153 protein-coding genes, 1 pseudogene and 7 riboswitches (1 of these 161 cut by a window edge) are annotated in these 176,908 nt (G+C 43.2%); of the genes and pseudogenes, 21 read left to right on the top strand and 133 right to left on the bottom strand.

Going from position 1 to position 176,908, the window contains the following annotated elements; genetic code table 11:
- Window positions 1–553 precede the first annotated feature (553 nt).
- Window positions 554–1,648: a GerAB/ArcD/ProY family transporter gene (locus EIZ58_RS11480; protein ID WP_134700924.1), complete on the top strand. Its 1,095-nt coding sequence runs from the start codon at window positions 554–556 to the stop codon at window positions 1,646–1,648.
- 65 nt (window positions 1,649–1,713) lie between these two features.
- On the opposite strand, the gene EIZ58_RS11475 is transcribed toward EIZ58_RS11480, so the two are convergent.
- From EIZ58_RS11475 to EIZ58_RS11395, 17 genes are all read right to left on the bottom strand, one after another.
- Window positions 1,714–3,801 (bottom strand): (Fe-S)-binding protein, encoded by a 2,088-nt coding sequence (locus EIZ58_RS11475; protein WP_134700923.1) that lies wholly within the window; start codon window positions 3,799–3,801, stop codon window positions 1,714–1,716.
- A 54-nt stretch (window positions 3,802–3,855) separates the two neighbouring features.
- Window positions 3,856–4,833, bottom strand: coding sequence for an electron transfer flavoprotein subunit alpha/FixB family protein (locus EIZ58_RS11470; RefSeq protein WP_134700922.1), 978 nt, complete (start codon window positions 4,831–4,833; stop codon window positions 3,856–3,858).
- Between the two features lie 13 nt (window positions 4,834–4,846).
- The gene (locus EIZ58_RS11465) at window positions 4,847–5,614 is read right to left on the bottom strand and encodes an electron transfer flavoprotein subunit beta/FixA family protein (RefSeq protein WP_134700921.1); all 768 of its coding nucleotides are present in this window, start codon (window positions 5,612–5,614) and stop codon (window positions 4,847–4,849) included.
- A gap of 23 nt (window positions 5,615–5,637) precedes the next feature.
- Entirely contained in the window at window positions 5,638–6,084 is a 447-nt protein-coding gene (locus EIZ58_RS11460; RefSeq protein ID WP_134700920.1) for an acyl-CoA thioesterase, read from the bottom strand.
- Window positions 6,085–6,086: 2 nt separating this feature from the next.
- A complete protein-coding gene (locus tag EIZ58_RS11455) occupies window positions 6,087–7,268 on the bottom strand; it encodes an acetyl-CoA C-acetyltransferase (protein WP_134700919.1) in 1,182 nt (393 codons plus the stop codon).
- Window positions 7,269–7,280: 12 nt separating this feature from the next.
- On the bottom strand, window positions 7,281–8,060 hold the full coding sequence (locus EIZ58_RS11450; protein ID WP_134700983.1) for an enoyl-CoA hydratase/isomerase family protein: 780 nt from the start codon (window positions 8,058–8,060) through the stop codon (window positions 7,281–7,283).
- 16 nt (window positions 8,061–8,076) lie between these two features.
- A complete protein-coding gene (locus EIZ58_RS11445; RefSeq protein ID WP_134700918.1) occupies window positions 8,077–8,934 on the bottom strand; it encodes a 3-hydroxyacyl-CoA dehydrogenase family protein in 858 nt (285 codons plus the stop codon).
- A gap of 23 nt (window positions 8,935–8,957) precedes the next feature.
- Window positions 8,958–10,094 carry an acyl-CoA dehydrogenase family protein gene (locus tag EIZ58_RS11440; RefSeq protein ID WP_134700917.1) on the bottom strand — a complete coding sequence of 379 codons (1,137 nt, stop codon included), beginning with the start codon at window positions 10,092–10,094 and terminating at the stop codon, window positions 8,958–8,960.
- Window positions 10,095–10,268: 174 nt separating this feature from the next.
- A complete protein-coding gene (locus EIZ58_RS11435) occupies window positions 10,269–12,464 on the bottom strand; it encodes a helix-turn-helix domain-containing protein (protein ID WP_240689017.1) in 2,196 nt (731 codons plus the stop codon).
- A 16-nt stretch (window positions 12,465–12,480) separates the two neighbouring features.
- Window positions 12,481–14,061 (bottom strand): MDR family MFS transporter, encoded by a 1,581-nt coding sequence (locus tag EIZ58_RS11430; protein WP_134700915.1) that lies wholly within the window; start codon window positions 14,059–14,061, stop codon window positions 12,481–12,483.
- A gap of 17 nt (window positions 14,062–14,078) precedes the next feature.
- On the bottom strand, window positions 14,079–14,264 hold the full coding sequence (locus EIZ58_RS11425) for an aspartyl-phosphate phosphatase Spo0E family protein (protein WP_134700914.1): 186 nt from the start codon (window positions 14,262–14,264) through the stop codon (window positions 14,079–14,081).
- A 186-nt stretch (window positions 14,265–14,450) separates the two neighbouring features.
- The gene (locus EIZ58_RS11420) at window positions 14,451–15,953 is read right to left on the bottom strand and encodes a tripartite tricarboxylate transporter permease (RefSeq protein WP_167577622.1); all 1,503 of its coding nucleotides are present in this window, start codon (window positions 15,951–15,953) and stop codon (window positions 14,451–14,453) included.
- Between the two features lie 14 nt (window positions 15,954–15,967).
- Window positions 15,968–16,420 carry a tripartite tricarboxylate transporter TctB family protein gene (locus tag EIZ58_RS11415; RefSeq protein ID WP_134700912.1) on the bottom strand — a complete coding sequence of 151 codons (453 nt, stop codon included), beginning with the start codon at window positions 16,418–16,420 and terminating at the stop codon, window positions 15,968–15,970.
- Window positions 16,421–16,447: 27 nt separating this feature from the next.
- On the bottom strand, window positions 16,448–17,356 hold the full coding sequence (locus EIZ58_RS11410; RefSeq protein ID WP_167577621.1) for a tripartite tricarboxylate transporter substrate binding protein: 909 nt from the start codon (window positions 17,354–17,356) through the stop codon (window positions 16,448–16,450).
- A 209-nt stretch (window positions 17,357–17,565) separates the two neighbouring features.
- Window positions 17,566–17,817 carry a hypothetical protein gene (locus tag EIZ58_RS34805; protein ID WP_167577620.1) on the bottom strand — a complete coding sequence of 84 codons (252 nt, stop codon included), beginning with the start codon at window positions 17,815–17,817 and terminating at the stop codon, window positions 17,566–17,568.
- A gap of 52 nt (window positions 17,818–17,869) precedes the next feature.
- Window positions 17,870–19,132 (bottom strand): Rieske 2Fe-2S domain-containing protein, encoded by a 1,263-nt coding sequence (locus tag EIZ58_RS33250; RefSeq protein ID WP_483296326.1) that lies wholly within the window; start codon window positions 19,130–19,132, stop codon window positions 17,870–17,872.
- A gap of 80 nt (window positions 19,133–19,212) precedes the next feature.
- Window positions 19,213–19,998, bottom strand: a complete 786-nt coding sequence (locus EIZ58_RS11395; RefSeq protein ID WP_134700909.1) for an enoyl-CoA hydratase-related protein — start codon at window positions 19,996–19,998, stop codon at window positions 19,213–19,215.
- Window positions 19,999–20,263: 265 nt separating this feature from the next.
- Between EIZ58_RS11395 and EIZ58_RS11390 the strand changes: the two genes are divergently transcribed.
- Window positions 20,264–22,150: a sigma 54-interacting transcriptional regulator gene (locus EIZ58_RS11390; RefSeq protein ID WP_167577618.1), complete on the top strand. Its 1,887-nt coding sequence runs from the start codon at window positions 20,264–20,266 to the stop codon at window positions 22,148–22,150.
- 97 nt (window positions 22,151–22,247) lie between these two features.
- Here EIZ58_RS11390 and EIZ58_RS11385 read toward each other — a convergent pair whose 3' ends face one another.
- From EIZ58_RS11385 to EIZ58_RS11300, 18 genes and pseudogenes are all read right to left on the bottom strand, one after another.
- Window positions 22,248–22,688, bottom strand: a complete 441-nt coding sequence (locus EIZ58_RS11385) for a GreA/GreB family elongation factor (protein ID WP_134700907.1) — start codon at window positions 22,686–22,688, stop codon at window positions 22,248–22,250.
- A gap of 189 nt (window positions 22,689–22,877) precedes the next feature.
- Window positions 22,878–24,293 carry an alanine/glycine:cation symporter family protein gene (locus tag EIZ58_RS11380; RefSeq protein WP_205672143.1) on the bottom strand — a complete coding sequence of 472 codons (1,416 nt, stop codon included), beginning with the start codon at window positions 24,291–24,293 and terminating at the stop codon, window positions 22,878–22,880.
- Between the two features lie 69 nt (window positions 24,294–24,362).
- Window positions 24,363–25,253 (bottom strand): formyltetrahydrofolate deformylase, encoded by an 891-nt coding sequence (gene purU / locus EIZ58_RS11375; protein ID WP_205672163.1) that lies wholly within the window; start codon window positions 25,251–25,253, stop codon window positions 24,363–24,365.
- Window positions 25,254–25,332: 79 nt separating this feature from the next.
- Window positions 25,333–26,211 (bottom strand): lipoyl synthase, encoded by an 879-nt coding sequence (gene lipA, locus EIZ58_RS11370; RefSeq protein WP_134700905.1) that lies wholly within the window; start codon window positions 26,209–26,211, stop codon window positions 25,333–25,335.
- Window positions 26,192–27,703, bottom strand: a complete 1,512-nt coding sequence (gene gcvPB / locus EIZ58_RS11365; protein WP_134700904.1) for an aminomethyl-transferring glycine dehydrogenase subunit GcvPB — start codon at window positions 27,701–27,703, stop codon at window positions 26,192–26,194. The genes lipA and gcvPB overlap by 20 nt, the downstream gene beginning before the upstream one ends.
- Entirely contained in the window at window positions 27,696–29,048 is a 1,353-nt protein-coding gene (gene gcvPA, locus EIZ58_RS11360) for an aminomethyl-transferring glycine dehydrogenase subunit GcvPA (protein WP_134700903.1), read from the bottom strand. The genes gcvPB and gcvPA overlap by 8 nt, the downstream gene beginning before the upstream one ends.
- A gap of 3 nt (window positions 29,049–29,051) precedes the next feature.
- Window positions 29,052–29,441 carry a glycine cleavage system protein GcvH gene (gene gcvH / locus EIZ58_RS11355; RefSeq protein ID WP_134700902.1) on the bottom strand — a complete coding sequence of 130 codons (390 nt, stop codon included), beginning with the start codon at window positions 29,439–29,441 and terminating at the stop codon, window positions 29,052–29,054.
- A gap of 33 nt (window positions 29,442–29,474) precedes the next feature.
- Window positions 29,475–30,581: a glycine cleavage system aminomethyltransferase GcvT gene (gene gcvT / locus EIZ58_RS11350; RefSeq protein WP_134700901.1), complete on the bottom strand. Its 1,107-nt coding sequence runs from the start codon at window positions 30,579–30,581 to the stop codon at window positions 29,475–29,477.
- Window positions 30,569–31,480, bottom strand: a complete 912-nt coding sequence (sdaAA, locus tag EIZ58_RS11345; RefSeq protein WP_134700900.1) for an L-serine ammonia-lyase, iron-sulfur-dependent, subunit alpha — start codon at window positions 31,478–31,480, stop codon at window positions 30,569–30,571. The genes gcvT and sdaAA overlap by 13 nt, the downstream gene beginning before the upstream one ends.
- Before the next feature lie 19 nt (window positions 31,481–31,499).
- Window positions 31,500–31,997 carry an L-serine ammonia-lyase, iron-sulfur-dependent subunit beta gene (sdaAB, locus tag EIZ58_RS11340; protein ID WP_134700899.1) on the bottom strand — a complete coding sequence of 166 codons (498 nt, stop codon included), beginning with the start codon at window positions 31,995–31,997 and terminating at the stop codon, window positions 31,500–31,502.
- 22 nt (window positions 31,998–32,019) lie between these two features.
- Complete coding sequence (gene glyA, locus EIZ58_RS11335; protein ID WP_134700898.1) at window positions 32,020–33,267, bottom strand: serine hydroxymethyltransferase; 1,248 nt, start codon at window positions 33,265–33,267, stop codon at window positions 32,020–32,022.
- Window positions 33,268–33,370: 103 nt separating this feature from the next.
- A riboswitch (glycine riboswitch) is annotated at window positions 33,371–33,451 on the bottom strand.
- A gap of 2 nt (window positions 33,452–33,453) precedes the next feature.
- Window positions 33,454–33,558: riboswitch (glycine riboswitch) on the bottom strand.
- Window positions 33,559–33,653: 95 nt separating this feature from the next.
- A riboswitch (glycine riboswitch) is annotated at window positions 33,654–33,733 on the bottom strand.
- Window positions 33,734–33,735: 2 nt separating this feature from the next.
- Window positions 33,736–33,840: riboswitch (glycine riboswitch) on the bottom strand.
- Window positions 33,841–33,914: 74 nt separating this feature from the next.
- Window positions 33,915–34,160: a hypothetical protein gene (locus tag EIZ58_RS11330; protein ID WP_134700897.1), complete on the bottom strand. Its 246-nt coding sequence runs from the start codon at window positions 34,158–34,160 to the stop codon at window positions 33,915–33,917.
- A gap of 81 nt (window positions 34,161–34,241) precedes the next feature.
- Window positions 34,242–35,126: a pyridoxal 5'-phosphate synthase lyase subunit PdxS gene (gene pdxS / locus EIZ58_RS11325; protein ID WP_134700896.1), complete on the bottom strand. Its 885-nt coding sequence runs from the start codon at window positions 35,124–35,126 to the stop codon at window positions 34,242–34,244.
- A 21-nt stretch (window positions 35,127–35,147) separates the two neighbouring features.
- A pseudogene (lpdA, locus tag EIZ58_RS11320) lies at window positions 35,148–36,563 on the bottom strand (dihydrolipoyl dehydrogenase).
- A gap of 30 nt (window positions 36,564–36,593) precedes the next feature.
- Window positions 36,594–36,914 carry an iron-sulfur cluster biosynthesis family protein gene (locus EIZ58_RS11315; protein WP_134700895.1) on the bottom strand — a complete coding sequence of 107 codons (321 nt, stop codon included), beginning with the start codon at window positions 36,912–36,914 and terminating at the stop codon, window positions 36,594–36,596.
- 129 nt (window positions 36,915–37,043) lie between these two features.
- Window positions 37,044–37,125: riboswitch (glycine riboswitch) on the bottom strand.
- Between the two features lie 2 nt (window positions 37,126–37,127).
- A riboswitch (glycine riboswitch) is annotated at window positions 37,128–37,237 on the bottom strand.
- Window positions 37,238–38,296: 1,059 nt separating this feature from the next.
- Window positions 38,297–39,664, bottom strand: a complete 1,368-nt coding sequence (locus tag EIZ58_RS11310; protein WP_134700894.1) for an amidohydrolase — start codon at window positions 39,662–39,664, stop codon at window positions 38,297–38,299.
- A 24-nt stretch (window positions 39,665–39,688) separates the two neighbouring features.
- Window positions 39,689–40,405: a small-conductance mechanosensitive channel gene (locus EIZ58_RS11305; protein WP_240689015.1), complete on the bottom strand. Its 717-nt coding sequence runs from the start codon at window positions 40,403–40,405 to the stop codon at window positions 39,689–39,691.
- Between the two features lie 22 nt (window positions 40,406–40,427).
- Complete coding sequence (locus EIZ58_RS11300) at window positions 40,428–41,135, bottom strand: DUF5058 family protein (RefSeq protein ID WP_134700893.1); 708 nt, start codon at window positions 41,133–41,135, stop codon at window positions 40,428–40,430.
- A gap of 122 nt (window positions 41,136–41,257) precedes the next feature.
- Between EIZ58_RS11300 and EIZ58_RS11295 the strand changes: the two genes are divergently transcribed.
- Window positions 41,258–43,378 (top strand): helix-turn-helix domain-containing protein, encoded by a 2,121-nt coding sequence (locus EIZ58_RS11295; RefSeq protein WP_134700892.1) that lies wholly within the window; start codon window positions 41,258–41,260, stop codon window positions 43,376–43,378.
- Between the two features lie 17 nt (window positions 43,379–43,395).
- Here EIZ58_RS11295 and EIZ58_RS11290 read toward each other — a convergent pair whose 3' ends face one another.
- From EIZ58_RS11290 to EIZ58_RS11280, 3 genes are read right to left on the bottom strand one after another with little or no spacing between them, the layout of a single operon-like run.
- Window positions 43,396–44,589 (bottom strand): M20 metallopeptidase family protein, encoded by a 1,194-nt coding sequence (locus EIZ58_RS11290; RefSeq protein ID WP_134700891.1) that lies wholly within the window; start codon window positions 44,587–44,589, stop codon window positions 43,396–43,398.
- A gap of 40 nt (window positions 44,590–44,629) precedes the next feature.
- Window positions 44,630–46,111, bottom strand: coding sequence for a sodium:solute symporter family protein (locus EIZ58_RS11285; RefSeq protein WP_134700890.1), 1,482 nt, complete (start codon window positions 46,109–46,111; stop codon window positions 44,630–44,632).
- Window positions 46,112–46,309: a DUF3311 domain-containing protein gene (locus EIZ58_RS11280; protein WP_134700980.1), complete on the bottom strand. Its 198-nt coding sequence runs from the start codon at window positions 46,307–46,309 to the stop codon at window positions 46,112–46,114. It lies immediately after the preceding gene.
- 193 nt (window positions 46,310–46,502) lie between these two features.
- Here EIZ58_RS11280 and EIZ58_RS11275 point away from each other — a divergent pair, with 193 nt between their 5' ends.
- Window positions 46,503–48,632 carry a helix-turn-helix domain-containing protein gene (locus EIZ58_RS11275; protein ID WP_134700889.1) on the top strand — a complete coding sequence of 710 codons (2,130 nt, stop codon included), beginning with the start codon at window positions 46,503–46,505 and terminating at the stop codon, window positions 48,630–48,632.
- A 39-nt stretch (window positions 48,633–48,671) separates the two neighbouring features.
- On the opposite strand, the gene EIZ58_RS11270 is transcribed toward EIZ58_RS11275, so the two are convergent.
- The 11 genes from EIZ58_RS11270 to uidA all read right to left on the bottom strand — a co-directional run bounded on the left by EIZ58_RS11270 (window position 48,672) and on the right by uidA (window position 62,065).
- Window positions 48,672–49,934: an amidohydrolase gene (locus EIZ58_RS11270; protein WP_134700888.1), complete on the bottom strand. Its 1,263-nt coding sequence runs from the start codon at window positions 49,932–49,934 to the stop codon at window positions 48,672–48,674.
- Window positions 49,935–49,963: 29 nt separating this feature from the next.
- Window positions 49,964–51,496: an AbgT family transporter gene (locus EIZ58_RS11265; protein WP_134700887.1), complete on the bottom strand. Its 1,533-nt coding sequence runs from the start codon at window positions 51,494–51,496 to the stop codon at window positions 49,964–49,966.
- A gap of 2 nt (window positions 51,497–51,498) precedes the next feature.
- Complete coding sequence (locus EIZ58_RS11260; RefSeq protein WP_134700886.1) at window positions 51,499–52,707, bottom strand: M20 family metallopeptidase; 1,209 nt, start codon at window positions 52,705–52,707, stop codon at window positions 51,499–51,501.
- A gap of 146 nt (window positions 52,708–52,853) precedes the next feature.
- A complete protein-coding gene (locus EIZ58_RS11255; protein ID WP_134700885.1) occupies window positions 52,854–54,152 on the bottom strand; it encodes a helix-turn-helix domain-containing protein in 1,299 nt (432 codons plus the stop codon).
- Between the two features lie 68 nt (window positions 54,153–54,220).
- The gene (locus EIZ58_RS11250) at window positions 54,221–55,294 is read right to left on the bottom strand and encodes an FAD-dependent monooxygenase (RefSeq protein ID WP_134700883.1); all 1,074 of its coding nucleotides are present in this window, start codon (window positions 55,292–55,294) and stop codon (window positions 54,221–54,223) included.
- Between the two features lie 77 nt (window positions 55,295–55,371).
- Entirely contained in the window at window positions 55,372–56,007 is a 636-nt protein-coding gene (locus EIZ58_RS11245) for an alpha/beta hydrolase (protein WP_134700881.1), read from the bottom strand.
- A 60-nt stretch (window positions 56,008–56,067) separates the two neighbouring features.
- Complete coding sequence (locus tag EIZ58_RS11240) at window positions 56,068–56,496, bottom strand: DoxX family protein (protein ID WP_134700879.1); 429 nt, start codon at window positions 56,494–56,496, stop codon at window positions 56,068–56,070.
- Between the two features lie 272 nt (window positions 56,497–56,768).
- Window positions 56,769–57,617, bottom strand: a complete 849-nt coding sequence (locus tag EIZ58_RS11235; RefSeq protein WP_134700877.1) for an SDR family oxidoreductase — start codon at window positions 57,615–57,617, stop codon at window positions 56,769–56,771.
- Window positions 57,618–57,629: 12 nt separating this feature from the next.
- Window positions 57,630–58,694 (bottom strand): mannonate dehydratase, encoded by a 1,065-nt coding sequence (uxuA, locus tag EIZ58_RS11230; RefSeq protein ID WP_134700875.1) that lies wholly within the window; start codon window positions 58,692–58,694, stop codon window positions 57,630–57,632.
- Window positions 58,695–58,724: 30 nt separating this feature from the next.
- Entirely contained in the window at window positions 58,725–60,209 is a 1,485-nt protein-coding gene (locus EIZ58_RS11225) for an MFS transporter (RefSeq protein ID WP_134700873.1), read from the bottom strand.
- A gap of 56 nt (window positions 60,210–60,265) precedes the next feature.
- On the bottom strand, window positions 60,266–62,065 hold the full coding sequence (gene uidA / locus EIZ58_RS11220; RefSeq protein ID WP_134700871.1) for a beta-glucuronidase: 1,800 nt from the start codon (window positions 62,063–62,065) through the stop codon (window positions 60,266–60,268).
- 133 nt (window positions 62,066–62,198) lie between these two features.
- Here uidA and EIZ58_RS11215 point away from each other — a divergent pair, with 133 nt between their 5' ends.
- From EIZ58_RS11215 to EIZ58_RS11185, 7 genes are all read left to right on the top strand, one after another.
- Window positions 62,199–63,419 (top strand): AraC family transcriptional regulator, encoded by a 1,221-nt coding sequence (locus tag EIZ58_RS11215; RefSeq protein ID WP_134700869.1) that lies wholly within the window; start codon window positions 62,199–62,201, stop codon window positions 63,417–63,419.
- Window positions 63,420–63,501: 82 nt separating this feature from the next.
- Window positions 63,502–65,019 (top strand): spore germination protein, encoded by a 1,518-nt coding sequence (locus EIZ58_RS11210; RefSeq protein ID WP_240689014.1) that lies wholly within the window; start codon window positions 63,502–63,504, stop codon window positions 65,017–65,019.
- Between the two features lie 2 nt (window positions 65,020–65,021).
- The gene (locus EIZ58_RS11205; RefSeq protein WP_134700867.1) at window positions 65,022–66,197 is read left to right on the top strand and encodes a Ger(x)C family spore germination protein; all 1,176 of its coding nucleotides are present in this window, start codon (window positions 65,022–65,024) and stop codon (window positions 66,195–66,197) included.
- A complete protein-coding gene (locus EIZ58_RS11200; protein WP_134700865.1) occupies window positions 66,194–66,418 on the top strand; it encodes a hypothetical protein in 225 nt (74 codons plus the stop codon). Before EIZ58_RS11205 ends, EIZ58_RS11200 begins: the two co-directional genes overlap by 4 nt.
- 36 nt (window positions 66,419–66,454) lie before the next feature.
- The gene (locus EIZ58_RS11195) at window positions 66,455–67,552 is read left to right on the top strand and encodes a GerAB/ArcD/ProY family transporter (protein WP_240689013.1); all 1,098 of its coding nucleotides are present in this window, start codon (window positions 66,455–66,457) and stop codon (window positions 67,550–67,552) included.
- A gap of 19 nt (window positions 67,553–67,571) precedes the next feature.
- Complete coding sequence (locus tag EIZ58_RS11190; protein ID WP_167577617.1) at window positions 67,572–68,672, top strand: GerAB/ArcD/ProY family transporter; 1,101 nt, start codon at window positions 67,572–67,574, stop codon at window positions 68,670–68,672.
- Window positions 68,672–69,769, top strand: coding sequence for a GerAB/ArcD/ProY family transporter (locus EIZ58_RS11185; RefSeq protein ID WP_134700860.1), 1,098 nt, complete (start codon window positions 68,672–68,674; stop codon window positions 69,767–69,769). The genes EIZ58_RS11190 and EIZ58_RS11185 overlap by 1 nt, the downstream gene beginning before the upstream one ends.
- Before the next feature lie 115 nt (window positions 69,770–69,884).
- On the opposite strand, the gene EIZ58_RS11180 is transcribed toward EIZ58_RS11185, so the two are convergent.
- From EIZ58_RS11180 to EIZ58_RS11150, 7 genes are all read right to left on the bottom strand, one after another.
- On the bottom strand, window positions 69,885–71,174 hold the full coding sequence (locus EIZ58_RS11180; protein ID WP_240689012.1) for a TRAP transporter large permease: 1,290 nt from the start codon (window positions 71,172–71,174) through the stop codon (window positions 69,885–69,887).
- On the bottom strand, window positions 71,171–71,710 hold the full coding sequence (locus EIZ58_RS11175) for a TRAP transporter small permease (RefSeq protein ID WP_134700858.1): 540 nt from the start codon (window positions 71,708–71,710) through the stop codon (window positions 71,171–71,173). Before EIZ58_RS11175 ends, EIZ58_RS11180 begins: the two co-directional genes overlap by 4 nt.
- Window positions 71,711–71,800: 90 nt before the next feature.
- Window positions 71,801–72,835 (bottom strand): TRAP transporter substrate-binding protein, encoded by a 1,035-nt coding sequence (dctP, locus tag EIZ58_RS11170; RefSeq protein ID WP_134700856.1) that lies wholly within the window; start codon window positions 72,833–72,835, stop codon window positions 71,801–71,803.
- Between the two features lie 88 nt (window positions 72,836–72,923).
- Window positions 72,924–73,727: an HpcH/HpaI aldolase family protein gene (locus EIZ58_RS11165; protein ID WP_167577616.1), complete on the bottom strand. Its 804-nt coding sequence runs from the start codon at window positions 73,725–73,727 to the stop codon at window positions 72,924–72,926.
- A complete protein-coding gene (locus tag EIZ58_RS11160) occupies window positions 73,720–74,049 on the bottom strand; it encodes a cupin domain-containing protein (protein ID WP_205672142.1) in 330 nt (109 codons plus the stop codon). Before EIZ58_RS11160 ends, EIZ58_RS11165 begins: the two co-directional genes overlap by 8 nt.
- A gap of 166 nt (window positions 74,050–74,215) precedes the next feature.
- On the bottom strand, window positions 74,216–74,887 hold the full coding sequence (locus tag EIZ58_RS11155) for a GntR family transcriptional regulator (RefSeq protein WP_167577615.1): 672 nt from the start codon (window positions 74,885–74,887) through the stop codon (window positions 74,216–74,218).
- Window positions 74,888–75,129: 242 nt separating this feature from the next.
- The gene (locus EIZ58_RS11150; RefSeq protein ID WP_134700848.1) at window positions 75,130–75,807 is read right to left on the bottom strand and encodes a GntR family transcriptional regulator; all 678 of its coding nucleotides are present in this window, start codon (window positions 75,805–75,807) and stop codon (window positions 75,130–75,132) included.
- 305 nt (window positions 75,808–76,112) lie between these two features.
- Here EIZ58_RS11150 and EIZ58_RS11145 point away from each other — a divergent pair, with 305 nt between their 5' ends.
- Window positions 76,113–77,015, top strand: a complete 903-nt coding sequence (locus EIZ58_RS11145) for a DUF6282 family protein (protein WP_240689011.1) — start codon at window positions 76,113–76,115, stop codon at window positions 77,013–77,015.
- Window positions 77,016–77,214: 199 nt separating this feature from the next.
- On the opposite strand, the gene EIZ58_RS11140 is transcribed toward EIZ58_RS11145, so the two are convergent.
- The gene (locus tag EIZ58_RS11140) at window positions 77,215–79,698 is read right to left on the bottom strand and encodes a penicillin acylase family protein (protein ID WP_134700846.1); all 2,484 of its coding nucleotides are present in this window, start codon (window positions 79,696–79,698) and stop codon (window positions 77,215–77,217) included.
- 135 nt (window positions 79,699–79,833) lie between these two features.
- Here EIZ58_RS11140 and EIZ58_RS11135 point away from each other — a divergent pair, with 135 nt between their 5' ends.
- Window positions 79,834–81,852, top strand: a complete 2,019-nt coding sequence (locus tag EIZ58_RS11135; protein WP_134700844.1) for a helix-turn-helix domain-containing protein — start codon at window positions 79,834–79,836, stop codon at window positions 81,850–81,852.
- A gap of 164 nt (window positions 81,853–82,016) precedes the next feature.
- Here EIZ58_RS11135 and brnQ read toward each other — a convergent pair whose 3' ends face one another.
- From brnQ to EIZ58_RS11080, 11 genes are all read right to left on the bottom strand, one after another.
- On the bottom strand, window positions 82,017–83,315 hold the full coding sequence (gene brnQ / locus EIZ58_RS11130) for a branched-chain amino acid transport system II carrier protein (protein WP_134700842.1): 1,299 nt from the start codon (window positions 83,313–83,315) through the stop codon (window positions 82,017–82,019).
- 26 nt (window positions 83,316–83,341) lie between these two features.
- Window positions 83,342–84,454 (bottom strand): M20 metallopeptidase family protein, encoded by a 1,113-nt coding sequence (locus EIZ58_RS11125; protein WP_134700840.1) that lies wholly within the window; start codon window positions 84,452–84,454, stop codon window positions 83,342–83,344.
- Window positions 84,455–85,157: 703 nt separating this feature from the next.
- On the bottom strand, window positions 85,158–86,603 hold the full coding sequence (locus EIZ58_RS11120) for a YfcC family protein (protein WP_134700837.1): 1,446 nt from the start codon (window positions 86,601–86,603) through the stop codon (window positions 85,158–85,160).
- Window positions 86,604–86,621: 18 nt separating this feature from the next.
- Window positions 86,622–87,761, bottom strand: coding sequence for a M20 family metallopeptidase (locus EIZ58_RS11115; protein WP_134700976.1), 1,140 nt, complete (start codon window positions 87,759–87,761; stop codon window positions 86,622–86,624).
- Window positions 87,762–87,865: 104 nt separating this feature from the next.
- Window positions 87,866–88,048, bottom strand: a complete 183-nt coding sequence (locus tag EIZ58_RS11110) for a hypothetical protein (protein WP_134700835.1) — start codon at window positions 88,046–88,048, stop codon at window positions 87,866–87,868.
- A gap of 181 nt (window positions 88,049–88,229) precedes the next feature.
- Window positions 88,230–89,795, bottom strand: coding sequence for a sigma-54 interaction domain-containing protein (locus EIZ58_RS11105; protein WP_167577614.1), 1,566 nt, complete (start codon window positions 89,793–89,795; stop codon window positions 88,230–88,232).
- 124 nt (window positions 89,796–89,919) lie between these two features.
- Window positions 89,920–91,122 (bottom strand): FAD-dependent monooxygenase, encoded by a 1,203-nt coding sequence (locus EIZ58_RS11100; protein WP_134700831.1) that lies wholly within the window; start codon window positions 91,120–91,122, stop codon window positions 89,920–89,922.
- A gap of 40 nt (window positions 91,123–91,162) precedes the next feature.
- Window positions 91,163–92,275 (bottom strand): cupin domain-containing protein, encoded by a 1,113-nt coding sequence (locus EIZ58_RS11095; protein WP_134700829.1) that lies wholly within the window; start codon window positions 92,273–92,275, stop codon window positions 91,163–91,165.
- A gap of 14 nt (window positions 92,276–92,289) precedes the next feature.
- A complete protein-coding gene (locus EIZ58_RS11090) occupies window positions 92,290–92,790 on the bottom strand; it encodes a DinB family protein (protein WP_134700827.1) in 501 nt (166 codons plus the stop codon).
- 1 nt (window position 92,791) lies between these two features.
- Complete coding sequence (locus EIZ58_RS11085) at window positions 92,792–93,739, bottom strand: fumarylacetoacetate hydrolase family protein (protein WP_134700825.1); 948 nt, start codon at window positions 93,737–93,739, stop codon at window positions 92,792–92,794.
- Window positions 93,740–93,774: 35 nt separating this feature from the next.
- Window positions 93,775–93,981, bottom strand: coding sequence for a YciI family protein (locus EIZ58_RS11080; protein WP_240689010.1), 207 nt, complete (start codon window positions 93,979–93,981; stop codon window positions 93,775–93,777).
- Window positions 93,982–94,188: 207 nt separating this feature from the next.
- Here EIZ58_RS11080 and EIZ58_RS11075 point away from each other — a divergent pair, with 207 nt between their 5' ends.
- The 4 genes from EIZ58_RS11075 (at window position 94,189) to EIZ58_RS11060 (ending at window position 97,983) form a co-directional block, all read left to right on the top strand.
- Window positions 94,189–94,950, top strand: coding sequence for an IclR family transcriptional regulator (locus tag EIZ58_RS11075; protein WP_134700823.1), 762 nt, complete (start codon window positions 94,189–94,191; stop codon window positions 94,948–94,950).
- A 220-nt stretch (window positions 94,951–95,170) separates the two neighbouring features.
- Window positions 95,171–96,196, top strand: coding sequence for a TRAP transporter substrate-binding protein (locus EIZ58_RS11070; RefSeq protein WP_134700821.1), 1,026 nt, complete (start codon window positions 95,171–95,173; stop codon window positions 96,194–96,196).
- Between the two features lie 11 nt (window positions 96,197–96,207).
- A complete protein-coding gene (locus tag EIZ58_RS11065) occupies window positions 96,208–96,699 on the top strand; it encodes a TRAP transporter small permease (RefSeq protein WP_134700819.1) in 492 nt (163 codons plus the stop codon).
- 3 nt (window positions 96,700–96,702) lie between these two features.
- A complete protein-coding gene (locus EIZ58_RS11060) occupies window positions 96,703–97,983 on the top strand; it encodes a TRAP transporter large permease (RefSeq protein ID WP_134700817.1) in 1,281 nt (426 codons plus the stop codon).
- A 480-nt stretch (window positions 97,984–98,463) separates the two neighbouring features.
- On the opposite strand, the gene EIZ58_RS11055 is transcribed toward EIZ58_RS11060, so the two are convergent.
- The 18 genes from EIZ58_RS11055 to EIZ58_RS10970 all read right to left on the bottom strand — a co-directional run bounded on the left by EIZ58_RS11055 (window position 98,464) and on the right by EIZ58_RS10970 (window position 117,527).
- On the bottom strand, window positions 98,464–99,006 hold the full coding sequence (locus EIZ58_RS11055; RefSeq protein WP_240689009.1) for a hypothetical protein: 543 nt from the start codon (window positions 99,004–99,006) through the stop codon (window positions 98,464–98,466).
- Window positions 99,007–99,162: 156 nt separating this feature from the next.
- Window positions 99,163–99,888: an MBL fold metallo-hydrolase gene (locus tag EIZ58_RS11050; RefSeq protein ID WP_134700813.1), complete on the bottom strand. Its 726-nt coding sequence runs from the start codon at window positions 99,886–99,888 to the stop codon at window positions 99,163–99,165.
- Between the two features lie 352 nt (window positions 99,889–100,240).
- Window positions 100,241–101,299 carry an Ldh family oxidoreductase gene (locus EIZ58_RS11045; protein ID WP_167577613.1) on the bottom strand — a complete coding sequence of 353 codons (1,059 nt, stop codon included), beginning with the start codon at window positions 101,297–101,299 and terminating at the stop codon, window positions 100,241–100,243.
- A 15-nt stretch (window positions 101,300–101,314) separates the two neighbouring features.
- Window positions 101,315–102,487, bottom strand: a complete 1,173-nt coding sequence (locus tag EIZ58_RS11040; RefSeq protein WP_134700809.1) for an MFS transporter — start codon at window positions 102,485–102,487, stop codon at window positions 101,315–101,317.
- A 69-nt stretch (window positions 102,488–102,556) separates the two neighbouring features.
- Complete coding sequence (locus EIZ58_RS11035) at window positions 102,557–104,092, bottom strand: tripartite tricarboxylate transporter permease (RefSeq protein ID WP_134700807.1); 1,536 nt, start codon at window positions 104,090–104,092, stop codon at window positions 102,557–102,559.
- Window positions 104,093–104,110: 18 nt separating this feature from the next.
- On the bottom strand, window positions 104,111–104,557 hold the full coding sequence (locus EIZ58_RS11030; protein ID WP_134700805.1) for a tripartite tricarboxylate transporter TctB family protein: 447 nt from the start codon (window positions 104,555–104,557) through the stop codon (window positions 104,111–104,113).
- A 50-nt stretch (window positions 104,558–104,607) separates the two neighbouring features.
- Entirely contained in the window at window positions 104,608–105,621 is a 1,014-nt protein-coding gene (locus EIZ58_RS11025; protein WP_134700803.1) for a tripartite tricarboxylate transporter substrate binding protein, read from the bottom strand.
- A 26-nt stretch (window positions 105,622–105,647) separates the two neighbouring features.
- The gene (locus tag EIZ58_RS11020) at window positions 105,648–106,526 is read right to left on the bottom strand and encodes an NAD(P)-dependent oxidoreductase (protein ID WP_134700802.1); all 879 of its coding nucleotides are present in this window, start codon (window positions 106,524–106,526) and stop codon (window positions 105,648–105,650) included.
- Between the two features lie 23 nt (window positions 106,527–106,549).
- The gene (locus EIZ58_RS11015) at window positions 106,550–107,239 is read right to left on the bottom strand and encodes an RraA family protein (RefSeq protein WP_240689008.1); all 690 of its coding nucleotides are present in this window, start codon (window positions 107,237–107,239) and stop codon (window positions 106,550–106,552) included.
- Window positions 107,240–107,451: 212 nt separating this feature from the next.
- Window positions 107,452–108,042, bottom strand: a complete 591-nt coding sequence (locus EIZ58_RS11010; RefSeq protein ID WP_134700798.1) for an HDIG domain-containing metalloprotein — start codon at window positions 108,040–108,042, stop codon at window positions 107,452–107,454.
- A 35-nt stretch (window positions 108,043–108,077) separates the two neighbouring features.
- Window positions 108,078–109,088 carry a tripartite tricarboxylate transporter substrate binding protein gene (locus tag EIZ58_RS11005; protein WP_134700796.1) on the bottom strand — a complete coding sequence of 337 codons (1,011 nt, stop codon included), beginning with the start codon at window positions 109,086–109,088 and terminating at the stop codon, window positions 108,078–108,080.
- Between the two features lie 32 nt (window positions 109,089–109,120).
- Window positions 109,121–110,671 (bottom strand): tripartite tricarboxylate transporter permease, encoded by a 1,551-nt coding sequence (locus EIZ58_RS11000; RefSeq protein ID WP_134700794.1) that lies wholly within the window; start codon window positions 110,669–110,671, stop codon window positions 109,121–109,123.
- Window positions 110,672–110,686: 15 nt separating this feature from the next.
- Complete coding sequence (locus EIZ58_RS10995; RefSeq protein ID WP_134700792.1) at window positions 110,687–111,160, bottom strand: tripartite tricarboxylate transporter TctB family protein; 474 nt, start codon at window positions 111,158–111,160, stop codon at window positions 110,687–110,689.
- A 70-nt stretch (window positions 111,161–111,230) separates the two neighbouring features.
- A complete protein-coding gene (locus EIZ58_RS10990; protein ID WP_167577611.1) occupies window positions 111,231–112,232 on the bottom strand; it encodes a tripartite tricarboxylate transporter substrate binding protein in 1,002 nt (333 codons plus the stop codon).
- A 24-nt stretch (window positions 112,233–112,256) separates the two neighbouring features.
- The gene (locus EIZ58_RS10985; RefSeq protein WP_134700788.1) at window positions 112,257–113,336 is read right to left on the bottom strand and encodes an amidohydrolase family protein; all 1,080 of its coding nucleotides are present in this window, start codon (window positions 113,334–113,336) and stop codon (window positions 112,257–112,259) included.
- Window positions 113,337–113,647: 311 nt separating this feature from the next.
- Window positions 113,648–114,499, bottom strand: coding sequence for a MurR/RpiR family transcriptional regulator (locus EIZ58_RS10980; protein ID WP_134700786.1), 852 nt, complete (start codon window positions 114,497–114,499; stop codon window positions 113,648–113,650).
- Window positions 114,500–114,761: 262 nt separating this feature from the next.
- Window positions 114,762–116,207: a sodium:solute symporter family protein gene (locus EIZ58_RS10975; protein ID WP_134700784.1), complete on the bottom strand. Its 1,446-nt coding sequence runs from the start codon at window positions 116,205–116,207 to the stop codon at window positions 114,762–114,764.
- Between the two features lie 30 nt (window positions 116,208–116,237).
- Window positions 116,238–117,527 (bottom strand): ArgE/DapE family deacylase, encoded by a 1,290-nt coding sequence (locus EIZ58_RS10970; RefSeq protein ID WP_134700782.1) that lies wholly within the window; start codon window positions 117,525–117,527, stop codon window positions 116,238–116,240.
- Window positions 117,528–117,816: 289 nt separating this feature from the next.
- Here EIZ58_RS10970 and EIZ58_RS10965 point away from each other — a divergent pair, with 289 nt between their 5' ends.
- Window positions 117,817–119,229, top strand: a complete 1,413-nt coding sequence (locus EIZ58_RS10965; RefSeq protein ID WP_134700780.1) for a sigma-54 interaction domain-containing protein — start codon at window positions 117,817–117,819, stop codon at window positions 119,227–119,229.
- 222 nt (window positions 119,230–119,451) lie between these two features.
- On the opposite strand, the gene EIZ58_RS10960 is transcribed toward EIZ58_RS10965, so the two are convergent.
- The 15 genes from EIZ58_RS10960 to EIZ58_RS10890 all read right to left on the bottom strand — a co-directional run bounded on the left by EIZ58_RS10960 (window position 119,452) and on the right by EIZ58_RS10890 (window position 135,424).
- Window positions 119,452–120,888, bottom strand: a complete 1,437-nt coding sequence (locus EIZ58_RS10960; protein WP_370297652.1) for a YfcC family protein — start codon at window positions 120,886–120,888, stop codon at window positions 119,452–119,454.
- A gap of 25 nt (window positions 120,889–120,913) precedes the next feature.
- The gene (locus EIZ58_RS10955; protein WP_134700778.1) at window positions 120,914–122,527 is read right to left on the bottom strand and encodes an amidohydrolase; all 1,614 of its coding nucleotides are present in this window, start codon (window positions 122,525–122,527) and stop codon (window positions 120,914–120,916) included.
- Between the two features lie 30 nt (window positions 122,528–122,557).
- On the bottom strand, window positions 122,558–122,842 hold the full coding sequence (locus tag EIZ58_RS35120; protein WP_370297669.1) for a copper amine oxidase N-terminal domain-containing protein: 285 nt from the start codon (window positions 122,840–122,842) through the stop codon (window positions 122,558–122,560).
- A 250-nt stretch (window positions 122,843–123,092) separates the two neighbouring features.
- Window positions 123,093–123,956: a MerR family transcriptional regulator gene (locus EIZ58_RS10945; protein WP_134700776.1), complete on the bottom strand. Its 864-nt coding sequence runs from the start codon at window positions 123,954–123,956 to the stop codon at window positions 123,093–123,095.
- Window positions 123,957–123,996: 40 nt separating this feature from the next.
- A complete protein-coding gene (locus EIZ58_RS10940; RefSeq protein WP_240689041.1) occupies window positions 123,997–124,803 on the bottom strand; it encodes a carbon-nitrogen hydrolase family protein in 807 nt (268 codons plus the stop codon).
- Between the two features lie 83 nt (window positions 124,804–124,886).
- Entirely contained in the window at window positions 124,887–126,494 is a 1,608-nt protein-coding gene (locus tag EIZ58_RS10935) for an amidohydrolase (protein WP_134700772.1), read from the bottom strand.
- 13 nt (window positions 126,495–126,507) lie between these two features.
- The gene (locus EIZ58_RS10930; protein ID WP_134700770.1) at window positions 126,508–127,854 is read right to left on the bottom strand and encodes an APC family permease; all 1,347 of its coding nucleotides are present in this window, start codon (window positions 127,852–127,854) and stop codon (window positions 126,508–126,510) included.
- A 533-nt stretch (window positions 127,855–128,387) separates the two neighbouring features.
- Window positions 128,388–129,164, bottom strand: a complete 777-nt coding sequence (locus EIZ58_RS10925; RefSeq protein ID WP_205672140.1) for an IclR family transcriptional regulator — start codon at window positions 129,162–129,164, stop codon at window positions 128,388–128,390.
- 17 nt (window positions 129,165–129,181) lie between these two features.
- Window positions 129,182–130,024: a riboflavin kinase gene (locus tag EIZ58_RS10920; RefSeq protein ID WP_134700766.1), complete on the bottom strand. Its 843-nt coding sequence runs from the start codon at window positions 130,022–130,024 to the stop codon at window positions 129,182–129,184.
- Between the two features lie 11 nt (window positions 130,025–130,035).
- The gene (locus EIZ58_RS10915) at window positions 130,036–131,184 is read right to left on the bottom strand and encodes a cysteine desulfurase family protein (protein WP_134700764.1); all 1,149 of its coding nucleotides are present in this window, start codon (window positions 131,182–131,184) and stop codon (window positions 130,036–130,038) included.
- A gap of 81 nt (window positions 131,185–131,265) precedes the next feature.
- The gene (locus tag EIZ58_RS10910) at window positions 131,266–131,928 is read right to left on the bottom strand and encodes a GntR family transcriptional regulator (RefSeq protein ID WP_134700762.1); all 663 of its coding nucleotides are present in this window, start codon (window positions 131,926–131,928) and stop codon (window positions 131,266–131,268) included.
- Window positions 131,929–132,115: 187 nt separating this feature from the next.
- Window positions 132,116–132,466 (bottom strand): cupin domain-containing protein, encoded by a 351-nt coding sequence (locus EIZ58_RS10905; protein WP_134700760.1) that lies wholly within the window; start codon window positions 132,464–132,466, stop codon window positions 132,116–132,118.
- Between the two features lie 3 nt (window positions 132,467–132,469).
- Window positions 132,470–133,144 carry a DUF2848 family protein gene (locus EIZ58_RS10900; RefSeq protein ID WP_134700974.1) on the bottom strand — a complete coding sequence of 225 codons (675 nt, stop codon included), beginning with the start codon at window positions 133,142–133,144 and terminating at the stop codon, window positions 132,470–132,472.
- A 23-nt stretch (window positions 133,145–133,167) separates the two neighbouring features.
- Entirely contained in the window at window positions 133,168–133,938 is a 771-nt protein-coding gene (locus tag EIZ58_RS10895) for a carbon-nitrogen family hydrolase (protein WP_134700758.1), read from the bottom strand.
- 16 nt (window positions 133,939–133,954) lie between these two features.
- Window positions 133,955–135,424: a 4-hydroxyphenylacetate 3-hydroxylase family protein gene (locus tag EIZ58_RS10890; RefSeq protein ID WP_134700756.1), complete on the bottom strand. Its 1,470-nt coding sequence runs from the start codon at window positions 135,422–135,424 to the stop codon at window positions 133,955–133,957.
- A 489-nt stretch (window positions 135,425–135,913) separates the two neighbouring features.
- On the opposite strand from EIZ58_RS10890, the gene EIZ58_RS10885 reads away from it, so the two are divergent.
- Complete coding sequence (locus tag EIZ58_RS10885) at window positions 135,914–137,155, top strand: MerR family transcriptional regulator (protein WP_134700754.1); 1,242 nt, start codon at window positions 135,914–135,916, stop codon at window positions 137,153–137,155.
- 70 nt (window positions 137,156–137,225) lie between these two features.
- On the opposite strand, the gene EIZ58_RS10880 is transcribed toward EIZ58_RS10885, so the two are convergent.
- The 23 genes from EIZ58_RS10880 to nikA all read right to left on the bottom strand — a co-directional run bounded on the left by EIZ58_RS10880 (window position 137,226) and on the right by nikA (window position 163,031).
- Entirely contained in the window at window positions 137,226–138,503 is a 1,278-nt protein-coding gene (locus EIZ58_RS10880; RefSeq protein ID WP_134700752.1) for a TRAP transporter large permease, read from the bottom strand.
- Window positions 138,504–138,506: 3 nt separating this feature from the next.
- Window positions 138,507–139,070 carry a TRAP transporter small permease gene (locus EIZ58_RS10875; RefSeq protein WP_167577610.1) on the bottom strand — a complete coding sequence of 188 codons (564 nt, stop codon included), beginning with the start codon at window positions 139,068–139,070 and terminating at the stop codon, window positions 138,507–138,509.
- Window positions 139,071–139,087: 17 nt separating this feature from the next.
- On the bottom strand, window positions 139,088–140,110 hold the full coding sequence (dctP, locus tag EIZ58_RS10870; protein ID WP_134700748.1) for a TRAP transporter substrate-binding protein: 1,023 nt from the start codon (window positions 140,108–140,110) through the stop codon (window positions 139,088–139,090).
- A gap of 19 nt (window positions 140,111–140,129) precedes the next feature.
- The gene (locus EIZ58_RS10865; RefSeq protein ID WP_134700746.1) at window positions 140,130–141,608 is read right to left on the bottom strand and encodes a 4-hydroxyphenylacetate 3-hydroxylase family protein; all 1,479 of its coding nucleotides are present in this window, start codon (window positions 141,606–141,608) and stop codon (window positions 140,130–140,132) included.
- 134 nt (window positions 141,609–141,742) lie between these two features.
- The gene (locus EIZ58_RS10860; RefSeq protein WP_134700744.1) at window positions 141,743–142,195 is read right to left on the bottom strand and encodes a PNPOx family protein; all 453 of its coding nucleotides are present in this window, start codon (window positions 142,193–142,195) and stop codon (window positions 141,743–141,745) included.
- Window positions 142,196–142,401: 206 nt separating this feature from the next.
- Window positions 142,402–143,235 carry a YitT family protein gene (locus EIZ58_RS10855; RefSeq protein WP_134700742.1) on the bottom strand — a complete coding sequence of 278 codons (834 nt, stop codon included), beginning with the start codon at window positions 143,233–143,235 and terminating at the stop codon, window positions 142,402–142,404.
- 217 nt (window positions 143,236–143,452) lie between these two features.
- Window positions 143,453–144,370, bottom strand: a complete 918-nt coding sequence (locus tag EIZ58_RS10850) for a pseudouridine-5'-phosphate glycosidase (protein ID WP_134700740.1) — start codon at window positions 144,368–144,370, stop codon at window positions 143,453–143,455.
- Window positions 144,367–145,476 (bottom strand): carbohydrate kinase, encoded by a 1,110-nt coding sequence (locus EIZ58_RS10845; RefSeq protein WP_134700738.1) that lies wholly within the window; start codon window positions 145,474–145,476, stop codon window positions 144,367–144,369. Before EIZ58_RS10845 ends, EIZ58_RS10850 begins: the two co-directional genes overlap by 4 nt.
- A gap of 317 nt (window positions 145,477–145,793) precedes the next feature.
- Window positions 145,794–146,651, bottom strand: coding sequence for an MBL fold metallo-hydrolase (locus tag EIZ58_RS10840; protein WP_134700736.1), 858 nt, complete (start codon window positions 146,649–146,651; stop codon window positions 145,794–145,796).
- 265 nt (window positions 146,652–146,916) lie between these two features.
- Window positions 146,917–148,230, bottom strand: a complete 1,314-nt coding sequence (locus EIZ58_RS10835; protein ID WP_134700734.1) for an efflux RND transporter periplasmic adaptor subunit — start codon at window positions 148,228–148,230, stop codon at window positions 146,917–146,919.
- Between the two features lie 15 nt (window positions 148,231–148,245).
- Window positions 148,246–151,365, bottom strand: a complete 3,120-nt coding sequence (locus tag EIZ58_RS10830; RefSeq protein WP_134700732.1) for an efflux RND transporter permease subunit — start codon at window positions 151,363–151,365, stop codon at window positions 148,246–148,248.
- On the bottom strand, window positions 151,362–151,835 hold the full coding sequence (locus EIZ58_RS10825) for a MarR family winged helix-turn-helix transcriptional regulator (protein ID WP_134700730.1): 474 nt from the start codon (window positions 151,833–151,835) through the stop codon (window positions 151,362–151,364). Before EIZ58_RS10825 ends, EIZ58_RS10830 begins: the two co-directional genes overlap by 4 nt.
- Before the next feature lie 432 nt (window positions 151,836–152,267).
- Window positions 152,268–152,714 (bottom strand): hypothetical protein, encoded by a 447-nt coding sequence (locus EIZ58_RS10820; protein WP_134700728.1) that lies wholly within the window; start codon window positions 152,712–152,714, stop codon window positions 152,268–152,270.
- Window positions 152,715–152,817: 103 nt separating this feature from the next.
- Window positions 152,818–153,588: a hypothetical protein gene (locus EIZ58_RS10815; protein ID WP_134700726.1), complete on the bottom strand. Its 771-nt coding sequence runs from the start codon at window positions 153,586–153,588 to the stop codon at window positions 152,818–152,820.
- Window positions 153,589–153,604: 16 nt separating this feature from the next.
- Window positions 153,605–156,022 carry a heavy metal translocating P-type ATPase gene (locus EIZ58_RS10810; RefSeq protein WP_134700724.1) on the bottom strand — a complete coding sequence of 806 codons (2,418 nt, stop codon included), beginning with the start codon at window positions 156,020–156,022 and terminating at the stop codon, window positions 153,605–153,607.
- An 85-nt stretch (window positions 156,023–156,107) separates the two neighbouring features.
- Window positions 156,108–156,443 carry a metal-sensitive transcriptional regulator gene (locus tag EIZ58_RS10805; RefSeq protein ID WP_134700722.1) on the bottom strand — a complete coding sequence of 112 codons (336 nt, stop codon included), beginning with the start codon at window positions 156,441–156,443 and terminating at the stop codon, window positions 156,108–156,110.
- A gap of 144 nt (window positions 156,444–156,587) precedes the next feature.
- A complete protein-coding gene (copZ, locus tag EIZ58_RS10800; protein ID WP_134700720.1) occupies window positions 156,588–156,791 on the bottom strand; it encodes a copper chaperone CopZ in 204 nt (67 codons plus the stop codon).
- Window positions 156,792–157,023: 232 nt separating this feature from the next.
- Complete coding sequence (locus EIZ58_RS10795; RefSeq protein WP_134700719.1) at window positions 157,024–157,692, bottom strand: IS1 family transposase; 669 nt, start codon at window positions 157,690–157,692, stop codon at window positions 157,024–157,026.
- Window positions 157,693–157,928: 236 nt separating this feature from the next.
- Window positions 157,929–158,774 carry a nickel import ATP-binding protein NikE gene (gene nikE / locus EIZ58_RS10790; protein ID WP_134700717.1) on the bottom strand — a complete coding sequence of 282 codons (846 nt, stop codon included), beginning with the start codon at window positions 158,772–158,774 and terminating at the stop codon, window positions 157,929–157,931.
- A gap of 18 nt (window positions 158,775–158,792) precedes the next feature.
- Complete coding sequence (gene nikD, locus EIZ58_RS10785) at window positions 158,793–159,599, bottom strand: nickel import ATP-binding protein NikD (protein ID WP_240689007.1); 807 nt, start codon at window positions 159,597–159,599, stop codon at window positions 158,793–158,795.
- 7 nt (window positions 159,600–159,606) lie between these two features.
- Window positions 159,607–160,461 carry a nickel ABC transporter permease subunit NikC gene (gene nikC / locus EIZ58_RS10780; RefSeq protein WP_134700714.1) on the bottom strand — a complete coding sequence of 285 codons (855 nt, stop codon included), beginning with the start codon at window positions 160,459–160,461 and terminating at the stop codon, window positions 159,607–159,609.
- Entirely contained in the window at window positions 160,437–161,381 is a 945-nt protein-coding gene (gene nikB / locus EIZ58_RS10775) for a nickel ABC transporter permease subunit NikB (protein WP_134700713.1), read from the bottom strand. Before nikB ends, nikC begins: the two co-directional genes overlap by 25 nt.
- Window positions 161,382–161,399: 18 nt before the next feature.
- On the bottom strand, window positions 161,400–163,031 hold the full coding sequence (nikA, locus tag EIZ58_RS10770; RefSeq protein ID WP_134700711.1) for a nickel ABC transporter substrate-binding protein: 1,632 nt from the start codon (window positions 163,029–163,031) through the stop codon (window positions 161,400–161,402).
- Between the two features lie 498 nt (window positions 163,032–163,529).
- Here nikA and EIZ58_RS10765 point away from each other — a divergent pair, with 498 nt between their 5' ends.
- A complete protein-coding gene (locus tag EIZ58_RS10765; RefSeq protein ID WP_134700709.1) occupies window positions 163,530–163,949 on the top strand; it encodes an SRPBCC family protein in 420 nt (139 codons plus the stop codon).
- A 46-nt stretch (window positions 163,950–163,995) separates the two neighbouring features.
- Here the strand turns inward: EIZ58_RS10765 and EIZ58_RS10760 are convergent, their stop codons facing one another.
- From EIZ58_RS10760 to EIZ58_RS10715, 9 genes are all read right to left on the bottom strand, one after another.
- Window positions 163,996–165,006, bottom strand: coding sequence for a DUF3231 family protein (locus EIZ58_RS10760; RefSeq protein WP_240689006.1), 1,011 nt, complete (start codon window positions 165,004–165,006; stop codon window positions 163,996–163,998).
- Window positions 165,007–165,138: 132 nt separating this feature from the next.
- The gene (locus tag EIZ58_RS10755; protein WP_134700707.1) at window positions 165,139–166,479 is read right to left on the bottom strand and encodes a TrkH family potassium uptake protein; all 1,341 of its coding nucleotides are present in this window, start codon (window positions 166,477–166,479) and stop codon (window positions 165,139–165,141) included.
- Between the two features lie 127 nt (window positions 166,480–166,606).
- Window positions 166,607–166,772: riboswitch (cyclic di-AMP (ydaO/yuaA leader) on the bottom strand.
- A gap of 126 nt (window positions 166,773–166,898) precedes the next feature.
- Entirely contained in the window at window positions 166,899–168,440 is a 1,542-nt protein-coding gene (locus EIZ58_RS10750; RefSeq protein ID WP_134700705.1) for a malate:quinone oxidoreductase, read from the bottom strand.
- 249 nt (window positions 168,441–168,689) lie between these two features.
- Window positions 168,690–169,370: an MgtC/SapB family protein gene (locus EIZ58_RS10745; RefSeq protein ID WP_134700971.1), complete on the bottom strand. Its 681-nt coding sequence runs from the start codon at window positions 169,368–169,370 to the stop codon at window positions 168,690–168,692.
- A gap of 449 nt (window positions 169,371–169,819) precedes the next feature.
- Entirely contained in the window at window positions 169,820–170,692 is an 873-nt protein-coding gene (locus EIZ58_RS10740; protein WP_167577609.1) for a sugar phosphate isomerase/epimerase family protein, read from the bottom strand.
- Window positions 170,693–170,937: 245 nt separating this feature from the next.
- Window positions 170,938–172,041: a Gfo/Idh/MocA family protein gene (locus EIZ58_RS10730; RefSeq protein WP_134700695.1), complete on the bottom strand. Its 1,104-nt coding sequence runs from the start codon at window positions 172,039–172,041 to the stop codon at window positions 170,938–170,940.
- Between the two features lie 108 nt (window positions 172,042–172,149).
- Window positions 172,150–173,451 (bottom strand): ABC transporter substrate-binding protein, encoded by a 1,302-nt coding sequence (locus EIZ58_RS10725; protein WP_134700693.1) that lies wholly within the window; start codon window positions 173,449–173,451, stop codon window positions 172,150–172,152.
- A gap of 123 nt (window positions 173,452–173,574) precedes the next feature.
- Window positions 173,575–174,480: a carbohydrate ABC transporter permease gene (locus tag EIZ58_RS10720; RefSeq protein WP_134700691.1), complete on the bottom strand. Its 906-nt coding sequence runs from the start codon at window positions 174,478–174,480 to the stop codon at window positions 173,575–173,577.
- Entirely contained in the window at window positions 174,480–175,361 is an 882-nt protein-coding gene (locus EIZ58_RS10715) for a carbohydrate ABC transporter permease (protein ID WP_134700689.1), read from the bottom strand. The genes EIZ58_RS10720 and EIZ58_RS10715 overlap by 1 nt, the downstream gene beginning before the upstream one ends.
- Window positions 175,362–175,556: 195 nt before the next feature.
- Between EIZ58_RS10715 and EIZ58_RS10710 the strand changes: the two genes are divergently transcribed.
- A protein-coding gene (locus tag EIZ58_RS10710) for a response regulator (protein ID WP_134700687.1) crosses the window boundary here: on the top strand, window positions 175,557–176,908 show its 5' portion. The gene runs 238 nt beyond the window's last position; only the first 1,352 of its 1,590 coding nucleotides appear in the window; its start codon is at window positions 175,557–175,559; its stop codon lies beyond the right edge, outside the window.

Raw genomic sequence — 176,908 nt, 5'->3', positions numbered from 1 at the left:
CCAGCTGTTTAGTACAGTAAGTGAATTTAATTTAATGAAAGGAATTACAGAAACCATACGTCATGATTTTTTGAACACTCCGAGAATCAGCACAAACAAGCTGCAGCCCTTCTGGGCTGCCTTTTCCGAATCTGATAGGTCCTAAGCATGGTACCTTCCGCAACTACAGCAACGATGATGATGCCCGTAAGCATCCATTCGAATACTTAACCATCACCCTCTCCTGTCCGAATTAGGCACGGTTCCTTGACTTAACCACAGAACCATCTATCATATCATTTCCTCAACAACAAAAGAGCCTCAAGGAGACAGCCCTCACCTTGAGGTTTATTTTATTTCTGTCATTTTTACTACCGCGTAATTCAGCCCTTCACGTCACAGTACTCGCATGATAAGAAACTAGAATATGAATATCAACTTAAGGGAAAACTCACTGTCAAAAAGCGGAAATGGTACTCCTTTCCTGTTTAACCTTGAGCAGATTCTCGAGTTTCTCCGCTCCATTTATGAAGAGTGTATACAATAGCATTCTAGACGAAGGAGGAGTCCCAAAATGGAGAAAGGCCGAATATCCCCTATTCAGATGGCATTATTGCTCTATACCAACTCTACAGCAACAGCCATTCTTTTGACCCCTGGCATTTCGTTTCAATATGCGGAATGGGATTTATGGCTTTCACCCATTTGGGCTTCCCTCATCGGATTTTTGGCCGTATTACTGGCTTGGAAGTTGCATCAGCTGTACCCTAAAAAGACCCTGAACGAATATGCAGAGCTCATACTAGGGAAAATACCAGGTAAATTGCTCGGTTTGGTTTATTGCTTTTACTATCTTTTTATCACGGGGATTGCGCTTCGGCAGTATTCCGAATTGGTTGTCGGAGCCTTCCTTAATCAGACACCCATTCTGATCATAATGGGAACCATGCTCTTTGCTTGTGCAATAGCCATTCGCGGGGGAATTGAAGTAATAGGTAGACTATCCGATATGTTCGTCCCCATTCTAATACTCCTATGGGTAACGTTGGTGGTACTCCTTATTCCCGAATTGAATGTAAAAAATATATTCCCGGTAATGGAGAATGGAATAATACCTTCGCTTAAGGGAGCTCTGGTGACTCAGTCATATTATGCTTTATTCTTTTTTCTTCCTTTTTTGCTGCCCTATGTGAACAATCAAAAAAAAGGCCTTCAATGGGGCCTCTATTCAGTACTAGCTGTAATGGGAACACTTGTCATTACCAATTTGGCCAGCCTTCTCCTGTTCGGAAGCATTACAGGAAACTTCTTATACCCCGTTATGAGCGCTTCCCGCTATATTGGCTATGCGGAATTTTTTGAAAACCTAGAGGCCGTGGTCATGGCGATTTGGATCGGCGGTTCTTTCATTAAGTTAGGACTTATGCTTTACGTAGTTACGCTGTGTACGGCTCAATGGTTGGAACTTTCGAATTACCAGGTACTTTCGCTGCCAATGGCCTTTTTGGTTACGGTCATGGCTGTTTGGGTGTTTCCGAACGTTTCGGAAATGAGTCGATTTTTTGCCAAAGTCTTTTTTATGATGCCAACCTTTTTTGTTCTTATCCCAGCTGCGTTGTTGCTTACCGCATATATCCGCAACCAGATGAGTCTAGAGAAGACCAAATAAAAAAGAGGATTCGGCTAGGTTAATTAAGCGAATCCTCTATACTAAGGGAATGGAGTGGCAGCATTCTAGCGAGCTGCGCCTCTCAAAACCAAAGACCGCTCCACAATCTCTGCAATATCCAAGGTTTTCACTTCTCCTTCCACTTCCATGGCCTTCGTCCCATCATTCATCATCATCAAGCAGTAGGGGCAATTGCTTCCAATAGTTGTCGGATTCAAGCGAAGCGCTTGTTCGGTTCGCTCGATATTTACCCGCTTGCCTTGCGTTTCCTCCATCCACATCATGCCGCCGCCCGCTCCGCAGCACATCGCGTCCTCCCGATTTCGCTCCATTTCGAGAACCTTCACTCCAGGAATCGATTTCATAATGTCACGCGGAATATCAAAGATATTATTGTAACGTCCCAGATAGCATGAATCATGGTAGGCAATGCTCTCCTCCACCTCCATCGTCGGCTCGATTTTTCCTTCCTGAATAAGCTGCCAGATCACTTCTGTATGGTGATAGACTTCCGCTTCCAAGCCGAATTCAGGGTACTCATGCTTAAACGTATTATACGTATGGGGACATATGGTCACGATCTTTTTTACACCATAAGCTTCAAAATTAGCTATGTTTTCTTGCGCCAGCTGTTGGAACAAAAACTCATTTCCCATCCGACGAGCGGTATCTCCCGAATTACGTTCCTCATTGCCGAGGATGGCAAACTTTACACCGGCGAGATTTAAAATTTTGGCGAAGGATTGTGCTACCTTCTGACTGCGGTTATCGAAGGATCCCATCGATCCGACAAAGAAGAGATATTCGAAGTCTTCCACTTCCGACACCAGCGGCACATGGATATCCTCTCGTCCTTCTCTCCATTTGACCCGTTCCTTGCGGTTCATCCCCCAAGGGTTGCTTTGTCGTTCAATATTTTGGAAGTAGCGTGCAGCTTCGTGCGGCATGTTGCCTTCCGTCATGACTAAATAACGCCTCATATCAATGATTTTGTCCACATGCTCATTGGCCACCGGACATTGATCTTCACAATTTCGGCATGTCGTACAAGCCCATAACTCCTCTTCGGTGATGACATCACCAATCAACTGAGGCGTTTCAACCGTCGCTGCTATTTCCTGAGCTGCCGATCCCATTGCTACGGAAGGAGACGATGTAGAAGAGCCAAAAACAACTCCGGGCATCCATGGATTACGGGAGGTAACGGCCGCTCCTTTCTCAGTCAAATGATCCCTCATCTTCAGGATGAGATCCATTGGAGACAAAGTCTTTCCCGTTCCGGAAGCAGGACACATATTCGTACATCGCCCACACTCCGCACATGCGTACAAATCAATCAATTGCATCTGAGAAAAATTCTCGATTTTTCCTACGCCGTATTCCTCTACTTCTTCATCTTCAAAGTCAATTTTGTTTAATTTCCCTACGGGTCCAACTTTTTTGAAAAAGATATTAAATAAAGCGAACAGCTCATGCGCCTGCTTCGACTGGGGGACGAATACCAGGAAGGCAAATACGCTCAACATGTGCACCCACCAGAATACATAGAACAGCACAGTGGCTGCTGTCGTTCCGATGCCGGAAAACACCAGCGCAATTCCTCCTGAGAACGGAGCATAAACGAATTCGGGATGGTGGCCGAGCATCACCGTTTCGAAACCCAGCGAAAGCAGAATGGAGAGTGTTAGCGTAGTCAGAGCGATATAAACAAAGGCAGCTTTGCCATCCCGCTTCCACTGCAGCCGCTTTAACTTTTCGCCATAGCGCCTGTAAAAACCATAAACCACCGCGCATAGCATAAGGAAGGTCGTCCACTCTTGTAGCTGACTGAAATATTGATGTGCTTCTCCGAGCGGGAATTCATACCCTTTAATAAATCCTTTGATAATGAGTTCGATAAGTCCGATCTGAATGATAAAAAAGCCATAAAACAACACCAAGTGCATATAACCGCTTTTCTTGTCTTTAAACAATTTCCGCTGTCCCAACCCATTCACTAACACGGCATGGATCCGTTCTTTCAAGTTCGGTTCAAAAGCCGCTTTCTTGCCTAGCTTCACAAACAAATATCGGCTGTATACCAATTGAATAAACAAATAGACAGCATAACCGGTGAGGGCCAGGAAGGCTACTAAGTTTAACCAAGCTAACATTTTGATGACCTCCTTTTTACTTGTAAAAGGAAAAAAAAGGGGGCAAGTCTAGATTTAAACCGCAGCCCCATTTAAAACCTTTTTAAATTCTTCCGTCAATAAAGGCACGACCTCAAACAAGTCTCCCACGATTCCGTAGTCTGCTACTTGGAAAATGGGGGCTTCTGGATCTTTATTGATGGCCACGATCACCTTGGAATTCGACATGCCTGCCAAGTGCTGAATGGCACCGGAAATCCCACAAGCAATGTAGAGGTCAGGCGTAACCACCTTTCCTGTTTGGCCTATTTGCATTGAGTAATCGCAATATTCCGCATCACAAGCTCCACGGGAGGCCCCTACTGCTCCATCTAACACTTCGGCTAACGCCTCTAAGGTTTTAAACCCTTCCGCACTTTTCACCCCGCGTCCGCCGGAAACGACCACTTTCGCCTCACTTAAATCCACTCCCCCAGCGGTCTTTCGCACGACCTCTTTAATCACTGTCCGCAGTTCCTTCATGGCAGGCTGGAAAGGAATGACTTCAGTCGAAACAGGAGATTGAACCGTTTTGAAGTTATTGGGACGAAGCGTAGCGAAGATTTTTCCCTCGCGGAAGGTTTTCTTTTGGAACGCCTTCCCGGCATAGATTGGGCGGGTGAAAACAAGGCTTCCATCTACTAACTCTACTCCGGTACAATCCGTAACGAGCCCTGCGCCCAAACGGGCAGCCACTCGAGGAGCCAAGTCTTTTCCCATCGCGGTATGTCCGAGAAGAATCACATCGGGGTCCACTTGCCCAATCAGTTGAACGAAAGCTTGAGTATAAGCATCACTTGTATAGGCCGCTAAGCTTTCCTCACAGCTGGAATACAATTTGTGGGCACCATATTGCGAGAGCTCTTCTACATAGGCATTAGGATCTGCGCCAAACAGCAGGGCCCATATTTCTCCCCCGTCTGCTACTTGCTGTGCTACCGATAAGGCTTCTAATGAAATTTGACGAAGCTTTCCCTCTTTCACTTCGGTTAATACGAGAACTTTTTTACCCATCTTCGATCCCTCCTTAGATGACCTTTGCGTCGGAGCGCAGTAATTGGACTAATTCGCTGACCTGTTGTTTCACTTCACCTTGCAGTACGCGTCCTGCCTGTTTTTTGGGCGGCAGGTACTGCTCAATCACCGCTGTACGCATCTTTCCCTCATCTTGTGCGAGACCAAGGTCCTCGACCGCTAGCCTTTCCATGGGCTTCTTCTTTGCTTTCATGATGCCAGGAAGTGAGGGGTAACGCGGTTCATTCAACCCTTGTTGAGCCGTTGCCAGGAAGGGCAAAGCTACTTCTACTACTTCCACATCTCCTTCCACATCCCGTTCGATCGTAGCCATCCGATCTCGGATTGATAGCCTTGTAATAGTAGAAACGTGAGGAATGCCTAACTCCTCTGCTACGCGAATCGCCACTTGGCCGGACCCCGAATCCACGGCCATATTGCCGCCTAGTATAAGATCGAACGCTCGTCCTTTGATCGCTGCGGCAATCCATTTCGCAACCACGTATTCATCTGCTTCCTTTCCATCTTGTTCGATAAGAACAGCCTTGTCTGCCCCCATCGCCAGCGCGGTTCGCAGGGCACTCTCTGAACGTGCAGGTCCCACCGTCAAGACGGTCACTTCCCCGCCTATCTCCTCTTTCCATTTCACTGCTTCTTCGATGGCATACTCGTCATAAGGATTAATGATGAACTCCACTCCATCCTCACTGATCTGTCCATTTTGTACCACAATTTTTTCTTCGGTATCAAAGGTTTGTTTTAATAAAACGAGGATATTCATCCGTCACTTCCCTCCCTGCATATTTATGCACTTAGCCATGGATTTTTCTGTGTCTCCACAGGTCTATCTGACATCAGCAGTTCTCTGACTCCATCCGGAATCGGCACGGCTTGGATTCCATGCTCAAATCGCTTCACCCAGCCTCGTATCTCATAACCATGGCCTGTCCTAGTCTCACCACGATAAACTTCGTGTTCAAATCGAATCGTCTTGGTCTTTATTTCTGCCACAACCGTCTTAATCGTGATGATATCGTCATATTTCAATGGCTTTTCAAACGAACACCGTACATCGATCAGTGGAAGAATGATCTGTTCATGCTCATCAAGCTGCGCCATGGGCAGCCCCATCGTCCGAAACAGCTGATGACTCGCGATATCAAACCATTTGAAATAGTTGGGATAGTATACAATACCGGCCATGTCCGTGTCCCCAAAATTAACTACAAGCTGAAATTCGTTTTGCCTCATGTTTAGAGCAGCTCCCAAACCGCTGCAATCCCTTGTCCGCCTCCGATGCAAAGAGACGATGCCCCATACTTCTTGCCTCTTCGACGCAGCTCATAAATCAGAGAAAGGGAAATTCTTGCGCCACTTGCACCTAGCGGATGGCCCAAGGCAACGGCGCCTCCATTGACATTGCCTATCTCCGGATCAAAATCTAATAATTTCTGACATCCCAGGTACTGGGCCGCAAAGGCTTCATTAATTTCGATTAGATCCAGGTCGTGGACCGACATATCCGCTTTTGACAAGGCCTGCTGGATAGCAGATACCGGTCCGATGCCCATCAATGTAGGCTCCACCCCGGTTATTCCCCAGGAAACCAGACGCGCCAATGGCTTCAGGTTCCTTCTTTGCGCATAGTCCGCTGAAGCCAGGACAACGGCTGCTGCGCCATCGTTGATCCCACTTGCATTTCCAGCTGTCACGATCCCGTCTTTCCTAAACCGCGCCGGCAGCTTCGATAACGATTCCACTGTAGTTTGACGCGGATGTTCATCCCGATCAATCGTGATCTCGCCTTTTTTCTTTTTGATGGTCACTGGGGCAATTTCTTCCGCAAAATACCCCTTTTCGATGGCCGCTAAAGCTTTTTCATGGCTTTTTGCCGCATAGGCATCGGCCATTTCTTTCGTAATTCCATACTTTTCTCCAATATTTTCGGCGGTTATCGCCATCGTGCAATCGCCATAAGGATCATATAACGCTTCCCACAAATAGTCAGCCATCGGAGCCTGGCCCAGCGGGATGCCCCATCTTGCCCCGCGAATCACATGCGGGATTTGACTCATATTTTCCGTTCCGCCCGCTAGAGCCAATTGAGAATCCCCCACGAGAATCGATTGCGCTGCCGAGACGATGGCTTGCAATCCGGAACCGCATAACCGGTTTACCGTAAGGCCCGGTACATGTTTGGGAATTCCTGCCTTTAAACCAATATGTCTTCCCACAAATACAGCATCCGGGCTGGATTGGATAACATTTCCCATCACGACCTGATCGACCTCTTCCGGATCCACCTGAGCACGCTTCATGGCTTCTCTCGCACTGACAACACCGAGTTCGATAGCTGAAACATCACGAAACGATCCGCCGAATTCGGCAAAAGCGGTACGCGCCCCATCGATCAAAACGACTTCACTTTTTCCCATCTTTACTCCCCCTTAGGCTCCAACAAAATTTGGCTTTCGTTTTTCCACGAAGGACAACATTCCTTCTTTACGGTCTTCGCTTGCGAACGCATTCCCAAAGCAAACCGCTTCCACATCAAGGGCTGAATCCAAATCTACCTTCGCTCCCGTGTTCACCGCGATCTTCATCATCCTCATGGCCATGACCGGTTTATCCGCTAGTTTTGCTGCCCACTGTTTCGCAAATTCCAACAACTCGGTTAATGGCACCACTCTATTCACTAAACCAATTTGCTCCGCTCGAGCCGCATCAATCATTTCTCCGAAAAAAAGCAGCTCTTTAGCCAAGGTTTGCCCGACTAATCGCTGGAAGCGCTGGGTACCCCCTGCACCGGGAATAATGCCAAGATTAATTTCCGGAAAACCAAATTTAGAATTTTCAGAACAAATTCGCAAGTCACAGGCTAAGGCTAATTCAGCTCCGCCGCCTAATGCCAATCCATTCACAGCCGCAATGATCGGTTTAGAGAGACGTTCCATTTTAGCAAAGGTGGCTCGGCACATTTCATTTTTTTCTAAGATCTGCAAGGGAGTCAAATCCATCATATCCTTAATATCCGCCCCAGCGGCAAAGGCTCGGTCTCCTTTCCCTGTGAGAATAATGGCTCTAACCTGGCGATCCTGTTCAAGTCCATCCATGAGCTGCGATAGTTCTTCAAACAGCTGCCAATTTAAGGGATTATACGGAGGTCGGTTCAGCGAAACAATCGCGATCTTATCTTCAATCATACATTCCAATAGTTCCAATGGCATAAGTTGATCTTCCTTTCTATTTGTTGTAGTCATAGAATCCAGCTCCTGTCTTTCTTCCCAATCTGCCTGCTCTAACCAGCTGACGAATCAATAGGGGCGCTGCAAATCGATCATCCTTATACTCATCGTAGAAGTAATCCATTACGAACAGTCCTACTTCAACCCCGCCAAAGTCTTGTAATTCAAAAGGTCCCATGGGATAGTTCAGTCCAAGCTTAACGGCCTTATCCACATCCTCCACGGAAGCCACGCCCTCTTCCACCAAACGGATGGCCTCAATGAATTGGGGAATCATAATTCGGTTGACAATAAATCCTGGGGTATCTTTTTTCACTTCGATAGGCTCTTTGCCCATTTGTCTGGCCAACTCCATAAGCTTTTGCACCGTGTCATCACTCGTCTTATAACCGCGGACGACCTCCACTAGCTTCATCACTTGGGGCGGATTAAAGAAGTGCATCCCGGCTATCCGATCTTGTCTCTTGGTCGCTTCTGCAATCACCGTAATCGACATCGAGGAGGTGTTAGTCGCGAGGATGGCCTCTTCCGGCATGATCTCATCGAGTTGGGCAAAGACTTGCTTTTTCGCTTCCAGGTTTTCAATGATCGCCTCGATGACAATGCTTGCCTTTTTCATTTCTGCTAAATGGGTCGTACACGTCACTCTCTCCAGCACATCGGCTTTCTGTTCTTCCGTCATCTTGCCTTTGGCAATGCTTTTGTCCATCAGCCCTTCCATGCGCTGGACTGCTTTTTGTAAGAACATTTCCTCTACATCGCATAGAATGACTTGCAATCCGGATAAAGCTGCCAGATGAGCGATGGCTCCTCCCATCGTTCCTGATCCTACGACCCCTACCGTTTGAATACTCATGTTTATTTCCTCCATTCGTTGATTTAAGATAATATTTCCTTGGCGATAACGACTCGCTGGATTTGATTGGTTCCTTCGTAAATTTGCATGATCTTGGCATCACGGAAATACTTTTCAACCGGATATTCCCGAATATAGCCATAGCCTCCAAAAATCTGTACAGCATCCGTAGCCACCTTCATGGCTGTATCTGCGGCAAAGCACTTGGCAAAAGCCGCATGGGTTGGAGAGGGACGCCCTTCTTGCAGAAGATAGACGGCCTTATGGACTAGCAAGCGAGCCGCTTCGATATTCATGGCCATATCTGCTAACATAAACTGAACCGCTTGAAAATTGGAAATTGGCTTGCCGAATTGCTTCCGCTCTTTTGCATAGGCAACGGCCGCTTCATAAGCACCTTGGGCAATTCCAACGGACTGAGCGCCAACCATAGGACGGGCATGGGCCAGTGCCTTCATAAAGATTTTAAACCCATCCCCTTCCTTTCCGATCCGATTAGCAACTGGAACTCTTACTTCTTGGAAGCTAATAGAGGACGTGTCGGAAGCGCGCAGCCCCATTTTCTTTTCTTTCTCGCCTACAATGACCCCTTGAGACTCTCGTTCTACCACCAATGCGGTAAAACTTTTGGAATCCCCTAAACCTTTTTGCTTTGCCAAGACGACGTAAAAATTGGCGTAGCTGGCATTCGTGATAAAGCATTTATCCCCGTTGAGGATATACTCATCGCCTACCCTCTCAACCGTGGTGGACATTCCGGAAACATCGCTTCCTGCGCCCGGCTCAGTTAGAGCAAAAGAAGCATGTTCGCCTTCTACCGTCAATCGGGTTAAGAACCTTTTTTTTAATGCTTCGTCCCCTCCGACTTGAATCGGATAGGAAGCTAAGGAGTTGGCTTCTGCTGAAGTGGCAATGCCGGCGCAGCCTCTGGCCATCTCTTCAACGATTAAAGCATGGGAGACCTTGTCAATCCCTGGTCCGCCGTACGCTTCCGGTATCGCTAGATTATACAGACCGCATTCGCGAAGCTTTTGCATGATTTCGATCGGGAATTGTTCCGCTTCGTCATACTTCCTTGCTACTGGGATAATTTCTTCGTTAATGAATTCCTTCGCTAGCGCCTTTACGGCTTGTTGTTCTTCTGATAGAGTAAAATTCATTCTTCCATTCACCTCCAGATCAATGATTTATATCTTGATTATATAGAAGCTAACAAGCTCCTTATAGGTACATAATGCACGAAAAGAAACGACTAGATTGGACCACAATTGACCAATAAAGAACAAAAACGGGTTCAAAACTCAAAAGAGTGACCCTTGGGTCACCCTCATACTTTACTTGGTATAATATAAATCATAGAGCTTATAGGCAATCATCAGATTCAAACGGTTCTCTGCATTCTCCAGGTCAAGCTCCAAGACCTCTCTTATCCTCTCAATTCGGTATCTTAAGGTACTCCGATGAATATAAAGGGCATCCATGGTATCTTTTAGATTTCCGTTTTTATCAAGATACATTCGCAACGTATTAAAGAGATCAGCCCCTTTTCCCTCCGTATAATTCAATAAAGGCGTCAAGTATTTATTAATAAATAGGGTGGCCACGGAAGGGTCCTTCAGATTGTTCAATAAGGTGTAAGCCCCGGATTCTTCGAATAGGGCGAACCCCTTCTCGCGGAAACGAAGAGAAACCACATTATGAGCCTGCACGGCTTGTTTATAGCAATAATAGTAATCTGTTATTCTCTCGGCTTTCCCTCCCACTCCTAATGATACCCTACTCTTCGGATTCTCCATCGCGGCTAGCTTATTTAGGCGAAGATAAAGCTTTTCCCAGAACGAATGGACATCGTCCTGTTCTTTGACTGAAGGTACAATCAGGATAAATTCGTCTCCTTTTTTAGAAAGCATGATATCTTTTTCAGCCAAAGACAACTGATCCTTCATCTGTTCCCAAACCCATGATTTTTGGGCTTCACGATCAAGCAAATCAGAATGATTTTCCTGCTCAGCCAATTGAATCGTCAACACTCCAATCCGATGGGGCTGAAACAAGTTCCAATTAAATAGATTCGCATATTCTATGATTTTGTCCTGATCCTCTATTTTTTCCTCGAACAGCTTCCCAATAAACCCATCCTTGACTTGTTCCCTCGTATCCATTACCAATTTTTGCTTGATAAATTGGATCGCGTACACATTCAAAGCATGCTCAATCGTCAAGCGTAGAACATCATCAACATCTTCCTTACGGATTACTATTGTAAGATAGCCTAATAAGTCACCACTGCCGATGACAGGCCAGATCCCAATATCCGGGTTATTCTGATCTAAGCATTCCAGCCAAAGTTCGCCCTTTTTGATTTGCTCCTTTTGTTCTTGAATCCCACTTATAATTTCTTGAAAAGCACCTACACCCTTCCCCTCGCCAAGGGAAGAAATAGGTCGCAAAAAGCGGTCAAACAGGATCACGGGCCGGGAAAAAAGCGTACTGATGGTTTGCGTAATGACATCGAGATTTTCCCCTTCAACGGTTTGTTTAACGAGTCTCTGCTGATGGCCCATGAAGGTCTGCAATCGCTGTTTCAAGTCAATTTCCGCTTGGTACAAGCGGGCATTCTCCAGGAGCGCGGAGGCATGAGTAGATAGGAAGTCCAAAAGCTCAAGATCTTCCTCAGTAAAGCTTCCCTCCTGTTTTTCTGCAACATGCAAGACACCAATCGTTCTTAAATTAACAACCAATGGAACCGAGAGCTGATCCTGTCCCGCAGCTTCAAGATAAGGAAAGTAGTCCTTCAGTTCTTTATTTTTTTTAACTTTTATTCTTTCGGGCCGTTTCATCCATCCCACAGATGGCGGTTGAAAATAAAACTCATTGGCCACTTCATCATACAGGTAGATGCAGGAGAATTGGGCGCGTGTTCCTCCACTCGCTTGTTCGACTATTTTCTCTACCAGCTGTTCAATCGGTGTGCCCGGAAAGATGTTCTCGTTGAACCACTTAATTCCCTTCATTTTCTTTTGGCCCACTTCTTTGTCTTGAGCTAGTCGAATAGCAACGGCAACGTCTTTGCCAAACTCTAGAAAAATCCGTTCCGTTTCCGTAATCATTGGAACGAACTGCTGAAATCCTATCACACAGAATCCTAGACTTTCCTCATCATCCTTGACAGGAACCGCAAACCATGTCGTTAATTTCTCCCGCTTCATGAGTTTATGGAACTCGCAAGGATTGTCTGCCTCGATCCGCTCAGTGTCCCACCCTGTCTCTCCAAGATTAGAAGAGCATCGATCCAGTCGCATCGGAAAAGCCGTCTCAAACTGTTTGGTTCCACCCTTCCACGCTTTAGGTATCAATACCTGATTATCCTTTAGAATGATAGCAACAAAGTCGCAAGTAAACTCCATCCAAAAGGAGTCTAGCAAATAATTTAAGGTTTCTTCCAGCGTATCAAATTTGACAAGATGCCTAGCCGTACGTCGAAGATGTGTCTCAATTCTTTCAATTAAAGCCTCTCGTTTGCTGCTCAAGGAATAACCTCCTTCATTACAAACTTTGCTCATTTCCCACCGCTGCTGATTGCTGTTCCTCATTTGAGGTTCGAAGCGGAAGCTCTTTTAAGAACGTAGTAGCCAGAAATGCTAAAGCCACCACGATCGTTGCAAACAAAAACACCTCGGTAAGGGCATAATCGAGAGCATCCCTAGATAGGCTAATAAACTGTTCAAAACTCGTCAGCATTTCTGGAGAGAGCTGGCTTTTTATATCCTCCATCGCTTCTGCGTTCATAAGGTGCTGCGGATTCAACTCAACTTCCAAGGGATTTTCTTCCATGGGGGAAATCAAAGGGGGTGAGAGCTTCTCTGCCATCCGAGAGGTGAGTATAAATCCCATGACTGAAACCCCAATTGTCCCTCCCATTTGCCTAAACATCTGGACGCATGCGGTAGCAACCCCTAAATCCTTGTGCTCCACAGCATTTTGAACCGTCAAAGTGAAAACCGGCATGGTAAAGCCTATCCCTATACCACAAACAATTAAACTGTAGGTCAACAGAGAGAGTTCCGTGTCAGACGCCAACTGAGAAATCATAAATAAACCTAAAGTCATCAGCGAAAAGCCAACCAGCGCCAGGGCCTTATACCTCCCTGTACGGGTAATATATTGCCCTGCAGCAGCACTGCATAATACCATAGAGACGGTCATTATCATTTCCATGATCCCTGAAGTCGTGGCCGATTTGCCCAGCACCCCTTGGACATAAAACGGAATATACATAATTAGGCCAAACAAGCCCATACCAAACAACAGCAAAACCATGCACGATATGGTGACGACACGGTGCTTAAATAAATAAAGGGGGATTACAGGACTTTCTGCTCTCTTTTCAATTACGATTAATAGGGAGAGGGACACGAAAGAAACAAAAAATAACCCGATGATTTCAACCGAGATCCACGAGTACTCCGTGCCCGCCCAGCTAAATCCTAATAGAATGGAAAGAATCGCTATCGATAAAACAAAGGCCCCTAAATAATCGATTTTTTCTTTCGGTTTACGTTTAACTTGAGGATAAAGCTTGAATATCATGAAGAAAGCAACCGCACCAATCGGGAGAAACATCCAGAATACCCACGACCAATCCATCCGATCAACTACGTACCCTCCCAATGTCGGCCCAAATAAACTAGAGACCCCTAGCATTCCCGCCATCACTCCCTGCCATCGCGCTCTTTCACGAGGGGCAAATAGATCTCCCATTGTTGTGAAAGCCGAGGACATAATCATCCCCCCTCCAAAGCCTTGGATTCCTCTGAACATAATGAGCTGGCCAATGGTACCTGAGAACCCGCACAGCAAGGAACCAATCATAAAAATGCAAATTCCCGCTAAGAGGAAGATCTTTCTTCCGTAAATGTCGGATAGTTTCCCCACCAAACTAGCGGTGATACTCGAGGTAAGCATGAAGATGGTAAAAGCCCAATTAAAATACTCCATTCCACCGATCGCTGCTACAATTTTCGGCAGAGAAGTTCCAATGATGGTGATATTAATCGATGAAAAAAACATAGCGGACATGACCGCTAACATGATCACCATTTTCTTTCTCATGTCCAGGTTCTCCATATCTATTGACCTCTCTATCAGCTGATCTTTCTTTGATTTAGTTCAAGGATTAGCTTTTGATACCGAACTATCAATCGATCGAGCTCTTGGCTTTTCGATACAACATCCGGATGTGTAAATCCCTTATATAAAGCTAAATGTTGCATATTCTCCTTTAGGCTTGCTATGTTTTTAGTCAAACTTACCAATTCGTGCAACAGCATCGTGACCCTCCTTTACCTGATGTTATATATAACCTAAGCAAATTTCATGCCAAATATGGAATTCCAACCATCTAGCAAGCCTATTCTTATCCACTATCGACTTAATGTCTCATATGAAACCTAAAACGTTTCATATGTTTCAAAAGGACAAAACAAAAAACTCCTCTATCACAGAGGAGTTTCATACTACACGCCCTTTTCCATATTTTGAAAATTTTTCTGTTTATTCTGCTTAATTGCATTCATAATGGCCATTGCAACTAAAGCAGCGATAATCAGGAGAATTAATAGAGAATATGGTCTTGTAAAAAATATGGAATAACTCCCGCTCGAAAGGATCAGCGAGCGTCGCAAACTGGTTTCGATCAGCGGGCAAAGAATGAAAGCAAGAACAAAGGAAGGAATCGAAAAATCCAGCTTCTTTAGAAGATACGCCACGATCCCAATCCCTAAGGCGATCCAAATATCAAAATAAGAGCCCTTGGATGCGTACACACCAATAATGGATAAAACCAGTATTACAGGAACAAGGACAGAACCAGGTACCGATAACACACGGCCAAATACTGGAGTTAGCATTCTTCCTACTAGATACATCGCAACGGTCGTCAGGAAAAATCCAACGAAAATGCCATAAACCAAAACAGGTTCTTTGGCTAGAACTTGTGGCCCTGGTTGAATCCCATGAATGATGAAGGCCCCCATAATCACGGCGATCGCGGCAGAACCGGGAATTCCTAAAGTTAGAAGGGGGAGCAAGGAACCGCCCACGGAAGCGTTATTAGAAGCTTCCGCCGCTGCAATGCCCTCAGGATTTCCTTTACCGAACGTCTCTGGGCTTTTTGAAAATCTTTTTGCTGTTGCGTAGGAAAACCAAGATGCTGCCCCCGGACCAAGTCCTGGGAATATCCCAATCACCGTTCCAATCACCGATCCGATCAACGTTGGTTTAGAAACCTCTTTTAATTCCTGTACGGATAAGCTTACCTTAATTTTTTGGGAATCGGCCCTATGGCTTTGGTTTAAATTTCCGTTGACCATTGAGAGAATCTCGGTAATGGCAAATAAACCGGTCACCATAGCGATGATACTAAGGCCATCCATCAGACTCAGCGATCCTGCTGTAAACCGTAAGGCGCCGGTAAATTGGTCCATGCCAATGGTTCCTGCCATAAGACCCAAAATCACGGAAATCGCGCTCTTCCATTTGTCATGCGAACTTAAAGAAGCTACCCCCAGCAGTCCCAAAATCCCAATGAGAAAAAATTCTGGTTCAGATAGCTTCAGTGCAAACGAGGCCATCGGAGCGGATAAAAACACCAGAACAAGAGCGCCGAACACTCCTCCGATAGTCGATGCGGCAAGCGAGTAGCCCAGTGCCTTTCCGGGAGACTTTTGCTTCGCCAGGGGATATCCATCCATAACTGTAGCTGCAGCGGCTGGAGTACCGGGAATCCCCAAGGTGATGGAAGAAATAGATCCCCCGTACTCAGCCGCTTGGTAAGTAGCCAACAACAAAAGAATGGAATTCAAAGCAGACATATTATAGGTGATGGGGAGCAGCAAAACAATCGCTACCATGGCTCCTAAACCCGGTAAGGCTCCAGCAAGCATGCCCACAAAAGTTCCCAATAGAATGGCGAATCCAGCCGAAGCCAGCGTTGAAAAATCAAAACTCAAGACCTCCATCATAGACCCCCTATTCAGAATCTTACAGCCATCATGACATCAAAAACCAGGTAAATAAATAGGGTGAGCCCCAAGGCAAGTCCCGTATTCACGGCCATTATTTTTCTCTTCAAGCCTAACGACAAGCGATAGAGCGTAAGTAAAAGCCAAAGGAAGATAAATAATGGAATGTAGAAAAATCCAAACGTACTCCATCCCAGGACAAATAGAACAGTTAATACTATCGTACCGAGGATGAGTCTGAAATTCGGAATGGTGATCCGCTTATCTTCCTTCCTCAACACCGTTTTTACCAAACTAATTACACATAAGAGAAAAAGCGCGACGGACAATAGGATAGGAAAGTAGCTTGGGCCAATCGCATCTTGGTTTCCTGATGAAGACAGACTTCTAGCATTCATCAAATAGCCTATGCCTACTACAATGAGCAGACCGAGTGCTAGATAGGTTGCTTTTTTTTCACTCACCAAAAACTACCTCCCCCAAAATATCATTTATTTAATTTTTCCAATCCTTCTAAGTGTCTCACCATCGATGTAGAAATTTTCAGTTAAGTCTCTTTGGAATTCCTCGTCACTTCCATAATAAGGCTTCATCCCTACTTTGTTTAATTGCTCAACGACTTCCGGATCTTCAAGCGCGGCTTTAAATGCATCATGGAGAATAGCGGCTTTATCCATTGGTAGTCCTTTAGGCGCAATAATCCCCGTAATCCTGTTCTCCTCGATACTCCATCCCTTTTCCTTCAATAAAGGAATATCGTCAGTCTTTCTTCCGGATGAACTAAACAGCGGTCGAATCTCGCCAGCCTCAAGTTGAGCCTTAACCCCGGATGGAACCCCAATGGTTCCTTGGACATGGCCTCCTAATAAGGCTGACATCGCAGGAGCAAAGCCGTCATAGGGAACGACCTTCATCTTAATCTCTGCATCATGGTTTAGTCGTTCTAATAGATTGATAGCCCCAGGGACAGCAGACACAGAAAATTGGTCTGGATTTTGTTTTACATAATCCAACCACTCTTCATACGTTGTCCAGGGTGAATCCGCTTTCACATATAAGAAACCATCCACTTGAAGGACTCTCATAATCGCCTGGAAACTATCGTGAGAAAACGGGGCATTCCCATAATGGGGTTCCACGGTAATAGTAGATGAAGGAACAAAGCCAAGGGTATATCCATCCGGCTTCGCCTTAAGCATCTCTGCAACTCCGAGAATGCTGGAGCCACCTGGCTTATTGATGACAACAACCGACTGTACTTGAGGAAGGTATTTCGGAACCACCTTAGCCAGTACGCGTGCCACGGAATCATAGGCGCCACCCGCCGCAAACGGGGCAATGATTTCAATGGGCCTGTTTGGATAGCCGCTCTCCGAATCGGTGTTTTTTCCACTTGCCATATTGGGGTTGTTTTGTGCACATCCACTAATAAGTAAAGAGATAACCAATAGGTACAGACATCCTATTCGCCTCAAAAGGAAGCCCCCTTTCAGATGGTCGAACAGATCACTCCTACACCCCCTGCAATGGGGGCGTAGAAAACGAATTCGACATAGGTATTCAAATTATACAATCTTTCGACCTGAGTGTCATATAAGAATTATTATCCTTATTTCGGAGCTAAGCGCCAATCCATGTCCGCCGACATCACCGCGTTGGTCGAGCGAATCCCCAGATAATCAATTTCCTCGTCCAATCCGCTCGGGACCTTTCCTTCCTGGATGTCTCGAACTGCCTTCAGCAGATGCCAGCGGATCTTTGCGATCAACGCATCGCTGGACCCCAGGTATTCCTGCGTTCGATCCGAGATCGGCCCCATGCTCTCCGCAATGACGTAGTCTTCCACCAGCACCCCGTACATCCCCGTGAAGTGGGTGCCAAGCTTTTTCCGATCCTGCTCCCAGCGCCCTTCCTTATTCCCGGCATAGAAGTTGTCCGGAGANCCAGCGCCCTTCCTTATTCCCGGCATAGAAGTTGTCCGGAGATAAGTTATGGTCAATCCCAAATTGGCGCTCGGTTATCGCGATGTCCTCATACGTCAGTGGACGGTTATAGTTGTAGAACACAAACCACTGTACGCACTTGTGGTCATCGACCGGAATGACAAACGAAGCAATATGGTTTTCTTCTGGCGATTTTGGAATGAACGAGTACCACGGTTGCACATATTCGGAAATCCTTACGTACTTCGAGCCATCCGGCATGTCGCGCAACGCTCCCGCTCGGTAGCCATAAGGTTGGGGATCGATCACATAGCGTGGAGCTAAGTCGTGCTTGGTCTTGGAGACGGTCGCTCCGACCTTTTCCACCCACGACTTATGCAGCGTCGACACGTGCGCGGAATCCACCGTTCCTTCCAGTACTTGCAGCCAGTTGCAATCAATTTCTGCAATCCGAATCAAGAGATGCGAGTCCGGCAAGCCCGTAAATTCGAACGCAGGAAATTGCGTCGGTTCGCCCTGGCCCAGCCACACCCACACCACGCCGCCCGCTTCCCGCAGCGGGTAGCTCTTCAGCGGCACCTTCTTGCAAAACGATTCCACCCGATCCGGCGGCTCCGTCGGGGCGTCGATCACCTGCCCGGATACGTGAAACTTCCACCCATGGTACAAGCAGGTCAAGGCGTTATCTTCATTCCGCGCGAGCGTCAGCGACACCCGGCGGTGCGGGCACGCTTCATCAAAGAATCCCGCTTGTCCATCCTGGCCCCGAAACGCCACATAGTTATGGCCAAACAAGCGGATGCGTATCGGATCACCATCCGGCTCCAGCCGGGCCGCACGGACANCCGTAAATTCGAACGCAGGAAATTGCGTCGGTTCGCCCTGACCCAGCCACACCCACACCACGCCGCCCGCTTCCCGCAGCGGGTAGCTCTTCAGCGGCACCTTCTTGCAAAACGATTCCACCCGCTCTGGCGGCTCCGTCGGGGCATCAACCACCTGCCCGGAAACGTGGAACTTCCAGCCGTGGTACAAGCAGGTTAACGCGTTATCTTCATTCCGCGCGAGCGTCAGCGACACCCGGCGGTGCGGGCACGCTTCATCAAAGAATCCCGCTTGTCCATCCCGGCCCCGAAACGCCACATAGTTATGGCCAAACAAGCGGACGCGTATCGGATCGCCATCCGGCTCCAGCCGGGCCGCACGGACCGCGGGCACCCAAAATTGGCGCATAAACTGGGCCATCGGGGCGTTTCCTGTGACTTGCGTTAAGAGTTCGTTATTTTCTTGGCTTAACATGGTAACCCTCTCCTTTACACTTCACTAAACTGTGGCTGCCTTTTCTCCAGAAAGGCTTTGACTCCTTCTTTATAGTCCGTGGATGCATAGGATCCCGAAACTAATTCACTTATCTCCGCTGTTTCCTTTGTTGCACCATTCATAACTTCCTTAATAATTATTTTGGCTCCTTTAATGGTCTTTTGAGCTCGTGTGGTCAGAAGCTGCGCATAGGCGTAGGTCTTCTCAACAATCTCTTCACTAGAGTAAATTCGGTCAATCAAGCCATATTGATAAGCTTCTTGCGCTCCAAGCTCACGTCCAGAGTACAGCATATCCTTCGCTCTAGCAGGACCGACTAAATCAACGAGATTCTTTGTCCCGGAAAAAGTATAAATAATGCCTAACTTGGCCGGTGTGATCCCAAAGATCCCGGTTTCCGAACTAAATTTCAGGTCGCAAGCCAGGGCCAGAATACAACCTCCTCCGATGCAATATTTTTGAACCATCGCGATCGTTGGCTTCGAGAATCGGGAGAGCGCGGCTTCCGCCTCGATAACGGCCTCGTTATACTTTCGCTCGCCCTCGTCCGTCGCACGCAAGGTCGTGAACTCAGCAATATCTGCACCCGCAACAAAAGCACTGTCATCAACTCCTCGAAGGACCAAAACTTTCATCTTGTCATCACGTTCTACATCGTCTAGCAATCCTGGAAGCGCATGCCACATATCATAGTTGAACGCGTTCCTTTTATCAGGGCGATTAATGTAGAGCGTTGCTATCGCTCCTTCTTTCTCAACATACAGGTACTCTCTACTCATGGTTAAATCTCTCCCAGGTTGTGTTTAAATTTGCCGGACATCTGGTTGCATCCGCCTCCTTTCGGCTCTTCGGTTCCGTTTGGTCTCACCTATATCTCTAGCAATTTTAATGCCAAAGTTTCCCCCTATCAGATCAAGTCTTTTCGCCCCATGATCGAAAGATTTCGTTTCGAATGAAACAATCCAAGTTTCAATTGTTTCATTCTTTTCTGAATTCATGTATAATTGGTTACAAAATCCTACACTTATCTCCATGGAGGCTTATATGAATCCCAAAATTGTTATCGTTGGTTATGCTCCATTCTCCAGCCTAGCCAAGCAGGCTTTGATTAATCTTCCTCCTTGGGTTGAATACGAAGTCACCGAACTGCCCCTTCAGTTTCTTACCTCACCGGATTCCTTCCGGGATTTACAATCATTTTTTGAACCTGGCACGATTGTCATAAGCGGAGACCGGAGTGCATCCTACATCAGAAAAATGATTACAAACTTTGTTGTACAGGTAAAGGTGACCGGGTTTGACTTGTTAGAGCTTATCGACCAAATCGATGCTGAGGAAATCATTGTCATGAATTTCCGAGAAAATATTGAAGATATCTCCAGGTTCTCCGACCTGATAAAAGTAAAGATTCGACAAATCGCTTTTCAAGATTTTCAAGAAGCGGCTGCCCTCCTAGAGAAACTGCAAGGGGAAGGGGTCAAGCATGTGGTAGGGGGAAGTTGGGTCTGTGAATCCGCTCCCCGATACGGCATGCAAGGTGTCTTTTATTACACGCCGCGTTCCATGACCAGTGCTTTTCAGTTTGCTTATAATATCTTGAAAACCTATCGGACGGAGATGGAGAAGTTCGCTCAGTTCAAGACGATCGTAGACTTAAACCGTAGCGGGATTATTTCCACGGATGCCCACGCTAAGATCAAAATTATGAGCAAGATGACGGAGCAGCTCCTCGGAATCAAAAGCAAACAAGCAATAGGGAAAAATTTGCTTGAGATTTTGCCAGATCTCCAGGAAAAAAATTCCAATCTCCTAGGGAAGGAACCACAATACAACCTGCTTTTTGAGCATAATCAAAAGAAGCTAGCGATAGATGTTGTCCCGGTCAATTTGCATGGCGAAAATATGGGACACATCCTAGCCCTTGATGACGTTGCTAACTTGCAGGAGATGGAACGAAAGATCCGCAAAAAAATTAATCAGAAGCCAATGATTGCCAATTATGGATTTAGCGATATTATCGGGACTAGCGCAGCCCTGCAAGAAACGATCCTGCAAGCCAAGAAGTTTAGTCGAGCGAGCTCATCCATTCTCATTCATGGTGAATCCGGGACGGGAAAGGAGCTCTTTGCCCAAAGCATCCACCGGGCCAGTGCGCGTAACCAACAGCCCTTCGTAGCCGTGAATTGCGCAGCGCTTCCGGAGAACCTCATAGACAGTGAGCTATTCGGGTACGAGGAAGGTTCCTTTACAGGAGCCCGAAAAGGCGGGAAAATCGGTCTCTTTGAATTAGCCCATCAAGGAACCATTTTCTTAGACGAAATTAGCGAGCTCCCTTTGCATTTGCAATCCAGACTTCTTCGCGTCCTTCAGGAAAAAGAGATCGTTCGGATAGGCGGCGATCAAGTCATCCCTATTGATGTGCGGATTATCGCTGCATCTAACAAGGATCTGCTGAAATGCATCAAGGAGGGTGAATTCCGTGAAGATTTATATTTCCGAATCAGTGTCCTCCAGCTCTCTATCCCCCCCTTGCGCCGGCGCGTAGAGGATATACCCAAGCTGTTTGAGCATTTTATCAAGAGCAATGAAAGGCTCGCGGCCAAAGTGGCAGACATGGATTTCGACATGCTTCTTTCCTATCACTGGCCGGGAAATGTTCGAGAATTAGAAAATGTAGCGGAGCGTTTTCAGGTGCTGATTGAGGGGGAAAAGCTCACACGGGAAGTAATTCACAAAACCATGTATATGGCCCTATTCCCAACGCATTCTCTCTCCTCCCAACCGGAGGATCAAGAAGAAGAAACGGTTACAGAAGCAGAGCTGATTCAGCAAGCCTTGGCCCGCTGCGATGGAAACCGAGAAAAGGCTGCGGATCTATTAGGAATTAGCCGGACCACTCTTTGGAGGAAGATGAAAGGGACATCCCTTTAGTGATTTAGTGAACTACAACTTAAACAGAAAAAAGACTTGAGTCTTCAGATAGAGACTCAAGTCTTTTCTTTCTATACGGAAATCTACCAAATAATAGCTAACAGTATTGCTTAAATTCAATATCTTTGATGATTACATTAGCTTCGCCATTCGGTGTAGTAAGGCGGATTAATTCATTGATTCCCTTTAAAATGATTTGTCTTCCGATCGGTGAAAACAAGGAAATACATTTACTATCTGGATTTGATTGCTCTGGAAAACAAATCGTATATTGATCTAGTTGATTTTCCTCAACGTAATATAAAGTAACTTCACTCCCAATAAAAACAGTCTCTAATTTTTGAGAAAAGCTATAATCAAATTCTCTTAAAAACTTTTCCACTTCTAAGATATATCGACCAAAAAAGTTGTAATCTTTATCTTTAATTGGTGTTGCCGCCAAATACATATCCACTAGGTCAAGTCGATTTTCATCAATAAATATGAGTTGTTTTATCAAACTTCTTCTCAAGGGATGATTATAACTAAGGTTCATCATAGATACACCCCCTTACACGTTCTTCACTCTTAATAAATATTAATTCTAGTTTCATTTAGCATACCTCCCTAATATAAAAAGAGATCCCATTGCTTTGAGATCTCTACTTAAATATAACATGATAGTTTAACAGAATATTTAGTTAAAAAAACAAGCTGTTGTTCGTGAGTTTTAACAAATTGTCTCGAGTTAACTCGCTTGCTTCTTTTCCGTTACTCCTGCATTATAATGATTCTCAAAAAAATCATTAGTTTCATTTACAACCACTTTACTTAATAAGATGAGAGCGATTAAGTTGGGAATCATCATCAAGGCGTTCGCCATATCTGCAAAGGCCCAAACGGTTGAAAGATTCGCAACAGCTCCAATTCCGGTTGCGATAACATAGACAGTACGGTAGGCTAAAATACCTTTAGTTCCTACTATGTATTCAAAACATTTTTCACCATACACATACCAACCAATAATCGTAGAGAAGCCAAAAAAGATAATGGAAAAGGCTACAATATATTCCCCTGTTTTACCGAGTGCGGATGCAAAGGCTGCTTGTGTCAATGCCCCACCGGCAAGACTTCCGTCATGCGCCACACCGGATAACAACCCGCCGGTTGTATCCCAATATCCTGAAATCACTAATACTAAGCCTGTCATGGTACACACGATAATCGTGACGATAAAGGTACCCGTCATCGCAACAAGAGCTTGTTTGACAGGGTGATCGGTTTTTGCGTTTCCTGCGATTAACGCTGCCGTACCCAGACCCGCCTCATTCGAAAAAATTCCGCGAGACACGCCGTTCCGAATGGCTTCAGAAACCACGATTCCAACAAAACCACCGGTTGCAGCAATCGGATTAAATGCATAATAAAAAATTAATTGAAAGGCAGGAATAATTTGCTCATAATTTATACCTAATATCATGAGTGAACCACCTACATATAAAACAGCCATAATCGGCACGAAAAATCCTGCTACGGAACTAATTCGCTGAATTCCACCAAAAGTAATTAACCCCGCTAAAACGACTAAGACCATACCTGTTACAATATTGCTCACATTAAACGATGTTTCCATGACATTCGCGATGGTGTTAGACTGAACACTATTGCCGATCCCTAATGCGGCAAAAGAACCGAATACAGCAAAAGCCACGGCCAGCCATTTGAACTTCTTGCCGAGTCCTTTTTCCACATAATACATGGGACCGCTCGAAAACTCACCGTTTTCATTTTTAACTCTGTATTTCATGGCAAGCAAGGCTTCGGCGTATTTTGTCGCCATGCCCAGCAGACCCACGATCCACATCCAGAAAATCGCTCCGGGTCCGCCAATCGTTACAGCACTGGCAACACCAGCAATATTTCCAATTCCAATCGTTCCGGCTAAGGCAGTCATTAATGCCTTAAAGTTACTGACATCCCCTTCATCATTTGAAGTAGACTGCCCTTCTTTGGTAAACCCTAACTTAAAAGCATAGAGCAGTCTTCGGAATTGAAGACCCCTTAACCTCATCGTTAAGAATAACCCCGTACCGAATAGGAAGATTAAACTTGGTGTTCCCCAAAGGATACTATTCATCTTGTTCAAAAGCCCCAATATTTCCATCTAAATCGTCCCCTCCGATTAGGTTTAATCCAAGTATCTTGACCACCTGAAATTCTCCGGAAATAGGCTCTAGGATGTGAACACAATGGTTTTATTGCCGTGAACCAGCACCTTATCTTCCACATGCCAGGAAACGGCTTGGGCAAGCACTGTTCTTTCCACGTGGCGCCCTGCAACCTTTAAGTCCTCGGCTGTATAACGGTGATTCACCCGGAGGACATCTTGCTGTATAATAGGCCCTTCATCGAGGTCATTCGTGACATAATGGGCTGTTGCCCCAATTAATTTCACGCCTCGATGGAAAGCCTTCGCATACGGATTGGCCCCCACGAAGGCCGGTAAAAACGAATGGTGGATGTTAATGATTTGATTTTGGTATTTTGAAATAAAATGAGGGGACAAAATTTGCATATACCTTGCCAGGACGATAAAATCAACTTTATCAGATAAAATCTCTAAGGTTTTCTGTTCCGCTTCCTCTTTTGTATCATTAGTCAAGGGAATATGATAATAAGGGATCCCATAGGCTTCTACGGTTTCCTTTAAATCCAGGTGGTTGCTAATCACGAGAGGGATGTCCACCAAGATTTCTTTTGATTTCCACCGCCAAAGCAGTTCCAGCAGACAATGATCCGTTTTTGAAACAAAGATAGCCATTCGTTTTATTTTTTTCTCACTGTTTAAGGTCCAGTCCATCGCATAGTCCCGAGCTAACATGGGTAAATCCTGTTCAATCTGCTGAAAGGAACGATCGAAATCCTCCAAATCAAACTCAATCCGCATAAAAAACAAGCCGCTTCGTGGATCCGTTGTGTGTTGATCGAATTGGACAATATTAGCTTGATGATCTAATAGAAAGCTAGACACCACCGAGATAATCCCTGGTTTTTCAGGGCAGGAAATAAGTAATACGGCTCGATTCACATTGATTTTTTTCTCCAAAGGCTCTCCCCCATTCATTGATTTAGGTGTATGCGCTTCCAGGTGACCATAAGAGGATACCATCTGGAGTTTCAATCCAGATGGCTGTTACATTGATTTACCTTCCTACGGCAGCCTTTTGCACTTGCTCATGGGCATGGTAAGAGCTTCGAACCAAAGGACCCGATTCTACATGCGCAAACCCCATTTTCATCCCAATCTCGCGAAACTCAGCAAATTCTTCCGGCGAATAATATTTTCTTACGGGAAGATGTCTTTTTGTGGGCTGTAAATACTGCCCTATAGTCAAGATATCGCAATCGACATGGCGCAAATCATACATGGTCTCTAGGATTTCTGGTTTCGTTTCCCCTAAGCCAACCATAATGCTAGACTTGGTCTTCTGGTTTATGCCCAATTCCTTTGCATTTCGTAGTAAGGCTAGAGAGCGAGAATACTTTGCTTTCGCCCGAACTTGATCAGACAATCGCTCCACGGTTTCGATATTGTGGTTGAGGATATCCGGTTTGGCCCGAAGAACCACTTCCAGCGCAGTGGAATCTCCTCCGAAGTCAGGAATCAATACCTCGATTCCCGTCAACGGATTCATTCTTCGGATGGCCTTGATCGTTTCAGCAAAGATGGAAGCTCCTCCGTCTGCCAGATCGTCTCTGGCAACCGAAGTTACGACGACGTGCTGGAGTCCCATTTGTTTGGTTGCTGTGGCCACCTTAAGCGGCTCCTCCCCATCTAATTCCGTCGGCAGTCCTGTCGTGACGGCACAGAAACGGCAGGCCCGGGTGCAGATGCTTCCCAAAATCATAAAGGTGGCCGTTCGGTTGCTCCAGCATTCATAAATGTTGGGACACTTAGCTTCTTCGCAGACGGTATGAAGCTCTTTCCCGCGCATGATGGCCTTGATTTCCTTAAACTCTTCATTGGTATGAAGCTTAATCTTTAGCCATTCCGGCTTGGCCTCACGCTTGGACAAGCTCATGTGCCGTACTCCTTTCCGCTACCTGTTCTCCTGTCGGTTTCTTGTACCTGAGGATCGGCTTACGTGCTGCCGCGACTTCATCTAGTCGGGAAATGACCGTATGGTGAGGCGCCTCCAGGATGATTTCCGGATTCTCCTCCGCTTCTTTGGCGATCTGGATCATCGCCTCAATAAACTCATCGAGCGTTTCTTTCGATTCGGTTTCCGTCGGCTCGATCATCATACATTCTTCAACGATGAGCGGGAAGTAAATGGTTGGCGGGTGATAGCCGAAATCAAGCAATCGCTTGCCGATATCCAGCGTTCTTACCCCCAGCTTCTTTTGCTTTCTTCCCGATAAAACAAACTCATGCTTGCAAATGCGGTCATATGGCAAATCGTAATAAGGAGCCAATTTTCGCATCATGTAATTGGCATTCAATACGGCTTCCTCGGACACGCGAAGTAATCCGTCCGGACCATTCGAGCGAATATAGACAAAGGCACGCAAGTTGATCCCAAAATTGCCGTAGAAAGCCTTTACTCGGCCAATCGAATTCGGCATGTCATAGTTCAGTCGATAGGTGTCTCCCTCTTTAACGACTTCTGGACGAGGCATGAAAGGAATCAGTTCTTTCTTGCAACCGATCGGACCGGAGCCGGGGCCGCCACCGCCATGAGGACCTGTAAAGGTCTTATGCAGATTCAAGTGAACCACATCGAATCCCATATCTCCCGGACGGGCAATTCCTAAAATGGCGTTCGTATTCGCTCCATCGTAATAAAGCATGCCGCCGGCCTGGTGGACGATATCGGCAATTTCGAGTATGTTTTCTTCAAATAGCCCTAGCGTACTCGGGTTGGTCAGCATCAACGCTGCTGTATCTGGACCTACCACTTTTCGCAATTCTTCCAAATTGACATTTCCATTTTCATCCGAGGAAATGGTGATGGTTTCTAATCCCGCAACCGATGCACTCGCGGGGTTGGTTCCATGCGCCGTATCTGGAATTATCACTTTGTCTCGCTTTTCCCCACGGCTTTCATGGTAGGCGCGGATCATCATCAACGCTGTCCATTCGCCTTGCGCTCCTGCCGCAGGCTGGAGGCTTACGGCATCCATGCCCGTGATTTCCGCGAGCTCCGTCTGCAGATCGTAAAGAACCTGGAGCGCTCCCTGAATTGTTTCCTCTACCTGATACGGGTGAATTTTGGCAAATCCCGCATAACGGGCCACATCTTCATTGATTTTCGGATTATATTTCATCGTGCAGGATCCAAGGGGATAAAACCCGGAATCGATGCCATGATTACGATTAGACAATTCCGTATAGTGCCGCATCAGATCAAGCTCGGATACTTCCGGCAATTCCGCCGGGGTTTGGCGGATCAGGTGTGCCGGAATCTCGGATGTCAGATCCATAGAAGGAACATCACTGTCGGGCAGGCTATAGGCTGCTCGACCTGATTTGCTCATTTCAAAAATAAGAGATTTTTCCTTGTTGTTAAGCACGTCCGATCTCCTCCAATCCTTGTACTAAGGAATCAATTTCTTCCTTGGTGCGCGCTTCCGTTACCGCCAATAGCATATGGCCTGCAAGCTCCGGATAATCCCGTCCGAGGTCATACCCTCCCACGATCTTACGTTCTAACAGAGCTTGATTGATTTCCGTTACACTGCCGGGAACCTTGACGACAAACTCATTAAAGACAGGAGTATCGAACGCGATCTTATAGCCGGCTAAGCCTGCAATTTGGGCCTTTGCATAATACGTTTTTTCGATATTCATCCTAGACATTTCTTGAATCCCTTGCTTGCCAATGGCGGACATCGCCACGGAAGCGGCCAAGGCATTCAATGCCTGGTTGGAGCAAATATTGGATGTCGCCTTTTCACGGCGGATATGCTGTTCACGCGCCTGCAAGGTCAAGACGAAGCCGCGCTTTCCTTCTTGGTCTACCGTTTGTCCGACGATCCGTCCCGGAATTTTGCGCATCCATTTTTCTCTGACGGCAAAATATCCGCAAGAAGGGCCTCCGAGCTGCATCGGGATCCCGAATGGCTGGGCATCCCCCACCACAATGTCCGCTTGGAATGCCCCAGGGGGCTGCAATGTGCCTAATGCCAGCGGATTGGAACTCACGATAAACATTCCTTTGTATTGATGGGCGATTTTTTCCACGGCAGCTAAATCTTCAATGGACCCGAAAAAGTTAGGGTACTGGACGATCACTCCAGCGGTATGTTCATCCACCGCTTGTTCTAAAGCTTTGAGATCCGTTACTCCATTCTTGACATCGATCTCTACGACGTCGTAGCTTTGTCCTTTGGCATTGACTTTTAGAATGGCTCTTGCTTCCGGATGAACCGCTTTGGAGATCACGATCTTTTTCCCTTTGGCTCCGCCGACGGCTAAGTTGGCTGCTTCCGCAAGGGCGGTAGGACCGTCATACATCGAAGAGTTAGCCACATCCATACCGGTTAACTCGCAAATCATCGTCTGAAATTCAAAGATCGCTTGCAGCTCTCCTTGGCTAATCTCCGGCTGATAAGGCGTGTAAGCCGTATAAAATTCGGATCGGGAAATGACGTGATTGACCGTACTTGGAATATAATGGTCATAAATCCCAGCTCCAAGAAAATACGCATACTCGGAGCTATTTACATTTTTATTGGCCAATCGGGTAAAGTGCTTCACCGTTTCCGGTTCAGATAGAGCCTTCGGAATATTTAGTGAGCCCTTAAATCGAACTTCTTCTGGAATATCCGAAAACAACTCACGGACGTCTTCAATCCCAAGAAAGGACAACATCTCTTTCTTGTCTTCTAGGGTCATGGGAAGGTAGCGATGCTTCACGTCTTATTCCTCCTCGGTAAATGAAGTATATTGCTCTGCTGTCATAAGCTCTTTTAATTCATCCGGTTGACTCAGCTCAACGACGACCATCCAGCCTCCGCTGTACGGCTCTCCGTTAATGGTTTCCGGTGCGTCCTCTAACGCGCTGTTCACTTCAACGACTCTGCCGCTTACCGGGGAAAAGATTTCCGATACCGCTTTTACCGATTCGATCGTTCCCATGCTTTGACCTGCGGTGACCTCTTCATTGGCTTGTGGAATTTCAACGAAGACAATATCCCCTAACTGATTCTGGGCGAAGTCCGTAATGCCGATTTTTACTCGGTTTTCGCCTAACACCTCTACCCATTCATGCTCCTTGCTGTATTGTAAGCTAGCTATTACTTGACTCATGATTACTCCTCCAACATGTGTAGTTTAATAGATTTATCTCTTATAGAAAGGGGATTTGATCGTAACCGCATCCACCCGTTTCCCTCGAATTTCAACCTCGAGTGGCGTACCCAGCTTCGAAAAGTCGGTACGGATCAGGGCTAAGCCCAGATTCTTCTTTAAAGTAGGGGATTGGGTTCCTGATGTGATATAGCCAATAGGCTCATCCTCCAGAGCTGCTCCGCTAGCATAAACCGGATAACCCGTACGCGGAATCCCGCGCCCTACCATTTCAATGCCAACTAATTTGCGAGGAATCCCTTTTTCTTTTTGCTGGATAAGGGCTTCTTTTCCAATAAAATCTTCCTCGGTTTCTACTTTCACCGCAAAGCCGATCCCCGCTTCGAGCGGGCTAATATCCTTCCCCAGCTCTTGGCCGTAAAGAGGAAGCTTGGCTTCAAACCGCAACGTGTCTCGCGCTCCTAAGCCGCAGGGCAGGACAGCATCTTTGCCTGCATCCAAGATCTTTTCCCACAGATTGCAAGCATCCGCGGCATCGACATAAAGCTCGAATCCATCTTCACCCGTATAGCCGGTACGCGATACAAGAGTTGAAATCCCGGCAATATCCAGCTTTTCTTGGAAATGAAAGAATTTAATCTCCGATAAGTCAAAGGAAGTCAAAGTCTGCAGAATTTCTTCCGCTTTCGGACCTTGCAAGGCCAATTGAGCGATCTTAGAGGATACGTTTTCGATGGTGAGATCCCCGGTGGATTGCTCGATGATCCAGGAAACATCCTTTCCAATATTGGATGCATTAATGACTAACAGATACTCATCTTCCTTGAGCTTATAAACGAGTAAATCATCAACGGTTCCGCCGTCTGGGTAACACATTGCCGCATACAAAGCCTGATTTTCCCGAAGCGAGTTGACATCATTCGTAACCAGCCGCTGAACGGCTTTTTTTGCATCCGGCCCCTTCATGATCACTTCACCCATATGGGAAACATCAAATAGACCCGCACGATTTCGAACTGCATGATGTTCTTCCATAATGCTGCTAAACTGAACGGGGAGCTCCCAGCCGCCGAAATCTACCGTTTTCCCGCCATATTTTTCATAGAGCGGATATAGTGGCGTTCGTTTTAACCCTTCCATCCTGTCCACCCCTCCTCATTTGTCTTTTGTTCTACTATCCGTTTCTTAATCTTTTCTCCCGTCGGCGTGATGGCCAGTCCACCCAATGCGGTTTCCCTCAGGGTACGAGGCATGTTCTTTCCAATATCGTACATGGCGGCGATGACCTCATCGCAAGGAATCCGGCTTTCCACCCCAGCCAAGCCGATATCGGCAGCCGAAAAAGCAATTGACGTGCCTATAACATTGCGTTTGATGCAGGGGACTTCTACTAATCCAGCAACCGGATCACAAACCAATCCCAGCATCGACTTTAAAGCGATCGCCGCGGCATGAACAGCCTGATGAGGAGTCCCGCCTTTGAGTTCTACAATCGCCGCAGCCGCCATAGCGGTGGCCGAACCCACCTCGGCTTGACATCCGCCTGCTGCACCGGCGATAAACGCACGGTTCGCGATCACATATCCGATGGCGCTTGCGGTAAACAACCCCATCACCAATTGTTCATAGGTGAAGCTGCCATTCTCATAAAGGGAAAATAAGCAGCCAGGTAATATCCCGGCCGACCCGGCTGTCGGAGTCGCAACGATGACCCCCATGCGAGCATTGCTTTCCGATGTGGCGAACGCGAACCGCATGGCATCGGCGATATAAGGACCACTAAGAACATCGCCTTTGTTTTGATATTGCCCCATCAAGTAAGCATCCCCACCAGAAATGCCGCTTGGTGCCGTCGACCGATCGGATACTCCTAGATCCACGGCCTCTTTCATTTTGATTAAACGTTCTTTCATCATGTGAACGATCAGTTCTCGATCTCGCTTTGACTTGGAGATTTCGATCTCCAGCATGATTTCCGCTATACTTTTCTTCTCTCGTTCGCAATGGTTGAGCAATTCATTCATTGATTGGATATCCATGTCGCATCTTCCTCGCAAACTAAGAATAAATAAGATTTCGTTTATATTCCTTCAACTGATCCAAGTCATAGGCAGCATTCAGCGGAATATCGACGCTAAAGCCATTAATATGGAAGATTTTCGATATCCCTCCGCCTAAGGAAACTCCGCCGATCGTTTCGGTTTCCCCATTTTTCTTTGTCTGAATGAGAACTGTATTCGGGTGATCGTAGTAGGGACACTGATTTTCCAACACATAACGGATCTCGATCCCCTGCTCCTCCGCCATTTCCACCGCATCCCGAATCCGAACATCGTCTGTATCCATTCCAATCAATCCACCAATGATGGCTTTATCTGTTCCATGTCCTTTATGCGTCTCCGCGAAGGAATCGTAGAAAACGATGGTTACCTGATCAGGGGAGCCTTCGAGGAAGTCATAGACAAACTTTCCAATCGATACAACGCCTGCTGTATGTGAACTAGAAGGTCCAACCATAATAGGTCCGATAATATCAAAGCAGCTGTTGTACAACATAGATCCCATGCCTCCCTTTTTACTAGACTCTCACACGTTCATATAGGGGATAAGCTTCGCACAATTGCTGGATTCTTCCTCTGTGCCTCGTGACTACCCCTGCATCGCCTTTGGTTTTCAACACGTCTGCTATGGCTTGGGCAATCGTAACCATGTCTTGTTCTTTCATGCCTCGGGAGGTAATGGCTGCCGTTCCGATTCGAATCCCGCTCGTAACAAAGGGGCTTGCCGGATCATAAGGGATCGTATTCTTATTGACGGTAATACCCGCTTCTTCCAATAAACGCTCCGCTTCTTTTCCCGTTAGTCCCCATGGACGCACATCGATCATCAGCAAGTGATTGTCGGTTCCTCCGGAAACCAAGACAGCCCCTTCGGCCTTCAGCGTTTCCGCTAGCACAGAAGCATTCCTGACTACTTGTGCTGCATAATCCTTGAAACTCGGTTGCAATGCTTCTTTAAACGAAACCGCCTTGGCTGCGATGACATGCATAAGCGGTCCACCTTGCAGCCCTGGGAAAATCGATTTGTTAATCCCTTTGATGATTTCTTCATCATTCGTCAGCACAATGCCGCCGCGTGGCCCACGCAAGGTTTTATGGGTGGTACTGGTCACTACATCTGCATACGGAACCGGAGATGGATGCAGACCTACTGCCACTAGACCGGCAATGTGAGCCATATCCACCATCAAACGGGCACCCACCTTGTCGGCAATCTCTTTAAATCTGGCAAAATCAATCACACGCGGATAGGCGCTAGCCCCTGCGATGATTAATTTAGGCTGTTCGCGAAGAGCAATCGTTTCCAGTTCATCGTAATCGATGAGATGAGTATCCTCTCTGACCCCGTAAGCCACAACATCAAACCACTTCCCAGAAATGCTGACCGGACTTCCATGAGTTAAATGGCCACCATGGGATAAGTTCATCCCCATAATCTTATCTCCGGGATGAAGTAAGGAATAATAGACGGCCGTATTTGCCTGTGCACCGGAATGAGGCTGGACATTGGCATACTTCGCATCAAATAACTCCGTTAGCCGTTCAATGGCCAGCCTTTCTACCACATCAACGAACTCGCAGCCACCGTAATATCGCTTGCCTGGATACCCTTCCGCATACTTGTTTGTAAGAACCGATCCCATGGCATCCATGACTTCTTGACTTACAAAATTTTCCGAGGCAATCAATTCCAATGTCGTATTCTGTCTGTTTCTTTCCTTTTCAATCGCTTCATAAATTTCATAGTCATGATTCTCTAAACTCATCCAGACAGCCTCCTTCACGCTCTAAATAAGAACACCAGTTCTATTCTTTCCCCCAAAAAAGACAGAGGAAAGGTAAAAATGAAATCAATCTACTTTTACCCTTCCTCTGTCCTTTTTACCTGAGAGATTAGCTCTTTTTATACAAGAACCTTCCCCTTTGGTGGCTTATCGCTCTCTCCAGAGGTGCGTCCAATTGCAGTACTTTTACCTGAGAGTTTAGTTCCTAAGGTTTTTTAGGACTTGCTCCTTCGGTGCTGACCTTACCGGTTCAGTCTCTCCCACAATCATCATCCGCCATAATAAGAAGTTGAAATCTAACTTACTACCTATCTTTCTCAACGCAAAAAGGACAGAGGAAAGATAGATGTAACTTACATTCTACCCTTCCTCTGTCCTTTTACCTGAGAGTTTAGTTCCTGAACACAAGAACCTTCCCCTTTGGTGGCCCAATCGCTCTCTCCAGAGGTGCGTCCTATTGCGGTCCTTTTACCTGAGAGTTTAGTTCCTAAGGTTTTTTAGGACTTGCTCCTTCGGTGCCAAACGCAAGCGTTCAGTCTCTCCCGCAATAATCAATCGCATTTATTAAATTCAATACTTATTTATTATATTAAATCATAGAAAATATATTGTCAAGTTTATTTTAAATCTTAATACTGTTCCTTCCTTTCCAAAAACGTTTCCACAGAGACCTCTTCAAGCAATTCCTTTGTACCATCCACCAAGTATTGATAAGACTGGATGCTGCCCGAATAACGATCGATCGCCCATTGAATGCCGCATTCACTGCAGTACCATTTCAAGCTATTGTAGCCGAACACGCGATGCTGTTTATTATTGGAGCAAAATCTTACCGATCGAATATTTTCTTGATCAAGTTTTTTTATTTCTGTCATGGCCATTTCTTCTCCAACTCAATATTTAGATTGTGTGGATGTGAAAGAGAGTTCTCCCCTTCACATCCTTCATTGCAGCGTTTACCAACCGCGAACAGCCATCCGCTCGTTTTCGAGAAGACGGGAAATTTCGATTCCTTTCATAGCCGTTCCTAGGTTTTTGGATAATTGTCCAATCAAGTCATAATCCTGATAATGAGTGGTCGCCTCGACAATCGCCTTGGCAAAACGCTCCGGGTTTTCGGATTTAAAGATCCCGGACCCCACAAAAACACCGTCCGATCCCAGTTCCATCATTAAGGCAGCATCAGCAGGAGTAGCCACTCCACCCGCAGCAAAGTTCACCACGGGCAACTTTCCATTTGTATGAATCCATTCGAGCAATTCATAAGGTGCCCCTAGATGTTTGGCTTCTGCCATTAATTCATCATAAGACATCGCTTGTACTTTTCGAATCTGGCTTTGTATCATCCGTTGGTGCCGGACCGCTTCTACAATATTACCCGTACCGGGCTCCCCTTTGGTCCGAATCATGGATGCTCCTTCTCCAATTCTTCGCAAAGCTTCTCCTAAGTCCCGGGCCCCGCAAACAAAAGGAACCGTAAACTCTTTTTTATTAATATGAAACACTTCATCCGCTGGAGTTAAGACTTCACTTTCATCTATATAATCTACCCCTAAAGCTTCAAGGACCTTAGCTTCAACGATATGCCCTATCCTGGCTTTGGCCATGACTGGGATCGAGACAGCCTTCATCACTTCCTCTATAATGCTGGGATCAGCCATACGAGCTACTCCACCCATCGCCCGGATATCCGATGGAACCCGTTCTAAGGCCATAACAGCCACCGCCCCGGCTTGCTCCGCAATTTTTGCTTGTTCAGCGTTCACGACATCCATAATGACGCCGCCTTTTTGCATTTCGGCCATTCCTCGTTTTACATCCAAAGTTCCCGTTTTCACCATAATGACCTCCAAAAGTCGAATCTATTTCGAGTTACTGATCTGATGAATCGCCTCGCCAAGCGCGCCTTCGGCCGCTTCCATCACAATCTCCCCTAAGCTAGGATGAGCATGAATCGTATGTGCAATCTCTTTTAAAGGAATTCCTGCCTCAATAGCTAGGGCCACTTCGGCAATCAGATTGGAAGCTTCAGGTCCAACAATTTGAGCCCCAAGCACCAAACCCGACTCTTTATCACCAATGATTTTTACAAATCCATCACCCGCATGCTGAGATAAGGCACGACCATTCGCAGCATAGGGAAATTTCCCTATCATAACCGTGTATCCTTGATCTTTCGCTTGAGTCTCATTCAATCCTACACTCGCTATTTCAGGATCAGAGAACACAACAGCGGGAATCGCTTTATAGTTAACGGCACTTTCCTCTCCCGCAATGACCTCGGCGGCTACTTTTCCTTCATACGACGCTTTGTGTGCTAACGCCGGTCCTTCTACAATATCGCCGATGGCATAAATATGGGGAATGCTCGTTCTGCACTGCTGGTCGACTGCAATTAACCCGCGCTCCGTTGTTTTCAATTGAAGGGCTTCAAGCCCTAATTGATCAATATTGGGTCGACGACCCACGGTGACTAATAAGTAATCGGCGGTTACTTTTCTCTCTTCTCCTTTTGCGGTGAAGGTAACCGTCACTTCCGTATCCGTCTGTTCGGCACTTTGTGCGATGGCCTGGGTGAACACCTGGACTCCCAGCTTTTTCAAGCTTCGCCCTAGAAAACGGGGCATTTCTTTTTCAAATCCCGGCAAGATCGAGTCCGCTCCCTCCAGAATCGTCACTTCGGTCCCAAACTTAGCGTAGGTTTGCCCTAATTCCATCCCAATATAACCTCCACCAATCACAACCAGACGTTTAGGAATTTCTTGAAGATCTAGTGCTTCAGTGGAAGACAGGATCCTTCCCCCGTAAGGAAAAGCTTTTAATTCAACCGGCCGAGAACCCGTGGCTATGATGCAATGATTGAACCGATAAAACGTCTCCCCCTCGCCATGGGTCACTCTCACTTCATTTTCATGGATAAAAGATGCCTCTCCAGCTATTTTTGCTATGCGATTTCCTTTCAATAAAGAACTAACGCCATTCGTTAACTTATTAACTACACTTTTTTTCCATTCCTGAACCCTACCGAAATCGATGTGAACCCCTTCCGCTTTAATCCCGAGTTCGTCCGACTCCCTTACGATTTCATAACGGTGTGCTGCTGAAATCAGGGCCTTCGAAGGAATACATCCCCGATTTAAACAAACACCGCCAACCGTATCTTTATCCACGATGGTTACACTTTTTCAGAGTTGAGACGCCCGAATGGCCGCCACATAACCACCGGGACCCGAACCTATGACAAGTACATCTACTTCTTTTACTAGTTTTTCAGTCATCCTATTCGTAACCCCCTAATGAATTGACCCCTAGGTCGTTAATTGGTAGATTCCACTTGATTCACAAGCAAAAACATCTTCGTCGCTTTTGATCGAAAAACCAGTAGAAGCCTCAAAATCTAGCAACAGATCTTCACCTAAATATCTTTTGGTGAAATGATCAATAAAAAAAGGGACATTCCCCTCCGTAAGGGAGGAATCATTTCTCCTCTGTTCATCAAGGATCAGCTTTACCGTGAAATTCCACGTACAGCACCCCGATAAATCTGCATCTAAACGTACGGCCATCCCCTCCGGAATAGTAAGTTTTTGCAGCTCGAATTGTGCGGCTTCCGTTATCCTCAACTTCATATTTCCCTCCTTTTTCCCTACTTTCCCCCAACATAAGAAAGCTACTGGCGTAGCATTTATGCGTATTATACTTTTTGATAAGTACAAAAAAAGACAGAGGAAAAGTAGAATAAAAAATATTCTACCTTTCCTCTGTCCTTTTACCTGAGAGTTTCACTTCTGACATTGGCAGAAGTATCCCCTTTGGTGGCTTAATCGCTCTCTCCAGAGGTGCGTCCAATCGTGGTACTCTTTACCTGAGAGATTCAATCCCAAGGTCTTTTTTGGGGCTTGCTCCTTCGGTGCCGAACAAATCATCATTCAGTCTCTCCCACAATCATCATTCGCGAAATATGTAATTTGTAATTATGAAAATAATCTTACTCTCATTGTACATTTTCGTCAACAATTATTTGAAAAGTCCATCATAAAGATGCTCCGCCTACTAAGAACAACGGGCTTGCGGTACCTCAAACGAGCGGGCCTGGTTCAGGGCACGAACCGCGAGCTTGCGGTACGGTTTATTTGAAAATCCCCGGCATTAAAGTTGAAAAAGTAAATCCAACCACTCCATCTTAATTGTAACCATTACGGGTTCGAGAGCAATTCATTGAGTTTTGTGACCAAACCTCCGAGATAAGCTGGAAAGGTTCCAGGTACGTGAGCAAACGGTACCTACTCGTGAGCATCCGTCACTTTTCCGTGAGCAAATCAGGAATTTCGTGAGCATCCGACCACGGGCAAGGGTAATCGGGGCCGAAAACAGGGATAGATGAAAAATAAAAGCCAAATTACTTAAAAAATCAGCCTGAAATGAAGGGCTCTAAACCGAAGTTTAGATTGCACTTCTAAAAAGTAGACCCAAATCACTTCATTTCTCGAAAAAACATAGGACCAAATCGCAGACAAAGGGGATTTTCATTGTACCCTCCTGGCCTGGGCGTTTTGGGAGCAAGTTCCTAAGTTTCGTGATCAAATGGACCGAATAATTTGGAATTGTACCAGGTACGTGAGCAAACGGTACCTACTCGTGAGCATCCGCCACTTTTTCGTGAGCATACTGAAATTTCCGTGAGCATTTGGACCTGAGCTATAGCCATACGATCCCAGACCAGCCCATGATGAAAAACAAAAGCCTAATTACCTAAAAAATCAGCTTAAAATAGGAGGCCCTAACCAAAAGGTTAGCCTATCCTTTGAAAAACCAGACTAAAATCACATCAAACCTCGAAAAAACGTAAGCAAGGTAGCCCAACTACTTGGAATCATTCCTGGTATGGGAACAAATTCTCTTCATCTCGTTAACATGCGACCTACTTAGGAGGAACCTGGTCCCTGAGCGGTCGCCTAGTTGCACTATAGCTAAACACCCTCCACCAAACTTGGGGGAGGGTCGTCTTCAACTACACTTTTATCTCTTGATTGAATTCCCCGATCCCCGGAACGTAAGGCTTTCCCATGGTACTTCGCTGAAATTCTTGTTTGGCTTTATCTAATACTTGATCTTTATTCGAGAGAAGATCAAGAGCCGTCAAAGCCATGGTTTTGGCTGCCAAATGCATGCCTTTGAACCCGATGGAGGAACCAAAGGAGGAAGTCGCCTGCCAAGTGTGGAATTCTACCCCCTTCGGTGCACACGTGGTCATGATTTGCCCTAGTGGGGTAATCCAGCTGACATCCCCCACATCGGATGAACCTCCCATGGATTTACCATACAATGACTTATCGTTACGAGGAGTAATTGGTAGCAATTCTTCTATTTCGTCCGCCTGTATGGTACTTACTAGTTTGCGTGCAAATTCCTGCTCCTCTTCACTAAATGGAGTCGGACCGGCGATTTCCATATTTTCAACCATCAGATCATTTAACGCTTCATTGGGCAAAGTTTGATAGATGTTTGCTAATAGTTCGGAGGTTACGCTTGTTTCCGTCATGAGGGCCGCGCCTTCCGCTATTTTTTGTACCCTCCGCAGCATCTCATCTACCTGCTTTTTGGTCGCTGCTCGGAGGAAATACCACACGCTAGCGTCCTCCGGTACGACATTGGGAGCAAGTCCTCCGTTGGTAATCACATAGTGGATCCGGGAACCATCCAGTACATGCTCTCGTAGATAGTTCGCTCCCACATTCATCAACTCCACAGCATCCAACGCACTTCTTCCGGCATGGGGGGATTGTCCAGCATGTGCAGGTATACCTTTAAAGTGAAATTTAATTGATACTAGAGCTTGCATACTCATATTCACGGGAATATTGGACGTACCCGGGTGCCAGGTTAAAGCGCAGTCCAAGTCATCAAAGACACCTGCTTGGGCCATATAGCTCTTACCTGACAGCACTTCCTCGGCTGGGCAACCGTAGTAGCGAATCGTACCTGCTCGATTTTCCGCATCCATCACCTTTTTTAAGGCAATGATTGCTTCGACCCCTGCAGTACCAAGCAAGTTATGCCCGCACCCGTGGCCAGGACCTTGAGAGATAATAGGATTTTGAACCACATCAACGGTTTGAGAAAGCCCAGGCAGGGCATCATATTCACCTAATATACCGATAATCGGCTTACCTGAGCCATACTCAGCGACAAAGGCAGTAGAGATTCCTGCAACCGGGGTTTGGATGCGAAAACCCTCATCCTTTAGCTTGGCCATCTGTAATTGGCAGGCAAATTCTTCTTCATACGCTAATTGCGGATTCTCCCAAATCTTTTGAGCCATGTCCGTAAATTCCGTCTGTTGATTTTCCATGAATTGTAATAGTTTTGGTTTACTCATACTCTCCTCCATATCACGTAAAGCTTATTTTTGTGCCTTTTGAGCCTTCATTTTCTCCAACAGCATACAGACGACAACGGTTCCAAGGATGCATAGGAAGGTTTGGAACGTACGGGGTACGGGACCCAGATTAACAAAGAGACCAAAGGCAATTCCAACGATTCCCCAAATGGGCTTTTGGATGGCAAATTGGGCGATGACAGCCCCAAATATAGCAGGAAGAACAAATTTGAAGGCACTAGTTATGGATTCTGGTAAAACAGACAGCAGGTAGGAACCTCCTAGTATAACGAATAACAAGATGACCGCATTGGTAATAGAAGCAGCAGCGATGGCAAGTGTGGCGGTAATTTCCCCTTTTTTCGTTCCAGGTTCTGCACCCACTACGCTTTGGGCAACGGAAGCGCAAGGAAGGCACATGCTTCCGATATTCCCTGTTAAAAAGGCAAGATAGGTCCCAGAGACCCCTAGGACGGGATAATAACTGATCGGTTCAATGATCCAAACAAAAGCAACAATGGATGCATAAGCAGCAAAGCCTGAAAGAATAATGACCCAACCGGGATGGTAGCCAAGTCCAAAGGAAAGGTATAGAGGAACCATTAACGTTAGAAGGATAACGGACCAGATCGTCAAACGGCCCCAATAGTGGGATTTTTTGTGAAAGGTTTCAAAATCGATTGCGGTCCCCACAACATTTTCACTAATCGTTAAGTTTTTTCCTGCAGTCTCCATTGACATGATATCTTCCCTACCCTTCCATCTAAGATATAAAGTAACCTACGGATAACCCTACAACAACAACCAATCCAAGCGACCATTCCTTTAGCCAGCTTAAATGTAGCTTATTGGCAACCGACATAATAATAGGCATGACGATAAAAGCAACCACTAATACGATAGACTGTTCCATACCTTTCACCATTTCGCTGCCACCTAAATAACTAAAGGCCCCTATCATTGCTGCTAAAGAGATGGATTTTAAAACGGTTACATTATTGCTCTTGGCAGCCGCTTTTTCTTGTATTTTCCCTAGAGACTTCGTAAAAAGTGCGGTGAATAACAACCAACCCATTCCGCCAAGACACATCACCCAAACCGCCGCAGTAAAAGCCTGTGCCGTAAAGTCGGGAGATCCGAGATCTACTCCAGCTGCCTTAGCACCAAGACTCGCACCTACGGTTTCAATCGCAGCAGATCCAATAATCGCGATGCGCATTAAAGTCATCGGGTCACCGATTAGGGTCATGAGGGAAATCGCAACAAATACGATGGCCAGAGTAGGCCCAAATGAACTAATTGCCCCTGCTCGAATCGCGGATCGAACCTCCGCTGAGGTCATTCCCACGGATGAACTCGCTTTTGAACATAGCCTGATAAACATGATGGCCTGAAAAATAACCACACTCACGACAAGTAAGGCAAAAATCCAAAGCGGAAAGCTGTTCGCCAATTGCAAGACTTGGTCCAAATGTAATTCCCCCTTTTTCCTATTTATTAAATATTATAAAATATTTTATAATTAACTCAATGTGCGATCAAACAATGTTTAAGCGCTTGCAATGTTGAAAACCACAACGCAGGAGGTAGATCATGGATAGGGATCTGGGTGTGATTCAGTATATTGACAGGAAGTTAACCAACATACCTTTTCAAATTTGGCTTTGTAAACCGCAACATACAGAGCCTGTATTAATTTATAAGAAGGGGATGGAATTTCAACCGCTTCCCTTCCCTTCTGTACGAGCAGAGGATAAATTTTGCTTCCAGGAGTTCGAGGGTAAAAGCATCCTTTCTCTTTTTTATCCCGATCATTATCAAGTCGTTCTCTCTATGTTTGATCAGAAGATCGTTCTTCAACAGGAAGACTTTGAACAGCTTCATCTTCTTTTTTCCGTCTTGGTTGCCCAGGAGGAGGTGCAGAGAAAATCAAAAGAATTGGTAAGCATGGTGGAGAGTATTCGTTCCATCACTTCTTCTCTAGACTTGGACGAATTGCTGACAAAAATCATCACCAATGCCCTTGCCGTCATTCCTACGGCACATGCCGGGTTTCTTCAACTGTATGATGCTGAAAAGGGCTATTTGATCCCTAAAACAGAAGTTGGATTTAACCAAGATATCTATTCTCTTAAAATAGGAGTTGGAGAGTCTATTACAGGAAAGGTTTTCCAGGATGGTTGCCCCAGACTTTATAATTCCAGAACGGAAATTTATCAAAACATGAGTAATATTTCGCAAGATAATTTCCTAAAACTTCACAGTAACGAAAATTCAAAGAAAGTGAATGTTTTAGCCTCGGTCCCCGTCTCCCTCGGTGAAAAACGAATTGGCGTCCTGACGATTCATCAATATGAAGGAAAGTTAACACAACATGATGTAGACTTGCTGCAAGCTTTTGCCGACCAAGCCGCCATCGCGATACAGAATGCTCAGCTTCATAGCGAAGTGAATAAAAGGCTAGGAGAGGTTACCCATCTCACGAATCAATTAAAGGAGAAAAATCACTTTCTATTAAAACGGAACGAAATACATGACACCCTAACTGAATTATCTTTATATAATCAAGGTGGGGACATGATCCTTACCGAAATGGCACGGATGATGGATCGCACGGTGTTCTTCTTTGACGCGCTGGAAACGGAATACTTCCCTAAGCATCAAAAGCATCGTCCACCCTTAAGCTTAGATGAAATCTCAAGACTCTCCTTCCATAGGAGAAAGCCGGTATTTATCGATCTCGTGGATAAAGGCCATCAATCATTGTATACGTACCCTATCTTTTCAGGGACCATCTTTTTGGGTTGTATCATCACTCCATTAGATAAGCCCCTTTCTCAACTCGACCGAATTACCATCGAACAAGGGAGTTCCATTCTTGCTTTAGAGTTAGTCAAGAAACGAACACAAGCGGAGGTCTATTACAAGCGAACCCATGAAATGTTCAATGAATTAATCCAAACAACGGATCATGAACACCTAGTAAACAAAGGAAAAGAACTTGGGCTCAACCCTTCTTCCCTATTTATGTTAGCTGTATTTGAAATGACCTCCTATCAGGATTTGCAAACCCTTGGAGCGGATAACTACAGATTAGCAAACCAAATCAAAAAAGCTCAAAAAGACAGCCTTATTATTGGATGTCACAATAAAGTAATCGTAGTTTTTTCATTGTTAGACCAGCACCATATAAAAGAGACGCTAAAAAACATCTACTCCATCATGAAAGAGTGGACAAGCCGAGACAATCCACCCTTGCGTGTGGGAATAAGCAATCCCTACGAGGGAATTAAAAAGATGACCAATAGCTATGAAGAAGCAAACAAAGTCCTTCTTTATTTAGAAAGTCGCAATCGGTTAGGCATGATGAAATATGACGAGATGGGCATTAACCGATTATTCTTGAATCAACAACCCACTGAAATTCAGCACTTTACCCAGGAAATTCTCGCACCTTTGAGAACGGAAAAAGCCATCAGCAATGACCTGGAACGAACCCTGTTCACCTACATTCATTCGAACAGGTCGAACGTTCAAACCGCCGAAAAGCTTCATATTCACACCAACACGCTCTACCAGCGAATCAAAAAAATAGAAGAGTTGCTCAACCTCCATTTTGACGATCCGGAGGATTGGCTTAAAGTTCTATTGGCTTTTCATTTAAGGGAGACCTTTGGATATTCTTCTCCTGTTCGAGCAAAAACCCATGCCTAATTAGCATGGGTTTGTTTTTATGCAGGCTTAATAGCACCATCCGACAGTTCATATAAAACAACAGAAACAAATAGCTTGCCGATCTGAAGAATCGCCCTCTCATCCACATCAAACTTGGGATGATGATGGGGGTAAGTCGCTTCAATATCAGGATTCTGGCCCCCTACAAAGAAAAAGCATCCCGGCACTTTCTTCAGATAGTAAGCGAAATCCTCCATCCCCATCATAGGAGGCACATGTTTAATTTTATCTACCCCAAATATCATTGCTGCAAGCACTTCTACTTTTTTCGTTTCTTCTACATGATTCCATACCGCAGGATACCCTCTGCGATATTCAAATTTCACGTCAGCTCCTGCACCTTCGCAAGTCGTTTTGACGATTTGACCCATTGCCTCTTCCACCAAATCTCGTACATCTTCGTCAAACGTACGAACCGTTCCGTTGAGTTTTGCCGTATGAGGGATGACATTATACGCTTGTCCGCTTTGAAAGGAACCAATCGAGATGACTGTAGGCTTCAGCGGGTCTACTCGACGGCTAACAATTTGCTGCAAATTGAGCACAAGCTGACTTCCTGCAACCAGCGGATCCACAGACAAATGCGGCAGGGCTCCATGGGCGCCTTTCCCATGAATCTCAATCTCAAAGGTATCTCCGGCAGCCATCATATACCCATCTTTTATCCCTACCGTCCCCACCGGAATATCGGACATGACATGGGCACCATAGATCACATCTACTCTATCCAAGCAACCGTCTTCAATCATTGGCTTGGCGCCGCCAGGAATCACCTCTTCAGCAAACTGATGGATAAACACCACATTTCCTTGTAATTCACTCTTCACTTCACTTAAAACTTTAGCAACCCCCAACAGAGCTGCCGTATGCAGGTCATGGCCGCAAGCGTGCATCACTCCTGGGATTCGAGACTTGTATTCCACGACTTTCTCATCCTGGATGGGCAAAGCATCAAAATCAGCTCGCAGGGCTACCGTTTTCCCCGGTTTTCCTCCTTTTAACAATCCGACTACCCCTCTGCCGCCCACTTCCGTTCGCACTTCTAATCCCAAACCTTTTAAATAGTCAGAAATTTTTTGAGGAGTATTTTCCTCTTGAAAAGAAAGTTCAGGATACATATGAAGATCGCGACGAACCTTCACTAACTCTGGAAATAAACCTTCCAGTCTGGAAAATAACTGTTCAACCATGTCTACACTCCTTTTTTCTTTTATCTGTATCTATTTTTTATTAAGCTGATTGAGATTCTACTTTATCAGCAGAATGAGAATCGACCTCTTTAGTAAACAAGCTAGCGATTACCATGACGGTTACGTTTACAACTAAGGCAACAATTCCAACGTTCAAATCCTGCAGTGCCTGTGGAGCAGAAGGAAATAAAGTGGTGATCGTCGTCTTGGTGATTGTAATGTATATAACAGTGCCTACACCGACGATCATTCCTGCCGCCGCTCCCTGCTTGGTGACAAAATTATTCTTCATGAGACTGCAGAAAAAAGAAGGAAGCAATTGCGTTACCAAGCTAAGCCCCATCAGGAGCAAGGTGACAATGGTATCCCCTCCACTTAGAGTAAAATAGACAGAAATTAACGTGATGACTGGAATAAGTGCCTTAGCCAATCTTGCAATTTTCTCTTCTGAAGCCGAAGGAACGAACACATGGTAAACGTTCTTCGATAACGCGGTCGCTGTTGTCATTAAGAGCATCGAACCAGGAACGATAGCGGCCAATAGTCCAACTGCTCCAATTAAGCCAACAAACCACGGATCGAAGGTTTGAATGGAAAGCCGCAATAGAGAAAGATCAGCATCCGCTCCTTTGAGCCCCGGAACTTGGAGTATAGCCGCAAAACCGACAAAGAAGATGAACAGTAGCATCAGGGTATATAATGGACTGATGACTGCATTTTTTCGAATCGATTTCGCATCCTTGGCCGAATACACCGCACTGAAAACATGAGGCCACATAATACTGCCGAGCGAAGCCAATAGGACGGTGGATATGAACCAGGAAATGCTGAGTCCCTCTTCAGGAATCTTCAAGAAGTCCGGTTGCGCCGATACGATCTCTTTAAACATCGGCTCCACACCATCATAGTAATGAAAAGGAATATAAATCCCGATGAAGATAACCACACCAAAAATTAAAATATCTTTAATCACGGCTGTCCAAGCCGAACCATGAATTCCGGAAATCATGACATAAACGGTTACAGAAATGGCACCGATCCAAATGGCCAATGAAGGAGAAATCATTCCATAGGAAGCTTCTGAAACAATAATTCCTAATCCTTTTAATTGAATGACAATGTAAGGTATGAGTGAGAGGACACCAATGATAACCACCAGAACCCCCAGATACGGACTATTATACTTTCTTGCGAAGAAATCCGATTGGGACATCAGCTTGTGATCTTTTGCATATTTCCAAATCATAGGTCCAATCCAGTAAATCGATAAGTAGCACAGGCTTAAATACGCCAAAACATAAAGAGCCGGGCCTCCTTTTCCATAAGCCCATCCGCTGGCTCCCAAGAAAGTAAAGGTGGTATAGATTTCTCCTGCCATGAGAAAGAAGATGAATACTGCCCCAAAACCGCGGCCACCAACTGACCATTGTTCCAGGCTCATGTTTTTCCCTTTTGTGGCCCGTATCCCTAAGTAAATCGCCAGAATCAAAAAACCAAAAATGATAAAGATAGCCGAATTCATTTACACATCCCCTTCCCGATTGGCCGGATCAAGACGATAAATAATGGCCAAAATAACGGACGTAAGAACAACCCACAAAACAATCCAAAACATGTTAAACGGTAAACCTAAAACAAAAGGTTCCAACTTATTGACTTGCGGTAATAAACCCAGCATCCCCACAAATGGAAGCAAGGTAAGGATATGAATCAACTTCATCATTTACCCTCCTTAATAAATCTCTTATGGCATCAACTCTGGAAATAACAGCGCTTTCGAAAGATACATTCCCACCGCCATCCTTTTCAACACTTATCTAATATTATAAAATGTTATACATGATATCAATGTGGGTTTATATATAATATCATCTAATTATATGTATATTCTTATATAGGAAAGGCGCTAAACCATGGATGATTTTACGTTAATTCAGTCATTCTTTAATAAAAAATGTAAAAACGTTCCTTATCAGGTATGGATTCAACAATCCCAAGATAACCATTATCAATTGACCTATAGGCAAGGGGAATGCGAATTAACCCCTCCGCCCCTCCTTTCCTTTCCAAATGGAAATTCGAAATACACCATCACTCAGCATAAAAATAACGTATACTTTGCTTTTTCGTATCCGGATGAATATCGCGTTGTGGTTGGTATGCTTCACGAAACCTGTCTTCTAAAGGAAGATGAACTAGAACATTTATTTCTTCTTTTCTATCTTTCTTATTCTCAACAGATCATTCTAACGAAAGAGTCCGAATTGGATATATGGATAGAAAGTATACGCAAGACTACGTCTTCCCTTGATTTGGATGAATTGCTGACCAACATCGTAAGCAACGCCCTCACGTTCATCCCTGTCATGGATGCCGGGTATCTTCAACTCTATGATCCTGAAACGGAACTTTTAGTTCCCAAAGCTGCTGTCGGTTTTAATGAAAATATTCATTCTTTTAGGGTGAAAATAGGAGAGGCCATTACCGGCCATGTATTTCAGGAAGGGAAACCTATTATGTTTGGTCGAAAAGAGGAAATCTACCAAGCGATGAGTACTATGTCGAAAGGCAACTATTATCATCTTCACGCTGCAGTAGATAAGACGTCGTATCTAAAAGCTTTAATTAGTGTACCCGTTTCGATGGGCGAAAAGCGGATCGGGGTGATGACCGTTCATCAATTCAATAAAGAGGGAAAACTAACCAACCGTGATTTACATTTACTGCAAGGATTTGCCGCTCAAGCAGCCATCGCCATTCATAATGCACAACTTTATTCGGAATTAAAAATGCGATTTGAAGAGGTTTCCGAATTAAGTGAGCAATTAATGGCTAAGAATCAATTTTTGTTAAAGAGAAATGACATTCATAAAACTTTAACCCAGCTCTCCTTGCAAAATAAAGGGACTGAAACGATCATTTTAGAGCTCAATCGAATGATGGATCGTACTGTTTCCTTTATGGATTTTCTCAATATGGAATATTATTCAAAAAAACAGATCCTTCAACATCCGCCTTTCAGTATGGAGGAAATCGCAAAAATTTTCTCCCAAAGGAAAAAACCGGTTTATGTCGATCTGTCCGATCAAACAAGCCATTATCTTTATCCCATCTACTCCGGTACCGTCTTTTTGGGGTGTTTCATTGTCCCTATGACTCGACCGCTTTCTCAGCTGGATCAAATCACCATCGAACAAGGGGGAGGGATACTCGCTCTAGAGCTAGTTAAAAAACAAACACTCACCGAAGTGTACTATAAGAAAACACATGAATTTTTTAATGAATTACTGCAAAACAAAGACCCACAGCTATTACTGGCTAAAGGGAAGGAACTTGGCATTAACCTGTCTGCCTTTCTGTCAGTTGCTATCTTTGAAATTACAGCTTATCAAGATCTACAAACATTGGAAGCCAACATTCATCGGTTATCCTCCATCTTAAAAAAAGGGTTGCTGACGGTAGACATGCTCGTTTTTGGTTTTAATAATAAAGTCACCTTGCTAATTTCGCTAAAGAATCCATCTCTTATCACGGAGATCACCCGTCTTTTCCGATCCATCTTAGCCGAATGGGAAAGCAGCGAAGGACCGCCCTTATCAGTAGGAATTAGCACTCCACATGAGGGGCTAGAACATATTTCTAAAAGTTACGATGAAGCAAGCAAAACCCTGGTCTATTTGGCCAACCGGAACCGGACAGGCCTTATGCGATACGAAGAGATTGGCCTCAATCGATTGTTCTTGAACCAGCCGACTCAAGAAATTCAACATTTTTTGCATGAAATTCTCTCGCCATTGTGGACTGAAAAAGCGAAAAGCAATCATTTAGAGCAAACCCTCATTACCTATATTGCATCCAACAGGTCAGCCACCCAAACTGCCGAGAAATTGCATATTCATATCAATACCTTCTACCAACGTCTTAAAAAAATTGAAGAATTATTAAATCTTAACTTTAATGAGCCTGATGACTTCTTAACGATCCTACTAGCCTGCCATTTGCAGGAAAGCTTCCATCATACACCAACAAGTGTGGATACGTAAAACGCACAAACCCATGCCTAATCAGCATGGGTTTGTATGCTATTCACTCAACATCCGTACAACAATTCGATATAAAAGGTCCACAGCCAGAGGCAGAACCTCCTCTTGGATATCAAACTTCGGATGATGATGCGGTGCAGGAAGATCCGAGCCGATTATCATATACGTTCCTTTCCCGCCTCTTTCCTGTACACGCCGAATCATGAAGCTTGCATCTTCACTTCCTAGTGCACCGGATTCCTGCAGCCCATTCACCGAAGAAAATCCTTCGATATGCTCAGCTTCTTCCATAGCGACGGCCACTAATTCCGGGTCACAATGAATAGGAATCGCCGCACCGATAATATCGATTTTATAGCGGAGCTCGTGCATGGCTGCGCTCTGGGCAATAATATGTTTAACGCGTCTTTCCAACTCCTGATTGGCTTCCTCTGAAACGGAACGTGTTTCAAGGATCATCTTCGCATACTCAGGAATGATATTGGCAGCGGTTCCCCCTTCCAGCACTCCCACATTTACGCGTGTGGCACCTGTACTGAACCGTGGAATCGCATGAATATTCAACAAAGCCGTAGCTGCTCCCATTAAGGCGTTCTTTCCTTTTTCAGGGGACGCTCCCGCATGGGATGGCACTCCGTAAAAATGAGCGGCCATTTTGGTGCTGGCCAGAAAACCCGAGGAACCACCGTACATTTCACCTGTAGGAACATTCGTACCGAGATGATGACAAAAAATATAATCGACATCATCCAAGATCCCTTTTTGCACAATCGCGTAAGCCCCTCGCACCCCCTCTTCTGCAGGCTGAAAAATGAGCTTTACGGTTCCGGAAAAATCCCGTTTTGAAAGCTTGTGGGCCAATCCTAAACCGATGGCCGTATGGGCATCATGGGCACAAGCATGCATATTACCGGCATAATGAGAACCAAATCCATCCGATTGGGGAAAATGGTCAGGATCTTGACTCTCCTGAATTGGCAAAGCATCCATGTCAAACCGGAAAGCAACGGTAGATCCATTGCCTTTCCCTCTTAGTACGCCGATAACCGCCGTGTGGCCTCCCTTCATTTTTTCGAGAATGTCAGGATTAGCCCCATCCCGCAACGCTCGTTCATAAGCTACTTGAAGATCTTCTTCTGCCGGCACCCCACGACGGGAGTCAGCATCCATTGCCTCTTTCCCATAGATGACATCGAATCCAAGGGAGGTTAACATTTCAACCACTCGGGAAGCCGTCCGAAATTCCGTAAAACCAACCTCAGGATATTGATGAAACTCTCTTCTTAAAGAAATAACATCCATTCAAAGCAACCCCTTATAAGATTAATCCTCTACTTGGCATAAACCCCTGGCCCAAAAGGCAATCCAAGGAAATACCAGACGGCCATCTGCACGATCCAAATCAGCAAGAACAAGATCGCATAAGGCATCATGGTGGAAAAGACCGTCCCCATTCCAGAATCCTTCTTATACTGCTGATAATACGCTAAAACCAGTGGTAAATAGGGATTCATCGGCGTGATCATATTGGTCGACGAATCGGCCACACGGAAAGCGACTTGGACAAAGGCAGGATGATAATCCAATAGCATGAACATAGGAATGAACACCGGCGCTAACATCGCCCACATGGCGGAACCGCTTGCAATGAATAGATTCATGATGGCCACAAACAGTATGAACACAACAATCACGGAAAATCCAGTCATATTGATACTCTTTAAAAACTCTGACCCATTGACGGCCATGACAATTCCAACATTGGTCCAATCAAAGAAAGCGATGAATTGAGAAGCGGCGAAGACTAATACAATAAAACCGGCCATCATTTTCATCGATTCGGTCATTAACTTAGGAATATCCGATGAAGTTTGGATAACCCCCACGATTTTACCGTATACCGTTGATGTTACAATGAAGAATAATAGAATAATCGGAATGATACCTTTTAAAAATGGAGAAGTCAGGATTCCCCCGGTTTTCGGATCACGAAGAAATGCACCTTCCGGAACCACTAATAAAGCAATAATGGCGATAAAAATAAGAGCTGTTATTCCAGTTGCCTTTAATGCGCGCCTTTCTTTTGCCGTGAATGCCTCCATCTTGATGTGATCTCCTTGGTAGGTGCCCAATCGTGGTTCTACCAACTTATCGGTAACCCATGCGCCAAGGATGGCTAGAATAAAAACGGATGCAGACATGAAAAACCAGTTATCAATCGGCGTAACAACAAAGTCCGGGTTGACCGTTTTTACCGCTTCCGTACTAATTCCGGACAACAGGGCATCCGTCCCGGCAATAAATAGGTTTGCCGTAAAACCTGCTCCCCATCCCGCTACACCAGCTGCAAACCCGGCAAGAGGATGGCGCCCCATGGCAAGGAAGATCATGGCACCCATAGGTGGAATGATGGCGATGGCTGCATCTGAAGCCAAGTTTCCCAATATCCCTATTAACACAACCGCAAAACTAAGCATTGCCTTCGGCACCTTCGAAATCAAAGCACGCAGAACCCCTTGAATCAAACCGACCTTTTCGGCTATACCAATTCCGAGCGTCATCCCCAATACCAAGCCAAGTGCAGGAAAACTCGTAAAGTTCTTCAGCATATTCGTAAGAATCCAATGTACGCCTTCTTGGCTTAACAAGCTTTTGACGGTGGCCGTTTCACCCGTTCCCGGATGAACAACAGATACTTTCATCGCGCCTAAGACCGCGGAGATGACGATAAAAATGCCACATAAATATACAAATAGCATAAATGGATGGGGAAACTTGTTTCCCGTCTTTTCAATCCATTTCAGAATCCCCTTTTGTTCAAATTCAGGAATGGGCGGCTGCGCGTCTACTGGTTTTCTGACCATCTTCAATCCCCCTTATTTTTATTTGATGTTAGAATCTTTTGTACCGCATGAACAAACAGGGCCACGCCATCCCGAAGAGAGTCTTCATCCACTGTAAAACGCGGGTGATGATGTGGATAGATGATTCCCTTCTCTTCATTTCTTGCTCCCACAAGTAAGAAGCAGCTAGGGACCTTGTCCGCAAAAGCGGAAAAATCTTCTCCACCCATTAATGGCGACATAGGCAATAGTCGATCTTGTCCCCATCTTTCTACTATTGTATCTTCCATAAGCTTGGTAACATTTTCGTCATTTACTACGGAACCGTAACCATGGCAATAGTCAAATTCATAGGTCGCTCCATGCGCCTCGGTGATCCCTTTAATGATCTGCTCCATCGTTTTTACCGTATGTTCCCGTACTTCCTTCCCAAAACTGCGAACCGATCCGCTTAATTTCACCGTATCCGGAATGACATTATAAGCACCGTTCCCCGCTTGGAAATTGGTCACAGAAACGACCAACTTATCAAGTGGCGATGTATTTCTAGCTACAATTTGCTGCAAATTCGTAACCACTTGGGCGCCAATGGCCAGCGGATCAATCGTCAATTCTGGCTGGGAGGCATGTCCACCCTTCCCTTGGATCGTAATGTTGAATCGGTCTGAATTCGCTGTAACCGGTCCGTAAATAAGGCCAATTTTCCCTACTGGAATCGTTGACATCAGATGGATACCGATCATGAGATCAACCCCATCCAACACTCCGGCTCTCACCATTTCTTGGGCTCCGCCTGGATGTATTTCTTCCGCGTGTTGGAAGATAAAGCGGACCTCGCCCTTGATTTGATCTTTCATTGAAACAAGAATCTTGGCGGTCCCCAACAGCATGGCTGTATGAGCGTCATGTCCACAGGCATGCATCACTCCAGGGATCTGGGAAGCGAATTCAAAGTCGTTCTCCTCCTGAATCGCAAGCGCATCCATATCCGCTCGCAAACCGAGAACCTTACCCGGTTGTTTCCCGATGAGACGCGCCACCACACTTGTCTTCGTAGGCCGCGAAATTTCTAGGTTTCCAAACGATTGGAGGGTCTCATAAACATATTGAGCTGTCTTTTCTTCTTGGAACGATAATTCAGGGTTTCTATGAAAATATCTTCTCCATCTGATCACATCGTCCTCCACCGAATTTACCCATTCATTGATTAAGTGTTTTTCTATAATAGACATATAAACAAATCCTTTCGTCACATATTCATTTCGAAATTTAACGAACACTAAGCGATAATTTCGTTATTTGTTTTTATTATATACGCTTACAATCGTTTAATCAATACAAAGAAAAAACACCCAATATTGGGTGTCATTGAGTGGCATTATTTTGTTAATCGATATATTTTACTCGGCCTTCCTCGTGTAGAATGGGACTCCTCCCCATCAATTTCCGCAAGACCGAATTCACATAAACTAGCCACGATTCGCTGAGCATTCCGTTTCGTCATCGATAAATGGGAAGCCAGATCCGCCGTGGTGAAGCCCTCCCAGCCCATACGATGGATAAGAGCCTCTATCTTGCTGTATGTTTTAATATTGATGTTTGCCTGATGCAGTTTCTCCAGAAGTCCTTTATCATGGGATCGGTAAGCATAGGCTAATTCTTCGTCTTGGCCGACCGATTCAATGATCGTGCCATCTTCCTGAACGATGCTAATTCCATGATTCGCTTTTTCTTTTGAAAATTGAACGGCTTTATAGGCATTCATCTCCGCTGAGGAGGCCGTCTCTCCAAACCCGATGCCGACTGCTACAGGAACTCCAGCATCCAGGATTAATTGTTGAACAGACGATTGCAGCATGTCAATTTCCCGTTCAATGGCACCACGCGAACTAAAAATCTGATAGCGCCCGTCGCCAATTTCCATGAATGAACCATCTAATTTTTCACATAGATGGAGAAGCGTCTGCTTGATTCTCAATTCTAACTGTTGCAGCTGGACCCTTGTCTGAACCTTTTCCGCAATTTGCTCATATTGAGTAAATTCAATGATTTCCACACCAATTTGGGTATCCTTAAAGTAAGAACTTTTTACTTTCTCGATAATAATTTTCAGAGCTTGTCTGATTTCCATTTTGGTAATGAAAATTCGAAAAACGGGGACTCCTTCATTCTTTAAGGCATGGTAAACGGAACTCAAGGTGGTTAAGGCCCCTTTGGTTTTTCCGTCCTTCCATAATTGAAGATGAAATTGAACCAGCTCCTGAGGGTTATACTCCTCGTCAAATAATTCTACATAAAGATCGCGAATGGGAATCTCCAGTTCATTCAGTGATTCAGAAATATCCTCCGTTTCAATCATATCGATCGATATTCCCTGCAACGCTTGCTCGTGATGATGGAACAGCTGCAAAAGACATCGATAGAGACTTGATCCCGTATTAGGAGAATAGACGTAATCTGCATTTGGGCCCAGTACCTTTTTGGCCATATTATAAGGAATGGGGCCTGAAAAGAACCAGCCATTCACTTCATGATGATGTTCTTCCACAATCAATTTCGCTTCCCTGGATTCCTCATAGGGAAATGGGATAAATTTGATCTCATGCTCATATTCATTGGCAACCTCTAGTATCCGGTCTACGGATTCGGATGGACCGACCACTCCAATTCTATGCATAATCCTTCTATGCTCCTTCTGATTCCTTTAGGACATGATTTAAGATTATACCAGAGTGGGGTTTGGATCTAAACATAATTCACTTCTTTTTCTAACTGTTCAGCTTGCAGTTTTTCAATTTCATCTCTTCGTCTATGTTCAAATTCCTTCAGCTTAAAGGTGCTGAAATCATTTTGCTTGCAAGCTTCAATTAGAATTTCTCCTAGAATATCAGCATCTTTCAGTGCGGCACTTACTCCTATTGCCCCTGTTGGACTCATCGTGTGGGCGGCATCCCCCAGGATAGACAATCCGTCTTTGACCCACGTCGAACAACGGCAGCTTTGAACACGAAGGTTTACAAAGTCCCTCCACGATTGAATGTTACTTCTAACGGTATTGGTCAACTCTGGAAATACCTCCAAGAGTTCTGTGATAAATGGCTCAAAGGGTTGTTTGATAAGGTCAAAGTAAGCCCCCTCTTCGATATTCCAGCCAATTTGAAGAAAGCCACCTGTTTGAGTAAATAAAGCCAGTTGTTTATGATTAACTAGAGCTAACCTTATTGTTGGGTCCCAATGGGTAGGAGCGGGGATTTTTGCCCATAAAACGTCATAGCCATGCTTGATGATTTCTGTAGGAATGTCTGCTATTTTACGAACGGTAGAATAACGACCATCAGCACCTATAACACAATGGCTATGAATGGTTATGATTTCATCACCACTTTTAGCTGTTAAACCTATATAACTTCCTTCTTTATTTTGACATAAATCCAAGACTGTTGTATTCATTAAAATCCTGTAGTTTTCATATTTCTTGGATTCTTCTATGAGGACTTGAAGTAAATTTCCATGTGGAAAATGAATGCTTACATTGCCTTCTTCTTCGTCAAGATCCATCACTTTGATTCGTTGATTCTGATAAAAATACTCGACCCGCTTCATGGCTAAAATTCCACGTTCTTTTATCTTTTCGAACACCCTATATTTTTTTAAAACTTGAACCGCATCAGAATTTAAATGCTCCCCGCGAAATTCCTTCTCAACGCTTCCGTATCGTTCGATAAGAACCGTTGAAATCCCATGACTTGCTAAAACAAATCCGAGTAATGCTCCTGCTGGTCCGGCACCGACAATACAAACATCCGTGTGTAAATCCATCTTCTCACCTCCTGTATAAAAAAAAACTCCTATCGGAGTAAATTCAAAGTAGCCATAACGCTTTTAGAGGAAGTTTTTTATGCCTGATAAATCCAATGGATAAAGTCTTTTTGATTTTCAAAAGAAACCTCATGTCCGACAGGATAGGAAGTAAAGCGTACATTTTGGCTTCGAGCTTTAAAGAATTCCTCATTTTCTCTTCCAATTTGCAAAGGGAAAATCGGGTCAAATTCTCCGTGTGAAATATAGATGGATACATCATCCACTGGCTTCAATGGATATTCTTCTTTGACGAATTTGGGAACATATCCACTCAATGCTACAATTCCTTTTATTTTGTTACCTAATGTAAGGGCAAGCGTCATGGATAAAATAGCTCCCTGACTAAAGCCCAAAAGATATTGTTGCGCTTGGTCAATGGGGTACGTGTTACCCGCGTATTCAATGAAGGATTCCAACAGCTGTATGCTTGTATCAAATACCTCTCTGTGAGGATTTCCATATCCTTGAATGGTAAAATAAGCGAACCCATTTCCTTGTGGAATCGGACCACGGATGCCTATAAGAATAAAATCATTTCTTAGTTCCTGAACCAGACCCAAACTATTTTCTTCATTGCTTCCGATACCATGCATGACGTATATAACAGGATATTTTTTTCCTTCTTCCCTATTGGCAGGAAGAAAAATCTTATATTGTAAAGGACTTTTCATCTTATGACCTCCAATCAAAAAAATGGACAGTATCTCATTTCCACTGTCCATTTTTGAAATTTAGGAAACGTTCCTTACCCCTTCTTCTTTATTAATTCCAAAAATTCTATTCTCTAAAGCATATAACTGGCTCCCACTCATAGTAAGCACAACGGCCATAGCCAATAAAGCTAAATCCAATTCATAGCCTGCCATCTGTCCATCTCCCATAAAGCCCACAGATAATTTTACTGTAAAGATAGCTCCAAGCAAGACGAACGCAATGAGCGCTGATACTATTCTAGTTCCAAACCCTAAGACTAAAGCAATTCCTCCAAGGAGTTCAATGAAAGAAACAACGTAACCTAAGAAACCCATAATCCCAATACTATCAAACCAACCAGCTACATTACCAAGACCCATTTGAAATTTAGCGACACCATGGATCAAGAACGTAACCCCTAAAACCACACGAAGAATCAACAAACTCCATTCATATTTTTGTACCATTACTCATCCTCCTCTACTTATGATTTATATTCAGTTTACTTTTAGTAAGCCTTAGGCCCGAAAAAACTGCTACCTTTGCGGAGTAGCATGATTAAAATTCAAAGACCATAAACTTACTTGTATTTCGTAAGTTAGTATATATTAATTTACTTAATTACGTCAAGTACTCAACAGTAAAAAAGTAATAAGGATATACAGAGTTGGGCGGAGAAATGGGGAGACTAATGGCATGTAATGTCATCTTTACATGCCATTAGGTCTTTTTATAAAAGTTAAACTCCCGAATAAGACATGAATCCCCCATCTACAGGAATCGTAATGCCTGTGACGAAGCCTGACATGTTCTCATCTGCCAGCCAGATCATCGTCCCTAAGAGATCTGCAGGTGATCCGAATCTGCGCATGGGAGTGTGCGAGAGGATTTTCTCCGATCTCTCCGTTTGGGAGCCGTCTTCATGTGTTAAGAGACTTCGATTTTGTTCCGTCAAGAAAAAGCCGGGAGCAATGGCATTGACTCGGATACCCGTCTCAGCCAAATGAACGGCTAACCATTGCGTAAAGTTATTGACTGCTGCTTTAGCTGCACTATAAGCAGGAACCTTTGTCAGCGGCGAATATGCGCTCATGGATGTTAAATTGATGATAATGGCTCCTGTCTTATTGATCATTTTCTTTGAAAATATCTGGGTAGGAATGAGCGTTCCAAGAATATTCAAATCAAAAACATGGTTGAAGCCTTCCTTGGTTAAGTCGAAAAACGTGGTGAGACGGGTTTCGCCCAGATCCTCTTTCTTAAGATTCTCCTTGGTTGTCACGCCCTTCGGATGATTTCCACCTGCACCATTAATGAGGATGTCACACTCGCCAAACTGTTGGCTTACCATCTCTTCCGCATTTTTTACACTCTCTGCGTCTAATACATCACAAGCGATAGCGATAGCCTCACCACCCGCACGTCTAATGTCCTCCGCTACCCTTTCCCCTTTTTCTAATGTTCGATTCAAGATGGCTACTTTAACTCCCTGCCTGCCCAATTCCATAGCCATCGCACCGCATAGAACCCCTCCGCCTCCAGTGACGACAGCTACTTTTCCTTTGAGATTTTCATTGATGGCCAGCATAATTCCCTCTCCTTATAATTTAGCTCGACTTAAAGAATCCCAGATTCCCCACAAGTACATAATGCCAAGGGCTCTATCATATAGACCGTAACCCGGACGACATTCTTCGTCGAAGATATGTCTTCCATGGTCAGGTCGTACATACCCGGTAAAACCATGATCGTGATAGGCTTTGACGACTTCGTAAATATCAACCGAACCGTCTTGCGTCCGGTGAGAGGTCTCAATGAAGTCGCCGTTCTCATAAATTCTGACGTTCCGAATGTGCGCAAAATGGATTCGGTCAGCAAATTCCCTCACCATCTCCGGAACATTATTATGCGGATTTGCTCCTAGAGAACCGCTGCACAGGGTTAATCCATTGTATGGACTATCCACTAAGTTTAAGAATCTTCGAATATTCTCTTTATTGGTCATGATTCTTGGAAGTCCAAAAATGGACCACGGCGGATCGTCGGGATGGATCGCCATCTTGATACTATTGATCTCTGCAACCGGGATAATTTGATCCAGGAAATATTTCAGGTTGTTCCACAAATCCTCTTCCCCTACATTTTTATAAGCTTCAAAGAGCAAGGAAAGATCCTTCAGCCGCTCAGGTTCCCAACCTGGCATGATGAACCGAGAATATTCCGATATTTTATTCACCAACTCCAGTGGATCCATTTGTACTACCTTTGCTTTCTCAAAAAATAAAGCGGTAGAACCATCCTCCATTTCTTCATACAAATCGGTTCTTGTCCAATCAAAGATCGGCATGAAGTTATAGCAAATGACCTTTACCCCGACTTTGGCCAGCTTTTCTATCGTTCGTTTATAATTTTCTATATAGTGGTCTCTTGTGGGAAGACCCAGCTTAATATCTTCATGCACATTGACGCTTTCCACCACCTCGATGTTGAGCCCGTATTCATCCGCTTGTTTTTTGACTTTAAGAATTTCCTCCATCGGCCATTCTTCGCCTGCCGGAATATCATGGAGAGCCCAAACCACGCCCTCCACGCCAGGAATTTGCTTAATATGGCTTAACGGAATCCGGTCATTTTCTTGTCCAAACCATCGGAATCCCATTCTCATCTTCTCATCCCTCCTAAATTTGAAAATTTTTTATATCCCTTTTTCTGTACCTGTAGCCGTTAATACGGAAGAATTTAAATCGCTTTCATTTTCCTTATTTTTCTTTTCCGCGATAGCGGCTTGTATCTCAGCCATCTTTTTATTATCCAGTGCATAAAACTTCATGGAGATAAGGGAAGCGATCCAACCAAACATCGGAATGCCAAAAAACAGCACAAAGGTCATGACTAGTAATGGGCTCGTCAGTGGATCCCCAACTTGTGGGAAAACTTCTCTAAAACCAATCCATGCGAGCAACACGCCTACAAGGGTTGCGGATAAAGAAGAGATCAGCTTATCAACAAAGGAGAAGACTGTTCCCAGCATCCCAGGAATGAAACGGCCTGTTTGGTAAGTTTCATAATCTGCGCAATCGGCAATCATCGGTATCACCATATTCGTAGTCAATTGAGTGAATCCCATATTCAGGCTATATAAAACCAGAAAAACAACCGTTACCACCCCGAGGTTCGAAAGAGAGATCGTAGTAGGATCAATCATTAAGATAAACACGGCCAGAGCGGAGGCTGTAATCAAAGATAACCATGTACCTCCCACAAAGGATCTTTTCAACCCAATCTGTCTAGCCATACCAAGCCCAATATAAGAAATGACCAGAGTAGGAATAATCGTGATAAGCGAGACTGTTCCGCTAAGCGCATAATCTCCAATCAAAATTCCGAAAAACATGATGGGTACAGCCGGTTGTTGCTTCACGCTTGCTGCTAATTTATCCGTAGAAGCTGCGATGACTAGCATTTGCATCGGCCTGTTTCCCTTAAGAATAGGCCAGTAATCCCGGAATTGGGTTCTTACCGTCCGTTCTCCCAAACCAAAAAACTCTTTGCGGTCCTTCTCCCCTATTCCTATCACAGCTAAAACCGTGAATAGAGCTGAAGCGACAATGATGTACGTATTAAACTCTGTGAACAATCCCATATTAAACCCGCCATACTTAGGAACCAAGTAGGAGGCAATCAGGATTTGTCCACCGACAAATAATAGGGTATTGTAAGTTGCGTCGAAGATTGAAAAGAGTGGACGTTGTTTTGGATCGTTTGTCAACACCGTTTGTGCTGCCTTTGTAACCGCTGTCTGAAAGGTGTAACCAATAATGTAAATGGAATAGATGGCAATAAAAAAGATCAGTTGTAGTGCTTCTGGCAAGAGGTGCGTAACATTGTAAATGGTTAATAAAGATGCGGCTAAAATCGCATTTCCTAAAATCATGAAAGGCCTGAACTTACCAAACTTCGATTCCGTTTTATCCAGGAGAAACCCAATGATAGGATCCGTAAAGCCATCAAACACTCGCATGGCTGTGATGACGGTACTTATAATCACCACCGACAATCCCGCAACACCGGTTGCATAATAAGAAACAAACATCATGGCAAAAAAATATAAGTTAGTTGCGGTATTGTTTAAAGCAAAAAGTCCAATTTTCCAAACTTTTGAGGTGTGATAGTGTGACATGTGAACTCCCCCTTTTCCAAAAAGATGGCAGTGCTCTTAAGTAAGAGCACCTCCTTCTATGCTTTATATCCAAAGTCCGGAATAGCTGTCCAGCGCTTGCGCAATTCATGGGCTGCATACTTCGGTTTGCGTTCGCGAGTGAAAATCCCTTTCTTATTTCCTTGTACGCGAATAATCCCTTGGCTCGTACTGAAATCTGCAAAGTTCCATACCTGTTCGCCAACGAAATTTTCAAATTCATCAAACACTTCGTGATTAGCTCTCAAATACTCGACTTGGTATTCTTCCGTAAACATGACGGGATCCACATCGTGTAGCCCCGCAACGGTATCTGCACCATACTCGGTCATGATGATAGGCTTGCCTGGGCAGCGCTTCCGCCATCCATCAAATTCCTCGCGAAGCTTTAGCTTAGCCATTTCAAATTCTCCACCCTCAATATACCATCCATAATAGCGGTTTAAGGCAAGCACATCGACGAGTTCCGCGATTTGGCATGTATCTGGCGTAGACCACAGATGGGTGACAATCGTTACCGGCCTTTTTTGCGGATCACATTCTTTAGTCAACTCCACAAGCGGCTTAAAGTATTGATCTGCTCCCTTTTCTTCGGAAGCCGGTTCATTGGCGATCGACCACATGACCACACAGGGGTGATTTTTGTCTCGGGCGACGAGTTCCTTAATGATCTGGGCATGATGCTCATACGTTTGAATGTTTTCCCATGTGTTTCTAAACTCACCTTTTCCAAATAAGGTCGCCATGAAGTTCAAGTGCACGCCCACAGCAGGGGTTTCATCGATCACGACAAAGCCCTCTCGATCCGCAAGACGCATCAACTCCTCCGAATACGGATAGTGAGCAGTCCGGAAGGAATTGGCCCCTGTCCACTTCATCAGTTGGAAATCCATGACGTTGACGGCTTCATCAAATCCTCTGCCATGGACAGGCGCATCTTCATGCTTCCCGAAACCTTTAAAGTAAAAAGGTTTATTATTTATCAGGAATTGGCCCTCTTTCACTTCTACCGTCCGCACGCCAAACGGCTGCTCATAGACGTCTACCATTTGTCCGTCCTCTAGAAGTTCTACGCGAAGGGTGTATAAATAAGCATTTAACGGCTCCCACAACCTGACATTCGGGATCTTTACCGTCCCTTCTGAACCGGTGGTTTCGGCAACCATCGCTCCAGACTCATCCACTACCGTTATCTTAACCTGTGCTTCCCCCACAGCAGCTACCTGATAGCTTACAATACCGGAAGCGCCTTCAATTTGGGTGACAATCGTGACATCCTGGACATAGATCCACGGAGTTGTATAGATCTTTACCGGCCGATGAAGACCTGCATAGTTAAAAAAGTCAAAATTCGGGCTGTTCCGGATAACCTTACCCACTCCAGGTACCTCGCGTTCCGTATAAATGCCAACCGGAAGGGTCGTTTCATCCACAATGTTATTGACGGCAACGGTCAAACGGTTTTTGCCTGCTTGCAAATAGGCGTTAATTTCCGCCTCAAAGGGAGTAAAGCCGCCCTTATGCTCCATAACCAGTTCACCGTTTACATAAACCTTGGCTGTATGGGTAGCGGAACCAAACCGCAATACGATACGTTCGGAATTCAACAATGTCGGGACGGAAAATTCCCTTTCATACCAGACCCATCCGACATGATTGCGGATATCTGCTGTTACCCCTATATCATTATAGGAAGAGGGAACAGCCATCCTCATCGTGCCGTTCAATTTTTCCTCATACCATTTTTCCTGAATTCCTGTTCCCGTATCTAGCTTAAAGTTCCAAATGCCGTTTAAATCGATGAGTGCCCGTGTATCTGTCATGATAGGATATAACATCTCTTTGGCTCCTTTCGATAGTAAGTGAAGTTTGTAAGTGTCTATAAAACAGATTATACTTACATCGCCTAGAGACAAAAAGGATAAAGATTGCTTTTATAGGATACATTTAACGTGGAGGGAAATAACCAACATGACCCATTCTTCTCTTTCATTTTCGACAACCTTGTTGACACTTCTTCACTTATCGGACATCAACTCGTTTTTGCTTAATTCCGCAGGAGGGGTCACGCAAGCCTATCAACGGTATTCGTTGCCACCTTTTCTTTTGGAACCTCAGGCAAAAGCCTTCAAGGATTTAATTGCAGAGGCACAGAATCGTCCAGGCGTATGCTTCTTGTATACGAATGAGTTCGGCTTAACCTATGCGGCTGGCGGCTTTGATGGCCGGGATCCCGATGCCAGCTTGTTCGTCCTCGGTCCCTTCCTAAGCCAAATGCCAGATTTAAACAAGCTTTTTCACCAGTTTCATCTTGATCAGGCAACCCAAATCCTACTAGATGCCTTTTTCAGGTCTTTACCGCTTATCAGCCAGAAAAAATGGCAAGGAATCCTAAATATTCTTGAGCAAGCCCGGGGGATTCGCCAAGCCCCGGTGCATGGGATAGACACAGCGGAACCCCACAAGTTTCCTTCTGAACAGCACTCTTTCGAACAGCTTCATGAGCATGATCATGAGCTGATTAATCTGCGATACCAATTCAGCCGAGATATGATGCACGCTGTAACGAAAGGAAATAAAGAAGAATTGCGATCGATTACGGAGCAAAGCCGCGGCTTATTTGATTTTACCGAGCGTTTTCCCAACCAGCCGGTACGTGCGATGAAAAACATGCTCATCGTTTTAAATACCATGCTGCGAATCGCGGCGGAAAATGGCGGAGTTCCGCCCTTTTATCTGCATGTTCTTTCTGAGAAATTTGCCATCCAAATTGAGCGAGTGGATAGCATTAATGCCTTGACGAAATTGATTGACACGATGGGCGACGAATATTGTGACCTAGTGAAAAAGAGGACAGTTTTGGGCTATTCTTCCTTAGTGCAAAAAGTAATTGCCTATTTGTCCGTGGAATACAATAAACCTTTGATGATTCAGAAACTGGCTGCGGACTGTGCTGTACATCCAGCACACCTATCAAGACAATTCAAAAAGGAAACCGGTCTGACCATAACTCATTATCTTCAACAACTGCGAATAGAAGAAGCGAAGTGGATGCTGCGCAAAGACAGAATGTCCATCGATTGGATAGCTGGAGCGGTGGGGTTTGAGGATGCAGGCTACTTCACTCGCGTATTTAGAAAATGGGAAGGAGCGACCCCTACCGAATACCGTAATCACTGGCAAGACTACTAAATCCCAACTTTTTTAAAACAAGACTATTTATGGAGGATACTGGTAACCATAAAACCACGAGTATGGTTGGGGAGGATTTAGCTTGTCTTACCGAAAAAAGAAAAAAGAAGAGGCGGAATCCTTATCCTCTTCTCTTGAACAAAATCTCGTATTACTCCGCTCCATGTATGAAGGCTGTATCGATGTCGTTTTCCGTCCTTTTCTGATCGGGGGAAGAAGAAAGGCCGCACTGATTTATGTGGAGGGTCTTAGTAATATTGAAGAAATCGACGCTAGCCTTCTTTCGCCTCTCATGGAAGAGGAAGCAGCTGATCTTGGTCCTTTTAAGGACCTACTTAATAAAAAAATTTCAGTGGCGAAGGCCACAGAGGTTCAAACGATTTCCGATTGCAGGAAATATATCTCTACCGGCAGCCCCTTACTCTTACTGGAAAGAGAGAATATCGGATATGCTTTCGGAATAACGAAATGGGAAAAACGATCCATTGAGGAACCCGCAGCCGAATCGGTTATTCGTGGGCCGCGCGAGGGGTTTACGGAATCCATTGGCGTGAATCTATCCCTGATTCGACGCCGAATCAAAAGTCCTGATCTCAAAATGAAATCGATGAGTATTGGTCGGTATACGCAAACCGATGTTGTAATTGCCTATATGGATGGAATCGCGGACCCCACTCTTCTAGAAGAAGTTTCTAAACGGCTCGGCAGGATCGACATCGACGGCGTGCTGGAGAGCTCCTATATAGAGGAATTAATTGAAGACCAGCCCTTTTCCCCCTTCCCGCAGGTGTTGGATACAGAACGACCCGATGTAGCCGTAGCCAACTTATTGGAAGGACGGGTAGTCATTCTCGTAGATGGTACTCCTTTTGTCTTGATTGCTCCCACTACCCTCTATTCCTTAATGCAGGCTAGTGAGGATTATTATCAGCGATTCATTATAGGAAGCATGATCCGCTGGTTGCGTTATATCTTCATCCTGATCGCGCTACACCTTCCATCCATCTATGTAGCCGTGTTGACCTTTCACCAGGAAATGATCCCTACGACACTCTTGTTAAGCATGGCTGCATCCCGAGAGCAAGTTCCGTTTCCTGCGCTCGTTGAGGCGCTGATTATGGAAGTTACGTTTGAAGCATTGCGTGAAGCAGGGATTCGTCTTCCTAAACAAGTAGGCGCTGCCGTCAGCATTGTTGGAGCCCTCGTCATCGGTCAAGCCGCCGTACAAGCCGGAATCGTATCGGCTCCGATGGTCATTGTAGTGGCTCTTACAGGTATCGCTTCCTTTACGATCCCTAGATATTCCGCTGGAGTGGCCATGCGGATGCTTCGTTTTCCCGTCATTCTTTTGGCTGGAAGCCTTGGATTGCTGGGTGTTATGCTGGGAATTATCCTGATCCTGACCCACTTATGCAAGCTCCGTTCATTCGGTGTTCCCTATTTGAGTCCCATGGCTCCCATGCAATTTCAGGATATGAAGGACGTACTTTTCCGTGCCCCCTTATGGAAGCAAAATACAAGACCTCGACTAACGGGTGACTATAATCGGCGGCGCCAGTCCCCCAATCAGAAACCTAATCCGATGCGGGGAGACGAGTAGAAATGAAGCAGGTATACGCTCTTTGTTTTATACTCTTATCCTGCCTACTAGTTAGCGGATGCTGGGATCGTACCGAAGTGAATGACTTAGCACTTGCGACTGGCCTTGGGCTTGATATGAAGGATGATGATACGATTGAAATAACAATAGAAATGCACATTCCCAAACTAATGGGAGCTGAAAGTGGCGGTGGAGGCGATGCTCCCGTTACCATGGTCAGGAGCGGCGATGGAAGAACCATTGCCGAAGCGATTGCCCGCTTAAACGAAAGGATACCACGAAGGGTATTTTGGGGACACTTGAAGGCCATCATCTTTGGAGAACAATTTGCCAAAACAGGAATCCGTGAGACGGTTGATTTCCTGGTTAGACATCCGCAGCCACGCTTGCGGGCGAAGGTGTTTGTTGCTAAAGGAACAGCCAAAGAAATACTTGAGTTGCAGCCACCATTAGAACGGAGTCAGACTGAAGTTCTTCGAGAACTAGCTAACTCTGAAGTATTGCTGAATATCACATTGAAAGAACTTTTACAGATGTTAAGCGGAGATGCCCAGACAGCCGCTCTACCCATGATTACGAAACTCCCTGTGGAAAAAGGACTCAAGCCCCTTCAGACTATTGGCTATGTTAACCAGACGGCAATTTTTAAAAAGGATAAGATGGTGGCTACAATCGGTGAAAAGCTGACACGGGGCGTCCTCTGGTTCCGAAATGAAATACAGGTTTCTACCGTGACCGTCCAACCGAAAGAGGCTCAAGGGTATATTTCCCTGCTCCTGATTGACGCTGACAGTCAACTCATCCCGCGCATTGAAAATGGAAAATGGAAAATGACCATCAAAGCCGTACTCGAAGACGACGCCGTCTTAAATGGTACTACCTTTTCACTAATGGACCCCACATTTGTGAAGTCGTTGGAAGAAACAGTGGAAGAAGAACTTCAAAAACGCTTGAAGCAAACCTTAGATAAAGTTCAGAAGGACTTTAAAACCGATATTCTTGGATTTGCAGAAGCGTTCCACCGCAAGTATCCTAAAGAATGGCAAAAAGTCCGGAAAAACTGGGAGGATACCTTTGCCTCGGTGGAAGTCGACTTTGACATCAAAGCGTATGTGCGCAGGCCTGGCCTAGCCTCAACTCCACAAGGCATTCCAAAAGATGAGGTGAAAACTCCATGAATTGGGGGGCTATCCTAGGCATGACATTCATTGTCGCCTTCATTTTACTATACGAATGGCAAACCCTTCGCCAGCTGAAGCAAAAGGATAAGTTCGCTTTTCTGAGCTTATTATCGATGGGCTGGCTGCTGGGAATCGTTCTGGTATTTTATCCGGACCTCCCCAGCCCAGCCAAGCTCATGGAAGCCTTGTTTGGTCCCCTTGGTAAAATACTTGAGTAATAAGCAGGTAGCCCAAACGAAAGGAGGACCCTGATGATGGAAAGAGGGAGGATATCCTCATTGCAAATGGCGCTTTTAATGTATACCAATATCATTGCCACAGCCATTCTCATGGTTCCAAGCATTACTTTTCGATATGCTGAGCGAGATTTATGGCTTCCGCCAATCTTTGCTTCCGTAATCGGATTTTTAGCGGTATTTCTTGCTTGTAAACTACACGATATGTATCCCAATCAAACTTTCATTCAATACGGGGAACAAATCATAGGACGAGTTCTAGGAAAAGGGCTTGGTTTTGTCTTTAGCTTCTACTTCATCTTTATATGTGGAATCGTACTCAGGCAGTATGGAGAATTCCTTGTAGGAAGCTTTCTTAGCCAGACTCCCCTATTAGTGATTATGGGCAGTATGGCTCTTGTCTGCGCTCTCGCTGTACGCGGAGGATTGGAAGCCATATCTAGACTATCGGACATGTTTGTCCCCATCCTCTTCCTCCTTTGGCTAACGCTGGTGATATTACTTATCCCTGAATTCGAGCTGAGGAATTTGCTTCCCGTGATGGAGAAAGGAATCACTCCTTCGCTTTTGGCAGCCGTAGTCCCGCAGGCATGGTATACAATGTTCTTTTTCATGTCTTTTTTGCTACCCTTTCTGAGCGATCAAAAACAGGGACTCAAATGGGGATTCTACTCCGTTCTGGCCGTCATGGCTACACTGGTGATCACTAATTTAGCCACATTGTTACTGTTTGGCAACATTACAGGCAACTTTCTCTATCCGGTAATGAGCGCATCACGCTATATTGGCTATGCTGACTTTTTCGAGAACCTGGAATCGGTGGTGATGGCGATCTGGATCGGCGGGTCGTTCATTAAATTGGGGATTATGTATTACATCACAGTCCTCTGCACTGCCCAATGTTTGGAGCTCTCTGACTATAAGCTTCTTTCATTACCGATAGGCCTTCTAACTACCATGATGGGGGTATGGGCCTTTCCAAACGTTTCAGAAATGAGCCATTATTTCTCAACGGTTAGTGCTTTTGTACAGCCTACCTATTTTATTGTCATTCCAGCATGCTTACTCTTCATTGCCCTCTTGCGAGAAAGGTTCTCGCCCAAAGGAACTAGATGATTGAAAGGAGGATCCTATGATGGAAAAAGGGAGGATCACTCCTATTCAAATGGCCCTTTTGCTTTATACGAATTCGATAGCAACAGCCATTCTTTCAGCTCCCGGGATCATGTATAAATTTGCGGAGCGGGATTTATGGCTTTCTGTAATCTGGGGTTCGCTTGCCGGCTTCTTAACCATCTATCTTGCCTGGAAGCTGCATCTTATTCATCCTAATAAAACGTTGACTCAATACATGAATCTAATCGTAGGAAAGACCTTGGGAAAGATTCTCGGTTTCGTTTATAGCAGCTATTACTTAATAATCACCGGGATAGCTCTTCGTCAATATTCCGAGATGGTAGTAGGAGCCTTCTTGAACCGGACACCCATTTATATCTTAATGGGGAGCATCATGTTAGCTTGTTCTCTTGCCGTACGGGGTGGACTTGAAGTGATAGCCCGTCTGTCGGATATGCTTGTACCCATTCTTATACTCATGTGGGTTATCGTTGTGGTTCTGCTCATCCCTGAAATGAATATACAAAATATATTACCTGTAATGGAAAATGGAATCATGCCTTCACTCAAAGGGGCTCTGATCGCCCAGCAATTTTTTGCTTTATTCTTTTTCCTCCCTTTTATTCTGCCGTTTCTGAGTGATCAAAAGAGAAGCCTTCAATGGGGATTTTACTCCGTACTGGCGGTGATGGTAACCTTAACCGTTACCTCTTTGGCGACTCTTTTTCTGTTCGGAAACATAACCGGAAGCTTCCTATACCCTGTGATGAGTGCTGTCAGATACATTCAATATGCGGATTTTTTCGAAAATCTGGAATCCGTAGTCATGGCCATCTGGATTGGAGGTTCATTTATTAAACTTGGACTAATGCTATACGTCGTAGCTATGAGTACAGCCCAGTGGCTGGATTTTCCGGACTATAAAACCCTTTCTTTGCCTATGGCATTCTTAATCACCATGATGGCTATTTGGGTATTTCCCAACGTTTCTGAAATGAGTCAATTTCTGACCAGAACGTTTTTCATGATGATCACCTTTTTTATTCTTATTCCAGCTACCTTACTTCTTATTGCTCAGTTGAGGCAACTGGTTTGGGATCAAGGGAAAGGGGGAGGCTGATGCTTGAGAAAGGTAGAATTTCCTCTTGGCAAATGGCCTTGTTACTGTATACCAATGTCATTGCAACATCTGTACTTACCGCCCCTGGCGTTGCGTTCCATTATGCAGAGCGGGATCTATGGCTGTCACCAATTTGGGCTTCTCTCATTGGTTTTTTAGCCTTATATCTGGCCTGGAAATTGCATTCCATCTATATACATAAAACCTTTATTCAATACACGGAACAGATTATAGGAAAAATTCCAGGAATGATTCTTAGCTTCCTCTACATTTTTTACTTTACAGTAGGTACAGGCATAGCTCTTCGTCAATATGCCGAGTTCATTGTAGGTGCATTTCTCAACCAAACTCCGATCTTGATCGTCATGGGAACCATGATGCTGGCTACTTCCATTGCCTTACGGGGTGGACTGGAAGTAGCAGCGAGATTAGCGGAAATATTTACTCCTATTCTTTTTTTGCTCTGGGTCATCTTGATGATTTTACTCATTCCAGAATTAAAGATCACATCCATCTTCCCCGTAATGGAGAAGGGGTTAAGTCCTTCCTTAAAAGGTGCCATCGTATTGCAATCGTTTTACGCGTTATTTTTCTATGTTTCCTTTTTATTACCCTATATTAGGGATCAGAAAAAAAGTCTCTCATGGGGGTATTATTCGGTAATCACTGCCGTTGGAACCTTGGTCATTACCAATCTGACCACACTGCTCCTTTTTGGCAACATTACCGGCGACTTTCTCTACCCCATTATGAGCGCTGCCCGCTACATTAGCTATGCCGACTTTTTCGAGAATCTGGAATCTCTTGTTATGCTTATTTGGGTTGGAGGATCCTTTATCAAGTTAGGGCTTATGCAGTTTGTTGTTGTTAATTCGATCTCCCAATGGCTGAATCTTACCGACTATAAGCCGCTGTCGCTACCTGCTGGACTAATCATTACGATCATAGCATACTGGGTGTTTCCAAACGTTGCTGAAATGACTAGTTACTTTCAGAATACCTTTTTAGGGATTCCTATCTTATTCGTTTTTGTGCCAGCAGGATTACTGCTGATTTCATTCTTGCGGAAATGGCTGGGGCTGAAACTGGCGAAATAAAACTTAAAAATGGAAAGCAATGTGCTGGCCTATATATTTACTTTTCCGTAATAGGACAGGAGCAATTTTTTCCTGTCCTCCTTTGTTCTCCACCACTTTCTTTTACCTCATATCTCTATCCTAACAATCCTGCTACTCTCGGTAGATATAAGGATATTTCCGGAACGTACGTGACAATAAGCAGAGTAACAATGATACAAATAAAAAATGGAAGGCATGCTCTTACGAGTGGTTGTAATGGTACTTTCGTTACATTCGATGTAATAAACAAAACGACACCAACAGGAGGTGTAATAAGTCCTAACGCCAAGTTAATGGTTATGATGAGTCCAAAATGAACAGGATCCACTCCTAAGGTAGTAACTACCGGAAGTAATACGGGTACTAGGATAAGGATCGCTGCTGTAATATCCATAAACATCCCAACGATAAGCAATAAAATATTAATCAAAAGTAAAACTACAGTTGGATTATTGCTGATAGATAGAATAGCTTCGGCAATTTTTTGCGGCATCTGTTCAATTGTAAGCGACCAGCCAAGGATATTGGATGTTGCAATGATAAAAGTGATCGACGCTGTAATAATCCCTGTGTGTGACAGAATTCTCGGTAAATCTGAAAGTTTCAATGTCCGATATACAAATAAACCAATAAACAGTGCTACGAAACAGGCGATCGCACCTGACTCAGTCGGTGTGAACATACCGGAATAAATACCGCCTAAAATGATGAATGGGATGAGCAAGGCGGGGATGGCCTGATAAAAAGAAACCATAAATTCCTTCAGGGTAGGGAATGGATGTTTTTTCAAGACAGCTCCCTTTTTACGCGCATAAAGGAAAACAACAACGATGTGAGCAACAGCTATTAATAAAGCTGGAATAATCCCGGCCAAAAACAAAGCACCAATGGATGTACTGGCCGCAACCCCGTAAATAATAAAGATTAAACTAGGTGGATGAACCGGTCCAATAATGGAGGATGTCGCAGTAAGTGCTGCTGCAAACCTCCGATCATAACCGTCCTTTTCCATCTCTGGCACCATCATGGAGCCCCTTATCGCTGCTTCCGCGTTAGCAGAACCTACAATGGCCCCAAGAAAAACACCCACGAACACATTCACGTAGCCTATCCCGCCGCGAACATAGCCAATTAAGCTGCGAGAGAAATCGATAAGCTTTGTTGTTATCCCTGATGAATTCATCAATTCACCGGCAAGTATAAAGAACGGAATGGCAAGAAGAGTAAAACTATCGACATTAGAAAACATCCGTTGTGTCATGGTTTGCAATAAATGAAAATCACCGGTGCTTAATAAATGAATAAACCCGGTTATCCCTATAACAAAAGCAATAGGAGCGCCCAAAGCTAACAAAATGATGAAACCGAGCGAAGCATACATCATTTGGCTTCTCCCCCTTGAATCTTCATTTGATCGTATAAATTATCATTCCGAGCTTGATCAGACGAAACAACCGGATCCTTTTGCTCAAAGAAATGCGCGATGGCATGAACGAGTGTCATTACCATGCCAATTGGAATGGCCAGATACGGAACATACATGGGTAAATTTAGACCTGCGCTATGTTGAAGCATAACCGTTCTGGAGAATGATTGCTTGAATCCATAATAAATAAGAATAAGAATAAACCCGATCATGACCAACTGGACGAGAGCAGAAAGGATGGTCCTAGATTTAGGAGGTATTTTATCCATTAATAGATCAAACCCAACGAGTTCCTTCCGTTTATACACCGCACTGACACCAATAAAAGTAAGCCAGACTAATGTATACCTTGCTACCTCCTCCGACCAGGAAAAAGAATGACCGAAAAGATTGCGTCCCACAACCTCTAGCATCGTTACACCTGCCATCAAGCCCACTAATAGAGTAAGTATCCATATTGAAAGGGTATAAATCATCTTACTTAACTGTTGCAACGTAAACCCTCCTAGTCATTTGATATAAATCAACTATCGCTAGAAAATTAGAAGGGGCAAAGATTCAGTGCCCCACCATTTACGATGCACTTATTTTAATTTCTGAACTTCCTCAATAAACTTTTTAATTAGAGGATCTTTAGAAGAATAAGCATCATAGACTGGTTTTGTTAAATCCAAAAACTCTTTATTGTCTTTTAATTCTGTTACCGTTATCCCTTTTTCTTTAATTGTTTTTAACGCTTCTGTATCCAAGACCTTCACTTCGGAGATATTGAAATCTGTCGCTTCTACAGCAGCCTCTTGAATCGCTTTCTTATCTTCATCGGAGAGACCATTAAAAATATCACTATTAAAGATAAGTGCACCGGGGAAAGGAAACTGTCCGGAAAGCGTGATATGCTTTAATACCTCATAATGTTTCTCTGCAACAATGGAAGTCAGGTTTATCTCTTCTCCATCAATGACCTTTGTCTGAAGAGCTGAATAAATTTCACCATAAGCCATAGGAGTTGGAGAAGACCCTAGTTTCGCAAATGTGTCTTTGATCAAGTCAGAAGGAACAACTCTTAACTTTAACCCTTCCAAATCAGATGGTGATTTAACTTCTTTCTTCGTATTGGCAATATGTCTCATTCCACCTTCAAACAAGGTTAACCCTTTTAATCCCAGTGATTGGTCAAGGCTGTCCAATAATTCTTTCGTAACTGGAGCTTTTAGTACCTTCTCTTCAATGTCATAGCTGTTAATAAGAAATGGCATCTGCACCGCATCAAGCACGGGAGTAAATCCGCTAAATATAGCACTTGATACGACTGCTGAATCGATCGAACCATTCATGGTTTGCTCGAGAATCTCTCTATCGTCCCCTAGTTGTCGAGAAGGGTAAATTTGAATGTCAATACGTCCATTTGTTTTTTCTTTCACCAGCTCTACAAATTTAACCGTAGCTGTATGAAAAGGATGCGTTAGTGAGGCGGCATGAGCTATTTTAATCGTTTTGACTTCTTGATTCGAAGAAGAATCCGGACTTGTAGTAGCGGTGGATGTATCATTCCCCTGCCCACAACCAGCTAATAAAGCAACCATACCCACACTTAATAGAAACGATAGACATTTTTTCATATAATATCCCCCAATTTTTTACATTTTTCATTGGATCAACCGCTTACATTTCTATCAAAAGATCCATTCGGATTTCCAAGTAAATCCTTTATACTTTTAGAAAATCGTGACGGATACGTTCTTGCAAATGTTTGATTCCTGTGGCTGCTTGTTTAAAAACAGCAATATCAGATCCCCAGACAATGTACGGAATGTTCTGCTCCATTGCATATCGATACTCTCTCTCATTATTAACCATAATACCGGGCTGTTTTCCATGTGTTCGACAAGACTCCAAAATGGTTTGTACAGGTCCGCTCATTTCCCCAGAAACATAATCAGATGAAAGGTTTAATGCAATGGACAAATCAACAGGTCCTATAAATACGATATCCAATCCTTCTACGCTACAGATAGCATCTACTTGATTAAATGCGCTAACCGTTTCAATATGAACGGCAATCGTATTTCTTTCATTTGCTTCTTGCATATAACTCTTTCCGGTCTTAAATCCAAACTTTGCAGCACGGTGGGCATAGGTGACCCCTCTTGTACCATGAGGAGGATACTTTGCCGCTTGAACAATGGATTCTACATCTGCCCGATTATTTATTTGGGGAACTTGAATCCCTATGGCTCCTAAATCCAGGGCATGGAGAATGGTACTTTCTTCACTGTCTGGAATACGAACTATAGAAGCCATGTCATATAAGTCAGCTGTACGGACCATATGTTCAACCTTGTCATACGATAAGGTTGTATGCTCCATATCAATCACGATGAAATCAAATCCGGAAAGTCCAAGTATTTCGATTAATTCAAGCGAGTATATTTTTACAAAAGTACCTAATTGTGAATCCCCAGTGAACACACGAGTTTTAAATGTTGTCTCCCCCTCTTTATAATTACTCATCATATTCCGCTCTTTTCGGTGTGAAAATGTCGAGATTTAGAACTGTTTCCTCACCAATCACCTCAGCATAATGCACAACATGAGGTGGAACTACAAGAAGCCCTCCTTCTTCTAAAATTACACTCTCCTCCCCAACATGAAATTTCACTTTGCCGCTTAAAATATATACAATTTGTTCAAAATGGTGGCTATGCGGCCTAGGCTCATGTCCTGGAAGCAAAGTATTCATAGCAATTGTTGCACCTTCTCCGCTAAACCCCTTGCGACTTACACCTTCCCGAACGATTACCTCTTGAATTTGTTCCCAATTAGCGACTTTCACCATATTTCCTCCTTTAGCCAACATGTAAATATTATCAAATGGAAATCATATATAATTTTTTATATAATTATATATGATTTAATTGGAATTATATATATAAGGTCAATTGTTGTCAATTAAATTTTAACAATTTAGATCTTTCCTAAAAAATATAGCTTCGTATCCCTTATTCCCCTCTCATGGATTGAGATAACATTAAAGCATGGAGTACATTTCTAAATCCATTTTCTTTTTGAAATCGAATTAACCTAGCTACTTTCTCCTCGTCCTTTTCTATCAAACCGTCCACTATTTCGCGGTGTTCAATATTGGATACACACAAGCGTTCCGAGTCATAAGTAAATATCATTTTTGAATTTTCACTCTTCATATACAAATTTTCGATTATTTCGATTAAAACCGGTGCATGGCAAGCACGAATAAGCAGCATATGAAACTCTCTGTTGTACCTCGTGTACTCAGGAATATTGTTACTTTGATAGCACTCGTCCATTATCCGTACCAAATGGTCAAGTTTAACAATTTCCTCAGACTTTGCTTCCCTAACTGCGAGACGAGCTGCAAGAGTTTCAAGCTCTGTACGAATAAGGAAGATTTCTTTCAAATTTTTTAAATTGATTGCCGCCACTCTGGCTCCTCTATGTGACTTCGTTTCGAGCAATCCCTCTGATGATAGCTTTTGAATCGCTTCTCGAACAGGAATATCACTAACCCCTAAAAGCCTGGAAATTTCACGAATAACAATTCGGTCCCTAGGTTTGTAGGAAGCGGTTAATATTTTCTCTTTTAAGAATTCATAGACCCTGTCAGATTTCGTGTACCCTTCTAAATGATCCATACCCCTATTCCCTCCCATATTAATAAATGTTCGAAAAAGAAAAGATGTCATTATAATATATATACAAAAATAAAAGATATATAATTTTTAAAGGATTATATATCTTTTATTTGATAGATGTCAATCTATGGCTTTTTATATTCCCCATAAATAACAATAGGCTACCCTTTCACATAGAAAGAGTAGCCGATATTAGACAAAAGAAATTTTATTGTTATAGATGGAAATGTTAATCAATAAACTTACCCTCCAAGAAAAGATCTTGATATCCTTAAGGCGTTCAAAACCACTTTGAACCCATTTTCCTTTTGAATCCGGATAAGTTCTGAGGCCCTGTTTTCGTCTTTGATACGAAGAGCTGCAACGATCTCTTTATGTTCCTCATTAGAGACACGTAAACGTTCTGGGTCGTATGTAAATATCATTTTTGAGTTTTCGCTTCTCATATATAAATTTTCAATCATTTCACTCAGAACCGGAGCATGGCTTGCTTGATATAGCAGACGGTGAAATTCCCGGTTGCACCTTGTAAATTCACAAATATCCTTTTCTTGAATACTCTCATCCATTTTTTGCACCAAGCTATCCAACTGGGCAATCTCTTCTATTGTCGCTGATTTGGCTGCTAGACGAGCTGCAAGGGTTTCAAGTTCTACACGAATAAGAAAAATTTCTTCCAAATTATTAATGTTTAATGCCGCGACTCGGGAACCACTATGGGATTTTGTCTCGATCAATCCATCCGATGTTAATTTCTTTATTGCTTCTCGAACGGGAATGTCACTTACACCCAGTTGTCTGGAAATTTCACGAATGACAATACGATCCCCGGGTTTGTATTCAGACCTTAATATTTTTTCCTTTAAGTATTCATACACTATGTCAGACTTGGTATTTCCTCCAGGATGGTCCATAACCATATCAAGCTCCCTTATCTAATATAAAACCCGTAGCCTTTTTCCTAACAAAAATAATCAAAATATATATCATAGCAAGTATTGTTATATATTATTTTGTACAAGTGTTCAAGTCAAGTATAATAAGGTATTTCAGGATCCTAGTTCATAAATTATCTTCCTACATAATAGCTATAGACAATATATTAATAAATAGTACTTGAAATAGTAGTTCTATTCAAATAATATATATTTAGATAAATATTATATATGATTTGTAATTGTATTATATCTAATTTTCGTTTACTTAATGACTACTGAACAAGGGAGTGGATGAATTTATGTATCGTGAATTACTTGAAGGGGCTTATGATCTTCATGTGCATACCGGACCGGATGTTAATGAAAGAAAACTTGATGACTTTGAAATGGCAGAACGAGTAAAAAACTTAGGCATGAAGGGATTCGGGATAAAATCTCATTATTTTTGTACAGCTGAACGGGCTAGATTAGTTAAAAAGTTATATCCAGATGTTGAACCAATCGGTGCCATTGCCTTGAACTACCCCGTTGGCGGAATTAATCCGATTGCAGTTAATATGGCCGCCCGCGATGGAGCGAAAATAGTTTGGATGCCAACCTTTGATGCTAAGAATGAGCTTGACTTTTTACTAATACAGAATGTATACAGCGAGTTGCCTCCTTGGGCAAAGGTTCAATTGGAATTAGCTCAACAAGGTAAAACTCAAGAGGGGATCAGCGTGCTCGAGAACGGGGATATAACCAAAAACACACTAGAAGTTTTAGATTTGATTGCTCAAAATAATATGATCCTTGCCACTGGTCATTTAGGAAAACAAGAAATTTATGCGGTAGTCCGTGCTTCTCGTGATATGAATTTAAAAAAAGTGGTTATTACCCATCCTACCTTCTCTTCTGTGAACTTATCAAAGGAAGAACAGAAAGAACTGACTGAACTAGGAGCCATCATGGAACAATGTTTTGGGGTCATTAATCCACATTATGGAATTGATTGGGACGGGCTATATGAAACCATTCGGTATGTGGGTCCTGATCATTGTATTTTATCCAGTGATCTAGGACAAACGAATAACCCTTATCCAGATGAAGGAATGATTACCTTTGTAACTAATTTGTTTAATAATGGATTTACAAAGGAAGAAATCAGAAGAATGACAGTTGAAAATACAACAGCATTAGTAAAAGAATAATCTTTGGATTTGAATCCTTAGCTTAATGTGTCTACATTAAGCGCTTTATTTTTATAATGAGCTCTACATTATGGAAAGTATTTTCTAAGCCGGTTCCTACGGAAGAAATTGAACAATAAAAAACACAGGATTCCAACGTGTGGAAAACTGTGTTTTTCATAACACGAATCTTTCCTCCCTAGATGGGAAGCCATCCTATCTATTCCTTCTTCTTCCCAAAATCAATCACTTCCGTAGAAACCCCATTCATTATCACATCTTCTTCCGCGAACAAGATCGGCTTATACTCGAAATTCTCATACATCTCAATTTGATCTTCATAATGGTCTCTTACCGTTCCATCCTTTTCTACAAATCCAATCTGGCCCGGAGGGGTTAAGTTAAATCCGACTTGTCCTTGCTTGGTTAGCTCAACAAAATGATTTTCGCTTCCGCGATTCATCTGAATGATCGGTTTACCTGAGCCCAATCCGTGCGGAACTCCAATTAAGGATTGCCCCCCAAAGGTCACGGTTTGAATCGGCTTTATCCACTTCATCATGTCTGCTCCGTATTGTTTCGTCAGCTGATCCAGGGCCTGCTTCAAGCTGCTAAGAATCTGCTCATCGCGATCTTCTGTCATCCAGTCATATTGGGTTGGAGAAGAGGCTTTGTCTCCTTCCAGGATACGGAGTAATAAGCCCGTTCCGTAACGGTGATCAATGATTCCTTTTAGCGTGTTGTAGTCCTCTCCAAGATCGTCTTTGATCACATTTTCTACTAAGGCAGGCCACCAAGCTTCAAAAAGAGTGACGGCAGGAGAGTCATAAAATTTATCCTTATCCTTGTCTTCTGCTAAATTGTTCCATTCCTTAAGTAGCTCTAATACGTCGGGGTATCGTACATCTTTGTTCACATGCTTCTCAAGAGCCTCAACGAGGAAAGGCTTGAAGTTCGTCGTTCTTAAGTTGATAAAGCTCGCATGATAATTGATATTATTAATATCCTGAAGATCTAGTTTATCGAGAGACTCCACACCCCGTTTAAATTGCTGAACGCGGTTATCCGCTGCCCAAGAAAAAGTATTTTCATTGTTGTCCCAGCCTGCGGACGGCTTGTTGTTCCAATTGGCAATATAACCAGACTTTGGGTTGATGATATGCGGATTGTCCTTTGTATCCGTCCAGCCCTTCCACTCATATTCGCCGGTTCCCGGGGTTGGAAGTCTCCAATCGACTCGGTCGTCTCGCACCGGCTGCTGTCCCACATGGTGGTAGGCCGTGTTTCCATCTTTGTCCGCATAGAACCAGTTCAAGGACATTCTAAAGTGGCGTGCAGCCTCCATCCACTCGTTCAGATCCTTGGCGTGGTTCGTTTTGAGATAGGCTTCCCAGCCCTGTGCTTCCTGACCGCGGAAGACCCATCTTTTCGTGTAGGCTAAATGGTTCTGTTCATCAAGAAAAACGACTGGACCGTGAACGGTATAATAGAAGTCCTTCTGTGTCTCCTCCACCTTGCCCGTCTCGGTATTCTTCACCTTAATGGTCTGTGTTTTCTTCTCCATCTCTACCCATTTCCCTTGGAACTTGTACTGATAAGTGTTGGTAGGATTCAGTTCTTCCTGATAGATATCCACCATATCGGCAAAACCAGCGGTCGCGGTTTGGGCAAAGCGGTCGTTACTGCCAAACATAATAAACGGATATCCGATAAAACTAGATCCTTGCATGTTAAAATCAGGAGAATGCAATCCCACTTCATACATAAATCCAGGCGCGGTTAAGCCCACCTGAGGACCACTCATTAGGAGCGAATTTCCGCTTTTGGACTTTTTAGGACTGACTATCAGCGCATTGCTGCCTACCTTCAGCGGAAGAGACAACTCTTCAGAGGCTTTGATAAAGTCTTCTCTATCTTTGCTTAGAGCCGCGGAAGCGGTAAGTACCCGTGGATCCGCCTGACTTATTTTCTGGTCCTTCTTCTTTTCACCGTAAGTAAACTCATCCCATTCGATCGTGGTCACTGCCAATGGGTCCCTGTAGAAGATATCTTCAAACATTTTTTTAGCCTTTTCCTTGCCGTGCTGCTTTTCTAAGCTGGCCAAAATCGCCGCGTTCTTCACCTCTTGCTCCTGGTCCATAAACACCGTCATCGACGACATCCACAGTCGAATAATATCCACATCCGACCATTTCTTTGGCTTCAATTGATAGTCATGAAATTCCTTAGATAATAGCTTATCGGGGTCCTTCAAGGCTTCCTCGACATACAAGGAAATCCCTTCCGCGAACTGTTGGGCCACTTTTTGGGAGAACGGATTCATCTTCTTGATCATCTTTTTGATTTCTCCATCAGAGTACCCATCACGACGTATGGTCTCATCTCGCTTCAAGTACTTCTCCCCAAAAATCTCGGCTGACGTTCCTTCGTTTCCACGCTTGAACATCTCTAATTGAAATAAGCGGTCCTTGGCCATCATATAGCCGTAAGCTTTATATAGATCGTCCAGATTCTGGGCGTAGATATGCGGCACGCCAAAGGAATCTCGAATGACCTTGACGGTTCCTTGACCCACTTTCACCTTATTCGATTGAGAAGCGCTTACATGCTTTTCAGCGGCAAAGCTAGGCACCACGCCTGTCGTTAAGCTCAATGCTAATGCTAGACTCAAAGATGCTCGACTCATTTTTCCCCACGTTCTCATTCATAGCCCTCCATTATGTAAAAGATTTATTGAATTAAACCTAATTATAATTTTCAGAATTTATATTGCAATGTAGGGATCCACACTTTATAATGAAAAAAGTGTAAAAATACAACCTCTAAGGTGATAACAAGGATGAACCTCGCTTTTATTTCAAACTATCTATCTAAAAAGTTCATAGATATCCCCTACCAAATTTGGCTGCACCGAATTAAAGAAAAGGAACCGACGCTACTCCTATTTTCACATGAACGCCCTTTGGTACAGGGTGGATGGAACTCCACAGTTTTCCACTACCTGGAGGAGGACAAGGTGACGTTTGACCTGATGCTAGAACAGGTTGAATTCACGAGGGATGAGTATGATGAGCTTTCTTTTTTGTTTCAAGCTATCGTTACCGAGCACCGGTTGAACTCGAGGGAAACCGATCTGAAGCGAATGATGGAAATCACAACATCGATCACCTCAACGCTAGATAGGGAACAAATCCTAAGAAACATCATCGACCACGCGCTGTTAGTTCTAGCGAATGTCGATGCAGGATACTTGCTACTATTTGAGGAGGAGCACCAGCGTCTGATTCCACAAGCGGTCGTTGGCTTTAGCCCAAGATTCTTCGAATTTCAGGCTGCACCAGGTGAGGGAATTACCGGCCGCGTATTCCTTGAAGGAACCTCTCTCTTGTATAATTCTCAAGAAGAAATTTATGAGGGCATGGCTACCACACACCCTGAGAACTACCGGATTACGCTAGAATCTGCCGATACAATTCATCCGAAAGCGATGATCTGCGTCCCTGTTTCCATTGGTGAGAAACGAATCGGCGTATTGGCGGTTCACCAATTTTACAAGCAAGGCCTTCTTACTCCTTGGGATGTTCAGCTCATGGAGGGGTTCGCCGCCCACACGGCTATCGCCATCCAGAACGCTAATCTCTATCATAAAGCAGAGACCCATTTCGAAAATGCTTCAAAATTTAGTGAACAGCTTCGCTTGAAGAATGAGCTCCTTGAAAAGAGAAATCAAATTCACAAGGAACTCACCAAGCTTTCCCTCCATAATAAAGGGATCGGCGGAATTATCCGGGAATTAAGACAGATGCTGCAAAGACCCCTCTACTTCTATGACTTTATTAATATGGAAGCTACCCGGGAGTCTCCCATGCCTTGCGAGAACGTTCGCCGTCTGGCCCAACGTCATAAGAACAATTCCTTTGATTATGGTGAGGACCATCAATGGCTCCGCTTCTTTCCGATCAGTTCCGGGCATGAAATATTAGGGTGTATCGTTACGCCTGTTCAGGGGCAGCTCCCCCTTTTAGACGAGGTGATCATTGAACAAGGGGCCTCCATCCTCGCCTTGGAATTTATGAAGACCCTCTCTTTGCTGGAGAAGTATAACCGAAAGACCCACGAACTTTTTAACGAGCTGCTGCAAAACGAAAACAGCGAATTTCTCGCCAACCGATCGATCGACCTGAAACTCTCGCCGCATTCTTCCATTTTCCTGGTGATCATCGAAAATCTGAACGCCTATGATCCGTATCGCCTGGATCTTGATATTCACCGCTTAATTTATCGAATAAAAAGCAACCTGACGCATCAACCGAAACTCATTTACGGCTTTAATAACAGGGCGATTGCCTTGTTTTCACTTGAACCCAGTGAGAGCTTCCACTATACCTTGAAAGACTTGCAAGCCCTTCACCAGGAATACGAAAAAAGATTCGATTGCTCGCTTAGAACCGCTATCTCTGCTGTCCACCCGGGGCTCGTTCACGCCAGAAAATGCTACGAAGAAGCCCAAAAGGTTCTCAGTTTTCTTTCCGCCCGTAAACAACATCAAGTGCTTTGCTACGAGGAAATGGGCATGAACCGGTTGTTTATGGGCCAACAGTCAGAGATTGAATCCTTTATTGAAGAAACCTTATCGCCACTTTGGAGGAGCGGTCATGATGAGCTGGAAAAAACCTTGCAAGTCTTTCTTTCCCATAACCAATCCGCTGCACCTGCAGCTGAAGAGCTTCATATCCATGTGAATACACTGTACAAACGGTTGAAGAAGATTGAAGAGCTGCTGCAGGTTCAGTTTCAAGATGGAACCTCCCTATTAAGAGTGCAGTTAGCTTACCATTTAAAACAGACGTTTTTGTAAAAGAATAAAAAACAAGCCATTCTATCAAAAATCAATAGAACAGCTTGTTTTTTTCTTAAATACCACTTTGTATTTCTCCATCTATAATCGTCATCTCAATTTGAGTTTCCTCATTCAACTGGCCGCCATATAGGTCTCTTCCACACGGAACTCATCAATCCGTTCTATGACACCTCCCGCAACTCTTCAGCTTTAGATTTGTCCATGAAAGCCCCAAGGATAAATCCGAGTATGGCCGGAATGAGCCAGGAAAATCCATTTTCGCTTAACGGCAACAATGCAATGAGCTGGTTCAATCCCTCCACTTCCCCCACGATTCCAACCGTTTCCACCAAACTAACAACGAGGGTTAAAATGGCTGCGCCTTTAAATGCTCCTTCATTCGGTAGGTATTTCAAAAATAAACCAAGAACGACAATGACGATAGCAATCGGGTAGCTTGCCAAGAAAATAGGCATGGCGTAACTGATGATATGGCCAACCCCCAGCGAACCAACCGTGATCCCTGTTGCACAGATCACCATAACCCAAGTACGGTAGCTCAGCTTCTGTTTGGTTAAATCAGACAGAAACTCAGCTATAACAGCAGTTACCCCTATAGAAGAGGTTAAACAGGCCAAAGCGATAGCTACCGCTAGTAATGTAGTTCCAACATTTCCGAGTAATTGCTGAACAAGACCGATCAGGAGTGCAGTATTATCGATATCTTTAGGGAACTGACCCACTGCGGTAGCCCCAATATAGAGTAGCCCACCGTAAACAACCAATAAACCCAAACCAGCAATGATGGTCGCATTGATCGTCATTTTCCTTACACTTGAAGTCCCTTTATACCCTAAGCCCCTAATGGCTGCAATAAAAATGGGGGCTAGTAGGATTCCGGTGATGACATCCCCAGTCTGGTAAGCATTTATAAACGAATGTGAAAACGGATTCGGAAGTTCAGTTGCCTTCGGCGCTCCAATTGGATTCAATATTCCCTTGCCTACGATAAACAGGAGAATGATAACAAGAAGCGGCGTCAGTACCTTTCCAATTTTATCCACAACATTCGTCTTATCCATGGCAAAGTAGAAATTCATAGCAAAATAAACAAGAATGGTCACTACCGCCGGAATTTGCGGAAATAAAGGTTGAACACCCAACTCATGCGTCGTAGCAGCCATTCGCGGAATCGTGACGAACATGCCAATCCCAACCATAACTGCTAGGTTAAACACCTTATAAAACCAAGGGCTAATCGGCTTGGTTAAGACCTCAAATCTACCCTCAGCATTTAAAATCGCGATAACTCCCATCAAAGGCAGTACAATTCCAGTAATAGAAAAACCAAGGAGGGCTGTAAGCCAGTTCGTACCGGATGCAAGTCCGATCGCAGGGGGGAAAATTAAGTTTCCTGCACCAAAGAACATGGCAAATAAAGCAAACCCTAATAAAAGAGTGTCTCGAAAATTTGGGGTCATTTTTCTATCGCACCTTTCATTTATTTTTACTCACTTAGACCTTTGAACATTTCTACTGCTGTTTCGATCAGATCATCTTTGAAGTCATACTCGTAACTGTGTAGGTGCGGATAGGTTTCGCCGTTTCCAATATAAAAATAAGAACCCTTTGTAAGTTTTGTGTAGTAACCGTAATCCTCGGAACCACGGAATGCTTCCCCCAGCTCAACCAGGGAAAATCCTTTTTCTTTACATACGTACCGAACTTTGTCCGTACTTTCCTTGTGGTTTGAAGTTTCCGGAAATTCATCCTGATATCCAAAGCTTACCTTCAATCCAACCTTTAACGCTTCAGATTTCGCAACCTCTTCCAAATTCCGCTGAAGTTTGTCCAACTCTTCCTCGTAAAGTGCACGGATGGTCATTCTCAATGTACCCTTGCTGGCATTGATACCAAATGACTTCTCACCAATATCCACTTGAACAACCGTACAGAGAACAAGTCCTTTATTGATAGCAGGATCAATGAACCCGGGAATGGCATCGATTACCTTGGCAACGACGAATGAGGGATTGATTCCTTTCTCCGGTTCACTGGCGTGAGAAGGAACACCTTCCATATAGATCGTCATTCCCTTGGAAGCACAGTGTGCTGTACCATCGATGACAAGAACGGAATGTTGCTTGTATCCACTCATATTATGCCAACCGAAAATTTCATCAATGTTGTTTTCCTTGATGAAAACAGCACATTCAGCAGCCCCATCACCTGTTTCTTCTGCATGTTGGAACAGGAAAAAGACATTATTGTCACAACCGAACTGATCAATTTCTAGAGCAAAACCGCAAAGGGTTGCTGAATGTCCATCGTGTCCGCATTTATGAGAAACCCCAGGGAATTGGGAACCATAAGGGAGTTCTATGATTTCGTCCATCGGAAGTGCATCAAAATCCGCGCGGAATGCGATATTTCTTCTACCTACTTTTGACCGATAGACGGCATAGAACCAACGGCCCCTGTCAACAATTTCAAGCTTTGTATGAGCTTTAAGGAAATCCATTAAATGCTGTTTAGTCCAAATTTCCTGGTTTGATAATTCCGGATGAGCATGAAGCTCATGGCGAAGTTGAATCGCTAATTCTAGGTTTTTCTTTTCCATCTTTTCTCTCCTTCTACGTTGTAATACATCCCTAATCCGATAGATTGCTAGGAATATTTAAACCGTTAGTAATAGAATTGCATGATTGATCGATATTAATTTAGATTGCAAATTTCGTGCCAATATTGCATCTCGAAAAATTCTTTATCTATCAATATTCTAAAATCCATAAAAGAGTCATAGGGTAAAAATCTTCACCCCTTTTCAGTAAAAATATTTTTACTTTTGGATTGTCCGTGAAAAGCATGGGCAACATTAAAATTCCTTTTCATCAACCCTATGCAGCAAATAAACAAGTAGATTCCACCTATGACAGGACTGATAGGATAGTAAAAAACCAGAGAGCAATTACACCCTCTGGTTTCCATACCGATTTTCAAGTCCGTTTTCGAGGTGTCCCAAGCTAAATATACCCCCTACAGGGTATTTTTAAAGACAAAATCAGCAAAAGTCCACTGATAATAAACATGTAAGATGGAAGCAAGAATAAAAAGATGGAAATTCTCCACCTATTAATTAAAATAGAGTAGGATTTCATTTTGTAGGTGGAAAAAATCCAACTATTAGCTCTGAACGCCAAATTCACAAGCCATATTGAGGCTTTAGTTGACGATTCTCCACTTATTTTGCTTTTTATCCTTTAATTTTTTCGAATAGATGGACTTTTACCACTAATATTTACAACCCAACTCGAGAAAAGCATTTATAGATTTGCACCCCATCCGATCGATTGGGCTACGATCAACGCCACGGCAGCTAAAGCGAACCACATCAGCAATAACGGAATGATGAAGCGCAGCCATTTGCTATAAGGAACCTGCGCGATGGCTAATATCGCCATAAAGAAACTGGTTGGGTAAAGAATATTCGTAAACCCATCACCAAATTGAAAAGCAAGGACAGCGGTTTGGCGCGTAACCCCGAGTATATCGGACAACCCGCTCATGACAGGCATCGTAATCATAGCTTGGCCGCTGCCTGAACCTACGAGGAAATTAAATAAGCCTTGGAAGATTAACATCATGATGGCAGACAACTCACTCGGCGCTGCACCAACAACTACGGTGATCCCGTGAACAATGGTATCTAAAATATTTCCTTTTTCAAGAACAACGGAAATCGCTCTAGATAAACCAATGATAATAACACCAACCAATACTTTCCTAAAGCCCTCATTAAACACTTCCGCAATGTTACTTGGAGACATCTTGAAAATGAAGCCAAGAGCAATCCCCATAAACGCATACCAACCGCCAATTTGTGTAAAATACCACTTCCAGTTTAGTAAGCCGTAGATCATGATCCCCATACCTGCAAGTAAGAAAAGAATGGCAAATAGCTGTCTGCCGGAGACCTTTTCTGTGGAACTGTTGTCTTCTGTGATGAAATCACGATCTAGTCCATCTCCGTGCAAATAACTTTGAGCAGGATTTCGTTCGACTCCCCTAGCATACCGCCATACGTAAAGGATCCCGATAAGCAGGGCAATAGACATAATAATAGCACGATACTCAATTCCCGAATACAATGGCAAATTCATTAAAGTTTGGGCAAGTCCTACGGTGGCCGGTGCCGTCATGGCTACCGAAAACCCGGCAGCCGTACTAACAAGAACCATCGCCGTGGCTGTAAAGCGGTCGTACCCGAATCTTAACATGAGCGGAATTAATACAGGTGCATAAATCAGACCAAGCTCCATCGCACCCGTAAAGCTCGTAAATACCCCCATCGGAATCATCAAAGCGGGGATCACCCATATCTTCTTCGTTTGGAAGATATTCACGACTTGGCGAATCCCAAGATTCATCAGCCCCGTTCGTTCCACCATGGCGAAAAGAGCACCAATCATAAGCCCTCCAAAGATGATTTCACCCGCTTGAACCATCCCTGCCGGAATTGAAAACATGACATCGAACGGGGTTAAATGAGGGACATCCACATATTGAAAGGTTCCAGGCACCACAATGGGTCTCCCCATAGGCCCAACTTGTCTCTCAAATTGTCCTTGAGGTACCAACAAAGTGGCTAGATAGCCCACCAAGAGCATGGTAACCAAAATAACATAAACGTGTGGAAGCTTCATCCAGCTTTTCTTTGACGGAGTTACGACCACATTTCTTACTTCTTCTTTACGTAATGGTTGTCCCATCGCTTTCCCCTCTTTCCTCTACGTTAGGATTTTAAACACAGCATGGACAAAGATCCGGACGCCCATCTCTAAGGCATCTTCATCAATCGTAAATCGAGGATGGTGATGGGGATAGACGATCCCTTTTTCCTCATTGCCTGCTCCAATGAAGAAGTAGCAGCCAGGCGTATCCTGCATAAAGGCCGAGAAATCCTCTGCGCCCATTTTCGGCTTTTCATAGGAGATCGTTTCTTCCCCATAGACTTCGCGTACGGTTTCTTCCACTAGCTTCGTCACCTCATCGTGGTTGATGACAGGTAAATATCCGGTTAAATATTTGAAGTCATACGTTGCCCCATGGGCTTCCGTAATTCCTTTAATTACCCTCTCCATGAGAGCTGGTATGGTTTCGCGGAACTTGACATCAAAGCTTCGCACGGTTCCGTTCATTTCCACCGAGTCCGCAATAACGTTGGCCGCCTCTCCCGCAACAAACTTTCCAATGGAAAGGACCAGAGGGTCCAGGGGATTCGTGTTGCGCGACACGATATGCTGAAGGTTCGTAACCACTTGGGCTCCCACCGCGATGCTGTCAATGGTTTGATGAGGGGCGGACCCATGGCCCCCTCTGCCCTTGATTGTAAGGAAGAATCCATCCGGGGCGGCCATCATCGGTCCATACGTAATCCCGACTTTCCCTACTTCAAGGTCTGACATCAGATGGGCCGCGATGACCATGTCCACCCCTTCCATCACTCCTGCTTCCACCATTTCCTTTGCGCCGCCAGGAAAATACTCTTCAGCATGCTGAAACAGGAATCGCACTTCACCTTGAAGCTGATCCTTCATGCTGGAAAGAATCTTAGCTGCTCCCAGCAACATGGCCGTATGACCGTCATGACCGCATGCATGCATCACGCCGGGGGTCTTTGAAACGAACTCAAATTCATTTTCTTCTTGTATCGGAAGCGCATCCATATCCGCGCGAATGGCTAATGTTTTCCCAGGCTTCGTGCCGATGAGGCGAGCCATCACACTATATTTTGTTGGGCGTGTCACTTCTAGATTTCCAAAAGAAAGAAGCTGATCACACACAAATTGTGAGGTCTTTTCTTCTTGGAAAGACAATTCCGGATTCTCATGAAGATAACGCCTCCAATGGATTACCTCACTCTTCATGCTGATCACTTTAGGTTCTAATCGTTCTTTTAACACGTTTTATTCCTCCTCAAGCATTCTTTTTATACATCTGCAATCATATCTGTCCCCGGTCTGGTAAGCTCTTATAAAGGAAGATGCCCTGCTTGTTCTTCCTTAATCAGATGAGCTACTCGGATCGTGTACTGCCCTGGCTTTTCAGCCCCAGAGACGTTGTTAGCGTTACCATCTGTTGGCCTGCCACAGCCACTGACAGCAAGTGCCGAAACCAAAAGTGCGGTGCCTAGGAATTTTTTAATGTTTTTCATTTGAAGCCCCCTTGTACATTTTTTATGGATTTTAAAGCTTCGAACTCTTACTCCCATTCAAGCAAATCCTATGCCAACTTTTCTCTTGATCTCAGACCAAACAAACCTTGATTTACTCAGGAGGTTAGCGGAAAAAGAAAAAAGAGGGGGGAAAATTTCCCCTCTCTTCGTAAAAAAATTTTTACCTTAAATTATACTTCTCCATCTTATACTTTAACGCTTGCTTGGATACTCCCAATCTTCTACCCGCCTCGGCCATCACCCCATTGGACTGAGTCAGCTCATGAAGGATCATTTGTTTCTCATACTCTTCCACTGCATCTTTTAGAGAGCGTCCGTCCAACCCTCGAGTCGCTCCTTCACCTTGCGTGGGTTCACGGTATTTACGAATGCGCTGCGGAATATCCTCTAGCGTAATCTCCGAAGTTACGGCGTTATTATAAGCGGTTTCTATGGCATTCTTCAGCTCTCGAATATTGCCAGGCCAATCGTACCTTTTGAAACATTCCAGCACCTCGGTGTTAACGGCCGCAATGTGCATATTCATATTGCTGTTGTAAAATTGAATAAAGTGCTCGACAAGCAGCTCAATATCTTCCTTTCGGTCTTTTAAAGGAGGCAGATCAATTTGAACAATCCCTAATCGGTAGAATAAGTCTTCGCGTAATCGTTTTTCAGTAACTAAGATCTCCGGATCTTCATTCGTCGCTGAGATCACTCGAATATTTACGCTGATATTTTTTTTGCCTCCAATCCTGCGCACATTCTTTTCCTCGATCGCTTTAAGCAATTTCACCTGAAGACTGATATCCAAGGAATTAATCTCGTCCAAAAACAGGGTGCCACCGTCCGCTTGCTCAAACAGGCCGGGTGCATCCTCCGCGCCTGTGAAGCTTCCCTTGGTCGTCCCAAACAACGTGCTCTCCAGCAAAGTCGGCGGGACAGCTCCGCAATTCAACGAGATAAAAGGCTTCTCAAACCGATCGCTTAGATTGTGAATGGCTTGGGCAATCACTTCTTTGCCCGTACCTGTCCTTCCGTAAATGAGCACCGTGGAATGGGTTCTACCAATTCTTTGCAACCTGTTCTTAATGTTTATCATCGTCGCGTTATTCGAAATCATATCGTCTATAGTATAAATGGTATTATTTTTTCGGTAAACCTTATGACCTGCCATTTTATCGAGGGATTGAATATCTTCTTTTGTAAACAGATGTTTCGAAAACTCGATCGCCCCGATAATCTTATCCTCTTCTATAATTGGAAAAGTAGAATTGATTGTGATAAATGGATTTCCATTTTTCGTCAGCAATTCCTGCCTGATATTCACAATGGGCTTCCCTGACTTTAATACGCTCATGATGGTACTGGTTTCTTCCGTAAGATCTTGATAAAAAGAAGTGATATGCTTCCCCATAAAGTCCTCCGGTCTGAAACCAAGAACTCTTAGAACTTGTAAATCCGCCAGATCATAAAAAATGATCTTTCCTTTTTCGTCCGTGATTAGAATGTTGTCGTAGTCCGATAGCTTCTTGAAATTGGCGAGCTCTGTTTGCTTTTCCACCCCGTCATCCTCCGCTGCATTTTCACTGTAACCATATTTTTGCATAATTATAAAATAAAAAACAAGTCGGGCGGCTTGCTTTTTGTTATACGACATTCCAACGTTAATCACCGCTAGTAACAAACTGGTCTTAAACACGAGGGTGGATCCAGCCGCAACGACTTGTGTCGGTTCATTTGCCAATACCAGCCTCATTCGGACAGCACAAGGCCCAACATCGAAAATCCAGTCCGAGAATCCAGCTCCTTATTCGGCTTTAACATACAAAAAGGAGCAGCGATAGCTCACTACTCCTTTACTGTCCATATTAACGAACCTTTGCCGCTCCATAACGGCGGGAATAAAGCCAATCTACATGGCTCGTATCTTGTGGTGTCCGGTTTTCCATCAGGTTATTGCGCAAGAGGATCGCAATCGGATCTACAGCATGAATGATCTCACCCCAAAGACGAGCGTTCCGTTGGACGCTGGCAGAGCGCGGAATGCGTTCTGTCTGGTAGACGGAGAAAGCTTTCTCATAATTGTTTCCGTATTCATGGAGACAATCGCTAAGGTAAGCCGCATCCTCTAAAGCTTGACAGCCTCCTTGCGCCATATACTGTAGCATCGGGTGAGCTGCATCCCCAAGCAAGGTTACGCGGCCCTTTGACCAGTTTTCAATCGGGTTGCGGTCATACATCGGCCAACGGCGTTGACGGGAGATGAACGTAACGGCATGTTGAACAGGTTTGCAACATTTGCCAAAGTGCTGATCGAGTTCTTCGGGCGTACCCCAATCATCGGAGTCTTCCTTATAGCGATCGCTTTTGAACACAACAACCTGGTTGTATAACTCTCCTCGGCGAACAGGATACTGAACCAAGTGCAGATTGGGGCCAATCCACATGATCACATCGTCCATATTCGTACCAGCTTGAGCAGCCATTTCATTCATCGGGATGGTTCCGCGGTAAGCCACATAGTGGGAAGCAACAGGCTGATCCTCAATGAACAGCTTGCGAGTCTTGGAATGAATCCCATCCGCACCAATCACGGCTTCTGTTACATACGTGGTCCCATCTGCTAATACGACTTGGGCTTTGTCTCCTAAATCTTCGACCCTTTCTACGGCTTGATTAGTCAGCACCGTAATCTTATCGTTGTCTAGACAAGCTTTAAGCAAGGCCTGCTGCAGATCGGCACGATGCAATACGATGTAAGGATGACCATATTTCTGCTTGAAGGACTCCCCCAGATCAAGTGCACTCAACTCCTTGCCCGTTATCGCATCCATAAGAACTAAGCGCTCGGGGTACACTGCTGTTTTATTAATTTCGTCCATCACGCCGAAACGGGACAATATCGCCGTCGCATTCGGCGCGAGCTGGATGCCGGCACCTACCTCATTGATCTCAGGAGCCTGCTCCAATACATAGACAGAACGCCCCGTTTCCGCAACACCTAATGCTGTAGCCAGTCCGCCAATCCCTCCACCCACAACAACAAACGGCAAATCCTTTACATTTGACATATATGATCCCCCTCAATTTGTTATATCAATCACTTAGCTCTTAAGGCAATAAAGGCTTAAATTCATCTGTAACGGCCTGGAATCCTTGACTTTGCTCTAAGCTTTCTTCCCGCTGCACATTAAACTTCTCCATGATCGGCAGGTCGCTTACTGAGAATAAGTAGCTATCCTCTGCTGCCACATGCTCATGCCATGCCCAATTCGGGATGACGAAATAGTCTCCTTTTGACCAATCGAAACGTACCCCATTAATCACCGAGTAGCCTGATCCCTTGTATACCTGATAAATGGTGGAACTAGTGTGTCGGTGAGCTTTGGAATGGAATCCAGCAGGAAGCTTCTGCAGCCAGGCAGCAATGTTCGGATTCGCCGTTTTTCCATTGGATGGGTTAATGTACTCCACGGCATACCCATCGTAAGGATCCGGCTCAAATTGGGATAAGCCATCGATCGCAGCGATCGTTTGGGACCACTTGTAAGCTCCTAACGGCGCCACTTTCGGATGACGATCCGAAATCGGACGAACCATTCCCCCAGCATAACGTTGGGAAGAGTAGTTATCCGGCACACTCGGCTGTTCAATCCGGTCAGGATAAGGCTCAAAGAACGTTCCGCCAATCGCGTACATCGTCGGGATGTCTAAAGCGTCCATCCAGATCATCGGCTCATTTCCTGGATGGGCATGGCCATGCCATAATCCGCCAGGCGTAATCAGGTAATCGCCTTCCTCCATGAAGATCCGTTCTCCTTGAACGATGGTATAGGCTCCCGATCCGTTGGTAATAAACCGAAGGGCACTCTGCGTGTGACGATGCGATGGGGCCGTTTCTCCCGGCAAGATCAACTGAACGGCAGCATAAAGGGTTTGGGTGGTCGATGCCCATCCCCATGGCTGGCGATGTTTTAAACCTGGATTTTGCAAGTAAATCGCTCTTCGTTCTCCACCCCGGTCAGGGGTGAAGATCTCTCGTGCTTCCATTAACTTGGCATGAAGGGTTTCCCACTTCCATAGATAGGGAACCGCTTGAGGCGTCGGCTGCTTATGCATCAGATCCGGAATCGCATTCCAAAGCGGTCCGAGATGGTATTTTTCAATTTCCTTATTAAAATCCTGAACGATATCGCTCTCAAAAAAGTTCAGTTTCTCTGCCATCGTATTCGCTCCTTTTATCGTTTTTCTTTTAAAGCCGAGTACTGTTCCCTGATTCGTTTGATTTGGCCCAAGTGGGTATCCAGATGTTCGACTAATAAGTGATCCACGACAAAGGACATAGGCTTCGTTCCCCAACGCGGATTTTTGCTGGGGGACTCGATGGCAAGATCTTCTTCAGTCATAGAGCCAAGAATGCGCTCCACTTCTTTTTTAGTATCAAGGATTCCTTCCCTTATATCGGACAAAGATCGTTGATCGGCTTTCGCAACCGCAGCCAGTCTTCCTTCATGTAGATGGTTGCGTCCCCACTCTGATCCAGGTGCCTGGACAACCGCTTGGATCTCACGCAGCCAATACGGAGTGATCTCCTCTACATGACACAAAACTTCCATAACGGACCAAGCGTCGTCAGCCGGTTTCCAGCGAAGCTCTTCTTCTGGGATGGATTCTGCCAATGTAACGATTTCATCTGTCAATCGATAGATGTCTCCCATTGCCTTTTGGACTTGGCTCATCTTATTTCCCCTCCGACACTTTACTTACGCGGTTTTCCAATACTCCCACCTGATCAATTTCAATACGGACCACGTCTCCATCTTTTAAGAACACTTGCGGATCGCGGGCAACCCCCACTCCGCCCGGAGTTCCGGTAAGGATCACATCACCTGGCTCTAGCGTCATTAACCCGGATAGAAACTCTACAAGGTAAGGAACGGTAAACACGAGATTTTCCGTGTTGGTTCGTTGACGTTCTTCCCCATTTACCGTTAAGAGGACTCCTAATCCGGAAGGATTCTGCAGTTCATCGCGTGTAATAAGCCAAGGTCCCATCGGAGCGCTTCCTTCCACGGTCTTACCTTGAAGCCACTGAATCGTTCTGCGCTGGATGTCTCGGTAGGTCACGTCGTTCACGATGGTGTAACCGGCTACATAATCCAGAGCCTCTTCTTGGGAAACATTTCTTGCCTGCTTTCCTATAACAAAGGCAAATTCTGCTTCATAGTCTAATTGTTCAGAAATCGGATAAAACGGGATGTCGTCTTGAGGTCCGATAACCGTATTGCTGAATTTGGCAAAGACCACGGGATGAGTAGGAAGTTCACGACCCATCTCTAGGATGTGCTCACGATAATTGTGACCCACACAAATCATTTTCCCAGGGTTCAATACAGGCGCTTCGATCCTCACCTCGGATACCCGATGAGTGACTTTGCGGCTGGTCGCCTGCGGGTGATTCTGAATAAATTCAACCGCTTGCTTAGCCAGGTCAAGGCTCTCATCTCCCCCTTGAAGAAATTCCACCATATTAGCCGGGACAAACGCTTCCGCAATTTTCTCGGAACGAAGTTTCCCCTCTGCTTGCAGCATGGCTTGGTACGCGTAGTTCAGATCAACAAGTGTCTCATCCTTCAAGATCGTACCGATTCGTGTATTACCCTCATAAGTATAGCTAACTAATTTCATTTCTTTATTCCCCTTTTCTATTCATCAATTTTTATTTAGGACATCCATTCTTTTACTTTATAAACACACTCATTTTCCACATACATCGGATCTTGCTGGACAATGTCCAATGCCCCTTCTAAATGATCAGCAGAAATCAGATAAGCACCACCCGATTGATCCGCAAATCCGCCTGCTAGGGCTCTGGATGAAGTTGCGATGTTTAGGGATTGAATTTCCTGCAAAGGTATCCTTACGTTCAATGAAGACGAGGTACTTTCTCAAATTGATCACCTCTTTTTATCAAAATAGTGAACATTGTTCTCTATTTGTAATTCTAAGGTGCACCCCTCGCTATTGTCAATAGGTTTTTGAAATTTGACTAAAAACCCAATGTGCCCCTATTATTTGTATAATGAACCTATATCGCGGATCGGTGGGCTAACCATCCCGCCAAACAAGGAGGATCTATGGAAATCACAAAAAATGGTACAACCATTCAGTCGTTGCAGATCGGCTTGAGCATTGTAGATATCGTGGCCAAGCAGACAAGACCTTTGAGAATGTCAGACATTCAAGAGCTAACGCAAATTACAAAGAGCAACCTTTATAAATATCTCAATACCCTCACGCAACTGGGCCTTCTATACCGAGATAAGGAGGCTGGAACCTATATCCTAGGCAGCAAGCTCATTGAATATGGCATGGCGGCTGTCGGTCAGGAAAATGTGATTGAGCGGATTACGCCTTACCTGCAGCAGATCAGCACCAAAAGCAACCAAACGGTCCTCTTTACTTCTTGGACACCCAATGGGCCAATGGTGGTAAGAATTTTTAACACGGGTCAAGGATTTAACATCGGTGCCCAGATTGGTACACTCCTCCCTATCCTTTCTGCTACCGGAAAAATCTTTGCTGCCTTCATGGAGGAAGGCACCATTCGAGTGTGGAAAGAACAGGAAACCCAAGCATGGGATGAAAATAAAAAAGAAAAATTCAAGGAGGAATGTAAATGGATTCTCGAAAAGGGCATTTCCTTTGCCAGAGAACCGCTCGTATCCGCAGTATCCTCCGTGGCTTTCCCCATTCGAAATTATAGCGGTTCACTCCTCGGCGCTGCCGTCGTCGTTGGCTTCACGGATTCGATACCCCAGGATGAAAACCAAGAACTGAGCCGTTACCTGGTGGACATAAGCCAAGAAATTTCCGCAAGTTTTGGGTATAAAGCTTAAAAAGTGACTCCAAACCAAGTGTCAGCTACTTGTTTGGAGTCACTTTTTTTTGAATCTAAACAGATTTAGCAATATAGGAAAGTTAATTAAGATACCAACAATTTTATTGACAAGCCCCTAACTCATCGTGTTATATTTTTAGTGTATAATGTTCACTATTTAGATAAATACCAACTGAAAGGGATTTCACCTAAAAAACAATATGGGAGGGGATTTACTTATGAAAATCTTGAAATCAAATCGAACTGGACTGATCTCTGCCTGCTTAAGCCTTATGCTGGTGCTTACCGCATGCGGCAGTGGAACTGAACCGAGCAATACAGCTGGTTCCAGCGGGGACGAGTATAAATTTAAATTAACGCATATTACCCAGCCTTCTCACGTGTGGCATAAAACGGCAGAAAAGTTTGCAGAAGAGTTAAATACTCGCTCTGATGGGCGAATGACCGTTGAAATCTATGCAGCGGGCCAGTTGGGACCCGAAAAAGACATGGTTCAGCAACTTGAAACAGGAGCATTGGATTTTGGCATTATTACCAATGGATATATGAGTACTCGCTTGGAATCCTTGAATGCTTGGTTTATGCCTTTCGTGTTTGACAATTTAGAAGAAGCAACAAAAGCAAGAACAACGGAACCGGCCAAAGAAATGTTAAAAGAGCTCGACAAGCAAGGACTAGTCGGGATGGACTTCATGTTCGCCGGAAACCGTCATATCTTAATGAAACAATCGAACGTCCTTACACCGGAAGATGCGAAAGGAAAAAAAGTCCGTATCTTGGGCAGCCCTGCCATTCAGGATTTCTGGACAGCCTTGGGAGCAGGACCGACTCCAATGCCTTTACCTGAAGTCTATACCTCCTTGCAAACAGGGGTTATTGATGGAATCGACATTGATCTAGATGCATTGGCCACCGAAAAGTATTATGAGAATGCCAAGTACCTAACGTTAAGCAACCATATGACCTTCCCGGCGGTCGTCGTGATGAGTAAAGCTAGCCAATCCAAGCTCTCGGCGGAAGACCAGACCCTTGTTAATGAGGCAATGAAGGCTGCAGTTGATTGGGGAGTACAGGAAGCGGTTGCACGAGAAAGTAAGAACTTAGAAGAGTTGAAGAAAATGGGCATTGAAATCAAAGAAGTAAGCGACCGTTCCGCATTTAGTCAAGTGAAAGAAGATATTCAAAAGAAATACGCAGAAAAAGATCCTCTCATCAAGAGCTTCTTAGAAACTACTAAAAAATAGGAGGATAAACGGTGTTCCTAGTTCACAGACTCAGTGACTTCATTTATAAAATCGAAAAGGCTCTAGCTGTGTTTTTCTGTGGAATTTTGCTGATCGCCTTGTCTGCCGGGGTAGCATTTCGCTACTTCCTCAACTCACCGCTGAGTTGGTCGGATGAGATTGCCATTTTCTCGCTCGTTTGGCTAACTTTTATCGGCGGAAGTATGGGAATTAAACTGCAGCGTTCTGCTGCGGTTACGATTCTCATGGACAAGGTACAAGGCCCGATGAGAAAAACATTGTTATTCATTAGTACGATTGCTGTATTCCTGTTTGGCTGCTATATTTTCGCTTTGTCCATGAAATGGATTATGTCACCTAACATTCTTTTCCAAAAGTCGAATTCATTGCAGCTGCCCATGATTATTCCTTACTTGAGTGTTCCGGTTGGCTTTTTCTTCATTTTGATTCATTCCCTGGACCTCGTGCTCAAAACATTCCAGACAACGGAAAAGGAGGCATAGAATATGCTAACCGCTTTAGCCATTTTTATCCTCTTATTATTGCTTCAGGTACCAATCTCCTTTGTTCTGGGTATTACTACCATTATCTACATCGTCATGAGCAACAATCTGGGGCTCCTAGATACGACTCCGCAACGATTGTACTCCTCTTTGGAGAGCTATGGGTTGTTGGCGATCCCTCTCTTTATGCTTGCCGGAGAGCTCATGAACTCAGGCGGTATTACTAAGCGACTCATTGATTTTTCGAAAACGATTGTAGGTCATTTTAGGGGTGGACTTGCCTATGTAAACGTCATTTCTAACATGTTTCTTGCATCGATCATTGGATCAGCAACGGCCCAGATTGCCATGATGAGCCGGACCATGGTACCTGCTATGGAAAAAGAAGGATACTCTAGAGAATTCAGCGCTTCTACTACAGCGACTGCAGGATTGCTAGGGCCGATCATTCCCCCAAGCATGTTGTTCATTATCTACGGTGTTTCATCCGGTGCCTCCATAGGAACCATGTTTTTAGCTGGCATCATGCCCGGGATCCTTCTTGCACTTTGCATTCTGGGTCTTATCGCTTTTACCGGAGCCAAGCAAAAATGGAAAGGTTCCAAGAGAGCTACCTGGGGTGAAATGGGGCATTCCTTTCTCAAAGTCATCCCAGCACTATTGGTACCTTTAATTATTATCGTGGGTATCCTTAGCGGTGTCTTCACTCCTACCGAGTCGGCTGCCATCGCGTGTGTTCTAGCCCTTTTTGTCGGTTTCTTTTTTTACAAGGAGTTAAAGATTAAAGATATCCCTTCCATAATGGTCAATACCGTGACGACAACAGCAACCGTAACTCTCTTGATCGCGATGGCCAATCTTTTCGGTTGGATGCTTTCATTTGAAAGGATTCCGCAGTACATTGCGGAGTGGATGGTTTCCTTAACCGATAACCCTTTAGTCTTTTTATTGCTCGTCAATCTTTTCCTGTTGTTAGTCGGAATGGTGATGGATGGAATTCCCGCTCTGATTATCCTGGTACCCATCTTTACCCCATTAATCGCCCAGTTTGGCATTGACCCTGTTCACTTTGGCGTAATTCTTTGCTTGAACCTTACTATAGGATTGTTGACCCCTCCCGTTGGGGCTGGACTATATATCGCCTCCTCGTTAGCAGGCGTAAAATTAGAACATTTGACCAAATCCATCGGACCGTTCCTGGCCGTATCCATGCTGACTCTCTTAATCGTCACCTATTGGCCTCAGTTGGTTCTTTGGATTCCTTCCTTGCTGTACGGGTCCTAAGCAGAAATAGCATGTGAATTCGAGTGTCATTTATTAAGCTCTATCAGGCGGGATAGCACTGTGGGCATCGAGTTGGGTAATAAATATTAGTGGTAAAAGTCCATTTATCCGAAAAAATTAGAAAAAATTAAGCAAAATAAATGGAGAATTGACAACTAAATGCTTCAATATGGCTTGTAAATTTGGCTTACAGAGCTAGTAGATGGATTTTTTCCACCTACAAAATGAAATCCTGCTCTATGTTAATCAATAAATGGAGAATTTCCGTCTATTGTTTCTTGCTTCCATCTTAGATGTTTACTACCAGTGGACTTTTGCTAATTTTGTCTTTAAAAATACCCTATATGGGGTATAGTCAAGTGGATCAATAATGCAGATAAAATTAAAACAGGACTTTTTCCAACATAACAGTTGGAGAAGTCCTGTTTTAGAAAAGAGTCATTAATCAAGGGAAGCTGCCTCAACAGCCTCTTGCACAAATCAATAACTTTCATTCTCCATCTTCCTTTGGTTAGGCAATCCCACCAAGATCAGACAGGTAAAAAACGCAACAGTAGTAACTATGAGTGCAAATAGCAGACCAATAAAGGCCATAAATGTATCATCACCGGGAAAGGAAGGCTCCAGTGTAATCATCTTATATACACAATACAAAGCGAATACGATAAAGAAGCTACTCCCCAAGAGGCCCATTTTCAGACGATTCTCTTTACTCCCCTGCCAACCACAGTTCATCGATGTCCACAAAAAGATGCTGGATATAACTGCACCTATCATAATGATTATATGAAGGAAAGGAATACTTAGCCTGGTAGTTAAATAAAGCACCAACAGGCTCCCAGCGAAAAGAACAGCATTAATAAGAAATAAAAATCCTCCTCCAAACCAATGATTTTGGTACCATTTTGTTTTTTGAAGGATTTGTACAAACTTATTATTTTTTCCTACCCTGAAAAGTATAGACCTTCTAAGAATAATCATTACAAACACTCCAATTATACCCATTAATATGAGCAATGACATTTTCAACCCTCCCATATTAAAAGAAAAGACTTCATAAGACCTCACTTACTATTGTCAATTTTATCCTAACACTTAATTTATCGTTTTACAATAAAAAAATATCCTAATAGATTAAATAATTATTGTTCATACTTCCGCAACAAAGGTGCCCATATGTTAAAGATGTTGTGAAACAACAACATGTTCTAGTTGCTCTCTTATATTTGAATGACATAGGCCACCGTGGTAACAAATAATCGATTGAATATCGAAGTCTTGTAGCCTATGAACGGATTGAAGTGCTTCATTCATATCCAACGTGGTTTGCTGAATAGGGCCGCGTAATTTGCCTTCAACACATACCAGAGCATCACCCGCCACAAGCGCTTTGCTTTGTTTTAAATAAAGGCTGATATGACCCGGTGTGTGACCCGGAGTAAATATCACTTGAATCCCACCACAATATGGCAGAACTTGACCATCCTCTAACGTTTGGTGCACTTTGGATATTGGAGGCTTTTCGTATAAGGGTTTTAGTTGTTCTGGTACAGATGTCCATTCTTCTTTATTCATTCGGCTTGGATCTGTTTTAATCAGATGGAGCTCACCTTCGATGTAGGGCTTATCATGCTTGTGTTCATATACTTCAATTTCATGTGTGGCATGGTCCAGTATCTCAGGAAGACTGCCAATGTGATCTACATCTTGATGCGTTAGGATAACTGCTTTTAACTTATCAAAAGCAACTTCTGCTTCAGCCATCGCTGTACGAATTCGATCCAGTTGTCCGGGCATTCCAGTATCAATCAAGACCGCCATCTCATCATCCCAGACCAACGTGGGATTTAGCACGAATTGTTGAATTTTTAATTCCAGCATCGCTACTCCATTTGAAATCTTCATAAAACCTCTCCCCCTGTAAAAATTTGTTACTACCAGAAGCAACATTATCATATTATTACAGGGCTTACCATGTGTAAATAGAAAAATATTATATTATAGAATAAATGATTTATTTTGTCAACAGTATTTTTATAAATTAAAACAGGCAAAGATCCTTAATGGTTCTTCGCCTGTTTCAGTTATGCTCAATTAAGTTAGTACTGAGGTTGAAGGAGCTACAGCTCTGGCCGAAGCAACTATCCCATTAGCTGGACTGATTAAGAATTACGACTTTTATGCTGTTCACTCTTAAGTGGAAGTCCCGATGCGGGTAGAGTTCATCATGGTTCCAACCACACACCCCTATGAGTCCCTATAGGGAATAACGAACTCCATATCGTCTTCCGACAGCTTCCAGCTCGTTTAGAATATTGACGGAAAGTGGAATACCAGAGGTTTGTCTCTCGACTGTCGTTTCCAATTCGATCTCTCCTGGCAAATAGATTTTCTCAAAACCTTCAGCCAGCGGAATATTCCGAATTTCTCTTATCATTTGATCCATACGCTCTTTAAACTGCTCCAATTCTTCAAATAAATCGGCCCTCATAACCAAGAAGAATTGACCTACATTTTGACTCCGATCTAGATCTTTGTATAAACTAGCAATATACGGACCAAATGCCGCTCCTGTCAACAGACCGGATAATACCTCCATCAAAAAGGCAAGCCCATACCCTTTGGGTCCACCTACCGGTAGGACTAAGCCATCTGCAGCTTCAAAAGGATCCGTGGTAGGACGACCTTCCTTTGTTATGGCCCATCCAAGAGGAATGGACTGATTGTTTTTACGTGCAAGAGTAATCTTTCCACGTGCCACAACACTAGTAGCCATATCGAAAATGATATCATGCTCTATTCCGGCTGGTATGCCATAAGAAAATGGGTTTGTCCCAAAATACCCGACTTTACCTCCCCACGGAGCCATACTCGATGGAGCATTAGTTGTAGCTAGGGCGATACAATCATGTTTGGCTGCATACATGGTGTAGTCAGCGAGCATTCCGCAGTGGGACGAATCTTTAATTCCCACAACGGCGATCCCCGTTTCCTTTGCCTTTTTTACAGCGATCTCCATTCCCTTCGTGGCTAAAACAATACCCAATCCATTGCCGCCATCGATGAGCATGCTTGCAGGAGATTCCTTCACTACGTTTACCTTCGACTTCTTTTCGGTTACCCCAAGATCCAATCTCTTAGTATAAATCTCCACTCTACTAACCCCATGAGAATCGATTCCACGCAGATTGGCAAGGACAAGATGCTTAGCAACAATGGACGAATGTTCCTCGCTCAAACCAGCTGCTTGAAACACCTCCATCACGTACTGTTCCAACTTTTCTTTTTCTACTCGTAAGGTGGTTGATACCGACATCATAATCATCCTTTCTTAATTCATATTTTGACTTCTCTGTACCTGTTCCTCATCCATCTGTTGAGTTCTCCTAAAATTTGAAAAACCACTCAAACCTAGCAATAAAGCACTCGACCAATAGATAGGAATGAAGCCAACGACGGATCCTATGGAACCAAATAAAATGGGAACGCAAAATTGCACCACTTTGTTGATAGTAAGCCGAATGCCCAGTACCTCCCCCGTCCTTCCCTGGGGCGATTGGTTATAGGCCAATACAATCGACAGGGGTTGGCCACACCCCAAGCCTAACCCGATGATAAATGACATCAAAGCTAACACGATCCAATGCTGAAACAGAGGCAGCAAAATAAAACCGATGCTTGATATCAAGAGACAAGCTACTAAAATGTTCTCAATGCTATATCTTTGATTTAGCCATGGGTATAGAAGCCGCACGACAAAATAGGCCAAGGAATTAAGGCTGAGAATCAAACCTATCGTGGATGCCGATAAGCCTATGCTTTTTCCGTAGATCGGAAAGTAAAAATCATAGATCCCGATTCCCGTTAAAATAATACCGCTCGTGATTAAGGTATTTCGAAGAGAGCGAGAGCTCAATAAGTCCTTTACTTTGTGATTTTCCTGTTTCTTCCCTACTCCTTTAGCCGTTACATGGAATGGACGAAGCCATACATACAAGCCTGGACTAAGAGCCAGGATAGATAACAGCAGATAGGTTTTTTCAAAACCAATAAACTCAATTGCATATCCAGTCACGAAGGGGCCCATCGTATTTGCAAGAGCAATACCTAAACTTAAGGTTCCTATATGCTTTGATCTTGTTTCTGTATCACTTAAAGCACCGATCAAATTTTGAGTCGTAAGTAACGTAAAAATATGGCCTAGACCAAATAGGCATTGAGACGCTACGATCACCAACAATCGTCCTTCAAATACATAAGGCAGTAAGAGGGCCACAGTTGAGGCTAACAGACCTAATAGTAAAGGCAGTCGGTAGCCCAAAGAATCAGATGCCCTTCCGGCATAAACCGCAAACATCATAGGGAATAGGGCCGTTGAAGCCATGATGAAGCCTAACTCCATCGGACTTGCAGCCAAGTGGACAGCATATAATGTTGCAATCACAAGGTTTCCCTTGACACTAATCTGAAAGAGGCTAAAAAGTACTATCGATCGAACTATCATAATGAGAAGATCCCCTATCCAATGGAATAAAAAAGAGCATCAAGTTCGACGCTCTCTTTTACTCAAGAATTAAGAAGCTTCCTTTTCATTCGGTTTCTCTATACTATCTTGATTCTTCTTTCGATCGCGAAGGAAAGGACTGATAAACGTAACTAATGCAAGCAACAAAAGAACTACAGCAATCGGACGAGTGACAAAGATCGTCCAGTCGTTTCCTGACATAATCAGCCCTTGACTCAAACTCATCTCAGCCATCGGCCCTAAGATGAGAGCCAACACGATCGGCGCCAATGGAAAACCATATCTTCGAAGAAGATAACCAAGAACACCAAAGCCAAGCATCATCCATATATCATAGTAGTTATTATGAATGGCATAGGCTCCGATAATGCTTAACATTAAGATAATCGGTCCTAAGATTACGGGCGGCACCACAAGAACTTTGGAGAATACTCTAGCACCAGCCAACCCTATGATAATGACGACGATATTAGCCAAGAAGAGACTGAAGAATAAGGAATAAACGATCTCTCCACTCTTCTCAAATAGTTCAGCGCCCGGTTTTAAGCCATGGATTAGCAATCCACCAAGAAAAATAGCAGATACCGCATTTCCAGGAATACCTAAAGTAAGGAGTGGAACAAGAGAACCTCCCGTCACCGCATTATTGGAAGCCTCCGGAGCAGCAATCCCTTCTACCGAACCTTTTCCGAATTCATCCTTTTTCTTAGACCAGCGTTTCGCTTCATTATAAGCAATAAAAGCTGCGGGGTCTGTACCCACCCCAGGAATAATCCCAATAATGGTACCAATGATGGAAGAACGCCCTAAATTCGGCAATAATCCTCGAAACTCTTTAAACGAAGGTAACATCTTCCCCGAAATATCAGATACATTGACCTTCTCTTCGGACTGGTCTGCTTTACCCGTTTTAGAGGAAATCATGAGACTAAAAGCTTGAGAGGCTGAGAACAAGCCAATCAGAACGGGAATTAATGAAAACCCTTCAATTAATGCTGCTGTATTAAACGTGTATCTAGCGTAACCCTGAATCGGATCCATCCCTACTGTAGCCAGTACGATACCAAGCGTTCCAGCAAGAAGTCCCTTCCAAGGATTCTTCCCCGCTAAGCTAGAAATAATGGTAAGTCCAAATACGGCCAATGCAAAATATTCTGGGGGACCAAAGCGCAACGCTTGCTTGGCGAGCATTGGCGCAACGGTAGCTAAGATGATCGCACTGACAATCCCCCCAAAGCCTGAAGCAATGGCTGAGATTCCAAGTGCTTTGGCGCTGAGACCTTTTTTGGTCATTTCATAACCATCAATAACCGTAGCAGCCGCTGAAGGAGTCCCTGGCGTATTAAGCAGGATCGCAGATATGGACCCCGCATAAACGGAAGCACAATAGACGGCTCCTAATAAGATCAGGCTTGTTGCCGGATCCATGGTAAATGTAAACGGGATAATGATCGCTAGCGCCATCGTAGAACTTAAACCCGGAAGTGCACCCGTAAATACCCCGAAGATGACCCCACATATAATCGCCAAGATGTTGGTGAATGAAAAAACATTTATCGCCGCACCCATCCAAAGATCAAACATCTAATTTCACCTCAACTTTTAAAAGAAATTTTCCAGCACTCCCTGCGGAATGGGAACATGCAGGAGAACCTGAAAGATTACGGTAATAAGGACGGTCGTTGCAATAGAGATCGATAGAACGCCTATCATCTTTCGATAGCCTAGATACCAGAGTAGTCCTCCGACGAGCAAGATGGATAAAATAAAGAATCCCACTATATTTAATAACAACATATAGATCACGATGACACCGACGATCAACCCTAAGACAACGAATTCATTGCGTGTAGGTGATTCCCCTTTTACTTCTTCCCGGTTAGGGTTTTTCAGCGTATCGATAATGAGACCCACGGAGAGCAGGACAAGAACAACGGAGAATACTTTCGGCCAAAAGGCTGCTTCTTCCGGAAACCGATTACTATAAAGAAACATAAAAAGTCCAAAAATAATAAAGACTAAGGAGAATATTCGATTCGGCTTGCTCATTTTTACCTCCTCCTATTGATCAGAAGGAAAGAGAATAATCTCTTTCCTTTTTATTTTTCTGCATACTTACTGTACTTCTCAAAGGTATCATCAATCATAGTTTTAAATCCTGCTGGGTCCTTATAGCTTGGATTAATTCCCGATTTTTTCATTTGCTCTTGATATTCAGGAGTTTCAGTAGCTTGTTTAAATGCATTATGCAGGTACTCGATAATTTGCGGGTCCGTTCCTTTCGGTGCCGCTACCCCTCTCCAGGATCCACCGATAACATCGTATCCCTTTTCCTTCGCTGTTGGTACCTCTGGTGCTAGTTCTGATTTTTGCTCATCAAAAACAAGAATCGCTTTTAACTCCCCACTGTTCACCTGACTCTCCACACCCGAGTAGCTAGCAACAACCCCTTCAACATGACCTCCGGCTGCTGCAGCTATAGATAATGCATCCCCTTTAAAAGGTACAGTCACAAGGTCAATGTTCGCCTTCTCAGCTAACTCTTTGTTTGCAAAGGCATTCGTAGTCTGGGCTCCAGATACCCCAATGCGAACTTTTCCTGGATTTTCTTTAGCATACTGGACGAACGACTCGGCATCCTGAAAGGGTGCATTTTTGTTGACAACAAGAAATAAAGGATCATTTACAGTCATGATAATCGGTTCAAAAGATTCGTGGGTATACGTAAGTTGATTAAAAATAGGGTTACTAACGATCGAAGCGGTCACAAGAGTCAACGTATAACCATCTGGTTTAGCCGATGCCCCTGCCGTTTGTCCAATCGATCCACCTCCGCCATCCCGATTTTCAATGACCAGCGAATGGCCGATAAACTGTTCTGCATGTTGTGCTAAGACTCTCGAAGTGGTATCAGCTGCTCCCCCCGCAGCAAAAGGGTTAATAATGGTAATGGGCTTTTTTGGGTAATCTAATTTTGCTTCGGATTGAGTATTCTCGGTCCCATTATTCCCAGTAGCATTCCCTGCTGCATTGTTCCCGCCACATCCCGTAAGAGCGAGTACAGACACCATAGCGACCGATAGGAAAGAAGAAACGAATTTATTTTTATTCATGAACTTGACCTCCCATTAATTAGCATTTAAACTTTGCACTCCATGGCTTCGATGACCTCTAACCAAGTAGCCGGTGTTTTACCTTGGAACTTTTCTTTTAAGTTAAAGTCTGATAGCAATTGCAGTTTTTCTTTTGCTGCTTTGGACATGAGGGAATTGATTTTCGATGATTCCAGCATTTCAATCGATCCTTCTAATTCGATGGATCTTCTAAGCGCATGGATGGAAGTTCCTGTTACCAATCGGTTCATCGTCTGTTCAAAGGTCCGTCCGTTCATCGTTTCACTGATGGAGCCTATAACTAACTCTTCCACGTTAAAGGCATGTGCTGCCTCGAGAAGTTCAATAAACAGCGCAGCAACCCCTTTCATGTAGATGCTGCGGATGAGCTTGACAGCGGAAGCGTCTCCTGGGTTGTCGCTCACTTTACTGATCTCCATTCCGTAAGGCGACATGTGATCAATAAAAGCGTCGGTTCCATTACCACTAGCTAAAATTGGCACTTTATGCTTATACACCGGCAGCGGCCCCATCATGGCTGCATCTACGAAGCTAACCTCTTTTACTTGGACATTCTCCTGAATCTTTCGTTTCACATCAGGACCGGAAGCGGATACATCCACGTAAATACAATCTTTCTTCAAAAAAGGCTTTAAAGAATCGCTTACTTCAAGCGCTTTATTGGCAGGCACGGCCACGAATAAGATATTTGCTCTCTCTAATACCTCTTCTGATGTCTTCAACAGCTCAACTTGCGCTAGACGTGCTCGTTCTTGAACCAATGCCCCATAAGTTGGATGATTCCATACCGGATCATAGGCGAGAATATGATCTATGCCTTCTCCTTTCAATCCCGTAGATAATTCATAAGCGGCTTCTCCAAACCCAATAAATCCTATCTTCATGTCTATTTTTTCCTCCTTCTTTTCTATAATCCAAACTCTTTCATTTTCTCTCGAAGCCAAGGCGGTTCAATGCTTCCTCCCGCGATACCTTGCTTTCGCTTTTCTTCAAATGCTGCAATGGTATCCATTCGTTGTTGCTCGTAAGATAGCTTTTTCTCTGCTTTTTCAAGTGCATCTTCTATTTTATTCTTTGGAACAACGATGACACCATCTTCATCGCCTACAATCAAATCTCCAGGTTGTACGGAAACACCACCGCATGAAATAGCAGTATGCAGCTCGCCAGGGCCATCTTTAAGCGGACCGTTCGGAATAAATCCTTTAGCAAATATAGGGAACCCTAATTCACTTAGTGTTTCTTTGTCTCGAACGCATCCGTCAATGATAATCCCTTCAAGACCGATCGCTTTTGCCGCACCAGCCATTAACTCTCCCAAGTAAGCATTCGCAGTGTGACCCTTCCCATCGGCTACTAACACATATCCTTCTCCACCATCGTATATCGCTTGGTGCAAAAACAGATTGTCTCCAGGTCTCAAGCTCACCGTCATTGCCGTCCCTACCACTCTCATTCCTGGAGCTACAGGCTTGATCTTGTAATCCATCGAACCGGTACATCCCATCGCATCACTCAAAAGAGTGGTGTTTAAAAGTCTTGCTCTTTTAACAATTTCCTCTGACAAAAGTGGAGCTAATCTATTCAACTTGAACACTCCTTAAAATTTGGTTTCATGTTGTTGTAGTAAATATAACAACATGCATATAGTTTTGTAATATTTATTACTACCTTATTTGTATAGTATCATCGTTATTACTTCATGTAAACCCTTTTTAAATTAATTGTTTACGTTCTCAAAATTTCACAAATAAAAAAGGGAAATAGGAATAAACATTCATCCTATTAACCCTCAACAAAAATTCCCTTTTACTTTTTTAATGATAGTTTTTGATAATAAGGTGTTTGGCCTTCTAGAATCACGGCACGGTCAGCACAAAACAAATCTACATAGTGTAAAATATAAGCTTCCGTAGAGGAACCATGGAATGGACTATTCGTTGCGTGTGTTGCCACCGTACCCACAACCTGTTCTGAAAAACCAATTTCATTCAAAAGAAGGGCACCTAACACTCCATGCTGAATCTGGCTCGCAAACGGAGATTTTACAATTTTATCCCCATCTCTATTTAATAGAAGAGGTTTATCAATATCATGCAGAAGAAAAATCTGAATAAGATAATCCCAATCGACGGTGACGCCCCATCTCTTTGTAGCCTCCTCGGCCATAGAAATTCCAAAGTGGACGACATCGTTCACATGGTCTAGTAATGGGTAAAGCGAAAAAGAAAAACCTGGCATATCCTCTAGATTTGCATAACTACTGCTCTTCCAAGCACTAACCCAAGCTGTTAATACCTTCTCCTTATTATCCGGGGACAGGCGATCGAGTCCCAATAACTTGTTCCTAACCCATTCTCGTTCCTCGGAACATCCTTGTTGGATTGTATAAAATGGCATGTTAAAGACACCTTTCCCTTTTGTTTCTATCGATTCTACCAGCCTAGTTCATCTTTAAAGTCAAGCATAATCGCTTCTTCGTGCTTGAGTACTTGCAAGTATTCTTCACCTTTCGTACCATCGATAGCTAATCCTAAATCACTCATCTTTTGTACGTGCTCAGGGTTTTTCATAGCATTTTCAAAAGCGGTTTGCAGCTTCTCAACAATCTGCGGATCCAATCCTTTTGGCCCTGCTATTCCTCGTAAAGAATAAAATTCAACATCTGCCCCAACGGCCTCTTTAATCGTTGGTACGTCTGGGAACTGCGCCACCCGCTCTCCTTTGGCCACAGCTAAAATCTTCAATTTACCCTCTTTCTCAGCTTGCATAACTTCTCCAACTTTAGCCATTAATACATCGACATGACCACCCATGACGCCCGTTAACGCTTCAGCTGTACCACCAAATTGCACAGAAGTAAGTTTCGTCCCCATTTTTTTATTCAATTGCAGAGCAGCAAGATGATTTTCTGTTCCTACACCACTTGCACTTGTCGTCAATTCGTTCGTCTTGGCATATTCAATAAGGTCATTGATCGTGGAGAATCGATTGTCATCTGATCGAACAGCAATAACACCGACATCCACGACATGATTGATGATAAACTCAAAACTATCAAGGTTTTCTTTACGATTAGAGTCTGGTTTTATATACCCTGCAAAGATAGCAGGCGCATTCACATATCCAATGGTATATCCATCAGTTTTAGCCTTAGACAGTTCGCCCCAGCCAATCCATCCAGAACCGCCTGGCTTATTCTCTACTACTACCGGAACCCCTAGCTCTTTTTCAAGATAGGATGTTAACATACGTGCGCCGGTATCCGTCCCACCGCCAGCGGCATAGGAAACGATCAGTTTGATCGGTTTAGTGGGATAGTTTATTTCTTTTGCGTTGGACGGTTCCGTCGGATTGGTTGAAGAAGAAACCGAATCTTGGGTGGAGCATCCTACTAAAGCAGTAAGAAAAAGTAAACCAACTAAAGCAGATTTAAGTCTTTTCATATTTTCCTCCCTAAGTATATTAATAGAAGAACTTACTTCGTTGGATTATCCGCAACATCACCGTCAGACTTTGACTCATCCATGTTGCCGGCCCCTTTTTTTACCCACCAGTTCATGATCATGGGAGAGAAGAGCGCGATAAGAACTAAAATCATCAATACTACCGTAATGGGACGGGAAAAATAAAATCCAAGCAAATCTCCTTTTGCCATCAATACGGATTGTCTAAAGCCACGTTCAGCAATCGGTCCTAAGACCATACCGAGAATAATAGGTGCAGGATGGAAACCGGTTTTGCGGATAAAATACCCAATAAAACCGAAGATAATCATTACCCAGATATCAAAAACATTATTGTTAATGGCATAAGAACCAACCACGCATAGCGTGATGATAATCGGAGCTAAAATAGCATCCGATACGACAGATACCTTAACAAAGTACTTCGCACCAAGCAGCCCAACAATCCCCATCAGAATATTGGCAATAATAAATCCGAAGATAACCGAATACGTAATATCCGCATGCGTGGTGAAGAGTTCACGGCCAGGAATGAGGCCCTGAATCATAAGTCCACCTAACAAGACAGCTGTTGCAGCACTTCCTGGGATTCCTAAAGTAAGTAGCGGAATGAGGGCTCCACCACTCACCGCATTGTTTGCGGCTTCAGGAGCAGCCACTCCCTCAATATGCCCCTTACCAAACTTCTCCTTATGTTTCGAGAAGCGTTTAGCCTCATTGTAGCTGACCCATGAACCGATATCCGCGCCAGCACCGGGAAGCATCCCGACAAACGTTCCAATACCTGAAGAGCGAATGATCGTGGCAAAGATGCCCTTGAACTCGGCCCATGTTGGTAAAACTTTTCCTTCTATATTTAAAGCCTTCTTTTTCCCTTGATTTTTGCCTCGATTTTCTGCTTGGATCATGACTTGCGATAAGGAAAACAAGCCAATCATGGCAGGCACCAAAGAAACACCTGTTTCTAAAGCAGGAAAGCCAAATGTGAATCGAGGATACCCTGTTAAAATATCCACTCCGATGGCTCCAATCAATAAGCCAATAACTCCGGCTGTCAATCCCTTAACCATGGATTTTGAAGCTAGACTACCGATAATGGTTAATCCAAAAATGGCAATGAGGAAATATTCAGGTGCGCTAAACATGAGGGATACCTTTGATAATGGCGGTGCTAAGAAGAGTAAGGCTAAGGCACTTAACATTCCACCGATCATGGAGGAAATGGTAGAAATACCGATCGCTTTGGCTCCTTGACCTTTTAATGTCATTTGATACCCATCGAGACTTGTTGCTGCTGATGCAGGTGTTCCTGGTGTATGAATGAGAATGGCTGAAATCGATCCGCCATACATAGCTGCAGTATATATAGCCGTCAGCATGGTTAATCCCGCAACGGGATCCATCCCAAACGTAATAGGGATCAGCAAAGCGATAGCCATTGTTGCGCTCAATCCTGGCAGGGACCCTACCAATATCCCTCCGACTACCCCAACAACTAAGGCAACCATGGTTTGGATCGAAAATAAATGGTGAATAATCTGAGATACTATATCCGGACTCATGAAAAGCCTCCTTCTTTATTCAAACAAGATCCCGAGCGGGAGATGAACATTGAGCTGCACGACAAACAAAAGATAAATGAATAAATTAAGACCCAAAGACGTTAGCACATAGACCTTCCACTTTTTCACGCCCATAAACCATAAGAATGCAATAACAAATAATATCGTAGCTGGGAAAAAACCAATGACACTTAGCAGTCCTGCATAAACTCCAACAATGAGTAATGTAATAAACGGCGATTTTAGCAGTGAAGGGGTCAATGGCCCTTCTTCTCCCTCATACTTTACTTCATGACCTTCTTTTAACTGTTTCGTTTTCTTTAATCCGCTATAGATAATAAGAGATGCAAACATGATCATAAATACGATAAGTGCCCTCGGATATATCGCAGCTTCTCCCATAAAGTCAAATGTTTTCATATATAGCAAGATCGAAACAAGAATGAAGATGAAACCAATTACTACGTCTTGATGTATTCTATTGATCATGAAAAAGCCTCCTTTTTAGAACATACATCTGGACTCTAACGAATCCAGATGCTGTCCAACTAGCTAATCTTTATTTCCAGCCAAGCAAATCGCTAATCTCGATTAGCCCTGTTTCTATCTCTCTTAATTCCTGTTCGTATTCAGCAATATCTTTATAATCAACCTGTAGACCAGATTCTCCTTGCTTCTTCACCTGTTCTTCCTGTTTGATGGCGTTCTCAAATGCCTTACGCAGAATTTCCAACTTCTCAGTGTCTAATCCCTTCGGTGCTGCAAATCCTCTGGAAGGACTAGAGATTACACTCTCGAATCCACTCTCTTCGAATGTAGGGACATCAGGCAGGAAAGGCGATCTCTCTTCAGCCAGGACAGCAAGAACTTTCACTTCACCATTCTTCTGTAAACTAATGACATCCCCTACGTTTGCAAATAATACGTCTACATGTCCCCCTAATACAGCCGTCTTTTGTTCCGCAGAGCCTTGCGTGTGCACAGCTGTGAACTGAGTTCCCAACGCTTTATTCACTTTTAGAGCAGCAATGTGATCATCACTGCCTACTCCAGTGGATGTAGCTGTCAGTTCTTTTGTTTTTGCATACTCGATCAGTTCTTTAATATCAGCAAAACGTGACTCATCACTTCGGATGGCAATTACCCCAGGATCCGTTACGTGCTTGCCAATCAGCGTGAAGCTATCTAAATTATGTTGTCTGTTTTGTTTAGGATCTAAATACCCCGTCATTAAATTAGGTGTCCCTAGATACCCAATGGTATAGCCATCCGGTTTCGCATTAACAAGATCAGTCCAACCGATCCAGCCGCCCCCACCTGGTTTGTTGATTACATTGACAGTTACACCTAGTTCCTTTTCTAGATAAGGCGTAAGAATTCTCGCCCCTGTATCCATACCACCGCCTGCTGCAAAAGAGACGATGAGATTGATAGGCTTGTTCGGATAGTCACTTTTACTTTCCTTTGCCGCCCCCTCGGAAGGCTGGGTTACTTGACCCCCGCATCCTATAAGAGCTACAGATAGCAAAAATGCCATAGATACACTTAGAAACTTTTTCATCATTATCCCCCTCTGTTATGATGTTTATTTTGATAAATGATCCGATACAAATACCGATTTGCCATTATGAATCTGAACGATCGGGGAATACCTAATATTTCCTACCAAAATCTCCTCCGAATCGGAATAGTGAACCTCAGAATGATCTGGTTGTAAAACTAAAAGGTTCTTGGTTGAATCAATCTCTATCCCCATAAACCCAGTCGCATTCTTCAGTAAGGTGGAGAATACCTCATCCTCTGATAGCCCCCCAGCAATAAAACGAGATACGATATAGCTCATATCATCTACTGGTGGTTTTTTCCATGTGTTTCTCACAATGTCTGAACTAATGAAATGAGGCTTTAATCCTTCTGATATCGCTCGCTTAAATACCTTCCATGAAAAATGCTTACTGCCCTGTCCGACATCCAATAGCAGACCTTTTTCGACCGCTTCCAAAAAGCAGGTTGATACGCTGCCATTCGAGTCTAGAATGTTACCTCGCTTCCCATGGTAGGGATGAGTTAGGATATCACCCGGTCTTAGGATATCTAGCACTTCCTCTATGGTTAGACTCGATCCCGTAAGATGAACCATCATTCTAAGTCCGCTCTTTTCCGCAGCTGCGCGAGCTACTTGAAGCAAACCTCGATCATTTTCTGCATCCAGTTGCCCTAATCGGACTTTATAGCCATAAAGCCTGTCCCCCGCCAGTGATGCCGTTTCCAATAAACGCTCCATAGAGATATTCTCTGGTTTGGTTGGATTCGGGTTAGGATGTATGGTTAAGCCTTCTGGTAGTACGGAAAGCCATGAACGAATCTCAATCGAACTATTTTGCCATAAGCGATCTGCATTAACCCACCCATCATAACCAAAAGTTCCGGCATCCACACAGGCCACAACTCCTGAAGAAAGATACTCTATATCTGTAACTCCAACGGACGCCCCGGGAGCCCAAACATGACAATGGAAGTCCACCAAACCGGGTACAATCAAACACCCTTCAGGAAGTTCGAATTCTCGATCCAACTCATTTAGCACCGCAATATTCAATTCCTTATTTTCTACAAAGCCACTATTAATCCACTTTAATCCGCCTTTAAATCCCCATGTTCCCATTTCTTCACCTCATACTTTTACTTAATCCTCTTTCATCTTGTAACCGCCATCACAAAACCTAAAAAATTGAGAACTACAACTTTAATGGTTTTAATTCGCGCAAACTTATCTTAGGTGTATTATTTTTAACTACTATTATTACATGTTGTAAAATTTATTACTTTTATAGTTGTATAGTAACATCTGTATTTATTAATGTAAACCCTTTTTTTAAAATGTAGCCTGTTAAACACCAAAAGGATGATAGACATAAAAATTAAGAATCACCAAGAGTAATTCAAAAATTTTTATTCCTATCATCCTTGTCATTATTAATTATTATAATGATAATTCATTTCAGTAAGGATCGTATTCACCCGATCTAGACGATGCTTCGTCTTATCTCGATAATTTATCGCTATCGCACTAATGAGGTAATCGGACAGAAACATAGACGATATCGTTGAATTGTGAAAAGCTATGCTGCTCGGATTACAAGGCAAGGTGATATCGGAATACTTCGCTAAGGGTGAAGAATAACTGTCCGTAATCGCTATTACTTTAGCATCATTTTCTTTTGCCCTCTTGACTAACTCGACAACCATCTTTCCGTATCTTGGAAAGCTCGTTGCAATGACTAAGTCTGATGAAGTAAGGTTTATAATCTTATCGATCCAGTCCGTTTGATCTGCAACGACCAGATCACAATTACCCAGTAAACGATTCAACCCATGCGTTAAATATTGTGCCACCGGAAGTCCGCTTCTTACACTTGAACAATAGATCCGGTTTGATGATACAATCATCTCTAAAGTTTGATCCAGTGTATCTGCCGAAATCATTTCGACAGTAGATTGGATATTCTGGATTTGTTTTTCTGCACATCGGATCCATAAATCACTTTCGTTAAGGCCCTTTAAATTAGCTTCTAATCTAGTTTGAGGGGCTGCTCTATTTCGTAAGATTTCTTGAAGACCTTTTTGAAATTCCGAATAGCCCGAATAACCTAGACTAAAGGTTAACCGCATGATAGTCGTCGTACTTGTTCCTACGATTCCCGCTAACTGATCCACAGTTAGAAAAGCGACATCTAAAGGATGTTTAATGATATAATCAGCAACCCTACGTTGCGTTTCTGTTAACTCAGAAATCTTGTTTTGTAATAACAATATGGGATTATCCATGAAATCTCTCCAATTTAAATGTAATGAGGTAATTTTTATATTTTAAACGCACGGTGTAATTATTATTACTTTTCATTTTAGCATTTTTATTTTCATTGTAAAACTGATAAAAAAATTTTGCCCAAAAGACACAATCGTTTATTTAAAACACAACAAAAAACTTGGCAGCCAGTAGGCATACCAAGTCGCCATGTTGTACACATCACGCATCCATAGGGATACTTCCCCATGAATGCCCCTCAGTTCTTTCCACCCCACAACTTTACTTCGCTATATCGCATTCTTCCATGTATTCTTTATTTTCACTTTGACTGACTGTAAACGTCAGGATTAACAGGACTAGGACGGATACGGGAAATCCGATAAACACGGGATGAACACCAAAGGGGTGTCCTGCAAACTGCCAAACAATAGCCAAAATCAACCCAGACCACATGGAGGCGACTCCCGCCCTCTGATTCGGTTTATCCCAAAACATGCCGAGTAAAATAGGAGCCAACAAACCAGCGACAAGAATGGCTGAACCCGTCATCCACAGCTCCACTAGCCTCGGAATGGATAGGGCCAAAAATAGAGAAATGACCGACATCACCAAGACCATCATTCGGCTGTAATACAAAAGTTTGGCGTCGGACTGTTCCTTCATTCGCGGCTTAATGATGTCGCTTACGATGGAGGTCGAACCTGCGATAAAGAAAGAATCCGCACAAGAGAGGATAGTCGCGATTAATACAATAAACATGAGAGCCCCAAACCCAAACGGTAACGCACCAAAGATTACTTCATAGTAAATCAGATTGGGCTTATCTGTTGTAATACCTAAACCATTAGCGAAGACGCCAATAAAGATGATCGCAATCCCTGTCACAAGAATAGCAAGGCAGGCTACCCAATTGGACAAGACCGAAGTTTTTACATCCTTCGCTGCCCATACTCTTTGCCAAGTATCCTGTCTCACGAGTGTCGCAGCACCAATGGTTAAAAACGGGATAATAATCTCAGCCAACCCGATATTGAACGGACTCAAAAACTCACTCGTTTGAATCACACTCAGATTTTCAGCCAGATTGCTCCATCCACCTGTCAAATGGTAGATAAAGAAGACCAAGACCAGGACGCCTAGGGTTTGAATCGTTCCTTGAACGGCGTCGGTCCAAATCACCGCGGTCAACCCTCCTAAATAGGTTTTCAGCGTGATGAATAACCACGATATGATGATTCCAGTTGTCATATCCAAACCGAATATGAGATTGAGAACGGTAGCCAGCGCTACAAATTGTAAGCCTGTGAGAGCGCCTAAAGCGGCCATATTTCCGATAAATGCAGGGTAGCGAGCGGCTTCTCCATAGCGAAGGGCCGCGTAGTCCCCAATGGAAAACAGCTGATGCTCATCCCCAACCTTTCGAATGCGCTTGACCAAAAGCAACGTAAAAACAGCTAGGGAACAGGCAAGGGAAATCACCGACCAAATTTGTCCCATCCCTTTTACGTAAGCATTTGTCATAAATCCAAGAAGAGTGGATCCTCCTACAGCTCCACCGATAATAGTTAATATCATCGGAGCGAGTGGCATGGCGCGCCCCCCCATATTGTAGGATTCATAGGTCCGGGCTTTTCTATAAAAATAATAAGAGTATGCGAGGATGCTGACAGAATAAATGACTAATAGCACAATTAGGATCGATTGGCTGGATTCATTAAGTTGCATAGATAAAGCCCCCTTTTTCTATGGATCGAACTATTCTTTGTATTGGCACCATTTCAACAGAAACGCAGCATAAATTTTCGTCACTCTTTTTACACTTTCCAGATCCACCCACTCGTCCGGCCCATGTAAATTAGATCCTAAAGGTCCATAGCAGGTAGCAGGAATGTTATAATAAAGGTTATAAAATCGAGCATCCGTCGTCCCTGTAAAGGCACCATAGGTTAATTCGCTATTTTCTATGATGCGGTGTGCTTCCCCCAATGTGTGGAATAGTTCCTGATTCGAATCAATGGAGAATCCTTCAGCATGAAATCCATAATATGAAATTTCTGGAGGATTATCTTTTAACCACTCATCCTTTTTGGCTGCTTCCAATAGGTAAGCAGTTAATTCTTCTTTCACATCCTCCGGATTCAATCCTGGGTTAAAGCCAACCCTAACTTCAATCGTACACTCGGATGGTACAGTCGAAGGCCAATCCCCCGCATGAATTGTACCAATATTAATGTTTTGCGGATGCGGATGGTCCGTAAAATCCTTATGCTTTGATCTGTTATTGATCTCTTCTTCATAGTTCAATAGCGCCTTGACCATTTCATAGGATTTGACAATAGCATTCACAGCTTTATCTGCTCTTTCCGTATGTGCTCCTAATCCTGACACTTTGATTCGCATCCAAATCACACCGACTTGAGCTGTTAATCCTACCTGTCCCATGGGTTCAGGAATGAGTGCGGCATCAGCTAAATAGCCGGCTTCAATGGCCGCTAACGCACCGTTTCCTGTACACTCTTCTTCTGTAACGGTTTTAATAATCACATCATTTGAAAGTTCCACCCCAGCTGATTGGATCGCTTTAAGTGCAAAAATCATGGCCGCAACCCCTGCCTTCATGTCTGCTATCCCGCGGCCATACATTTTATTGCCCACAACCGTTGATCCCCATGGATCATAACTCCACTTCGTTGTTGGTTCTGGACTTACAACGTCAATATGCCCTTGAAGGATCAGGCTTTTCCCCTTTTTTTCACCCTTTGCCGCATATTTCCCAACCACAATGGGACGACCGGCATAAGACCATTCCGCCGTAGAATAACCCGGGAGAGAGGAAAGCTTTTGCGGATCCGGCGTTATCATCTCTACTTCAAGATGGAGTTCGTTTTTTAAGTAGTCCGCAATAAAATGCTGGATCGCGGCCTCATTTCCTAGCGTACTCGGATATCTCCCCAACTTTTGTAAAAAGGAGACTTCTTCGTCCCATAGCTTCTCTACTTGGTTCATGATGAAGTCGACTTTTTGTCCATTGATTAACTGCTCCATTTTCAATTGACCTCCTGAATACTAAATTTTCTTCTCCTCCTTTAAATAAGCAATATCCATGCCAATAATTAATAAAGAAAAAGGGCCAAATTCACGATAAAAATGCCTATTTCTATTTAACTTTTTTAATTTTTTTCGAAATACGAACCGATAACGGTTCGTATTACTCCGGAACCGAATCGTATTTCGGGTTGTTTTGAACATAAAGCATCGTTACTGATTCGAAATCGATTCTTTTTGTTGACGAAAAATCAGAAAATATATATATTTAGGGAAAAAGGAGAAATAGATGATCAAAAATCTATCCAAACTCAATTATGGTATTTTCTTAAATATATTTGATACCTTAACCGATTCGATTTATATTGCAGACCATCAGGGGAATACACTTTGGCTCAATAAGACGAGTGAAAATATCAATGGTTCCAGAGATCAGTTAATCGGAAAAAATGTAAGAGACCTTGAAGCCGCTGGATTCTTCAATCCTTCCGTGATCAGACTTGCTTTGGAAGCCGGACAAGACGTAAGCATTGTACAGACTATGAAAAACGGCTACAAGTTTCTCGTAACTGGTCATATCATTTTCGATCCGAGAGGAGAGATTGAGTTAGTTATCGCCCATGCGCGTGACATTACCGAGAGTTTACGCATCACATCGCAATTGAAAGAAAAGGACTTTTTACTGAAGCAATATTCCGATGAAATTCAGAGGCTGAGATTGAACCAAAAAAACGACTGGACCGACAAAAACTTTATTGGAAAAAGCCCATCTTTTCTCTCCTTGCTTGATTTAGTAGAAAAAGTCTCTCAGGTGGACACGAATGTACTCATTACAGGAGAAACAGGTGTTGGTAAGACCTTTATTGCCAAGCGGATCCATAAACTAAGCAAACGATATGATCAACCTTTCTTGCAAATTAATTGCGGATCCATTCCTGAATCCTTACTTGAGTCTGAATTATTTGGATATAAAAAAGGGGCATTTACGGGGGCAAACCATAGCGGAAAACCTGGATTAGTTAAAATGGCGGATAAAGGAACTTTATTTCTGGATGAAATTGGTGAATTACCCCTCCACCTACAGTCTAAAATCCTTCAATTGATTCAAGAAAAGACGTACATTCCCATTGGGGATTCCAAATGGCATTCCGCTGATGTGAGAATTATTGCTGCTACGAACAGAAATCTGGAAGAAATGATCGAAGAGAATAAATTTCGCGCAGACTTATACTATCGCCTCAACATCCTGCCCCTTCGAGTTCCCTCTTTAATGGAACGACAAGAAGATATTTATCCCTTATCTCATTTATTCTTAAATAAGTTTAACCATCTTTATCAGAAAGAGCGATTTTTTGACAAAGAAACGTTGGATGCGTTACAAATGTATGACTGGCCAGGAAATATTCGCCAACTGGAAAATTTAATTGAACTCCTCGTGATTACCGCAAAACAAGAAGAGATTTCCATAGACGATTTCCCGGAAAACCTAAAAGGAATGAGACCATCAAAATGGAATGAGCCAAATCCGATTGAGCACACTTTACCAGAATTAGTGGAACAGCTTGAAAAAACACTTATCCAACAGACGTATCACAAGCACCAATCCACAAGGAAAACAGCTAAATCCCTTGGAATTACCCAATCTTCCTTAATTAGAAGGATTCAGAAGTATCAATTGGATTTGAAAACGGATTCTGGTTAAATTCCAAAAAAGGGTTGGGTATCTTCAGGCTAGACAAACAGCTCTGATCCTCTTCTTCTGGAGAATCAGGGCTTTTTTGTACTTTCTACAGTTTTGAATATACCTGATTCCCAAGCAAGATTCTAGTAATTAATATATCCCAATCTCTCAGGAGTAAAGATGAGAAATTGGGATTTAATTATTCAACCTTTACATACCCTTAAGATAAATTAAAGACTTTGACTAGTGTATCCCCATCAAAACAGCTATCAAGAGAGCCATCGCCGCAATTACACACCACCCGACTATAAGCTTCCAGACAAACTTTACCCATTTTTCATAAGGGATGCCAGCAACAGCTAAATAGCCCATTAGTGCTGCTGATGTGGGGATGATGGAATTTGTAATTCCATCCCCATATTGAAAGGCTAATACCGCCACCTGTCTGCTAACTCCTAACAAGTCAGCAACAGGTACCATGACAGGCATCGTCGTCATGGCTTGGGCTGGTCCAGCTGGAATGAAGAAATTCAAAAAAGTTTGGACTAAAAACATGCCTAAAGCTGTTCCAAAGTTAGGGAATCCTTGTATTACTCCGACTAAAGAATAGATAATGGTATCAATAACTTTTCCTTCTTCTAATATCACAAGAATGGCTCTTGCAAAGCCAACAATTAATGCACCAAAAGTGAGCGCTTTCGCTCCATCTACAAAGGAATCAAAAATTTGGTTAATAGATAGTTTCCCTACTAATCCGGCTATAAATCCTATTAATAGGAAAGATGCGGTTAACTCAGTAATAAACCATCCCCACCGGAACACGCCATATACATTGAAGGCTAATCCCCCTATTATGACGATAAACACTAGATAATGATAGAAGGACAGATTACTGCCTGTAGCCACCTCGACTTTACTCTTATTATTTATTTCTCTTTCAATCTCATAGATTACACTATGAGTAGGATCATCTTTCACTCTAAAAGCGTATCGTGAAACATACCATATTGCGAATAGCAAAATCACGATATATACACTAAAACGGAAAGCAAATCCAGAGAATAACGGTACTTCTGCAATTTCTTGAGCTATTCCTACAGTAAATGGATTAAGCATACCTCCAATAAATCCACTGGCAGCACCAATAGTTACCATAGCCGTCCCAGTAACAGCATCAAAGCCTATCGCACGTGCTAAAGCCACTCCTATAGGAACAAAAATAATACTCTCTTCCGCAAATCCAAAACTAAACCCCCCAATTGAAAATATGATCATAGAAATGGGGATCATTATTCTTTCTTTACCTTCTAGCTTGATTACGGCTTTTGCTATCCCGGCTTCAATGGCGCCCGTTGCACGAATAATGCCAAAGGCGCCCCCAACTAGAAAAATAAAAAAGACTATATTTGCTGCATCTTGCATTCCCATTGGGATGGCTTTAAATATATCAAATAAACCAATAGGATTTGCGTCTACTGGACTATAACTTCCACTTACTACCAATGTACTACCTGTAGCTTCATCTACCTTTCTTTCATATTCACCCGGAGTTAATATATAGGTGGAGGCTGCGGCAAATAAGATGATAAAGAGCAAAATAGCATACGTATGCGGAATGACAACTTTTTTCTTATTTTTAACTTCGGAGTATGTTTTTTGCTCCTCCATAAGAATGGACATTGTACCACCTCAATCAATTTGATATTTATACTACGTCTCTTTCGTCAAAAACAACTTTTCCATCAACTATGGTTAATAATACTTTAGTATGAGGTATTTCCTCCACGGGTATTTGAAATAGATTTTGTTCTAGAACAACAATATCAGCAAGTTTCCCTACTTCTAATGTTCCTAACTCATATTCTCGAAAGGCACCTTGTGCCGGTCCGATTGTATACGCTTTTAACGCTTCACTAAGTGTTATACATTCATGCGGATGCCATACTGTATTTCCACTACTGTCAATTCTCGTTACGGCACGGTAAATTTGTAAAAGTGGGTTTAAAGAATCAATGGGGAAATCCGTTCCAAATGCCAATTTTGCACCCGCTTTTTGCAGCGAACGAATCGAGAATACATGCTTTTCGCGTTCAGTACCAATTCGATCCGTGTAAACACCTCTTTCGGACATCGCAAAGTGATTAGGCTGCATCGATGCGGTAACGCCTAGCTCTTTGAAACGATGAATATCTTGTGGGTGTATCACTTCTACATGCTCAATAGAATGACGGGAGTCCCGCTTACCATTCACCTTTTGTGCTTCCTCATAAGCATCTAAAGCAAGACGAATCGCTCCATCCCCAATCGCATGAAAGCGAATGCTGAATCCCTCCTCATCTGCTTTTAGGACCCATTCCTTAATGGTCTCAGGAGGCAAAGTTGTCTCTCCACGTGTTTCAGGTTGGTCCGCGTAAGGCTCGAGTAAAAAAGCAGTGCGGGAAGTAATAACGCCATCGATAAATTGTTTAAGTCCACTCACGCGGAGTTTTTCCGATTGATAGGTATCTCGTAGTTTTTTAGCATGATCAATATCGCCATTTAAGGCTGGCCATAAATGAACTCGTGTTGTTAAATTTCCCTTGCTTTCAAACTCTTCGAATACATCAAGTGCTTCTACTGATTTCAAAGCATGTAAGTCATGGACGGCAGTAATGCCTAGGCTTGCTGCATAGGCCAAAAAATTGGAGAACATTTCTTCCTTTTGGTTTCGAGAAAAATTAAAAGCATGGTGAATTACATCATCCATTGCATTTTCATATAAGATGCCATTTGGTTCCCCATTGGTGTCTTTTCCAATATAGCCGTAAGAAGGCTTTTGCGTATTACGAGTGATGTTTGCTAACTCTAAGGCCTTAGTATTTACCCATGCATAATGACCCTCTGCATGAAACATGATTGCTGGCCGATCTGGAAGGATACGATCTAATGAAGAACGTGTGGGTAATTCTTTCTTATCCCAATAACCTGCGTCCCAGGTAAATCCGATGACCCATGGATTAGCCGGATTATTCTTCGCGAATTCTTGAATCATGTCTAGCGCCTCATCTTCTGAACGAGCCGAGAATAGATTGACACTATGAAGTGCAATCGCTCCCTGCATAATATGAAGATGGAAATCGTGAAATCCAGGCATTATGAATTGGTCTTTGAAATCGTAGATCTTTGTATGTTCCCCTACCAAATGTTTAATTTCTGCTTCCGTTCCAATGGCAACGATTTTATTGTCAATTATTGCAATGGAAGCAGATTCCGGATGATCCGTAAGTCCTGTAAATACGGTATTACTTGAAACGATGATGTCGGCTAGTCGTTGTCTCATTTTGAATTCTTCCTTTCATTTTCAACAAAATTAGTTTGTTATGATTTCAACGGATCTCGTCGCTTTTATCCAGGTAACCTTTGCTCCGAATGTTTCAGATACAAATCGGACTGAAATCATGGGTACACCATTTACTAGCTTTACAGGAACAATTAGCTTTGTATCCCCTTGACTAGCAGGAATAGTATGGGTTTGCTTGTCCCAAACACTTTTAATGCCTAGAGCTTCAAATAAGGTTTGGGCAGGAACTTGTATGGAACCGTTATCATTTATCGACGGTTGATCAAATGAAATTGTTTTTCCATTAAGCTTAATTTCTGTTTCTTTTTGTCCTTCGAATACAATTTTTCCATCTACAATGGTATAAGATATCGGTGTTTCTGAAATATCTTTGGGTGTAATCGTTGCACCCCCTAATTTAACTCTTAAAATTCCGATAATAATAACATACCTCCATTCATAAGTTATGAATTCATCATAAAGTCTTGTCTAACTCTAGAGTCAACGGTAATAACAAAAAAAAGCCTTCTAAATGAGCTGAGTGTCATTTAGAAGACTGAACATTTTATTTTACATTCTCGCGGATTGGAATTTGAATTTCATAGTAAGCTTCCTCGAAATGGTTCGTCAGTGAAACGTCTATTTGCATAACACGAATGGCATCTCCGATAATAATGTACTCATGGGTATCACAATAATCAAGTAGCTTCTTAAGTTGTGGCAACATTTTCTTTCTTACAAGTCCTCCGTAGTAAGTGCAAGCAAATAACCCTTCTTCTAATTTTTTAGTAGGTTGATTACACTCTTCCTCTTGTACAAGAATAAATAATGTAGATTGAAATGTACTAATGTTATGGATAAATTCAGATGATTGGCGGATTTCATCGAAATACTCTTTATCGATAAAATCTCCAAATTTATTGCTAGCCAATACCGGAATGATCCCACCAATCATGTTTTCAAGCTCTAAGAATCCAAAATGAATATTCTCAGTATCTTCCCAACTAAATGGTCTAGTTAGCTGAATGTACTCTCTTTCTTCAAAATGTTTAATCAAAATATCCGCATTCTCGTAACTGCTCGTAAAATATTCAATATTTTCCAACCGATTCTTCAATGTATGATGGATATATTGTAATTCCTTTATTTTTTCTTGAATATTATACATCGATTGTTCAAGTAGTTGAACCGACTTTTTAACATTTCGGTTTGTTAAAAATTCTTTGATTTCTCCCAAGGAAAAACCTACTCTTCTTAGTTCTTTTATGGTTCCTAGCACTTCATACTGAGAAATAGAGTAAAAACGATAACCGGTATCAGGATCTATGTAATAAGGCTTCAGTAAGCCAATTTTATCGTAGTGACGCAACGTATCGACAGTTATGCCTCGCAGCTTCGCCATTTCTCCTATACTGAGTTTGTTTTGCATGGCTATTTCTCCTTCTAACTAACATAAAAAATTTAAATGATTAGATTCTAACTTCCCAAATTCCCTTTCCAATTTCCTTAGAAGGTGCATTACTATGCACCCTTCGAGCCCTCAGATAATGATACTGTTGTCTACTCTCCTGAACAAGAGACAAGTCTAGCGATACCGATAAAACCTCCTCTTCACGTCCCGCTTCCGCAATGATCCGTCCATATGGATCAACAACAACGCTCTCTCCACAAAACGTAGTCCCGTCTAATTGTCCAATTCGATTTACCAGAGCAACAAACATTTGATTCTCCTGTGCTCTGGCTTGAATCGCAACACGGTGAACCGGACCGTCCCAATTCCCATCTGTCACAAACAATAGCTCTGTTCCCATACTTGCAACTGCACGTGCGGTTTCCGGAAATTCTATATCGTAGCAAATGAGTAGCCCGATTTTTGTGTCCTCCCAGCTGCAGCTTCGAAAACAATTTCCTGCATGAACTACCTCAGATTCGCCTACCCACAAATGGGTTTTGCGATAGGATAGCAACAATCCTGTCGGTCCGACTAGAACCGTTGTGTTATAAGTATTCTCTCCCTCCTTTTCGTAAAACCCAACAACAATGGAAGTATTAGCTTCCTTGGCTTGACGCTCCAAATGTTTAATAATGGGTCCATTTAAAGGTTCAGCTAAGGTACGAGCAACCTCCGGAGAAAGAAATCCTGTGATAAAGGTCTCAGGAAAAATAATGAAGTCGTGAGAATGACCATAATTATTCACCACCTGATCTAAACAAGCCAGATTGTGCTCAACCTTCCCGTCTTCACAAATGAGTTGTGCCAATGCGATCCTCACCATTTTCACGATGAAAGCCTCCCTATCAATATAACACGCAAGAATAATGCCAAAATAAACATTTGATAGCCAGTCCTAATTGGCTGTTAGCTTTCGAAAACGATTTTGCCATCCATCATCGTCAAGCGTACCTTTGCATCGCGTATCTGTTCCGGTGATACTTCAAATAAATTGCGATCCAGCACAACGATATCTGCCAGCTTGCCCTTTTCCAGCGTTCCCATTTCGTTCTCCCGGAAAGCGCCGTAGGCCGGATCGACCGTATAATGTCGCAAAGCATCCACCAGCGGAATACATTCCGCTTCATTCAAGACTCTATCTTCGCTATACTCCAACCTTGTCACCGCACGGTGAATTTCCAGCATCGGATTAAGCGGCGCAACGGGATAATCACTCCCGAACGCTAGGGTCGCCCCCGACTCTTTGAGTGTTTTTATGGGGTATATGCGATCGCTCTTCTCCTCGCCGATTCGAGTCGTATAGCTGCTGACTGGCATGAGCGCCAAGTGCTGCGGCTGCATGGAAGCCATGACCCCCAGTTGCTTGAAGCGAGGGATATCCTCTGGATGAACAACTTCAAGGTGTTCTAGCGTGTGTCTAGAATCCCGCCTGCCATTCCGCTTCTGTGCTTCCTCGAAAGCATCCAGGGCAATCCTTGTCGCCGCGTCACCAATGGTATGGAAGCGGATCCGGAACCCCTCCCGATCTGCATCAATAACCCATTGCTTGATTGTTTCTTCCGGGAAAGCAGGTTCCCCTCTCCATTCCGGTTGATCGATATAGGGATCCAGCATATAGGCTGTATGACCGGATACGACTCCGTCTATGAATTGCTTTAATCCTGAAAATTGCAGCTTGTCGGATTGGTAGGTTTCCCTTAACGCTTTGGCGGTTTCCAAGTCACCATCGAGTGCAGGTAAAATATGAATGCGGGCACTCATGCGTTCTTGGTCTTCAAATTTCTTAAACAATTCATATCGCATGATTTTTTTCATCGCACGACTGGAGAACATATCATGTACGGATGTGACTCCAACTTTGGCTGCTTGTTTGAAAAAGTTTACCAAAATTTCCTCTTCCCGCTTTTCGGAGAAATGAAGCGCATGATCAGCCGCCAGGCTCATGGCTGACTCGTGCAGGATGCCGGTCGGCTCGCCAAACTCGTCCTTATGAATGATGCCGAAAGGAGGAGATACGGTGTTCCGATCCACGTTGATCAATTCCAATGCTTTACTGTTCACCCATGCATAATGACATTCTGCCGAAAACAGCAGGGCTGGTCGATCGGGTAGCACCCTATCCAGTGATGATCGATGCGGATAATCTGGATTTGTCCAACTGTCTTTATCCCAGCCGTAACCAATAATCCAGTGATCCTCCGGTCTAGAATGCGCGTATTGCTTAACCATCTCCACCGCCTCTAACTCCGACTTCGCTTCAGACAAAGACACACTGAATTCGTTAAAAAGACTGCCCAGCATCACATGTACATGAAAATCGTGAAACCCGGCCATGATTAATTGATCCTCATAATGAAACTGCTTCGTATGCGGACCGATCCAACTTTCAACTTCTTGTCTAGTACCAATATGCGCAATTTTATTGCCAACGATCACGATGGCCGCCGGGTGCGGACATTCATCCAACCCGGTAAACACGGCATTGCTAGTCAAAATTACATCTGCTGTTCTCATATTGTCCTCCATTCTAGACTTCATAGCTCTCGTTTAATTTTAATTCCGGCGTTTTTTTGCTAAATCCTTTGGTTAGAACGAGCAAGTAAATGAAACCAGCCAACAACCATAAGCTGCCCAATGTTTTTGAATGTCCATCCAATCCGATAAGCAACCATATGTTAACTGCAACACCCGCCAAAGGAAGGAGCATATAAGAGAGGATGCCTAAGAAGGTGCGTTCTCTCTGTCGAATGAAATAGTGAAAAAACACGGATAGATTAACGAAGGTGAATGCAACCAGTGCGCCAAAATTGATGAATAAGGCAACGGTTTCCAAATTCATGAACAAGGCCGTTAAGGAAATAGCGCTTACGATCAATATATTGAGAATCGGTGTTTGATATTTCGGATGAATATAGCCAAAAAACTTTTTGGGAAGAACTTCATCTTTTCCCATCGCATACATAATGCGTCCTACGCTTGCCTGCGATACCATAGCAGAAGCAAAACATCCAACGGCTATAAAGGCTAGAAACGTAGATTTAAGGAAAGTACCGCCAACTAAAATAATGATATCGAATGAACCCGCATCGGCGTTTTGGAACTTGGTATGATCCGGGAAAACGGTATAGCACAAATACGAGACCACGATAAAAACAACCCCTCCAAGCAATGTGACGATCATAATCGCCCGCGGAATCGTTTTCGTAGGCTGAATCGTTTCTTCAGCAAACGTGGTTACCGAGTCAAATCCCAGGAAAGAGAAGCATAGCAAGGCTACGCCAGTAAGAACATGTGAGGGGGTAATACCATGATGAAAAAAAGGATACGTTGTGATTAGACTCCCTGTCCCAACGCCCTCCATGACTTTTTTTACTGCTAACACGCAAAAGATCAAAATAAAAAGAAATCCGAAGATGGATATAAGTAAATTCACCCTAGACGCCATCTTAATCCCTCTGACGTTAATGAAGGTTACAACAAGCAGCATCGCTAAAATCCAGACATAACTCGGGACTTGAGGAAATTGAGCCTCGAAGAAGATAGAGAAAACCAAAAAATTAACCATGGGAATAAACAAATAATCAATTAATATCGCCCACCCGACTAGAAAACCAACTCGTGGTCCAATCGACTTCTGAGCATAAGTGTAAGCGGATCCGGAAAAAGGATAAGCTCTGGACATTTTACCGTAGCTATTCGCCGTTAAAAGCATCGCCATTAGAGTCAGTACATAGGCACCCGCTACAACCCCATCCGTTATTTGCGCCGCGATGCCATAAGTGCTGAAAACGGTTCCAATCGCCATAAAGGAAATTCCGAACAATACAACCGGCGCAAGAGTTAGTGTACGCTTTAAAGAAACAGTATTCTCCATAAATAATCCTCCTTTTCTTCATGCTATTCGTGATTTAAATCATTTCATTGACTGAAACTTGCAACAGTTTCTACTATATTCTAACGGGTGGTCTTAACTGTATGACAATCTGCCTTTTCAGAGATATTCGATCAAAAGCATGGAGTATACTCCATGGGGCGTATCTATGCACAATGGCATAGATATGCATACAAGCATAATAACCCTACGAAATCGTGGGTACTTCTCCACGATAAAAACTGTTTTTTATAGAGTGTAATGGGTTCTACCGAGTCTATCAGAGATCCAACGTCTAATTGGCACAAGAATTGCATCTATATTTAATAGATCACACTGCTTGTTTGCTCAATCCATTGTATTGAGCAAATTATGGAGTGTTTGTCACTCTAATTATCACTCACTTGTGTAGGTATTACACATTCCTATCCCTTGAAAGGAGAGAGTCTTCTCTCCTATTTTTTATTCATTGGATGTCTAGCTTCTCTGCAAAAACAGCCTCCGGAATGTATTCCGGAGGCTGTTTTTTTGATGGATTATCCCACAGTTGGGTATTTAGATTTGTCCCATCCCAGTTCTTTTGAGATGGTACGGGAAGCTATTTTGACCTTATCAATAAGTTGTGGTAAACGATCTTTATGAAAGCGCTCATCAGGACCTATTATACTTATACCTGCTACCACCTTGCCTGTATTATTAAAAATGGGTGCAGCTACAGAACAAGTGTAATTTTCCAGTTCAGCTTGGCTAACAGTAAATCCGACTTTGACGGATTCCTCCAGAATACTCCTCAGTGTTGCCTTATCTGTGATGGTTCCGAAGCCAATTGGTATAAGTTCAATCTCTTTCAAATATTGTTCCCGGTCATCAGTTGGAGAAAAGGCCAGTAAAATGCGAGAACTTGCCCCTGCATACAGCGGAGACCTTTGGCCTATCTTTGTATAGAGTCTAACAGGATGTGTCGTATCAAGTTGTTCGATACAAACAACTTCCCTACCATCCTTTATGGTGAGTTTCACTGCTTCATCGACATCATTACGAAGAGCTTTCATGATAGGCGTGGAAATTTCGCGAATATCCAGGCGATCGGCGACTAATTGACTGTATTGAAGAAACAATAATCCGAGAGAGTATTGACCTTGTTCATCTCTCTGGAGAAATCCCATCTCTTCAAGCGAACTAATCATTCTATGAACAGACGTTTTGGGGATGCAGGACAGTTGTACCATTTCATTTAAGCTCAACTCGGAGTGTTTCAGAAAAAGATTAAGGATATCCAACGATTTAACCACTGTCTTATTTTTATTTTTCACAGCTATCTTTTCCTTGTTTAAGTGATTCGATGTAACCATTTTAATTTTACATTTTTATTGCAAAAGTTTTTCGGATAATCAAACAATTTTACTTCTATAAATTCTAGTTCAGCCTTTGTCTTTAATTTTTGATAACAGATACCATCATAATATTCATTTTCTATTTGAGCTTGGATTTTATACATTCCTGATCTAGGTAGCATATAATCCCTATCCACGTAAATCTTGACCATAACCCCATCATCCAATGGATAGCTTCGGGGAATTTTCATCACCCTCCCCCTAATTTCATAGAAGTCTCCTAGATACTCAGGAACTACTCCTACATTCCCAGATGAAATGAATTGGCGAATAATAGTAGAGCTAATCTTCTGATTATGGTGTTCAATTTTAGCGATAGTTGTAACTTCAAATTTTCCTCGACCCTCTTCCTTAAGTTTATCCATGTTACCTTCACCTTTGTAGCCATAGGTGAAGTCAAAGCCAGCCACTACGTGCTTACAATGAACACCAAGAATGTATTGCTTTACAAAATCTATCGAAGAAAGGAGTGAAAAGTTTATATCAAACTTAACTACGTATAGCCTCTCAACTCCCATATTGGCAAAAAGTTCATTTTTAACAGGCAAGGGAGACAAGTAATCCACTGAATTTGCGTTTTTATTGATCACTTCTCTTGGATGAGGATAAAATGTCATAACGGAAAATTTTAAGTTTTTTTTCTTCGCTATATCTCTGGCCGTTTGAATGATTTGTTTATGACCAAGATGAACTCCATCAAAAAAACCAAGTGCCATTACACAAGGTTCTGCTTTAAGATAATCAACAAGAAAAGGATGTTCTAAATGTAAAATTTCCATATTATCATTCCTTATCTTAAACGCTCTATAATTTGAACTACTTTTTTAGCGACAGTTCGACCATCTTCTACGGTATTATTTAAGCCAAAGCTAAACCGAATGGCAGACTTCAACCTTCTTTTATCTTCGTACATTGCAGAAACGACATGAGAGGCCTCTAGTGAACCCGACGCACAGGCCGAACCACTGGAGCAGTAGATACCCTCCATATCCAGACTCATGAGCATGACCTCCGTATCTATCTCAGGAAAACTAACATTTAGTATATGCGGGAGAAAATGCGTGGGGTGTCCATTAAGCATAAATTCTATTCCTTCTTCTTTCCAAATTTTAGTCATCTCCTCCCGAATGGCTATATATTTTGTTCTTCGCTCCTCCATCGTTTGCCTAGAGAATTCAGCGGCTTTGGCAAATCCGACAATACCAGGTACATTTTCCGTACCTGCCCGTCGCTTTTTCTCTTGCTGCCCCCCATGTAAAAGAGGAGTGAATTTGATTTTACCTGATAGGAATAACGCTCCAACCCCTTTGGGTCCATTGATTTTGTGACTTGATATAGACAGGGAGTCAACCGGAATTTCAGAAATGTCGATAGGGATAGAACCATAGGCTTGAATGGCGTCCGTATGCATGGCCACTCCCTTTTCCTTAGCGAACTCCGCAATTTCTTTAATAGGCTGAAGCGTTCCTACTTCATTGTTCCCGTACATAACGCTGATTAAGATAGTAGATTCTTTCATTACCTGTTTAACGTCTTTTAAATCTACCATTCCGTATTGATCAACAGGTAGATAGGTAACTTCGAATCCCAGCCTTTTTAAATACTCACAAGTATGAAGAACAGCATGATGTTCGATTATCGAAGTAATAATATGATTTCCTTTGTTCCTATTGGCTAATGCAATACCCATAAGCGCCATATTATCCGCTTCCGTTCCACTGCTAGTAAACACAATTTGGTTTGGCTCAGCACCCAATGTGCTGGAAATTTGTTCCCGTGCTTCGTCTATAGCCCTACGGCCTTGGCGGCCCAATCGATGAACACTAGAGGGATTACCATAGGCTTCTTCAAAATAGGGGATCATCGCATCCAAAACCTGTGGAAAAACAAACGTAGAAGCCGCGTGGTCGAAATAGATGTCTTTCACAACGTTCACCATACCCTTTACCTTTTCAATCTAAATAAATCTTAAGGGTACCTCAAGATCATTGACGATACCCTTAGTTAGAAGCTTGTTATCTTAATCTTCCTGAATCGTGATTTTTTCCTTGGTCCTATTAAGATGATCGATCATAACTTCAACCGCTAACCCTTTATCTTTATCGCTCAATGCCCTTATAATGTTCCGATGCTCGTCAAGGACTTCCTTCATCCGATTCTGTTTTTGAATGGCTTGTAGTCCAATAAGTTGACTTAAATCATGCAAATTCAATAATACTTGTTCGACCAATTCAAATTTAACAAATCGGACTAGATTAAGGTGGAATTCTTGGTCCAAGTTGATGAATCTTTCGTTTTCGTTATTATTCATTGCTTCTTCTTGCAAATTACAAATTTCACTCAGCACCTCTAGCTGCTCATCAGTGATAGACTCAGTCAATGCTTTCATGATTTCACTTTCAATGGAAGTACGCAAAAGGAAGATCTGCTCCAACTCACTGTGGGTAATTTTTCTTACCTGTAATCCTTTTCTCGGTACCGTTGTAATTAAACCTTCTTTAGATAAATCTAAAATAGCCTCTCTGACCGGTGTTCTGGAGGTATTGAGCATTTCAGCTAATTGAACTTCCGTAAATATTTCATTTCCCGGAATCTGGCCATGTAACACCGCATTCTTAATTTGTCTGTATACTCTTTCCTTTGTCGTCTCGTTAATAATAGGTTCAATACTAAATTTAGACATCGCACTCACCCTTTTTGTTTATACATGGGTTTTCTCGTGCTTTATGTATTGTGTATACACAGAACACACCCGTGCTTCTATACTACCTCCGGCTCATGATATTGTCAATAACATATCCAAAACATTTGAAAGCTATTACACATTAATTGAAAAAAGGCACATTAAAAGTAATGTGCCTTAGCTAATTTTATTGACCTTTGCTATAATAGCGAACTTCAAAGGTCTTGCACCCATTAGGTGATTTCCAAGGCCCGTGCTTCATCCCTGGTGGTCTGCAGGCTACCATTCCTGCCGTAAATTCCTCATTTAATTCTAAATCGATCAGACTACCTTCAATTACATAAAGCTCTTCCCAGAAATCATGGATCTGAACGCCATTGGGGGTCGTATCTGTTCCAGGTGCAAATTCCAAAATTCGTGTTGCGACTCCACTTTCAGGATCTGCTGCAATTACTCGTTCAAATAAACCTTCGACTTTTGTAAATGGCTTACGTTCAAATTTCTTATAATCTACAAATTCTAGTTCTGGTTTAGCCATCGCTTATACTTCCTCCGCATCTTTTAAGATTTTAATATCATAGGATAATTCAATTCTTCGATCCGTTAACCGATCATAGAGCTCGGCACGGAAGGTGTCCCCAAAAATAAACTCCCCAGCCAGCAACGGTAACGTACCACAAAAAACAACCATATCTTCGCTGTCATAACCACGTTCACGGATGATGCTCAAAAGTTCTTTGGGCGAAAGAAACGCTTCTAGTTTTCCCAATTGGTATTCGCGTTCTTCACCATTCATAATAACCCAGCTTTTGATTTCGATTTCATCCCAACGATTCTCTACTTCATCTAAGGACCAGAATTGAGCTGAAATCGGCTTACTGCATACTTGTTTAGACTTTTGAATATTAACGGCCTCAAGTACTCGGTCCGTATGATCGCTCCCCAGTCCGATAAACCATTTTCCTTGAATTTGTACCAAGACTACTTCTGCTTCTCCACTAGTGTCCTTTCTGACTACCGAAATTGAATTTTCTGTGGTCAAAAGTTCTGTCGTAAGATCGTAAATCATAGGAACTCGAGGGGGAGCAGGGACCCCAATTTCTTTCAATTCTTCAATGTGTCGCTTAACAGAGTCCTGATCCTTTCCCGTATAGCCCGCGATGAGCAAACGTTTCGGATCCCATGTGATACGTTCTTCGTTAATTTTTATATCCATATCCACTTTTCCCCTCCTGCCGATTAAAATATACGATGTTTTAGTTGCGGGAACACTTCTCGAATATGGGCAATTTGCGATGGATCAATCTCCGTCTTAAGTACCGCTTCATGATCGCCAACAGAAGCTATCACATTTCCCCAAGGATCTACAACTCGACTATGACCTCCCAAGAGGACGTTATGCGTCGTTCCCACACAGTTACTAGAAATTAGAAAGCATTGATTCTCTAATGCTCTTGCTGCATTAAATAGCTTCCAATGTTCTAATCGTTGGTGAGGCCATGCAGAAGTGACCAAAAGGAATTCTGCTCCGAGATCAACCTCTGCCCGATATAATTCTGGAAATCTTAAATCAAAGCAGGTCGATAAACCAACTTTTCCAAAATCTGTTTCAATTACAACGGGGCTTTCACCTCTTGTTAGTAACTTTCCTTCAGCTGATCCGTAATGAAACAGATGTATTTTTCTGTACGTGCCCAACAGTTGACCATGAGGTGAAAAAAGAACACTCGTATTGTAATATTTGCCGTTATTTCTTTCTATGAAACTACCAGCAAATAGATAGGCATTTAATTGCTTGGCCTTAGCAGAGAATTGTTGGACAAAAGGGCCGTTTAACTCCTCGGATTCATCAATATATCGATCAAAAGAAAAGTAACCTGTTGCCCACACTTCAGGCAGCATAATGAGGTCACTTCCACTTAATTGATTCAGCATAGAATCAACCCGTTCAATACGCTGTTCCTTTGTCTCATGATCTCTAATTTCGAGCTGAACAGAAGCTATCTTCAAATCAATCAACCCCTTCCTAAACTACGCTGGTTTCCTTGACCTTTTCCGGCAAAGAATAGCTTTTTAAAAAACGGTCTACCAATTCTACCGGCTCTTCATAACCATAGTTTCTGAATGCGTAACCTTTCGTTACAAAAGGCGCCCCGTTATAGAACATCTCGTATTGTTGGTGACGGCCTCCAAATTCCGATCCGATAATGTCCCATATCAATTTAAACAATTTGATTTTCTCTTCCGCTTCCACACCTGTTGAACGGATATAGCGTCGAATATCATCTCTGGTCTCAGGATCAATCATTTCCTTGTACGAGGAAGGAACTTGTAAAACCCCGCCTCCGACTAATTCCCTTATAATCTTAATGACAGCGGGGTAAATGATATCTTGCTGGCCTATAATGCCATACAAAAATCGTGGATTGGGACGTGCTACACCATTCTTATCAATTTCGCAAGCATATTCCGAAGCAAGCAAATTTCCTTCCACATTGGCTGCAAGTGATGCCAGTTCTCCTAACTTCTCTTGAACGGACGGTATTTTATCAATTCCATTCATGGCTGCGGCCTTCCTAGCAGCTCCAATCAAAAATTTCAGCTTCGTCATAAATCGGGTTTGGGCTTGGCTATTCCCCAGAATATGAGCAGGGGTCTCTAGAAATTGTGCTCTTGTAATTTCTACATCTTTGTAAACGAACACATGCTCCCAAGGAATAAACACATCATCAAAAACAACAAGAGCATCACTCTCATCGAAACGAGTCGATAACGGATAGTCAAATGTACTGGGCTTATCTGCTGCATAGCTTGGACGGCAATAAAATTTCAATCCCTTTGTATCGATCGGCAGCGCAAAAGAAATGGCGTAATCCTCATCTCCTGCACGAAGTGGTGGAAGGCAGCTAACAAACAAGTAATCCGATACCGCTGAAGTCGTCCCTAGCATCTGGGATCCCCGAACAATGATTCCATCCTCTCTTTCTTCCAAAACACCAACTGGAAGGAACTTTTCCTCCTGTTCATGGGAAGTTTTGCTCCGATCGATTTGTGGAGGAACAATGACATACGTGATGTACAAATCATTGTCTCTTATATACTTGTAAAAATTAATGATATTATCTCGGTAACGCACTCCACCCCTTTCGAATACTTCCGGCCAGCTGGCAAAACCGGATAGAAAGCAGGCTACATGATCCGGACTACGTCCGACAAATCCACAAGTGGCTTCCGACCATTTTGCGAACGCGAGTCTTCGTTCTCTTAAATCCTCACTACTTCTTGGGATCATATAGATCTTATTGGCTGTTGTTCCATCTTCAGTAACATACTGCATATCATTTCTGGGATCAGCAGCAATATCATATAGCCCAGCAATCGTTTGGGCTATCCCTTTAAATGCCGGATGATTGACTACACCCTGTACCCGTTCTCCATTGATATATACACAGCGATTGTCGTTCAGCGCATTTAAATATTCGCTTCCTGTTCTCATTATGAAAACGCCTCCCATTGATTTATTAAACCCTAGCGATCTATTTTATCTCCTCTATCTCCCAAATCTTCGGTTCTCTTTTTAATTTGAATAAGAAAACCTATTTTTCTATCTACTTTTTTTTTGATGTTTTTATCCGTCATCAATTTAACTTTATCCTCTCCCTTCCTGAACCTGCACTTCGTATTATGTGTTGTGTATTATGTGTTGTGTATACACAAAACTTTTATGTTTATATAGTACATTCTGACGAGAATCTTGTCAATATACTTGACCAAATTTCCTAAATAGAAGTTTGTTGACGGAATAATGAAAAATACAATGTCGGATAGGGATGGACAATCTGATCCAGATATGATACAAGTATGAAACAGAGAAAACGTCTTCATTTGTAACCATTCTAATGGATGGTCTTTACTGAAGGACAATCCTCATTTTCTGAGATAATGGAACAAAAACATGGAGTATACTCTAGGAGGGCCGTAAAAGATGAAAATTGGATCATTTGCCAAAAAATTCAATGCATCCATTGATACAATCCGTTACTATACAAACTTTGGCCTACTGATCCCTGTAAAAAAGGATTCCTATTACGAGTATGACCAGACATGCGAAGAAGATATGAAGATCATTACGGAACTAAAATCATTTGAGTTTACGTTAAATGAAATAAGGAACATACTCGACTTAAAACGAATCACTTTGCTGCGGGATCATGAAGATTTGAATCTTTACGTGCAACTGCTTGAACGTAAAAAAGAAGAGATTTCTCTAGAAATCTCTAAGCTACATCTAGCCTTACAAAAAATTGACAAAAAAATAGATCTTCTTTGTCAAAAGAATCACAATGAAACAGTAACCGGGCTTTCCTTTTCGTTTCTTCGTTTTCTACGCTGCCCTTTATGTACCGGCTCCTTTCAATTGGAAAATGCCCTCATCCAGAATGAGTCTTTGATTGATGCTTCCATACAGTGCGCTTGTGGATACCATGCCGACATTCGCCAAGGAATACTGTTTGCCCCCAGCCTCGACAACTCCACCCAGAACATCGCTTATTTGTACGAGCAAAAAACATTGGGGGAAATGAGCACAGAACTTATTCAGATCATTGAAAAGTGCAGTCTCTTTACTTATCAAAAGTTGAGAGATCTTGATCTGAGCCATAAAGTGATCTTTGAGCCCTGTATTGACACCTTTGTGTTTCTACCGAAATATATACATTTATTACCTGACGATGCCTATTATATATTTTGCGGCAGCAATGAAGAAATGATTGTAAAACTAAAGAGCAAAATCGATTCTATCAACCCCGCTCTAAAAGTCCTTTATATCGTTAATTCGTCGCTTCATTTACCCGTGGCAACGAACTCCATCGATTTTCTCATTGACAGCCTTTCCTTCAACGACTATGCGCTTTTTAACAATGTATTTCCTTTAAGCAAACTGACCTCTCTATGCAAAGAAAAAGCAATGATTATTGGATGCTTTGCCTATCATAAACAAGGAGCAAAGTCATTACGGAAATTGAAAGAACTCTATCCGAATGCATACTCCAATAACGCCGAAAAAGACTTTATCAAAGCGAATATCAATACCTATAGTTTTGAATTTGAAGAAACTTTCCCTATTGGGGAGACAAAGGAACCGGGAATCTATATTGAGTATCATGTTGAGAATGAAACCATGTTTTTTGAAGGGTACATTGGCAGAAGAATGACTAAGCACTCTTAGAAACGAAAGAGAACCCGTAGATCCGCCTGTCGGCGATCTACGGGTTCTCTTTTGAGTTTGTGGCAGCTCATTATTTGAGTGAAAATAAGTTCGGTATAGCCATTGAGGTCCAAGGTACATAAGTAATAATGAGAAGGATTAGAAATGATAAGATTAAAAATGGAACTAGGCTTGTAATTAACTTTTCAATCTTTATATTTGTAATGGATGAAGCAATAAATAATACGGTTCCTACAGGTGGGGTCAATAATCCTAATGTAAGGTTAATGACCATGATCACTCCTAAATGAACGGGATCTACACCAAATTGGGCTGAAACTGGAAGTAATATGGGTGGTAACAAAATTAAGGCTGCAACCCCCTCAAGGAACATTCCAACTACGATCAACAGTATATTGACTAACAATAAAAATACCCATATATTATCTGCTAGATATAAAAAGGCATTAGTAATTAATTGAGGTATCTTCTGAAAGTTTAATACCCATCCAAATATACTAGAAGTGGCTAACAAAAATGTAACGGTAGCGGAAGTTAACACCGTCCTAAGTAGAATACCTGGAATGACCTTTAAACTGAGATCTCTGTAAAGAAACATCCCAATTAAAAACGCTAGGAATACAGCAATCGCTGCTGATTCTGTAGCAGTGAATGCCCCAGATGTAATACCAACCATAATGAGCAAAGGAATACATAAAGAAGGAATGACATGAATTACCGACTTTAATACTAGGGATAGCGGTACCCGCTCTGATTTAGGAAAGTTTCTTTTCTTTCCCATAATATAAAGAAATAATCCGAAACAGGTCGCAAACATAATTCCCGGAATGATTCCTGCTAAGAATAGACTTCCTATAGATACCCCTGCTGTCACCCCGTAAATGATAAAAGGCATACTGGGTGGGATAAGTGGACCCATGATTGATGAAGCCGCAGTTAAAGCTGTACTAAACTCCTTATTATATCCTTCCTTTTCCATGGCCGGTACCATAATCTTACCCATAATAGCGGTTTGGGCATTTGCAGATCCTACAATGGAAGCCAAAAACATATTTCCAGCTACGTTTACATAGGCTAACCCCCCGCGAAAATGACCTAAAATAGTTTTAGAAAAATCTATTAACCGAGCCGTAATCCCCCCATGATTCATGATTTCTCCCAATAGTATGAACATGGGAATCGCGACTAGTCCATAATTTTGTAACCCGTTAAACATCTTTGAAGGTAGAGACTGCATAATCCCTATATTCCCTGTAGAAAAAACGAAGATAAGAGTCGTGAGACCCAGTACAAATGCAACAGGTACTCCAATAAGAAGAAGTGAAAAGAAACCTACAGCAGAGATCATAAGCTAACTCACTTCTCCTTTATTAAGAATTTTACAAATGTTGCTCACTGTAAAGATTACAATACATCCCATAGAAACAGGAACGATGGAATAAAGATAACTCATACTTATTGGGATCGTTGGTGATGTCTGATTGAGTACGCTTGGGCTTACTACCCAAAAAAAAGAGTAGAATCCAATTAAGGATGCAAAAATAAACATGGTAACTTGAATAAAGATTGAAACCATCTGCTGAAACTTAGGGGAAAGGCGGTCATATAGTATCGTGACCGCCGCCATAGTAGACCTGTTGACTGCAAGACTTCCACCTAAAAAGGTAATCCAGCAAAATAAGTATAAAGATAAGTCATCTGCCCAAAAAATGGGTTGATGAACAACATATCTGAAAAGCACGGCAATGATCATGTTCAAGGTTAAGGCCAAACAGATCATCACACTGACGACGACTAAAATTTTATCCAGAACGTACGCAATCCTTTTAATCGTACTAGATAACCAATACTCATTTCCTGTGGAAGGTGATGCATGTTCATCTTTAATGGAGACAACAACCTGACTATCCTGCATCGAAGTTCCTCCCCTCATTAATTATCTGTAATTGTTTGGGCTCTTTCCAAGAAGTCCCCAATTTTAGACGATTTTTCAGACCATGCTTTTCTAACGCTATCGACATGATGAATTAATTCTGCTCGATTATTCAATTCATGAACTTCCGAAATGCCGTATTTCTCCACTGCATGTTCAAGAAGATCTTGTTCATTCTTTTTTACATATTCGACATTAAACTTCATCGTTTCAGCTACTGCTTCTTCTATCATTTTTTTATCCTCATCAGATAAACGATTCCAACGGTCTTTGTTAATCATTAAGCCGCCTGCCCAATACATGTGATTATCAGGGGTTAAATGCTTGGCTATTTCTGTAAGCTTCTCATTAACCAAAGAGTCAGAATCAATATCTACACCATTGATTACTCCAGTCTGCATCGCAGTATAAACTTCCGTTAACGGCATAGGAGTTGGGCTTGCTCCCAATGTTTTCCAATAATCTAGTATGGTAGGGCTAGGTGTGGTACGAAGCTTAAAGCCATTAAGATCTTCAATTGAATTTACAGGTTTTGTAGTCAACATGTAGCGGAAACCCGTTGTCAAATACCCCAGTCCATGAACATTTTCTTTGGTCAAAGTATCAAATAGACTCATAGATTCTTCCGTAGTCCATAATTGGTAAGCCTGATCATGAGAATCCACGACGAAGGGCATCAACCATGCACCAAACGCCTCGGAAGAACTACTTAATTGTGCCGTTGTTATTACAGCCATATCGATACTACCGGTATTTAACTGTTGCATCATATCGCTTTCATTACCTAGTAATCCGCCATGATAATATTCAAGTGTAATTCGGCCATTGGTTTTGTTGTTTAGGATCTCACCTAATTTATTAGCTGCAACACTCCAAGCCCCATTTTCTTTCGTAATATTGGCAAACTTAAGTGACAATACTTCTTTTTCCGAGCTGGATGAAGGATTCGTTTCTACACCGCCGCATGCGGATAATAACATGGAAGCTACTAGACTTACGGTAACTAATAATTTCTTTTTCATAATATACCCCCCTCAAAATTTAATTCAAAGTGAAATCCTTGTCCCTCACCATGACGGGAAGAGAATAACTCTGCAAAAATTTATCTACCAATTGGACCGGGTCATCATACCCATAATTTTTGAACGCATATCCCTTGGTTACAAATGGAGCTCCATTATAGAACATCTCATATTGTTGATGTCTGCCTCCAAATTCAGATCCTATAATATCCCATACAAGTTTAAATAACTTGATTTTTTCTTCAGATTCCACTCCCGTTGATCGAATATAGCGAGCAATGTCACCCTTTGTTTCAGGATGAATCATTTCCTTATAGGATGAAGGCACTTGTAACACTCCACCCCCACATAATTCTCTAATGATCTTGATCACTGAGGAATACAAAATATCCTGCTGACCGACTACACCGTACAAAAAGCGTGGGTTTGGGCATGCTACACCATTCTTATTAATGGTACATCCGTATTCGGAAGCCAGTAAATTTCCTTCTACTGATGCAGCAATGGAAGCAAGCTCACCTAATTTTTCTTGTACAGATGGAATTTTATCAATACCATTCATTGCTGCCACTTTTCGAGCTGTGCCAATTAGAAACTTAAGCTTCGTTGTAAATCTTGTTTGAGCTTGGTTATTTCCTAATACATGAGCTGGCGTTTCATGAAATTGTGCACGTAATACATCAATGTTTTTATAAACAAACACATCTTCCCAAGGAATAAATACGTCATCGAAAACTACTAAAGAGTCACTTTCATCAAATTGAGTCGATAACGGGTAATCAAATGTACTAGATTTATCCTGCGCATAGCTCGGACGTGCATAAAATTTTAGTCCAGCTTTATTAACCGGAACAACAAAGGAAATAGCATAGTCTTCATCCCCTGGACGAAGTGGAGTTATACAACTAACAAATAAGTAATCAGAAACAGCTGAACCTGTACCCAGCATCTGTGATCCACGCACGATGATTCCATCTTCTTTTTCCTCTAAAACACCGACAGGAAGGAACTTTTCTTCTTGTTCATGAGAAGACTTACTTCGGTCAATCTGTGGTGGAATGATTACATAGGTTACATAAAGGTCATTGTCCCTGGCATATTTATAAAAGTTAATTACATTATCTCGATAGCGCTTCCCTCCGCGTTCAAAAACTTCTGGTGAGCTTGCGAAAGCAGATATAAAACTACTAACATGATCCGGGCTCCGCCCAACAAACCCACAAGTTGCTTCTGCCCATTTTGAGATAGCCAGTCTTCTATCTCTTAACTCTTCTTGGCTTCTTGGAATCATATAAATCTTATTTGCAATAGTTCCATCCTCTGTTTTATAGGTCATGTTTTGAGTTTCATCAGCCGCTAAATCGTATAGACCAGCGATAGTGTGCGCAATCCCTTTAAAGGCCGGATGAGTGGTCACATCCTCTACTTTTTCTCCGTTAATGAATATCGCACGATTATCTTTAAGACTTTCTAGATATTGATTACCTGTCCTTACCATAAATTCTCCCCCACTTTTTCCAATATTGATAGCTTTTTCGATATATACATAATTATGTGTTGTGTATACACCAACTTAGTAAAATAATATTACAGACCATTGATCTGTAATCACTTTTAAAAAATAAATGATATCTATAGATTTAATAAGGCATTCTCCACTTCACGATCCAGTTTTTCAATTAGTTTTTCATTGTAAGTTTTAATAAATTGAGGATCTTGGGTTATTTTTGAACCATAAAAATTGATATCCCTCACCTCTTCAACGTCAAGATCAACCAAACCTAATTTTAATGTCAACCCTTCTGTCTCTCTCACCTTAATTTTCGCCATACCACTAATCGAGAAAACACTCTCTATCCCTATAACATTCAGCACGACATGGGGGTTGTCATCTAAAAGACCTAATATATAAGATTTGCTATCTAAGGCAAAACGGACAGTGTTCTCATTAGTAGCAAATACCCATGACATCGCACTAGAGATTACTTTATTATGTTTCGAATCAAAAACCTGTAAAAGTACTAACGTTTTTCCTTGTAACAGACTAATCATTTCTTGAGAAAGAATATATTGTGTTTTAACCAAAATAAGCCCTCCTATACATAATTGTAATTTTCCTTCCTATCATCAAGCTAATGTGTTGTGTGTTGTGTGTTATGTATACACAACACATTACTATGAGAATATAATAAATGCTAATGTAACCGATGTCAATCTATTTATGCATTGTTCGTGTAACAGAAAAAAAGATTGCAAGAAATCTTACAATCCTTCAAAGATCACCGCTGGCTTTACTCTTGCGAAAATCCCTTGCCATGTACCTCAAATACATCCCGAACCACGATAAAAGCACTTGGGTCTAGTCGCGTGACAATAGATTTAAGTTTTAAAACCTGATTTCTGGCAACCACACAATATACGACCTTCTTCTTGTCTTGGGTATATACTCCTTCACCATCTAGAAGCGTAACCCCACGTTTCATCTCGGAAGCAATCGCTTGGGAGATTTCAAGAGGAAGATGAGAAATGATCGTGACTTCTTTCGCAGAGTATTTCCCCTCTTGTACAAGATCAATCACCTTGGCAGAAATAAATACCGCTACAAGTGTATACATGGCGCGGGTAAGATCAAGGTAGTAAAGGGATATGAGAATTACCGCCACATCAGACACGAATATCGTTCTACCTATACTCCAGCCAAAGTACCTCTGGAATATATTAGCCAAAATGTCAACACCATCCGTTGTACCTCCGTAACGAAAAACGATGCCTAGTCCGATTCCGACTGAAACCCCAGCATACAGTGCAGCGAGCAGCGGATCTTCCATAGGCAGTGCAAAGGAATCAAACAAGCTAAGAAATCCGGATAAAGATATGGTCCCTACTAAAGTGTAGATCAAGGAAGCCGTACCTAAATATCTCCATCCTAGGATCAAAATAGGAACATTAAATAAGAGATTCAATAAACCCGTGTCCCAATTCAACATAATCTTCAAGAGCAGGGCAAGTCCGATGATCCCTCCTTCCACAAGTCCGTTTGCTAAATTAAAGTAGTTGAATCCAAAACCCATGATGGCTGAACCAACCATAATCGCAATTATATTCTTCATTCTGATCGATGCCATATTAGATCTTCTCCTATACTCAGGTGAATTTCACGCCCTTACCATTACTCAATGCAAGAACCTCACCATCAAAAAAAACTGTTATCACTCACGGTGTTAACAGCTTTTTTATCGAAGTCACTTATGCAAAATGGCATAGTTATGTAGCTTTGCATAGAAGCGACCTCCCTTGTAAATATAAAAAGCACCTAAAAAAGTAGGTGCTTTTTGCATTTATTTATTTGTGGATTGCATTGAAGCTAACCGCAATTTTTGCTCCTACAACTGCATTGTTTTTGACTAAAGCAATGTTCGCATCCAGGCTTTTCCCTTCTGTTAATTCTTTCACCTTACCTAATAGGAATGGGGTTACATCCTTACCAGATATGTTTCGTTCTTCGGCCTCTTTTAAAGCTGTTTCAATGATGTCATGAATGATTTTCTCATCCATAGCGAACTCTTCTGGAATCGGGTTGGCGATAACAGCTCCACCTTTTAGATTGAGATCCCATTTTACTTTCAACGTTGAGGCAATGGTTTCCACATCATCGGCACGGAAGTGTATAGGGAATTCGCTCTTACGTGTATAGAAGGCCGGGAGTACATCGGTTTGATATCCGATAACTGGAACTCCTTTTGTTTCGAGGTATTCCATAGTTAACCCTAAATCTAGTATCGATTTAGCTCCCGCACAAATGACCGCCACGTTGGTTTGGCCTAGTTCTTCTAGATCTGCTGAGATATCCATGGTCGTTTCGGCACCTCGGTGTACGCCACCAATCCCGCCGGTAACGAAGATATGAATCCCTGCTGCTTCTGCACAAATCATGGTCGCTGCCACTGTTGTTGCTCCTAGTTTTTTGGTAGCAATTAAATAAGCTAAATCGCGTCTGGATGCTTTTGCTACAGCTGTACTCTTACCGAACATTTCTAACTCTTCATCGGATAGTCCGATTTTAATTTTCCCTTCTACGATGGCAATCGTAGCCGGAACGGCTCCATGGTCTCGAATAATCTGCTCCACTTCCCGAGCCGTTTGGACATTTTGCGGATAGGGCATACCATGCGAAATAATCGTCGATTCTAAGGCCACGATCGGTTTTCCTTGTTCTTTTGCCACACGTACTTCTTCAGATAACGTAATGTATTGTTTCATGATACTTCCTCCATGTCTTTTTGTAGTTGTACTGCTGATAAGTCTTGCCGGACGGTATACGGTGATTGCAGTGTTTTATAAGCATTAATACTTCCGGACTTGGCAATTTCAATTAATGTTTTACCTTCTAACCAAGAATAAATCACAGCGGAGGAAAAAGCGTCTCCGGCTCCCGTGACATCCACGATTTCATTGGCTACAATGGATGGAACATGAAAAATTCCCTCTTCCTTATTCCCGATCATGGATCCTTCTTTTCCATTCGTTATAACAACATTCGATATTCCTAATGACAGCCACTTCTTTATAGCGTTCTCCCAATCTTCCACATTTCTGATTTCAGTATTAAAATAAGCTTCAGATTCATCTCGGTTCGTAATGAGCCAGGTAACACCCTCTAATTCATCTGGTAATCGATTCATCTTGGGGGCAGATACGGGTATTAAGAAAATGGGTAAATCATGAGTCTTTGAGAATTGACATAAGAACTGAATCGTTTCTTTTGGACAGTTTAAATCGACAATGATACATTTGGATCGGCTGAGTAAGATCTCATGTTTTAGGATTAAATCAGGTGTAATCGCCTCATACACTTCCATATCCGCTAACGCAATCACTAATTCCCCTTTAGAGTCTAATACAGCTGTGTAAGAACCTGTTGATTTTTCAGGGAATTGGGTCACGGTTTCTAGGTTCACGTAAAGAGAGGATGATTCATCTATAAATGACCAGTCATTATCGAGGCCGCTTGCCGATATTAATGAGACTTCCATCCCTAGCCTGCCTAGGTTTTCAGAAATATTCCGTGCCACTCCGCCTGCGTTTTGAGTAGCATAAACCGGATTGGATGTACCTAGCTGTACCTTATCTTTGATATGGAATTTCCGGTCAATATTGGCCCCACCGATACAAATAACATGTTGTGATTCATTCAAAATATACGCCCTGCCTAAAATATCTCCTTTTTTAATTAAACCAGAAATAATATTTGCAATAGAGGGCCTTGATAATCCTAATACTTCCGCAAGCTCTTGCTGAGAAACATAGGGATTCTTTTTTATTAGGTCTAAAATTAATTGCTCTTTCTCCGATAATTTTTCAGGCACAAACTCACCTCATCAGATTACTTTAATCTTGTGGTTCGTAATCAGTAGGGATTTCATCCATTAAACTTTTGTTCATAAACTAAACTCTTGTTTGATTTTACTTCATATTGCCGGTTTGGTCAATACGAAGCTATAACTTAGTTAATTTTATAGGTAAAAGACCATCGCTTGATTCCCTTCAAGCCTCCCGAAGCCCGAATCTGGGCACCAAAACCATCGTTTGATGCCCTCCAAGCTTCCCGAACAAATTTCCACCCAAACGCGACGAAATATAAGAAAAAGACCGACCCTCTTATCAGGTCGGTAACCTATCTGCACTAATGTTTATGGGTATTCACGTATTTTCCGTAGTCCGGAATGGCGATACGGTCAAATTCATTTACTAGCTTGTTTAAGCTACTCGATAACATTTCCCCTGACATAGGCAGTCCATGACCAGTAACTGCGACCGTTGGTCTCAATGCTTCTAATTTTCTAACCGATTCCCAGGCTGCTTGCCAATCCGTTGTTAGATATCTTGGGGGTCCACTAATTTCCAGCTTTTGTGTGAGAACCTTATAGAGTGACTCTTGTTTGACAGTCACAAACGCATCACCTGCAATCAAGGAACGGTCTTCTTCTCTAAAGAAGGCTACGTGTCCCGGTGTATGCCCCGGTGTATGGATCCAACGGAAACCTTGCAACTCAGGGACACTACCATCAGATGGAAGCATTTGTACATGATTTCCTAAATGAATTGGCTGATTCGGAAATAGGGGGGACATCTTGGCTACCATCCCCCCTTCTACGGTGGGGTCTGGTTCTGGATAACTCATTTGTCCAGTCAGGAAAGGTAACTCTAATTCATGCGCGTATACAGGAACATCCCAATGTTCGACTAATTCGATAATGGCTCCCACATGATCGAAATGACCGTGGGTTAAGATGATGGCTTTTGGGCGGCTATTCGAACCGAAACGCTCTTCCGTAACAGAAATAATTTCATTCGCTGATTCAGGCATTCCTGCATCAATCAAGACAAAGTCCTTCGTCTCAGGGTTTCCAACTAAACAAATGTTAACAATTTGAATCGTATGGCAATACAAATCGGGAAGGATCTCCAAGCCTAGGCCGCTCCCTACGGAAGTTGCAGGAATAAACTTGTAATCACTGCCATATTCCATCTCTTTGTCCATGGTTATTAATCTCCCTTTACCTTTGAATAAGTAACAACATTATTGTTCCAAACCTTAACATGGTTATTACTCTCAATAAGGAAATACTAAATAACAGCCCCTTCCCTCGGGCTGTTATTTCGTATTTCCTATTCATCAAAAGGTTTCCTCTATGACGATCTCCTCCATCGGTAATCGCAAAGAAGGCCTTGGTGCCCTTGCTGCATAGCCAATGCAAAGACACATCACCGGAAGATACCGGCTGGGTATGTTTAATTCTTTTTAGCTATTGTGCATTTTCCTGGATTTCCACTTTTACACCATCGACTAGCAGTGTCTGACCTTTTACCACGACTTGATCTCCAACACGGAGCCCTTCTTTAATTTCAATTTGATCGCTCGTTTCCGTTCCTGTGACGACTTCTACTTTTGCCACGCGATCTTCATCCAGCTTATAGACGTAGCGCTTGCCTTGTTCCTCTATCAGAGCTTTACGAGGGATTAAAGCTAGTTTATCCCCACTGCCAGAGCCAAAACGCACATGCACTACCATGTCCGCCTTTAGTTCATGGTTCGGATTCGGGATACTCATTTCAACGGGATAAGCTTTTACATCGTTATTCATGAAAGGACTTACAGCCGTAACCTTGGCCGCAATTTGTTGATTTAAAGAGGGGATTTCCACATTGACGTCACTGCCTACTTGAATTTTAGTTAACTCCTGCTCCGAAACATTCGTTTTTACTTTCACTGGATTCATGCGAGCCATACTAATGACCGGTACCTGGGGACCGACGATTTGTCCTGTGGAACCATGTACGATCGAGACCAAACCGGAGATCGGGGCGGTTACGGTAGCGTTAGCCAGCTGACTTCGAGCATTTTCCAAAGCCACTCGGGACTGGTCCACGGACGCTTTCCCCACTTCTACTGCAATCTTATTGTTGGCACGTTCTAGACTTCTTGTGGCATTCTCATAGTTAGACTGAGTATTTTCCAAGGTCGTGCGTGCATTTTCTAGGGCTAATTGTGTATTTTTCAAAGCTGTTTCCACTCGCTCGAGCTCAGCATTCGATACGGCGCCTGCCGTATGCAGCTGACGCGTGCGTTGCTCGGCCGTGAGGGCATCTTGCAAAGCTTGCTCTTGCTGTGTTACGGCGATTTGTGCTTGGGTGATGGCATTTTTATATTGCGTTACCGCCGATTCCGCCTGTTCAATTCCTTGTACTGCATTGCTTTCTGTTTGTTTTAAGCCGGCTACAGCTGCGCGATAGGCTGCTTCCGCCTGTTTTACACTATTAACAAGATCCGTTTGATCCAAGGTAAAAAGAACGTCCCCCTGCTGAACGAACTGCCCCATGGACACGTGGATCTTTTGAATCTTTCCGGAGACTTTGGCCGAAACATCGACGGCCTCATCTGGTGATAGTTTTCCTGTGATGGATGCTCGTACCTCAATGGATCCCTCTACTACCTTTTCTACCTGAACCGGAACCACTTGTTCTTCTGCCGTTTGTATGACAGGCTCAGTTTTTGTACAAGCTGTTAAGGCAACGGAGACAGCTAGCATTGAGATCAAAATTACTCGGTTGGTCTTCATCTATTCCCTTCCCTTCTAAGCCTGAACACTTGGTTCCGGACTAGTTTTCTTTGATCTGCGCTTCTTTAATTTTTGTTTCATATCATCAAATAACGTATAGACGACCGGAATCAAAATCAAGGTAATAATGGTAGAAAAACTTAAACCGAATGCTACGACAATCGCCATTGGCGCCTGACCTTCATTACCGGATCCTCCGCCAAAGGCTAAAGGCAAGATGGCCAGAATCGTGGATAGCGTCGTCATCAGAATCGGACGCAAACGGATAGGACCCGCTTTTAAGATCGCTTGGTTTCGCTCGACTCCTTCTCTCCTTAATTGATCTACGAAGTCAATTAACACGATCGCGTTATTTACTACGATCCCAATAAGCAGGATATAACCGATTAGCGCCATGACGCTAAGAGGCGTATCCATGATCAGAAGACCCGCCACGACCCCAATAAAGGTAGGAGGGATGGAGAACATGATGATAAATGGGCTTAATAAGGATTCAAACTGAGCGGCCATGACCATATAAACCAGCACAATCGACAGAAGCATAGCTAAGCCCAAACTTGTGAAGGATTCAGCCATGTCTTCACTCTGTCCGCCTACTTGCACGTAGTAGCCCTCTGGAAGTTTAATTTGGTCTATCTTGGCTTGCACATCTCTCATAATCGATCCTAAATCACGGCCGAAAATGTCACCAGAAACCTGTACCTCTTTGGTCTGATTCGCTCGTTTAATCGTTTGTGGCACATCTTCTTTGATCAACGTGGCGACAGACGTCAAAGGAATATTGGCCCCTCCTGGGGTCGTAATCCGTAATCTCTCTAAGTAACTGATGTCTTCCGTATACTGGGCTGGAAGCTTGATTCTTACATCGATTTCGTCTTCGCCTGTTCGGTATGTGGTTGCTTTTTCCCCATCGAAAGCTGTCCGTACGGCACTCATAATTTGAGAGGTATTGAGTCCGTATAAACTGGCCATCTGTGGATCTACCCGAACCTGAAACTCCTGTTGCTTGGCATCCAAGGAAGTCTCGACATTCACGGTTCCTGGAACTTCTCTGATTTCCCCTGCGATAATTTGGCTGATGTCTTCGAGCACGGATAAATCATCACCGCGGAGACTAACCTGAACCGGTGCACCCGTATCCATTCCTGACATCTCTTTTACTACGATTTCAGCACCAGCAATGGTACTTAGTTTTCCTCTCAGTTCATTTACTACTTCTTCGGAGGAACGTTCCCGTTCATTTAAATCTACTAAGAACATATACATTTCAATTCGATTACTAGAGGCAGCTCCTCCAATCGGACCTGAAGCGCCTCCCCCAACCGAGTTGAATAACATATCAAATTCAGGAGTAGCCATGGCCACTTTCTCGATTTGTTGGGAGACTTTTTCGGTTTCTTCTATGCGCGTACCCGGCGGTAATTTCGCCGTAATGGTCAGCATCCCTTGGTCCATTTTCGGGATAAATTCCATTCCAATCATGGGAACAAGAGCCCCTGCCCCAATGAAGAGCGCCACCGTTAAAGAAAGCACGGTTTTACGATGTCCAAGAGACCACTTGAGTACTTTAGAATAAACATCAACTAGCTTTTCAAAACCAATGTTAAACCACACGGCTATGTTGATTCCGCGATAGTTGCCGCTGCGGTACATATGCTCATCCGGTATTTTCTTCAGCATACGAGCGCTGAGCATTGGCACGACCATGAGAGAAACCACGAGTGCCGCGATGTGTGAGAAGATAACCGTTAGTGCAAGGGGGCCAAATAGCTCTGCTGCCAAACCTTCTACGAAAATAATCGGCAGGAATACGACGATCTGAGCTAAGGCCGATGCCATAACGGCATTTCCCACCTGCTTCGAACCTTCCTTGGCGGCCTGCAGCATGCTTTTTCCTTCTTGCCTTTGCCTAAATATATTTTCTAGAATAACGACAGCAAAGTCGACCAAGGAACCCAACCCCAGCAATAAACCACTTAACGAAATTAAATTGATCGTCTGCCCTGTAAAATACATGAGCGAGAACGTGGCGATTACAGAGATCGGCAAAACAATCGATACGACAAGCGTCGATCGAACACTATTTAAAAATAGATAGAGAATAAGAACAGCAAAACCGCCCCCTAGCAAGGCATGCTCCGCAACGGTAAAAATAGAGTCACTGATATACTTCGAGTTATCCATCACTACCGTTAGATTCATTCCTGTTGGTAAAGTGGCCTTCAGTTTTTCTATTTCATTGATAACATCCTTGGCTATGGATACGGTATTTCCCCCAGAAGCCTTGGTCACCATGAGCCCTAAAGTCGGTTCCCCATTAAAGTAACCCTTTTGTGTCATTCTCTTATATGTATCTTCGATCGTTGCAATATCCTTTAATAGGATGCTTCCACCAGCAACGGGGATAGGGGTCAATCCAAAATCTGCAATCTGTTCAAACTCTCCCTGTACTCGGATGTTGAGATTGCTCTCCCCTTGTCTAACTGAACCTGCAGCACCAGACAGGTTGGTTCCCGCGATGGCCATTCGAACCTGATCAAGTGTAATCCCATAGCTTTGCAACTTCGCCGGATCTAGCTGGACCTCTACCACACGGTCTCTTCCTCCGGTTACCGAGAGGGATGCCACTCCTGCTACTCTTTCTAAACGAGGCTTAATCACATCGTCTGCATAGCTTTTTAATGCCATTAAATCCTTGTCCCCATTCAGGGCAAGTATGATAATGGGCTGGCTGTTAGGATCTAGCCTGAGAATAAGCGGAGAACGTGCCGAGTCGGGCAGCATCCCCTTAATTTGATCGACTTTATCCCTCATATCGAGAGTGGCTTGATCTAAATCTTTTCCCCATTTAAATTGGACAATGACTTGGGAAGCCCCTTCAACGGAGTTCGAGGAAATTTTGTCGACTCCCTCGACTGACCCCAGCGCTTCTTCTATTGGTTTTGTCACCAGTTTTTCCACTTCAGCAGGTGTACCCCCGCTCACGCTAGTCGCAACTACCGCAACCGGTACATTTAATTCCGGGTAAAGATCAACCGCCATCTTAGGAATTGAGATCATTCCAAAAATAATCATAGCGATGAGGATCATCCAAACCGTTACCGGACGACGGATGGAGAACTCAGACAAATTCACACTACTTCACTCCCTCTCTTATCTTGCAATCCCTTAAGCTTCTTTTCCAGGAGTTGACTTACTAGCTGCAGCGAGCTGTACAAAGACTCTATCTGTTCTGGATCAATCTCTTGAAGATCTTCTAATAAAAAATCAATAAAAGAATTTTCACTAAGTATCGGACAATCTTTCTCTAAACGTTCCAACTGATCCGTTAGGGAGACCCATACGACGCGGCGGTCCTGATGATCTCGTCTTCGGGTGACTAGCCCATGACGCTCTAAGCGGTCCACGATTCCCGAAACCGTGCTATAAGATAAATCAATAGCCTTACTTATTTCTCCAATCGTCATTGGCTTGTCCTTAATGGTCCCAATCACTACAGCCTGTGGAAGGGTAATGCCATACTTCGACAACTCACTGGTGGTTAGAGCGATAAAGTTATGATTCCCTTTAATTAGAAGTCTGCCTATCTCCTGTAGTCGATTCATTGTACCTCCTAATAATTTCGTTAAGCGAATATTTCACAACACAAAACAAATATTACTCACTTATATATTTCCTGTCAAGGAATATTATTCCTGTAAGCAGCAGAACCCGTTATTGTGAGTATTGTCATTTAATTGAAGGGAAAAGATCGGATATGCCATCTATCAAACCAGACGATTTTGGAGGGTTACAGAAGCTTAACCATATAAATCAGCTTGTCTTAGATACGGTAGCAGAGGGGATTTTGGGGAAGAACAATCATGGCGGCTCTATTAAAATAAAAATTAAACTGAACCATGGGACTACTTTTACTATCACGTTGCCAATAGATAACCAACCAGATACCGATTGAAAGAAGGCTGCCTTGGCAGCCTTCCGGAACAATACCCCGCTAGCACCATCGGCGGCCACGGGACTAAGAACTCAGATCTATTTTATTGAAGTTGTTGTTGAGTTTGTTGTAATTGCTGTTGATTTTGTTGTTGCTGGCTCATCTGCTGTAATTGCTGTTGAGATTGAGAAATCATTTGATTCATTTGGTTTAGCATCTGGACAGATTGAACAGCTTGGTTGGATTGGTTCAAGATTTGAGTTGCTTGTTGAAGAGATTGTTGTAATTGTTGGAACGTTTGCTGCTGTTGTCTTTGTACTTGATTTGCAAACTCCCTCATTTCTTGCATGATTTGCTGTTGTCCTCGTTGATTTTGCTGCATTTGTTGAGTTCCCATTTGATTCACGGAATTAAGTTGACCTAAGGTTTGTTGCATTTGAGATAAATGATTGTGTAATGGGGCTAATTCTTCAGCAATTTCTTCTTTTGCTGCTTGTTCTACCATTTCCTCTGCTGCAGCTGCGACGATTTTTTCATCTTTCTGGGTCATTTCATATTCCTCCCTTGTTTTCGTTGGTTGTACAAAGGTATTTTTTGTTGAAATAACCATTTATATACCAAACTTTCTTGCCAGAAGAGTGCAGCCATCACCTTTATCTAACTTCGATCACAAACGGGTAGACATGGACTTGTTCTCCAAACTTGAATTCTGCCCAAAGTTTATATACACCTGGAGTCGAAAATTGTGTCTCAAATTCGGTTTTATCCTCCGCCACCGGGTGAACATGGATATAGTTTTCTCCATGTTCATCGAGGATCACAACATGACCTAAAGCCCCTAGATAAGGTTCCGGTTTAGCCTCTTTCAAGTCAAAATGAAGGATGGTCTTTTGATTCGCTTCAAACGAAGGAGTGGTTAACTCCACCGTTTGGCCATGGATGGTCTTTGTCAATTCTGTATCTACATTAAGGTTGTGATCGTGGTGCTCCGGATGACCCTGACCTACGTGAAGGTCAATCGGTTCTGGTCTATATTGCAGGCCTTTAGGTTTGATATCCACAAATACTTTGTAAGAGTCATCAGGTAAATGGATCTCCTGGGTAAACACTCCATGGTTTTTCTCTGCTGGGTGCAGATGGTAATATTCCTTAAGATCGGAACTCACGAGAATAAAATGCATCCATTTCTCATGAGAAATCTCAAGTTCCGGAACCTGGTTATTGATATCTCTTAGCTCAATGGTGATTTGGCCATTCGCATAAGATACGTTTGGCTTAACCTCACTAGTCGTGCTTTCTCCGTGGTTCTCGTGCTGATGCTGCTCCGGAGTTGGAATCTTACTGGCATACACGCTGTACCCTGCGATGACGGCCACAAGGTACACGATCGCTGAAATGCCCCAAATCATCATACTTCGTTTCATCAGTGAACCTCCTCTATTAGGACTTTAACTTTATTCTTTGAAGTCTTAGGGCGTTGAGAACAACGGATACTGAGCTAAATGCCATGGCCGCACCGGCTAACCAAGGAGCCAAGAACCCTGCTGCTGCCACGGGCACACCCAAACTGTTGTAAGCAAAAGCCCAGAAAAGATTTTGCTTAATATTAGTAATTGTCTTCTTGCTCATGTAGATGGCATCAGCAATACTGTTTAAATCCCCTCGGATAAGGGTAATGTCGGCAGCCTCCATGGCTACATCCGTACCTGTACCGATCGCCATCCCGATATCGGCGGTTGCAAGTGCCGGGGCATCGTTAATTCCATCTCCGACCATGGCCACCTTTTTACCTGCTTGTTGAAGCTTTCTCACTTCTTCTGCTTTACCTTCTGGTAAAACTTCTGCGATGACTTTCTTAATGCCAACCTGATCTGCAATCGCTTGTGCCGTTTGGGTGTTATCCCCTGTTATCATGACGACCTCTAAGCCCATGCTATGCAGACGGGAAATGGCTTCTTTTGATGTTTCCTTAATGGTATCAGCGACGGCAACCATCCCCGCAAAGTGCCCATCAATGGCAACTAACATAGCTGTTTTTCCTTGTTTCTCTAGGTTTTCCATTTGGGATAATTGAAGCTGTATATGAATATTATGTTTCGCCATCAATCTACGCGTACCGATGTATAATACTCTTCCATTCACCGTGGATTGGATGCCAAATCCAGGGATAGCTTCAAAGGCCTCAGGTGAGCCGAGTTCCAGCCCTTTTTCCTTGATTCCTTCCACGATCGCTTCAGCAAGTGGATGTTCGGAGTTTTTCTCCGCCGTACCCACCAGCGCCAAAAATTCTTTTTCATCAATGCCTTCTGCTACCATGACGTCTGTTAGGGACGGTTTCCCATTGGTAACGGTGCCTGTTTTATCAAGAATAATCGTATCGATTAAATGAGTGGTTTCTAGGTGCTCTCCGCCCTTAAATAAAATTCCAAACTCAGCTGCTCGACCGGAGCCAGCCATAATGGATGTCGGTGTAGCCAGCCCAAGCGCACAAGGACAAGCAATCACGAGGACGGCGATGAACTTTTCAAGAGCCCCCGCAAAATCCCCTGGATTTACTACAAAGTACCAGACCAGGAAGGTTACGATCGCAATCCCCACTACGATTGGTACGAAAATACCTGAAATCACGTCAGCTAAACGCTGGATCGGTGCTTTGGAGCCTTGCGCTTCTTCCACTACTTTAATGATTTGGGCTAAAGCTGTGTCTTTCCCTACTTTGGTGGCTTTGATTTTGAGAAAACCATTTTTATTAATGGTGGATCCAATGACATGATCCCCGATGGTTTTATCGACCGGAATACTTTCTCCGGTTAACATGGATTCATCTAACGCTGACCTGCCTTCGAGTATCTCCCCATCAACTGGTATTTTTTCACCCGGCTTCACATACACGATATCGCCTTTCAAGACATCTTCCATCGGTACGATCATCTCTTGCCCATCACGAACGACGGTCGCCTGTTTGGCCTGCAATCCCATTAGTTTCTTAATAGCCTCAGATGATCTGCCTTTTGCCTTGGCTTCGAATAGTTTACCTAATAAAATTAAGGTAATGAGAATGGCACTGGTTTCATAATAAAGGTCTACCATGTGGGTGCCTGTGCCCATCCACACAATACTCAGATACAAACTATAAAAATAAGCAGCCGATGTTCCTAAGGCCACCAGTACATCCATGTTGGCACTTTTATTTCTTAATGCCTTATAGGCCCCCACATAAAAGGGTTTACCCACGATAAATTGCACAGGGGTGGCCAGGGCAAATTGGACCCAAGGATTCATAAACATATCCGGCAGCCAAATGAAGGACGTAAATTCAAAGTGACTGACCATGGCCCACAACAACGGGAATGACAAGATCAGGGAGAAAAGAAACTTCCCTTGTTGTTTTTCGATTTCACGATGACGATGATCAACGGTTTCCCCTGTTTTTTCTTGTTTAGGTTCAAGGGTATATCCTAATCGTTTGATTGCTTCTTTCATATCAGGAATCGAGACTTGGTCTGGATTGTATTCTACTAGGGCTGTTTCTAGCGCAAAGTTTACGGTAGCCTTTTCCACACCTTCTAATTTGTTTAAACGCTTTTCAATTCGGTTCGCGCAAGCGGCACAGGTCATTCCTGTAACTTCAAACTCCGCTTTATCGCTTACCACGTTATACCCTAAGGATTGGACTTTCTCCCTCAGTTTGGATACGTCGGTTTTATCTGAGTCGTATTTAATGTTGGTTTTCTCAAGGGCAAAGTTTACGTTTGCGTCTTCTACGCCTTCTAGCTTTTTCAATCCTTTTTCGATTCTTATTGCACATGCGGCACAAGTCATTCCTTCTATTTTTAGGGTTGCTTCCTTTTGGCTCATGGTTCTCACTCCCGTCTATAAACCGTACCCCTATAGGGTATATTTTAAGGTAAAAATAACTCCCTTTCGCAAAAGGGAACGATGATTATTTCATTAATTTGTTCATTGTCTTTAGTAGCTCATCAATTACTTCATGATTTCCTTCTTTAATTTGTTCAATCACGCAGCTCTTCATGTGCCCCTCTAACAGAAGCTTCCCTACACTGTTCAAAGCGGATTGAATGGCTGCAATTTGATTCAAAACATCATCACAATAGACATCCCGTTCAATCATGCCTTTTACTCCACGGATCTGTCCTTCAATTCGATTCAACCGAGCGGCAAGATTGGTTTTCACTTTATCGGAATGATGACTGGTTCGTTCCTCACCGGTTGAGGAGCAATGGTCATTTTCTATTTTGATAGGGTCAATGGATTCCATGTTTTCACTCCTTTTTGTATACACTATAGCATACCCCCATTAGGTACACCATACCCCTTTTCTTCCTAAAAGCACAGCCCTTTACTTTTGCACTCTTAGGGAGAAAACCAAGCCCCTCTTCGGCGCTCGGAATCTCCTGTTTTCCTAGTTTACGTCGTATCCTTGATCTTCAATAACATCTTTGATCTTCTCTACAGTGACATTGGCTTCGTCGAACTCTACGGAAACGGTTTTCGCAGCCAAATCCACTTTCGCATTAATCCCTAGTTCTTTTTTTAATGATCCTTCAATCGCGGCAACACAATGGCCACAAGACATACCTTCTACGTTTAACGTTACGGCTTTCATGCTTCATCCTCCTCGGTTAGATATCGTTCATGAGTTTATTATATACTATACCCCCATAAGGTATCAAGTGGCTTTTAAAAAATTTCTGCTCTTGCCTATTTTTAGCTTTCCCATTGTTTGTTTCGTTTATCTTCGTTGGTATGAACGGAATCTAGGGGTAATCTTCGGGTGAGGGGGGCTATAGTGCTTTTTGCTTTATTTTTTAAAGAGAATTGTGGATAAGTAACAAAGATTAGGCTACCCGTACATTGTCGTACGTTTGCCTAATAGAAGGGGTGCACACCTTTAATAATAGATTTTTCATAGCAACTAGCCTCTTTTCTGTTCTTGCTCGATCTACAAATCTAAACCAAGCCACGTATCGATAAAGATACTTTTTGCCAATACAAAAGAAAGGGGAAATCCAGTAGGAAAAATCCCTAGACTCATAGAATTCAACAGCAACTATAGGTGGGTAGGCAAATACCCAAATAAACTTCATGTCCTCTGGGTACTTTTCTCTGACATCATCGACAGGTGCTTTCCCCAGCTTATCAAGGACATGAATAATTTTATGACGCCAGTAAAAAAGGGTTACATAGCTTACCCCTAGAATCATCGCACTATGCTGAAGCGAACGGCCTTCCATCATGCATTCTAAGAATTTTATCCATTTGTCCGGAAAGTGAGTGCCATGCAATGGCGTATTGGTAAAGTCGTTGAAGGTTCTGCTGCAATCTTTACACTTATACCGTTGACGGTCGCGATACATGCCATATCGCACAATAGAGAGGCTTTCGCAGTGGGGACAGTGAAGAGGGTTCGTTTGTTTTTGTTCCTTAACAAGACCTAAAAGCTGTTCACACGTTTCCTTGTCCATGTATCGATTAAAAAACTTCCTGAGGCGAGACAGAGCATACATAGTGACCCCTCCTTCTTCAATTAGGAACATTTGTTCTTATTTTATCATTTCACTTCCCTCTTGTCCATCCACAATGTTCTTTAAAAAATAAAGCTATAACACTACTACTACCCACCCTTCAAACGCTGAATTTACACAAAAGCGGAGCCATACAAATGGAAAAAAGCCTTGAAGCATCTTCCACTTTGGCTGCGCAAAAAGAAAACAGGAACAGCAAAAGCTGTCCCTGTTTAACTTTAGTTTGCCTCTCTTCGCGTTTGTCTGAAGGAATTCCCATCCCGTAAAATAGAGCGCTGTCTAGGATGCTCAGAAAGCATGGAAGAAAGCAGATTTTTCACTGCAGGATGGTGAGAAGAAAAAATATGATTCTTATCAAGACATAGTTCGACCAGTTCCCCTTTTTCCATCACAGCCAAGACATCAGAAATGGAGTAAGCCGCTTTAATGTCATGCGTGATAAAAAGGTAAGAAAGACCGAAGACCGTTTTTAATTCTCTTAATAAGCTCAAAATATGCGTCTGATTCACCATATCCAGACTGCTTACTGATTCATCCAATACAATAAGCTTCGGCTTTAACGCGATGGCTCTTGCAATGTTGATTCGCTGCAGCTGTCCGCCGCTGAATTGGCGAGGATATTTCTTCATATCAACGGATTGAAGCCCGACCTGTTCCAGCAGTTCCGCAATCGTTCGTTTCAGCTCGGAAGCAGACAGTCTCTCGTAATTTTCCAACGGTTCTGCGATAATCTGTTCCGCCGTCATTCGTGGATTGACCGCGGAGTAACAATCCTGAAACACGACTTGAAGATCCCGACGAAGCCGCTTACGGGTATGTGAGTCCATCTGGTAGAGGTCCTGTCCTTGAAAAAGAACCGAGCCTTTTTGTGGCTTTTCCAATCCAAGAATCACTCGGCCCAACGTACTCTTGCCTGCACCACTAGTCCCTAAAAGCCCCATACACATCCCTTCTTCTAAGGAAAGGGACACATTAGAAAGAATCGTGGCTTGACGGGGCGAGCGCCAAAAAAAACGAGATGAACCATAGCTATAAGTAACTTCCTTCACTTGCAGCAAACTCATGGGAGTCAACCCCTTTTATCAAACTAACTTCGGTCTCGCATGCAACAGTTTTTTCGTATATTCATGCTGAGGATGATCGAACAGCTGGAAAACATCCGCTTTTTCAACGATCCGTCCCTTGTAGATGACAGCCACTTCATCTGCGAGTTCGGATATGACGCCTAGATCATGAGAAATCAAGAGAATGGACGTCCCGCATTCCGAGCGAAGTCGATCCAGCTGCCTCAGCACTTGCAACTGATTCGTCACATCCAGGGCCGTTGTTGGTTCATCTGCAATCACAACAGATGGGCGCAGGCACATCGAAATCGCAATCATGACCCGCTGAAGCATCCCTCCGCTCATTTGAAAAGGATACTTCCGCATCAGCTCGTAGGGCTGTGGTAGATTCACCGCATCCATCGAGTCTACCGCCAGCTCCATCGCTTGCTTTTTCGTCAGAGCGGAATGGGTTCGAATCGTTTCAATGAACTGATCCCCAATCGTATGCACCGGTACAAAGGCATTCATGGGATTCTGCATAATAAAGCCGATTTCCTTCCCCCGAATAGCTCGCATGTCCTCCGCTCTCAACCCGTTAATCTCACGGCCATGCAATCGGATACTTCCTTCCACACTGGTAGTTTTCCGGTCGAGAAGCTGAAGCAGGGACATACAGGTAATGGTTTTACCGCTGCCGCTTTCTCCCACAAGACCCAGCACCTCGCCGGGTTTTATCGCAAAATCAATATCCTGAACCAAGGGAAGCATTCCCTGCTCCGACTTTATCTTGACGTTTAAAGCGCGCACCTGCAATACATAATGATCCTGCATTAATCGTCTCATTCCTTCTTTAGTAACGTCGTTTTACGCCAAATCGATCCGATAAAGCTTCGCCCAACACGTTAAAGGTCATGACCACCAGGAAAATCATGATCCCCGGGTACAGCATGAGTTCCGGATGGCTTCGTATAAACGATTTGCCTTCATGAATCATCGCTCCCCACTCTGGAGTAGGGGGCTGAATGCCAAGCCCAAGGAACGACAGAGCAGAAATATCCATAATCGCCCACCCCATTTCCAACGTTCCCATGACGAGAATCGGAGGAAGAATATTCGGGATCATATGCCGCCTAATTATTTTCCATGGTGAGGAACCGCTAATTCGAGCTGCCGTAATAAAATTCTGCTCCTTCAAACTCACAACCATGTTGCGAAACATTCGAGCGTAATACACCCACTGCACTAGCATTAACGCCAAAACCACCTGCCACAGTCCAGGGCCTAATAAACCCACAATCCCAAGGACGAGCACGAGATTGGGAAACGCCATAACGCCCTCACAGAACCGCATTAAGACACTATCCACCCAGCCCCCTTTGTAACCGGCAATCGTTCCGACCAGTAGTCCGATCCCTAAAGAAGCGATGAAAATCAAGGTGGCAAAGCCTAATGAAACCCGGGCCCCATATAGAATGCGCGACAACGTACAGCGGCCCAAATGATCAGTGCCCAGCGGATATTCCAATGAAGGAGGTCGCAGCTTAAGGGCTAAATTCACCTGAATGGGATCATTCGGCGCAATCCATGGAGCCAAAATGGCCATCATGAAAAAAATCAATAAAATGACCGAGCATACGACCACGGTCTTCTCACTCTTGAGGACGATACGAACACTCGCAATCAATGGTCGGTCCTTCCTTTCCATGAAATACGGGGATCCATGTACAATTGCACAAGATCCACAATCAAATTGCACACAATGAACAAGCAAGCGGCTAGGAACACGTAGCATTGGATCACGGGCAGATCCCGATTAAAAATGGCATCGACAAAATAGCGTCCGAACCCTGGCCACGAAAACACTTGCTCCACAATAATCGTTCCCGTAAGCAATTTACCCAGATTCATACCTAGACTTGTAATCAGGGGTGAGATGGCAATTTTCAGCACATGCTTGACCATGATGACTCTTTCTTTAATCCCTCGCGTTCTCGCGTATAAAACATAAGACTCCTGAAGTTGTTCTAGCACACTTGCACGCAACAGTCGGGTATAGATCGCGATCAAGGCCAAGGATAGGGTAACCGTCGGCAGGACGAGATGCTGTAGAGAACCCCTTCCTTCTACCGGAAACAAATCAAGTTTGACAGAAAAGAAAAAAATCAATAAATACCCAAGCCAAAACTGGGGAATGGAAGCTCCGAAAAAAGAGAGAAGCCTGCTGAACGTATCAATCAGGCTGTTTTTATATACGGCTGACAAAAAACCGAGTGGAATGCTAATGATAATCGCGAGCAAAATACTGCTAACGGCCAGTTGAATCGTCGCAGGCATTTTGCCAGTCACCTCATCCCAGACGGGCTCATTCGTTAGATAAGATTTGCCGAAATCAAGTCGGCAAATCTTTATGACGGTCTCCACATATTGAACAATCAGAGGCTGATCTAAACCGAATTCCTTCCTTTTCTCAGCCAGAATCTCTTCTGAGGGATGAATTTGGGCTGCGGCCAAATACGCTTCTGCAGGATCCACCGGTGACATCCGAATCAGCAAAAACATGATGAGAATAGCAAAGAGAACGATCGGAATGATAGCGAGAACCCGCTTTGCGATATAGCTAACCATGGATGGCCTCCCTACCCTTTACTTGCTCGTATCAATCCCTTGGAACGGATGTTCATCTCGATTCGCTGGGAAGATGAAGTCTGTCACTTTCTCTTGGTAAACAACGGTTTTCTTGATATAAGAAATAGGCACAATAGCGGATTGCTCCTGCAGGGTCTTTAGGATCGATCCGTAAAGCTCTTGGCGCTGCGCCTCATCGGTAGAAGCAAGAGCTGCTCTTACTTGTTGATCCAAATCTTGTTTCATGGGCAGGCTAGAATGGGCTTCGGAAACGCCCCATCCTTTTTCCGCTACAACATTGATAAAAGAATGTGGATCATATGGTGCTCCATAGTTGTACCAGAAATCCAGATCGAATTCACCTGCTTTGCGTCGCTTAATTTGAACCGTTAATTCTAGACCCGTAATGTTCAGCTTGACACCAATAGCCGCCCATTCCGCTTGCATGGTTTCCGCCATCGCTTTTTGAATCGGGTCCGTCTTATCGTAGATTAATTCCAACTCAAGGGCTTGGCCATCCTTTTCCCTTACGGTTTTTCCAGCAGGCTGCTTCCAACCAGCCTCTTCAAGATAAGCCGTTGCTTTTTCCACATTGTAATCGATCGGCTCTACGTTAATATTGGTATAGGGGAAGTTTTTGGATAAGATGTTATCCGCTTTCTCCTCCAAACCTAGTGTAATTCCTTCCACCATGGCCTGTTTGTTAAATCCGTGATGCAGGGCTAGACGCACACGAGAATCAGCTAGCTTTTCGTTTGTTGAATTTAACAGCAAGCTTCGGGTTCCCACAGGCTGGGACAGAGCCGTTACGTATTTTCCGGATTCTTTCAATTGACTAAAAGAATCCATACTGATAACGCCTTCCCCATAGATCAAATCCAATTCCCCTTTTTCAAAGGCCATCACGCGCGTTTCTGGGTCCGGAATAATCTTTACAGTTACTTTTTCGATCTTTGGGCTTTCGCCCCAGTAATTCGGGTTGCGAGTAAACACGGCGTATTCATCTTTCTTATAATCGGCTAGTATCCAAGGTCCGGTACCCACGGATTCTTTTACGCCCTTCGAAGTGTCGCCATCATCTGGGAATCCTGCCTCACCTAGGAATCGAACCGGACGAACCAACGATAAGTCCTGCAATGCTGGATAATAAGGTTCCTTTAACGTCATTTTGAAAGTCAGTTCATCCACAACCTCGGTCTTTTCCAAGGCATTGATTACACCGAGCCAGCTATGCGATTTGGAATTTAACATCACGGCGTCGAAGTTCTTTTTCACGATAGCTGCGTTAAAAGGGGTCCCGTCCGAAAATTTAACATTAGGACGGATCTTGAAGGTATATTCTTTACCGTCCTCCGATATGGACCATGATTCAGCCAAGTGAGGCGCTAACTCGCCACCTTCCTTGTAGCTAATCAAGGGTTCATAAATCATAGATTGAGCAAACAATTGTGAAGGGTTATAAACATGAGGATTCATGGTCCCAATATCTCTTGGCCAAGAAACCGTGATAGACTTCTCGGTTTGTACGGCTTGCGTTGTTTCTTCTTTAGCCGTCGTTGCCACTTCTTTCTCCGCGCATCCGACAAGAGCTACAGACATGAAAATACTCATGACAGAAAGTAATAATGTCTTCCTTTTTGACTTAATCATGATAGAGTAATTCCCTTCGAATAAAAGTAATAATGATTATCATTTGTAATGATATCGAAGGAACTGAATTTTGTCAATGAGTTGTGAAAAAATCACCCACAGCATAAAAAAACTCCTATCGGAGTAGGAAGTTCTTAGACTTATCTGTTACGAATATTGGGAATGCCTATATGGGGGATCGTCACATGGGGGATCGGAACATGAGGAATCACGACTGGAGGTTGTGTAAGAGGAACGAAGGGCTGAAAGGGAGTAGTCCACGGGTGGTAATACAATGGACGATGATATAGCGGATGATAAGGCGGGGGCGCGTAATAGCCAAAAGGATAAGGATAGTATGGATACTGGCGGGAATATCTCACATGTCATCACTCCTAGACAATTTACTGTACTATATGTTAGGCGGTTCTTAGGTGTTCATCTTCATAAAAGTAGAACTATTCTATCTACTATTTTAATGGTATAATTAACCATATATCTTGAAGTGAGGCGATAATGATGGAGACTAAAGAAACGATAACAGTAGAAACCACCGTTCACACACCCGTTAATAAAGTGTGGGAATATTGGACAGAACCGCAACATATTACCAATTGGTATTTTGCTACTACAGAGTGGCATGCGCCAAATGCCGAAAATGATCTAAGGGTTGGTGGAAGGTTCCTTACGCGAATGGAAGCTAAGGATGGAAGCTTTGGATTTGATTTTAATGGAGTTTATGATGAAGTGAGAACCCATGAATTTATTTCTTATACTCTTGAAGATGGAAGAAAGGCTACGGTCACTTTTATCAATCAAGAAAACGCCACTACCGTTATTGAAGCTTTTGAAGCGGAACCCACTAATTCTACTGAGATGCAAAGAGCAGGCTGGCAGGCCATTCTAGACAATTTTAAGAAGTATAGCGAAACTGCTTAAGAAGGCAAGGGATTCCTCCCTTGCCTTCTTCCTATTGAACCAAGGCTCACTTCAATGCCAATTTATGCCTATCAGCAGCCAGTGGGATCTGTTCCAGCCACTCATGTTCAATCAAGATGTTGACTGTATCTTCTGCAAACAACCCAATTTCACCTAAAAATCTCGTATAGTGAGAAATCAAATCCCTTCGCAAACTACCGCCTATTGCAGCACCATAATTCCCGATTTCTGAAGTACACATAATACTTGTATGAAACATCATGAGCTTGTCGGAGAATGGTGGAGTCGTTGAATTCAACACTTGATCATCCCAAGTCATGGGCGAAGGAAGATTCTCTTCCGATAATAAGGAACCCAAAACCTCGATATACTTGGAAGCAAGTTGTCCCCCTCTTTCCATATGCTTACGGATTGGAGTAGATTGCGCGGTTTGGCTAAACGCTGTAAACAAGGCTCTGCCCACTGCATTGGTTTGTATATTAACAAAAATGTGAGAAATCTCAACAACACTTAGTGGTCTTCGATCTCCAAACCATCCCGTTAGAAAACCTTGCTTCTTTACAAAATCAATCTGTTCCGGTACCGGAATATAGGGAGATCGGGGATATAAACCTTTGTCCAACATGACTTTAGCAGTTTTGTTATAGAGTTCACTCGATGATGCTAAACACTCCGTGAAGTGGTCTCGAACGTCCGAGCGTGCAACGGTAGGGAGAGCTACACTGTAGGCCGTCAATCCAATTCTCCCCATATTATGCAAATAAACAAGATAAAACGTGTCCGAAAATAATCGGGGAGCTTCTAGATTAACATCCTTTTCTGTGAAGCCTTGCGGAAGCGGAAAGTTTTCATGTTGAAGGATATCTGAAATGCCTTTGAGATGTTTCTTTGATAAACGTAGAGCATAGTCAAGTACGGACTGAATTTCAGAGTCCTCAACATGCTTCAAAAAATAAGAAAGTATCCACTGTGCCATACTGTCCTGCATATAATTGGTCCATAGCGAAGCAATCTCTGTTGATGTTAAGCTAATGTTATGTTGAGTCATCTGTTGCATGTTAGCCTCCAAACCAGATTCCTACATCTAAATAAAGTATCCCCATTAAATCCATAAAACACCCAAATTTACACACCAATAAGAAAAGGCTGTCTCTAGTAGTCGCTTGGATCGACATGAGACAGCCTTTTTCTATCCAATCAGGATTTTCTCTTCCACATACTTTACTCGGCTTTTTTCGCTAAATTTCATAAGAGCAAATGCCATAGTTAGTGGACCAATTCTACCAATAAACATCAGAATGGTGATGAGCACCCTACCAGCAGGTGATAAGTCTCCTGTCAACCCAGCTGATAAGCCGACCGTACCGAATGCAGATAAAGTCTCGAATAATATAAGCTGAATATCAGCTTGTTCCGTATATGAAAGCAAAAAGAAGATGGCACTGATAAACATACTGGCCGTTACTGCGATGGAAAAAGCTTTGTTCACCAATTCCCACGGGACCCTTCGCTTAAAGATGCTGACATTATCTTTAGCCGTGAGCACAGACCATAAGGCCAAAAGCATAAGAGCGAATGTCGTTACCTTAATCCCTCCACCTGTTGAAGCTGACGAAGCACCGATAAACATCAAAAACATAATAAAAACTTGGGACGGAACCATCATCGCACCAATATCAATCGTGTTAAAACCGGCTGTGCGGGGGACTACACCTTGGAAGTAGGAAGCCCACCACTTATCTGCAAGAGTCATATTCCCAATGGTTTGTGGATTACTGAACTCTGTTGCAAAGATAACGACAGTCGCGATGACATTGAGAACGAAGGAAACAAGCAAGGCGATTTTAGAATGCAGGGAAAGTTTTCGCAACGATCTCTTATTCCATAAATCTAAAATAACCGTGAATCCTATCCCGCCAGCCATAAATAACAGGGTAATGACAATATTAATCGTAGGGTCTCCCACCCATTTACTCAAGCTATCAGGCTCCAGACCGAATCCAGCATTATTAAAAGCAGATATCGAATGAAAGATCCCATAATATATTGCAGTACTCCAAGGCATCTCAAACGACCAACGAATAGCTAGAAGCAAAGCACCAACGGACTCCATAAACACCGTTAAAGAAATGATAAGCAACACGAGCTTTACTACGCCTTGGATCGAAAACTGATTTAAAGTGCTTTGTAGAACCACTCTTTCTTTTAAACCAATCTTCTTTCCCAGAACGATAAACATAAATACTCCAGCCGTCATAAAACCCAATCCACCAATTTGTATTAACGCCAACAGAACGATTTGCCCAAAAAGCGTGAAGGTCGTGCCTGTATCCACAACGACCAATCCGGTTACACAAACGGCTGATGTGGCCTCAAACAAAGCATCAATAAAACCCAACTGATGACCTTGCTGAGTGGAAATCGGAAGCATAAGAAGGAAAGTCCCGATGAAAATCAGGATGCCAAATCCAAGGATAAGCAATCTAGCAGGATGAAGCTCAATAAGATTCAATTTTTTTAATGAGAACATAATGGAATACCCTCTATACTTACATAATGTACTGCTCTTTCCTGGAGATTAACAAAAAGCCACTAAAGAGAGTAACTCTTCGTGGCTCCTTACGCATCATTAAAAAAACCATGCTTCGGCACGATTATCCACCTCTCCTTATACGCTTACGAGGTTAGCTGTCGGATTCGGGCGTGAGAGTCGCCCTACTTGTGTAAGAATCTTCCCCACAAGATTCACCCCTCTGATTCGTGTTCTCACCAATCAAAATTTGGGTCCCCCGCTTCCAATTCGGAACTCAGCGATTTAGATTCACTTATGGAAGATATCTTACTCCTAAAAGACAGACTTTGCAAACATTTTATATATCGCATGGGAAAACATAAATGGAGCAGTCTGATGACTGCTCCAAAACTCTATTCTGTATTAAACTCCGAAACCTAAACAGGAAGCAACTCATTAACTTCGGATTCGGTTTTTCCTGCTTTCTGTAACGGCAAGTCTTCACTCAGACCTAGCGTCCGCGATGTGGACGCGTGGATTTTTTTAACTAGCTCTGGGTTTTTCATGAGTGATACGCCATAAGAAGGTACCATTTCTTTGATTTTCGGTTCCCACTCTTTGATATGCTGCGGGAAGCACTTTTCAATAACCTCAAGCATAACAGAAACGGCAGTAGAAGCACCTGGAGAAGCCCCAAGCAGTGCTGCGATCGAGCCATCAGCGGCACTAATCACTTCCGTTCCAAATTGAAGCGTTCCTTTGCCGGCGGCCGTATCTTTAATTACTTGCACACGTTGGCCCGCTACCACTAGATCCCAATCCTCGCTCTTGGCATTGGGAATAAACTCCCGTAACTCTTCCATGCGCTGTTCTTTTGATAACATGACTTGCTCGATCAGGTACTTAGTCAAGGACATGTTCTTGGCCCCTGCCGCTAACATCGTTACAAGATTATCCGTATTCACGGAATTTACCAAGTCAAACATCGAACCGGTTTTTAGAAACTTGGGTGAGAAGCCGGCAAATGGTCCAAAGAGCAAGGACTTTTGATTGTCGATAAATCGGGTGTCAAGATGCGGAACAGACATCGGAGGAGCACCCACCTTAGCTTTTCCGTATACTTTCGCGTGATGCTGTGCTACAATTTCCGGATTTTTGCAGACCATGAATAGTCCGCTTACCGGAAATCCTCCAATATGCTTTCCTTCAGGGATACCGGATTTTTGCAACAGATACAAGCTTCCTCCCCCAGCTCCAATGAAAACGAACTTTGCCGTAACATGTTCAATGAGACCACTCTCGAGGCCTCTTACTTTTACTTCCCACGTACCGTCTTCCGTACGTTTAATATCATCAACGCTATGCTTGTAATTCACTTCGACATTCTTACTCTGTAGGTGGTCAAACAACATACGGGTGAGCGCACCAAAGTTAACATCCGTTCCAGAGTCTATTTTTGTTGCAGCGATAGGCTCGTCCGATTTCCGGTCTTTCATCATGAGCGGAATCCATTCCATCAATTTCTTCGGGTTATCGGAAAATTCCATCCCTTGAAACAGAGGATTCTTCGACATCGCTTCGAAGCGCTTCTTTAGAAACGTTACATTCTTTTCCCCATTTACAAAACTCATATGAGGCACGGCCTCAATAAATTCTTGTGGATTACGGATTAGTTTACTGTCGACAAGATAAGACCAAAACTGCTTGGAGACCTGAAATTCTTCATTCACTTTAATAGCCTTGCTAATATCTACTGATCCGTCTGGTCTTTCCGTAGTGTAGTTCAGCTCGCAAAGGGAAGCATGACCCGTTCCCGCATTATTCCATTCGTTCGAGCTCTCTTCTCCTGCTGTTGCGAGTTTTTCATATACTGTGATTTTCCAGTCCGGTACTAGTTCTTTCAGAAGTGACCCCAAAGTCGCACTCATAATACCCGCACCAATTAAGATAACGTCAGTTGTAGTTTCTCTCCTATCCATTTTGACCGTCCTTTATATCTAAGTTTTGCAGAAAGGATGTGATGTTCCTGCTTAGGCGTCACTGTAAGGCAGGGCAGTAGCACACCTTCTCTGGTTTCTCAATTAATCTATCTACATTATAGTGTATCACTAATGTTAATAGAATAAAATATCTATTATATAGTAGATACCATCTATGTAAATTCTGGTGATATTTACACCATAACGGGAAAAAGAGGTGCTAAAAGGGCACCTCTTTTCGCTCGTTATTTAAGTTCGACTCTCTAGTTCTACTTTGATCACGCCATGAATGCTTTTAAACATACGATAAATGTGCGTGGTATAGATATCATCAGAAGCAAGGACTAACATTTCAATTTCTGATTGATGAGACCCCGTGTCTCGAACTTTAACGTGCTTCACTTGCATTCCTTTATGCTTAATCTCTTTAAAAATAGCGTCAAGATCCTCCGAAGGATCGACTACAAGCTTCACTATGAGATCGCGCTGTCGAATACTTCGAGGTCCTATCCACTTGAGCAAAGTAGGAAAAAAATTAATCGCTAAAATGATATATCCAACTCCAACGAACGCTTGAAAAATAAAACCAGCCCCTACAGCAATCCCCAGTCCAGATGCGGCCCATACCATGGATGCCGTCGTTAATCCTGAGATCACGTCATGGTTTCGGCGAAGAATCACGCCGGCTCCCAAAAAACCCACTCCGCTGACCACTTGGGCGGCTAACCGCATCGGATCCATATTCGGATGGTCAGGCGTGCCGAATTGTCGAACCGATTCAATCGACACGATGGTAATTAAACAACTTGCAACACTGATGATCATACACGTCTTAATACCCACTGGCTTTTTCTTTAACTGACGGTCCACACCAATTAGTAAGCCCAAACTCATGGCTAGACCTAGTTTCCAAATGTAATCATGGGCCATCCAAAATTCCAATTGGCTCTCCCCTTCTTTTTTTCATCATTATAGCATTCGGGAAGAGATTTAAAAACGCCGTTTCTAGGAACAAGCCTCCTTGATGGTTATTAGGCATTGACCCGTGATTACCGAGGCATTTCTTATTTTACAAAGGCAACCCTTAGCCTCTACAGAAATTTCACAAAAGTAGGGCACTAACCTTTCATTTTTTACTGTAGGCTTATATATAATGGGGACATACGATTGGAAACATCGCAATACATCTCCTGCCATCAATTTCCTTCGTACCGTTAAGCAAGTTTTCCAAGTGCTTAGACAAAATATTGACTCAAATAATTTCTGCTCATTCGAATCGAATCCTTTATTAATTGTAGGAAGTCTTCGAAAGCCTTGTCCTCTACCTCAATGACAGTATATCCACGATTTTAAATATCAGTAAGGACAGAAACGCCTGCCTACCGAGGATTCTTCAGGATTTCATTTTCAATCAGGAGCCTTTCTAAGTTTCGATAGCTTATAGCAATACTCTCGAGTTCATTTCGATTCGAATGGTCTTGCTCTAGAATGATATATCTTGCAGCCCCAATATCCCTTGCTTCCTTAATAATCGATCGAATGTCGATTGTTCCTTCTCCGACTTCTGTAAAATATTCCACCTTGGAAAATTCGCGAAATTTCTCGCTGTTGATTTCACATTCCTCCCCAATGGTTTCGAATATGTTGGCAGGTTTAGCCTCTAGGGTTAAATCTTTTTGATGGATAAGGTCGCATCGATCGCCTAACTTTCTCAAGTATGGGATTGGATCGATTCCCCCCCGGATTGCCCAATAGGTATCTAGCTCAATCTTAACAAATTCTTTCTCCGTATTTTCCAGGATGATGTCCATGACGGTTTGTCCTTCGAATTTTTGGAATTCCATAAAATGATTGTGATAATAGAAGTCCATTCCTCTCTTGCGGCATTTTTCCCCAATGATATTAAGCTCCTTACTGAAAGCTAGAACCTCCGCTTTATTTTTCCAAAAACCGATGCCGCATACTAGCGAGTTATTGCCTATAGCCTGATGATAGTCAATCACTTGATCCATGATGTCTACACTCATAGGATGGATATGCGCGGATATGGTTTTCAGGCCTAGCCTCTCCATCCCTTGCTTCAAGGTATCCGCATCAATATTGAATCCTACGCCAAAGTCAGTACCAGCGGAATGATTGGCAAATTCGATATTCTTGTAACCAATCTCAGCAACTTTTTCGAGTGTCCCCCAAAAATCTTTTGCTAATTCCTTTCTAATAGAGAACACTTGTAAACCGATGGATAAACTCATATGAACCTCTCCTCTCATTTAATTTTTACCCGATAAAATAATCTCCTTATTTATATCAAAATGGACATGATTCGGCGTACAGTTGTGTACGACCTGATTTCCCTATCTCGCAGCATGTCCCGATAATCGCCATACGCTATGGGGATGCCGAGCTGTACAGCTTGTTTCTCAGTCGCCTCTTGGCTAATCCAATAATTTCAACAAATCCTAGTCGGCGGATGGCTTCTATATACGTTGGACCGAGTTCACCCAGATAATCCATTTTTGGGAATATTCATTGGCAAAGGCTCTGGCTTATGGCAGGAGCTCTCTACCACGTAATGCCTACCCTCATCAGAGGCTATATGGAATCCGTGCATGATTTCCAGCACATGATAGGCTAATTCTCCGTTTGCTCGATGCGCTCCCCCATGAAGGATCGCATGAGCCATATCCATGACGCCAAGCCCTCGACTGTTTTCCGTAAATCCGTGTGTTAAAGGAACTTCAACGAAATCGGTAAATTCCTGTCTCTTGATATAGACCGAACCGCCGAAATGATTCGGATCGGGTACAATTAAGGATCCCGTTGTTCCATGAATTTCAATATGCGGAACGCATGTACCCCAAACATCAAAGCTGGTGATCATCGTGCCGATGGCCCCATTCTCAAATTCTAATATCCCTGTGATGTGAGTCGGGGTTTCAACCGGAAACTTCCTGCCGTATTGATGCTCCGTGCGTACCATCCGCTCTTCAAACGTCATTCGAGCTGCACCCGTGACGCGACGTACGGGACCCATTAAGTTCACCAAGGCGGTGAGATAATAGGGGCCCATATCAAACATTGGTCCGGCCCCTCTTTGATACAAGAAATCAGGATTCGGATGAAATTTTTCTGGGCCGTGATACATCATAAAAGCGGTCGCTGCAATGGGCTCGCCAATCCATCCGTCATCGATCAGCTTTCGGCAGGTTTGAATCCCGCCGCCTAAGAAAGTATCCGGAGCGGATCCGACCAAGAGTCCTTTCTCTTTCGCTAACGAGAGGATTCGACGCCCGTCTTCAAGCTCCACGGCCAGCGGTTTCTCCCCATAGGTATGCTTTCCAGCCTCTAGAGCACGTAAATGGATGTCCGCATGCGAGTTCGGAATCGTCAAATTGATTACAAGTTGTATTTCTTCATCCCCTAAGAGTTCTTCTGTTGTGTACGCTTTAGGAATATTAAACTGTTCTGCGCACGCTTTTGCTCGCTCCAGATCCAGGTCCGCACAAGCCACGATATCAAAAATCTCAAATTTTTGCCCGGCTTGAAAATAGATAGAGCTGATATTTCCACATCCAATCACGCCTACTTTCAACTTCCTCATATGAATGTCCTCCAATATTGTTAAGGCTACGGTTTCAAGGTTGATCTTCACAAACACCCTCTGAAGGTCCAACCTTGATCACCTCCGCCTATTTTTGTTAGTGACAAATTATTGTTTATATTTACGCCAGCCTTCATTCAATTCATTCAATAACTGTTCTCGCTTCAATCCCCCAGCGCTGTATTTTTGCATGATTGCCCCAAATTCTTGCGGGGTTCCGATTGGATACTGAGGCCAATGCCAACCATAGGTCTTACCTTCGTTCGCATAGGTTTGCACAGCAGTTCCTAAATCGCCAATGGCCTCTGGATTACCTTCAACATTTTTAAAAGCCGGAACAAACTTTAGCTCTTCCGTGACGTATCGCTTTCCTGTCTCCGAGGTAACAAGCCAGTTCAAGAATTCCTTGGCTTCCTGTTTTACGTTAGAATTTTTATTAACAACCCAGAAGTACGGCACACCGACAAAAATCTTATCATTTAACTGGGGATCATTATTGATGGGCATCGGCAAAATTCCGACCTTCATATTACTGTTCAGTTTAGTAAGCGTCGGTTGAATCCAACTGCCATTATGAATCATGGCAGCTCCGCCATTAGCGAAGACCGTAACTTGTGTATTGTAGTCCGTTGTCATGGGGTTTGTACCGGAGTGCTGCAATTCTAGATCAACCAAATTCATCCATTCTTCAAACAGCTTATTGCCTGGTATCTGAGCATTTCCTTGATTTAACCCGTTTATAAACTGAACGGGATCCGGCTGCATCGCGAAAGGAATATTAACGCCAAATCTTCCCGGAATGGCCCAAGCCAGATAAGATGAAGCAAACGGCTTAATCCCAGCGTCCTCAAGCTGTTGAATGACAGCCTTTAGTTCGGAAAGTGTCTTAGGAGTTTCTTTTATTCCTGCCTTCTCAAATAGTTCAATATTATAGATAAACCCATAGCCTTCTATCGTCATAGGCATACCATATAAGTTCCCATCTTTGGTTATCGGATCTCTCGCGATATCCACAACGTCTTTTACCCATGGCTGATCGGACAAGTCTTCCATATGATCAATCCAAGTTTCCATTTCTTGATGGCCTTGATTTAGAAAGATATCGGGCATCTCATTCCCAGCAAAGCGTCCCTTGAGATTTGATTGATAATGCGTTCCATCCACCGTATCAATTTGCAGGGTTACGCCCGGATGCTCGTTCTCGTAATCTTTTTTCAGCTTACTTAATTGTTCAACGATTTCTGTCTTTGAGTTGAAAATCTTTAGTGTAACATTGTCCCTACTCGAGTTGTTCGAACTCCCACTGGTAGGGGTTTCGCTACTATTACTACTTTGCGGACTGCTTTGAGAACAGCCTACCATTGCCAACATCAATACTAAAACTAATGCCACTATACTTTTTCTTGTCATGTCACTTTCCCCCTTGAGTTATCGTTTGTATCTTGATTTTATATAATTCAAAATTATCTTTACACCAACGATCATGACTAATGAGGTGGACTTATTTGAGTTTAATAATTTTTTTATAGATTACTAGCCTTTTACCGCTCCGGCGGTTACCCCTTCAAGGATATATCGCTGAAGGGAAAAGAAAAATACGATGGCTGGTGTTATCGCCATAACAAGAGCTGCCAGAGCCAAGTCCCACTGTTTGGTATATTCTCCGAAAAGCGAATTCATAGCTAGTTGAATGGTACGCAGCTCCGGCTTGAGCAGGATTAAGTGAGCAAGCAAAAATTCATTCCAGAAATGCAAGGCATTCAGCAGAACCACGGTAACCGTCATCGGTTTTAGCAACGGGAAGACAATGGTCCAAAATAAACGGTATGGATTACAGCCATCCATGATAGCCGATTCTTCAATTTCCAATGGAATGGATTTAACGAACCCATGGAATAAAAAAGTCGAGAATGCGACTCCTAAGCCTATATAGCTAACTACCAAACCCGGCATGCTATTAATGATTCCCATCCAATTTAATACCTTTATTAGCGGAATCATGATCGTTTGTATCGGTATTACCATCGCTGCTACAAATATGGCAAACATGATATTATTAAAAGGGCTGGGATGCCTGACCATGCGATAAGCACATGCTGCAGAAATGATAGTAATAGCAGACGTGGTTATAATGGTAATAATAAGAGAGTTCGCAATAGAATTCACTAAATTCAACACAGTCCAAGCACGTTCATAATTTTCGAACCTCCATATTTCTGGTAAACTTGCAGTATCTACCAAGAGTTCGTTCATCGATTTGAAAGAATTTACGATGACAAAATAGAAAGGAACTAAAAAGAGTAAGGCTATACTAATGACCACTGCCTCCACTGCGTGCAACTTTTTAAAAGCAAAGCCTTTCTTTTTAATTATTGTTGTCTCCACCTGTTGCGCAAGATTTACACCTGTGTTGCTGTAATTCGTGCTGCTTCCTTTCATTACACCTGAACCTCCTTTCTTTTCGTTAAATACACTTGGATGGCTGTAATAAGGGCTACTACCACAAAAAAGATAACCGCCTTGGCTGTTCCGGCTCCAAATCTATTGTTAGTAAACGCCTCAGTAAAAATATTCATCGCAACCGATTCCGTCGATCGATACGGACCTCCGCCTGTTAGTGAAAAATTCAGATCATACATTTTATACGTCGTGTTGATCGACCAAAACAAGCAAACCGTTACGGCTGGCATGATCATCGGAAGGATCACATGGCGCAGAACTTGCCAACTTTTAGCTCCATCCACATACGCGGCTTCTTTCAATTCTTGAGGGACATTCGCTAACCCCGCAATGTAGATTACCATCACGTATCCCGTTCCCTGCCACACACTTACAATAACAAGCGCCCAGAATGCTGTAGCCTCTGTGCCAAGCCAAGTGAGTTTGAACAAGAAAAAGTCGGAGTATGAGCCAAGCGTGGTGAAGCCTCTGACGAATATAAACTGCCAAATGAAACCTAGCAAGAGTCCACCTAACACATTGGGCATAAAGAATACTGAGCGCAGGATATTGCGTGTCCTTAATTTTTGCACAAGCAGATAAGCAAGAGTAAATCCAAGTAAATTAGTGATAATCACTTTTGTTACAGTGATCTTTGTCGTAAACCAAAACGATTTGGCAAAGTCGGAGTCCTCAATTAATATCCGTTTATAATTATCCATCCCTACCCATCTGACATGGGGCGACACCCCATTCCAGTCTGTCATTGAGTAATAAAGTCCCAGGATAAATGGTACAATGAGGACTAAACTAAACAGCAGCACTGCCGGTCCAACAAAAACATTTTGTTGAATCCAATCAGAAATCCTTCGTTGGCGCACTCGATTTGCTCCTTTCTTATAGTCTTAATTGTGAGTGAATCTTAAGATAATTATAGAAAATTAGCCTCTGTGCACACACTCATGATACTGACAGAATTGGTGGATATTTTTGATAAGATAAAAAAGTGTATAGTTTTGGCTGATTAGATCTGATACAATTTTCTTAACAATAAATTTACATGCTGGGAGAATATTATGAAACTATTGATAATCGATGATGAGAATCCAGTACGCAAATCGATTCGTCTATTAGTTGACTGGACTTCCTTAGGCATTCAAACAATTTGGGAATGTCAGAATGGTATGGAAGCCATTGAACTAATGGAAACAGTACAGCCAGATATCATCATTACGGATATCATGATGCCTTTAAAAGATGGTTTGGAACTCATGGACTGGATGAAAACACATCAGGTTGACGCAAATATCATCGTTATCAGTGGGTTCGACGATTTTGATTTCGTCCGGCAAACCCTAAAACATGGGGCAGTAGATTACTTGCTCAAACCCATTAATCCCCAGCATCTAATGGATGCAGCAAAGAAAGCCATAGTGAAGCGAATCGAATCTCAAGAGAGTAAAATGAAGCAAAAAGAATTAGTATCAGTCATTAATGAACTTAAGCCTGCCTATCTTGATAAGTTCTTCTCCAATTTATTAATTAAGCCTGAAATGGAATCAAGTCCCCATCTTTACCGTGAGCTTTTGGATCTATTCCATCCCTGCTATTGTCAAGTGGCTGTCACGCATAACGATTTGATGGATGAAAAGGACAGCCTTTCAAAACACTTTATTGAGCTGTGCAATGAATACCTATGGAGCCAGAAAAAAGGGTATGCATTCCGGAATCTCCACCAAAGCAATGAGATTGTCATTATTTTCTGGGACGATTTAGAAAGTACTTCCGTTATATTGGACAAGGTTACGATTGAATTTTGGAATAAATATCAAAATCAATCAGAAATTGGCCTTGGTTCCATCACTACCTTTCCAACAGGGTTGAGTCTGACTTACCAGCAAGCCCTCTCTGCTGCGAAGCATTGCAATCTATTGCACCCCACATTCTCTAGAGTCCATGTTTTTGATGGACAGGCCCATCAAATGAGTACATTGAGATTCGGAGAGTTTAAGGAAGAACTGCGACTAGCCGTGCGCAGCGGCAATAAAGAGAACATTCACATGGCCACACAGCGCTGGATCAATTATTTATCACAATTAAAGCAAATTACATTTCTCCAATACAAATCGTGGTTAGATGATTATCACATAACTAAATGTACATGGCTTGAAGAATTCGTACAAAAAGAGCATATGATGCATCTGGCACAGGAGAAACCTTCTCTCAGATTCCCTTACGATGCGAGTAAAAATTTCTCACTCCCCCATTTACAGTTGCAATTAACGAAAGATTTACAGGAATTCTCAAAAATCTTACTAGAATATCGAGCCCAAAGCGGTAATGTTATGCAAGAAATTTCCAAATATATAAAAAATAATTATCGAGAAGTAACACTAACCGATATCTCTAATCACTTCCATTTAAACCG

The organism is Ammoniphilus sp. YIM 78166, assembly GCF_004522215.1.
GTDB lineage: Bacteria > Bacillota > Bacilli > Aneurinibacillales > RAOX-1 > YIM-78166.
The sequence above is the reverse complement of the archived record's forward strand: the minus strand, read 5'-3'. Positions and strand labels throughout refer to the sequence as shown.

Coding starts and splice junctions, on each gene's coding strand:
- EIZ58_RS10740 (WP_167577609.1), bottom strand. CDS start 170,692: ATGAGTTTATCCATCGGTTTACAAGTGTTCTCTATTAGAAAGGAATTA.
- EIZ58_RS11290 (WP_134700891.1), bottom strand. CDS start 44,589: ATGGTTGAACAGTTATTTTCCAGACTGGAAGGTTTATTTCCAGAGTTA.
- EIZ58_RS11480 (WP_134700924.1), top strand. CDS start 554: ATGGAGAAAGGCCGAATATCCCCTATTCAGATGGCATTATTGCTCTAT.
- nikC (WP_134700714.1), bottom strand. CDS start 160,461: ATGGAAAGGAAGGACCGACCATTGATTGCGAGTGTTCGTATCGTCCTC.
- nikB (WP_134700713.1), bottom strand. CDS start 161,381: ATGGTTAGCTATATCGCAAAGCGGGTTCTCGCTATCATTCCGATCGTT.
- gcvH (WP_134700902.1), bottom strand. CDS start 29,441: ATGAGTCAAGTAATAGCTAGCTTACAATACAGCAAGGAGCATGAATGG.
- EIZ58_RS10835 (WP_134700734.1), bottom strand. CDS start 148,230: ATGAAGACCAACCGAGTAATTTTGATCTCAATGCTAGCTGTCTCCGTT.
- EIZ58_RS11040 (WP_134700809.1), bottom strand. CDS start 102,487: ATGATAGTTCGATCGATAGTACTTTTTAGCCTCTTTCAGATTAGTGTC.
- EIZ58_RS11000 (WP_134700794.1), bottom strand. CDS start 110,671: ATGAGTCCGGATATAGTATCTCAGATTATTCACCATTTATTTTCGATC.
- EIZ58_RS11045 (WP_167577613.1), bottom strand. CDS start 101,299: ATGTCGGTATCAACCACCTTACGAGTAGAAAAAGAAAAGTTGGAACAG.
- EIZ58_RS11055 (WP_240689009.1), bottom strand. CDS start 99,006: ATGTCATTGCTCATATTAATGGGTATAATTGGAGTGTTTGTAATGATT.
- nikA (WP_134700711.1), bottom strand. CDS start 163,031: ATGATTAAGTCAAAAAGGAAGACATTATTACTTTCTGTCATGAGTATT.
- EIZ58_RS11110 (WP_134700835.1), bottom strand. CDS start 88,048: ATGAAAAACATTAAAAAATTCCTAGGCACCGCACTTTTGGTTTCGGCA.
- EIZ58_RS10865 (WP_134700746.1), bottom strand. CDS start 141,608: ATGGTAAGGACAGGTAATCAATATCTAGAAAGTCTTAAAGATAATCGT.
- EIZ58_RS11440 (WP_134700917.1), bottom strand. CDS start 10,094: ATGAATTTTACTCTATCAGAAGAACAACAAGCCGTAAAGGCGCTAGCG.
- EIZ58_RS10720 (WP_134700691.1), bottom strand. CDS start 174,480: ATGAAAGGAAGCAGCACGAATTACAGCAACACAGGTGTAAATCTTGCG.
- EIZ58_RS11185 (WP_134700860.1), top strand. CDS start 68,672: ATGCTTGAGAAAGGTAGAATTTCCTCTTGGCAAATGGCCTTGTTACTG.
- EIZ58_RS11305 (WP_240689015.1), bottom strand. CDS start 40,405: ATGTCAATGGAGACTGCAGGAAAAAACTTAACGATTAGTGAAAATGTT.
- EIZ58_RS10885 (WP_134700754.1), top strand. CDS start 135,914: ATGAAAATTGGATCATTTGCCAAAAAATTCAATGCATCCATTGATACA.
- EIZ58_RS10810 (WP_134700724.1), bottom strand. CDS start 156,022: ATGAGCCAAAAGGAAGCAACCCTAAAAATAGAAGGAATGACTTGTGCC.
- dctP (WP_134700748.1), bottom strand. CDS start 140,110: ATGAAAAAGAAATTATTAGTTACCGTAAGTCTAGTAGCTTCCATGTTA.
- EIZ58_RS10855 (WP_134700742.1), bottom strand. CDS start 143,235: ATGGCATCGATCAGAATGAAGAATATAATTGCGATTATGGTTGGTTCA.
- EIZ58_RS11125 (WP_134700840.1), bottom strand. CDS start 84,454: ATGGAAAAGAAAAACCTAGAATTAGCGATTCAACTTCGCCATGAGCTT.
- EIZ58_RS11060 (WP_134700817.1), top strand. CDS start 96,703: ATGCTAACCGCTTTAGCCATTTTTATCCTCTTATTATTGCTTCAGGTA.
- EIZ58_RS11255 (WP_134700885.1), bottom strand. CDS start 54,152: ATGCATAGAATTGGAGTGGTCGGTCCATCCGAATCCGTAGACCGGATA.
- EIZ58_RS11090 (WP_134700827.1), bottom strand. CDS start 92,790: ATGAGCCAAGTCCAAAAGGCAATGGGAGACATCTATCGATTGACAGAT.
- EIZ58_RS11475 (WP_134700923.1), bottom strand. CDS start 3,801: ATGTTAGCTTGGTTAAACTTAGTAGCCTTCCTGGCCCTCACCGGTTAT.
- EIZ58_RS11075 (WP_134700823.1), top strand. CDS start 94,189: ATGGAAATCACAAAAAATGGTACAACCATTCAGTCGTTGCAGATCGGC.
- pdxS (WP_134700896.1), bottom strand. CDS start 35,126: ATGGTGAAAACGGGAACTTTGGATGTAAAACGAGGAATGGCCGAAATG.
- EIZ58_RS11245 (WP_134700881.1), bottom strand. CDS start 56,007: ATGAAAAGTCCTTTACAATATAAGATTTTTCTTCCTGCCAATAGGGAA.
- EIZ58_RS11460 (WP_134700920.1), bottom strand. CDS start 6,084: ATGAGGCAAAACGAATTTCAGCTTGTAGTTAATTTTGGGGACACGGAC.
- uidA (WP_134700871.1), bottom strand. CDS start 62,065: ATGTTATATCCTATCATGACAGATACACGGGCACTCATCGATTTAAAC.
- EIZ58_RS10760 (WP_240689006.1), bottom strand. CDS start 165,006: ATGCAACAGATGACTCAACATAACATTAGCTTAACATCAACAGAGATT.
- EIZ58_RS34805 (WP_167577620.1), bottom strand. CDS start 17,817: ATGTACGGGGTGCTGGTGGAAGACTACGTCATTGCGGAGAGCATGGGG.
- EIZ58_RS11425 (WP_134700914.1), bottom strand. CDS start 14,264: ATGCTGTTGCACGAATTGGTAAGTTTGACTAAAAACATAGCAAGCCTA.
- EIZ58_RS11285 (WP_134700890.1), bottom strand. CDS start 46,111: ATGAATTCGGCTATCTTTATCATTTTTGGTTTTTTGATTCTGGCGATT.
- EIZ58_RS11395 (WP_134700909.1), bottom strand. CDS start 19,998: ATGAGTAGAGAGTACCTGTATGTTGAGAAAGAAGGAGCGATAGCAACG.
- EIZ58_RS11260 (WP_134700886.1), bottom strand. CDS start 52,707: ATGTCTATTATAGAAAAACACTTAATCAATGAATGGGTAAATTCGGTG.
- EIZ58_RS11295 (WP_134700892.1), top strand. CDS start 41,258: ATGGATAGGGATCTGGGTGTGATTCAGTATATTGACAGGAAGTTAACC.
- EIZ58_RS10795 (WP_134700719.1), bottom strand. CDS start 157,692: ATGTATGCTCTGTCTCGCCTCAGGAAGTTTTTTAATCGATACATGGAC.
- EIZ58_RS11215 (WP_134700869.1), top strand. CDS start 62,199: ATGACCCATTCTTCTCTTTCATTTTCGACAACCTTGTTGACACTTCTT.
- EIZ58_RS11445 (WP_134700918.1), bottom strand. CDS start 8,934: ATGAGTATTCAAACGGTAGGGGTCGTAGGATCAGGAACGATGGGAGGA.
- EIZ58_RS11050 (WP_134700813.1), bottom strand. CDS start 99,888: ATGAAGATTTCAAATGGAGTAGCGATGCTGGAATTAAAAATTCAACAA.
- EIZ58_RS11420 (WP_167577622.1), bottom strand. CDS start 15,953: ATGGAGGTCTTGAGTTTTGATTTTTCAACGCTGGCTTCGGCTGGATTC.
- EIZ58_RS10920 (WP_134700766.1), bottom strand. CDS start 130,024: ATGGAAATTTTACATTTAGAACATCCTTTTCTTGTTGATTATCTTAAA.
- EIZ58_RS10990 (WP_167577611.1), bottom strand. CDS start 112,232: ATGAAAAAGTTTCTAAGTGTATCTATGGCATTTTTGCTATCTGTAGCT.
- sdaAA (WP_134700900.1), bottom strand. CDS start 31,480: ATGGATATCCAATCAATGAATGAATTGCTCAACCATTGCGAACGAGAG.
- EIZ58_RS11100 (WP_134700831.1), bottom strand. CDS start 91,122: ATGTCAAATGTAAAGGATTTGCCGTTTGTTGTTGTGGGTGGAGGGATT.
- EIZ58_RS11455 (WP_134700919.1), bottom strand. CDS start 7,268: ATGGGAAAAAGTGAAGTCGTTTTGATCGATGGGGCGCGTACCGCTTTT.
- EIZ58_RS10850 (WP_134700740.1), bottom strand. CDS start 144,370: ATGAAACAATACATTACGTTATCTGAAGAAGTACGTGTGGCAAAAGAA.
- EIZ58_RS11205 (WP_134700867.1), top strand. CDS start 65,022: ATGAAGCAGGTATACGCTCTTTGTTTTATACTCTTATCCTGCCTACTA.
- uxuA (WP_134700875.1), bottom strand. CDS start 58,694: ATGAGAATGGGATTCCGATGGTTTGGACAAGAAAATGACCGGATTCCG.
- EIZ58_RS11430 (WP_134700915.1), bottom strand. CDS start 14,061: ATGGAGAACCTGGACATGAGAAAGAAAATGGTGATCATGTTAGCGGTC.
- EIZ58_RS11010 (WP_134700798.1), bottom strand. CDS start 108,042: ATGCCATTTTATACAATCCAACAAGGATGTTCCGAGGAACGAGAATGG.
- nikE (WP_134700717.1), bottom strand. CDS start 158,774: ATGAGTTTGCTGCAAGTGAAGGAAGTTACTTATAGCTATGGTTCATCT.
- sdaAB (WP_134700899.1), bottom strand. CDS start 31,997: ATGTTGTACAACAGCTGCTTTGATATTATCGGACCTATTATGGTTGGA.
- dctP (WP_134700856.1), bottom strand. CDS start 72,835: ATGAAAAAATGTCTATCGTTTCTATTAAGTGTGGGTATGGTTGCTTTA.
- nikD (WP_240689007.1), bottom strand. CDS start 159,599: ATGAGACGATTAATGCAGGATCATTATGTATTGCAGGTGCGCGCTTTA.
- EIZ58_RS11235 (WP_134700877.1), bottom strand. CDS start 57,617: ATGCTGGCCATCAATGAAAATCTCAAAGGAAAAGTAGCTGTCGTCACT.
- EIZ58_RS10745 (WP_134700971.1), bottom strand. CDS start 169,370: ATGGCCCATGATTACATTTGGAAACTAGGTCTAGCCATGAGTTTGGGC.
- EIZ58_RS11280 (WP_134700980.1), bottom strand. CDS start 46,309: ATGAAGTTGATTCATATCCTTACCTTGCTTCCATTTGTGGGGATGCTG.
- EIZ58_RS11180 (WP_240689012.1), bottom strand. CDS start 71,174: ATGATGTATGCTTCGCTCGGTTTCATCATTTTGTTAGCTTTGGGCGCT.
- EIZ58_RS11410 (WP_167577621.1), bottom strand. CDS start 17,356: ATGGCAAGTGGAAAAAACACCGATTCGGAGAGCGGCTATCCAAACAGG.
- EIZ58_RS11330 (WP_134700897.1), bottom strand. CDS start 34,160: ATGACAGAAATAAAAAAACTTGATCAAGAAAATATTCGATCGGTAAGA.
- EIZ58_RS11120 (WP_134700837.1), bottom strand. CDS start 86,603: ATGGGACAACCATTACGTAAAGAAGAAGTAAGAAATGTGGTCGTAACT.
- EIZ58_RS10820 (WP_134700728.1), bottom strand. CDS start 152,714: ATGACCCAGAAAGATGAAAAAATCGTCGCAGCTGCAGCAGAGGAAATG.
- EIZ58_RS10725 (WP_134700693.1), bottom strand. CDS start 173,451: ATGACAAGAAAAAGTATAGTGGCATTAGTTTTAGTATTGATGTTGGCA.
- EIZ58_RS11225 (WP_134700873.1), bottom strand. CDS start 60,209: ATGTCACACTATCACACCTCAAAAGTTTGGAAAATTGGACTTTTTGCT.
- EIZ58_RS11390 (WP_167577618.1), top strand. CDS start 20,264: ATGAATCCCAAAATTGTTATCGTTGGTTATGCTCCATTCTCCAGCCTA.
- EIZ58_RS10985 (WP_134700788.1), bottom strand. CDS start 113,336: ATGGGAACATGGGGATTTAAAGGCGGATTAAAGTGGATTAATAGTGGC.
- EIZ58_RS11115 (WP_134700976.1), bottom strand. CDS start 87,761: ATGAAGAGTGAGGTAATCCATTGGAGGCGTTATCTTCATGAGAATCCG.
- EIZ58_RS10815 (WP_134700726.1), bottom strand. CDS start 153,588: ATGAAACGAAGTATGATGATTTGGGGCATTTCAGCGATCGTGTACCTT.
- EIZ58_RS11070 (WP_134700821.1), top strand. CDS start 95,171: ATGAAAATCTTGAAATCAAATCGAACTGGACTGATCTCTGCCTGCTTA.
- EIZ58_RS10900 (WP_134700974.1), bottom strand. CDS start 133,144: ATGGATATAAAAATTAACGAAGAACGTATCACATGGGATCCGAAACGT.
- EIZ58_RS10980 (WP_134700786.1), bottom strand. CDS start 114,499: ATGGATAATCCCATATTGTTATTACAAAACAAGATTTCTGAGTTAACA.
- EIZ58_RS11380 (WP_205672143.1), bottom strand. CDS start 24,293: ATGGAAATATTGGGGCTTTTGAACAAGATGAATAGTATCCTTTGGGGA.
- EIZ58_RS11005 (WP_134700796.1), bottom strand. CDS start 109,088: ATGAAAAGACTTAAATCTGCTTTAGTTGGTTTACTTTTTCTTACTGCT.
- EIZ58_RS10755 (WP_134700707.1), bottom strand. CDS start 166,479: ATGTTCTCATTAAAAAAATTGAATCTTATTGAGCTTCATCCTGCTAGA.
- EIZ58_RS11165 (WP_167577616.1), bottom strand. CDS start 73,727: ATGAGTAATTATAAAGAGGGGGAGACAACATTTAAAACTCGTGTGTTC.
- EIZ58_RS10935 (WP_134700772.1), bottom strand. CDS start 126,494: ATGAGAACAGCAGATGTAATTTTGACTAGCAATGCCGTGTTTACCGGG.
- EIZ58_RS10910 (WP_134700762.1), bottom strand. CDS start 131,928: ATGTCTAAATTTAGTATTGAACCTATTATTAACGAGACGACAAAGGAA.
- copZ (WP_134700720.1), bottom strand. CDS start 156,791: ATGAAAGCCGTAACGTTAAACGTAGAAGGTATGTCTTGTGGCCATTGT.
- EIZ58_RS11195 (WP_240689013.1), top strand. CDS start 66,455: ATGGAAAGAGGGAGGATATCCTCATTGCAAATGGCGCTTTTAATGTAT.
- EIZ58_RS11470 (WP_134700922.1), bottom strand. CDS start 4,833: ATGGGTAAAAAAGTTCTCGTATTAACCGAAGTGAAAGAGGGAAAGCTT.
- EIZ58_RS11385 (WP_134700907.1), bottom strand. CDS start 22,688: ATGATGAACCTTAGTTATAATCATCCCTTGAGAAGAAGTTTGATAAAA.
- EIZ58_RS10880 (WP_134700752.1), bottom strand. CDS start 138,503: ATGATCTCTGCTGTAGGTTTCTTTTCACTTCTTCTTATTGGAGTACCT.
- EIZ58_RS11020 (WP_134700802.1), bottom strand. CDS start 106,526: ATGAAGATAGGATTTATTGGGTTTGGAGAAGCCGCTTATGAATTATCT.
- EIZ58_RS10765 (WP_134700709.1), top strand. CDS start 163,530: ATGGAGACTAAAGAAACGATAACAGTAGAAACCACCGTTCACACACCC.
- lipA (WP_134700905.1), bottom strand. CDS start 26,211: ATGAGCTTGTCCAAGCGTGAGGCCAAGCCGGAATGGCTAAAGATTAAG.
- EIZ58_RS10750 (WP_134700705.1), bottom strand. CDS start 168,440: ATGGATAGGAGAGAAACTACAACTGACGTTATCTTAATTGGTGCGGGT.
- EIZ58_RS10945 (WP_134700776.1), bottom strand. CDS start 123,956: ATGCAAAACAAACTCAGTATAGGAGAAATGGCGAAGCTGCGAGGCATA.
- glyA (WP_134700898.1), bottom strand. CDS start 33,267: ATGAGTTTAGAGAATCATGACTATGAAATTTATGAAGCGATTGAAAAG.
- EIZ58_RS10940 (WP_240689041.1), bottom strand. CDS start 124,803: ATGGTGAGGATCGCATTGGCACAACTCATTTGTGAAGACGGGAAGGTT.
- EIZ58_RS11190 (WP_167577617.1), top strand. CDS start 67,572: ATGGAAAAAGGGAGGATCACTCCTATTCAAATGGCCCTTTTGCTTTAT.
- EIZ58_RS11135 (WP_134700844.1), top strand. CDS start 79,834: ATGAACCTCGCTTTTATTTCAAACTATCTATCTAAAAAGTTCATAGAT.
- EIZ58_RS11265 (WP_134700887.1), bottom strand. CDS start 51,496: ATGGTCAGAAAACCAGTAGACGCGCAGCCGCCCATTCCTGAATTTGAA.
- EIZ58_RS10960 (WP_370297652.1), bottom strand. CDS start 120,888: ATGTCCATTCTTATGGAGGAGCAAAAAACATACTCCGAAGTTAAAAAT.
- EIZ58_RS11155 (WP_167577615.1), bottom strand. CDS start 74,887: ATGGATCATTTAGAAGGGTACACGAAATCTGACAGGGTCTATGAATTC.
- EIZ58_RS10970 (WP_134700782.1), bottom strand. CDS start 117,527: ATGGAGCAGTTAATCAATGGACAAAAAGTCGACTTCATCATGAACCAA.
- EIZ58_RS11250 (WP_134700883.1), bottom strand. CDS start 55,294: ATGGATTTACACACGGATGTTTGTATTGTCGGTGCCGGACCAGCAGGA.
- EIZ58_RS11465 (WP_134700921.1), bottom strand. CDS start 5,614: ATGAATATCCTCGTTTTATTAAAACAAACCTTTGATACCGAAGAAAAA.
- EIZ58_RS11450 (WP_134700983.1), bottom strand. CDS start 8,060: ATGCCATTGGAACTATTGGAATGTATGATTGAAGATAAGATCGCGATT.
- EIZ58_RS11025 (WP_134700803.1), bottom strand. CDS start 105,621: ATGAATAAAAATAAATTCGTTTCTTCTTTCCTATCGGTCGCTATGGTG.
- EIZ58_RS10975 (WP_134700784.1), bottom strand. CDS start 116,207: ATGCAACTTAATGAATCCAGCCAATCGATCCTAATTGTGCTATTAGTC.
- EIZ58_RS10905 (WP_134700760.1), bottom strand. CDS start 132,466: ATGGCTAAACCAGAACTAGAATTTGTAGATTATAAGAAATTTGAACGT.
- EIZ58_RS10995 (WP_134700792.1), bottom strand. CDS start 111,160: ATGATCAATAGAATACATCAAGACGTAGTAATTGGTTTCATCTTCATT.
- EIZ58_RS10890 (WP_134700756.1), bottom strand. CDS start 135,424: ATGAGAACAGGAAGCGAATATTTAAATGCGCTGAACGACAATCGCTGT.
- EIZ58_RS11140 (WP_134700846.1), bottom strand. CDS start 79,698: ATGAGAACGTGGGGAAAAATGAGTCGAGCATCTTTGAGTCTAGCATTA.
- EIZ58_RS11270 (WP_134700888.1), bottom strand. CDS start 49,934: ATGGATGTTATTTCTTTAAGAAGAGAGTTTCATCAATATCCTGAGGTT.
- EIZ58_RS10825 (WP_134700730.1), bottom strand. CDS start 151,835: ATGAATCGACTACAGGAGATAGGCAGACTTCTAATTAAAGGGAATCAT.
- EIZ58_RS10930 (WP_134700770.1), bottom strand. CDS start 127,854: ATGGAGAATACTGTTTCTTTAAAGCGTACACTAACTCTTGCGCCGGTT.
- purU (WP_205672163.1), bottom strand. CDS start 25,253: ATGAATGGGGGAGAGCCTTTGGAGAAAAAAATCAATGTGAATCGAGCC.
- EIZ58_RS11200 (WP_134700865.1), top strand. CDS start 66,194: ATGAATTGGGGGGCTATCCTAGGCATGACATTCATTGTCGCCTTCATT.
- EIZ58_RS11095 (WP_134700829.1), bottom strand. CDS start 92,275: ATGGCAGAGAAACTGAACTTTTTTGAGAGCGATATCGTTCAGGATTTT.
- EIZ58_RS10875 (WP_167577610.1), bottom strand. CDS start 139,070: ATGCAGGATAGTCAGGTTGTTGTCTCCATTAAAGATGAACATGCATCA.
- gcvT (WP_134700901.1), bottom strand. CDS start 30,581: ATGGAAGGGTTAAAACGAACGCCACTATATCCGCTCTATGAAAAATAT.
- EIZ58_RS10965 (WP_134700780.1), top strand. CDS start 117,817: ATGATCAAAAATCTATCCAAACTCAATTATGGTATTTTCTTAAATATA.
- EIZ58_RS10730 (WP_134700695.1), bottom strand. CDS start 172,041: ATGAGGAAGTTGAAAGTAGGCGTGATTGGATGTGGAAATATCAGCTCT.
- EIZ58_RS11150 (WP_134700848.1), bottom strand. CDS start 75,807: ATGGTTATGGACCATCCTGGAGGAAATACCAAGTCTGACATAGTGTAT.
- brnQ (WP_134700842.1), bottom strand. CDS start 83,315: ATGACCCCAAATTTTCGAGACACTCTTTTATTAGGGTTTGCTTTATTT.
- EIZ58_RS10805 (WP_134700722.1), bottom strand. CDS start 156,443: ATGGAATCCATTGACCCTATCAAAATAGAAAATGACCATTGCTCCTCA.
- EIZ58_RS10915 (WP_134700764.1), bottom strand. CDS start 131,184: ATGGTGAACGTTGTGAAAGACATCTATTTCGACCACGCGGCTTCTACG.
- EIZ58_RS11085 (WP_134700825.1), bottom strand. CDS start 93,739: ATGAAATTAGTTAGCTATACTTATGAGGGTAATACACGAATCGGTACG.
- EIZ58_RS11035 (WP_134700807.1), bottom strand. CDS start 104,092: ATGTTTGATCTTTGGATGGGTGCGGCGATAAATGTTTTTTCATTCACC.
- EIZ58_RS11315 (WP_134700895.1), bottom strand. CDS start 36,914: ATGAAGTTGAGGATAACGGAAGCCGCACAATTCGAGCTGCAAAAACTT.
- EIZ58_RS11275 (WP_134700889.1), top strand. CDS start 46,503: ATGGATGATTTTACGTTAATTCAGTCATTCTTTAATAAAAAATGTAAA.
- EIZ58_RS11310 (WP_134700894.1), bottom strand. CDS start 39,664: ATGAGTAAACCAAAACTATTACAATTCATGGAAAATCAACAGACGGAA.
- EIZ58_RS10840 (WP_134700736.1), bottom strand. CDS start 146,651: ATGGACAAAGAGATGGAATATGGCAGTGATTACAAGTTTATTCCTGCA.
- EIZ58_RS10955 (WP_134700778.1), bottom strand. CDS start 122,527: ATGAGACAACGACTAGCCGACATCATCGTTTCAAGTAATACCGTATTT.
- EIZ58_RS11240 (WP_134700879.1), bottom strand. CDS start 56,496: ATGGTACAAAAATATGAATGGAGTTTGTTGATTCTTCGTGTGGTTTTA.
- EIZ58_RS11030 (WP_134700805.1), bottom strand. CDS start 104,557: ATGAGCAAGCCGAATCGAATATTCTCCTTAGTCTTTATTATTTTTGGA.